Here is a 230,686-nt window from a genome sequence, read left to right on the forward strand (position 1 = left end):
CTTCTCGGGCTTGGCCGTGATCCAGCGGGCGCGCCAATCGGAAGGATCGAGGATGCCGGTGACAAACCGCGCCGGCGCGCTCCAGGCGCCATCGATCTCAACCGCCCAGACGTACGGCGTGTGCGAGGCCAGCGGCAGGTCCTTCGGCGGTGCGATGTCCAGCTTGCCGGACTTGCGCCGGCCGCTGTCCCAGACGTCGCCGACCCGTGCCGCCAGGCGCTCGGGCGAGCTGGCGACGATCACCCGCTGGGTCTTGGGAGCCACGTCGCGCACGCCCTCGCCCGCCTCCAGCAGCCAGCGGAAACGCGGCCGGCGCATGTCGACGCCCACGGGGTCGGTCAGCCACTCCACACGCAGGTCCCGCGCGGTCAGCCCAGGCTCGCGGGCGTCGGCTAGGGACGGCAGCAGGCCCATGCCGGCGGCGAGACCCACCACCGTGCGGCGACTGACCTTTGTACTCATACGCGCTTTCCTTCCCGCCCGAATGCGGTAGCGATACCAAAATCATTCGAGCGCAAACGCAAGCTCTCGAAAGTCCTTAAGCGTGTGAGGTCCCGATGGCCGTCATCTCCAAGCGTTCGCTCCTGACCGGTCTGGGTCTGGGGGGCCTCGCTAGCCTGGCCAGCGCACCGGCCAAGGCGGCGCCCAGCGCGATCCTGGTCTCGCAGCCCGTCTACACCAACGCCCCCTATCCGCAGTCGCACGCCTCGACCATCGTCGAGACCAAGACCGGGACCCTGGCGGCGGCCTGGTTCGGCGGCACGCACGAGCGCAATCCCGATGTCGGCATCTGGTTCGCGCGCCATGTCGACGGCAAGTGGCAGGAGGCCAAGGAGCTCGCCAACGGCGTCCAGCCTGACGGCAAGCCGCGCTTGCCGACCTGGAACCCGGTGCTGTTCCAGGCGCCGGCCGGCGACCTCTTCCTGTTCTACAAGGTGGGCCCCAGCCCACAGGACTGGTGGGGCATGGTCATGACCTCGGCCGACGACGGCAAGACCTGGGGCAAACCCCAGCGCCTGCCCGACGGCATCCTTGGCCCTATCAAGAACAAGCCCGTGGTGCTGAAGAGCGGCGCTTGGCTGTCGCCCGTGAGCGTCGAGCAGTCGGAAGGCGTCACCAAGGCCGACGGCGGCGGCTGGAGCCTCTATTTCGAACGCAGCGAGGATGGTGGGAAGACCTGGAGCAAGACCGACCTGGTCCCCTCGCCCCTGAAGGTCGACGCCATCCAGCCCAGCATCCTGTTCCACGCCGACGGGTCTCTGGAAGCCGTGGCTCGCACCCGCCAGGGCGCTCTCGCGCAGAGCTGGTCCAAGGATGATGGCAAGACCTGGAGCCCGCTGGCCGCCATCGATCTGCCAAACCCGAACTCCGGCACGGACGCGGTGACCCTGGCCGACGGTCGCCAACTGCTGGTCTATAACCACGCCGGCCACCGCCCGACCTCACCGGGCAAAGGCCCGCGGGTGCCGCTGAACGTGGCGATCTCGAACGATGGCGTCAGCTGGCGCGAGGTGCTGACGCTCGAGACCGAGGTCGTGCCCGACGGCTATGCCTATCCCGCCGTAATCCAGGCGCGGGACGGCAAGGTGCACGTCACCTACACCGTCAACCGGCGCGGCATCCGCCACGTGGTGATCGATCCCACGCGGCTCGCTTGATGATTGACGGAGGCGGACGCGCATGGCTCGTTCGCTCCCGTCCTTTGTAGGGAGTGATCCATGGCCACCTTGATCCTGAGCGTCATCGGCAGCGACCGTCCCGGCCTTACCCAGGCGCTGGCGGGCGCCGTGCTGTCGGCCGGCGGCAACTGGCTGGAGAGCCACCTCAGCCAGCTGGGCGGCCTTTATGTCGGCTCGGTCTTGGTCGAGCTGGACGCCGACAAGGTCGAGGCCCTGCGCCAGGCCGTCAGCGCCGTCGATGCCGAGGGCCTGGAAGTCCGTATCGCCCCGACGATCGAAAGCGCCGCCGCCGACGGCGACGTCATTCGCTTCAGCCTAGTCGGCGGCGACCGCCCGGGCATCGTCCACCAGGTGACCGGCGTGCTCAGTGGCATCAACGCCAATATCGAGGCCTTCGACACCCGCCTCAGCGTCGAGCCCCATTCCGGCGCGCCGCTGTTCCACATGGACGCCCGCCTGCGCCTGCCGCCCTCGCTGAAGGCCGAGGCGGTTCAAGCGGCGCTGGAGGAAATTTCCGGCGAGATCATGGTCGACGTCACGCTCAGCCCAGTGGACTGAGGATTGGCGACTAGGTCAGGGCGGAGTAGATCAGCGTCTTCATCTCTCGGCGGATGGGATAGATCCACGAGGGGCTCATCTGGGTCATGAACACCACGTGCAGCTTCTCGACCGGGTCGATAAAGAACGAGGTCGAGAACATTCCACCCCAATAGTACTCGCCGACCGAACCCGGGATCATTGCGCGCGTGGGATCCTGGGTGACGGCGAAGCCCAGGCCAAAGCCGGTGCCGGCATTCTGGGTCTCGCTGAACAGCGACCGCGACTGGGTGGCCAGGTCGCCCTTGCCCGGCAGGTGGTTCAGGGTCATCAGCTCCAGGGTCTTGCGGCCCAGGATGCGCACGCCGTCCAGCTCGCCGCCATTGGCGCACATCTGGCAGAAGCGGTGATAGTCCAGGGCGGTTGAGACCAGGCCACCGCCGCCCGACAGCAGCTTAGGCTGCTTGCGCCAGGCGCTTTCCTCGGCGCGATCCAGGATGCCGCGCGGCTTGTCCGGTCCTGCGTACAGCCAGCAATCGGTCAGGCGGTCGGCCTTGTCGCCGGGCACGACGAAGCCCGTGTCGTGCATCTTCAGCGGCTTGAAGATGTTCTCGGCGAAGAACTGGTCCAGCGGCATGCCCGACACGCGCTGCACCACCGCCCCCAGCACGTCGGTCGAGACCGAATAGTTCCAGGCCTCGCCCGGCGAGAACTCCAGCGGCAGTTTGCCCAGCGCGCCGACGAAGCCGTCCAGGTCGAGATTGTCGTGCCAGTCCTCGATCTTGCCCTTGCGATAGGCCGCGTCGACATTGGTACGGTTCTGGAAGCCATACGTAAGACCGGAGGTGTGGCGCAGCAGATCCAGCATGCGCATCGGCTCGGCGGTCGGCTTGGTCATGAATGGCGCGTCGCCGCCGCCGCCAGCATGGACGCCCACGCCTTTGAACTCCGGGAGGACGTGGCTGACGGGTGTATCGATCGCGACCTTGCCCTGCTCGACCAGCATCATGAAGGCGACGGAGGTGACCGGCTTGGTCATGCTGGCGATGCGGAAGAGCGAGCCTTCATCGATCGCCCGGTCCGAGCTCTCGCGCGCCTGCCCCTGGCTACTGAAGTGGACGATCTCGCCGTCGCGGCTGATCAGCAGCTGGGCATGCGGCAGCTTGCCCGAGTCGATGTAGCGCTCCCTCAGGAACGCATCGACGAAGTTCAGGCGGCCCGCATCGAAGCCATGCTTTTCTGGCGATTTGATCTTCACCGCGCTCTCCCCAATCTTGTTGTTTGATACAAGCGTATGGCCGCTTGGCCTCGGCGGCAAGATTTTCGTTGATCAATAATGGAATGATTGTTCAACAATCATCTAGCGATCTCGCATGGTCGCAATTGGGGGAAGAACGAGGATGATCGAGCTCTATCACTGTCATGACGCTCGTTCGTTCCGCGCGCTATGGGCGCTGGAAGAGATGGGCCTACCCTATCGCCTGCACCTGCTGCCCTTCCCGCCCCGCATCCTGCAGCCGGAGTATCTGGAGCAGAACCCGCTGGGCACTATCCCACTGATGATCGACGGCGACACGCGGATGACCGAGAGCGCCGCGATCCCGCAGTACCTGGCGACACGCCACGGCCCCTCGCCGCTGGCTGTCGGCGTCGACGAGCCAGACTACGGCCTGTGGCTGGACTGGCTGCACCGCAGCGAGGCGACCCTGACGTTCCCGCAGACGATCGTGCTGCGCTACACCCAGCTGGAGCCCGAGGAGCGCCGGCTGAAGCAGGCCGCCGACGACTACGCCCAGTGGTTCCTGTCGCGCCTGCGCCACCTGACCCGCGCCCTGGCCGACCGTGAATGGCTGTGCGCCGGACGCTTCACCATGGCCGACATCTGCGTCGGCTACGCCCTGCTGCTGGCCCACGACCTGAACCTCGCTCACAAGTTCAGCCCCGAGGTCGCGGCCTATTGGGAGCGTCTGGCCGCGCGTCCGGGCTTCGTCGCCGCCAAGGCGGCGCAGAAAGCCTAGGCCTTCAGCGCCGCGTCGATCGCCGTCCGGAAGGCCTTGGCCACCGGCAGGACCAGATCGCCCGACACGCACCGCATGTCGTCGCCTGCCGTGTGGAAGAAGCGGTGGCCGCCATAGAGGCCGATCGCCGAGGGGTAGCCGGCCTCGATCACGTTCACCAGCTCGCCGCCGGCATTGGCCTTGTTGGCCTCGTAGACCGCCTCCAGGCCGCTCAGCCCCTTGAAGGCGGCCTTGGTCGGGGCGATCAGGTCCGGCGTCGCGGTCAGCACCCGCTGGCTGTCAGCGCTGGGCAAAGGCCGCAGGGTGGCCAGTTCGTGCCAGTCCCGCGCCGCGGCGCTGGCGCCGATGTGGCACCACAGCTTGGTGTCGGCGGGCTTGGGCGCGTGGTGCTCCAGATACTGCTCGCCGCCCAGATAGATGTACTCGTGGCCGCTGGTGGCGACGAACTCCAGGTTCACGCCAGGTTTGGCCGCCGCCAGGGCATGGGCCAGGGACAGCCACACCGCCACGCCGGCCCCACGCTCGGCCGTGCAGGTGAACCAGCCCGAGCGCGGCGTCGTGACGATCAGGGTCTTGGCCGCGCCGCGATTGAGGCGAGCAACGAGGTTGTAGGCCTGCCGGAGGCCGACCTCGGCGTCGACGGTCAGGGTCGCCGTCGCCCCGGCCCTGGCGGCGGCGACGAACGGCGCTGTGTCCTTCGGGGCCAAGAGGACGACGGGCTTCTGGAAACCAGGTTCGGACGGGCTGACATTGAGGCCGATCACCTCGCCCGTCGGCCCGGTGGTCACGACCACGGCCGCCGCCGCGCCGCGATCGAAGACGTCTTTTAGAGCCGCGCCGATGGCCGGTTGGGCCATGCTGACCCAGCGACTGAACGGCAGCACGACCAGGGCGATGGCCCCTTCCAGACTGCCGCCCGCGCTGGCCGGCTTGATCGGCAGGGTCAGACCGTCCGCGCCCGTCGTCTTGACGATCGCCTGCGGGAAGACCGTCGCCGACTTGTCGCCGACGACCAGGGTCGCCTTGCGGACCTCGGCAAAAGGCACGTCGAAGGCTTGGCGTTCGCAGCGATAGCCGAGGGCGGTCAGGTCGCCCTCGAGCCATGCGCCGCTGGCGATGTCGCCCCTCCCGCCAGAGGCCTTCACCCCGAAGCCGGCGAACCGCTCGAGCACGGCCTGGAACCAGGCCGCGTCAAACGTCTCGGCGGGAGCAGCGCGCGCCTGAGACGCCGCCGCGAGCACGCCCGCCCCCACCAGAAGATCCCGCCGCGACGTCTTCATGCCGATCTCCCTTACCAGCGGTAGGTGATGTTGGCCCCGATAGTCCGGGGCGCGTTGTAGCGATTGGCCAGCGGAGCGCCGGCGTTCTGGAACTGTAGGAGGGCGATGGTCTTGTCGGCCAGGTTCTGGATGAACACCGCCGCCTGGATCTTGCCGATATCGACCCCGGCCCGCAGGCTGATCAGGTCGACCGGCCGCAGATAGATGGCCGGCGTCGCCACCGTCACCGTGTCCTGCACCCCGCCGTCCTGGGCGTTGTAGGTGACGTTGCCAAAGCCCGTGACCTTCTCGGTGATGCGACGGCGGTAGTCGACCGTGGCCGAGGCCGTCCATTTCGGGATCTGGGCGACCGACGAGCCGACCACGGGCAGACCCGAATAGTTGTTCGGCGTCTCCAAATAGCGGGCCCGCTGGCGGGCGCCGTTCAGGCTCAGGCTGAGCAGGCCGTCGGCGACATGGAAGCGACCATCGACCGCCGCCGAGACGCCGCGCGCGTGGACCGTGCCGCCATTGATGTTGAAGATCGTCCCGGCCCGCTGGCAGGCGTTCAGCACGGTGCAGCCGTCGGTGATCGACGTGATCGCGTTGTCGGTCGTCGAGCGATAGGTCGCCAGGCGCAGATAGATGTTCCGCGCCAGGTTGCCCTTGAAACCGACCTCGTAGCTGGTCGTGTCCTCGTTGTCGTAGGTCGAGCGGAACGGGTTCGGCGCGGCCGGCGACGAGGTGCGGGCGTTGACGCCGCCGGCGCGATAGCCGGTGCCGACCTTGGCGTAGACCAGCGACTGCATCGGGCCCGGGATCCGATAGCTGGCCGTCAGGGTGTAGTTCGTCCGCTCGGCCCCGAACACATAGGCCGCGCGCGGCGAGGCCGGGGTGCTGGTGTACAGCAGCACCGTCTCCTGGCTGGCCTTCTTCTTGTCGTGCGAATAACGCAGCTCGCCGGCGAAGGTGAAGTTGCCGGTGCGGTAGCGGACTAGGCCGTAGCCCGAGATCGACTCGTTGCGCAGCGGCGCGCGGGCCGAGGTGCCGAAGGCGGCCGGGAAGATCGCCGGACAGGCCGTCGAGGTCGGCGTCGGCAGGAAGCACTGCGGCTGGCTGGGCGTGCCGGCGCAGATGCCCGCGCCCAGGCGGAACGTACAGGGCGAGGTCGCCGAGTCCGTGCCGTTCAGGTCGTGCTGGATCAGGTAGTCGGCGCCCGCCAGCCAGTCGACGCTGCCGTTCAGCGCCTGCCCGGCCAGGTGGACGTCCTGGTAGAAGGTGCGGTCCTTGGCCACCGTCGAGGTCTGGCCAAAAGGATACAGGCCCAGCTGGCCGCTTCGCTGCAGCTCGGACTCCTTGGCGAAGTCGATCGCCGCCGCGTAGTCCTGGCGCGAGATCCAGTGGGTGGCCATGGTGGTCGAGGTCAGCTTGCCCCAGCCCAGGTCGTAGTCGGCCAGGATCATGGCCCGCTGGGCTTGCTGGTGGACGCCGTCCTTGCCATCGTGCGGGATCACGAAGCGATCCTGGGTCAGCCCCTGCGGGATCGCCGTATTGACGCCTGGCGGCAGCACATAGGTGTTGAGGAAGCTTGGCAGGTTCAGGTCCTGGGCGTCGACCAGGAAGGTGACGTCCAGCGGGCCTTTGCGGTAGCGGACCTGACCGCGGAAGATCCAGCCATCGGTGTGGTCGTAGTACTTGTCGCTGTTGGGATTGTAGAAGAACCCCTTGCCCTGGCTAATGCCCTGGACGCCGACCCGGACGGCGACCTCGTCGGTGACCTTCTCGTTGATCACGGCGGTCAGCTTGGTCTGCTGCAGATCGCCGGTGTAGTTGGCGCTGACATAGCCGCTGTCGTTGAACTTCGGCTTGGCCGAGACGATGTTGACCACGCCGTATTCGGAATTGCGCCCGTACAGCGCACCCTGCGGCCCTTCCAGCACCTCGACCCGCTCGAGGTCGAAATAGTCCATGTGGCGGAAGTTGCGGCCGCCCAGGGTGCTGGAGCCCACATAGGCGCCATTGACGAACAGGCCCACCCCTGAGTCCGCGCCCGTGGCGCGCTGGGTGCCCGAGCCCCGGATCGAGATTTCGCTGAGATTGTTGGACTGCAGGTCGTTGAACCGCACGCCCGGCATGGTGCGCAGCAGGTCGCCTGTGCTGGTGGTCGGCCCCATGGCCTCCAGTTGCTCGGCGGTCACGGCCGAGATCGTCGCCGGAACGTCCTTGAGGCTCTCTTCCTTGCGCTGGGCGGTGACGACGATCTCCTCGATCGCCTGGATGGTGTCCGGCGCCTTGCTCGACGAGTTCGCCGTTTGGGCCATCGCCGAAGATGCAACCGCGAGCGAAATTGACGCTGCGGACAAAAATAGCTGTCGCATACCCCCCTCCTTCTGACGCTTTTGCGCGCCGTTGATAAAAAGGATACATGGACGGTACGACGATGCCAGATAGATTGTTGAACAATATTCTCTGGATCGCTGATCCTAATTTCTATCAATGCCGTAGGGTTTAATCCAGTCCGACTTTCCGGATCCCATTCGAAGCGCCAGAATGACCGTCACCGTTTTTCCTGAGGCCCTCGTCTCCATGCCTGAAGCTCAAGACCCGCCCGGCGCTGTCGAACTGGCGGCCTCGCTGCGTCGCCAGATCCAGGACGACGTCATCTCCCCAGGGGAGTGGCTGCGCGAGGCTCGGATCTGCAACGAGTTCGGGGTTGGCCGCTCGATCGCCCGCAAGGCGCTGCGCATCCTGGCCGACGACGGTTTGGTGGTGATCGAGGAGAACCGCGGAGCCTATGTCGCGGCCACGACGGTGCAGGAGGTGTTCGACCTCTACGAGGTGCGCGCCGCGCTCTATGGCTGCGCCGCCCGCTTCGCCTGCATTCGCGCCACGCCCAAGCACATGGCCGAGACGCTGGAACTGGTCGACACCTTGCTTAAGGCATCAGAGAGCGGCGCTTCGGCCGAGGATCTGATCCATCAAAGCGAAGTGATCTTCAGCCGCTTGGCCAGCGTGTCCAGCGCCGACGCCCAACGGATGATCGAGTCCATCCGCCGCAAGACGCGCTGGCACTATTCCTATGTCAGCCTGGCCGAAAGCACCGGCGGCGCGCCGTTCAACCACTGGCGCGTGGTGCGCGCGGGCCTGGCCAAGCGCGACGGCGCCATGGCCGCCGAGGGCGCCCGCAACATCCTCTACCACATGCAGAACGAGGCTATGCGGCTGATGATCTCGCGCGGCCACGGCCTAATGCCGACCGACGACATCCGGCCCGCCCCCGCGCGCAAGGCCTGAAGGACACCGACATGACGCTCGCGATCTCCCGACGCACCCTGCTCGCCGGCGCGGGCGTCCTGGCCACCTCCCCGGCCCAGGCCGCGCCGGACCTCCAGCCGGTGCTGGACTACGTGCGGGCTCAGAACACCACCGGCTTCCTGATCGTCCAGGACCGTAAGAGCCTGGTCGAGAAGAACTGGCCCCTGCCCGCCGACGCCGACACCTTCCGCCAGGCTTTTACCTACGGGACCGCCTCCGACGGCGCGCTGCTGGAGGACGTCGCCTCACAGCAGAAGAGCTTCGTGGCCATGCTGGTGGCGGTAGCCATCGACAAGGGCCTGATCGACGTCGACAAGCCGGTCTCGGACTACCTCGGCAAGGGCTGGTCCAAGGCCTCGCCCGAGCAGGAGCAGGCGATCCGGGTGATCCACCTGCTGACCATGTCCTCGGGCCTGAACGAGGGCTTTGCTTTCGTCGCTCCGCCCGGCGACCGGTTCTTCTACAACACGCCCGTCTACGCCATGACCAAGCAGGTGGTCGCGGCGGCGGCCAAGGCCTCGCTGGAAACGATCACTCGCGACTGGCTGACGGCCCCCGCCGGCATGAGCAACACCGCCTGGCGCCAGCGCCCGGCCGCCATGGGCAATGTCGGCAACGCCACGGGCCTGGTCACCACGCCGCGCGACACCGCCATCTTCGGCCAAATTGTGCTGGATGGCGGCAAGGCCAAGGATGGCCACCGCATCGTCTCGGAGGCGGCCTTGAAGTCGCTGTTCGAGCGCTCGGCGACCAATCCATCCTACGGCCGCCTGTGGTGGCTGAACGGCGGGTCGGAGACCATCAAGAGCGGCGGCGTCCGCACGCCGGGCCAGCTGATCCCCGCCGCCCCGGCCGACCTGGTCGCCGCCCTCGGCTTCATGGACCGCCGCCTCTATGTCGTGCCCAGTCGCAAGCTGGTGGTCGTGCGCACAGGCCAAGCGGCGACGGACAAGGACTTCGACCAGCAGCTGTGGCTGAGGCTGGCCAAGGCCCTCGGCTAGCGTGCCGCCCGGCGCGCTAGCATCCACGTGCTGACCAGCGAGACCAGGCACATGGCGGCCATGTAGATCGCGATCGACCCGCTGGATTTGAAGCGCTCGAACAGCGCCGTGGCGATGATCGGCGCGAAGCCGCCGCCAAACACCGAGCCGATCTGGTAGCCCAGCGAGGCGCCGGAATAACGCACCTCCACCGGGAACAGCTCGGCGAACAGCGCCGCCTGGGGCCCGTACATCAGGCTGATCAGCACCAGCGCCACCGAGATCGCCGCGGTGATCAGCAGCGGCGAACCGGTGTCGATCAGCGGGAACATGGCGAAGGCCCACAGGCCGCACAGCACCGCGCCGAGCATGAAGATCCCGCGCCGCCCGTAGCGGTCCGACGCCGCGCCACAGGCGATCAGGACCGGCACCATGACCACGCTGCCGATCATCACCGCCGACAGCATGGTCTCCTTGGCGACCCCGACGGTGGTCGCGCCGTAGGCCACGGCATAGGTGATGGCGACGTAGAAGCAGACATTGTTGGCCACGAACGCGCCGCCAGCCAACAGGACGTCGCCCAGATGCTCCTTCAGGATCCGCACCAGCGGCGGAGCCTTGGGCTGGCCGGTCTCGACCTTGGGGGCATGAGGCTCCTCCAGCACGAACTGGACGTAGAGTCCGATCAGCACCAGGGCCACGCTCAGCAGGAACGGAACGCGCCAGCCCCAATCCAGGAAGTGGTCGGCCGGCAGCAACAGGCCGGCCAGCAGGAAGACGACATTGGCCAGCACCACGCCCAGCGGCACGCCGATCTGCACGAAGCTGCCATAGAAGCCCTGCTTGCCGTCCGGCGCGCTCTCGATCGCCAGCAAGGCCGCCCCGCCCCACTGCCCGCCCACGGCCAAGCCCTGGACGAAACGCAAGAGCACCAACAGCAGCGGCGCCCACACGCCCGCCGTCGCATAGGTCGGCAGCAGGCCCACGCAGGTCGTCGCCGCCCCCATGATCAGCAGAGCGACGGCCAAAGCCCGCTTGCGGCCGAACAAGTCGCCGAAGTGGCCGAACAGCAGCCCGCCGATCGGCCGGGCCAGGAACCCAACCGCGAAGGTGCTGAACGCCGCGATCTGGGCCACGAACGGTGGCAGGTCGGCGGGGAAGAACAGCTTGGGAAACACCAGCGCCGCAGCGGTCCCGTAGATGAAGAAGTCGTACCACTCGATCGCCGCGCCAGCCGAAGCCGTCACCGCGATCTTGATGATCGACGAACCCGAAGGCGACCTCTGACGGGCCATGGTTTCCTCCCTCGCGCTCTGGCGGCGCGCCTTGTTGCGACTTTGGTGGTCGACCTAGTTCGCGCGAGCCTCGTAGGCTCGGGCCTGCCGACCGACGATACGGGTCAGCGTGCCGATCGAGTGGTCGACATCGATCAGGTGCAGCCCCCACGACAGATCGACGCCGGTCTTGCGAATGATCTGGCCGCCCAGCTCGTCGGTGCGCGGATCCTTTGGATCGGCGTTCACGTGCAGAGCAAGATAGTCAAACTCGCCCTCGCGGACGCATTCAGTGGTGATCAGGCCCGGCGTCTTGACGAAGAACGTGCCGATCGGCCGCGCGGGACGCACCCATTCCGGTGGAATGTCGCCGCCCGAGCCGTTCAGGAAGCCCTTCGTGACGAAATACGATTCCGGCTGCCCCTTGCCGCCGGCCAGGCTGGCCGGGCTGACGCAGGCCGCCCGCAGTCCATCGCGGGCCCGGCCGAAGCGAGAAGCTTCCGGTGGTGGCAAGCGGTCGCGGAAGGTGACGTAAGCGATCACGCAACCCAGCTGGTTCGCGGCCCGGCACAGCGGCGTCGCCTTGAACGAACCGCCTACGTCCTGGCCAGGCGGGACCGTCACCAGCCCCCCCATCAACAGGGCCGAGACCAACTGCTTCTGCATCGGCTTGCCGTCGATCTCCTCGGCCAGAAGTTTGGTCAGCATGACCGTGCCCTGGCTGTGGCCGATCAGGACCACGCCCCGGCCCTTGTTCTCGTGCGCCAGATACCAGTTCCAGGCGTCCAGCACGTCGGCATAGCCACCAATCCCTGGAGGCGGCTGTTCACCGACAGGCTTGGGGCCGCCGCCGGGATAGCGCAGCCGACGCAACGTGCCCTGGCGGTAGATCGGCGCGAACTGGCGACAAACCGATCCGAAGCGGGCGAACTGCAGCCGGATGTCGTCCCACTCGTCGGCATTGGCCTCGAAGTCCGAGATCCAGCCCGGATCGTTAGACACGGTCGGATAGATGAAGAAGCAGTCGACCTTGGGATCCTTGGCCGGAGCATATCGCTCGACCGTCATCTTACCGCTAGGCGCGATGACGGTCGCATCGAGGTCCACCTTGCAGCGGTTGTCTTGCAGGTCCGGCCGGCACAGCCATAGCGCCGGGTCGGCGTAGTCGGCATGAGCGACCGTAGGATCGGGCGCCCAGGCCAGGGCGCCCCCGCCATGCAGAACGGCCAGCGCCGCCAGCCCAAGCAGCCACCGCATCACAGGACCTCGAACAGTCCGGCCGCGCCCATGCCGCCGCCAACGCACATGGTGACGACAACGTGCTTGGCGCCGCGCCGCTTGCCCTCGATCAGGGCGTGGCCGACCAGACGCGAGCCCGACATGCCGTACGGGTGGCCCATGGCGATCGCGCCGCCGTTGACGTTCAACAGCTCGTCGGGAATGCCGAGGCGGTCGCGGCAATAGACGACCTGACAGGCGAAGGCCTCGTTCAGCTCCCACAGGCCGATATCGTCGATCGAGAGATCGAAGCGCTCCAGCAGCTTGGGGATGGCGAAGACCGGACCGATGCCCATCTCGTCGGGCTTGGTCCCGGCGACCGCCATGCCGACATAGCGGCCCAGCGGCGCCAGACCGCGCGTCTCGGCCAGGCCAGCCTCCATGACCACGCAGGCCGAGGCGCCATCAGACAGCTGGCTGGCGTTGCCCGCCGTGACCACGCCGCCCGGCCGTACGGCCTTGAGCGCGGCGAGGCCCTCCAGGTTCGTTTCGGGGCGCACGCCCTCGTCGCGATCCAGCGTGACCTCGCGATGCGAGACATCCTGGGTGACCTTGTCGACCACCTTCATGGTCGCCGTCATCGGCACGAGTTCATCAGCGAACCGGCCGGTCTCCTGGGCCGCCGCGGCGCGATACTGCGAGGCCGCCGAATAGACGTCGCACGCCTCGCGCGTGACGCCGTAGCGGGCCGCGACCGTCTCGGCCGTGTCCAGCATCGGCATGTAAGCGTCGGCGTGCAGGGCCAGCAGGCCGGGGTCCTGGTCGACCCGCAGCTCCGGCGTCTGGACCAGCGAGATCGACTCCACGCCGCCGGCGACGATGACATCCATGCGGTCGACGATGATCTGCTTGGCGGCCGTGGCGATGGTCATCAGGCCCGACGAGCACTGGCGATCCATGGTCATGCCGGGAACCTCGACCGGGAAATCAGCCCGCAGCGCCGCCATCCGGCCGATGGTCGCCTGGTAACCCTGCGGCAGCGAGCAGCCGAGGATGCAGTCCTCGACCTCCGCCGGATCCACGCCCGCGCGCTGGACCGCGTGGGTCAGGGCGTGGGCGGCCAGGGTCGGCGACGGGGTGTCGTTGAAGGCCCCGCGATAGGCGCGGCCGATCGGCGTGCGCGCCGTGGAGACAATGACGGCGTGGCGCGTCATGCGCGGCCTCCCGCAACCTTGCTCATCAGGCCGGCGCTGGCGACTTCGCGCTCGGCCTGGGTGAAGCCGTAGGCCGGCACGATATCGTCCTTGCGGTCGGCGACGCCGTCCCACAGGCGGATCACCTGCTCGCCCGCGTCGGCGACGCCGCCGATGTAGCGGCCTTCGGTCAGGGTGATGTTAGCCGTGGCGAAGTGGCCGGCGCCGGCGCACAGGATGGCGCGGGTCGGGGCGTCTTCGGCGACCAGGGCCAGCAGGCCCGGGCTGACCAGGGCCGGGTTCAGGCGCTGCAGGCTCTCTTCCGACAGCACGCCTTCGGTCATGCCCGTGGCCGCCGTCGGGGCCAGGCAATTGACCCGCACATTGTACTTCTCGCCCTCGATGGCCAGGGTCTGCATCAGGCCCACCAGCGCCATCTTGGCCGCGCCGTAGTTGGCTTGGCCGAAATTGCCGTACAGGCCAGAGGACGAGGTGGTCATGACGATGCGGCCGTAGCCCTGCTCGCGCATAATGCCCCAGACGGCCTTGGCGCAGACCGCCGCCCCCATCAGGTGCACGTCGACCACCAGGCGGAAGTCGTCCAGGCTCATCTTGGCGAAGGTCTTGTCGCGCAGGATGCCGGCATTGCTGATCAGGATGTCGACGCGGCCCCAGCGGGCCACCACCTGCTCGACCATCGCGTTGACGGCAGCTTCGTCGGTGACCGAGGCGGCCACGCCGATCGCCGCGCCGCCCTGGGCCGCGATCTCCGCGGCGACACGGTCGGCCGCTTCTTGGGCCAGGTCGTTGACGACCACCTTGGCCCCCTGGCTGGCCAGGTACAGCGCATGGGCGCGACCCAGGCCGCCGCCCGCCCCGGTGACGATGGCGACACGTCCTTCGAGCAACATGGAAATCCCCTTCTTGTTTCGCGAACCAAGGTTCGCACAATTCTTCACTAACTCGACAGTGAATGTTTTGAATAAGACTCCGCCAGCGGAAGCGCCCGGTGTCTAGGCGGACGCCCCCTTGCGGCCGCAGACCTGCAGGAAACCGGCGGCCATGAACGCGGCCATCCGTTCCTTCACGGCGTGGAAGTCGTCGGACCGGCAGACCCCACCCGACAGCTTGTCGATCCGCCCTGTCCTGGCCAGGGTCAGCATCAGCGCCCCGGTGACGAAGTGGTAGCCCCAGAAAATGTCGGCCTCGGCGCAGTCGGGCAGCGCCCGCTTCAGCAGATCGATCAGCCTCAGCACCACCGGGTCGAAGTGCTGGTCCATCAAGTCCGCGCCCCACTCAGGCGTGTTGGCCACCTGGGCGCCGAGGGCGGCGTAGTTCTTCCAGCCCTCCCCGCCTTCGATGTAGAGGTCCAGGTCGGTGTCGAGGAAGGCGCGCAGGGCGCCCTCCACCGTTGGTTTGCCGGCGCAGGCGGCCTCATAGTCCTCCAGCGCCCGCATCCGCCGCTCGCTGGTGATCACCGCCCGACGTGCGAAGACCGCGTCGAACAGGGTCTTCTTGTCGTCGAAGTAGTAGTTCATCAGCGTGTGGTGCACGCCGACCATCTTGGCGACGTCCTTCAGCGTGACGCCGTGCAGCCCGTGCTTGGAGAACAGGTATTCGGCCGCGTCGAGGATCTGCTCCATCTTCTCGGCGCGCTGTTCGGCCTTGGTGTTGCGGCGGCGCGGTTGGGCTTCGGACACTGAGGCTTCCATCGATTTCACGGGCGGGTCGGCGGACGGCGCGTCAGCCGGCCCCGTACTCCGTCCTCAGCCGAATTTTGTCGATCTTGCCGGTCGACGCCAGAGGCATGCGGTCCAGGCGGAAAACCGCATCTGGGATCCACCACGACGCCACCTTGCCCTTCAGCGAGGCCAGCAGCACTTCGTCGCTGACCTGCCCTTGCGTCTCGACCAGCAGGATGGGCCGCTCGCCCCATTTGGGATGGGTGCGGCCGATCACTGCGGCCAGGGACACTTCCGGCAGAGCGCAGACCACCGCCTCGATCTCGGCCGGATTGATCCATTCGCCGCCGGACTTGATCAGGTCCTTGGCGCGACCGGTGATGATCAGATTGCCCTCGGCGTCGATACGGGCCAGGTCGCCGGTGGCGAACCAGCCGTTGGCGTCGGTGGCCGAGGTCTCGAAGCCGAAATAGCGCTCGATCACCGAGGTTCCGCGCACGCGCAGGTGACCTTCGACGTCGCGCTGCCGCGGCAAGGCCACGCCGTCGGCATCGGTCAGCAGAAGGTCGACGCCCACCGCCGGACGACCAGACACAGCCGCCTCGGCCGGGGCGCTCAGCGGCGCCAGGGTTCCGCAGGGCGACAGCTCGGTCATGCCCCAACTTGTCTGGACGCGGACGCCCAGGCGCTGCTCGATCCGCTCCATCAGAGCCGGCGGCATCGGCGCGCCGCCGACGATGATCCGCTTCAGCGACGGCAACTTTTCGCCGGTCGCTTCCAGGTGCTCTATCAGGCCCAGCCAGACAGTCGGCACGCCGACGCAGACCGTGACGTTCTCGGCGGCGATCAGGCGCGCCAGGCTGGCGCCGTCGGCATTGCGTCCGGGCAGGACGAGCTTGGCCCCGACCGCCGGCGTCGCGAACGGAAGACCCCAGGCGTTGGCGTGGAACATCGGCACCACCGCCAGCACCGCGTCGGCGCCCGAGATCGCCATGCCGTCGACCTGCAGGATCCGCAGGGTGTGCAGGTAGCTGGAGCGGTGGGTGTAGGTCACGCCCTTGGGCGCGCCGGTGGTGCCCGAGGTGAAGCATAGGCCGCACGGCGCGGTCTCGTCGAACTGGCCCCAGATCGCATGGCGGGTCTCGGCGTCGACCAGCGGCGCCAAGGTCTGGCTCTCGGGCGCCTCGCCGTCGATAACCAGCAGCTTCGTCACGCCGGGCGCGCCGTCCATGATCTTGCGGGCCAGCGGCGCTAGGTCGGCCGAGGCGATCAGGATCTGCGCTTCCGAATGGATGACCATCGAGGCCAGTTGCTCAGCGGTCAGGCGCGGATTCAGCGTGTGGCAAACCGCGCCCATGCCCATGATCGCGAACCAGACCTCGACGTGGTCCTGGCTGTTCCAGGCCAGGGTCGCGACCCGATGGCCGGCCTTCACGCCCAGGCCGTCCAGCACCGACGAGACCCGCAGAGCCCGGTCGCGCAGGTCCGCATAGGTAATCCGATCGATCCGCCCGTCCTCGCGGCTGGTCACCACCTCTGCGTTCGATCGCCACTTGGCGGCGTGGTCTAGGAACTTTTCGAGCGTCAGGGCGAAGGCCTGCATCTCGCCGTCAATCATCGACACTGGGTAACTCCGGGAGGCATTGGGGGCGAGACCACGCCGACGTTCCAGATCCAGGGCGTGTCGCCCTGGGCGCGGCGTCGGCACATCACGGTCTCGTTGAGTTCGTACATGCCCGGACGCAGGTGCGCGCCGGGCTGGGGACCTTCGACGAAGGCCATGTAGGCGCGGGTCGTCCCGTAAGGCTTCCAGGCGGGCTCGCCCTTGGCCGACGGAACGCCATCGCGGGCGAACGACGTCCAGTAGCCGATCATCGCCGCCGACAGCTTGGCCTCGGCGGGCGTGTCGGGGTTCTTGGGCCAGGCGGGCGGCGTCTTGTCGGGCGTGCCGAAGACATACGGCAGCTCGCTGGCATGGAAGCCGTGCAGGCCCGCCGTCTCGGCCGCCGGATAGCCGTGGTCGAAGTAGTAGAGGTAGCCCGGTGAACCGGCCGCCTGCTTGGCGACCAGCCGCTCGGCGGTCCAGCCATAGAGGGCGTCGCGCGGGGCCAGGAGCACGCTCTCGGCAACGTCCGTAGACGGATAGAGCTTCAGGAAGTCGTCCGCGAGGTCGCCATAGCGGGCGCGGATTTCCTTCTCGTAGGCCGCCGCATCGGCCGGGGCCGGCGGAGCCAGGAACCGCAGCGAGCGGATCTCGCCACTGTTGAAGCCGGCCAGGACCGGCACGTGGGCCTGCTCGCCGGCGTCGAACGTGTCGACCAGCTGTTTGGGCAGAACCTTGCCGTCCACCGCGCCGAAGGTCTGGAAGCCGGCCAGCAGCGCCGAGGTGGTGATGGTCTCGGCATCCATCGCCCGCAGCTCGGCCAGGCTCTTGGCGCCCAGCTTGGCGGCGGTGGCCGCGCCCATGGCCTCGGCCGGGATATGGCCGTACTTCGGGTCGCGCAGCATCGGCGTCGAGACCATGTAGGCGCTCTGGGCTATGGCCTTGTGGAACAGCCCGCGCGCCGGTGGCGAGGCCATCAGGTACATGACGCTGAGCGCCCCGGCGGACTCCCCGGCGATGGTGACGTTGCCGGGATCGCCCCCGAAAGCGGCGATATTGGCCTTCACCCACTTCAAGGCCGCGATCTGGTCCAGCAGGCCGTAATTGCCCGAGACATGATCGGGCGACTCCGCGCTGAGCTCGGGATGGGCCATGTAGCCCAGCACGCCCAGGCGGTAGTTGATCGAGACGACCACGACGCCCTGCTTGGCCAAGGCCGCGCCGTCGTACATGCCCTCGGCGCTGGAGCCTGCGATCAGCGAGCCGCCGTGGATCCAGACGAGGACCGGAGCTTTCTTGGCCTTGTCGGGCGTCCAGACGTTCAGCGACAGGCAGTCCTCGCTGAAGGTCTTCAGCGGCGAGGCGTAGATGCTGCCCGGGCGCGGCTTGGGCTGCAGGCAGGCCGGGCCGAAGTCGAGCGCGTCGCGCACGCCCGTCCAGCCCGGCGCGGCGACCGGCGGTTTCCAGCGCAACGCGCCGACGGGCGGGGCCGCGTACGGGATGCCCTTGAACACCTGAAGGCCACCCGCCTCGACGCCGCGAACGGCGCCGGCCGGGGCCTTGATGACGGGCTCAGCGGAGGCGGCGACCGGTGAGAGGGCCAGGACCGCCAAGGCCGAAACGAGGAGACGCTTGCTCATCACCCGCCCTTAGAACGCATAGCCCAGCCGCACCCCGGCCGTGCGCGGTCGCATGGTCGCGAACCGGCTGGCGAGGAAGGCCTCGGGGTGGACATAGGTGATGGAGTGGTCGTCGAAGAGGTTCTCGACATAGGCCCCGATCGTCGTCTGGCCCATGGCCACGGCGAAGGTGGCGTTGACGTTCTGGTACGAGTCCGTGAAGCCGTAGGTCGGGCTGGTCACGGTCGGCTGGCCCGGGACGTGCGGGAACGAGCCCGGATACGAGCCGACGTGCTGCAGCGCGACCGACAGGTTGGCCTTGGCCGTCGGCGTCAGGTCCCAGCCGTAGTTGACGAACAGCGAGCCCTGCACCTTCGGAGAGGCCAAGCGCGCGCCGGCGACCGCACCCGAGATCGCCGCCTCGGCCGGAGTCAGATCGGTGACCTTGGCCTCGTTCAGCGAGCCGTTCAGGCCGATGGTCAGGCCCTTGGCCGGGAAGGCCAGCAGCTCCAGCTCGATGCCCTTGCTGCGCGCCGCGCCGATGTTGGTGGCGAACTGGACGCTGTCGGAGACGCGGTTGGCCTGGACCTGGATGTTGCTCCAGTCGATCAGGTAGACGGCGACATTGGCCGAGACCAGCCCGTTCAGGAACCGGCCCTTGGCGCCCAGCTCGTAGTTGGTCAGGTCGTCCGATGAGGCGCCGTTCGGGATGATCAGGTCGTTGGGATTGACCAGGCTGGGCCGGCCGGCAAAGCCGTTGACCACCGGCGTGCGGAAGCCCGTCGAGACCGTGGCATAGGTCGTCAGGGCCGACGACGGCTTGTACGACAGGCTAACCTTGAACGACGGCTTGCTGCCGGTCGCCTTGACGCCCGTGGCCGCCGCGAACGGGGTCAGGGCCAGCGGCCCTCGGATGCCCAGCAGGGCGTTGGTCAGATAGGCGCTGGTATAGCCGCCGGCCTCGGTGAAGCCTTGGCTGTCGACCTTGCCATAACGGATGCCGCCAGTCGCCCAGACCTTGTCGCTGAAGCGATAGGTCAGCTGACCGAACGCCGCCTTCTCGTGCGACAGGAAGTGGGTGTACTGGCGCTGATAGTACTCGTCCGGCAGACCGGTGATGCCGCGCGCGATCAGGAAGGCCGGGTTGGAGCGGTAGAAGTAGTCCACGTCCAGCCGGCGATCCATGTAGAAGCCGCCGACCACCCAGTCGACCTTGCCGCCCGGATCGGACGCCAGGCGCGCCTCCTCGACGAAGGTCTTCTGGAAGCCGCCGGCGTCCAGCGCGAAGGCGATCGCGCCGCCGAAGGTGCCGGCCAGGTCGACAAAGAACTTCTGGTCGAACTTCGAATAGGTCGACGAGCTGGTCAGGCGCGCGCCGTCGAACTGGTAGTCGATCGTGACGTTGTGAGTGCGCAGCTTGCCGACGAACAGGTCCGGCCGGTCCGAGATCCGCTTCTCGCGGCCCAGGGACGGGCTGATCATCGACGAGTCCTTGGGGTTGCTGTCCTCGTACGAGAACGTCCCCTTTACCGTCAGGCGATCGTTGGGCTTGTACAGCAGCGTCGCGCGGCCGCCCCAGTCGACCAGGGTGTTGGAGTTGTGGACGCCGGTGCCGACATTATCGAGATAGCCTTCCTCATGCCGGTAGAAGCCGACGACGCGCAGGGCCAGCTTGTCCTCGATGATCGGCATGTTGAACATGCCGTTGTAGCGCTGGCGCACCGAGTCCGAGCCCGTCAGGCCAACGTCCGCCAGGACCGCGCCTTCGCGGCTGGAGAGGTTCGGGGCCTTGGTCAGGATACGCAGCGCGCCCGACAGCGAACCCGAGCCGAACAGCGTGCCTTGCGGCCCCCGCAGGAACTCGACCCGCTCGACATCGAACAGGTTGGGGTCCAGCACCGTGGTGTTGCCGATCGTCGAGATCGGCAGCTCGTCGATATAGACGGCGACCGTGCTCTGCAGGTTGGCGCCATAGCCGTTGGTGGCGATGCCGCGAGCCGTGAAATTGTTGAAGTTGGCGGTGGCGCGGTTCAGCACCACACCCGGCGTCTGGCGGGCCAGGCCCTCGTAGCCGACAATGCCCTTGGCGGTCAGCTCCTTCTGGTCGAAGGCGGTGACGCTGAGCGGCACGTCCTGCAGCTTCTCGGGACGGCGGGTGGCGGTGACGACGACTTCTCCCACCAGTTCGGCGTCCTTGCGGTCGCCCCTCCCCTGATCCGCGCTAGCCGTCTGGGCCAGCACCGGTGTTGTCGAAAACGCGACGAGCGCGACGGCGCACGCCGACGCAAACAGCCCAACCTTCATGGCGTTCACTCCCCAGTGAGCGTCGATCGTTTGCGTCGACGTTGTGGGGTTACGGTGGCGGTGATCCGCGCCGCTGTCAACACTCACTCACACGCGTGTGAATATTGACGAACGATCAGGATTGAGGTCATCCTCCGCGTAGGCAAAGCTCGAGAACGGGCAGCTGGGAGGAAACCTTGAACGACCTCGAGCGCGATGGCGCCGCGGCTCTATCCGCGCGTCCAGACCACCCTCACCCCAATCCGAGCGGCCGCGCGTGGCTTGTGCTGGGCATGCTGTGGTTCGTCTATGTCCTGAATTTCCTGGACCGGCAGCTGATGTCGATCCTGGCCAAGCCCATCCAGGACACGCTGCACGTTTCCGACAGTCAGCTCGGCCTGATCGGTGGCCTGTATTTCGCGATGTTCTACTGCTTCATCGCCATCCCGGTCGGCTGGCTGGCCGATCGCACCAACCGCGTGGCGGTGCTGAGCCTGGCCTGCGGAATCTGGAGTGCGGCGACCGTGGCCTGCGGCCTGTCGCGCAGCTACGGCGAGTTCGCCTTCGCCCGGATGACCGTCGGCTTCGGCGAGGCTGGCGGCGTGCCGCCCTCCTACGCGATCATCACAGACTACTTCCCGCCGGGCCGGCGCGGCACGGCGCTGGGCATCTACAACCTGGGTCCGCCCGTGGGCGCGGCGCTGGGCATCGCCTTCGGCGCGGCGATCGCGGCGGCCTTCAACTGGCGCTACGCCTTCATCATCCTGGGCGTCGTGGGCATCATCGCCGCCGCCGTGCTGCCGCTGCTGGTCAAGGAGCCCAGGCGCGGCGGCTTGGACGGCGCGGCGGTCAAGATCGAGAAGGCCGGCTTCTGGTCGACCCTGCGGATGTTCTTCTCGCGCCCGACCCTAGTGCTGGCCTCGCTGGGCAGCGGTGCGACCCAGTTCGTGACCTACGGCCTGGGCAACTTCACCACCCTCTTTTTGATGCGCGAGAAGGGCATGACCCTCAGCGAAGTGGCCGTCTGGTATGCCCTGGTCGTCGGGATCGGCATGAGCGCCGGCATCTATATCTCGGGCCGGGTCATCGACCGCTTCGCCCGCAAGTCCAAGACGGTCTACGCCCTGGCCCCGGTCATCTCGCTGACCCTGGCGATCCCTTTCTATCTGGGCTTCGTCTGGGCCCCGACCTGGCCGCTGGCCCTGGCCTTCCTGATCGGCCCGACCTTCCTGAACTACTTCTATCTGTCCTCGTCGGTAGCGCTGGTCCAGGAAGAGGTTCGGCCCGAACAGCGGGTGATGTCTGGCGCCCTGCTGCTGCTGGTCATGAACTTCATTGGACTCGGTTTGGGTCCGACCTATGTCGGCGCGGCCAGCGACTTCTTCAAAGCCAGCCATCCGCACAACTCGCTGCAGATGGCGCTCTACACGCTGACGCCGTTCTACGTGCTGGCGATCGGCCTGTTCCTGTGGTTGGCCCGGATCTTCCGCCGGGCCGAGCAGGCCTAGTCCTACGCCTAGTCCTTGAGGGCAATGAACCCGGCGGCCATGAAGCGGGCGATCCGCTTCTTGATCGCCGGGAAGTCGTCCGAGTGGCACAGGCCGCTGGACAGCCGGTCGATCCGCCCAGTCCGCGCCAGAGTGTTCATCAGAGCGCCCGACACGAAGTGATAGCCCCAGAAGATCTCCTCGTCGGCATAGTCCGGCAGGGCGCGCTTGAGGATGCCGACCAACTTCAGCACCACCGGGTCGAAGTGCTCGTCCATCAGCGCCGCGCCCTCGGGCGTGTTGCTGACCCGCGCGCAGAACGCGGCGTAGTTCATCCAGTGCTCGCCACCCTCCCAGTAGAGGTCCAGGTCGGTGTCGAGGAAGGCGTGCAGCGCTCCCTCGACGGTCGGCTTGTCGCCCGCCGCTAGCTCGTACTGCTCCAGCGCGATCATCCGCCGGCCCGACGTGACCCCCGCGCGCCGGGCGAACACGGCCTCGAACAGGTTGGTCTTGTCCTTGAAGTAGTAGTTCAGCAGCGTCGTGTGGATGCCCACGCGCACGGCGACGTCACGCAAGGTCACGCCATAGAGGCCGTTCTGCGAGAACAGGTACTCGGCCGCGTCCAGGATCTGCTCCAGGCTCTGGGCGCGCTGCTCGGCCTTGGTCCGCCGCGCCTTGCCCTGCTCCGCCGTCGCTCCCGCCAAGCCGTCCTCCTGGGTCCTTCGCTACGCCGCGTAGTCGGGGCGCGGCGCGCTCCTGTCAATCGTTCCCTTAGCGGCGCCCGCCCCATCCCGGGCCTACGACCGCGTGGTCGAACAATGATCATTGACGTCGCAACGGCGATGCTACAACACTCACTCTTGTGAGAATGAGCGTTAAGAGACTCATTCAACGGGAGGGTTCGCCACATGAAAATCGGGCTATCCGGCGCGTCGGGCGTCGCGCTGCTCATCGGGATCGCCGGCTTCGGCGCGCCCGCCTGGTCTCAGGACCAATCGACCCAAGTCGAGGAAATCGTCGTCACCGGCTCCAACATCCGGGGCTCGGCGCTGGACGCCGCCCTCCCCGTCGAGGTGTATTCGCAGGCGGAACTGGAAAAGCAGGGCTCACCGACGGCGCTGGAGTTCGCCAAGAGCCTGACCATCTCGGGCCCGACGACCGGCGAGAGCTACTATTTCGGCGGTCCGGCCCTGGTCGGTTCGGTGAACTACAATCTGCGCGGCCTGGGCGCGGATAAGACGCTGGTGCTGCTGAACGGCCGGCGGATGAACCAAAACACCGCCAACGTCCCGTCGATCGCCCTGGCCCGCACGGAAGTGCTGAAGGACGGCGCGGCGGTGATCTATGGCGCCGACGCGACTGGCGGCGTCGTCAACTTCATCACCCGCGACCGATTCGTCGGTCTTGAGGCGCAAGGCCAGTACAAGCACATCAAGGGCTCGAAGGGCGACTATTCGGTCGGCGTGATGGGCGGCATCGGCGCGGACCGCGTCAACCTGCTGGTCTCGGCCGAGTACGAGCACCGCTCGCGCCTGAACACCATGGAGCGGGACTTCACCAAGGCCTCGCTGACGCCCGGAACGGGCTACAACCCAGCGCCCTGGTCGACCCTCACCAACCTGACCGGGTGGCAGCCGCGCGGCCCCCTGCCGGCCACGCCCACTGCAACGGATGTCGGCGAATGGGGCGCCAATCTGGGCGGCATCGTCTCGGACTTCACGCCCGCCAGCTGCGCGGCCGTCGGCGGCCGTTACGACAACGTCTACACCTGCGCCTACAACTACATCCCGTACTACCGGCTGGTGGAGAACCAGGACACCTACCGCCTCTACGCCCAGCTGAAGGCCGACATTACCGACACGATGAAGTTCCACATGGACGCATCGTACGGCCGGGTGAACCTGCCCCAAGTCATGGGCTCGCCGGCCCAGCCGGTGTCGCGCGGCCCGGCCCTGACCACGGGCGCGGTCAACCAGTTCTATGTGCCGATCACCAACCCCTTCGCGGCCGAGTTCGCGGCCAAGAACGGCATTGTTGGCGCTTCGGGTTTCACCCCGATCACCTACCGCCTCTTCGGTCACGGCGGGAACCCGTACTATTCCGGCGGTGACGGCTTCGGCGTCGCCGACCGCATCGATAACAAGGTCTGGCGCGTCTCGGCTGGACTGACCGGCGACCTGGGTGACATCGCGCCGTTCGCCAAGAAGGTCGGCTACGACTTCGCGCTGACCTATAACGACGCCTACAACTACAACACCCACGCCGACACCATCGGATACCGCCTGCAGGAGGCCCTGAACGGCTTCGGCGGTCCCAAGTGCCAGGCCGTGGACCTGGATCCCAGCCGCTTCGGCACCCAGAACCCCGGCGCGGCCGGCAAGAACGGCTGCCAGTACTGGAACCCCTTCTCGTCCTCGTTCAAGGGCCAGCCGGTCCTGGGCCTCTCCAACCCCAGCTACGTCGCCGGCAAGGAGAACCCCGAGGACCTGGCGCTGTGGATGTTCGACCCGCGCGCGGTCGAGACCATGAGCCACAACTTCACCGCCGACCTGGTTTTCAACGGCCAGTCGGGCATCAAGCTGCCCGGCGGCGAGATCGGCTGGGCTCTGGGCGCGCAGTACCGCTCGCTGTCCAACCGCGTAGAAGTGCCCAGCGCGTTCAACAACGGCTCGATCCAATGCGAGTGGCCCAGCAACACCACAAGCGCCAACGGTCCGGGTTCGGGAAACCTCAATCCCACCCCGACGCCGACGACCAGCCCGAACTTCCGGGGCTGCACGCCTGACGCGCCGGGTCCGTTCGTGCTGTTCGCGCCCACCCTGCCGACCCAGGCCGAGCAGAGCCAGTACTCGCTGTTCGGCGAGCTGCAGGTGCCGCTGTTCTCGAACGTCGACATCCAGCTGGCGGCGCGTCGGGAGAAGTTCTCCAACGACCTGGGCGCCACGGTCTACAAGGTGTCGGGCAAGTGGAACGTCTGGGGCCCGCTGACCTTCCGCGCCTCGTACGGCACCAACTACCAGACCCCGCCGCTGGGCGTGACGCCGGGCGCCATCACGGTGGCCGCGCGCACCTACACGGTGGCGGCCAGCAACTGGCTGGCGGCGCAGTTCATCACCGACGCCGACCTCAAGCCCGAGACCGCAAAGACCGGCAATATCGGCGCGATCTGGCAGAGCCGAGGCTTTGCCGATGGCCACGACTTCCGCCTGATCGTCGACTATTTCGATATCCGGACGAAGGACCAGATCGGTCAGGTCGCCGACCCGAACCAGATCGCCAGCCTGGTGTTCAACGGCGCCGGCGGCACGATCACCACCTGCGACGTCACGAAGCAGCCGCTGCTGGCTCGCATCAGCTTCAACAATGGCTGCACCGTGGGCATGACCGGCGTCGGCAGCTTCTCGGCCGTCTCGACCCGCTACGGCAACGGCCCGGGCCAGACGACCAAGGGCTTCGACATCCAGGCCAAGTACGGCCTGCCGCTCGGCCCTGGCGATCTGGACATCAACGTCAACGCCACGCGGGTGACCGAGCTGCGCACCGGCCCGACCACCCTGGACGGCGTGACCATCTCGACCGGCGATGACCGCCTGGGCACGCTGAACTTCGCCACCTTCGCCCAAGCGGCGCCGAAGTGGCGCGCCAACCTGGGCGTCAATTACGGCCTGGGCCGCCAGAACTTCCGCCTGGGCGTCAACTTCGTCTCGGCGGTCAAGGACGAGCGGGCCGGCGTTCAGTACGGCGAAGACGGTGAGAAGTGGATCACCACCGACTTCACCTATCGGATCCAGCTCGGCGACGACATGGCGCTGACGGCCACCGTCGCCAATATCTTCGACCGCGATCCGCCGCCGGCTCAGGAAGAGTTCGGCTACGACCCGTGGACCGGCAACCCGCTGGGCCGGACCATCGAGATCGGCGTCAAAAAAGCGTTCTAGTTCTACCTCGCGCCTGGCGGGCGACCTCGTGTCGCCCGCCATTTTTCTTTGAGAAGCAACATGATCCGACGCGATCTTCTCGTCGCGGGCGCGGCGGCGCTGGCCTCTCCTGCCCTCGCCCAGCCCAAGCGGTCCCTGCCCAAGGACTTCCTGTGGGGCACGGCGATCTCGGCCCACCAGAGCGAAGGCGGCAACACCAACAGCGACGCCTGGCTGATGGAGAACCTCAAGCCGTCGATGTTCAAGGAACGTTCGGGCGACGCCGTCGACAGCTATCACCGCTACGGCGAGGACTTCGCGCTGGCCGCCGGCCTGGGTTTCAACACCTACCGCCTGGGCGTGGAGTGGGCGCGGATCGAGCCCAGCGAAGGCTTCTTCTCCAATGCCGAGCTGGACCACTATGCCCGCGTGCTGGAGGCCTGCCGCGCACGGGGCCTCAAGCCTATCGTCACCTTGAACCACTTCACCACGCCGCTGTGGTTCGCCCAGCGCGGCGGCTTCGAGGTCGCCGACGCCCCCGCCCTGTTCGCCCGCTTCTGCCGCAAGGTGGTCGAGCGTCTGGGACCGCTGATGCACATGGCCACGACTTTCAACGAGGCCAATATCCGGTTGCTGGTCGACCTGATGCCCGGGATCCAGGCCGTGATCCCCGTGGTCAAGGCGGCCATCGCCGCGGCGGCTAAGGCGACGGACTCGCCGCGCTTCTCGCGGCTGGCCTATGCCGATCCGACGATCGCCACGCCGATCATGCAGGAGGCCCATCGTCAGGCCTACGACGCCATCAAGCAGGCGCGCCCGTCTCTGCCCGTCGGCCTCACCCTGACGACCCAGGACATCCAGTCCGACGATCCCAAGCTCGTCGAAATCTACCAGCGCAAGCTCTATGGCGACTGGGTTGAGGTCGCCCGCAGCCACGCCGACTTCTTCGGGGTCCAGACCTACACCCGCTTCGTGGTCGACGAACACGGCGTGAAGGCCCCGCCGCCCGGCGCCGAGCTGACCCTGTCGGGCTACGAGTTCTATCCACAGGCCCTGGCCAACACGATCCGCTGGGCGCACCGAGCGATCGGCAAGCCGGTCTATGTCACCGAAAGCGGTGTAGCCGTAGCCGACGACACGCGCCGGATCGCCTTCATCGACCAGGCCCTGGCCGGCGTGCGCCAATGCCTGGACGACGGCATCCCGGTGCACAGCTATCTCTACTGGTCGCTGCTGGACAATTTCGAGTGGACCTCCGGCTACGGCGTGCCATTCGGCCTTGTCGCCGTGGACCGCCAGACCTTCAAGCGCACGCCGCGTCCCAGCGCCCTGCATCTGGGCCGGATCGCCAGGGCCAATGCGATCTGAGGCCAACGCGATCTGATCTACGACCATGCAAGCCTTGTCGTGACAGCGCTGCCAGCTAGGGTGCGCTCGAAACCCGAGTGCGAGGACGCATGCTTAAGACCCTGGCCTTCACCCTGACGCTGGCCATCGCCGCGCCCGCCCTCGCTTCTCCGCTGACCTTGACCGACGTGCCGAAGGCTGCGGGTCCGAAGGTGTCGCTGTTCAACGGCAAGGATCTGAAGGACTGGAGCGCTTGGCTGGGCTATGCTGATCCCGCCCTCACCTACAAGCGCCCGCCCGTCGCCCCGATCGGCGCGACGGCCCAGAGCGCCGAGATCTTCAAGGTGGTGCAGGAGGACGGCCGCTCCGCCCTCTACGTCAACGGCAAGATCTGGGGCAGCCTGGTCCACAAGGGCGACTTCAAGGACTACCACCTGCGCTTGCAGTACAAGTGGGGCAAGGGCCGCTGGGCGCCGCGCGAGACGCAGGCGCCCAATAACGGCCTGCTCTACCACTCGCATGGCGCGCCCGGCGTGGTCTGGGGCACTTGGAGCCAGGCGGTCGAGTTCGAGATCATGACCGGCTCGATCGGCATGGTCGTCCCCGTCGGCGAGGCGATCTCGGTCGTCACCAACGCCATCGACGACCCGTCGCTGATCAAGCCAAACCTGCGCTACGCCCCCACCGGCCGCGTCGTCACCGCCAAGGGCGGCACCGCCGACTGGAACGTCGAGGCCTATAGCGACGCCGAAAAACCGGCCGGTGAATGGAACACCCTGGACCTCTACGTCCTGGGCGACCGGGCTGTGCACGTCGTCAACGGTGTGCCGGTGCTGGAGGTCCGCGACCTGAAGGCCGGCGGCCAACCTCTGACCCATGGCGCGATCCAGTTGCAGTCGGAAGGCACCGAAACCTTCTTCCGCGAGATCGTTCTGGAGCCGATCACCGCCTTGCCCAAGGTCAAGTGATCCGGCGCTTCTCCAGCTTCCGCGCCAGGGTCCGGCGATGCATGCCCAGGCGCCGGGCGGTCTCGGAAATGTTGAAGTCGGTCTCGACCAGGGTCTGGTGGATCCGCTCCCATTCCAGGTTCTTGATCGACGTCGCCCGTTCGCCGATGGCGGCGTCGACATCGCCCTCGCCCTTGTGGAAGGCCGCCTCGATGTCGTCGGTATTGGACGGCTTGGCCAGGTAGTGGCGAGCGCCCAGCTTGATGGCCTCGACGGCGGTGGCGATGCTGGCGAAGCCCGTCAGCACCACGATCAGCATGGCCGGGTCCCGCTCGGCCAGGGCGCGGACGCAGGCCAGGCCGGACTCGCCGGCCAGCTTCAGATCGACCACGGCGTATTTGGGCGCGAAGGTCTCCAGCGCCGCCATCGCCTCGTCAAGGCCGCGCGCGTGGACCACCGTGTAGTCGCGGCGTTCGAAGGAGCGCTTCAGCGTGGCGGCGAACTTCTCGTCGTCCTCGATGATGATCAGCTTGCGGTCAGTCGGCACGGCTGATCTCCAGGGACGACAGCGGCAGGTCCAGCACCACCCGCGCCCCGCCCTCGGCCAAGTTCTCGGCGAAGGCCACGCCGCCCAGCTTGCGCAGGACATTGACCACCAGAAACAGGCCGAGGCCCCCGCCGGCGCGACCCTTGGTCGAGTTGTAGGGCTTGCCGAAGTTTTCCAGCGTCTCGGCGGTGAAGCCGGGGCCGTCGTCCTCGACCTCGATCAGCAGGCGATCCTCGCGAACACCGGCCCACAGCCGCACCGCGCCGGCGGAGGCGTCCAGGGCGTTGTCGAGCACGTTATGGATCACCTGTTTCAGCGTGGACTCCGCCACGATCGGGGTCGGGGCGATCAGGTCGGTCTCGTAGACCAGGGCCTCGCCGTTGCGGGTGGCGCGCCAGTCGGTGACCACCTCGTCCATGAAGGCCCGCAGGGTGCTGGCCCGCACCTCGCCGCCCCTCGCCTCGCCTGCCGATTGCAGGACGCCGGTGACGATAGTCTTGCAGCGCTGGACCTCGCCCCGCATGTCCTCCAGCTCCTGGGCCAGGTCCGGCTGGCTGGCGAAAATCGGCATGCGCCGCCAGTCGCCCAGGATAACGTCCAGCGTGGCCAGCGGCGTGCCAAGCTCATGCGCGGCGCCGGAGGCCAGAAGGCCCATGCGGACGATGTGGGTCTCCTCGGCGGCGCGCTGACGCAGCTCGGCGACGTGGGCGTCGTGCCCACGAAGGTTGGCGTTGATGCGGGAGACGAAGGTCACCAGCAGCACCGCGTCCAGTACGATGCCGACCAGCATGCCCATCAGGAACAGATCGAAGAAGGTCTGGTCGCTGAGGCCCGTGGCGACGATCGGTCGGTTGAAGGCTACCAGCATGACGAAGCAGAAGCTGGTCAGGGCCACGATCGCCCAGGTCGCCCAGGCCTCCAGCAGCACCGCGCCCAGGATCACATGGAGCAGATAGAGGGTCGTGAACGGATTGGTCGCCCCGCCGCTTAAATAGAGCTGGATGGTGAGCGCCAGGGCGTCCAGCGCCAGGGCCAGGAACAGGTCATAGCGGCCCAGCGGCATCGGCCGTTTCAGCCGCGCCAGGCTGAACAGGTTCAACGCCACCAGCGCGGCCAGCACCAGCATCATGGCGGCCAGTGGCAGACGGAAGCCCAGGCTGAAATGCACCGCCAGGATGGTCACCACCTGGCCCAGCACCGCGATCCAGCGCAGGTGGATCAGCTGCAGCATGTTCTGGCGGGCGATGGCGTCGGCCGGGCCGCTGGCGTTGTCCGCCGCCCGCGCGCCCGAGAGCCAGCCCGCCAAGCCGGAGAACAGGATGCTGGCGGTCGGGCTCATGAAGCTCCTTCGTCACGGTTCCGCCGCGCGTCGTACGCGACATAGAGACCGGCGCCGCTGGTCAGCAGGGCCAGACCGAACCACGTCAGGGCGTAGATAAGATGGCTGTTGGGGAAACGCACGACCGTAAGACCCCCTAGGGGCCAGCCGCCAGGATTGGGCGTGGCGTCGGCATCCACGAAATATGGCGCAACGTTTGTCAGGTTGTGCGCCGCCGCGATGGCCTGGACGTCGCGGGAGTACCAGCGCCCTGCCCCCGGTTGGTTCTGGCGCAGGAAACCGCCCTTGGGCTCGGTCGCGCGCAACAGGCCGACAACCGTAACGGGACCGACGGGATGTGAAGCGGCCACCTTGCGCTCGGCCGGCACGAAACCGCGATTGACCAGCACGGTGAAGCCGCGATCGGTCTTCAGCGGCGTCAGGACCCAGAAGCCGGGGCCCTTCTCGGTGACCGCCTGGACCAGGGTCTCGTCGCCATGGTCGAAGACGCCCGTCACGCGGACCCGGCGATAGACGTCATCACTGGACCAGCTCACCGGCGCCGGAACCGGCTCGCCGTGGATCCGCTGCTCGACCTTGGCGATCAGGTCCAGCTTCCACGCCCGCCGCTGGACCTGCCAGGCGCCCAGCAGCACGAAGACCATGGTGAAGGCGGCGCACAGCCCGATCAGGGCGATCGACCGTGCTCGCCTTCCCGTGGTCACGGCATCTGCTTCATGTCGTGGGCGTCGAGCGGCATCATGTGGGTGTTGAGGTTGTGCATCACCCACAGCGAGCCGCTCAGCGTGATCACCACCAGGATCAGGGTGAACATCAGGGCCAGCAGGGTCCATCCGCCTTCCGAACGCGAGTTCATGTGCAGGAAGTAGATCATGTGGACCAGCACCTGGATTACCGCCAGCCCCATCACCGCCACGGCGGTCATCTGGGGCGTGGGCAGAACGCGGCCCATGACCAGCCAGAACGGGATCGCCGTCAGGATAACCGCCAGCACGAAGCCGATGACATAGTCCTTCAGCGAGCCGTGGCCGGCGTCGTGGCCATGCCCTTCATGGGCGCCGGGCGCGTGGTGCGTGTCGTGGCCAGCCGCAGTCATCACAGCACTCCCAAGAGGTAGACGAACGAGAAGACGCCGATCCAGATCACGTCCAGGAAGTGCCAGAACATCGACAGGCACATCAGCCGGCGCTTCATGGCCTCGTCGAGGCCGCGCTGGCCGACCTGGACCATCAGGGTGACCAGCCAGATGATGCCGAACGTCACGTGCAGGCCGTGCGTGCCCACCAGCGTGAAGAACGACGACAGGAAGGCGCTGCGCTGCGGGCCCGCGCCTTCGTGGATCAAGTGATGGAACTCATAAAGCTCCAGCGACAGGAACCCGAGACCGAACAGGCCGGTGACCGCCAGCCAGACCAGGGTCGGCGTCTTGCGGCCAGCCTGGGCCGACAGCATGGCGAAGCCATAGGTGATCGACGAGAACAGCAGCAGGCCCGTGTTCACCGCCACCAGCGGCAGGTCGAACAGGTCCGCCCCTGACGGCCCGGCCGCGTAGTTGCGGCCCAGCACGGCGTAGGTGGCGAACAGCACCGCGAAGATCAGGCAGTCGCTCATCAGGTAGATCCAGAACCCCAGCAGGGTCCCGTTCTCCGGATGGTGCTCCTCGGTCATGTGGAAGCGGTTCTTGTCCGCCTCGGTCAGGGCATGGGCGTGAGAGGCCATGGTCAGGTCAGGCTCCGCAGGGCTTCAGTGCGGGCATCCTCGACGCGGACGACCTCCTCGGCCGGGATGTAGTAGTCACGCTTGAAGTTGAAGGTGTGGGCGATCGCGGCGGCTGCCAGGGCCACGAACGACACCGCCGCCAGCCACCAGATGTGCCAGATCAGCGCAAAGCCCAGCACCGTGCTGATCCCGGCCAGGATCACGCCCGCGCCGGTATTGGCCGGCATGTGGATCGGGATGTAGCCGGTCGTCGGGCGCTCATAGCCACGCGCCTTCATGTCCCACCAGGCGTCCAGCTGGTGGACCACCGGCGTGAAGGCGAAGTTGTAGGCCGGCGGCGGCGACGAGGTCGACCACTCCAGCGTCCGGCCGCCCCACGGGTCGCCGGTCTCGTCGCGCAGGGCCTCGCGGTTGAGGACGCTGACCACGATCTGGACGATGAAGGCGATGATGCCGCACAGGATGATCACCGCGCCGATGGCCGCGATCACGAACCAAATCTGCAGGGACGGATCCTCGAAGTGGCTGACGCGGCGCGTCACCCCCATCAGGCCCAGCACATAGAGCGGCGTGAAGGCGACCCAGAAGCCGACCAGCCAGCACCAGAACGAGACCTTGCCCCAGAACGGATCCAGCTTGAAGCCGAAGGCCTTGGGGAACCAGTAGGTGATGCCGGCGAACATGCCGAACACCACGCCGCCGATGATCACGTTGTGGAAGTGGGCGATCAGGAACAGGCTGTTGTGCAGCACGAAGTCGGCGGGCGGGACGGCCAGCAGCACGCCGGTCATGCCGCCGATCACGAAAGTGACCATGAAGCCGACGGTCCACAGCATCGGCACTTCATACCGGATACGGCCGCGGTACATCGTGAACAGCCAGTTGAAGATCTTCGCCCCTGTCGGGATCGAGATGATCATCGTCGTGATCCCGAAGAACGAGTTCACGCTGGCGCCCGAGCCCATGGTGAAGAAGTGGTGCAGCCACACCAGGTACGACAGGATGGTGATGACGACGGTCGCGTAGACCATCGAGCTGTAGCCGAACAGACGCTTGCCGCAGAAGGTCGAGACCACTTCCGAGAACACGCCGAAGGCCGGCAGGATCAGGATGTAGACCTCGGGGTGACCCCAGATCCAGATCAGGTTCACGTACATCATCGGATTGCCTCCGAAGTCGTTCGTGAAGAAGTTCGTATAGAGGTACCGGTCAGCCGTCAGCAGGGCCAGGGTGGCGGTCAGGATCGGGAAGGTCGCCACGATCAGGACGTTGGTGCACAGCGAGGTCCAGGTGAAGACCGGCATCTTCATCAGGCTCATGCCCGGGGCGCGCATCTTGATGATGGTCACGACCAGATTGATGCCTGAGAGGGTTGTCCCTACCCCGGCTATCTGTAGCGCCCAGATATAGTAGTCCACCCCGACATCCGGACTGTAGGCCAGGTTCGACAGCGGCGGGTAAGCCAGCCAGCCGGTGCGGGCGAACTCGCCGACGAACAGCGACAGCATCACCGTCACCGCGCCGCCGACCGTCATCCAGAAGCTGAAGTTGTTCAGGAACGGAAAGGCCACGTCGCGCGCGCCGATCTGCAGCGGCACGGCCAGGTTCATCAGGCCTGTCACCAGCGGCATGGCCACGAAGAAGATCATGATCACGCCATGGGCGGTGAAGATCTGGTCGTAGTGGTGCGACGGCAGGTAGCCGGCGTTGTCACCAAAGGCCATCGCCTGTTGGGCCCGCATCATCAGGGCGTCGGCGAAACCACGCAGCAGCATGATGATCGCCAGGATGATGTACATCACCCCAATCTTCTTGTGGTCGACGCTAGTCAGCCACTCACGCCACAGATAGCCCCACAGCTTGTAGCGGGTCAGCAGGCCCAGGGTCGCCAGGCCGCCCAGGGCGACGACGATGAAGGTGCCGAGCAGGATGGGCTCGTGCAGCGGGATGGCCTCCCAAGTCAGGCGGCCGAAGATGAATTTGACGAGGTCGGGGGACATACTGGGTCTCTAACCTTGGCTCAGCGCGCTTCGGCGGACTTCGGGGCGCAGAGCGCGGCGACGAAGGCTCGCAGGCCGCCCTCCTGGCCGCGCCGCACGCGCTTGTCGTATTCGAGGGTGGTGACGTTGTAGACGCCGGCCATGCCGAGGCCGCCGTTGGCGTCGATGCGCATCATATCGTGCTGGCACATCTTGCCCGGCTCGACGCAGCGATTGACGGCCTTGTCGAACAGGCCCGCATCGACCGAGGCGAACTTCTGCACCGGAGCCTTCTCGCTGGGCTTCTCCAGCACCAGGTAGCGCGGCCCGTCCAGGCGCTGATCGCCCTTGCGGACCTCGGCGGCCCAGCGGTCGAAGTTCGCCTGGCTCATGCCATGGAACTTGAAGCGCATATGCGAGAAGCCCGCGCCGCTGAAGTTGGCCGAAAAGCCATCGAAGGTCCCAGGCTTGTTGATCACCGCGTGCAGCTGGGTGGTCATGCCTGGCATGGCGTAGATCTGGCCGGCCAGGGCGGGCACGTAGAACGAGTTCATCACCGACGAGCTGGTCAGCTGAAAGTCGATCGGCGTGTCCACCGGCGCGGCCAGCTCATTGACCGTGGCGACGCCCAGCTCGGGATAGATGAACAGCCACTTCCAATCGAGGGCCACGACCTGGACCTTCAGCGGCTTGACGTGCTGGGCGCTGCGGCCGGGCGCCAGGCGGTCCAGCGGACGGTACGGGTCCAGCAGGTGGGTGCTGGTCCAGGTCACCGCGCCCAGGATGGTGATGATCACCAGCGGCGCGGCCCAGATCACGATTTCCAGGCGGGTGGAGTGGTGCCAGTCGGGGTCATACGGCGCGTCCTCGTTCGAGCGCCGGTACTTCCAGGCGAAGAACAGGGTCAGGGCGATCACCGGCACGATGATCACCAGCATCAGCACGGTGGCGACGATGATCAGGTCGCGCTGCTGTATGGCGATATCGCCGGACGGGTTCATCACCACCCAGTCGCAGCCACCCAGCGCGAGGAGCGCGGGCAACAGGGCCAACTTGGCCAGGACGCGGGGCGACGGAAGGAGTTTCGGACGCATGCGCCGCCCGATAGAGCGCCGTGCTGCGGTGCGACATTGGACCGTTTGTCCTAGGCCCCTCCCCGGCCCGGAGCGGAAGCGTCGCAAAGGCGTTTGCCAGATCGCGTCCCTTGGCCTCATGCTCGCCTCAAGACCGCCATTCAGGCGGCGCGACATTGGGAAGTTGGGACGGAAACGAGGAATAGGCGCGTCAGTTCATGGCTCAAGAGTTCACAGTACCCACCTCATCCGGCCTGGAGCGCGATGCGCGCCGGATGCATGCCGATTCCCACGGCGTCCGATCGGGCGAGATCGCCTTGGGCGTGGTGATCGGCCGCACCTCGGAATTCTTCGACTTCTTCGTCTACGCCATCGCCTCGGTGCTGGTGTTCCCGCAGCTGTTCTTCCCGTTCGTCGATCGCCTGACCGGCGTCATGTACGCTTTCGCGATCTTCGCCCTGGCCTTCATCGCCCGGCCGATCGGCTCGGTGATCTTCGGCATGATCGACCGACGCTTCGGTCGCGGCGCCAAGCTGACCGTCGCCCTGTTCCTGCTGGGCGGCTCGACAGCGGCGATGAGTTTCCTGCCCGGCTACGCGGTCGCAGGCCCTCTTGCCATCTGGGCGCTAGCAGCCTTCCGCATCGGCCAGGGCCTGGCGCTGGCCGGCGCGTGGGACGGCCTGTCGTCGCTGCTGGCCCTGAACGCCCCGGAGAACAAGCGCGGCTGGTACGCCATGATCCCGCAGCTGGGCGCGCCGTTCGGCTTCATGCTGGCCAGCGGCCTATTCGCCTATTTCGTCGCCAGCCTGGGCTCGGCTGATTTCCTGGACTGGGGCTGGCGCTATCCGTTCTTCGCGGCCTTCGCGATCAACGTCGTGGCCCTGTTCGCCCGCCTGCGCATCGTCGCCACCGAGGAATACGGCCAGCTGTTCGAGAAGCGCGAGCTGCGCCCTGCCCCCATCGCCTCGCTACTGCGCGCCGAGGGCGGCAACGTGATCATCGGCATGTTCGCGCCGCTGGCCACCTTCGCCATGTTCCACCTGGTCACGGTCTTCCCCCTGTCGTGGGTGGCCCTGCATGACGACGCCCAGGCCCTGACCTTCCTGCGCATCGAACTGGTCGGCGCCGTGGTCGGCGTGCTGGGCATCCTGGCCTCGGGCTGGATCGCCGACCGCATCAACCGCCAGAACCAGCTGGCCCTGTCGGCCCTGCTGATCGGCGGCTTCAGTCTGCTGGCCCCGCGCCTGCTGGACGGCGGCTCGATGGGCCAGACGGTTTATGTGGTGGTCGGTTTCGCCATCCTGGGCCTGTCATTCGGTCAAGCCGCCGGCACGGTCAGCTCGCGCTTTTACAAGCGTTATCGCTACACCGGAGCGGCCCTGACCTCAGACCTGTCGTGGCTGATCGGCGCCGGCTTCGCGCCGCTGGCCGCCCTCGGGCTGGCCTCGCTGTGGGGTCTGCCGGCGATCGGCCTCTACCTGGCGTCCGGTTCGGTCGCGACGCTGATCGCCCTGACCCTGGACCGCAATCGCCAGCGCAAGGCGCTCAAATAATCGTCGCGCCGCCGTCGACCACCAGGATCTGGCCGGTCATGTGGCCGCCGGCGTCCGAGGCCAACAGCAAGGCTGGCCCCATCAGGTCGGTCTCGCCGCCCAGCTTGCCCAGCGGCGTGTCGCGCAGCATCCGCTCGCCATGGTCGCCGATGGTCACGGCCGTCATCTTCGACGGGAAGTAGCCCGGCGCCACGGCGTTGACCCGGATATTGCGCGGGCCCCACTCGGCCGCCAGCGCCCGGGTCATGTTCACCACCGCGCCCTTGGCGGTGTTGTAGGCGATCGTGCCGATCTGGTCAGGGTGGTGGCCCATCAGCCCCTCGATCGAGGCCACGTTGACCACCGCGCCCTTGCCCTGTTTCAGGAAGGCCTCGCGAGCAACCGCCTGGGTCAGCAGGAAGAGGCCCGTGACGTTCAGGTCGATGACCTTGTTCCAGCCCTCGATCGGATAGTCCTCAGCCGGCGCGCCCCACACCGTGCCGGCGTTGTTGACCAAGATGTCGATGCGGCCGTAGCGGGCCAGGACCCGCTCGGTCAGGGTCGTGGCGGCGTCCGGCGCGCCCAGATCGGCGGCGAAACCCTCGGCCTGGATCCCCTTCCCCGCCAAGTCTGCGACGGCGGCGTCCAACTCGGCTTGCTTGCGGGCTACCAGGGCCAGCGACGCCCCGTACTCGCCCAAGGCCAAGGCGATCTGCAGCCCCAGTCCGCGCGAGCCGCCGGTGACGATGGCCACGCGGCCAGTGAGGTCGAACAGCCCGCCCAGAGTCTTGATCATTTGCCGGTCTCCGCCGGCGGGCACTGGCAGATCGCCTTGAAGCCCGCGGCCATGAAGGTCGCCATGTGCTGGCGAATGGATTCAAAATCGTTGGACGAACACAGGCCGTGCGACAACTGGTCCAGCCGGCCGGTGCGCGCCATGTTGTGGGTCATCGCCCCCGAGACGAAGTGGTAACCCCAGAAGATCGTCGCCTCGTCGCAGTCGGGCATGGCCTTCTTGAGTAGGTCGATCAGGGCCAGGACGACGGGGTTGAAGTACTTGCCCATTTTCTCCGCGCCCCAGCCGGCGGCGCTGTTGGCCTGGGCGCTGATCTGACCGAAGGCCAGCCACTGCTCGGTGTCGTGGATCTGGACGTTGAGGTCGGTGTCGATCCAGGCGTGCAGCGCCCCCTCGACCGTGACCTTGTCGCCGACCTCCTCGGCATAGCGCCGCATCGCGTCCAGACGGTTCTGCGCCGAGACCGGGGCCCGCCGCGCCCACACCGCCTCGAACAGGCTTTCCTTGCCGTTGAAGTGGTAGTGGATCAGCGTCGAGCTGACCCCGATCCGGGCGGCCACGTCCTTCAGCGTCACGCCGTGATAGCCGAACTCGGCGAACAGCTGCTCGGCGGCGTCCAGGATCCGCTCGATCGACTGTTCGCGGGCGCGGGCCTTGTGGCGGGGCGCCTTGGCCTCTTGGGTCTGGTCGGTGCTCATCGAGCCTCTGGTTGCCGCTTCGTGCCCGGGCCGTCAACGTGACCCTGCGGCGGGAAGGCCGAGAAGCCGATGTCGAGCCGCCAGGCCTGGCTCTGCGCGCGCCGCTCGGCGACCAAGGCGTCGGCCCAGCCGTAGGCGGCGGGTTGAAGGTCGCGCGCGGCCACAGGCCGATCGCCGACGTCGAGGTAGCCGCGCCCCTTGGCTGTGAAGCGCGGCCACGCCGTCTCGCCCGGCGCGGTCGGCGTGCCGGTTCGGACGAACGAGACCCAGTAGTTCAGCATGGCGTCCGACAGCGCCGTTTCCTCAGGCGTCAGCGGCGGACGCGGCCAGTTCGGCCCCAGCGCGGCGCCCTTGCCCACCTGCCCGAAGACGTAGGGGATCTCGCTGGCATGGAAGGCCGCCAGGTCGCGCGCCTTCTGGGCCGGGGTGCTGTGCCGGAAATAGTAGAGATAGCCGCCCTGCCCGGCCGCCGCCTGCTGGCGCACCAGGTACTGGGCCGTGAAACCGTAGAGCCCGTCGCGGATCGAGGCCATGACATCGGCCTTGGGGTCCGCCCCCGGATAGACGGCCAGATAGGCGTCGGCCTTGGCGCCGAAGCGCTTCTTCACATCCGCGACATACGCCTCGGACGTCGCCGGCGCGGGCGGCATCAGGAACAGCAGCGAGCGGATCTCGCCCTCGTTGAAGCCGGCCAGGACGTCGGCCTTGGCCTGCTCGCCGCGCGCGAAGGTCTCGACCAGCTGGCGCGGCAGCGTCACGCCGTCGATCACCGGCTCGGGCTGCCAACCGGTGGCCAAGCCTGCCTTGAACAGGGTGACCAAATCGGTCGCCCGCAGCTGCTCGGCGGTCTTGGCCCCAGCCGCCGCGCCCAGCGCCTCGCCGCCAGCTTCCGCCGAGGGCAGACCCAGGGTCGGCTCATGCAGCGCGCGATAGGCCGGCATGTAGCCGCTCTGAACGATAGCGCGGCGGAACAGGCCTTTGGCCTGCGGGCTGGCCATCAGAGCGATGGCGGAAAGCCCGCCAGCGGACTCGCCGGCGATCGTCACCTGCCTCGGATCACCCCCGAAGGCCGCGATGTTGTCTCGCACCCAGCGCAGCGCTTCGATCTGGTCGAGCAGGCCGTAGTTGCCCGACAGCTTCTGCGGCGACTCCGCGCTCAAGGCCGGATGGGCGAAGTAGCCAAGCAGGCCCAGGCGGTAGTTGATCGAGACGAAGACGATCCCCTGCCTGGCCAGCTTCGCACCGTCATACAGCGGCTCGGAACTGCCGCCGCCCAGCAGAGCGCCGCCATGGATCCAGACCATGACCGGCAGCTTCTTAGCGCCGGCCGGGGCCCAGACGTTCAGGCTCAGGCAGTCCTCGCTCATCGGGGCCATGCCGCCGGAATAGAGCCCGTTCGGGGCCTGGGGCGGTTGCAGGCAGGCGCTGCCAAACGCCTTGGCGTCGCGCACGCCCGGCCAGTTCGACGCCGGGACCGGCGCCCGCCAGCGCAGCGGGCCAACCGGCGGCTGGGCGTACGGGATGCCCTTGTAGATCGAGACACCGGCCTCGGAGACGCCTTGCAGCGCGCCCTGGCGGAGCTGGACCCTCCCCTCCTCCGCCCGGACCGGCGCCGCCGCCAGGACGGCGACGGCCAAGGTCAGGCAGGCCCAGAGCCGGCTCACAGGTTGTAGCCCACGCGGATGCCGAAGGTGCGCGGCCGCAGCACGGCGAAGCGGCTGTACACAAAGGCTTCTGGATGGATGTAGGTCGTGGCCCGGCTGTTGCCGAGGTTCTCGCCATAGACCGTGATTGTGGTCCGCCCGAACCGCGCTCCGGTCTGCAGGTTCACATAGGTGTAGCGGTCGGTGTAGCCGTAGAGAGGGCTCTGGGTCCCGGCCTTGCCCGGCGTGTTGGGGAAGCCGTTCGGGAACGAGCCGACGTGCTGGATCTGGAAGCTGGTGAAGCCCTGCGCCCCGCCTTGCAGGTCGTAACTGAACGTCCCGAAGAACGAACCCTGCACATGCGGCGACGCCAGGCGCGAACCGTCCACCGCGCCGGAGATGGTGGCCTCCGAGGTCGTCAGCTCCGTGACCTTGGCGTCGTTCAGCGAGCCGTTGACGCCCAGCAGCACGCCCTTGACCGGGGTGAAGCTGACCTCGGCCTCGAGGCCCTTGGAGGCGGCGCGGCCGACATTGGTGGCGAACTGGATGGAGTCCGACTGGCGGTTGGCCTGCACCTGGATGTTCTTCCAGTCGATGTAATAGGCCGCCAGGGCGGCGGTCAGCCGACCGTCCAGGAAACGGCCCTTCAGGCCGACCTCGTAGTTGGTCAGGTTGTCCGAACCCGCGCCCGCCGGAATGATCAGGTCGCTGGGCGTGACGGTGCTGACGCTGCCGGCGCGGGCGTTGTAGACGGGCGTGCGATAACCGGTGGAGACCGTGGCGTAGGTCGTCAGGTCGCGTGACGGCTTATAGGTCAGGCTGGCCTTCCACGAGGCCTTCGAGGCCGACGGGTACTTGGTGGTCGCTGCCGCGTTGGGCGTCAGGGCCAGCGGGCCCGACAGGTTCAGCAGCGCATAGGTGAAATAGGCCGAGTTGAAGCCGGCATAGGTGTCGACCTCGCCGCCATACTTGCCGTAGCGCAGGCCGGCCGCGGCCGAGAGCTTGTCGGTCAGGTGGTAGGTCAGCTCGCCAAAGCCGGCCAGTTCGTAGGTGCGGGTGTCGCTGCCGAACTTCGAGAAGGTGGTCCCCGGCAGGCCGGTCAGCTTGCGGGCCGTCAGGAAGGCGGTGTTGGAGCGGTTCTCACCGTTCAGGTCGGTGTCGCGATGCAGATAGAAGCCGCCCGCCACCCAATCGAACTTGCCGCCAGCGTCCGAGGCCAGGCGCGTCTCCTGGACGAAGGTCTTCGAAGTGAAGCTGTCGAACAGATAGAACGGCACGGCCAAGGCGAAGGTGCCGGCCAGATCGACATTGAACAGGCTGTCGGCCACCGAATAGGTCGACGAGCTGGTCAGGCGCGCGCCGTCGAACTGGTACTCGACCGTGCCGTTATAGACCTGGGTCTTGGACGTATATTGGTCGGGAACGGTGCTGTAGCGCTTGAGATCGCCCAGGTTCGGCGAGGTCAGCGCCGAGTCCTTGGGATTGCTGTCCTCGTAGGACGCCAGCAGGCGGACGCTCAGCCGGTCGTTCGGCTTCCACAGCAGGATGCCACGACCGCCCCAGTTCTTCAGCTTGTTGGAGTTCTTGACCCCAGTGCCCAGGTTGTCGACGTAACCATCCTCGTCCCGGTAGAAGCCGACCAGGCGCAGGGCCAGCTCATCCTTCTTCAGCGGCAGGTTGACCATGGCGTTGTAGCGCTGGCGCCAACCTTCGCTGTCGGGCGTGTAGCCGATGTCGGCCAGGGCCGAGCTATCATAGCCGGTCAGGTCCGGGCTCTTGGTCAGCACCCGCAGGGCGCCCGATAGCGAGCCCGAGCCGAACAGCGTGCCCTGTGGTCCGCGCAGGAACTCCACGCGCTGCACGTCGTAGAGGTTGGGATCCAGCGTCACCGTATTGCCGATCGTGGTCAGCGGCAGCTCGTCCAGATAGATGGTCGTGGTGGTCTGGAGGCCCGCGCCCCAGCCGTTCGTCGAGATGCCCCGGACGGTGAAGCGGACATTGTTGTCGCTGGCGCGGTTCAGCACGACGCCGGGCGTCTCGCGGGCGATGCCCTCGTAGTTGACGATGCCCTTCTTGGTCAGCTCGGCCTGCGAGAAGGCGGTGACGCTGAGCGGCACGTCCTGCAGGCGCTCGCTGCGCCGGGTGGCGGTGACGACGATCTCGTCGACCTGCTCGGCCCCCGAGTTCGGCTTGGAAGCAGTTTGCGCGAGAGCGGGCGCGGCAATGGTCAGCGCGAGCGCCGACGCCGTGTAGGCGATGCGTTTCATGGTTCCCTCCCTGTCGCCGGCCGCGCCTTTTTGGCGCTATTCCGCGAACAGCGTTCACCGTCGCATCACACTGACGCGCGTGTCAATATTGACTTACTCGGCAGTCAGTATTGTGAGCGCGCTATTTCGAGAACTTCAGGATGGTGGTCGACTTGAACACCCTGCCCGGTCGTAGTTCGGTCGAGGGAAAGGCCGGCTGGTTGGGGCTGTCGGGCAGGTGTTGGGTCTCGAAGGCAAAGCCGGCATATTTCGGATAGGCCGCGCCACCGGGGCCCTTTTCAGTCCCGTCGAAGCCGTTGCCGCTGTTGATCTGCACCGAGGGCTGGTCGGTCAGCAGGGTGACGCGGCGACCGCTGGCGGGGTCTTCCATCCAGGCGACCACGCGCACGCCGGACTTGGTCGCGCGGAAGGCCAGGCTGTGGTCGAAGCCCTGGGACGGCGACAACAGCGGGCCGTCCAGCTTCATCGCCTCACCCTCGCGGCGGGCCTTGCGGAAGTCCAGCACCGTGCCCTCGACCGACAGCAGCTTGCCCGACGGCGCCTTGCGAGCGTCGACCTCGGCATAACGATCGGCGTCGAGCCAGATCGTCTGGTCCCGGACATCACCGCTCTCGGCGCCGGCCAGGTTCAGGAAGCCGTGGTTGGTCAGGTTCAGCACCGTCGGGGCCGAGGTCCGGGCAGCGTAGTCGATGTGCAGTTCGTTGGCCTTGCGCATCAGCCGATAGGTTACGGTGATGTCCAGCGCGCCGGGGAAGCCCTGGTCGCCGTCCGGGCTGTGTAGTTCGAAGGCCACGCCCACCGACCGGACGTCGCTGACCGCGTGGCTGGTCCAGACTCGTTTGTCATAGCCGTTTGGGCCACCGTGCAGGGTCATGTGGTTGGCGTTGACCGGCAAGGTGTAGGGCTTTCCGTCGACGGTGATTTTCCCATCGGTGATCCGCCCGGCATAACGACCGATCACCGATGCCCAGCGCCGCGAGGTCGCCTCATAGGCGGCCACGCTAGGGAGGCTCAGGATCACGTTCTCGAACCGGCCGGCCCGGTCGGGTGTGCTGATCATGGTCAGGGTCGCGCCGTAGTCGATGGCGGCGACAGTCATACCGAGATCGTTGCGCAGGATCGTCTTCTCGACCGGCACGCCGACCTTGGTCGCGCCAAACGGCTCGCGCTGGACGTCGGCGGCCTGAGCCGAGGAAGCAAGCAAGGCGGCCAGGCCCGCCAGGAACAGTCTACGCATCGATCCAGAGCACCGGTTGGCGGAGAGGGTAGTTGCGGATGATCTCGGCCTCGGTCGGGTCCGGGTCAAGTTTGCGCCAGAGATCCAGATAGTCCGGCCGTTTCAAGGCCAGGCCGCCGAACAACAGGCTGGGCTGGCGGACCGGCCAGCCGTCCCAGGCCTCGACGTCGGGGGGCTTGGGCCAGGTCTTCTTGTCGGCGATGAACGGGGCCATGTAGGCCAGGGCGTCGGCGATCGAGCCGCCCTGCCCGCCCTTGTAGGTCCACAGGTTGTCGTTTGGCGTCGACATCACGTGGGCGCAGGCGGCCAGGACGTCCAGATTGAACAGGCAGTAGCCGTAGGGCTTGGTGCGGGCCAGCTCCAGCGGCTGGGAGCCGTCGGCGGCGATCTGGCCGGGGACCAGCGCCTTGATCCGGCCACGCGCCACGTCCAGCTCGGCCTTGCGACCGGTCAGCTTGGCGAAGGCGGCGGCCTGCAGCGCCCAGCAGGTGCCGTGGTTGTTCTTCTGGTCGCGCTCGTCGACGCCGTTGGCCGAGGTGCTAATCCAGGTCAGGTAGCCGTCGAACCAAGCTACGGTCGGGGCGTAGACACCGACCGTCGGGCGTGCGGCCTTGAGCACCGATACGGCGCGGGCGACCTCAACGAGGTGCAGGGTGTCGATGACGCCGATCCCCCTGCCCTTGTTCACGCCGATGATCGCCTGGGCGTGTTCGAGGTTCGGGTTCATCCGGATGTCGGACGCGACGAACCAAGCCTGCAGATGCTTTTCGGCATGTTCGGCGTAGCGCGCCTGGCCGGTCACCTTGTAGGCCGCCGCCAGAGCCGGCAGCTGGACGCCCAGACGGATCACCGCGTCGCGGTGGGCGGTGAACTTGTCGGGGTTGGAGTAGCCATCCTTGCGGATGTACGGCCCCGTCGGATTAGCCGGATCGGGCCACCAGTAGTCGGCCTCGGAATAGTAGTCTTGGCGGCTGCCGGGACTGCGCGGGGCAGTGAAGGCGGTGATGGTCACCGGCGGCTCGAGCAGATAGCGGTCGGCGGCCTTGAGGATACGCGCGCGGTCAATGGCCGCGATGTCGAGCGGCGCCGCTTTGGCCGTCCCGAACGCCGTCAGCGCCAGGGCCGTCCCGAGGAAGAAGTCGCGTCGGTTCATGGATACGCTCCGAACGAAAGCGAGGGCGACGCGAACGCCGCCCTCGCGAGATGGATTAGTACTTCACCTGGGCGCGGACGCCGAAGTAGCGCTCGCTGTCGCGGCCCGGCTTCCAGTTCACTGCCAGGGTGGCCGGGGTCGCCGTGCGGCTGAAGTTCCAGGCGTTGTCGCGCCCCTTGGTCAGGGCGTAGTTCGTGTCGAACAGGTTGTTGGCGAAGACGCTGACCTTCCAGTTGTCCTTCTGGATGCCGGCGCCCAGGTTGAAGATGCCGTAGGCCTCCTGCACCGCGTCCGGATCCTGGACCAGGCTGAAGCTGACCTCCGACTGCCAGCGATAGGCCGCCTGGATGAACGCGCCATACTCGGCGTTCAGCCGCCAGTCGTATTGGCCCGTCAGGCTGACGGTCCATTCGGGCGCATTGGGCAAGCGCTGGCCCGACAGATTCTGGCGACCGCCCACGCACCCTTCCGCCGCGGTCTGAGCCGCGTAGCAAGGCGCGTTCAGGAACTCGTCCATCTTGGCGATGTTGTAAGCGCCGTTAGCGTTCAGGGTCAGGCCGCCGGCATAGATCGCCACCTCGGTCTCGACGCCCTTGGACGTCACCTTGCCCAGGCTCTGCAGGATGTTCTGGCCCAGGTCCAGGTCGCGGCTCTGGGCCTGGAAGTGGCGATAGTCCTCGAAGAAGGCCGTCATGTTCCAGGTCAGGCGGCGATCGAAGAACGAGCCCTTGAAGCCGGCCTCATACGACTTGCTGGTCTCGGGCGGCACCGGCTGGCGCGAGGCCACGCAGTCGGCGACCGGCAGGCCAAAGCACGAGCCGGCGGCGGTGGTCGCCGTACGCGTAGTCAGGATGCTGGTCAGGTCGTAGGCCAGGCCCTTGTAGCCCTTGGCGGCGTTGGCGAAGACCATAAAGCCCGGCGTGAACCGGTACTGCACGGCGGCCTTGCCGGTGACGACGCTGTCGCTGTCGCAGGTCGAGATCTTCAGCGACGGCGTCGGCGTGTTGGTCGAGCAGCCGGGCTTGCCATAGGTGACGCCGGTGTCGCGATCCAGGAAGTCGTAGCTGAGCTTCTCATGGTGGTAGCGCAGCCCGCCGATCACGGTCAGCTTCGGGGTGATGTCGTAGGACCCCTGCGCGAAGGCCGCGTAGGTCTTGGAGGTCGAGTTGGTCAGGTAGCTGGAATAGATCAGCGAGTTGGTCGTCGGCAGCTGCTGCTGGCCGTTGAAGATCACGCCATTGAAGCTGCCGTGAGTGTTGGAGCCCCGGACATAGTCCCGGGTGCTGTCGGTCTTGCTGTAGAACAGGCCCGCCACGTAGCGGAACGGTCCGCTGTTCGGCGACGTCAGGCGCAGTTCTTGGGTGATGGTCTTGACGTCGAACGAGCCGCCATCCCCCACCCCGCCCTTCGGCGCGGTCGCGAAGTTGACGCCGCCGACCGTCAGGGTGCTGAAGTCGAAGTCGCTGGAGTCGGAGTCCTTGAAGTCCTCCAGGCGGTACTTGTCGTACGACGAGATCGACATCAACGAGCCGCCATTGGGCAGGTCATAGACCAGGCGCAGGCCCGTGCCATAGTCCTCGGCGAAGCCTTCGGTGTCCAGGTCCAGGCGCGTCAGACGGTTGTTCTTGCCCGGCGTGATCCCGGCCAGGATGGTCGAAGCCGGCAGGTTGGCGCGGCTGAAGGTGACGCCGGGGCTTAGGAAGTACTGGGCCGGCGCGCAGCAGGTCCCTTCGGTCTTGGTGTAGTACGGCGACAGGGTCGCGGTGAACCGGTCGGTCGGGCTCCAGGCGATCTTGCTCCGCACCGTGTAGTCGGTGGTGCCGTTCTGCCAGTTGCCGGTCGTCAGGTTCAGGATGTTGCCACGATAGTGGCTGTAGTTGGCGGCCACGCGCACGGCCACGGTGTCGCTGACCGGGCCCGAGACGCTGGCCTGCAGGCGGCGCTCGTGGTCATCGGTGACCAGGGCGTCGGCCTTGGCGGTGAAGACCTTGCTGGGCGCCTCGGTGGTGATGTTGACCACGCCGGCCGAGGCGGCTTTGCCGAACAGGGTGCTCTGCGGGCCGCGCAGCACTTCCACCTGCTGGACATCCACGAGGGCGGCGAAGGCGGCGGCCTGGAAGGCCTGCGGCACGTCGTCGATGACCACCGCCACGCTGGGCTGGGTGGCGATCGAGAAGGCGTAGGTGCCGATGCCGCGGATGTTGATGCTGTTATTGGCCGGCTGGGTGGTCTTGGAGATGGTCAGCGACGGCGCGGCCCGCGGCAGGTCGTCGAAGTCGCGGACATTGCCGCGCTCGAGATTGGCGGCCGTGACCACCAGCACCGAGGACGGCACGTTCTGGATGTTCTGGGCCTGTTTGGTGCCGGTGACGATGATCTCCTCGACCGTGGACGACACGGGCGCGGCGTCTTGGGCGTGAGCCGCGCCGGTCAGACCGACGAAAGCCGCTGACGCCAGCAGGATGGATTTACAGGACATGGTTCTCTCCCCCCCTTCCTTTTTTGATCAGCGACCGCGCTGGAAGGGTTGCGTGGCCACTGCCCTGCCGCGTCTCCCGAGGTGCGAACCAGCGGGAACGCGACGGATAAAGGGATCCCGCGTCCCCGCAGCGCCTTTGCTGGGGGATCATCCGTCGGTCAGGAGCTCCGCGCTTGGGAGGCGATGGGGAATCCGGACGACCAACGGACCGCGATGCGGCGGGACAGGTGTCGGCCGGCGGGGGAAAAAGAAGGACCCCGCCGGCCGAGTAGGATCAGAAGCGCAGGCGAGCGCCGAAGTAGATCTGCGGACCGTTGTCCGAGACCTCGGTGATCGAGTCCTCGCCAGCCTTGTACATGACGTCCCGCGTGCCAGTGACGTTCAGGGCTTGAAGCTTCAGCTGCACCTGCTTGGTCAGGTCATACGACGCCGACAGGTTCAGATAGCCCGAGCCCTTGGCGCTGCGGTTGGTGCTGCTGTTGGGCTTGAAGTAGTCCGAACGGTAGCGGTACGAGGCGCGCAGCGAGAGCTTTTCGTTCTCCCAGTAGACCGAGCCGCTGCCGGTGTATTTCGACAGCCCGTTCAGGTTGGCCGCGCCCATATAGGGGCTGACGGTCGACGGGTCGGGGATCTCGAAATTGGCCTCGGTGATCGCGAAGCTGCCCTGCACGCCGAACCCGCTGAGCAAGCCCGGCAGGTAGGTGAAAGCGTGGTTGCCCGAGAACTCGATGCCGTAGAGGTCGCGGGTTGCGGGGTCGTTGGCCGGCGCGATGGCGTTGAAGGTCACCAGCTGACCATTGGCCATGATGCTGGTCTCACGCGGCTCCTGGGCGTCGAACGCCGCCCCCTTCAGCCACTTGTAGTAGGTCGCGACGGCGAACGAGGTGTCGCGGTTGACGTAGAACTCCAGCGAGGCGTCCAGATTCCAGCCACGGATCGGCTTGAGGTCCGGGTTGCCGGTGGTGCTGTTGGTCAGCACGCCCTGCACCGTGGTGGCGGTGGTGTCGGCGATCGGGTTGATGCCGACGTTGAAGTCCTCGATGCCCGAACGCGACAGGGCCTTGTAGCCGGCGAGGCGCAGCTTCATCACGTCGGAGAGATCGAAGGCGACGTTGACGCTGGGCAGGAAGTACTCGTAGCCCCCCGTGCCCTCGATCTCCTGCAGCGGGGTGCCCGGCGTGCGGACCACGGTGGCGGCCGCGCCGCCGACCGACGGCGTCACGGTCAGCTCGCCGCGGAAGCCCTTCGACAGCACGCGGGTGCGGACGTAGCGGACGCCGGCGTTACCAGAGACGGGCGTATCGCCCAGCTGGGTGCGGAAGTTGGTCATCACATAGGCGGTGCTGATCCGCTCACGGATGTTGGAGTCTTCCGGCCCTGGCGCGTTGGACGGCAGCGCGAAGCTGTCCTTGCCGGTATAGGTCTTGAACAGGCAGTCGTTGTCGAACAGCGCCCAGCTCTTGACGTTGGTCTTGCCGCCCATGAAGTCGGACGTCGAGAATGGCACGCGGCAGTTGGCGTTGGCGTCGGCGACCAGCTGGGTCGGGGTGCGACCGTCGTAGGCGACCGGGATGGGCTGATCGCTGTTGTTATTCGCGTCCTGGGTGCGGCGGTGATCCGACAGGCGGCCGCCGACCTTGATGCTCTGGAAGAAGCCGTCGCCCAGCTCGTAGGTCACGTCGGCCCGCACCGCGCCGATCTTGTCGAAGCGGTCGGTGACCAGGCGATAGCGCGCGTAGTTGCTGTTGCTGGTCGGCGTGCCGAACAGGAAGTTGGCCGGGTCGTTGATGTCGAAGTTGGTGAAGGTGACCGAGGGGACCTCGTCGCCCGTGCCGTCCAGCGTATAGGCCACGCGCGACTTGGAGCGCATGTTGGTGGCCTTCTGCAGCTCGGTGCGGTGCGACTGCGAGTACGACAGGTCGCCGCTGATGGTCAGGCGATCGGTCGGAGTCCAGGTCACCGCGCCGCCGCCGCCGATGTACTTCTCGTTGCGCTGGCGATCCTCGACCTGGATCTCGAGGTTGGAGTTACCGCTGTACTTGAGCAGCGCGCCATCGCTGTCGTCGTTCGACACGCCGCCGACAACCAGCGGCTGGATGCCGCGCAGGCCTTCGGTGATGGCCAGCTGGTTGCGGTACTCACCGCTCTTGCGGGTCGAGTACTGGCCGTCGAAGCTGATGTCGAGGTTGGGGGTCGGCTTCCACTGGAACGTGCCCATCAGCGCTTCGCGCTTCTCATCCGTGACCTTGGACTGGAAGGTGCGCGAGCTGGTGGCGAAATAGCGCGGACCGAGCGTCGAACCGGCCGGCGCGGTCGTGGCGTTCGAGCAGTTGGCCGTCGCCGTGCCCGGAGCGCCGGCGTAGGTGGTGCACGGCACGAAGGCCGAGTTGGTGATGTAGTAGTCCTCGGGCGTGGCCTGATCCAGGCGCTGGTAGCCTAGGCTGACGCCCATCTCGCCGAACTTGGTGTCGAAGCTGTCGGTGTAGGAAATGTTGCCGCGATAGCCGAGACCGTTGTGGCCGCGGATGTCGTCGTCCTTGGGCAGATAGGCGCCGCGCACTTCCATCTGGATGCGACGCTTGCCGTAGTCGATCGGGCGGATCGACTTCAGCTCGATGACGCCGGCGATGCCGCCGTCCAGGAAGTCGGCCTGCTGGCTCTTGTAGACCAAGACGCCGTTGACCAGTTCCGACGGGAACTGCTGGAAGGCCACCGAGCGGTCGGGACCGGCGGTCGAGACCTCGCGGCCATTGAAGGTCGAGAAGCTGAGCGCGGGACCCAGGCCACGCACGCTGAGCTCGTTGGCGTTACCCTTGAAGCGGTCGGCGGTGACGCCGGTGATGCGCTCCAGCGTGTCGCCCACCGAGTTGTCCGGCAGGGCGCCGATCTCGTCATTGACGATGCCGTCGACGATGACGCTGGCGTTGCGCTTGGTCTCGATCGAGCTGCGCTGGGTGGCGCGGGACGAGGTGACGACGATCGCATCGATCGTCGAGTCATCAGCCGGAGCAGCCGGCGCGGTCTGCGCCAGGGCGTGGGCCGGCAGCACGATGGCGGCCGTCAGCAGAAGATTGCGATAGAATGATGATTTCATGGGTAGTTCTCCCCTTCTTTTATGGTCGTCTTGCCGAGGTCCTTCCCCTCAGCGGTAGTCCAGACGCCAGGTGATCTTGAACGGCGTCGCTTCACCCGTCGGCGCGCCATGGCAGACGACCTTGGTCGTCATGGCGCCCGTCGCGGATCGGTATTCCTTGTCCTGGCCGACCGGCCCGGACTGGCAGGATTTCAGGCCTTCCACCGCAAAGCGGCGCACCACCCCGTCGGTGAAGGTGGTGGTCCCGGCGGCCTGCTTGGCGCCGCCGGAGAACGAACCGAACTGCAGTTCGATGTCCTTGACCTTCACGCCGGCGGTCGGGCTGAAGGTGTCGGTGCGAGTGATGCGGCCGGGCTCGAGGACGTAGGTCGTTTTGACCGAGACGCGCTTGTCGGCGACCGGGGCGCGCTCGCCCATCTTGTCCAGCTCGTCCTGACGCCAGGTCACCGTGGTCTTGGAGCCCTTGGCCTCGACCTTGGCGTCCTTGAAATAGGCCAGCGGCATCAGGGCCGAGCCGTCCTCAAGGGTCAGCCGGGGCGTCAGGAACGGCGCGACGCCATCCGGCGAGCCCGCCAGCATCCCCGGCGAGAACGGGATCGGGAAATACGGGTTGTGATTGTGCTGGCTTTCGCCGCCGTTGATCACCGGCAAGGCGATCATACGGCTGCCGTCGCGCACCGAGACCAGCAGGCGGTCGTAGTCGCCGCGCTGGAACCAGGTCACCTGGCGGCGCGGCAGGGTCGACAGGCCCTTGGCCCAATCGGCGGCCGGCGACTTGCCCGCATAGCCCATGCGCGCCCAGTGGGCGCTGGTATAGGCGTACTGGTGGGCCAGCGAGAGGTTCTCGCCCAGGATCCGAAACTTGCCGCGATAGTCGTCGGTGCGGCGGCCGCCATCCCACAGGTTCACCGAACCGGTCTTGGGGTCCTGCCAGAACTCGGCATAGCGCTGGGCCGCGCGAGCGGAATAGGCATAGGCCAGTTCCTTCTCCTGCGGAGTCAGCAGGTCCAGCACCGCCGCGGCGGTCAGGGTCTCGATGATGGCCGTCTCGCCATAAGGACCGATGCTGCGGCCGTATTCGAAGCCCTGCCCTTCGGCGTCCAGACGCATCAGCATCACGTCGGCGGACTTGCGCAGCCAGGTGAGGACCTGTTGCGGCGGCTTGCCGCCGGTCTCGATGAAGCGCTGGGCGATCTCGCCGGCCAGCAGGACGGAATAGCGGTCGAAGCGCCCTTCCCCGTCGGTTTCGTCGGCGAAGCCGTACTGGCCGGAATAGAGGTCGTAGTGCTCGGCGATCTTGGCGTACAGCTTCTCGGCCGGCGCGCCGTCGTCCCAGCCCATGCGGGTGCGCAGCCGGGCGATGGCGAAGGCCACGCAGTAGTAGTTATTCGGGTGATCGATCAGGGCGTAGGTGTCGACGTCGACGAACATCCGCCAGTCGAGACGCACGCGCAGCTTGGCCAGGGTCAGCGGATCGACGGCGTCCTTCAGGCGGCCGGCTTCGCGCAGCTTGTTCAGCGCCGAGAGGTAGTAGTAGGCGCCCCAGCTGTCATTGGCGTCGTCGGCGGTCAGCTTGGCGATCTTGCGGAAGTCGGCCAGGTAGGTCGGCAGGCGCGGATCGTTGTCCGGCAGGGTGACCAGGAAGTCGACGAGGCCGATGGCGATCTTGCCCGGCAGGAACTTGTCGCTGCCGTTGAACACCGGCTGGCCGTCCAGTTCCAGCTTGCGGCCGTCCTTCACCAGCTTGATCAGCAGTTGCTCGGTCTGGGGCTGGATGCGGTCGCGGACCGTGACGTCGTAGGCCGGAATGGCCGCCGCGGCCGGGGCCTGGGCCGCCTGGGCGACGCCGCCCATGCCCAGTAGGATCAGGGCTGAAATCGAAACACTGGTAACCGGTGTCAGGTACAAGTCTGCAGTCCTCCCGAGTGGTCATTCCGACCTTACTCTTGACCGTTCCGACGCGCCCGCCGGCGACCTCCTCAAAAGATTCTGAAAGTTTTTTCCGGGCAGCGCTGTCTAGGGCGCGGCGTGCAGCTCGACCGTTGTCGCCGAGCTTTGAGCCCGCACGGGGAAATAGGACTGCACCGCCTCGACGAACGCCCGGCTCTCGCCCGTGCGGAACGTGCCGCTGATGCGCAGCGACTTCAGCCGCGCGTCGGCCACCACGACCTGCAGGGTCGAGTAACGGTTCATCTCGGCCGCTGCGTCGGCCAGGGCCACATTGTCGAAGACGAGCTGCCCCTGGCGCCAGGCCAGGGCGCGATCCAGGTCAACCTTGCGCGGCTCGCCGGCGCGCACGCCGTCGGTCATCTGCATCGACTGCCCCGGGGTCAAGACGGCCAGGGTCGCGGCGCTCTCATGGTTGCTGACGGCGACCTTGCCCTCGGCCAGGACGACGGTGGTCTCGCGTGGCTCACGACGGACCGAGAAGGCAGTGCCCACGGCCGTCACCGTGCGCGGCCCGGCATGCACCCGCAGCGGCCGGCTAGTGTCGTGCGCCACCTCGAAATAGGCTCTGCCCTGCACCAGATCGATCGAGCGCACGGACGCGGTGTAGCGCACCCGCATGACGCTGAGAGCGTCCAGGGTGACCCGGCTGCCGTCCGACAGTGTCAGGGTGCGTTGCTCGCCCAGCGCGGTCTGGAACAATGCCCCCTGCTGAGCGCGATGGCGCATCCACCAACGCCCGCCCGCCGGCGCGGCGATGGCCGCCACGATGCCGGCGGCAACCAGACGACGGTCTGGGCCAATAGCGCGATGGCGACGTGCGCGAGCCCGTTGCAACGCCTCGCGACGGACAGTCACCAGGTCGTCGGTCCCGGCCGCCTCGCCCATCAGTCGCCAGACAGCCTCGGCGCGGTCATAGGCCTCGGCATGGGCCGGATCCTGCTCCAGCCAGCGCGTGAAGCCGGCCTCGTCGGACGCAGCCCCGCCCAGCCGTCGCGCGGCCCAGCCGGCGGCGGTCTCGTCGATCAGGGACTGTTGAAGCGGGTTCGACAACGGCTCAACTCTGAAACGGACCGGGCGACCGCATCAGGTGCGCCAGGGCCTTGATGATGTACTTCTCGACCGAGCTGACGGAAACGCCGAAAGCTCGAGCGATCTCGGCGTGTTTCCACCCTTCCAGCCGATGCAGGATGAAGGCGTCGCGGGTGCGTTCATCCAGCTCGGCCAGGCGCTGCATCACCGCCTGCAACGCCTGCCTGTCTCCTAAGACGCGCTCGGGCGAAATACCCTCAAAGCGGTCCTGGCGAAGCTCGGTCTCGCTCAGGTGGCTGCGGAACGTCTTCTGGCGCCGGGAGCGGTCGCGCAGCAGGTTCACGGCCGTGCGAAACAGGAACGCCTCGGGATTGTCGATGTCCGCCCCGTCCGGCCGGCGCACCAGGCGCAGGAACACCTCCTGCGTCAGGTCCTCGGCCTCGTCGCGCGAATAGACGCGGCGCTCAAAATACGCCGTCAGCGGCCCGCGATAGGCCTCCGACAGGCGCTGGAGGAAGGCCTCTTCGCGCGGATCGAGTTTCGGCTGCGCGGCCATGGCCTACGACAAATCCTCCCTGAGGCGCGGATCTTCGCCGCGCCCATTGGGTTCCGACGCGCTTGCCGGAACGATCCTCAATGCGCGCGTGCTCATTTTAGTAGTCCATCGCCAGGCGGACGCCCAGGTGGCGACCGCTATCGCGGGCCGGCTTCCAGTGCGTGGCGAAGGCTGGCTGGCCGTCAGCGCCTACGAGGTTCCACTGCACGTCACGCCCGCGCGTCACGGCGAAGCGCTTGTCCAGCACGTTGTTGACGAAGCCGCTGATTCGCCAGCCTCCCCCGCCCAGGCCGACCGAGACATCCAGCACGCCATAGGGCCGCTCGATCGAGGCCGGATCCTGCAGCAGGCTGTAATAGACCCGCGAGCGCCAGCGATAACCGGCATTGACCTCCAGCCGCCGGTCTCCGCCGACCGGACGCTGGTAGTAGGCGTTGAGGTTCAGCGACCAGCGCGGAGCGTTGAACAAGGTCTTACCCGACAGGTCCTGACGTCCGCCCACGCAGCCCTGCGCCGCCGTCTGGCCGAAGTAGCAGGCGGCGCTGTCGAAATCGTCCATCACCGCATGGCTGTAGACCCCTGCCCCAGCCAAGGTCAGCCGTGGGCTGAAACGAACGCTGAACTCGGTCTCGACGCCCTGCGCCTTCACGCTGCCGATACTGTTGAGCACATTGAGGCCGGTGGCGTCGTCGCGGCTCTGGGCCTGGAAGCCCGAGAACCGCTCCTGATAGGCCGTCAGGTTCCAGCTGAGGTTCCGGTCCGGCGACACGAACCGCACGCCCGCCTCGTAATTCTCGACCGTCTCGGAGGCGACGGGCTGCTGGGCGGCGATGGCGTCGGCCACCGGCTTTCCGGCATAGGGTCCGGAGGTCAGAAGGGTGCGCGTCGTCAGACTGCTGGTCAGATCGTAGGCTCGCCCCTTGTAACCGGTGGAATAGGTCGCATAGGCCGTGACGCCCGGCCGGACCACGCCCTGCAGGCCGATGCGGCCGCTCAGCGCGGTGTCGCTGTGGCAGGTCTCGATCGGGACGGTCGGCGAGGCCTTGGAGCACTTCGGCGCACCGTATGTGACGCCATTGCCGAGGTCGTCGAAGCGGTAGCCAATCTTCTCGTGGCTGATCCGCGCGCCTGACAGGATCGACAGCCGGTCGTTGAGCGCATAGGCGCCCTGGCCGAACACCGCGTAGGTCGTGCTGAACGTCTCGGAGATATAGCGCGAATAGGCGGTGCTGTTGGTGGTCGGCAACGACGACAGGCCGTTGTAGTCGCCCAGGCTGTTGGAGCCGCGCACGAAGTAGCGCCGCGCCTTGGTATGCCCGACATAGACGCCGCCGACATAGTCCCAGCGCCCGCCGGTCGGGCTATTGAGGCGCAGTTCCTGGCTCTCGGCGCGGATACGGAAATAGCCGCCGTTTGAGGATCCGCCGCGTGGAAGGCGGGGGTCCCGGAGGCTGTAGTCGAGGTCCGTCGCGTCGGTGTCCTGACGGTCGTAGAGATAGTAGCGGTCCAGGGCCGTGATTGAGGTCAGCCGCCAGGAGCCGACCGCGCCGACCGCGCGGATGTTGACGCCCTTGTCGGTGGCGTTGCCGCGTGCATTGATGTCGTAGCGGGCGAAGTGGTTGTCGGGACTAGGCACGATGCCGCGCAGGATCGCCTCGCGCGACAGCTCGCCCTTCCCCAGCGTGGCCTGGGGCGAGACATAGGTGTCGGCGCCCACGCAGCATGAGGACAGGGTCCGGGTCAGGTAGGGCGAGATGGCGACCGTCCAGTTGTCGCCCGGCGTCCAGACCAGCTTGGCCCGCAGATTGACGTCCGACTGGGCATTCAGCCACTGGCGGGTCGCCAGGTTGAAGACATTGCCCCGATAGCGACTGTAGGCGGCCGACAGCCGGAACTTCAGGTCGTCGGAGATCGGCCCGGTCAGGGTCGCGCTGGCTCGCTGCTCATGGTCGTCGGTCAGCAGCGTCTCGGCATGGGCGGCGAAGGCGTCGCTGGCCGGTTTGGTGGTGATGTAGATGACGCCGGCCGAGGCCGCCTTGCCGAACAGAGTGCTCTGGGGCCCTCGCAGGATCTCGACCTGCTCGACATCGGCCAGAGCCGTAAACGCCATGGCCTGGAACGCCTGGGGCACGTCGTCGACCACCACAACCACGCTGGGCTCGGTGCCGATCGAATAGGAATAGGTGCCCACGCCACGGACGTTGATGCTGTTGTTGCCCGGCTGGGTGGTCTTGGAGATCGTCAAGGTCGGCGCCAGGCGGGCCAGGTCGTCGAAATCGCGCACGCCGGCGCGCTCCATCATCTGGCTGGACAGCGCCTGCACCGAAGCGTCGGAGCGGCCCAGGGTCTCCATCCGCTTGCCCGAAGTGATGACCACCGCTTCCAGGCCGACGACGGGCTCGATCTCCTGCGCGGTCCGCATCGGCGCGGGCTCGCGCTGCGGGCGCGCGACCGGCTTCACACGATAGATGACGATGACGCCCGACGCCGTACGACGGAACGCAAGATCCGTTCGGGCCAGCAACTGCGTGAGCGCGTGGTCGACGCTCATCCGCCCGCGCAGAGCCGGAGCGCGCTGGTCGGCGGTCAGTTCGGGCGCGTACAGAAGCTGCTCGCCGGCGGCCTGGCCCAGGCGCTGGAGAGCGAGACCGAGATTGGAGGCCTCCTGGTCGAAGGTGGCGACGGGGTTGGCGGCCATGGCCGCGACAGGCGCCAGCACGGCCAGGCTCAGCAGAGCCCCGACACGCCCGCGGCGGCGAGCGCGAACGACGCGCCGATCCATGTTCACCTCCCCTTACGCGGCTCTTCGTCCGCTGTGCGGGCCGCCGGTCAAGACGACTCCTTTCCCTTACGACGCGCTTGGCGATTACGCCCTCAACAAAAATGCGATTTGCGCGAGCGCCAAGCGGACAACGCTCTCTGATCAGGGCTTCAGAACCCCAGCGCCCAGAAATTCTACGGCGTGAGCGAGTCAAACTCGATTTATTCGATCTGTTTAATAGAGTTTTGATCCGACCTCATCGAACAACGTTCCGACCTGGGGGCTTCACGTGATCATTGGTGCTTCGGCGACCGCCTTCTCCCGCCGCCTGCTGCTGGGCCTTCTGTGCTCCAGCGCCGCGACCGCCGTCCTGGCCAGCGAGCCTGCGCCCGCCGCCCCTGCGGATCCCAGCGCGCAGGACGCCAGCCTGGTGGGCCAGGTCTTCGTGACCGCGCGCCGCCGCGAGGAGAGCGCCCAGCAGGTGCCGATCGCCCTTACGGTGACCTCGGCCGAGACCCTGACCCAAACCGGCGTCAACAGCATCGTCGCCCTGACCCAGCTGGTGCCGACGCTTCAGGTGCTGTCGCCCAACGCCCGCAACACGGCCCTGACCATCCGCGGCCTGGGCGCCTCATACGGTCTGGCCAATGACGGCCTGGAGCAAGGCGTCGGCATCTATGTCGACCAGGTCTATGTCTCGCGCCCCGGCGCGGCGACCCTGGACTTCGTCGACATCCAGCAGATCGAGGTGCTGCGCGGCCCGCAGGGCACACTGTTTGGCAAGAACACGACGGCTGGCGCGCTGAACATCACCACCCGCGACGCCACCAACACCTTCGAGGCCGACGCCGAAGCCTCCGTGGGCAGCCTGAACTTCCGGCAGGTGAAGGCCACGGCCGCCGGCCCGATCATCGCCGACAAGCTGGCCGCCCGCCTGTCGGTCGTCGGCACCTGGCGCGACGGCGACCTCTACAACCCGATCAGCAAGCTGCATCAGAACGCCCGCGACAGCGTCGGCGTGCGCGGCCAGCTGAAGTATACGCCGACCGACAAGCTGACCATCAAGGTCGCCGCCGACTACAGCGCCCAGCAACCCGAGTGCTGCACGCAGGTCTATGTCACCGTCGGCACGACCCTGAAGCCGGCCGCCCAGCAATATGCGGCGCTGGCCGCGGGCCGGAACTACAAGGTCGCCAGCACCAATCCCTATGATCGCCTGTCGGACGTGGATGACGACATCCAGGCCGACCAGTTCGCCGGCGGCGGCTCGGTGATCGTCGACTACGACTTCGGCAATGTCACCCTGACCTCGGTCACCGCCCACCGGAACTGGGACTGGGAGCCGCGCAACGACCGCGACTACACCGCCCTGGACGTCACCCGCCGCTCGGCCAACCCCTCGCACCAGAAGCAGGACAGCCAGGAGTTCCGCCTGTCCTCGAACGGCGACAACACGATCAACTGGACGGCCGGCCTCTACTGGTTCGACCAGAACGTCACCACCCACGGCGTGACTGAATACGGCAACGACGCCTCGTACTGGCTGCTGCCCGGCACCAACTCGCCGGACTCGCTGCTGGCGGGCTACACGGTGTTCAACGACAGCAGCATCGACACCACCAGCTACGCCGCCTTCGGCCAGCTGACCTGGAAGGTCAACGACCGCTTCAGCCTGACGCCTGGCCTGCGCTACACCAAGGAAAAGAAGGACGGCGTCTACGCCCAGCGGACCACGGGCGGCTCGAACACCACCGACACCACCCTGATCAACCGACGCCTGGGCATCGCCCGGCCCCAGAACTTCTCGGCCAAGACCGACGATGGCTCGCTGTCGGGCCAGATCGCGGCGGTCTACGCCTTCAACGAGAACTTCAACGTCTACGGGACCTATTCGCGCGGCTTCAAGTCGGGGGGCATCAACATGACCGCCCTGCCCCTGAACAGCTCAAGCCAGCCCTCGCTGTCGGCCGCCGTGATCCGTCCCGAGAAGGTCTCGACCATCGATCTCGGCGTGAAGACCCAGTGGTTCGATCGCCTGCTGACGGCCAACTTGGCGGTATTCGCCACCGACGTGGACGACTTCCAGGCCAATGTCGTCGACAGCGGTCCGGGCGCCCTGCGCGGCTACCTGGCCAATGTCGAGAAGGTCGAGGTGCGCGGCGCGGAACTGGACGCCACCACCCGCTCGATCGGCGGCTTCAAGTTCTACGGCAACCTCGCCTACACCGACGGCAAGTATGCCAGCTTCAAGAACGGCCCTTGCCCGCTGGAGCGGATCGGGACCTCGACAGCCGCTTGCGACCTGTCCGGCAAGGAACTGCCGGGCCTGTCGAAATGGGCCGGTTCGGGCGGCGCCGAATACCGCGCCAAGACCAGCCTGGGTCGCCTGACTGGCGAGGCCTATGCGGGCGTCGACGCCAGCTTCCGCTCGGCCTATTTCGCCGACAGCTCGGACTCGATCTACACGCGCATCAAGGCCTACGAGATCGTCAACCTGCGGGCCGGCTTCCAGTCCGACGCCGGCTGGGAAGCATTCGTGTCGGTCCGCAACGCCTTCGATGCCAAATACATCCAGAACATCACCGTGGTCTCGGGCAACTCCGGCCTGGTGGTCGGCACGCCCGGCGACGCGCGCGCCGTCGCCTTCACCCTGAGGGCCAGCTACTAGCAGCATGAGGCCAAGCCGTTTCGGCATTGGCCAAGGTCCTGCGCGACGGTTGAGATAGGCCATGAACAGATTACTGGCCATCATCGCCCTGGTCTGCCTCCAGGCCTGTCTCAGCCCCACCGCGCGGGCCCAGTCTTTCAAGGCGAGAGAGGCGCCCGCCGTCGGGACCTTCTTCGTCGGCGGACACTATGTGCGCGAGGGCCAGGCCATGGCCGGTCAGGCGCACATCCTGTTCATGAAGCCGCCCAAGCCGCTGCATAAGACGCCGCTGGTCTTCATCCCCGGCGCTGGCCAGACGGTGACGAACTTCCTGTCGACGCCGGACGGCCGGCCCGGCTGGGCCTCGGTGTTCGTCGACGCCGGCTGGACGGTCTATCTGATGGACCAGCCGGGCCGCGGCGCTTCGGGCTACGAGGCCAGCTACGGCGCGGTCAAACGCCAGACGCCCGAGTTCCTTCAGAAGCGTTTCACGGCCACCCAGAACTTCGACCCCACTCCCGGCCAGCCGCAGGGCTGGCCCCAGGCCAAGCTGCACACGGGCTTCCCGGGAACCGGCAAGCCGGGCGACCCGATCTTCGACCAGTTCTACGCCACCCAGGTCGAGAGCGCCGACGGCGGCGTCTCGGCCAAGCTGGTGGCCGACGCCGGCGCTGCCCTGCTGGACAAGATCGGTCCCGCGATCGTGGTCACCCACTCGCAGTCCGGCGCCTTTGGCTGGGCGATCGGCGAAGCGCGGCCCGCGCTGGTCAAGGCGATCGTCGCGGTTGAGCCCAGCGGCCCGCCCTTCTTCGGCGCGCCGCCGCCCTGGGGCGACTCCGATCCCGACAAGCTGAGTCGTCCCTACGGCCTGACCACGACGCCGCTGGCCTACGCCCCATCGCTAACCTCACCCGCCGACCTGACCCGAGTTCAGGAGGCCGCGCCCGAGAAGCCGGACCTGGTCCGTTGCTGGCTGCAGGCCGAGCCGGCCCGCAAGCTGGTGAACCTCTCGAAGTTTCCGGTCCTGGTGCTGGTCTCCGAGGCTTCTTATCACGCCGGCTACGACCACTGCACGGTGCGCTACCTGCGCCAGGCGGGCGTGGCGACCGACTTCACGCGGCTGGAAGATGTGGGCCTGCACGGCGGCGGCCACATGGTCATGATCGAGAAGCATTCGACCGAGGTGGCCAAGCTGATCCAGGGCTGGCTGAAGACCAAGAAGCTCGATTAGGGCTCGGCGGTGCGGATTGCCGCCGGCCCGGCCGGCATGGCGATCGCGCCCCTGGCCTTCAGGCGCTTGCCGTCGAAGCCGAAGACGTCCAGCCGCTGCTCGACCATGCATTGGACCAGCAGGGTCTTGCCGTCCCTGGACCAGACGATCCCTTGCCCCCAGCCGCCGGTCTTGGCCTCGGCGACCTTGACCAGCTTGCCCGGTTCATCGATCCGCCAGACCTGCACCAGGCCGTCCTTGGCGTAGCGCGGCGAGGTGTGGCTGGCGTTGGAGCCGTTGTTGACATTGACCGCCACGAAGCGGCCGTCAGGCGACATCTTCAGCCCCTCGGGCGTCAGGCCGACGGAGACGATGTCGACGACGCGTGGGAAGGCCTCGGAGACCAGGTCGATCAGGCTGACGGTATCGACGTCCTTGCCGCCGCCGCCGATGTTGCCGACCACGGCGAAGCGACGCGGGCCGACAGTGTCGATCTGATAGGGACGTAGACCCGGCGCCAAGGTCTTGGGCTCGACCGTCACAGTCGTTCCGTCGATGCGCAGCACCGAGATCTTGTGGTCGCCGTCGCGACTGACCAGGGCCCGCTTGCCGTTGTCGAAGAAGATGGGTTCGGCCGGCGCCGACTTGGCGTCGCCGATGACCACCGACCCAGCGGGTCGGACAGCCTGACCAGAGATGCTGAAGATCGAGACCGTGCCCTCGGCGCGGTTGGCCACCAGGGCCAGCTTGCCGTCGGGACTGATCGAGACGCCCGAGGCGCCCTGCCCCGCGCGCAGCGTGGCGACCACGCGCGGAGGGCCGTCCTTGAGGGCGATGACGCTGACCCGGTCATCCGCCCCCTGGCCACCGGGCCCAGCTGGGGAGAGCTTGCGGGCCGCGGTGACCAGGGCGATGGACTCGTCGGGCGCGACGGCGACACTGGCCGGAGGGCCGATGACGCTGGTCGGGGCCGCGACGGAGCCCAGAAGCTTGGGGGGCGATGCGCCCAGATCGATCAGCGAAACAGTGTCGGGCAGCGGCTTGGCGGGAACCCCCTGCTCGCCGTCGTCCAGCACCTGCTTGCCGTCATTGGCCGAGACCGCGATCTGCCCGTACCCCACGCACGGCAAGACCAGCAGACCAATGGCGGCGACGCCGCTGAGAACTCGAAGACGCATCACCGCATCGCTCGCAAATGTCGCCAAGCGCGCGGACGCCGGGAGGAGTGTTGGCGTCCGCGCGCCTGGCCGCCGTTCGCCCAAGGGAGGACAAGGGCGACCGGCTTCATGCCCAGGCTAGAAGGTATACCGCAGGCCCAGGATGAACTCGCGACCCGTGTGGTGGTAGAACGAGGACCGGTCGGCGACGCTGTCGTTGAACTGGTCCTGGTACTCGTCGGTCAGGTTCACGCCTTCCAGCGACAGCTTGAAGTGTTCGTTCAGCGTGTACTGCAGCGAGGCGTCGACGTTCAGGGTCGCCTTGGTGCCGTCGGCGTTGGTGCCCGCTTCCGAACCCGGGATTCGGGTCAGGTAGTTGTCACGATAGGCCGCCGAGACGCGGGCGCTAAACTTGCTGTCTTCGTAGTAGAGCGTGGCGTTGTACGAGCTGCGCGACAGGCCCGTCAGGTCGCCGGTGGCGATGACCGCGCCAGCCCCATTCAGATACTGGATCTCGGACTTCACGCCCGTGTAGTTCAGCAGCACGCCGGTGTGGCGCAGCGCGCCCGGCAGGAAGCTGAAGGGCTGCTGGTAGTTGATTTCGAAGCCCTTCAGCGTGCCCCCGGGCGTGTTGACCGGGGTGCTGAACTGCCATTGCGCCGAGGGGCTGCAGCCGTTGGTCGTGCCGCAGGCGGCGATGGCCACGCTGTCGGGCAGGCCGAACGGATTGCCGGTGAAGGTCGTGTTGGTCTGCAGCGTCTGGACCAGGCTGTTGATGTCCTTCTGGAAGAGGGCCAGCGACAGCAGGGCCGACTTCTTGAAGTACCATTCGAACGACAAGTCGTAGGCCTTGGCCCGGAATGGATCCAGGTTCGGGTTGCCGGCGCTGACCGAACGGCCGGCGCCCGAGACGCTGACGGTCGCGCCCGGCGTCAGGCTGCCCAGGTCGGGACGGGCCATGACCTTGGCGGCGCCGAAGCGGATCAGGAAGTTGTCGCGCGGCTCCAGCACCATGTTCAGCGACGGCAGGGTGTCGTGGTACTTGCGGCTGGCCGAGATCGCCAGCGGCGCGCCCGAGACGTAGGTGTAGCCGTCCGAGTCCTGCTGGGTCTCGACATAGCGGACGCCCACATTGCCGCGGAACGGCCAGGAACCCAGGTCGGTGTTCCAGTCGGCCTGGACGTAGCCGCCGTTGTCCTTTTCACGGACGCCGCGGTTGTTACCCAGCGCCGGCTCCTTGCCCATCTTGAACGTGCCGCCATAGGCGGTCTGGTCGTAGAGGCTGAGGACGCTGGCGGCCTTCAGGGTGTCGGGGATCAGGCTGTTGAAGCCGGCGAAATTGACCACCTGGCCGTAGGTCGTCTTGTCGATCGCCACCAGGGCGGCCGGCACGGTCGGCTCGATATTGGTGCTGGTGCCGTTCGAGCGGCGGAATTCGGTCGTCTCGAAGTCGTACTTCTTGAACGAGGCGCCGGCCGACAGCTTGAAGATGCCCAGGTTGTCCCACGTGCCGTCGATCGAGGCGACGTCATAGGTGTTCACCGCCGACTGCGGACGGATGCGGATCTGGGTCAGCACCCAGGCATTCGGGTCCGTCAGCTTGGCGTTGCCGTAGCCGATGACCGGGTTGCGGCCTTGCGTGTAGTCGTACGAATAGCCCTGGATGTTGAACTGGTCGTACTGGACCGTGGTCTGGATCGGGTTCTGGTGATCCGACTTCGAATGGCCGATCAGCGCCTCGACCTGGATGTCGTCGGTGAAGTGGTGCTTACCCGACAGGCCGAACTGCGTGAACTTGGTGTCCAGCTTGTCGAAGCGGTCCTCGACGCGCAGGTCGACATTGTTGAACACACCCTTGGTCATGGTGTTGGTCGTGCTGTCGATCGTCGCCGAGACCACTTGGGTCTGGGCGATGCCGCACGAGGTGGCGACGTTGGCGGCCGTACAGGCACCGCCGACGCTGAACGACGGGGCCTCGAGATACTGCTCCTCGCGGGTGCCCTTGAAGTCGGCATACAGGGCGTCGAAGCTGATCTCGGTGCGGTCCGTCGGCGCGTATTGCAGCGACAGGGTGCCGCCCAGACGCTTCTGGTCGTCCTTGTAGATGTCAAAGCGCGGGAATCGCGGGTGGAAGGCGGCGTTGTTGGCGGCCTCGGCCGGGTTGACCGTGGTCGGCAGGCCCGCGCCGTTCGGCAGGGCGTTGAAGCCCGGCGAGAAGGCGTTGCCGGTCGCCCAACGGACGGTCGAGGAGCCTTCGTCCAGCAGCTTACGGCGCGAATAGGCCACCGACAGCAGGGCGCCGAACTTGCCGTCGCCCCAGGTGTTGGCGATCATGAAGGCGCCGCGCGGGTTCTTCGACTTGGCCAGGTCGTTGTAGCCCAGCTGCGCCGAGCCCACCATCGTGAAGCCCTTGTAGTCGAACGGACGCGCCGTGCGCAGGTCGACCGTCGCGCCCAGCGAGCCTTCCTCGATACCGGCTTCGGCGGTCTTGCGCACCGTGATGGCGTTGAAGAGGTCCGAAGCAAAGACGTTGAAGTCGAACGAGCGGCCGCGGTTGGTGCCGCCCGAGGCGTCGGCGCCGCCGGCGGTCGTCAAGGCTTCCATGCCGTTGATGCGGACGCGGGTGAACTGGGGACCCAGGCCGCGCACCGAGATCTGACGGCCTTCGCCACCGTCACGCGCCAGGGCCACGCCCGGGATGCGCTGGATCGATTCCGAGAGGTTCAGGTCCGGGAACTTGCCGATGTCTTCAGCCAGGATCGAGTCCACGGCTGCGGCTTCCGACCGCTTGACGTTCAGCGCCTTGTCCAGGCTGGAACGGAAGCCGGTGACGACCACTTCGGTCACCGAGTTGTCTTCCGGCGCTGGAGCCGGGGCCGCCTGTTGAGCCGACGCGACACCCGCGAAGCTCAAGCCGATCGCCGCCGCCGAGACACTGGCCAGCCACAGCTGGCGTTCCTTGGTACGCATATTCCCTCCCCTAACGGGTCTTGCCGTCTTTGTTGTCGGACGCCCGTTGGGCCCGGCGCGTTCGAGGCGTTCGGGCTGTGGCGTCTGAAAGCAAGACTAGGGTCGGGTCGTCGACGCGGGCCAATGCCGTGTTGGAACGCGGTTATGCTGGTTCGGCATCAGGCGGCCGCGCGCATCTCCAGCCGAGCAAGACGGGCGAGGATGCGTTCCAGGGTCACGCATTTGACGGGCTTGCCGTCGCGCAGCTTGTTCCAGGTGGTCTCGCTGATCGCATAGCAGTCAAACAGGTGCTCGCGGGTCACGGCGGGAAGCCGCGCCCGCAGGCTCTGGAAGGTTTCTCGGGAGGCGATGATGGTCTGGGCCATGAGGTCTAAGGTTTGGCTGTTACGACGTTGTTGAGCTGGGTGATCTCAGGACCCTGGGCCGACAGGCGGACGCGGTAGCCGGCCTTCCATTCGCCCTTCAGCGAGACCTTGGCGGTCTTGGGCTTCAGGTCCAGCGGCGCGGCGATGGACGGAACCGAAGCGCGAGCCAGTTCCTTGCCCTGCCCATCCTCCAGGATCACGACGCTGGCCGGCGTGGGCTTGGCGCCCAGGCTGTGGACCGTGACGTCGATGCCGCCGCCCTTCTTAGCCTTCACGTCGTCGACGCCGATGCCGAGGTCGAAGCGCTTGGCCGGCGCGTCGCCGGGGGCCGTCAGGGTGAATTCCCAAGTCGTGGTCTTGCCCGGTGCGAAGGTCATGTCGACGCTGGTGGTGCGCTCAAGGGTCACTTCGGCGGCCGGATCGGCGGCGCCGTCCACCGCGCGGACCACGCTCCACTTGCCGGCCGAGACGTCCCAGCCGGTCATCACCGCATGCATCGGCCTGTCGGTCAGGTTGAAGGCCGTGACCTTGAAGGTCTTCTCGCCCGTGCCGGTGACCAGGATGCCGACATCCTCGGCCGCCGTCGGCGTGTCGAAGCGCCAGCTGACAAGGTGGCCAGGGAACATCTGATTGCGGCGCAAGGCCATGCCGCCCAGGCGGGTGCGCTGCAAGGTGTCGCTGAACAACTCGACGCGGTCCGACCACCAGTGGGCGTCGGTCATCATCCACATGCGCTGTTCGGCGGTAACGATCTCGTCGTGGAAGACCTTCTCCAGGTACTTGGTGTCGCCGCTGGTGCGCCACGCCTGGTACAAGGTGTAGGCGTCCTCGGCCCCGGCATCGGCGTCGGCCTTGAGCTTGGCGCCCCAGCTGTCGCGCATGCCCAGCTTGTCGACGACGTCGCTGTTCAGCTCGTCCAGGTCGGCCAGCTTGCCTTTGACCATCTCGCCCTTCAGCGGCAGCAGGTACTTGGCGTCGCCGGTCCAGCGCCAGGCGGCCCAAAACAGCTGCGTGGCCGAGACGTTGCCGCGCGCGCCGGCGGCCAGCTCGCCCCGGGACTCGCCGGTAGCCGAGTGGATGTCCTCGGGATAGGCCCACGAGCCGTCGGCCCGCTGCTTGCCGTGCGCCATGTGGCCGTCAGCGAGGTCGACGATCAGCTTCTTGATCGTGGAGTCGTCGTTGAAGTCGGCCAGCACGATGCCGGGGTGCAGGATCAGGTACGAGTACGGATGCGACCAGCCCCAGGGACCGTCGCGCGACACGTCGGTGGCCGAGAAGAACCGGCTGATCACGTGAGTGTGGCCGTCTTCGGCCTTCTGCATCACGGTCGGATAGGCCCGCGCCGTCTCCATCAGCCGCTCGACGACCTTGGGATCGCCATAGCCGGTGTACATGGCCTCGGACTTGGCGTTGATCGCCTCTTCGTACGAATGCAACTCGTCGGTCTTGATCTTGCCAAGGCCGTTCGGGAGCATGTCGTTCTTATAGGCCGCGTCGACCAGGGCGTTCAGGGAAGCGGTGACCTTGTCGGGGATGTCGCCCATCAGGGCCAGTGGCGGCCACTGCTGGGTCAAGTCGTCATCGTCCGAGATGCCGCCGCCGAAGTCGCCGTAGCTGACCTGGCGGTTGTCGATCCACCACTCGATGAACTTGCGGACGCGCTTGAGGTCTTCGGTCTGCAGGAACGCCCACTGCGGCACGCCGGCCGGCGCGGTCGGCACGGTGACCGGCACGCCGGGCTGCTCGGGATTGAGCTCGGCCCACATCTCGCGGCCATGCTGGTTATTCGGGTCCACGCGCAGCAGGTCCGACAGTTCCAGGTCCAGACGGGCATAGCGGGCCAGACGCTTGGAGACGTCGTGCTCTTCGACCAGGAAGGCCAGGTTGTCACGCGCCTGGGCTAGGCGGTCGGCGATGTGCTCGGCCTTGGCCGCCTCGGCGGGCTTGAACTTCAGGCGGACGTTCATGCCGTCCAGCTGGCGGGCATCGAAATCGGCCCCAGCCCCGGCGATGGTGATCAGCAGGCTCTTGCCCGGCATGATCATCCGGTCGCGGGTATCGAGGAACACCGTCCGCGCCTCGCCCGGCTTGACCGAGACATTGACGTCCAACAGGTCGCGGCCCGGCCACAGCGGGTCCTTGACCTTGATGTTGAGCGGGAAGAGGCCATTCGCCGTCGGCGCGACCTTCAGGGCCGGGATATCGATGGCCACGCCGTCCAGGCCTTCGTCCATGCCCTGCCAGCCGTACTGGAACTTGCCGACCGGCCCGGCGGCGCGAGTCTGGCGGAAGTCGGCCGGGATCAGGATGTGGGCGATCGGCAGGCTCGGACCCGTCTCGGCCTTGCGCGGCGCGCTCGGCGCCTTCGCCGGCAGGGCCGCGACCATGGTCCGTTCGCCCGGACCAAAGCGGCCCTTCACGAAGGTCGTCAGCTCGTCCAGCGACGGATAGACGCCGACGTCGGCGTCCAGCTTGACCTTGTAGCTAAGGGTCGTCTCGTCAGGTTCGGCGCCGCCGGCCACGTAGTAGGCGCCCAGCTCCTGGATCGGGGTCTCCTGGACCACGTTCTCGAACTTCAGCTGGCCGCCGGTGCGCGTCGTGAACTGGTTCAAGGTCCGCAGCTCGCCCTGCGGCCGCTTGATCAGCAGCTTGTCGGGGCCCGTCAACGTGCCATAGGCCGCGCCCTGGAATTCCAGGCGGTTCCACGGCTCGTTGGGCAGGGCGAAGGTGATGCCCTTGCCGCCCTCGGTGTAGACGTTCCAGTCGGGCAGCTCGAAATAGTCGTGTCGGCCCGGCAGTTTCGAACGGTTGTAGACGCCCGGCCAGGTGGTCTCGGCGATACCGTCCGAGCCCAGGCTCATGCGCTCCTTTAGATCGAACTGATCGGTGAACTCGACCTTGCGGATCTTGGTCGCGGCGTCGGCCAGATAGGGCGGCGGATCGGCCGGACGGTTCCAACCGTAGCGATAGGCCCAGGCCTTCATGTCCGGCGCGGGCGCGGCGCTGCTCGGCTCCTGACCGGCGGCCAAGCCCGCGACGTCGGCGTCGCTGAGCGCATGGTCGTAGATCCGGATGTCGTCGACATCGCCGCCGCGGATGAACTGATAGGCGCTCTGCACCTGGTGGGGCGAGATCACCCGGCTGTGCGGGCCGAACTGGTCGAGGCCGGCGTCCAGCGCCGCTACTTGGGCCTTCGAGGCCACCGGCTTGCCGTCGATATAGAGCGCGATGCCCTTGGCCTCGTCCCAGCTGAAGGTGACGAGAACCCACTGGTCAGGCTTCGGCGCGGCCTGGGTCGTGGAGACCCGCACCCGCGAGAGATTGTCGTCTGTGACGAAGGCGTCGAAGCCCTTGCCGTTCCAGTCGATGCGCAGCCAGGTCATGTCCCAGCTGGTGTGGTCGGCGTAACCGACGCGGAACAGCGGGAACGGCGTGGCCCCCACCGGCTCGCGGCCGCGCCAGTAGAAGCTGAGCGTGCCGCGCTGGGCGTAGATGTTGCCCGGGGCCATCCAGCTGAGCACCTGCTCGCTGGAGGCCTCGATATAGGCGCCGTGCGTCGGGTCGGTCTTGAGCTTGACCTTGTCGGCGAAGTTCGGCGTCGCCTCCCCGGCCGCGACGTCCGCCTTCAGGCCCTTGTCGCCCGTGAGGTGGAACAGAAGGCCGTCGGCCCTGCCGATGGTCGGCAGGGCCAGAGCGGCGGTAGCCAGGAGAGCGGCCCGCAGGGCCTTGTTCGATCGACGCACCAACTTGGCGCTCCTCTTCGGGGTAAGCTCGAACTGAGAAAGGGTCATGCGCTGGTCGCGCCTTTGGCCAGGGTCGCGCGGGCCTGGTCCATATCCAGGGCCCCGTCCCACTTGGCGATCGCCACCGTGGCGACGCCGTTGCCGATCAGGTTGGTCACCGCCCGCACCTCGTTGAGGAAGCGGTCGACGCCCAGCAGCAGCACCAAGCCGCTGACCGGGATGGCGTGCAGGGTCGACAGCGTCGCCGCCAGGGTGATGAAGCCCGCGCCCGCCACGCCCGCCGAACCCTTCGAGGTCAGCAGCAGCACGCCAAGGATCACCAGCTGGTCGATCAGCGACAGATGGGTATTGGTCGCCTGGGCCACGAACACCGTGGCCAGGGTCAGGTAGATGCAGGTGCCATCGGCGTTGAAGGTGTAGCCGGCCGGCAGAACCAGGCCGACGACCGGCTTGGCGCAGCCCATGTCCTCCAGCTTCTTCATCATCCGAGGCAGCACCGCCTCGGTCGAGCAGGTGCCCAGGACGACGAAGATCTCCTCGCGGATGAAGCCCAGAAACTTCCAGAACGACAGGCCGGTCGAACGCATGACCAGGCCCAGCACGATGAACACGAAGGCGATCGAGGTGACGTAGAGGGCGATCAGCAATCGGCCCAGCGACCACAGGGTATCGACCCCATACTTGCCGATCGTGAAGGCGACCCCCGCCCCCGCCCCCAGCGGCGCCAGGCGCATCACCATGCCGACGATCTTGAAGATGGCGTCCAGGAAGACGTCGATGAAGTCCACCAAGGGCTTGCCGCGCTCGCCCAGTTGGCTGACGGCCGTGCCGGTCAGCACCGCCAGCAGGATGACCTGCAACATCGCGCCCTTGGCGAAGGCGTCGACGAAGGTGGTCGGGATGATGTCCAGCAGGAACGGGATGACGCCCTGCTCCTTGGCGGCCTCAGTAAAGGTCGCCAGCTGCTTGCCGTCCAGGTTGGAGGCGTCGATGTTCAGGCCCGCGCCCGGCTGCATGACGTTGACGACGATCAGGCCGATGACCAGGGCGATGGTCGACAGCACCTCGAAATAGATCAGCGCCTTCACGCCGATACGCCCGACCTCCTTGAGGTCGCCCATGCGGGCCATGCCCACCAGCACGGTCCCGAAGATGATCGGGGCCAGCAGCATCTTGATCAGCTTGATGAAGCCGTCGGCGACCGGCTTCAGCGCCGCGCCGACATGGGGCCACAGAATCCCGATCGCGGCCCCGATCACGATGCCGATCAGGACCTGGACGTAGATCTGCGAAAACAGGCGCTTGAGGTTCAAGTCTTTAAGTCCCCCCGGAGACGCCCGGCTGTCTCGCCGGGTCGTCCCGTTGTTTCGGTATCAGGCCGCGCGGTGCGCCACATCCTCGGTCAGCGTCCGCATCAGGGTGTAGAGCTCCGACTTGGCCTCGAAGCCCACGCCCGGCACGTCCGGCAGGCCGACATAGCTGTTCTCGACCTGGATGCCGTCGGCGAAGCCGCCGAACGGCTTGAAGACGTCGGGATAGGACTCGTTGCCGCCCAGGTGCAGGCCGGCGGCGATGTTCAGCGACATCTGGTGACCGCCGTGCGGGACGATGCGGCGCGAGGACCAGCCGTTCTGTTCCAGCACATCAAGCGTCCGCAGATATTCGACGAGCCCGTAGGACAGCGCGCAGTCAAACTGCAGGTAGTCACGGTCCGGACGCATGCCGCCATGGCGCAGCAGGTTGCGGGCGTCCTGGTGCGAGAACAGGTTCTCGCCGGTCGCCATCGGCAGTTCGTAGTGCTTGGAAAGCTCGGCCTGCAGGGCGTAGTCCAGCGGGTCGCCGACCTCTTCGTACCAGAACAGATTGTACTTCTTCAGGGCCTCGGCGTAGGCGATGCCAGTCTCCAGGTCGAAGCGGCCATTGGCGTCCACCGCCAGGTTCTGGCCGTCGCCGACGATCTCCAGCACCGACTCGATCCGGCGCAAATCAACGTCCAGCGAGGCGCCGCCGATCTTCATCTTCACGACCTTGTAGCCGCGGTCGCGATAACTGCGCATCTCGGCCTGCAGCTGGGCGTCGTCCTTGCCCGGATAATAGTAGCCGCCGGCGGCATAGACCCAGACCTTGTCGTCGGCGACGCCGCCGCGATAGCGCTCGGCCAGCAGCTGGTACAGCGGCTTCTCGGCGATCTTGGCCACGGCGTCCCAGACGGCCATGTCGATCGTGCCCACCGCCACCGAACGCTCGCCGTGACCGCCCGGCTTCTCGTTCGTCATCAGGGTCTTCCAGATGGCGAACGGGTCGAGATTGTCGTTCTTCTCGTCGATCAGGCTGTCAGGATTGGCTTCGGCCAGACGCGGCAGGAAGCGCTCGCGCATCAGGGCGCCCTGCCCGTACCGGCCATTGGAGTTGAAGCCGTAGCCGATGACCGGTTTGCCATCCCGCAACACATCGGTAATGACGGCGACAACCGAACAGGTCATCTTTGAAAAGTCGATATAGGCGTTGGCGATCGGCGAGGCGATTGAGACCGTCTTCTCGCGGATGTCTAGAATGCGCACGGGGTTCTCCACTTGTCAGACAAACCCTAGGCGGCGCCCTTTCGACGGGCCAATGCCATTCTCGATGGTCGCTATGCGTAACAGGCATCAACTATGGAACTGATCTGGCTGGAAGACTTCGTGGCGCTAGCCGAGACCGGCAACTTCTCGCGCGCCGCCGAGAACCGGAACGTAACCCAGCCCGCCTTCAGCCGCCGTATCCGGGCGCTGGAGGATTGGATCGGCGCGCCCCTGTTCGACCGCACCGCCAACGGCGTCGCCTTGACCGCCGCCGGCCAGCAGTTCCGCGGCGGGGCCGATGAACTGATCCGCCGGATCATTCAGCTGCGCCGTGAAGCGCGCGAAGCCGGCGGCAAAGAGGCGGCGACCCTGCGCTTCGCCGCCACCCACGCCCTGTCCTTCACCTTCTTCCCGCAGTGGATCCGCCTGCTGGAGTCGCGTGCGCCGCTGGGTCCTGTGCGGCTGATCTCCGACAGCATGCAGGCGTGCGAGGAACTGATGCTGCACGGCCAGGCGCAGTTCCTGCTGTGCCATCACCACGCCGCTGCGCCGGGCCGGTTCGGTTCGCAGTTCCGCTCGGTCGTGGTGGGCCGCGACGCCCTGGTCCCCTTCTGCGCGCCCGACGAGACCGGCGGGCCGCGCTGGACCCTGGCCGAAGGCGACGCCGACATTCCGTATCTGAGCTATAGCGCCGAGTCCGGCCTGGGCCGGATCCTGGAGTCCCAGCGCTTCATCGATCGCGCCTCGGGCCTGCGCGAAGTGTTCTCGGCCCGTCTGGCCGCCAGCCTGATGCCGATGGCCCGCGACGGCCGCGGCGTGGCGTGGCTGCCGGAAACCCTGGCCGAACTGGAAGTCGCCGAGGGCCGTCTGGTGCGCGCCGGCGGACCGGAATGGGACGTGACCGTCGACATCCGCGTCTTCCGCCCCGCCGCCCGCCAGAGCCTAGCGGCCGAGGGGTTCTGGTCGGAGCTGGGCGTGTTCAAGGGAGCGGATGGTGATGAGCTTCCCATCACCGCCCATCCCCGCGAAAGCGGGGACCCAAGCGGCGCTTCGGAAGGACCACTGTCCGCGTAACAAGCCGTGAGTCAGCTTGGGTCCCCGCTTTCGCGGGGATGAGCGGAAAAGAAGAGGCTTACTTCGCCCCCTTCACCACCCCGCCCGCCTCGGGCCGGAACGGCGTCTTGTCGGCCGACTGGATGACCACGCCTTGGGTCAACACCTCGGCGTTGCGGACCAGCAGGCCCTTCTTGGCCGTGATCTTGATGTTCTTCAGCGTGATGCCGATCGGCTTTTCGGGCAGGCCCGTGACGATGCCCGCCAGGTCCGCGCCGGTGGCGGTGACGCCGTCGACGACGATGCCCGACATGTCCGGGGTCTTGTCATGGATGAAGGGCTGGACCGGATCGGTCGGGCCCGGCCAGATCTGGTTGCCCAGGATGAAACCGCCCGGCTGCAGCTGCTTCTCGGCCGAGGCCAGGTCCAGCGGGCGATATTCGTAGTAGCTGGTGAAGACCAGCGGGGTCTCGACGTCCTTCATGGTGTTGTTCTTGAACACCACGTCCTTGATGGTCCCGCCCTTGCCGCGCATCGACTTGATGCGCAGACCGTACATCGAACCCCCGAAGGTGTTGTTCTCGACCCGCACGCGCTGGACGCCGCCGCTGGCGCCGCTGCCGATGCAGATGCCTCGGCCTTCCAGGATGGTGTTGTTGGCGATCAGGATGTCGGACGATACCGCGTCCGGATAACGCGCGTCCGGCCCGTTCGACTTGATGGCTACGATGTCGTCGCCAACGCTAATGACGTTGTTGGTGATCACGACGTGGCGGGTGTTCATCGGATCGATCGCGTCGGTGTTCGGCGCATGGGCCGGCGCGGTGATGCGGACCTTGTCGATGGTGATGTAGTCGCTGTTGTTGATCACCAGGTGGAACGACGGCGAGTTCTCGAAGCGCAGGCCTTCGAACAGGACGTTCTTGCTCTTGTTGACCCAGACCAGGCGCGGACGCTCGTCCTTCTGCTGCTGGCGGGCCTGGCCGTTGGTGGCGAAGTCGGGGATAGAGCGCCACACGGCGCGGATCCGCTCCCACCAGACCTGCCCCTGGCCGTCGATCAGACCCTCGCCGACGATGGCGACATTCTCAGCCCCGTCGACATTGATCACGCCGCTGCGCTCGCCGTGCGGGTACAGAGCCTCGTCCGTGCCGGCCAGCACCTCGGCGCCCTTCTGGATCTCCAGGCGGATGTTGGATTTCAGCCAGATCGGGCCGATCAGATATTCGCCGCGCGTCACCCGCACCGTGCCGCCGCCAGCCGAGGCGCAAGCGTCGATGGCCTTTTGAAAGGCTTCGGTGTCGAACCAGATGCGCGTGCCGCCAGCGCCGTACTCGCGCACGTCGCAGACCTTGGCCGGGAAGCTGTTGGTCGACTGCGCCTGAGCGCCGGTCGCCGCCAGAAGAAGGGCCGCGGCCCCCGCCATCATCAACCCGTCGCGCATACTGTAAGCTCCCGATTATCGCGGGAGACTAGGCGGCGAGTCCTCTCGCCGCCCATGCCTAAATCAGTGTTCGCCATGCCGTCCCGGCATAGCTAGGCGGCGGGCGTCAGGTAGATCGGGTTGCCGATCAGCAGCAGTCGGCCGCCAGCGTCGCGGACATTGACCCGCACCCAGCTCTTGCCCTGCCCCATCCGGATCTCGAACTTGCCGTCAGAGATCACCGGCGTGACCTTGGCGCCGCCCTGGATGACCTCCAGGCCCGCCGCATCAACGCCGGTGACCGAGGCGACGAAGACCACCGCCTCTCCCGGCTTAGCCGCCAGCGTTCCGCCCATGACCGCCGTCCGATCGCCGGCCTTGGCAGACAGCTCCAGCATGCGGTCGCGGGTTCCGTCCAAATCGATGAACACCCTCCCCGCCTTCAGGCCAGTCAGCAGGGCTTCAGTCGAAAGGCCCTCGGCGTGGATCACCGTCGCCGGACGGCCCACGGCCGACGGCTTGTCATGTGGGATGCCGGCGTCGTGGTTGTCGCTGCCGCCGACGGCGGTGATGCGGCGCCCCTGGTTCAGCTGGGCCTCCCAGAAGGGTACGCCCGACAGGACGCCTTCAAAGCCGCCCAGCGCCTTCTCGTTACCGCCATTGGCGACCTCGATGGCCTGGACGGCGTCGTAATCGGTGTCTTTGGCGGTCCAGCCGCAACCCATGCACATCTCGCCTGACGGCACGGCCGGGTGGTTGATCGAGAAGACGCCGCCCGAGGCCTTCACCGCCTGTTGCAGGCTGCGGATAGTCGGAACGGTCTTGGAACCCAGGCGAAAATCGATGAAGGCCGTGGGACCGAAGACGTTGGCGTGACCCTGGAAGGTCGTGATCTCGCGGCCGACCATCAGCAGCAGGTTCGGGAACGCCGGTTGCAGCTCGGTCAGCGCCTCGGCCTGACTGGTGGTGTTGTGGTCGGTGACCGCGATGAAGTCGAGGCCGGCGGCCTGGGCGGCCAGCACCGTGCGATAAACCGGGCACGGCGCGCGCGGCGCGTCGCCGGTCGTGCAGCCGCCATCGCTGTGAGCGGTGTGCATGTGCAGGTCGCCGCGATACCAGCCGGGCGTCGTCGCCTTGGACAGGGTCGCCGGTAGCGCAACAGGCCCATGCGCGAACCACACCTTGGCCTCGTAGGTCGCCTTGGAGTTCGGCCGCGCGTTCGGCACGCCCAGCAATAGGGTCCACTTCCCGGCCGGCAGCGGTCCAGGCAGGTAGCTGGCCGTCGCCGCCTCGGTCGAAACGAAGAAGCCCTTCTTGTTGCCGCCGCTCCAGCCCCGGAAGCGGATGGGATCCAGCAGGCCCAGGTCCACCACCGTCTTGTTCTCGCGGCCGGTGTAGTCGAACGCAACCGTCACGCGGGTCGTCCCCACTGGAACGTCGAACGGCACGGGCTTGTAGGTCTGGTGGTCGGCGCCAGTGATCTCGCCGGTCAGGACGAGGTCGGGCTTCCCCTCCTGCGCCAAGGCCGGAGACGCGATCAGCAGCAGGACGAGAGCGAGCCAGCGGAGCATCGGAAATTCCACAAAAGAATGGGCGGCCGAGGCTGCGGCCGCCCTAAGTTTCAGGGGAAGGAAATCAGGCGGCGCGCCTTAGAACTTGTAGAGAAGCGCCGCCTTGAAGGCCCGGCCGAACTCGGGACGGCCGATACCGTAAAGAGCCCCGGCCTCGCCGCTGATGATCTGGCCGGCCCGCGGATTGCCCTCGGTCAGGCCCAGCTCGTTGGTCAGGTTGGTGCCGTAGGCGTAGACCGTCAGGGCGTCAGTGACGTTGAACCGGACCGTGGCGTTCACCAGGGTGTAGGCCGACAGCTTCGAGGTGTTGGCGGCGTCGGAGTAGCGGTCGCCGTAGCGCTCGATGCTGCTCTCCAGGCGCAGGCGGCGGTCCATTAGGTTCACGCCCGGCGTCAGGCGGAAGGCCGTCTTGGGCACGCGGATCAGCTGCTTGCCCGTGAAGTCGCGGGTGCGGCTGGCGGTCCCGGCCGGCGGCTTGACCTGGCAGGTCGGGTCCGAGGCGGCGATGGTGCAGGCCTCCTCGAACTTGTAGTCGCCGAACTTGGGATCCTGGATGGTGGCGCTGAAGCCCAGGTCGAACCACGGAGCTGGACGCAGCGTGCCTTCCAGTTCCAGACCCAGGGTCTTGGTGTCGGTGATGCTGGTCTGGCTGACATAGGCGCCGGTGGTCGGGTTGAACACCAAGCTGCCGAAGCTCAGGGCGTCATAGGCGGTGTGGAAGACCGTGGCGTACAGGTCCAGCTTGCCGGCGGTCAGCTTGTAGCCACCTTCCATCAGATCCATCGTCTGGATGAAGGGCGAGGTGTTGCTGGCGTTGGTGATGTAGTCGCCCAGCGACGGCAGGCGGAACGCCGAGGTGTAGCGGGCGAAGACGCCCATGTGGCCGTTGATCCGGTAGTCGGCGCCGACGGTCCAGCCGCTGTGCTCGAACTTCTTGTCCAGGCGGTCATAGACGCCCGAGCCGGCCAGCACGGTGTCATCGGCCGGGGTCGGCGAGAGGCCGAGATTGATCGTGGCGGTGCGCTCGCTGCGGCCGGTGAACTCAGTCCGCTCCCAGCGCACGCCAGCATCGATGCGCAGGCTCGGCGTCACCTGCCACTCATCGGTCAGGTACAGGGCCGTGGTGTTGGACTTGCCGTCGCCATTGGCGAACTCCGCGCCGTAACGGCTGATGCCGTTCTCGGTCAGGCTGGACAGGATCTTGCCCGAGGCGTCGACGGCCACCAGGTCCAGGCGGCGGGCGTTCTCGCGCACGTCCAGCAGGGCGTTGGCCGAGTAGCGGTTGAAGGCCTCCTCGACGTGGGCCTGGTAGAAGCCGAACGCGACGTCGTGGGTCTGGCCGCCGACCTCGAACTTGTGCAGCAGGCGGGTGTCGCTGATCAGCTCGTCCAGCGGGACGGAGACGTAACGCAGCGAACCGTCCAGCACGAGGCCGTTGCCGTTCTGGCCGGCGCCCGTGGTGCTGAACACCTCGCTGGGGTTGGTCGAATAGCGCAGTTGCACGTCGGTCGCGCCCGGCGTGGCGGCCAACAGGGCCGCGCGGTACTGGGCGATGCGCTCCTTGCCCAGCACCGGGGTGTTGGGGAACAGGCCGATGCGCTTGGACTCGGAGGTCCGGTAGCGCAGCGTCTCCTGGAGATGCCAGCCGTCGGCGATCTCGTACTTCAACTCAGCGCTGGCCTGGGTCAGCTTGACCTCGGTACCGCGCGACAGGTCCCAGTCGAATGGCCCGTTGGGACCACGCAGGGTCAGCTTGTTGACCTCCGGACCCGACAGGGTGCCGGTCAGCGGGTCAAAGCCCGGCACTGCGCTGGGCTCGCCCTCGGCGTTGAACTTCAGCGGCACGCCGGCGAACAGGATGACGTTGTCGTCCAGGTGCTTGATGTTGAAGTCGAAGCTGCCGCGCTCGAAGTCGCGGCCGATCGAGGCCCGGACCTGGTAGCCCTTGTTGGCCGTGAAGCCCGGGTCGCGGATGCCGTCGTCCTCGCGCCAGAAGCCACCGACGCCCATGCGCCAGTCGCCCACCGGACCGCCGTAATAGGCGTCGACGCGCTTCAGGCCATAGTCGCTGCCCTGGACCTTGAGGATGCCTTCCTTCACGTCACCCTTGCGGGTGATGAAGTTGACCGTGCCGCCCGGGGCGTACGAGGCGAAGATCGAGGACGGGCCGCCGCGCACCACTTCGATGCGGTCGATCGTCTCGTCCAGGCGGAACGACTGGTCGGCATTCAGGTAGCCCAGGCCGCCGTCGTGCTGGATCGGCGCGCCGTCTTCCTGCAAGGCGATGGCCGAGAAGCCTTCCTGGGGGATGCCGCGGGCGCGGATGTTGGCGCTGGCCTCGCCGCCCGAGGCCTCGACCCAGAAGCCGGGCACCGACTTCAGCGCGTCGGCCACGCCCATCGGCGAGCGCAGGCGCAGCGCTTCTTCGTTCATGGTGGTGACGGCGTAGCTGGTGGCCAGGCGCGTGCGAGCGTCCGAGCCGGCGCGCGAGGTGACGATCAGCTCCTCGACCGTCGACACGTCAGCGGCGGCCGAGCCGGCGGCCAAAGGGCCGGCGCCCCGCTGGCGCAGGGTGATGACCTGGGCCGTGGCCGAGGCGATCTCCAGCTCGCTGCCGTCGATCAGCTTGCGGACCGCGTCCTCGCGACCGAACGCCCCTTGCAGGCCGGTCGTGCGGTGCTTGGCGGCCACGTCATAGGGGAACAGGATCTGCACGCCGGCCTGGCGCGAAAAGGCGGTCAGGGCCTGGGCGGTGTCACCGGCCGGGATGTTGAATTCCACCCTCGCGGCCGTCTGGGCTTGAGCGACGACGGGCGTCACCAGCGCCGTCGTGGCCAGAAGCAAGCACGCGCCCACGCGCGGAGCCCAAGACTTGGTCATCGTATTTCGCCCCGTTTGGTCTCGCCGAAAATCGGCGTCTCGCTCGGGAAGATGAAAGGGGCGCGAGAAACCTCTATCGAGATTTGAGAAGAATTCGTGACGGACCATCCTCGATGATCCGTAGACCGAACGTCATGCGCAGGGCTTCCAGGAAGGTTTCGGGATTGTCGGTCAGGAACCGCCCACCCAGGCGCATGGCCCCGACCTTGGCGTCTTCTATGACCAGTTTGCGGACGAGATAACGATTGTATTCCTCGACCGCCTCGGACAACCGCTGACCTTCGAAAACGATTTCACCACGACGCCAGGCCTGTACCGCCTGGACCTCGGCCTCGGGCGCGGCGGCCACCGCCACGCCAGCGGCCGTGATGGCCAGGGCCTGGCGGGCGTCGGTGGCGGTTTCCACTGCCGCCTGCCCCGCGCCGGCGGCGGTCTCGATCGCCGCACGGCCGGCCAGCACGATCAGGTCCAGGCCCGCCGGCCGCAGGCGGGCGTTGAACTGGCCCGACGCCAAGCGCGCCAGGCCCTGCTCGGTAAACAGCTCGAACGGTCGCAACACGTCCTGGGCGATGGTCAGCGCCACCTCCCCTCTCCGCAGCCACAGCCGCCGGTGTTTACGGTCGAAGCGCCACATCACCTCGGTGTCGGTGTTGAGCTCGACCGAGCTGCCGTCGGGCAGCGCCAGGGTCCGACGCTCGCCGACCCCGGTAGTCGTGCGAGCCCGAAACAGCTGCTCGCGCCCCAGATAGGCCGCGCCGGACAGCCCGGCCGCCAGGGCCATGCCGCCGCCAAGCCAGGCGCGACGGCTCATCTCCGTCCGCGCGCGCGGCTCGGCGTCCCGCAAAGCGTCCAGCTTGCTCCAGGCGGCGGCGACCTCGGCGAAGGCGGCGGCGCGGCGCGGATCGGCGTCGCGCCAGGCCTCGAACTCGGCGGGTTCCGCACGGCCGGCGTCCAGACGCGCCAGCCATTCCGAAGCCTGGGCGATCAGCGCGTCTCTGTCTTGATCGCCCGTTTTCGCCATGTACCCGCTTTACTCCCGATCCGACGATCCTCACTGGCGGCCAGCGACTTGGTCAGCAGCATCAGCCCCTTGGCCAGATGCTTCTCAACCGTAGAGATGGACAAGTTCAACCGAACCGCTATCTGGCCCGGCGAGAGCCCCTCCATTTTTCGCAAGGTGACCACCCGCCGGCACTGCTCCGGCAAGCGGTCGACCGCCTCGAGCACCCGCGACAGCTCCTCACGGGCGCTGGTCACGGCGTGCGCGTCCGGCGCTGGGTCTGGCAGGGCTTCCATCTCCAGCACCCCGATCTGGCGAATGCCCACCACCTTGGCACGGCGGAACCGCTCGAACGCCAGGTTGCGGATGATGGTCAGGACGAAGCGCTCGGGCTGCTCCAGCCGCCGCCAGTCGGGCACGCCCAGCACCTTGGCATAGGCTTCCTGCACCAGGTCTTCGGCCTCGACCGCGTCACCCGTCAGCTTGCGGGCGTAGGCGCGATAGACCGGCGCGGACGGCAGCACCGCGTCGGCGAACCACTTGTCGATCTCACGTAGCCAGGCCATCGCGCCCTGTCCCGCCGGCGACTCGCCGACTGCTTGGAGCGCTGCACTAGCGGCCGGACGTGTCAGTTTGCTGACGATCGGCGCCAAGGGACTCGCGCAGGCGGCCTGACAGCGATAGACAACCGTGTTCCCGATTTCCTGGATTCCACGCCTTTGGGGGAAGGCATGCATCGGCGCCAATACGGCCGTCGCTTCTGGATCGTTGCCGGCGTTCTGCTGGCGACGACGCCACACGCCGCCTACGCCGCGCCTATCGACATCCGTCCCGGCGCCCTCCAGGACGCGCTGAGCGAGCTGGCGCGCGAGAGCGGCGTCGACATCCTCTATTCGGCGGATCTGGTGCGAGGGCGACGCGCCATGGCCATCAAGGGACGACTGACGACCCAACAGGCCCTCGCCCGCCTGCTGGAGAACTCTGGCGTTGGATATCGGATCACCGGAGACGGCGTCTTCGTGCTATATGCCCTACCCCGACGAGAGCTCGACGAGACCGGCGACGGCGCCATCTCCGAGGTGCTGGTGCCCGGCCGCCGGACCCAGAACGCCGACATCCGCCGCACCGAGAACGACATCCAGCCCTACCGGATTGTTGGGCCGCGCGAGCTGAACGTCGCCGCCCAGGACAATGTCGACCAGTATCTGCGCGAGCGCTTGCCCGCCAACGGCCAGGTCATTTCACCCAGTCAGGACGTGACCAATCCCAATGCGGCGACAAATTCGGCGATCGATCTGCGCGGCGTCGGCTTGCAGAAGACCCTGGTGCTGATCGACGGGCGACGTCTGCCCAGCCTGGCGACGCGGGTGGGCGGACTGGCGCAGAGCGATGTCAACGCAGTCCCCTTGGACGCGATCGAACGCATCGAGACCCTGACGGCTACGGCCGGCGGCATCCACGGCCCCACCGCCATCGGCGGCGTCGTCAACCTGGTGCTCAAGCGCGACTACAGGGGCGCGGACCTGACGGCGGCCTCAGGCCTCTCCAGCCGTGGCGACGCGGGCCGCAGCCGCATCGAGGCCCGCATCGGCTTCACGCCCGATCATGGGCGGACGGACGTCATGCTGACCGCTTCCTATTCGGCGGCGCAGCCTCTGACGGTCGGCCGGCGCGATTATGCGCGCCGGTCGCTGGAGTGGCAGGCTCAGCACAGTCCAGCCGCCTACCTGCAGCAGAACCGACCGGTGGACGCGATCACCGTGCGCAGCAGCCTCAATGAACCGCTACGGCTCGACGCCGCTTATGGCGGAACCGTTCTGAGCAGCAACTACACGTTCCTGCCGCTCGATTTCCACGGGACCGATCAGGAGAAGGCGACCGTCCTGGCGGCCAATGCCGGGCGCCTGCCGAACGAACTGGCGCCGGGTCTCGCCGGCGTCGGCGCCTCGCTGGTCACCGAGCCCAAGACCTACGCCATCCTGTTCAACGCCCGTCGCAAGATCGGCGAGCATGTAGAGGCTTTCATCGATGGCTTCGAACTCGAAGATCACGGCCTGACCTACACCGCCAGGGGACTGAATGCACAGAGCGCGAGCCAGGCAGACGCGCCCGGCAATCTGTTCGCCAATACGGTCTATTTCTACTTTCCCGTATCCGACCTGGCCGACAGGCGATCGACCACGGTCAAGGTGGGACGTGTGACCGCGGGGTTGATCGCCCCCCTGCCCGGTGGGTGGCGGACGTCCGCCGACTACACTGTCGGCCGGTCGGTCATGGGGAACCGCTCGGAAGGCAGGACGATCCCGTTGTCTATCGGCAACGCCATCTGGAACGGCTCTGCCGGCGCACGCGGCCAGGCGCCGATCATTCCGTTGGGAGACTTCGCGACCCTGCAATCGGCGCTCACCGCTTATGCCGTCCCACGGGCCTCCGACAGCTGGCTGACCACCCAGTTCAGCAGCGGAGTCGTGCGCGCCGCCGGCCCCGTGATCACGCTTCCGGGCGGCCCGCTGACAGCGACGCTGTTGGCGGAGGTTCGGCGTGAACGAATGCCGGAGAGCCCGCTCATCAGCATCGGCGAGGGTGGAGCGAACACGAGCCTCACATCCGACAGGGTCCAGCGCGTCCGGTCTGGCTATGCCGAACTCAGGGTGCCCGTTCTGCCGCGCGATGTCCGGTTCGCGCCGTTGCGCGGGCTGGAACTGCAGTTGGCCCTGCGTCGCGACGCGGTCAGGACCACCTTTCCCGACACCATGCTGACCGGCGTCTCAACGTCCGTGCGTACAACGGTCCATCACCGGGCCGACGTATTCACCTTTGGCGGCCGCGTCTTTCCTGCCGACTGGCTGATGTTCCGCGCGAGCGCCGCGACGGGTCAGTCGCCTCCCGACATGAGCCAGCTCCAGGAGATCACCATTCAGGGCCTCCAAGGCGCCAACTCCTACAACGATCCGAAGCGCGGCGGTCGGTTGATCCTGGCTGACGGCCCCTTCCGCTGGGGCCGTAGCGGATGGCACGATATCGGTCAGGAAAAGGGCCTGACCCAGTCCGTCGGCCTGGTGCTGAACCCGTCGGGCCGGAGCGGACCGCGCCTGTCCATCGACCTCTCCCGCGTCGAGATCCGAGACGAGATCGGCGCGTCCGGCCTCAATCCTCAGCTGGTGATCGACAATGAGGCCCTCTACCCCAATCGCGTAATCCGCGAGCCTCTGTCCGCCGCCGATGCGGCCCTGGGCTACACGGCTGGACGCATCATCGTCGTCTATAGCGGATTGGCCAATGTGGGACGGACGGTGGCTGAGACCGTCGATGTCCAGTTCGATTGGTCGCTGCCGCGCCTTCTGCACGGTCAAACCCAGTTCTACGGCGCCGCGACCTGGCAACCGACCTTGCGGACTCAACGCCGGGCAGACCTCCCCCGGCTGGACCGACTAGGCTTCCGCGACGGCCCGCTCGAATGGCGCGGCAACGCGGGAATCCAGTGGACGCACGCCAACCTCCTGATCGACCTGAGCGCACAGTACGTCGGACGCTCCAGCCCCCTGTATTCGCGCTACAGCAACATCACCGTCCAGAACGCGGCCTACAATCAGACGCGGACCTACATCCCCTCGCGCACCTATCTCGACCTGACGGCGCGCCGCCGGTTAGGCTTTACGCCCGACCACGCGTTGCGATCGCTCGACGTGCGTTTCGCCGTGCAGAACCTCCTGGACACCAGCCCGCCCATCGTCGCCGACGCCAACCACATGGGCTACGACTATCGTGGCGATCCGCGCCGGCGGCGCTTCGAGCTCAGCCTGTCCGGCCACTTCTAGGCCCTGGTGAGGGTTCTTCGAAAACCTGCGTTCCCCCTGGTGAAGGCGTCCGACCGGACGCCCCACACTTCGGAGGACAGCGCGTGCTCAAACTCATTCCCGTCGCCTTGGCGGCCCTATGCCTTTCGACCTCCGCTATGGCGCAGGTCAAACCGTTCCCGGCCGACTTCAAGATCCAGGAGATCGCCACCAACGGCGTGACGATCCACGTCCGCGTCGGCGGCAAGGGTCCGGCCGTGGTGCTGCTGCACGGCTATGGCGAGACCGGCGACATGTGGGAGCCGATGGCCGTCGAGCTGGCCAAGACCCACACGGTGATCGTGCCCGACCTGCGGGGCCTTGGCCTGTCGTCCAAGCCCGCGTCGGGCGGCTATGACAAGAAGACCCAGGGCGGCGACGTGGCCGGCGTGCTGGATGCGCTGAAGGTCGGCAAGGTCGATCTGGTCACCCACGACATCGGCAACATGGTCGGCTACGCCTTCGCCGCCGAGCACCGCGATCGCGTGGGTCGCTTCGTGCTGATCGACGCCCCGCTACCCGGCGTCGGGCCGTGGGAAGAAATCCTCAAAAACCCGCTGCTGTGGCACTTCCGGTTCGGCGGTCCCGACATGGAGCGCCTGGTCGCCGGTCGCGAGCGCATCTATCTGGACCGCTTCTGGAACGAGTTCTCGGCCACCCCGGCTCGCTTCACCGAAGCCTCGCGCGAACACTACGCCAAGCTCTATGCCCAGCCTGGCGCCATGCATGGCGGCTTCTCGCAGTTCGCCGCCTTCGACCAGGACGCCGTCGACAACAAGGCCTTCATGGCCGAGGGCAAGCTGACCATGCCGGTGCTGGCCCTGGGCGGCGAGAAGTCGTTCGGCCCGATGATGGCGACGGTGATGCGCTTCGCCGCCAGCAACGTCACCGAGGGCGTCGTCCCCGACTCCGGCCACTGGATCATGGAAGAAAACCCCAAGGCGACCGTGACGCTGGTCCGCGACTTCCTGGACGCCAAACAATGAGCCGGCGTCTCGTCCTCGCCGGCGCCGCGCTGCTGCTGATCGCCGGCGCCGCTTCGGCTCAAGAACGTCAGGTGCGCCTGGCCCCGTCGGACATCCAGGGCCTGGCCCAGGGTGGCGCCACGGCCGGCACCTCGGGCGTCAGCGGCATCCGCACGACGGTGCTGTATGGCGATCCGACCAAGGCCGGCCCCTACACCATCGCCCTGAAAGTCCCGCCCAACACCCGCATCGCCGCCCACGGTCATCGCGACGACCGCACCGCCATCGTAGTCGGCGGCGTCTGGCGGTTCGGCTACGGACGCAAGGCCGACGAGAGCCTGGTCAAGGTGCTGCCGCCGGGCAGCTTCTACAGCGAGCCGGCGGGCGTGGAGCACTTCGCCATGACCGGTCCGGAGGGCGCGGTCGTCTACATCTCCGGCTACGGCCCGACCAGCACCGACTATGTCGAGCCGGCCGACGCGCCCAAGCCCTGACGGAAATCGGGGAGCAGGACGAACCGCCTGCTCCCCTTTCCTTTTCTAGTGCCCCACCGCGCGCAGGACGATGTCGGCGAAGCCCTCGGCGGTGGCTTTGCGGTTCCAGTCGCGCTGCAGCTCGCACGCGACCTGGATCCAGCTGACCGGCTTGGCGCCTGCCTGGACGACACGATCGATGCCGGCCTCGTGGGCCAACTGCGAGGTGCCGCCGACGGCGTCCACCACCGCGAAGACGTCGTAACCCTCGGCCAGGGCGTCCAGGGCCGGGAACGCCAGGCAGACCTCGGTCCACAGGGCGACCATGATCAGCTTCTTGCGGCCGGTGGCCTTCACCGCCGCGACGAAGTCGTCGTCCTCCCAGGCATTGATGGCGGTGCGGTCGATCGGCTTGGCGTCCGGCAGGACGTCGGTGATCGGCTTGATCGTCGGCGTGTTCAAGCCCGTGGCGACGTTCACCGTCGTCAGCACCACCGGCAGGTCATAGAGCTTGGCCGTCTTGGCCAGGTTGGTCACGTTGGCGATCAGCAGGCGCTTTTCCATCGTGACGATGGACGAGACCTGCACCGGCTGGAAATCGATGATCAGCAGCGCGGCGTTCTGAGGCGTCAGCAGGTGATCGGCTAGCGGGTCGCGGATGGTCGAGGGCGATGTCATTTTCGGGTTCTCGCTCAAGGGTTTCGAGCGACGACCTGCGGCGCTCCCTAAGGGGGAACGCAGGGTTTCCAGAACTCCTCAGCGCCTCGTCGAAACCAGCTCGTAGGTGTCGACATCACGCTCGATCATGCGCACCGGCAGCGCCTGGGACACCGAGCGGCCGAACCGCTTGACGTCGCCAGTCTTGAAGACGCCGGTGATGCGCAGCGCCGCGACCTTGGGGTCACGAATGATGATCCGGGCGCGCGTGTAGCGGTTCAGTAAGGCCACCGCCTCGGACAGTGGCTGGTCACGAAACTCGACGACGCCCTGCTTCCAGGCCAGGGCCTGATCCACGTCGACCGAAGACACCTTGCCGACCGCGCCCGTCCTGGCGGCGAAAGCCTGCCCCGGAACGAGCCGAACTGTCGGCACCCCCGCCGACGCCACCGACACGCTGCCCTCGGCCAGCACGACCTGCATCGATCCCGGCGCCAACTTCACATCGAATTGCGTCCCCAGCGCCGTGACCACCCGACCGTCCGCCTGCACAGCGAACGGATGGGCGCGATCGTGGGCGACATCGAAGAACGCATGGCCGTTCAGCAGCCGCACGTCACGCCGGCCGCCGGTAAAGGCCACGTCCAGCGCGCTGTCAGCGTCGAGGGTCACGCGCGTGCCGTCCGGTAGATCGATGACGGACCTCTGCCCCTTGCCGGTGACGTAGTCGGGGCGTCCAACGGCGCCGAGCGAAGGGGCGGCCGCAACCTGAATCGGTTTAGCCGAACGTCCGACCCAGCCCTGCCCCGCGCCAACGATCAGCGTCGCCGACACCACCGCCACCGCGATCGACGCCGCGATCAGGCGTGGCAGCCAAGGCTTGGCGGCGGGCTCGGGACCGGCTCGCCGCGCCGCTCGCGCCATCGCGGCGATCAGGTCACTCTCTTCAGCGTCGTCGAAGATCGCCCACACCTGATGCGCCTGGTTCCAGGCGTCGCGGTTGTCCTGGCTTTCATCCAGCCATGCCGCGAACTGCTCGCGCTGAGGCGACTGATCGAGATCGTCGTGGGCCAGCCATTGGGCGGCGGCCTGGGCCGGCGTCAGGGCGGCGCGCGTCATCGGGCGTCTCCCGCATGAGCCATCAGGTGCTCTATGGCCCGGACCATGTGCTTCTCCACCGCGCTGACGGACAGACCGAGTTGAGAGGCGATCGCCTGGTGGCGCAAACCATCGATCCGGCGCAGCAGGAAGATCGTCCGCGTCCGCTCCGGCATCGTCATCAGCGCCGCGGCGGCGGCGTTCAGGGCCTGCTTGCCGGCATAGATCCGCGCCGGATCGAAGTCCTGGTCGCCGCTCAGGTCCGGGTCCAGCGCGACATGCTCATCGGCGTGACGAACCGTGCGGCGGCGATACCGGTCAGCCAGGACGCTGGCGGCGGTCTGGAAGATATAGGCGCTGGCGTGGTCGGTGTTGTCGGGCGTGCCGCGCACGGTCAGGCGCAGGAAGACCTCCTGCACCAGGTCCTCGACCTCGACGGCATTGCGCACCCGACGACGGAAGTAGGCGGCCAGGGGCCCGCGCATCGCCGCGGCCTGGCGCGCGAAAACGTCCGCGCGCGCGGCGGCGTCGGCCTCCTCTCGCGCCATTGCCATCAGAGCCTCCGCCCGATCAGCCGATGCCGGCTTCGAGAAGGCAAAACGCAGCGCTGCGCGAAGTCCTCATCAGGCCGTTGAGGAATTTCCAACCGCCTGCGTAAGGCTAGTCAGGCGCCCCTGCCCAAGGACCGTTCCGATGACCAAGACCGCTCTCGCCTTCGCCCTGGCCTTCAGCCTGACGGGCCTGGCCGCCCAAGCTCAAACGAAGCCCACCATCGTCCTGGTGCACGGCGCTTTTGCCGACAGCAGCAGCTGGGATGGCGTGGTCGCCGACCTGACCCGCGACGGCTATCACGTCGTGGCCGCCGCCAATCCGCTACGCGGCCTGGCCAGCGACGCCGCGGCCGTGCGGACGGTGATCGACGCCACGCCCGGCCCGATCATCCTGGTCGGTCACTCGTACGGCGGCGCGGTGATCTCGACCGCCGCCCAGGGCGCGGCCAAGGTCAAGGCCATGGTCTATGTCGCCGCCTTCGCCCCCGAGGTCGGCGAAAGCATCTTCGACCTGACCGGCAAGTTCCCGGGCAGCACCCTTCCGCCCGCCTTGGACAAGCCCGTCGACCTGCCCGGCGGCGCGCACGATCTCTACATCCAGCAGGACAAGTTCCCGGCCCAGTTCGCCGCCGACGTGCCCCTGCCCCAGGCCAAGCTGATGGCCGTGGCCCAACGCCCCCTGACCGACGCGGCCGGCGCCGAGAAGGCCGCCGTCGCCAGCTGGAAGACCATCCCCTCGTGGTGGGTCTATGGTGAGGCCGACCGCAACATTCCGCCGGCGGCGATGAAATGGATGGCCGAACGCGCCCAAGCCAAGAAGATCATCACCATCCCCGGCGCCTCGCACGTGGTGATGATCTCGCATCCCCACGAGGTCTCGAAGCTGATCGAGAAGGCGGCGGGCAACTAGGGCGTCAGACCCCGGCGCGCGTCCAGTCGCAGCGTCAGGTCCGCATAGGTCGGCATGTCGGAAAGGATGTGACGGGTCAGGCGCTCATAGTGCTGGATGAACGTCCCGATCTCGGCGTCGGTCATCGTCCGTCCGCCTTCGCCCACGCGGGCGCGCAGGTCGTGCTCCTGCTGGATGCGCCAGCCGCGCACGACCTCGAAGCCCGGCGCGGCGAGCAGGACCAGCCGGTCGATCCGGGCGAAGAGCTCGGCATAGTCGGTGGCCAGGGCCAAGTTCACGAAACGCCGCCAGACGAGGTCTGGATCGCGCTCGGCCTCCAGGGCGTTGATCGGCGCCGTCAGGGCCGCGTCGTCCTGGGCGCGCGCGCCGACACACCAGCCTTCGAAGACCAGCACGTCCAGGGGCCCCTCTACCGGCGTTCCGGCCGGTGCAGGATCATCCCTGGCCTTGTCGAAGCGCGGCAGCACGACGTCGCGCCCCTCGCGGATCTGGTCCAGGAGGTGGATGCCAGCTTCGGTGTCATGAGTGCCGGGAACACCCCGCGTCGCGAACAGCGGGTGAACCACCTGGCCCAGCCGCGTCCGCTCGGCGCGCGAGAGATAAAGGTCGTCGATCGACAGGGTCGCCGCCCGCAGGCCGCGCGCCTTCAGACGCGCTGCCAGCCCCTCAGCCAGGGTCGACTTGCCCGAGCCTTGCGCGCCGCAGACGCCTAGGATGAACGGGCGATCGCCGCGCCAGCCGTCCAGAACCTGCTCGACGGCGTCAAGCGACGCGGTCACGAGGCGGCTTTCCGTCGAAGAAGGCGTCGAGATTGTCGGCCGTCCGCATGCCCATCGCCGTACGCGTCTCAAGCGTGGCGCTGCCCAGGTGCGGCAACAGCACGGTGTTGGGCGCGGCCAGCAGCAGCGGGTTCACCTTGGGCTCGCCCTGATAGACGTCGAGGCCGGCGCCGGCGATGACGCCGTCGGCAAGAGCCTTGGCGAGTTCCGCCTCGTTCACGACCGAGCCGCGCGCGGTGTTGATCAGGATCGCCGAGGGCTTCATCCGCGACAGCAGCGCCGCATCGATCAGGTGATGGGTCTCGGCCCCGCCTGGCGTGTGCAGCGACAGCACGTCCGAGATCGCCGCCAGGCTCTCCAGGCTGTCGTGATAGGTCGCGCTGTCCTCGTCAGCCACGCGACGACGGCTGTAGTAGGCGATCTCCATGCCCAAGGCCGCCTTCGCTCGCTGGGCGGTGGCGCGGGCGATGCGACCATAGCCCACGAGGCCCAGGGTCTTGCCCGCCAGCGACCGTCCCAGAAGATGCGTCGGTCTCCAGCCGACCCAACGCCCCTCCCGCAGCTCGCGCTCGCCCTCCCCGGCCCGCCGGCTGGTCATCAGCATCAGCAGCAAGGCCAGTTCGGCGGTCGTGTCGGTCAGAACGTCGGGCGTGTTGGTCACCACGATGCCCGCCGCCGTGGCGGCTTCGAGATCGATATGCTCGAAACCCACGCCGTAGTTGGCGACAATCTTCACCCGCGCATCCGGCGTCGACAGCACCTCGGCCGGCATCTTGTCCGAGACCGTCGGGCACACGGCGTCGTACCGCGTCATCGCCGCCTTCAACTGATCAATGGTCAACGGCGTGTCGGTCTCGTTCAGCGTCACGTCATAGCGCATCGCCAAGCGCTGCTGGACGGCGTCGGGCCAGGAACGGCTGATCAGGATCTTCGGCTTCATCATCCCGCTTTCGTAGAGGTCCGCAACCCGGGCGACCAGCCCTAGCTCGGGCCAAACCTGAGGGCCGGCTCGGCGACCAGACCCGATGCCAAGGGCTTCAGCTCGGCCATGTTCTGGGGCTGAAAGCGATCGCCATAGACCGCGCGCAGGGCCGTGTAGTCGGTCGGCGGACGGCCAGCCAACTCGTTGATCGCGGTGTTGTAGACCCGGATCTCCAGCCGGTTTCGACCGGCTTTCAGGAGCGGCTTCAGGTCCAGCCGGAACGGCGCGCACCAGATGGCGCCGGCGCGCTGGCCGTTGACGAACACCTCGGCGGCGTCTCGCACTGGCGCATCGTACTGGGCGTAGTAGCCCGGCCCCTTGCGCTCGTTGACGACGCCCGGCCCGCCAGCGCCGAGATCCAGGGCGATCGTCGGCGCGCTCAGATCAATCGCCGTCAGCTCCACATCGCGGCTGTAAGCGCCCACCCCCGAATAATGCTGAACCTTTGGATCGTCCGTCCAGGAGCCGAAGGCGCGAACCGGGACCTCACGCCCCTTCGCGCCCAGCTTCAGACGCCAGCCACCCGATAGCGACAGAGTACGTTCACCTGCCGGGATTACCTCGCGCGGCGCCGGCAGGTCGCGACCGAAGACGAAGACGCGGGACTCGAACGGCGCCAGGCGGACCTCGTCGCCCGGTCGGAAGCCGTCGACCGTTCCGGTCACCGGATCCCAGGCCTGGCCAGCTTGCGCCGAGGCGCCAAACGCCAGTTGCGTGGCGACCGGCGCGTTGGTGGTGTTGGCGACAAAATAGAGATCCCCGCCCTCCAGGCTGCGGTGGACGTAGCCAACGCCCTTGGGCGCTCCGCCCAAATCGGGAGGCAAGAAACCGTTGAGCGTTCCGACCAGCCCAGCCTCGTCGGTGATGGCCGTGCGCTTGCAAAGGAAAATCGCCCTAGACAGCTCGGCCACGCGCTGGCTTCGAGCGTCCTTCAGGCCGGGCGCCTTGGACGGCGGCGCCCCGACCGCGATAACCACGCCGCCCGCCTCGGCGAAGGCGCGAATGCGCTCATAGGCCTCTGGCGCGATCCGCTCGATGTGCGGCAACAGCAGGACATTGTGGTCGATCCCCCGACGCAGGATGGCGTCGCCATCGATCAGATCGAAATTATAGCCGCCGTCGAGCAGTCCCTCGAGAATGGCCTCGGGGAAGGTCTTGCGCAGCACGTCGTTGACCGAGATCTCCCTGCCGGGCTGGAAGCCCGACATGATGTCTTCGGTCGGCACGTACAGGGCGACGTCGGCGACATTCGCTCCCTGTCGTAGCAGGTGGCTCAAGCGCTGGAGATACAGGTTCACGTCGGCCATCACCGGCCACCACGGATTGTGGTCGTTGAACACCGCCGCCGCGTACAGCGCCCAGCCAGGCTCGGGAACCTTGGGCGGCGAGTACGGCCAGCCGTGGACGATGAACTGGTTGACCCCCTGCAGCATCAGCACGTCGGCCTCTGCCTTGATATCCAAAGGCGTGGCCCGGAACGCGCCTTTGTGCAGCCAGGTGAAGCTCTCGGCCGAGGTCACCGGCTGGCCATAGAGGTGGTTGGCCGAGCTGGCCCAACGGGTCGAGTTCGCCTGCCGCCATTCGGCGCCCTCCCCCTCGGCCAGGTCGACCAGGCGGTTGGAGGACAAGGTCACGGCCGGTGTGCCGTAGGTCTGTGACCGGAACAGGGTCTGGCGCGACTTGGCCCAGGCGCTGACCTGGGACAGGTAGTGCTCGTTGACCAGCTCCGACAGCGTCAGGCCCCAGTCGTAGCGCACGCCAGCCGAACGGTCGGTGTCGTGAAACAAGCTCAGCAGATACGGGGCTAGGTCGTAGCCGCGACGGGTCTTGAACTCAGGCAAAAGATCATCGGTCCAGTTGGAGCCGTAGGCCTCCAGGCTGTCGCTGAAGATGGCGTAGGGCCGGTCCTCGCCGAACGCCGCCAGCAGCGGTTCGCCGACGGTGTCCAGGTGCTTACGGACGGCGTGGGCGTTCAGGTGATCGAGCACGAAGCCCTCTGAACCCACCGTCGGGCGCTTGACCTGCTGACGGGTGCGCGCCTGCTGGACCAGATAGAGCACCCGATCCGCCGAGGCCTTGACGAACACGGCGCGCGCGCCTCGGATCTCGGCCGGCTGAGCGTCGGCCGGCGAGGTTCCTATAAAGGCGGCGACGTAGTGCTGGCCCGGCTCCAGCGCCGGCAGGTCCACGCCCTCGGCGCCAGCCGGCGCGGGCAGGTCCAGCTTGATGACCTTCGAAGCGGCGTGCTGGGCGTCGATATGCGGCCCGCCAAAGGGCCAGCCCGAACCCAGGGTCATGTCGGCGCGCAGGCCCTCGGCCCGACCCGTCCGCACCGCGACCGAGACCATGTCGAGGAAGTCCTTTGACAGGTAGGACTTATTGCGGATGCCCAGCTTCGGATCGTTCAGCGACAGTGGATAGACCGGCTGGATCTCGAAGCCGCCGAAGCCGCCGGCCTTCATGGCCTTGATCTCGCGGACGATCTCGTCGGCCTCGACCGCGCCGCCGAACCACCACCAGCGGGCCATCGGCCGGCTGTCAGCGGGCGGATGGACGAAGCCGGCGGCCAGCTGCGCCAGCCCCGGCCGGTCGGCCGCCATCACGGGCAAGGCCGTCGAGAGGCCCAGCGCGCTGGCTCCGAGCAGGAATCCACGTCGTGTCGCCCGCATGCTTGAAACTCCAAGGGCCGACCTCGCAGGAGGCCGGCCCTGTCTTAAAACTAGAACGTCGCGATCAGGCCGACATAGTAGCGCCGGCCCGAAAAGGTGGTGTCGTAGACATACGGCGTGCCGCCGCCGATGCTGCGGAACGCGTCCGGCGCGAAGCGCGACATCTTGTCGTCCAGCAGGTTCTTGCCCTCGGCGAACAGCTGGATCTGCTTGGTCAGCTTGTACGACGCCCGCGCGTCCAGCGACTTGGTGCCGATCTTGAAGATCGGCGAAACGACCTTGTAGTACGAGGTCGTCGTGCCGCCGCCGGCCGCCGGAATGCGGTTGAGGCCCGCCACTTCGGTGCGATCGTAGTACAGGTCGCGGCGCTGGTAGGCGATGCGGGCGTTCACCCGGCCATCGTCGTACCAAAGGTTCAGGTTGTAGGTGAAGCTGGACTGCTTGGCGGGCGGCAGCGCCTTGCCCGTGAACAGGTCGATCTGGGTGTTGGTCTCGTTCGACTCGTTCTTGGCGTAGTTGAAGCCCGCGCCGGTATATTTCAGCCGCCACGGCAGGAAGGTGAAGGCCGTGCGGCCCGCCACTTCGAAGCCTTTCTGCTTCAGGCCGCTGGGGCCGTCCACATAGGTGTTGGCGGCGTACTTCTCGCCGTCGAGATCGTAGTTGGCGATCGTGACCGGGTCCGGATAGCCCGACTTCACGTCGATCGCGAACAGACCCACGCTGAGCTGCGTGTCCGCGTTCGGGTACCATTCGGCCGACAGGTTCTGGGTGGTGGCCGCATAGCCCTTCAGCTCGGGATTGCCGATACGACCCGTGCAGTTGCTGACCGCGTCGCCACGGATCAGGCTGGCGTCGTCTTCGTCCGAGTTCGGATCGTTGAACTGGCCAGGATACTGCGCGATCAGCTTTTCAATCGCCGCCTGGGTCGTCGCGTCGATCTTGTTGCAGGTCGCCGAGCTGGTGCCGGTCAGTTCCCCCATCTTGGGCCGCGCGCGCTGCTTGGCGATCGAGTAGCGGACCACGAACTGGTCCTCGATCGGCCACAGGGCCAGGTTGAAGCTGGGCAGGAAGTCGTTCGACTTGCGCTTGATGTCCGTCATCCTGCGCTCGACGAGCGTGGCGGTGATCACCGTGTTGGGATCGACGACTTGGCCAGCATTGAGGGCGGCCAGCGCGGCCGGATTGATGGCCAGGTTGTTGAGGACAACCGACGGCTGACCCGTGACGTCCACCTGCTGGTAGCGCACGCCGAAATTACCCATGACCGGCATCCAGGCCAGCCGCGTCTCGAAGTCGACCATGGCGTAGGCCGAGGTCGTCTTCTCGTTGGTCGAGAACGACGGGCGGTCATAGGTTTTGCCGTCCGAGGCCACGCAGCGATACAGGCACTCGATATTGTGCCGGTTCAGGTCGGCATTCTGGCCAAGCTCACCGAAGAACTTCTTGAAGTCATAGGCCGCCCAGCTGTCGAGCAGCGTTCCGCGATCCGGCATGCCGCCGAAGAACTGCCCGCCCGGAATGTCCCGCAGGCTGTTCTTGATCAGCGACTGATACTGGTCCTGAGTCAGGGTGTAGGTTCGGTACCGCTGGTCCTGGATCGTGGTGCTGGGACGATCAGCGGTGCCGAACTTACAGGGCGCGGACGCCGGCGCCGCCGACGGCAGACAGAACTGGACGAGGTCCAGGCTGCGCGCGCGATACAGGGTTACGCCCGGCGACAGGTCGAAGCCGCCTTCGCGCCAGGTGGTGTTGTCGTGGTCACGACGCTGGATACCGAACTTGAAGGTCTTGACCGGACCGAAGTGATCGAACTCGCGCGTGACGTCGATCTGGTAGTTCAGCTCGGTGCTCTTGTCGGCCTGGGGCGTATATTCCAGCTGCGAGGTGGCGCTCAGGCCGTTGGCGCCTAGCACCGGATAGTAGGACGCGGGGTTGCTCAGATCGACCGAGTTCGGCGTCAGGATGGTCCACAGGCCGTTCTCGGGCACCATCTTGAAGGTCGCCGACGGGATCGAGGCGACGAAGCTGAACGCCTCGTCCTCGCGCGTGGACTTGGCCATGCCGTACTGGACGCGAGCCTTGGCGATCCACTTGCCGGCGGCGAAGTCCGCGCCGCCCTGCAGATAGTGCTGCTGGTCGTGGCGCTCGATGTAGCGGTCCTGGGTCGTCCAGTTCAGGGTCGTCGAACCATTGCCGCGGATCAGGTCGAACTGCGTCACGTAGTGGTTCGGATTGACCGTGACGTTGCGCATGCTGGTCGCCAGGACGCCGGCCGTGTTGGTCGTGCCCGTCGGGCTGGCGACGCTGAGATTGAAGTTGTTGAAACCCTGGTCATTGATGTTGGGATTGTACGACGCGAAGACGGTCAGGTTGTTGTTGACCCGGAAGTCGGCGCGGAACTGGGCCGAATAACGCTTGTCCTCGCGAACGCCCCGGCTGAAACGCACCAGCGACGGGACGAAGTCCTCGAACTGGGCGTAGCAGTTCAGGCGAGAGTCGGCCGCCGTCCCCACTGGCGCCGGCAAAGCCGCGCAGCCGGCCTTGTTGGTTACGGCCGCCGCGATCGGGTCGTACGGGGTCGTGAAGCTCTTACTCGCCGAATTGTCGTGGTCGCCCAGCGGGATGTAGCCCGCCTGCTTGTCCGAGACCCGCGCGGTGTCGGTGACGGTGCGCACATCGTCATAGGTGAAGTTGACCAGGATCCCGAGGCGGTCGTCGAAGAACTTGCGCGTGGCGAAGGCGTTGATGCGCGGCGACCACTTCTTCTCCAGCGAGCTGTTCTGGTACTGGACATTCAGCTTGACCATCGGCTTGCTGAAATCCAGGCCGCCGCGCTGCTCGATCCTCACCGTGCCGCCGACGCCGCCGGGCGTCATGTCGGCGGTCTGGCCCTTGATGACGTCGACGCTCTTGATCAGGTCCGACGACATGTCGCCCAGGCCGGTCACCGAGCGGCCGTCCTGGCTGCCCGTGGCCAGCATCGACATGCCGTCGACCTCGACACGCACCAGGTCGGCGCTCTGGCCGCGAATGGAGAACCCGCCCTGCTGGCCGTCGTCGGCGACATCCAGGGCCACGCCGGCGATGCGAGCCACGGCTTCGCCGACGTTCTTGTCGGGGAAGTTGCCCACGTCGTCGGCGACGATCGAGTCCTGGTTGGTGGCCGCGCGCTTCTTGCGCTGGATCGCCGACTGTTCGGCCTTGCGCGCGCCGACCACGACGATCTCTTCGACCTGCTCGTCAGCGGCGGCCCCGCCCGCGCTCTGCGCGCGGACTGAGGTGGCGGCCCCGGCGGCCAACGCCAGGATCGACGCGCCGACCATCAGCTTCACAGCGATGGCATCTGTGTTCTTCGAGAGTTTCATGTTGTTCCCTACCCCGGCCTATCGGCCTCTTTTTTGTGTCTTGGCGGATGCGGCCGTGGTCTCCCGGCCGCATCGACAGCACTTTTATTTTCAGACAAGCGTCATCAGTCGCCCCAGCGCGGGGCGTTGATCTTCCTTTCCAGTCTTGATCGGTGACCTAGGCTCTTCGCACCTTACGGATGCGAGGGCGCCCACTGCTCATACGCATCCAAAGCCTTTTGCGGACCGGACGAATACCAGGAGTAGCCATTGCGGCGCCCCTTGGAGATCTCGTTCACGTCGTCGTGGATCGTCTTGCCCCAGTCGCCGAAGATCGGCTGGCCGGTGGCGATGTCGTAGTTGCGCGACCAGATGACTGGCGCGCCGGGCTTGTCGATCAGCTTGCGGCCTTCCTCGTCGCTGACCTTGGTGAAGGCCTTGTCGCGGACGGCGTGAGCCTTCAGCCAGGCGACGCCAGCATGCACCGAGGCCTTCACTTCCGGCGTCGGGTTGGGTTGGCGCATCAGGAACAGCAGGATGTCGGTGCTCTCGGCGCTGGCCAGCGAGCGCATTTCGTAGTCGCGGGCCGAGCTGGGCTTCAGGGTCAGCGGGTCGACCTGCTGCGGCCAGACGGTCTTCTTGCCGTTGACCACCACCTGGGCGTCCAGGATCGGCCGGATGGCCCGCGCCGAAGCCGCGCCAGCGGTCTTGCGCAGGGCCGGCGGAGCGAAGTCGAAGCCTTCCTTGGCCTCGGCGACGTCCTCCAGGATCATGGCCGCCTCGGCCACGGCGTTGTCGTTGAACGTCACCGCGTCGTGGAAGCCACCCTCGATCGGGTAGATCTGCGGCCAGCCGCCGTTGGGATACTGCGCCGCCAGCAGGTAGTGCACGCCCTTGAGGATGCTGGCGCGATAGGCGTCGCCGTCCTTGCCCGGAAGCTGCTGCTGGACCTTGGCCAGGAAGCGCATCTCGGTGGTGGTCGCGCCGTTGTCCAGCGTGCCCACGAAGGTCCAGAAGCGGTCGGTCGGCGTGTCGAAGCTGTCGTCCAGCGCCATGTGCTCGGCGTTGTTGGCGTAGCGCTGGCCCTTCAGGCGCGGCGGCTTGGTGCGGTCCTGGTTCTTGCTCCAGCCGCCGGCGGGGGTCTGGAAGCTTACGATGGTGTCGGCGATGGCGCGAGCTTCGGCGCTGCCGTACCAGGCCGCATCCTTGTCCAGGGGCATGTGGCCGCTGCCGGCCTCGGGCGGAGGCGGCGGCGTCTGGCCGGCGGGAAGCTCGGCCGCCAGGGTGGCCTTGTCGGTCTGCATTTGGGCTTGCGAACGCTTGATATAAGCGGCCCACGCCGCGCGCTGCGCCGCCGGCAGCTCGGTGAGGCGCTCGGCGGTTAGCGAGCGCGCCGGCTGGTTTTTGCCGATCACCGCAGCGTCCACGGCGCCCGGCGCGGCCATCATGGTCATGCCCAGCAGCGCTGCGCGGCAAACGCCGCCGATCGAACCGTTTGTCTTCGTCACTTCCTCACCCGACTCTTCTCAATGCGAACAACGCGGCCCGGCCCCGACGTGAATCGATGACCGCCTCGCGCGACGCATCTTAAGGCGCCTTTTCGCGATCGCACACCACTATCCCATATAATGGTCTTACCATTTACATGATGGAACGCGTTTAGCGTGAGCAAGTCAATTACTAATGAACTGCATTTCATCAATGCGGACAGGCCAGTTGTTACACAGCCGTCGATCCCGGCGCGCGGAAACGCCTTCTCCGCATGCGCACGCACCGCCGGAGAGTCGATAATTCTATTTATTTCCAATGAGATGGATTTTCGAACCTGACGCGAATGCAAGAACGGCCGGGACATATGTCCCGGCCGATCAAGCAGTCTAAAATTGGCTAACCCAATTTCCCGCACGGTGCGAAAATTGGCGCCCGTTCGCCCTAGAACGGGATCGCCAGCTTCAGCGACAGCGTCTGGTTTCGGGTCCGATCGCCGAACTGGCCGGTCCAGGCCAGACGGCCACTGGCCTTGGAGCCGATGATCGACAGGCCTAGCTCGGTATCGAAGGTGGTCTTGTCCAGCCCGGGATTGACCGTGAAGCCGCTGGCGGCCGCCGCCGGAGCGCCCTGGAAGGCCGCCTCGAACAGCGCCTTCTCAGCGTCGGACGAATAGGTCGCCCCCACTCGGCCATAGGGTCGATAGACAGCGCTGCGGCCCCGGAACTCGGCCCCCGCCTCGACCTTGAAACTGGCGCGGGCGTAGGTGTCCTTCTGGTCGGGAACGACCAGGTTGACCGCGCCGGCGCCGGTTTCGGTGAAACCCTTGGTCTCGACCTTGACGGCGCTGGCCTCGACGATCGGCTTCACATAGGCCCGGTCCGAGCCCCAGCGATAAGTGGCGCGCGCCGTGGCGGCCAGGAAGCTCATGTCCTGCTTGCCGCGCGCCAGGCGTGCGGGCGAGGCCGGCAGCGGTACGAGACGGCGCGTCTTCACGTCCGACTGGCCGCCATGCAGCGCCAGGCCGACACCGAAGCCCTGGCCCGGATCGCGCTTGACGACGACGCCGCCCTGGAAGCGCTGGCCGTCGGCATTGACGCGGCTCTTCACGCCGCCGCCGACATCCTCGGCCGACAGCGCGCCGCCGACACGCCAGTTGTCGTCGATCGCCGCCTCGAAGCCGCCGGCCAGGCCGGTCGAGTTCTCGTCATAGGCCATGGCGGCCGAGCTGCCCTTCAGCTGCAGCCAACGCGCCGAAGGCTTCACCCAGATGCAGCCGCGATCGGAGAAGGCGATGCCCTCGCTGGCGCGCGGGCAGCTGAACATCGAGTCCGCGAACTGCTGGCTGGCGAAGATCTGCGCCGTCTGCTGGGCGGCATAGGTCTCGGGCGAGAAGCCGTCGTAGATATTAGCCAGCTGGCCCACGGTCGGCACGTAGAACAGCTCGGCCGTGATCGGCGCGAAGGTCGGCGAGCTGCCGGCTGTCTGGATGGCGTTGATGTGGTCGCCCAGCGCCGTCTGGTTACGGTTCAAGCCGATCGGCGAGAAGTCGATGTCATACTTGAGGTTCAGATCCTGAGCCGTCGGGGCCAGGGCAAAGCTCGCCACGGCCGAGATCGGCTTGTTCAGCGTCAGGTTCGACTGGGTCAGCGTGCCCGAACCATCCAGGATCGCCACGGTGTGGCTGCCCGGCAGGGCGTAGCCCGGGTTCAGGATATTGAGCGTGAAGGCGCCCTTGACGTCGATCGAGCCGGTCAGCTTCAGCTGGTCGATCTCGCCGGACTTGCCGGTGCGCAGCAGGTCCAGGTCGGTCAGCATGTTGCCGGTGGCCGACTGGATGAAGTTGCCCTGCACCGAGGTCGTCTGCACCGTGCCCGCGTCGCCAGGGCTGAGCAGGCCATGGTTGATCAGGTCGCCGCCGTTCAGCTTCACATAGTCCAGCGAGACGAAGAACGACTTGCTGTTGTTGATGACGCTGTTGACGCCCAGGCCCAGGTCGACATTGCCCACCAGGCCCTTGTTGCTGATCACCGCGTCGTTGCCGCCGGTCGCCGTGACGGCCAGCTTGGAGTCGGACCAGGTCACGCCGTTCAGGGTCAGGGTGTTGTTCTTGCCCCCGTCCATCAGGACGCCCATGCCGTAGACCGAGCCGCCCTTCACGTCGCCGTTCAGGGTGACGGTGATGTCGTCATTGCCGTCCTTCGAAGCGCTCTGGAAGACCGCGCCGATGCCGTTCTTGCCGCCGACGATGACGTTGCCGTTCTGGACGACGGTGACCTTGCCCCCCTCGCCCACGCCTTCCATCGAACCGAAGAAGCCCAGCAGCAGCTTGCCGCCGAACAGACCGCCGCCGCCGCCGACCGACTGGGCGAAGATGCCCATCGCGCCCGGGCCGGTGACGGTGATGTTGCCGGTGTTGGTCACCGTCACGTCGCCGCCGTCCCCGCCATTGGCGTGAACCGGGTTCAGCTGCAGATCGAGGATGTCGCTGTAGTTCTGACCACCGTACGACGTGGTGTTGCCCCACGAGGCCAGGCCCAGCGAATAGTCGCCGGCCAGGCCGCCGCCGCCGCCCACGCTCTGGGCGAAGATGCCCGTGGCGCCCGCGCCATGGGTGACGATGTCGCCCTTGTTGGTGACGATCACCTCGCCGCCATCGCCGGCCGAGCCGCCCAGGCCTGAGAACACCACCTGGCCGACCGCGGCCATGATGCCCTCCCCGCCCTGGCCGCCGCCGCCGCCCACCGACTGGGCGAAGATGCCGTTGGCGCTGACGCCGAAGGTCTCGATCTTGCCCTCGTTCAGCACCGTGACCTTGCCGCCATTGCCGGCCGCGCCGCCCATGCCGCCGATGCCGATGCCGAACGCCGGTTCCTGCAGCGACTTGGCGAACTCGGCCGTGGCGGTCAGGTTGCCGACCGTGGCCATGGTGGCCTCATAGCCGCCGCGTTCCTTGTCCTCGCTCTCGGCATCGGTCGCGCCGCCGACGCCGCCGCCGCCGCCGATCGACTGGGCGTAGACGCCGCGCGCCATGTCGCCTTCGGTGACGATCGCGCCCTTGTTGACGACATAGACCTCGCCGCCGTCGCCAGCCGCCGCGCCTTGGCCGCCGACGCTGACCTCACCGGCCAGGCCCGAGCCGCCCAGACCGCCGCCGCCGCCCACCGACTGGGCGAAGATGGCATGGCTGCCCTCACCCTTCGTGTGGATCACGCCATCATTCAGCACACGGACGAAGCCGCCATCGCCGGCGGCCGCGCCGGTGCCGCCGATGGCGATCTGCGCGGCCTTGCCCTCGCCCTTATTGATCAGGTCGAGGATGTTGGGGATCTCCTCGCCCTCGTCGGACACCGAACCGCCAGCGCCGCCGCCGCCGCCGACCGACTGGGCCATGACGCCGAACGAGCGAGCGCCCAGCGTCAGGATCGCGCCGTCGTTGTCGACCGTGACCTCGCCGCCGTCGCCGGCCGCGCCGCCATAGCCGCCCAGCGAGACGGACACCGAGGTCGCCCCTTTCGACTTCTTGTTCGAGAACGCCAGAGCGAAGCCGCGCGCGTCACCGCCCGCGCCGCCGCCGCCGCCCACCGACTGGGCCATGACGCCATGGCTGCCGTCGGCGTTGGACAGCAGCAGGCCGCTGTTCTGCACCATCACTTCGCCGCCATTGCCCGCGACGCCACCGAAGCCGCCCATGGCGATCGAATAGACGCCATTCTTGCCCGCGCCCACCGCGCCGGACATCGAGGTGGCGATGCCGCCGTCGCCGCCGCCGCCGCCCACGCTCTGGGCGAAGATCACGTTGCTCTGGGCGCCGTCGGTGCGCATCGCGCCCGAGTTGACGACCTTGACCTCGCCGCCGTGATTGCCCTTGCCGCCCGAACCGCCCATGGCGATGGAAATGTTCTGGCTGCGGTCGCCAAACGAGACCGAGCCGCTGCCGCCGAACGCGTAGTCGGCGAACTCGTCCTTATCGAGACCCGTCACGCCGCCGTGGCCGCCGCCGCCGCCGATCGACTGAGCCTGGATGCCATGCGCCAGTTCGCCCGTCGTCCAGATGGAGCCGCTGTTGTCGACCACGACATAGCCGCCCAGCGCGCCGTTGCCGCCGAAGCCGCCCATGCTGGCGGTGACATTGACCGACTGGCTGCCGGACATGGCGATATTGCCGGCCGAGCCGCCTGAACCGCCGCCGCCGCCCACGCTCTGCGCGAAGACGCCGATCGAGCCGTCGCCCTTGGTGTTGATGGTCTTGGTCGTGGTGACATAGACGTCGCCGGCCATGCCCGCGCCGCCGCCGCTGCCGCCCAGGGCCAGGCCGATATTGACGGCCTTGGTCGCCCCCAGATTGGCCGCGATCGTGAAGCCGCCCGTACCGCCGCCGCCGCCGACCGATTGGGCGAAGACACCGTGCGAGGCCTCGCCCGTGGTCAGGATCTCATTGATGACGTCGACCTCGACCGTGCCGCTAGTCCCGCCGGAACCGCCTTGCCCGCCCAGACTGACACCCAGAGTCACGCTCTTGTTGGCGCCGACCGCGCCGGTCAGCCGGCCAGCCCAGCCGCCATCGCCGCCGCCGCCGCCCACGCTCTGGGCGAAGACGCCGTGCGAGCCGTCGCCGGTGGTTTGGGTCAGGCCCGTCACCTCGACCTTGACGTCGTCGCCCTTGCCGCCGACGCCGCCGCTGCCGCCAACGCTGGCGTTCAGGGCCAAGCTGTTCTGGCTGCCGCCCGACAAGGCGCCCGACAGGCTGAAGCCGCCCGCGCCGCCGCCGCCGCCCACGCTCTGGGCGAAGATACCGTGAGCGCCGTCACCGCCGGTGCCGATGTCGCTGGCGCTGTCGACATCGACCATGAAGCCGTTGCCGCCCTTGCCGCCCGTACCGCCGACCGTCACCGAGGCTGAGCCGGCCGTCTGGCCCACGCCGACCGACAGGCCGCCGCTCCAGCCGCCCGCGCCGCCGCCGCCGCCCAGGCTCTGGGCCAGGATGCCGATCGCGCGATCGCCGCCGGTCAGGATCGCGCCTTGGCTGTCGACGGTGACCAGCTTGGCGTCGCCGCCGTCGCCACCCGAGCCGCCCAAGGCCAGGCTGGCGCCGCCGGCGATCTTGCCGCCGCCCACCGCCGCGCTGACCGAGAAGCCGCCCGTACCGCCGCCACCGCCCACTGACTGGGCCAGGATGCCGTACGAGTCCTCCCCCTTCGTGCCGATGTCGCCAGTGTTGGCGACCTCGACTAGACCGCCTGCGCCGCCGCCTCCGGCCGAGCCGCCGACCGAGACCCCGATCGCCCCGGCCACCACGCCGCCGGCGCCCGCGATCGAGCCGCTCCAGCCGCCGTGGCCGCCGCCGCCGCCGACGCTCTGGGCGTGCAGGGCGCTGGACCGGTCACCGGTCGTGCTGATGTTGGCGCTGTTGGTCGCCTTGACCAGATCACCGTCGCCGGCGCCGGCGCCGGCGCCGCCCACGGCGACCGCGCCCGACACGGCGACCTTGCCGCCGGCCACGGCCGCCGCGGCCGCGAAGCCGCCGTTACCGCCGCTGCCGCCGACCGATTGGGCGAAGACGCCTTGCGAGTCCGCGCCGATCGTCTCCAGATAGCCGGCGCTATTGACGGTGACGGTCTTGCCGTCGCCGCCGTCGCCGCCCGAGCCGCCCACGGCGATGCTGAGCGCGCCGAAGGCCCCGACCGCCGCGCCGACGCCGTAGCCGCCGTTGCCGCCGCCACCGCCCACCGACTGAGCGAATATCGCCGCCGCCCGCTCGCCGCCAGTGCGGATGTCGCTGCCAGTCCCGGCTTTGACCGTGACCAGGTCGCCGTCGCCGCCCTTGCCGCCCGTGCCGCCGACCGAGATGTTCAGGAAGGCCCCGACGCTGGCCGCGCCGCCGCCGTTGCCGCCGCCGCCGCCGACCGACTGAGCGAAGACGCCGATCGAGCGGTCGCCGCTGGTCTTGATCTTGCCGGTGTTGCTGATGTCGACAACACCGCCCTTGCCGCCGTCGCCGCCCGAGCCGCCGATCGAGATCATCCCGCCCGTGCCGCCGCCGTCGCCGCCGCCACCGCCCACGCTCTGGGCGTAGATGGCCGAGGCGTCGGACCCGAGGGTCGTCAGCGAGCCGGTGTTGCCGACCGTGACCGTCTTGGAGTCGCCGCCGCCGCCACCGATGCCGCCCACCGCGGCCAGGCCGCCCGCGCCGCCGCCGTCACCGCCGCCGCCGCCGATGCTCTCGGCGAAGATCGCCTGCGAGCCGACGCCATGGGTCGTGATCGCGCCGGCGTTGTTGACGTTGACCGTGCCGCCGTTGGACGTGGCGCTGCCGTTGCCGCCGATCGAGACCAGGCTCGACGCCGAACCGCCCGAACCGCCCGAACCGCCGATCGACTGAGCGAGAACACCGCGCGAATAGTCGTTCCAGGTCTCGATAACGCCGGTCGCGCCGTTGGTGACCTGCACGGAACCGCCGTGGCCGCCATGCGCGCCGCCGCCGCCCAGCGAGAATATGCTGATGCCGGTGTCGCCGCCGTCGCCGCCGCCGCCGCCCACGCTCTGGGCATAGATCGCGTCGCTGTTGATCCCATGCGTGGTGATGGCGCCGTTATTGGTGACCGTCACCGCGCCGCCGTCGCCGGCGCTGCCGCCGTTCGAGGCGTAGCCGGCGGCGAAGTACGAGTCCCCGCCATTGCCGCCAAAGCCGCCCAGGCTGGCCGCGCGAATGCCCTTGGAGAACTTGCCGTTCACGGTGATCGAGGCGCCGGCGTCGGTATAGACCGACACCGTCCCGCCGATGGCGCTGTTGCCGCCGCCGCTGCTGCCGCAGATCGCGACGTCGCAGCTGCCGGCGTTGCCGCCCGGCCCACCGACGCTGGAGGCGAAGATACCGTCCGAATTGCTGCCGCTGGTGATGATGGTGCTGGCGCCCAGCTTGACGCTGACATCGCCGCCTCGACCGCCCTGGCCGCCGTCGCCGGCCGAGCCAACGCCCACGGCGAAGTCGCCGCCATTGCCGCCGCCGCCGCCCGCGCTGATTGCGACGATGCCATGCGAGTCATCGCCGTTGGTCACGATATCGATCAGGGCGTCCAGGGTGATGGTCCCGCCCGCGCCGCCCCAGCCGCCGTCGCCACCGCTACCGCCGAGGCCGGCCCCACCGCCGCTGCCGCCGTAGCCCGCGCGAGTGCTGACCAGGATGCCGGGCTGCCCCGTCGCGATGATGGTATGGTCGACGTCGGTGACATTGACCGTCAGGTTGGCCGAGTTGTTGCCGTTGTCGCCGTCCGACCACGCGCCGCCGCCGCTGCCGTTGCTGGCCTGATCCTTCTTGGACACGACGGGCACGGCGGTCTTGGCCGCCAGGGCCACATCCATGTTCTGGACTGCGAAGCTCGTGGCCGCGGCGTTGGTGGACATGCTCGCCGCAACCGGCGTGGCGATCAGAACCGCCGCGCTGGAACCCGCGGCCAGGGCCGAGCTGATCGCGCCCAGCATCTTGCGGGCGCGGTTGTCCAGCTGTTCTGCGCGTTGCCGCGCACGGCGGTCGGCGTGACGCGACAGCTGTACGACCGGCAGATCCGGCAAAGGCGAGGTCAGCGCTTCGGCCAGTTCGCCCAGGGCGCCGTACAGGGTCAGCAGGGTCTCGTTCGAGACACGGCCACGGCCCAGTTGGGCGATGATGACCGCTCGGGTCTCATCCAGCGCGGTCAAGGACGGAAGGAAGCGTGCGCGCAACGCCATGGCCGTCGCGACATCGGCGCTCTCGGCGCGGATACGCGAATTTAGCTGCGCCAGAGCCGTCGTCAGGCTCTCCAGGCGGTCCATGCGCGCGTTGGTTTGCGATGAGTTATGCAAAGCCCTCTCCCCCTTGAGAAGCTCGCCGTAGAGGTAGTCGCCTAATATTCAACGAACGGCGTCATACCAGAAAGCATCGACAACCGTGACGGGAGAATTAACGCTGCCACAAGCGATCGCCCCGAGCGGGGCCGTTGCGGGCGTAGGATGCCGTGTCGCCAGCCTTGTCAAGCCAGCTCAGGGAATGGGCGAGTAGGTTCAGCCGCCCTCCACATGACGCAGCAGGTTGTCCCGCGCCTTGGAGATGGCCTTCTGGACCAGGGCGAACTCTTCCGGCTCCAGCCCAGTGGCCTGGACCAGCGTGCGCTGACCGCCCTTCTCCCGCAGCGCGCGGCCGGCCTCGGTCAGGGTGACGATCAGCTGCCGCTCGTCGGCGGGATCGCGGCGGCGCTCCAGATAGCCATCGGCCTCCAGCTTCTTGAGGATCGGCGTCAGGGTGTTGGATTCCAGGAAGAGTTTCTCGCCCAAGCTCTTCACGCTGAGGCTGCCCTCCTCCCACAGCGCCACGATGATGATCCACTGCGTGTAGGTCAGGCCCAGTTCATCCAGAATGGGTTTGTAGGCGCGGCCATAGGCGAGGTTGGCCGAATAGACCGCGAAACACAGGAAATCGGCCAGTTTCGGGGACTTGGCGGCGGGATCGGGCTTCGACATCGGGGTCCTTCGCGAACGCGGCGTGGTGCGACGCAAATAATATAATTCGGATCCGATTAAATCGGAAGGTTGACAAGTTAGGATCGCCAAACTTATTACATCGTATCCGATCTATTCGGATCCGATTTGAAAGGAACCTCCCCATGACCGCTCCCATCGACACCGTGCTCTACACTGCCCAAACCCGCGTCACCGGCGGCCGCGACGGCGCCGCGCGCAGCAGCGACGGCAAGCTGGACGTGCGCCTGTCGCCACCCGGCAGCGCCGCGCCCGGCACGAACCCCGAGCAGCTGTTCGCCGCCGGCTGGTCGGCTTGCTTCATCGGCGCCATCGGCCTGGCCGCGAAGGCTCAGGGCGTGACCCTGCCCCCGGGCGTGGCCGTCGACGCCGAGGTCGACCTGGCCAAGGCCGGCGAGGCCTATCTGCTGCGCGCCCGCTTGAACGTCAGCTTGCCGGGCCTGGACAAGGGTGTCTCCCAGAGCCTGGTCGAGGCGGCGCACGAGACCTGCCCGTATTCGAAGGCCACGCGCGGCAATATCGACGTGACGCTGACCGTCGCCTGACCCGCACCCCGAGGGGCGCCGGCCAGCGCCCCTCCGTCCCCCAGGAGGAAACCCCATGTCATCCGACCAAGCGCCTGTTCGCTTCCACGCCGTGTCCCTGAGCGTCGCGGCCGTTGCCGCGGCAGCCACCTACGGGACCAACACCGCCATGCTGCCCGCCCCGGCCATGTTCCTGGGCTGGGTCGCCTTCGACCTGGCCGGGCCGTCCCGACGCGGCGGTCTGGCCAACACCGGCGCCTTCCTGCTGGGCCTGACGTTCGGCGCGGGCACGGCCCTGACCGCTACGGCGCTGACGCCGGCGCTGGGCGTCCTGGCCACACCGCTGGCCGTGGCGGGCGTGGTCGTGCTGGTCCTGTCGCTGCGCGCACTGCCGACGCTGAACAATCCCCTCGCCTATTTCCTGGGCCTGACCAGCTTCTTCTATTCGGGCCTGGCGCCGACTGGGGAGACCCTGTTCATCCTGGGCGCCGCCGGCGTTATCGGCGGCGGCGCCTGCGCTCTGGCCGGCCTGGCGCAAGGCCTGGTCACCCGTACGACAGAGGCCCGCCATGCGTAATCTTTCCCGCCGCAACATCCTGCAGGCCGCCGGCGCGCTTGCGGTGTTCGCCCCCGCTATCGCCGTCGCCTCGCCGGCCAAGTGGACGCTACGCGAGGTCACGACCGAGGACCTGATCATCAGCTATGCCGAGATGGGTCCGGCAAACGGCGCCCCGGTGCTGCTGCTGCACGGCTGGCCCTACGACATTCACGCCTATGCCGAGGTCGCGCCGATCCTGGCGGCCGCCGGCAAGCGGGTGATCGTGCCGTCGCTGCGCGGCTATGGCGCCACCCGCTTCCGCTCGGCCGCCACGCCGCGCAACGGCCAGCAGGCCGCCCTGGCCGTTGACGTGATCTCGCTGATGGACGCCTTGAATATCAAGAAGGCTGTCATCGGCGGTTTCGACTGGGGCGCGCGCACGGCCGATATCGTCGCCGCGCTGTGGCCCGAACGCGTCCAGGCGATGGTGTCAGTCAGCGGCTATCTGATCGGCAGCCAGCAGGCCAACCAGGCCCCGCTGTCGCCCGAGGCCGAGCTGTCCTGGTGGTACCAGTTCTACTTCGCCACCGAGCGCGGCCGCCTGGGCTACGAGGCCAATCGCGACGCCTTCGCGCGGCTGATCTGGCGCACGGCCTCGCCCAAGTGGGCGTTCGACGAGGCGACGTTCGCGCGCTCGGCCGCGTCCCTGGCCAATCCCGACCACGTGGCGATCACGATCCACAACTACCGCTGGCGGCTGGGCCTGGTTCAGGGCGAGGCGCGCTTCGATGCCCTGGAAGCCAGGCTGGTCCAGCGTCCCGACATTCGCGTCCCGACCATCACCCTGGAGGGCGACGCCAACGGCGCGCCGCACCCGCCGCCAGAGGCCTATGCCGGCAAGTTCAAGGGCCGCTACGAGCACCGACTGCTGACCGGCGGCGTCGGCCACAACCCGCCGCAGGAAGCGCCCGAAGCGTTCGCGCGCGCCGTCCTGGACGTCGCCGGCTGGGCCTAACCGATCAGCTGGGCGGCCGACCAGCCGCCGCCCAGGGCTCGGAACGACCGCACCGCCGCGCGGGCGGCCTCGGTGTCGGCCTGCGCGCGGGCGTCGCGAGCCGCCAGCAGGCGGGCGTCGGCGTCCAGCACCTCGATCAGGCTGACCGCGCCGGCCTTGTAGGCCAGCTCCGACGACGCACGGGCCTTGGACAGCGACTGCTCGCCGCCGACCAGGATCCGCGCCTCGTCCTCGCGCTTCACCAGGCTGGAAAAGGCGTCCTCGACGTCGGCCGTGGCTCGCAGCACCGACTGCTGGTAGGCGGCCAGGCTCTCGGCGTGGCGGCCCTTGGCGGCCTTGATCTCGGCGTTGACCCGGCCGAAGTCGAACAGGCGCCAACGCAGGCCCAGCACGCCTTGGGCCTGGTTGGCCGGGCTTTCCAGAAACGTGCCGCTGGCGGTCGTCGCCGAGCCCACGAGGCCGGTCAGCGAGAACTTTGGATAGTACTGTGAGACGGCCGAGCCGATCGCGGCATTCGAGGCTTTCAGCCGCCACTCGGCGACCGCCAGGTCCGGACGGCGACGGATCAGGTCGGCTGGCCCGGCCGCCTCGGTGATGGCCGGCGCGCGGGGCACGGGCGCAGCGACCATCAATTCGGCGCGCGTGGCGCCGGGCTGGGCGCCCAGCAGCACGTCGAGCGCATTCATCGCCGCCTCGAGACCTTCCTCCAGCATCGGCACCTGCGCGCGGGTCTGGGCCAGCGCGCCTTCGGCCTGATGCAATTGCAGCTCGGAGGCGACCTGGCGGCTCTGCTGCAGGCGCACGGTCTCGGCCAGACGGGTCTGGGTTTCGACCTGACCGCGCGCGACGGCCAGGCGGGCCTGGAGCCCCCGGATCACCAGATAGGTGTCGGCCGTCTGGGCGGCGACCGACAGGCGGGCCGCCGCGACGCCGACGCGAGCGGCCTGGTAGTCGGCGACAGCGACTTCGCGGTCGCGACGCAGGCCGCCGAACACGTCGATCTCCCAGCCGCCGGTGATGTTGGCCTCGTACAGCTGGCCATCACGGTCGAAACCCGGGGCAGCCGACAGCAGATGTCCGGTCGGCGTCTGGGTAGAGACATGGACCTTGGCCGCATTGGCCTGCACACCGCCCGACGGCAACAGCGCGGCGGTCGCCGCTGACAGCCCCGCCCGCGCCTGCGTCACCCGCGCCGTAGCCTGGACCAGGTCCAGGTTCTGGGCCAGGGCGCGGTCGACGAGGCCGTCCAGCACCGGATCGTTGAAACCCTTCCACCAGGCGGCCTGGTCAAAAGCGACAGCTGGCGCCGCGCGCTGGGCTACGGCCCCGACGCCCATGAACGCTCCGGAAACCGGAGAGGCCGGCGCGACATAGTCGGGGCCCACGGCGCAGGCGCTGAGAGCAGCGCCGACAACGGCCAGCAGGGCCAAGCTCGAAACCGACCGCATGACGGCCTCCTGAGAAAATGATAGTGACCATATGCTAATTCGGTCACTCGTTGTCAATTGGGACCCTCGATGCTACCTATCTGGGCATGACCACCGACCACGCGCTCCCAGACGCCGCCGCCGGCCATCGCGGGCCCGCGGACCACGCCATCCGCCAGCAGATCATCGACGCCGCCGACGCCCACTTCGGCCGCTTCGGCTATGGCAAGACCACAGTCGCCGACCTGGCCAAGGCCATCGGCTTCTCCAAGGCCTACATCTACAAGTTCTTCGACTCCAAGCAGGCCATCGGCGAGGCGATCTGCGCCCAATGCCTGGAGAAGATCCTGTCGGCCGCCCTGCTCAGCGCGGCCGACGCGCGTTCGGCGACCGAGAAATTCCGCAAATTCTTCAGCACCATAACCCTGAAGAGCACAGAACTCCTGTTCCAGGAGCGGCTGCTTTACGACCTGGCCGCCAATTCGGCGACCGAGCAGTGGCCGTCCGCGCTCGGCTATCTGGCACGGGTCGAGGAGACCCTGCGCGAGATCATCCTGCTGGGCCGCGAGACGGGCGAGTTCGAGCGCAAGACGCCGCTGGACGAGACCTGCTCGGCGATCATGCTGGCCATGCAGCCGTTCATGCATCCGCTGCTGCTGGAGTTCAATCTGGACGGCCTGCCGGAAGCCCAGACCCGCGTGATCAACCTGATCCTGCGCAGCCTCGCGCCGTAGTTTGAGAAACTCGACAGTGACTAATTGACAAATTGGTCACTGGACACGATGTGAAGGGTCACCGCTCACGGCAGGACCCTTTCGCATGTCGCATCGCCTGATCATCGCCGCCCTGGTCGGCGGCCTCGCCGCCCCGCTCGCCGCGTGCGGCGGCCACGAGGCCGCCGTCGATCCCAGGACCCAGCCGCCGATCGTGCGGATCGCCACCGCGTCACCGTCGATAGCGGGCGAGCGTCAGTTCACCGGCGTCGTCTCGGCGCGGGTCGAGGGCCAGCTGGGCTTCCGCGTCGGCGGCAAGATCGTCGAGCGCCTGGTCGACACGGGCCAGACCGTACGACGCGGCCAGCCGCTGATGCGCATCGATCCCACCGACTACGTCCTGGCCCAGGCCGCCCAGGAGCAGGCCGTCGCCGCCGCCAAGGCCCGCGCCGTCCAGACCCAGGCCGACGAAGCGCGCTATCGCGACCTCGTCTCAGCCGGCGCCGTGTCGGGCTCGACCTACGACCAGATCAAGGCCGCCGCCGATGCGGCCAAGGCCCAACTGCAGGCCGCCGAGGCCCAGGCCCGCGTCTCGCGCAACGCCGCCGGCTACGCCGTGTTGGTCGCCGACGCCGACGGCGTGGTGGTCGAGACCCTGGGCGAGCCCGGACAGGTGGTCGCCGCCGGCCAGACCGTCGTGCGCCTGGCCCATGCCGGACCGCGCGAGGCCACCATCGCCCTGCCCGAGACCCTGCGCCCCCAAGTCGGCTCCACCGCGACGGCCGCCGTCTTTGGCAGTGACGCCGCCAGTCCGGCGCGTCTACGCCAGATCTCCGACGCCGCTGACCCGCGCACCCGCACCTTCGAGGCGCGTTATGTTCTGGACGGCTCGCTCGCCTCAGCCCCGCTGGGCGCGACGGTAACGATCGCCCTGCCCTCGACTTCAGACGCTCCTGCCTCCGCCGGTCGCGCCGTGCCGCTGGGCGCCATCTATGACGCCGGCAAGGGTCCGGGCGTCTGGGTCGTGGATCCCAAGAACTCGACGGTCGCCTGGCGCGCCGTGCGTGTCACCGCCATCGGCGAGGAGACCGCCACCGTCTCGCAAGGCCTGGCCGCCGGCGAGCGCTTCGTGGCGCTGGGCGCGCACATGCTGCACCAGGGCCAGAAGGTCAGTGTCGGAGCGGGGCAATGAGCTTCAACCTCTCCGCCCTGGCGGTGCGCGAACGCGCCGTCACCCTGTTCATGATCGTCATCGTGATCCTCGCGGGGACCTTCGCCTTTTTCAAGCTAGGCCGCGCCGAGGACCCCAGCTTCACCATCAAGGTGATGACCGTGGTCACCGCCTGGCCGGGCGCCACCGCCCAGGAGATGCAGGACCAGGTCGCCGAACCGCTGGAAAAGCGGATGCAGGAGCTGAAATGGTACGACCGCACCGAGACCTTCACCCGTCCGGGCCTGGCCTTCACCACCGTCACTCTGAAGGATCAGATCCCGCCCAAGGAGGTGCAGGAGCAGTTCTACCAGGCCCGCAAGAAACTGACCGACGAGGCCCCTAACCTGCCGCAAGGCGTGCTGGGCCCATTCGTCAATGACGAGTATGGCGACGTGACCTTCGCCCTCTACGCCCTGAAGGCCAAGGGCGAGCCCCATCGCCTGCTGGTGCGCGAGGCCGAGACCCTGCGCCAGCGCCTGCTGCGCGTGCCGGGCGTCAAGAAGATCGAGATCATCGGCGAGCGCCCCGAACGCATCTTCGTCGAGTTCTCGCAGGAGCGCCTGTCGACCCTGGGCGTCAGCGCGCGCGACATCTTCGCCGCCTTGAACGACCGCAACCTGGTCACCCCGGCCGGCTCGATCGAGACCAAGGGGCCCCAGGTCCTGATGCGCCTGGACGGCGCCCTAGACGACCTGGAGACCATCAAGGCCACGCCGATCGTGGTCGGCGGCAAGACCCTGAAACTATCCGACATCGCCGACGTCAAGCGCGGCTACGAAGACCCCGCTACCTTCCTGATCCGCAACGACGGCGAGCCCGCCCTGGAGCTCGGCGTGGTGATGAAGGAGCGCTACAACGGCCTGCAGCTGGGCAAGGACCTTGAGAAGGAGGCCCAGGCCATCGCCGGCGAGCTGCCGCTGGGCCTGACCTTCACCAAGGTCACCGACCAGGCGGTCAACATCGCCGAGGCCTATGACGAGTTCATGCTGAAGTTCTTCGTGGCCCTGGCCGTGGTGATCGCTGTCAGCCTGCTCAGCCTGGGGTTCCGTGTCGGCATCGTCGTCGCCCTGGCCGTGCCGCTGACCCTGGCGGCGGTGTTCGTGATCATGCTGGCCACCGGCCGCGACTTCGACCGCATCACCCTGGGCGCTCTGATCCTGTCGTTGGGCCTCTTGGTCGACGACGCCATCATCATCATCGAGACCATCGTGGTGAAGATGGAGGAAGGCCGCGACCGCATCTTCGCGGCGACCTACGCCTGGGGCCACACGGCCGCGCCGATGCTGGCCGGCACCCTGGTGACGATCATCGGCCTGATGCCGGTGGGCTTCGCCAAGTCCAGCGCCGGCGAATATGCCGGTAACATCTTCTGGGTCGTGGCCTTCGCCCTGATCACCTCGTGGTTCGTGGCGGTGATCTTCACGCCCTATCTGGGCGTGCGGCTGCTGCCGGCGATCAAGCCGGTGGCCGGCGGCCATGCGGCCATCTACGACACCCCGCGCTATCGCCAGCTGCGCAAGCTGATCTCGTGGACGGTGGTCAACCGCCTGAAGGTGGTGCTGGGCGTCGTGGCGGCGCTGGTCGTGGCCTTCCTGATGATGGGCATGGTCAAGCAGCAGTTCTTCCCGATCTCGGACCGTCCCGAGGTGCTGATCGAGGTGCAGACGCCCGAGGGCTCCAGCATCGAGACCACCAGCGAGGCGACCGCCAAGGTCGAGGCCTGGCTGCGCAAGCAGCCGGAAGCCAAGATCGTCACCGCCTATATCGGCCAGGGCGCGCCGCGCTTCTTCCTGGCCATGTCGCCGGAACTGCCCGATCCGTCCTTCGCCAAGATCGTGGTGCTGACGCCCAACGAGAAGGCGCGTGACGCTCTGAAGTGGCGGGTCCGGCAGTTCGCCCAGCAGGGCACGGTCGCCGGCGCGCGCATCCGCGCCACCCAGATCGTGTTCGGTCCGCCCTCGCCCTGGCCTGTGGCCTTCCGCGTCATGGGTCCGGACCAGGCCAAGGTGCGCGAGATCGCCGAGCAGGTTCGCGGCGTCATGCAGGCCAACAAGGGCATGCGCCAGGTCAATACCGATTGGGGCGAGAAGGTCCCTGCCGTGCACTTCGTGCTCGACCAGGACCGCTTGCGGGCCATGGGCCTGTCCAGCCACGACGCTTCGCAGCAGCTGCAGTTCCTGCTGACCGGCGCGCCCGTCACTCAGGTGCGCGAGGACATCCGCTCGGTCGAGGTCATTGCCCGCACCAAGGGCGCTGACCGCCTGGATCCAGCCCGCCTGGGCGCCTTCACCCTGGTGGGTTCGGAGGGCCAGCGCGTGCCGCTGGACCAGATCGGCAAGGCCGAGATCCGCATGGAGGATCCCATCCTGCGCCGCCGCGACCGCCTGCCCACCATCACCGTGCGCGGCGATGTCGGTGAGCAGTTCCAGCCGCCCGCCGTCTCGGCCGAGGTGATGAAGGCCCTGGCGCCGATCACCAAGGCTCTGCCCGCCGGCTACCGGATCGAGATGGGCGCCGACATCGAGGAAGCCGGCAAGGCCAATGCGGCCCTGGCGGCGGTCTTCCCGCTGATGTTCCTGCTGATGATGATCGTGATCATCTTCCAGGTGCGGTCGCTGTCGGCGATGTGGATGGTGCTGCTGACCGCGCCGCTGGCCCTGGTCGGTGTGGTGCCGACGCTGCTGATCTTCCACCAGCCGTTCGGCTTCAACGCCATCCTGGGCCTGATCGGCCTGGCGGGGATCATCATGCGCAACGGGCTGATCCTGATCGGCCAGATCCACACCAACGAGCACGACGGCCTGGACCCGTTCCACGCGGTCGTCGAGGCCACGGTGCAGCGCGCCCGCCCGGTCATCCTGACCGCCCTGGCCGCCGTGCTGGCCTTCATCCCGCTGACCTTCTCGGTGTTCTGGTCCTCGCTGGCCTACACCCTGATCGGCGGCACGATCGGCGGCACGGTCCTGACGCTGGTGTTCCTGCCGGCGCTGTACGCCCTGTGGTTCAAGATCCACGCGGGCAGCCGGACAGATGCGTCGACGCCCCCGGCCCTGGACGCCGTTCCAGCCTAGGGGTCAGCGTCCCCGGCGCCAGCCCGCGCCGGGGACGCGATCTTTTCGAGCGCGCACCATGGACGGGTCAGGCCAGGTCGAGCGCTTTGGTGAGGTCGCCCGGCGGGACGCCGCCCGCGGCGGCCATGGCCCGATCGCGCTCGACGATCCCCGGAAGGGGATCCAGGCCGAAGCGGCGGTTCAGGAAACGCTGGATCGATCCGGTGTCGTAGATCGTATGGTCGACATGCCCCTTGCGCGCATGGGGCGAGATGACCAGCGCCGGCACACGGGTGCCTGGCCCCCAGCGGTCCCCCTTGGGCGGAGCGACATGGTCCCACCAGCCGCCATTTTCGTCGAAGGTGACGACGATCAGCATCCGTTCCCACTGCGGCCCGCTGATCAAGGCGTCGACGACCCTGGCGATGTGGCGGTCGCCGGCGTCGACGTCCGAATAGCCGGCGTGCATGTTGAGATCACCCTGGGGCTTGTAGAAGCTGACCGGCGGCAGGCGGCCGGCCAGGGCGTCGGCGATGAAGTGGTTGGCGCGGCCGCTGTCGCCCAGGCCGCCGTCACGCAGACGCTCGCGCTGGGCCTTGCCGGGCCCGAAGGCGCTGAAGAAGTTGAACGGCTGATGGTGGGTCTGGAAGTTGGGCCGGGCCGGGAACAGCGCCTCGTCATCCCCCGCGCCGGACAGCGCCAGGCCCCAGGCGCCGGCGTACCAGGCCCAGTCCACGCCCTTGGCTGTAAGCCGGTCTCCGATGGTGGCGTGATCCTGCGGCGGCAGGGTCATGGGCTGTCCGGGATCGGCCAGGGCGGGGTCGGTCTTGTGCCGGCTGGCGCTGGGCGCGAACGGCGGCTGCATGGTGTTGACCGCCCAGAAGTCGGGGCTGAGCGCGCTGGGCCCGAACCGGGGTCGGCCGTCCAGCACGCTGGCGGGACTATCGACCAGGGGCTTTAGGCGCGCGCCCCTGGGATCATCGCCTTCGACGGCGGCGATCAGACCCTTGGCCGGGCTCTGGTCGGCGTTCGGATAGAAGGGCGGCCGGGCGGCGATTAGATACTGGTGGTTCAGGAACGAGCCCCCGAATGCGCCCATGAAGAAGTTGTCCAGCAGCGTGAAGCGCTGGGCCAGGCTCCACAGACGCAGGTTCACGGCGCTGTCGCCATAGCGCCCCATGACCAGCGCGCCGCTGTCGCCCCACGCCACGAAGCGATCGTTGGCGCCGCCGTTGATCTGCATCTGGTTCTGATAGAAGGCGTGCACCAGGTCGCGGGTCACCACACCGTGCGGCAACGGATCGCCAGCGGGCGTCGCCAGGCGGAACGGCGCGTTCGGGAACTCCGGCAGATCGGCCTCGCCGATCCTGTAGCGGGCATGCTCGACGATCTGCTCGTGCGGGACCATGCCGCCCCAGACCGGCGGCAGCTTGGCCAGGACCGTGCCGTCACGGTCGCGCTGAGCGACACGATCGACGGGCTCCTTGGCCAGGGGGCGCTGCAGGCCCGGGAAGTCGGCGAACAGATTGTTGAAGCTGCGGTTCTCGGCATAGATCACCACCACGGTGTCGATCCGATCGGCCAAGCGCTTGTCCAGGCTGGCTTGGCCCAGGTGGAATGGCTTGGCCTCGGCGCGTTCAGCCGCCAGCCCCGCGCCCGCAACCGCAAGGGCGCCGATCAAGCCCCGCCGCGACGGCCCGGCGACCTCCGGCGCACGCGCCTCATCCTTCAGAGCGGCATCGACAGGTTTCTTCATCACGCATTCCGGTACCGAGGGATGCGCGGGCACTCGCCGGCGCATGGACTTCAGGGCCGTCGCCTACACGGTCGTTGTGACGTTGTTGTTGCCCTGGTCCGAAGAGGCCGGCAGGCGAACGGCCGGCCCTTTTGGGGCCGGCCTCCTGTCCCCGCCGGGAATGACGATCAGCGGCGGCGTCAGAACTTGGCGCTCAGCACCAGACGGACATCGCGCCCGGGCATCACGACCGCGTCCTTGTTCAGCGCCGTAGCGTTACGGATCGTCTCGTCCGCCAGGTTGTGGCCAACCAGCATCAGCTCAAGACCCGGCTTGGCCTTGAACGGCTTCCATTTCACCTGAGCGTCAACCGAGGTGTAGCCGTCCACCGCCATGTCGGCGACACCGACATGGTTCTGGGCGCCGACCTGCAGCACCAGGAAGCTGGCGTCGACCACGCCATTGTCCCAGTCGAGGCCGCCGCCAAAGCGGCCCGGCTGGATGCGCGGCACGTTGCCGGCCCCGCCGCTGAACTTGGCGCGGACATAGTCGCCCAGCACCTGACCCGACAGCTTGCCGCCGCCGACATCGGCCAGCGGGAAGAAGGCCTTGGCCTCCACGCCCCAGAACTTGGCGTCCTGCTGGCCGTAATTGAGTTCCTTCAGCTCGCCGTCGCCATCGACCGCGCACGTACCGTCCTCATCGCACATGCGTCCGGTCAGCCCGCCGTAGATGTAGTTGTCGAAGCGCGCGGTCCAGGCCGAGGCCTCGATCCGGCCACCGCCGGTGATCTTGTAGCGGGCGGTGGCTTCCAGCGAGTTGGCGCGCTCGATCTTCAGATCGGGATCGCCGGTCTCGTAGGTCGCCGGCCCGTCGTGCGGCCCGATGGCGAAGAGCTCGGTCTGGGCCGGGGCGCGCGCCGCCGAGGCGGCCGTCAGGCCCAGGCGCAGGGCGTCCGTCGCCTGATAGGTGAAACCGGCCGAGACGCTGACCGGCGTGAAGCTCTTGCGGGTCTGGACGCCCGAGGCGGGCGTGCCGTCGATGCGAACATGCTCGACCCGCGCGGCGCCCTGGAACTGCAGCGGCCCGATCGGGGCTTCCACGAAGGCGAAGCCCGCGGTGCTGACGGTGTGGGTCGGCAGCAGGTAGTCAGCGCCCTCGCCCAAAGCGCTGAACTTGCGGTCCTGGAACTGCACGCCCAGGGCCGAGGCCGACAGGAAACCGGTCTGGCCGAACAAGGCCTCGGCGCGGCCATCCCATTCCTTGTTGTTGAAGGTCGACAGGACTTCGTTGGTCTCTGGGTCGATCTCGCTGTGGGTATAGTCGGCATAGCCGGCGTCGACATTGAGCCGCTGCAACACGCCGTCGCCGAACTTGAACGAGCCGCCGAACGCGCCCTTGTCCTGCTTCATGCGGATGAAGGTGTCGTCCGACGGGATACCGTAGCGGGCGGAGTAGTGCGTGCCGCTCGCGCCGACGCGGCTGTCGTCGCCGAAGAAGTAGGACGCGCCGCCCGAATAGCCGTTGCCGCGGAACCAGGAGTTGGGCTGCTCGCCATCGGGCGTGTCATAGTCGCTGGTGCGGCGGCCGAAGCCGTCCAGGTGGAGGGCCACATTGCCCTGCCCCGCGTCGAGGCTGACCGTGCCCTCCCCCGTCTTGGCGCTGGAGCCGTAGGCCGCCGTGGCCTCGCCCTCGACGCCATCGATCGGCTTCAGCGGGATGCGGTTGTTGATGATGTTGACCACGCCGCCGATCGCCTGACTGCCATAGCGCAGGGTGGCCGCGCCACGCACGACCTCGATGTCCTGGGCGGCCAACGGATCGATCGGCACGCCGTGGTCGGGGCCGACGTCCGAGACGTCCGAGCTGGAGAGACCGTTCTCGGCCAGCTTGACGCGCTGGGCGTCCATGCCGCGGATCACTGGACGGCTGGCGCCCGCGGCGAAGCCCGTGCCGGCCACGCCGGGCACATTGCGCAGGGCGTCGGCGATGCTGGCGCCCCCGTTGCTGAGCACCTGATCGCGACTGACCTGCTCGACGATGGTGGCGAAACGGTCCGGATCGCCCTGCAGCGGCGAGGCCGTGATGATCACTTCAGAGACCGAATGGCCCAGATCTTGGGCCCCGGCCTGCCCGGCGCAAGCCATCAGAACACCGGCGCCGGACGCCGTCAGCAACATCGAACGCAGTCGCATTGACCATCTCCAAAAATCACACAACGGCTCTTTATGTTATATCGTAACGCCATCCAAGCAGTTCTTTTGCGGGATACGAGGAGGCTCAACCGATGTCGCTGGATCACGACACCCAATGCGCAGCGATTGAGCAGTTGCAGCGCCGCATATGGGCGGCGGTCGTTGCGCGATATCGCGAACGACAGACATCAGGCCTGACCCAGAAGCACATCGCCGATCAGCTCGGGATCGCCCCGCCACAGATCTCTGTCTGGCTCAATGACCCGACCGCCATGACGATCAAGGCGGCGGCTCGGCTCATGCTGGCCATGGGCGCCGAGTTGGAATTGTCCGCGCTTGAAGCCACCCTGACCGCGTCACCGTCGGCCTAGACTTCCAGCACAGGACTAGTAGCCCTCATGACAACGCCCTCGGGTTCTCCCGAGGGCGTGATCGACCATCATCTCCGAACGCACTAGCGCGGCGCGCGGGCATACACCGTCCGGCTACGGCCGCGCAGGAGCAGCCCAAGCAACAGCCCCACGCCGGCGGCGACGCCTAGCGCCTGCAATGGGCGCCCAACGACATAGTTCTCCACCGTATCGAGCTGCGCATGAAGCTCACCCCGCACGCCGCCCACGATCTCGTCGACAGCTTCAAAAAGGCTGCTCTTGGCCTCGCCAAACGCGTGCTGCGCCGCGCCGGCTGCCTCATTGATCTTGCCCTTGCCTTGAAGGGCGGCGTCGCCCGTCAGACCGCCGACGGCGTCCTGCATCCGACCCAGTCCCTGCTTGGCAATGCCCACCACTTGATCGTCCATTTTCTGCTCCTGCGGCGCTAAGCCCCGCGCCATCACGACGCCCTTTCCAAACCCGCGCCAAAAGCGCCGGTTCCGGACAAGACGCCGAGCCTCCCAGCCGTCGCGACGTCGTGGGCGGCCTGCAACGCGCGCCAACCCGCAAACCCCAGCAGACTCACCGCAACGAGCCCCACCAAGACCAGACCCAGAGGCCAGTCGGCCCAAGCCGCCAGCGCCTTGGCCCCTCGCGCCCTGGGCCTGACATCGGCGGCGGCCACGCTACAGCCAGGCAAGCTCAACGGGGCCGCGGCCGTGGGCGTCCCAGATACGGACCTCAGCGTGGGGGAACTTGGACGGTCGCGGTGGGTTTCTGCGAGACGTTGTACCCGTTTACCCCCGAGGAGCTTTCCATGCCCGATCAAATCCTGGCCGGCCGCAAGGTCGCCGTGCTCGCCACCGACGGCTTCGAGCAGTCGGAGCTGGAAAAGCCCGTCGAGGCGTTGAAGGCCGCCGGCGCCCAGGTCGAGGTCGTCTCCCCCACTGCCGGCGAGATCCAAGGCTGGTCTCACCACGAGAAGGGCGACACCGTCGCGGTCGACCGCGATCTGGCCGCGGCCAATCCCGCCGACTACGACTCCATCGTCCTGCCGGGCGGGGTCATGAATCCTGACGCCCTGCGCCTGGAACCCAAGGCCATCGACTTCATCAAACACTTCGTGATGACCAAGAAGCCGATCGCCGCGATCTGCCACGGCCCGTGGACCTTGATCAACGCCGGCGCCGTCGAGGGCAAGGAGATGACCTCCTGGCCGTCGCTCGAGGCTGATCTCAAGAACGCCGGCGCCAACTGGGTCGATCGCGAGGTCGTGGTCGACGACGGCCTGGTCACCTCGCGCAAGCCCGACGATCTGCCGGCTTTCTGCGCCAAGATGGTCGAGGAGTTCGCCGAAGGCCGTCACTAGCGCCCTGCCCGTCCATGACCGGCGCGACGCAGAAGCGCGACCTCAGAACCGGCCGATCGCTGTGGACCGACAGCCCAGGCCTCGGCGTACCGGCGCGCGCCCTCTCCACGGCGATCAGCGTCGATGTCGCCATCGTCGGCGCCGGGATCAGCGGGGCCTTCATGGCCTACGAGCTCTCCAAGGACCACACGGTCGCCGTCCTGGACCGTCGCCCGCCCTTGCGCGGCTCGACCCTGGCCTCGACCGCCCTGCTGCAGTGGGAGATCGATCTTCCCCTGACCGTGCTGACCGAGCAGATTGGAGCCGCCAGGGCGCACCGTGCCTATCTGCGATCCAGGAAGGCCGTGGACGATCTCATCCGGATCGTGCGCGAGGCGCGGATCCCATGCGGCCTCAGGCCCAAGTCCTCACTCTACCTGGCGGGCGACGCCTACGGCCATCGCGCGCTGGAGACGGAAGCCAGAGCTCGCGCGGCGATCGGCCTGGACAGCCAGTATCTCGGCCGGGCCGAACTGCAGGGCCGCTTCGGCATCGACAGGACCGGCGCCATCGTCTCGACCGGTTCGGCCAGTGGTGATCCGGCCCGGCTGGCGGCCGGGCTCCTGCGGCGCGCTCATGCGCGCGGCGCCAGGATCTGGTCTCCCGTCGAGGTGACCCAGGCCGTGAGTGATCCCGATGGTGTGAGCCTGCTCACCGACACCGGGCATGCGGTGCGGGCCAAGTCGGTCGTCTTCTGTTGCGGCTACGAATTTCCCAAGGACGTGCCGACGCCGGGCGCGAGCATCATCTCAACCTGGGCGCTGGCCTCCAAACCCAGGCCACGCCATCCGGCCTGGCTTCGTGACATGCTGGTCTGGGAAGCGTCCGACCCGTACCTCTATCTCCGCATGGCCGGCGACGGCCGGATCATCGTCGGCGGCGAAGATGAGCCCAGCCCTGGCGCTCACGAAGATACTCAGAAACTCAAGCGCAAGTGCGCGACCTTGACCGCCAAGCTCGAGAGCCTGCTGCCCGACGTCGATCTGGAGGTCGACTACAGCTGGGCCGGAGCTTTCGGCTCCAGCACGACTGGCCTGCCGTCCATCACTCCCGTCGAAGGCATCGACCACACCTGGGCGGTCATGGGGTTCGGCGGCAACGGGATCACCTATTCGGTCATCGCCTCGCAGATCGTTTCCACCGAGATCAGGGGCAAGCTTGATCAGGATGCTGACCTTTATCGAGCCTGACACACGCCAAGTCGAAACGTCCACGACTCCTGATCGCAAGCGGCGCATTTAGGGAACGCCGGTCTCCCCAAAAGAGAGACCTTGCATCCGCTTCACGGCCTCTCAAGGCGCCTAGGTGGAAAGCCGTGGTCGAGCCTCGGCCACCGCCAGCGGCGCCCACTCCCCCGCAAGCTGTCGTCGAAGGTCGAAGACCCTGACCCTCGCTCGGCCGGGATAGGCGGCGGCCAGTCGTCGGGCTTCGCGCTCGGCCTGACCGCCAGTGTCGAAGAACAACACCTCGCCGGTGTCACAGAGCTTCACCGACCAGCCGCCGTCGAAGGGCGACACTTCGAAGACGCAACTCATCGCCGCCCCCTACTCGGCCGCATAGACCAGAGGGTGGGCATGAGCCCAGAGATGGGCGCGATAGGTCTCGAAGCACTGCTCCCCGCAGATCAGGCGCATGACGGCGCCCTCGGCGATGAACTTGGCGCGAGACGGATCCTCCGACACCAGCGGAACCAGAGCCTCGGCGTTCCAGGCCTTGGAGTGCTCGATGTCGAGCTGGGCGTGTAGGGCGAAGTACTTGCGGGCGTCGGGCGAGACACCGTTGCGCTTGAGACCCGCATCAACGCAAGCCACCCGCGTGGGCGCCGTCAGTTCGACCACGCCCAAGGCGCCGATCGACTGCCAGACATAGCGCCGCGTCGTGGCGAAGGCGGTCATGGTGTTGGCGAGGCACAGGGACTGCCACAGCGTCGTGTCGATGGTCGGCGCGAGACCCAATGTCGCCGTCGTGCGCGACAGCATCGGCCCATGCATGCCCTTGGCGCTGCCGCGGCCCATCTCGTCCCAGTAGTTGCGGGCCAGCTCCAGCTTGGCGCGATCGGGGACCTTGACCTGGGTCATGGCGACGAGATCGTCGAAGCCGGCCTCGCCGGCCGCCTCCTGGGTCAGGAACCACTTCAGGTCCTCCAGCGACGCTTCGCCCTCCAGCCAGTCGAACAACGGATCCCACTGCCCGGGGCCGTGGTCCTTCAGCGCCTCGAACCAGGCGATGAAGCCGTCGGCATCGGTGGGGACATCCTCGACCAGCGGCGCCACAAGGCTACGGAAGGCTTCGATGAAGGCGCCCTCGATGCGGCGCATGCGCAGCTCGCGGTCAAGGCCGTCCCGCCAGCCTTCGGTCGGCGCACTCGGCGCGAGGCGGTCGTGGTTCCAATGGGCCAGGCCTTTGTGCAGGGCCTCGGCGTCAGGAAATTGCGGGCTAAACGCGCCCAGGCGCGAAAGACGTTCGCCACCAAACACGGCATGCTCTCCAGGTTGTCGAAAGAAAGGGCCGCTCCAAAGAAGCGGCCCTGGTTTCTCAGCGCTGAGCGCCGGCCTCGTCGGTCTGATCCGGACGCAGGTCGCCATTGCCGCCGCTGGCCGAGTTCAGGCCATTCTGGTCCGTGCCTTCGACGCCTTCGTTCTGGCGGCGCTCGCCGTCGTTCTGCTGGTTTTGCTGACCCTGCTGCACTTGCTGACGGTCGTCCTGCTGCTGGGGCATGCGGTCTTGGTTGCGGTTCTCTTCCATGGTCATCGTCCCTTGTTTTGGCCTCGCCAGAAGGGTCGAGGCGGGAGAACAAACGACGACCTCCAAAGGACGTTCCTAAGTCGAACACTCGACAAAAACGACCCTTAAGTCACTGGATAACAAGGGGAACCAACGACTTTCGATCGAGTTGGCGGAACAACTCGCGACGCCGCCCTTTTCTTGGGGAGGAGTATGTTCATGGCAAACGAAGCGTTCGACAAACCCAGTGAGGTCCAGGCTGTTGACGGCGAAGTCACGGTGATCGGTCCGGGTCGAACAGGACTGTCCTTCACCAGCAAAGCGGCGCGCGAGACCGCCGAACGGCTGCGCAGCGCCGCGGAGGACGCCGAGAGCGCTGTCCCCACCAAATCCGACTAGGGTTTTGTGCGCTCCAGGATCGCGCCGATGCGTCGGGCCAGCTGGTCGATGGCGAAAGGCTTGGTGATGATCTCCATGCCCTCGTCCAGGAAGGCCGACTGTTCGCTGGCCTGCTCGGCATAGCCGGTCATGAAGAGGATCGGCAGGGCCGGCCGGCTCTCGCGGGCGATTTCGGCCAGCTGGCGGCCGTTCAAGCCCGGCAATCCGACGTCGCTGATCATAAGGTCGATGGATCGCGCCGACTGTAGAATCGGGTTCGCATCCCGTCCCCCCTCGGTCTCGATGGCGCGATAGCCGAGCTCTTCGAGAACCTGGACGACCAGTAGACGAACGGCGGGATCGTCCTCGACCACCAGCACGGTCTCGCCCGCGCCGGCATGCGCGGCGACTTCGTGCGTGTCGTTGGCTTCATCCGCCTCACCCAGGTGACGCGGCAGGAACAGGCGGATGGTCGTGCCGGCGCCCTCGCGGCTCTCAATCTCGATGTGGCCTCGCGATTGCTGCACGAAGCCGTAGATCATCGACAGGCCAAGACCGGTCCCCTGCCCCAGCGGCTTGGTGGTGAAGAACGGGTCGAACACCTTGCCCAGGACGTCCGGCGTCATGCCCAAGCCAGTGTCGGAGACACTGATCTCCACATAGTCGCCCGGTTCGGCGCGATCGCTCTTGGCCAGGCGAGCTGCCGAGAGCTGGACGTTGCGCGCCGCGATCGTCAGGCGCCCCCCGCGCGGCATGGCGTCCCGGGCGTTGATGGCCAGGTTCAGGATGGCGCTTTCCAGCTGGTTGTCGTCGGCCAGGGCCGTCCAGACATCGTCGGCGACCTCGCTCTCCAGGCGCACCTGTTCACCCAGGGTCCGTCGCAGCAGGTCCTCCATCGAGGCGACCAAGTCGCGGACATCAAGCGGACGGCTGTCCAGGGACTGCCGCCGGGAGAACGCCAGCAGGCGATGGGTCAGGGCCGCGGCGCGCTGCCCCGACTGCATGGCCGCGTCCAGGAAGCGCTCGGCGTCGGCCATGCGCCCTTCGCCGATCCGGCGACGGACCATGTCGATACCGCCCAGGATGCCGGTCAGCATGTTGTTGAAGTCGTGCGCCAAGCCGCCGGTCAGTTGACCGACCGCCTCCATCTTCTGACTCTGGCGCAGTTGGTCCTCCAGCGCCTTGCGCTGGGTCACGTCGCGCCCGACGGCATAGATGAACCCGCCCTCGGGCACGGCCGTCCAGTTGATCCAGCGGTATTCGCCGTCCTTGGCCAGCACACGGCAATCGAAGTCGGCGACCATGTCGCCGGCGCGCAAACCGGCCGTCTGCTGTTGGGCGTGCAGTTTGTCGTCTGGATGGACCAGCCCGCCCATCGGCAGACCGACCAGATCGGCCGCGTCATAGCCCAGCAGGTCCTTCCAAGCCGGATTGATGGCGCGATAAACGCCATCGCGGTCGGAAATGCTGAGCAAATCGCGCGACAGGTTCCAGACCCGGTCGCGCTCCTGCTGCGTGACTTCGGCGCGCTCCTCCAGCGCGGCGGCCAGGGCGCGCAGCCGCGCTTCGGAATGTTTCGTGGCGGTGATGTCGTAGATGACGCCGATGAAGCTGATGCCGCCGGTGGGCGCCAGCTGGTGTTCACCGCGACAGGCCAGCCAGCGCTCTAAACCGTCATCGGCGCGCTGGACGCGGAATTCGTGGAAGGCCGCGCCGATGGGCGCATCGCCAAGCGCCGAGATCAGCGGCGGGTCATCGGGGTGGACCAGCGCATTGATCGTGCGCACCGGCAGGCTGGCGGCCGGATGCAAGCCCAGGAGTCGGCAGAACTCCTCGGAGACGTCCACCGTGCCAAAACCGCTCAGATACTGGAACGTGCCGACGCCGCCCGCCGACTGAGCGATGCGCAGGCGCTCCTCGACCCGTTTCTGATCGGTGATGTCGGCCAGCACGCCCGAGAACCGCACGGGCTGTTCGTCCGCATCCAGGAAAGTGCGGCCGCGCGCCGAGACCCAACGAACGTCGCCGTCCACGACCACACGATAGTCTCGCGCGAACACCTCGGCGCCGTTCAAAGCGCCGGCGACGGCGATCTTCAGCCGGAGGCGATCGGCGGCATAGACCGTGTCGAAGAAGGCCGAGGTCGGCAGACCTTGCTCCGCCTCCACGGGGTCAAGCCCGTACAGAGTCGCAAAGCGGGGGTCCGCGATCACGCGCCCGCGGGCGATGTCCCACTCCCAGGCGCCGGCCGCCCCAGCCACGGCTTGAGCAATACGCAGCCGCTCCTTGGCCTCGAGCAGGCGCTGGCGGGTCGCACGCAGATCGCGCCCCAGGTCCTCGTCGCGGTAGTCCGCGCTGACGTCCATCTGGGTGGCGATGCGGAACGCCGGCGCGCCGGATGCATCCCGCACCGTCGTGATGTTCAACCGGTTCCAGAAGGTCGCGCCGTCGCGTCGAGCATTGAGCAGATCGGCGCTGGCTGTTCCCGTGGTCGCCAAGGCCTTGGCGATCTTGGCCACCGTCTCCGGATCGGTGTCGTCGCTCTGCAGGAAGCGGCAGTTTCGCCCGACCGCTTCGGCGGCCTCATAGCCAGTTAGCCCCTCGAAAGCGGCATTGACGAAAACGATGGGGTCGTCGGCCTGGCGTGGATCGGTCACCGAAATCGCCATGCCCGAACCGACCAGAGCATCGAACAACGGTCCGGCCAGGGCGCGCAAGGCGTCCAGGTCCGCGGCCGCCCCCCGATTGTCTCGGCGGATCGCTGGATCGACGGTGTCTGTCATGACGCCATCACAACGCCAAGCTGGGCAATAGGTTCAGCGGCGTGTCCATTAGCCGACGTCGCCAGCGACGCGCTCAATGAAATCGTTGATCAGGGTACGCAGCGCTTGCAGGGACGGCAGGTCCATCAGCATGGCGATATAGCCGCGGATATCGCGGTCATTGATGGCGAAGTTGATATAGAGGAACAGCACCACGCCGCCCTCGGCATGCTTGGCCGACAGGTTGAAAAGCGAGGCGCCATCGCCGCGCATGACCTCGGGCAACGACATCTGCAGGGGCTTTTGCAGCATGTTGGCCATGGTCGCCAGGCAGCTGTTGAGCACCACATTGCCGGTCTCGGTCAGCGCTTCGTCTTCCATCTCGGTGGCTTCGCCCTCCGAGAGCGCGCCACCGGTGACCGCATGGACCAGCGCCATGCTGTTGACCTGAGGAAAGATCAGCAGGGCGCGTCCGGAGAACACGCCCTCGAAATCCTGGCGCACCGCGACCAGCTCGCCGCTCTCGCGCTCGCGGATCAGGGTGGCGGCGCCTTCGCGGGTCACGACCTCGACCGACGGCACCGACAGCAGCACTTGGTCGCCGACCATCTTGCGCAGGCTGCTGGCCGCGCGGCTCACGCCGATATTGACCAGCTCCGTCAGAGCGTCCCGCTCGAGCTCTTCCAGGAAAATCGACTGGATGCTCATTGCCCGGCCGATCGCAGGCGCAGCGCCGCGCCTGAGATGAAGCCGCGCATGCCGTCCTCGGTCACCGGCTTGGGGATGAACGCGGCGTTGGCCGCACGGGCGCGAGCCATGATCTCGTCCTGCACATTGGCTGTGGCCACCGCGATCGGCATGTCGGGGAAGCGCGCGCGCAGTTCTTCAGCCAGATCCAGACCGTCCCGCCCCGGCATGTTGAAATCCAGCACAGCCAGGTCCACGGCCTGGTTCTCGATCAGCGCCAGCGCCTCGTCGGCATTGCCCGCCTCGACACGGATCCAGTCGGGCTGCAGGGCCGCGATGGTCTTGCCCACGACGATGCGGGCCAGCTTGCTGTCATCAACGATGAGAACCGTCGTCCCCATGAACTCTCACTCCAATTCGTCCGCCAGCGGCGCGTCGTTCAAATTCTAAGGCTGGATAGTCCGGCCGAGCGCCGGGACCACAAACTCGCCGAGGAAACCGTTTGTCGGCGCGCCGACGATCTGCCCCTCGAAAGCCAGGATCGCCTGCACGACAGCGGCGTGTAGACTTTCGCAGGTCGACACGTCGAGCGTGACCTTACGGGATTTCTGTAGCAGAGCCACCAGGGTCTCGGCGTCCTCCACCCGACATGGGCCCTGCAAATATATCACGTCGCCGACGGCGCTTATGCTCATGGAATAAGCTCCTGCAGATCCAGGATCATCAGGACCGCGCCATTGGCCAGCAAGGTCGAGCCGACCACGCCGCGCGCGCCGGCCAAGAGGCCGCTCATCGGCCGCACGGCCGCGTCCATTCGTTCGACAATGGCGTCGACGGCGAAACCGACGACTTCATCACCCACGCGCGCCACGACAACTCGTTCCGCGCCGCCCCGCGCGTGGCTTTCCGCCCCGACCAAGTTCGCCAGACGCACGAGCGGGATCACCTGTTCGCGTTGCTGGAAGGCGTGGCCGCCGCGGATCGGCACGATCCGGTCGGCTGGAACGCGCGTGGTCTCGACCACGTCATCCAGCGTCAGACCGTAGCGCTCGTCGCCGCAGGCCACGACCATGACCTTTGTCAGCACCATGCTGATCGGCAGCAGGATGCGGATGGTCGAACCCTGCCCTGCCCGGCTGACGATCTCGACCCTGCCGCCCAGCCGTCCAACCGTGGTGCGGACCGCGTCCATGCCCACCCCGCGCCCTGAGACCTCGCTCACGCTCGACGCCGTCGAGAACCCCGGCAGGAAGATCAGGTCGACCGCGCCTCGATCATCCAGCGCTTGGGCGGCCGAGGGCGCGATCAGGTCCCGCGCCACGGCTAGGTCGCGGATGCGTGCCGGATCGATCCCCGCGCCGTCGTCGGCGACCTCAATGAGCACTTGCTCCCCGACCGTTCTTGCCGACAGACGTAAAGAGCCTGTCTCGGACTTGCCCGCCGCGCGACGAGCCTCAGGCGCCTCGACGCCATGATCCAGGGCGTTGCGCAGGACGTGCAGCAAAGGCTCGAACAGGCCGTCGACCACCGCCTTGTCGACCTCGATCTCGCCCCCGTCGATCTCGAAGTCCGCCGACTTGCCCAGAGCCCGCGCGGTTTCGCGGACCAGGCGGGGAAAGCGCCCGAACAACGGCGCCAAGGGCGTCAGTCGCACCTTGCTGACCGTACCGTGCAGATCGCCGACCAGCCGATCGATCCGGGCCTGTTGCGCGCGCAGGGCCTGGGCGATGGCCCGGCCGTCGGCAAGACCTTCGATCTGAGACGCCAGATCCGAGAGGCCGTTCTTGGCGATCACCAGCTCACCGGTCAGGTCGGCAAGGCGATCGATACGGCCAGCCTCGACGCGGATGGTCCGGCCAAAGCCTTCGGCCTCCCCGTTTTCGACGGCCCCGGCGGCAACCGGCGCCACGATTGAAAGCTCGACCTGATCCTTGACCCACCGCAGCGCCGCCTCGACGTCCGTGCGCGCGGCGGTCGAGACGGCCTCGATGACCAGATTGCAGGTGAAGGGGTCATAGCGCGCCAGGTCGCCGAACGGCTCACGCGGCGAGACCTTCAGGTCGCGCAGACCCGGGACCCCGGCGATGATCGCCATCGGATCGTCACCCGCGAAATAGGCGTCGGCGCGCGGTGCATAGTGAATAGCGATCTCGCCCGTCTGCTGGACGACGCTCGACGGGGCTCCCGCCGACGTCAGACGATCGATGAGTCGCTGACTGACCTCAGCCGCATCAGGCGGCAATGCCTCGGATCGTTCCAACGCATCCAGCCAACGATCGACCTGGTCGACGACCTCGATCAGCGGCTCAAAGAGGCCCTGCCCGTCCCCCTCGCCTCGCCGCAGCCGCTCCAGCTGGTCCTCGGCCACATGCAGCACGCGGCCCATGGCGGGCAGGTCGAAGAGGCCGACAGAACCCTTCAGGGTGTGGACGGCCCGGAAGCAACGATCCAGCCGCGCTTTGTCGCCGGGCGCGCGCGCCAGGGCGACCAGGTCGTCGGCGGCCTGAGCGGTCAGCTCGCGCCCCTCGATCAGGAAAGCTTCCAGCAGCTCGTCTGTCATGCCGCCCGTCCCGGCCGTTGATAGACGATAGCGTCGTTGAAGCGGCGCGTCGCGAACCGCTCGCTGATCCGGTTCATGGACTCCGTGTGCCCCAGGCACAGATAGCCGCCGGGCGCGAGCCGGTCATAGAGGTTGTTGGCCGCCGTCAGTCGCGAGGCGTCATCGAAATAGATCAGCACGTTGCGGCAGAAGATGACGTCAAACGCGCCCTGATTGGCCAGGCTGGGTCCATCCACCAGGTTCGCCTGGTTGAAGGTCACCGACTCCCGAAGGTCATCGATCAGCTGCCAGTGACGGCGTTTCGCCGGCTCGAAATAGCTCTGCCGCACCCCCTCAGGCAGCCGCGCCACGGCCCGTTCGCCGTAGAGACCTGTCCGCGCATCGTCCAGCGCCCGGGTGTCGATGTCCGAGCCGACGATCTCGACATTGTAGGCATCGACCATGCGCCAGTTCTCGAGCAGCCAGATCGCGATCGAATAGGCTTCCTCGCCGGTCGAACACGGCGCCGACCAGATGCGGATCTTGTCGCCCGGCCGACGCGTGGAGGCCAGGTCCGGCAGCAGGTCGCGGCTGAGGCACGCCAACTGGTGCTCCTCGCGATAGAAGTAGGTCTCGTTGACAGTGAAGGCGTTGACCAAAGCCTCGCGTTCACGATCATCCGACCGCAGCACCCCGAAATAGACCGGGAAGTTCGGGCAACCGGTGGCGGACATCCGATCAGCGACCCTGCGATCGATGTAGTAGCGCTTGGACTGACCAAAACGCATGCCGGTGTGACGGTACAGAAAGTCCGTAAGCCGTTCGAGCTCATCGGCGCTGAGGACAGGCTCGCTCATGGTCCAATGACTCTGACAAGCCGAGCAGCGATATCCTCGACATCCTCGACGAAGTCCGCGCCGTCCGCGCGGACCAGCTCGCCCGGCATGCCCCAGACGACGGCGCTGTCCTCGGACTCGGCGATGGTCCGACCGCCCGCGCTCCGCAAAGCCGCCATCGCGGCGGCGCCGTCATTGCCCATGCCGGTCATCAGGATCCCGACCAGGCGCTCGGCCGACACATGGTCCATGGCGCTGGTCACCAGCCTGTCGACACTGGGATGCCAGCGATGCTTCGCGCTGGACGGGGCCGGCAGGGCGGTCAAGCCGTCGGGCCTGCGGCTCAGGATCATGTCGGCGTCGCCGCGGGCTATATAGATCTGCCCAGGCTCCAGCAGCGTTGGCGCGGCGACCTCGGTCACAGGCAGCGCACATAGCCGGTCCAATCGCGCTGCCAGCGACCGGGTGAAGGCCGCCGGCATGTGCTGGGCGACCAGCACGGGCCATGCGAAATCCTCCGGCAACGCCGCCAGCACGATATCCAGCGCCGGCGGCCCGCCAGTCGAGGTCCCGACGATCACGAGCCCGGGCAGCTCGCCCGTCTCTTCGAACACGCCCGCGCGCCGCCGAGGGGACCGCTTCGGCGGCGCGCCCTGCCCCGCGCGCAGGCGCTCCACTAGGCGATGCGATCGCCGGACCTTGGCCTTGGAGGCTTCGCGCACGGCGTCGACCATGATCGGCGCGAATTCGTCGACGGCTAGAGACACGGCCCCGTCCGGCTTCGGCACGAAATCGACCGCGCCCAGCTCCAGGGCGCTCAGGGTGGTCTCGGCGCCTTCGGTGGTCAGGGACGAGACCATCACCACCGGGCAAGGCCGCTCCAGCATGATCCGGTTCAGGGTCTCCAGACCGTCCATGCGCGGCATCTGGACGTCCAGCGTGACGACATCGGGCGCGAAGCTGCGCAGCTGATCCAGCGCGTCGAGGCCGTCCTTGGCGGTGGCCACCTCGAAGTCTTCCGCGCGCAGGATATCGCCTAGCACGCGGCGCATTAGCGCGGAATCGTCGACGACCAGAACCTTTGTCACGAGGCCGTCGCGGTCAGGTCGCGCAGGAGGTCGGCTTCGGCGCGGTCCAGCAGCGCCTTGGGATCGATCAGCAGGATGACCTCACCATCACGCTCGACGGCACGGTCGAACACCTGGCCGGCAGGATCGGCGAAGTCGGGCGCGGGCAGCAGTTCGCTGGCGTCGACCTCCAGGATGCTGGCCACGGCGTCGACCGCGAAACCGGCCTGCAGCCCGCCCAGGGTGACGACCACGATGCGCCCTGCCCCGCCGCCCTGGCCCTCGACCGAGAACCGTTGGCGCTGATCGATCACCGGCACGACCCGGCCGCGCAGGTTCATCACGCCTTGGACGTAGGCCGGGGCCTTGGGCAGCCGAGTCAGGGTCTCGGGCCGGCGCACCACCTCGTCCACCGACGCCACCGGTAGGCCATAGCGCTCGTCGCCCAGCTGGACGACCACGAACCGTTCGCGCTGGACGGCTTGCTGAGTGTCGGCCACGGTCGGCTCCTCGGGTCCTTGGACATCCGCCAGCAGCGACGCCACACGCTGGTCGGCCAGCACCTTTTCCGGCGACAGCACCGCCACGACGCCCTTGCCATCCGGCATCCGCAGCACGGACTCGATCCGCGCCTCACCGGCGCCGCGATTGAAGAGACTGGGAGCCGGTCCCAGACGATCCTCCGGCACGCGCAGGACGGCGCTGATCCGATCGACGATCAGGCCCAAGGCGTGCCCGCCAATGTGGATGATGACCAGCCGCTCGCCGCCTTGAGGTGCGTCGTCCGACAGACCCAACAAGATGCGCGCCGAAAGGATCGGCAGCACGCGATCTCGCTGTTGAGCGACGCCCCGCAAGACGTCTTCGGTCTTCGGCAGCGCGGCGATTTTGCTAGGAACAGCCGACACCTCGGACACCACTTCCAGAGGCAGGGCATAGGCCTGGCCCGCCAGGTCGAAGCCGAGATAGGCCCGCTCCACCACGCGCTGCGTCTCGTCGGCGACCGGACCAGCGCCTGAAGCGGCCGAGGAACGCATCCCGCCCCGGAACGCCGCGAATTGCGCGGTCAGCGCCGCGTCCAGATCGATCCAGCGCGCACCGTCGGCGTCGTCGAGCAGAAGCTGGCCGTCAACCGGTTCGACCTCGGCCGACACGGCCTTCAGCGCCTCGACGCCGTCGACCGCCAGCCCGATCGGCGGTTCGCGTTGCAGGATGACGACACGATCGGCCGCCCGGGCCTCGCGCCCCAGCAGGCTGTTGAGCGAGACCACCGGCACCACCTGGCCTCGCAGGTGGGTGACCCCCAGCAAGCTGGGCGGTCCATGCGGCATACGCGTGACCTTGGGGGCTCGGATGACCTCGGCGACAGCCGAGGCGGCCATGGCTACCTTGGCCTCCCCCGCCCAGACCGTCAGCCGCTGGCGCGACGACGCGGACATCCTCAGGCCTTGCCGGCCTGGAGCTCGCCGGCCAGCAGCGCGATCTCCTCGATCGCCGCCGCCAGGTCCTCAGCGCCCCGCGACTGCTCGCGCGCGGCCGTCGCCGCCTGCGCCGCCGCCACGCCCGCCTGCTCGGCCGCCGCCGCGATCTGGTTCACGCCCGCCAGGACCTGAGAGCTGGCTACCAGGATGGTTTCCGCCCCCTGGGTGATCTCGTCCGCGCCGGCGCGCAGGACCACCGTGTCGTCGGCGATGACGCCCAGGCGCTCCTCGATCGTGCGGTTGCGGTCCAGCTCCAGCTCGGCCGAAGCCAGGGTCTGGTCGACCTCACGGCGCACCTTGCCCAGCTGTACGCCGATCGCGGCGACCAGTTCCTTGACCATATCGGCGTTGGCGGCGGCATCGCGGGCCAGGGTCCGGATATCAGTAGACACCAAAGCAAAACCTCGCCCGACGTCCCCGGCGCGTGCGGCCTCGACCGCCCCGCTCGTGGCCAGCATCGTGGTCTGCACCGCGATCAGGGCCAGCCCGTCGACCAGCTTGCCGATCGCGCCGATCTCGCTGTCCAGCGTCTCGATCAGGTCGAGCACGAGTTGGTTGGACTCCGCCGCAGACGATACGCCCGAGACCAGACCGCCGACGACGACCCGGCTTTCCTCCAGCAACGATTGCATCGCGCCCAGTCGCCGGGCATTGGCGACACCCATCCCAGCGGAGATCCGCGCGGCCTTCTCGATCTGCGCCATGGCCGCGCCGGCCTCCTGGGTCGCGGCGGCCTGGACCTGGGCGCCCCGGCTGATCTGCTCGATCGCCACCAGGATCTCGCCAGCCGCTCCAGCCATCTCCTGAATTGCAGCAGACAGCTCCTCTGCGGCGGCCGAGGTTTCATGCGCGGCGTCTTCGACGACCTCCCCGCCCGCCAGCGTCTCGACCATGTCAGCCAAGGCTTCGGCAGCGATCTGGCTTTGGTCCAGGGATTGGCTCTGTTGTTGTACGGAGCGTTGCGCCTCTGCCGCCGCGGCGGCCTGCTCCTCGGCCGCACTGGAAATGTTCTCGGCCCCGCGCCGGGCCTCGTTCGCCGCACCGACGGCCTCGACGGCGGCGATCAGCACGGCCTGGCTGTCGTCGCTCAATCGGATCATCTCCGCCCGGATGGCTTCCAGCGTGGTGGTGATGCGCGCGCCAGACGCAGCCTCGACCTCGGCCACCGCCGCGGCGGCGCGCAGACGCTCGCCGATCCCGCGCACGCCTTCGGCGACCCGGTCGGCCGCGGCCCTGATGTCCAGCGAGCGCTTCTCGGCCGTCTCGGCCAGGGCGCGAACCTCGTCGGCGACCACCGCGAAGCCACGACCATCGTCGCCCGCACGCGCCGCCTCGATCGCCGCGTTGAGCGCCAGCAGGTTGGTCTGGTCGGCGAGGTCGGCGACGATGGCGGTGATCTCGCCGATCCTTGCGGCGTGGCGCTCCAGCGCCGCCACGGTCTCGACGCTGCCCAGCTGGCGGCGGGCGTTGGTCAACACGGCCTTGACCGACGCCGCAACGGCCGCGCCGGACTCGGTCAGCAATACCTGCAACGCCTCGGAACGCTGGCGTGAAACCTCGGCCCGCTCACGGGCGATGCCGAAGGACGCGGTCATGGTGGTCATGGCCGCCAGGGATTCGTGGGCCGCGCCGGCGGCCTCGTCCGCGCCGCTGGAAATCTGCTCGAGCGCCCGGCGCAATTCCTCGACCGCACCGGCCGCCTCAGTTACCCCGCTGGAAAGCTCCAGGGTCGCCGCGCCGATGCGCTCGGCCGCGCTCTCCCGGCGCGAGCCGGCGCGACGAACGACGGCGCGCTTGGTTGGCGTAGGGGCCGGGGCCTCGACGATCGCCTTCCGACTCTTCGCCCGCCCCGCGAGCGTCGTCGTCTTCACCAGCGCCATGCGCACACCCCCACCGTACTCGCCCCGAGCCACGCCCGAGAAAGACGCAGCATAGTCCGCCCGCATGGCCCAAGGCCATCGGCGATCAGGGCTTAACGGTGAAGCTCGCGTCCGGTTGCAAAGTACAACAGCCGATATCGCGTTTTCAGATCACGCCCCGGATCAGGCTCAACATCCAGGCGACCTCGCGGATTCCAATCACACACGAAAACGTGGAACCAAGTCGCCATTTCAAGCGCTGGCGTCAAAAATCGCGGCCGTACAACAGGCGGAACTCCACATGAATCGGCCGGCGGCGCTCCAGGACATTGACGAGACCAATGCGCTGCTTGGCCAACTCCGCGCCTTGGGCGCGAGGATCCAATCCGGTCAGGCCAGTCACCAGGAGCTCGCGACTTGGGAAGCCTTGCGCGAGACCGCGTTGGGCGCTGGAGCGATGCTCTACCGTCAGCAGATTCTGATACCGCGCCAGGCCGCGGCGGACCTGATCCGCGCTGCGCTAGCCGTCGCCCTGGATCAAGCGCGATCGCGAGAGGATGCGTAGAAACCTGGAATAGGCGCCTCAAGATCCTTGAACGTGCTCGGGTTTGCCCTTGCGCTTGGTATGGGCGAACTCTTCCAGCTGCTTCTCGCTCATCGACAGCATAGACTTCGAGGCGCCCTTGAGCTTGCTCTTGGGCGTTTCGCCACGCTTGGCCGACAGGGCGGCGCCGGCGGCTTTCTGTTGGGCGGCGGATTTGGCGGGCATGGTCGTCTCCTCGCAATGACGCTTCTCCTAGAACGCGCCTTGGATCCGCGAGTGGCATTGCCAGCGCCTTATGATGCGTCCGCGAAGCCCGTCGCACGCAGTTTGAGCGCTGCGAGACGCGGGTCGTCCTCGAAGATCAGGCCACCCGAGGCGGTGGATTGCTCGGGGATATAGTCGATGGTGACGCTGGCGGCTTCCTTCGAGGTCTGCCCTTCGATCTGAACCTGGGCGGCCGGCGCGCCGCCGTGATTGATGGCCTCGATCTCGGCGACATAGCCGTGGGCGGTCGGGGTCACACGCTTGAGGCGCACCTCGATCGCGGGCGGCCCCTTGACGCCGAACATGGCGTCCCAGGCCGTGAGGCCGATGGCCGTGCTGGCCAGGACCAAGCCGACCCCGGCAGCAACCCATTCCAAAGGCGGAATGTCGTTGACCGGAGCACGTTTGGGCGCCGGCTTTCGCGGGGCGGCGTTCGAGGTTCCTCGGCTGGCGCGTGCTCTGGCCATCAGACCACCAGCCGCGCGGTCGCCGCGCCGATGGCGGCGGGAAAGCCCAGGACGATGGTCATGGTAGCGATCTCGTGGACGGCCACGCCGTCGGTGCGTCCGAAAGTCCAGAGCAGATAGAGGCTCATCAACAGCGCTACGCCATAGCCGGGCGCGGTGAAGGCCACGAAGGTGCGCGAAAAGCCCCCCGCCTCGCGCCGCCGTGTCTCGCCCGGAAAGCCCAGCTGATAGACGAACAGATGGAGCAAACCGATTGAGGCGGCCATCAACAGCAAGGTGGCGAGCGGCCCCATCTGATAGGCGATCAGGATCATCTCCTCGGTCGGCGCGACGTTGAAGGCCAGGAAGGCCGCGCCCACCGCCATCAGGAAAAGCTCGCCCAGCGCGCCGGCCTCCGCCTTCTCGCGCTCGCCGGGTCCGCGTTCGCCCAGCTGCTTGCCGGCCAGGAGCGCCCCGACCGCGGCGGGCACGGCGCACAGCGAGACCTTTCCGATGGCGCTTTGCGTGCCGATCTCGTCGGCGCGCAGCACGCCGAAGATCGACAGCAAGACGGCCGACAGCAGGAAGCCGACGCCGAAGGCCGCCAGGGCGTCCAGCACCTCGTCCTTCAGGCGAAAAGTCGGCTCGAAGCCGGCGTAGTAGGACAATCCGATCAACATGGGCAGGGTCAGCAGCAGGAACACCAGCAGCCGCCAGCGCTCCACCGCCATGCCCAGCGACCACATCTCCATGGTCATCAGCAGCGGAAAGGAAAACAGCAGCGCGCCGCCAAAGGCGCGGCTCAAGGCACGACCATAGCCGGCGTTTCCGTCCAAGGCGCGTCTCCTACCCGTTCGGCACGCCAACGGTCAGGCTTGGGCGCGGGTTCCGGGAACACTGCTGTCGTCCGAGAATTTGGAAGAGGCGCATAGCCGGGGAGCCTCATGTCCATCGCCGATCGTGTCTGGTCGCCCTATTGCGGCGCGGGTCCCGTCCCAGCGGAGCTGTGGGCGCGCTGGAACTTCGAGCCCGTCGGGCTGGCGACGCTGGTCGCTCTTGCCGTCCTTCTCCTGAAAAGCTCCGAGAACCGGTTGCTCGCACTGGCGGCCATGGCGGTGCTGGTGATGATCTTCGTCTCTCCGTTATGCGCCTTGAGTTCCGCGCTGTTTGCCGCGCGCACGGTGCATCACGTGCTGCTGGTCGCGGCCGCCGCGCCGCTGATCGCCTGGGCCCTGCCCCACCCGGCGCGCGCGCCTCGCCTGGCCGCCTGGACCAGCGCCTTTGTCATCGCGTTCTGGTTCTGGCATGCCCCCGCCGCCTACGGCTCGGCGATGGCGAATGACGGGGTCTATGCGCTGATGCAGCTCAGCCTGCTGATCACCGCGACCGCCGCCTGGCGAGCCGTGAGGATTTCAAGACCGACCGGCGCGGTTTGCGCCTTACTGGCGACCACGGTGCTGATGGGCCTCTTGGGCGCGATCCTGACCTTCGCCCCTCGCGCGCTCTACGCGCCCCACGACCTCACGACCGCGGCCTGGGGGCTGACGCCGCTGGAGGACCAGCAGATCGCGGGCCTGATCATGTGGATCCCGGCGGCGGGTATCTATCTGGCCTCCGCGCTGTCGATCCTGGCCGGGGTGTTGCGACCTCGTCTGGCGGCCGCATGATCGACCGGCTGATTGAGAACATCTTCGAGTGGGCCGCGGGCCATGCCGACGAAGGACGTTACTCGCCGGTGGCGATCGTCTTCCACTGGACCATGGCGGGGCTGGCTTTCTTCCAGCTCGGCTGGGGGTTCTGGATGGGACGAGCGCCAGCGGGCGCGCGAATGTTGGCCGCCTACGAGGTCCACTACGCGGTTGGGATCCTGATGTTGGTCCTGGCCGTGGGACGCCTGGGTTGGCGGCTCTTCGCGCCGGATACCATCAACGACGCGGACAAGCCGGGCTGGGAAAGCACGGCCGCCCACGTCACCCACTACGTCTTCTACACCTGCCTTTTGGGCCTGCCGCTGACCGGCTGGACGATGGTTTCGGCGACGGCGCGTGAGACGGAGCTGGCGCTGCTGGGCGTTGTCCCCTGGCCGCTGATGCCGCTGGGCCAACTCGACAACCCGACGCTATGGGCGATCGAGGCCGCCGCCGAGTGGCTGCACTGGGGCTTCGTCGTCAGCCTGATCCTGCTGATCCCGATCCATGCGGGCGCGGCGCTGAAGCGTCACCTCATCGATCGAGACGACGTCCTTCACGGGATGCTGCCGATCGTCCCGCAGCTTCCAAAGCGCCCGACGCGCTGGCGGCGTCGATGGCTGGCCCTGGAGAAGAAGATTGCCGCCGCAACCACGTCGCCAGGACGTCGATCTCGGCGGGCGTGAGCTTGCGGGCGATGTCGCCCATGGCGCCGCGCGGGTCGTTACGGCGCTTGCCCAGGCGCCAGCGCTGCACCTGCTCGCGGGTATACACCTCCGGCTGGCCAGCCAAGGCGGGTTGGTCCCCGACACCTTGACCTTGGTCACCGTGGCAGGCCGCGCAAGGTTGGAGCCCGCGCGTCGGATCGCCTTGGCTCCAGAGCCCGGGCGCGGATGCCGTCTCCCCGCCCGGCGGCGCCGGCAGCTCTTCATAGTGCGCGACCACCGCTCTTCTCGCCCGGTCGTCCAACGCCTTGGCGATCGGCGTCATGACCGGATCAGGGCGCAGGCCCGAGCCGTAGTCCTCCATCTGCTTCTGCAGATATCCCGCCCCCAGCCCCGCCAGCCTCGGCGTCGAAACGCCATCGCCAGCGCCCTCCAGGCCATGGCACGAGAAGCACGCGCTCTTCGCCCCGCCAGCCCCGCCGCTCATGGCGATCGTGCGGCCGGTGGCGCTCAGCGCCTGATCGGTGCGGCTGACAGGTCGCTCGCAGGCGGTCAGCGCGGTGACGACAAGAAGGATCGGAAGGCGGCGCACAGCGGCTTAACCGGCGGTGGCCGCCGCGGTTCCGCCGGAACCTTGGCCGCGCGCACGGGTTGAGCCTGCTGAGTAGTTTCGGCGGGGCGGCGTGACCAGTGGATCCAGAATGGCGAGTGCGGCGGTGATCGGCTTGGCCGGCCTCGTGGCGTGCGCCGAGAAACCACCCCACCGCACGATCTCGGGCGCGGATCCGAAGCAAGGCCTCGCTCTGATCGAAAGCCAAGGCTGCGGCGCCTGCCATCAAATCCCGGGCGTCGCCTGGCCGCGCGGAGAGGTGGGTGGATCCTTGGCGGGCTTCGCCGATCGCGCCCTGATCGCCGGACGCCATCCCAACCAGCCCGAGGTCCTTGTGCGCTGGCTGCGCGATCCGCCAGCTCTCTCGCCCGACACCGCCATGCCCGCCACGACCCTGACCGACGCCCAAGCCCGCGATGTCGCGGCCTATCTCCTGACTCTGCATGACGACTAGGGCCGCCGACGAGAGCTTTAAAGGCTGGCCGCCGCCGGTGCTGGATCCGGCCGGGCCGTTCGCCGCGCCGCTGAACACCCTGACCTGGGGCCTCCTGGCCATGGCCGCCCTAGTCATGGTCGTGGTGCTGGTCGCCCTCGCCTTCGCCCTCTTCGCCCCGCGTCCCTGGCGCAAGCGGCTGGGCGGCGAGAAGCTGATCTGGATCGCCGGCCTGGGCTTTCCCGTCGTGGTGCTGAGCGTGCTGCTGGTCTGGGGCCTGTCGCTGACCAACAAGCTGTCCGAACGCCCGCAGCCGGGCGACCTGCGTGTGCGGGTAACCGGCGAAATGTGGTGGTGGCGCGTGGCGTATCTCGACGCGGCCGGGCGGGAGGTTCTCCAGGACGCCAACGAGATCCACGTGCCCGTCGGACGCACCGTGGCCATCGAGCTGGAGTCCACCGACGTGATCCACAGCTTCTGGGTCCCGCGCCTGGCCGGCAAGCTCGACATGATCCCCGGGCGTCGCAACATCCTGCGAATTCAAGCCGATAAGGCTGGAACCTACAGTGGTCAGTGCGCTGAGTATTGCGGCGGGGCTCACGCCCTGATGGCCTTTGTGGTCATCGCCCACGCGCCGGAGGATTACGCCCGCTGGCGCGCCCGGGCCGAACGTCCCGCGCTTGCGCAGCCGTCGACCGGCGCGGTGGTGTTCGAGAAAAGCGGCTGCGGCGCCTGCCACACCATCCGAGGCACGAGCGCCAACGGCGTCGCCGGACCCGACCTGACCCATGTCGGCTCGCGCCACACCCTGGGCGCAGGGATCTTGCCGAACAACGCCGGAACCATGAGCGGCTGGATCGCCGACAGCCAGGCCATCAAGCCCGGCAACCGCATGCCGGCCTATCCGGTGCTGAGCGGCCAGGACCTGAGGGCGATGTCAGCCTATCTGGAGAGCCTGAAGTGAGTGAAGGCTCGGAGACCGGCTTCGACCGTTCGATCTACGACCGCTTCCCCACCAAGGGCCGGCGGCCCAAGGGCGAACTCGAGCAACTGCGGGAGATCTGGTGCGGTCCCAAGGGCTGGCAGTGGATCACCGCGATCAACAACAACTTCGTCGGCGTCTATTATGTCGGCGCGGCGATGCTGTTCTTTGTGCTGGCCGGGGTGCTGGCCCTGGTCATGCGCGCCCAGCTGGCCTTGCCGCTGAACGGCGTGCTGCCGCAGGAGACCTATAACCAGGTCTTCACCATGCACGGCACGGTGATGATGTTCCTGTTCGCCGTGCCGGCGGTCGAGGCGCTGGGTGTCCTGCTGCTGCCCCAGATGCTGGGCGCGCGCGACCTGCCCTTCCCGCGCCTGTCGGCCTACGCCTTCTGGGCCTATCTGATCGGCGGCCTGGCCTTCTTCTGCTCGCTGTTCTTTGGCCTGGCGCCGGACGGCGGCTGGTTCATGTATCCGCCCCTGACCTCGACCACATATTCGCCGGGCATCAATGCCGACTTCTGGCTGCTGGGCATCGGCTTCATCGAGATCTCGGCCATCGCCGGAGCCATTGAGATCATCGTCGGGGTCTTGAAGACCCGCGCGCCGGGCATGAGCCTGGACAAGCTGCCGATCTTCGCCTGGGCCATGCTGGTCTTCGCCGGCATGATCATCATCGCCTTCCCGTCGGTAATCCTGGCCACCACCCTGCTGGAGCTGGAGCGGGCGCTGAACTGGCCGTTCTTCGACGCCACGCGCGGCGGCGATCCGATGCTGTGGCAGCACCTCTTCTGGTTCTTCGGCCACCCGGAGGTCTACATCATCTTCCTGCCGGCGGCGGGCGCGATGTCGACCATGATTCCGGCCGTGGCGAGGACGCCCCTGGTCGGCCACTGGATGGTGGTGCTGGCCTTCCTGGCCACGGGTTTCATCAGCTTCGGCGTGTGGGCCCACCACATGTTCACCACCGGCCTGCCGGGGGCTTCAGTCGGCGTGTTCTCGGCCGCCTCCATGGCTGTGAGTTTGCCCGCCGGCGTACAGGTCTTCGCCTGGATCGCCACGGTGGCCTCGGGGAAGATGCGGTTCAACACGCCAGGCCTGTTCGTGCTGGGCTCACTGCTGATCTTCGTTATGGGCGGGCTGACGGGCGTAATGGCGGCCATGGTTCCGTTCGACTGGCAGGCCCACGACACCTATTTCATCGTCGCCCACCTGCACTACGTGCTGATCGGCGGCATGGTCTTCCCACTGTTCGCGGCGATCTATTACTGGACGCCGATGGTCTCCAGCCGACCGCTGAGCGAGCGCCTGGGCCGCTGGACGTTCTGGCTGATGTTCGCCGGCATGCACCTGGCTTTCCTGCCCATGCACCTGTCGGGCCTGATGGGGATGCCCCGACGCGTGTGGACCTATGCGCCCGGTCGCGACCTGGAGCTGCCGAACCTGATCTCCACCGTCGGCGCCTTCCTGTTCGCCGCCGGGGTGCTGATCTGGATCATCGACATGGTCCGCAACTTTCGCCCGTTCGGCTCCGACGCCGGCAATGTCTATGACGGACCCGGCCTGGAGTGGCTGCCGGCCGAGCTCTATTCGGTCCGCAGCATCCCCGTGGTCAAATCGCTCTATCCGCTATGGGATCAGAAGACCCTCGCCCGCGACGTTGAGGCCGGCCGCTACTTCCTGCCTGGCGCCCCGACCGGCGGCCGCGAGACCCTGGTCACCAGCCCGGTCCAGGCCGAGCCGCAGCATCTCCTGCCCATGCCCAAGCCGTCCGGCTGGCACGTCTGGGCGGCGGTGTTCACGGCGGGCTTCTTTCTCCTGCTGACCGTGCAGGCCTATGCGGCGTCGATCGTCAGCGCCGTGCTGGCGACCTATTGCGTGATCCGCTGGTGCTGGTTCCTGGACCATCCCCTGCCTCAGAAGGAAGTCGATGTCGGCGCGGGCCTGATGCTGAAGACCTATGCCAGCGGCCCATCCAGCACAGGATGGTGGGCCATGGTCATCACTCTGGTGGTGGCCGGCATGGTGCTGGCGATGAGCGTGTTCTCCTACGTCTTCTTGTGGAGCCGTTCGCAAGCGTCGTGGAGCGCGCCGATCGGCGCCGAGACCCTGGCCGTCGCCGCGATGAACCTGGTCGCCGTGCTCTGCGCCTGGTTGGCTAGCCGCGTCCTGGCGAAGCCCCCTCGCCTCACCGTCATGCTGACCGTGGCCGCCGGCGCGCTGGTCGCCGGCGCATGGTGGATCGACTTGAAGACCTGGCAGGGCGCGGGCCTCTCGCCCGATCTCAACGCCCAGGGCGCGATCGTCCATGCGATGGCCGCCTGGCAGGGCTTCTTCGTCGCCGTCGGCGCGATCATGGCGGTCTATGTCGTGCTGCGTTGGCTGTTCGGCTATGTCGGTCCCGACCGGCCGGCGACCATCCAGCTGGTCGGGCTGTTCCACGCCTATGTGGCCGCCCAAGGCCTGGTGACGTTGGGCGTACCGCGCCTGTTCGCGGCAGTTCCGGCATGAGCGCCTGGCGCACCCTGCTGGCGGGGCTCGCCGTGTGGCTGGTCCACTTCGCGATCGTTTACGCCCTGCCCAGCCTCGATGCGATCGGCGCGGCCCCGCCAGCGAACTTGATGATCGTCCACGTCCTGGCGACGCTGGCCTGTCTCATCATCGTCGGCCTGTTGGTATTCGCCGGATGGCGCAGAGGCTCAGCCTTCCAGCACCGCATCGCCGCGCTGGGCGCGGCCATGGCCGGCGTGGCGATTGTCTGGCAGTCGGCGCCGGCCTTGATCGGCTAACCCCGCAGTGCGCCGCGCACGGCCAGGCGCGTCAGCCACTCGGTCGGACCGCGCGGCCGATCGAGCCCCAACCGCTTCAGCGCTGGCGCGTCGCCAGTTGCTCCCTTGAAGCCGCGCAACACCAGCCGCGCTAACTGCGCCGGTTCAGCCTGCGCCGCCTTCAGCCGGCCAAGCGTCGGCAGCAGGCTCTCCTCCAGCGGATCGAAGTCCGAACCGAACGGCAGCAGCGGCGCCAGGCCTGCCTTGCGCGCCGGGGCAATCGCGTCGGAGATCCGCTCGGGCGTGTTCCGCCGGCACGCTTCGGGCAGGACATAGCCGCGCTCGACCTTGCCGGCCGCCTTGGCCTTGTCCAGCAGTTCGGCCTGAAAGCGGCTGTCGGTGACCTTCAATAGACTGATGATGACATCACGATCAGTGCGCCCGCGCAGGTCGGCGACGCCGTACTCGGTGACCACCATGTCCCGCAAATGGCGCGGAATGGTGCCGTGGGCGTAGGACCACAGGATATTCGAAGTCGCCTTGCGCCCTTCGCCCCGCACCGCGTCCAGGGTGATCACCGAGCGCGCGCCCTCCAGCGCGAAGGCCTGAGCCACGAAATTGTACTGACCGCCCACGCCGCTGACGATCCGGCCATCCTCCAGGCCGTCGGAGACCACCGCGCCCAGCAGAGTGACCATCATGGCGGTGTTTATGAAGCGCGCGTCGACCCGAGCGGCGCGCTTGGCATCCTCGTCGCCGTAGAGTTCGTTGATCGCCGAGATCGCCTGCATTTGGAACTTGGCGCGATCAGCGGCCGGCATGTCGCGCAGCGCCGCATAGAAAGCGCGCGGCCCCAGGAAGAAACCGCCGTGCAGCACCGCGCCGTCGACCTCGCGCTTGAGCACGCCGGCCTTCCAGAGGTCGAGCAGGCAGTCGACGAACATCTCGGTGGCCGCGTAGAGCCCGATCTCGAACGGTTCGGCGTGCGGCGATGCGGCGCCCAGGCGCTGGACGGTGTCACGAAAGCCCGCCGGGTCCCGATGCCGGACGATAAGCCCCTGAGCCACCGCGTCGCTGATCGAGCCAATGCCCATCTGGATCGTGCCGCCGTCCGGGATCAGGCCGGCGGCGTGGAAGCCGATCGCATACTGGGTGTCGGAGATCGGCTCCTTGGGCGGGGCGAACAGCGGGAACTGCGGACCGTCCAGGATGTGGCTGAAGACCTCGGTCGACAGATCGCCGTCGCCTGGCATGAATGGCAGCTGGTCATTGACCTGACCCACCAGGACGAAGTCCGCCTTGCCGGCCTTGCGCGCGGCCAGCAGGTCCAAGGTGATGTCGGTGTTGCACGACAGGCTGAAGCGCTCGCCCTCGCGCGCCACCAGCTGGGCGACGACGTTGACGCCGCGATCCAGCAGATAGCCGGCCGCATGGGTGTAGTTGGCCGAGATGTAGCTGCGCTGCGCACTCTCCACGCCCAGCCGCGTGCCGGCCTGGAAGAAGAACTCATCGACCTGGATGTTGCTTGGCAGGGCGTCGCGGCGCTGGACCTCGGCATAGGCCAAGGCCGGATAGCCGCCCAGGGTCCGCTCGATCACGGGTCCCAGAAACGCCGCCTCCAGCGCCGACTTGGGCTTGGGCGGCTCCAGGGTCAGGGCCGTGAAGATGTGCAGGTGGACCGACGGGTCGGCCATGGCCCGCGCGAAAAGGGCGTTGGCCACATGGTTGGCCTTGCCCAACCCCAGCGGCAGACCCAGCACGATGCGGCGACCGACCTTGTCGATGATCGCATCGGCCAACTGTTCCGGGTCGGTGAAGCGCTGCGTCATGCCTCCAGCTTGGACCAACCTTCAGCGGGCCGGAAGCGCTCGCCGTATTGGCCGGCCAAAGCGTCCAGCTTGGCCTTCACGTCGCCTACGCCGCGTTGCCTGGCATAGTGCAACGGCCCGCCCCGGAACGGCGCGAAACCGGCGCCGAAGATCATCGCCGCGTCGATCACGTCCGGATCGTCCGAGACGCCATCGCCCAGCAGGGCCGCGCAGGTGTTGACCAGCGGCAGGATCAGGCGGTCGGCCATCTCCGGATCGGGCTCGGCGGCATTAGGCGCCTTCTGGGCGTGACCGCCTTTCCAGACGTAGAGCCCCTCACCCGTCTTCTTGCCCAACTTCTTCTGCTCGACCTTGTCGCGCAGCCACCGCGGGACGTCGGGCATGTCCCACTTGAGCTCGCGCTTGAGCATGTCAGCCACCGCCAGGCAGATATCCAAGCCCACCTGGTCGGCCAGCTCGATCGGCCCCATCGGCATGCCGAACCGCTCGGCGGCCTTGTCGATGGTCTCCTTGGCCACGCCCTCGTCCAGCATGGCCATGGCCTCGATCAAATAGGGCGTCAGGGCGCGGTTGACGATGAACCCCGGCGCGCTCTTGGCCGGAGCGGGCAAGCGGTCGATGGTCCCGACGAAGGCGCGTGCGGCCTTTTCGACCTCGGCGTCCAGCCCGTCGTGGCGCACCACCTCGACCAGCTGCATCCGCGAGACCGGGTTGAAGAAGTGCAGCCCGACCAGCCGTTCGGGTCGTTGCAGGCCCTGACGCAAGGTCTCCAGTGGGATGGAGGAGGTGTTGGTCGCCAGGATCGCGCCCTGCTTCATCACCGGCTCGAGCTTGGCGTAGAGACCCTGCTTCAGTTCGACCTTCTCCGGCGCGGCCTCGATGATCAGGTCGGCCGAGCGCGCGCCCTCGCCCTTCAGATCCGGGACCAGGCGATCGAGGGCGTCGCGGACCTGCAGGTGGTCGTCGTGACTGATCTTGCCGTAGAGCTCGGCCGCGCGCTTGATCGCCCCACCGATCGGCTCGGGCTTGACGTCGGTCAGGGTGACGGAAAGGCCGCTCCAGGCGCACCAGGCGGCGATATCGCCGCCCATGGCCCCGGCCCCGATCACGTGCACCCGCTTGATGCCGCCGCCCTCCCCGGCCAGGCCTTTCAGCTTTTCGCGCAGGAAGAAGACGCGGATCAGGTTCTGGACCGTCGGCGTCACCATCAACCGCGCGAACGATCCGATCTCGGCGGCCTTCATCGCCTCGAAGTCGCCGCCGTGACGCTCCCACAGCTCGATCAGGGCGTTCGGGGCCGGATAGTGCTCGGGCGGCGCCTGCTTCTTGGCCTCGTCGCGCATACGGCCGGCGGCCAGGCGGCGGGCGGGCGCGCTGTCCTTGAGCTTGTCGATGAGGCTCTGGCCGTCGCCATGCAGCTCGCCGCGCACGGCGGCCTGAACGGCGGCGCGGACATGACGCTCGGGCACGACCGCATCGACCAGCCCCAGGGCCTTGGCCTTGCGGGCTGGGATGGTCTTGCCTGTCAGCATGAAGCTCATCGCCTGCAACGGATCGATCAGCCGCGTGAAACGCGCCGTGCCGCCCAGGCCGGGATGCAGACCCAATTGCACCTCCGGAAAGCCGAACCTGGCGCCCTCGACGGCGATGCGGACCTTGCAGGCCAGCGCCACCTCCAGCCCGCCGCCCAGCGCGTAACCGTGCACCACCGCGATGGTCGGATAGGCTTGGCCTTCCAGCCGGTCGGTGATGGCATGGGCCCGCGCCATGCGTTGCTCGACCTCGTTGACGTCGCTCGCCCCGCGAAACTGGCTGACGTCGGCGCCGGCGACGAAACCCGAGGTCTTGGCCGAGCGGATAACCAAGCCCGCTGGACGGTCGGTGTCCAGGGCGTCCAGGATCCGATCCAGCTCGCCCAGCACCGCGTCGTCCAGGGTGTTGGCGCTGGAGTCGACCTTGTCGAGCAATGCCCAGGCGATCCCGTCGGCGTCGCGCCCCAGCTTCCAATGAGTCAGGCCCAGCTCCACCGGCGTCGCGAGCCCTAGATCCAGGTCGCGGGGCTTCAAGAGGGTCAAGGCGGGGTCATGCATGGCCATCTCCTCCTCAGACCCGCTCAATCAACATGGCGCCGCCCTGGCCGCCGCCAATGCACTCGGTGGCGATGCCGCGCCTGAGATCTAGGCGCTCCAGGGCGTTGATCAGATGCAGCACGATCCGGTTGCCGCTGGCGCCGACCGGGTGACCCAGGCTGATCGCCCCGCCATCGACGTTCAGTCGATTGCGGTCGATGCTGCCCGCCGCGCCGGGCAAGCCCAGAACCTCGCGACAGAAGGCTTCGTCCTCCCAGGCCGCCAAACAGGACAGCACCTGAGCCGCGAAGGCCTCGTTGAGCTCCCAGAGCTCGATATCCTGCAAGGTGAGGCGCGCGCGCTGCAGCAACGGCGTGGAGGCCAGCACCGGCCCCAGGCCCATGATCGACGGATCCAGCGCCGCCCACTCGCTGTCCAGGATCACCGCGCGCGGCTTCAGACCGTGCTTCTTCACCGCCTCTTCCGAGGCCAGGATCACCCAGGAGGCGCCGTCGGTGATCTGCGAGCTGTTGCCGGGCGTGACCTTGCCGAACGGCCGCTCGAAGGCCGGCTTCAGCTTGGCCAGCTTGTCGACCGAGCTGTCGGGGCGCACGCCGTCGTCTTGGTCGTGCACAGTTCCGTCGCGTGCGAAGGCCGGCTCGACCTCGCCCGCCAGCCACCCGGCGTCCTGAGCCTTGGCCAGGCGATGATGGCTTTCGACGGCATAGGCGTCGGCGGCCTCGCGGCTGATGTCGAAATAGTGGGCCAGCATCTCGGCGGTCTGGCCCATCCCCAAGTCGGTGATCGGGTCGGTCAAGCCGCGCTCCAGGCCGACGACCGGCGCCAGCATGTCGGGCCGAAAGCCGGCCATGGCCTTGACCTTGTCTATCGGCGCCTTGGCGCCCTGCAGGCCCGACAGCCACTCGACGGCCGATTGTTTCAGCACCAGCGGCGCATGGCTGAGCGCCTCGGCCCCGCCGGCCAGGATCAGGTTCGACGAGCCATCGCGGATGTAACGATAGGCCGTGTCGATCGACTGCATTCCCGAGCCACAGTTGATGGCCACGGTGAAGGCGGTCATCCGCGGCCCGCAGCCCAGCCGCAGCGCCGCGACGCGCGCGGGGTTCTGTTCGTCGGCGATGACGTTGACGCAGCCCAGGATCACCTGGTCGAAGGCGTCCGGCGCGAACGGCTGGCGCAGCAGCAGCGGCCGGCCGCACTGCACCGCCAAGTCCACTGGCGTGAATGGCCCGGGTCCGCCACGCGCCTTGAGGAACGGCGTGCGGGCGCCATCGACGATATAGACCGGCCGGCCGGCGACCGGGCTCCTCAGAACGTTCATGACGCGCTCCGGATTGGCGGAACTCACTTGGCCGGCGCGACGCGCCAGACGGTGTTCGAAAGGTCGTCGGCGATCAGCAGGATGCGCTTGGCCGGATCGAAGGCCACGCCCACCGGACGACCTCGGGCCTTCTGGCCGTCCAGGAAGCCGGTGACGAAATCGACGGGCTTACCGTTCGGACGGCCGCCGGCGAACGGGATCCAGACGATCTTGTAGCCGGACAGGTCCTGGCGGTTCCAGCTGCCGTGCTCGCCAACGAACACGCCTTCCCGGAAGTCGCCGCCAAAGCCGCCATCGCGCGCGAAGCTGACTCCCAGCGCCGCCACGTGCGAGCCCAGGGCGTAATCGGGCACGACGGCTTTAGCCACCATGTCGGGGTTCTGCGGCCGCACGCGCGGATCGACGTTCTGGCCCCAATAGCTGTAGGGCCAGCCATAGAAGGCGCCGTCGCGCACGGCGGTCAGGTAGTCGGGCACCAGCTGCGGGCCCAGCTCGTCGCGCTCATTGACCACGGCCCACAGGGCGTTGGTCGTCGGCTCGATCGCCAGGGCCGTGGGATTGCGGATGCCGTGGGCGATGGTGCGGCGCGCGCCGGTCAGGCGGTCGATCTCCCAGACCACGGCGCGCTCTTCCTCGACGTCCAGGCCCCGCTCGCCGACATTGCTGTTCGAGCCGATGCCGACATAGAGCTTGGTCCCGTCCGCGCTGGCGGTCAGCGACTTGGTCCAGTGGTGGTTGATCCGCGAGGGCAGCTTGGTCAGCTCGACGCCCTTGGCGGTGATCCTGGTCTGCCCCGGCTGGTACGGGAAACGCAGCAAGGCGTCCTGGTTGGCCACATAGAGTTGGCCATCGACGAAGGCCAGGCCGTAGGGCGCGTTGAGACCTTCGATCAGGGTCTCCTTGACCTCGGCGCGGCCGTCGCCATCGGCGTCCCGCAGCAGGGTGACGCGGTTGCCGCCCTTCACCATGGTCTTGCCCTTGGCCTTGATGTAGCCGGCAATGAAATCCTTGGGCCGGACCTTAGGCGCCTGGGCGCCGCCGGAGCCCTCGGCCACCAGCACGTCGCCATTGGGCAGCACCAGCATCTGGCGCGGGATCTTCAGGTCTGTGGCCAAGGCGGTGACAGTGAAACCCGCCGGCGCGCGCGGGGTCACATCGCCCCACCCCACGGGCTTGGCGATCTTCATCGGCGGCAGCAGGGTTTCCTGCCGATCGGGCAGCGGCGGCTTGCCCGCGCCGGTCTGGTCGAGACCAGGATCGCTGCGGCCGCAGGCCGCCAGGGTGATCGCCGCCGTGGCGAGGAGAAGCCAGCGTGCGCTCATCGGATCAGGCCCTCGGCGCGTTGACTGGAATAACCGATGGCGGCGGCGATCAGGGCCGCCACGGACGAAATGATCGACAGGACCAGACCCGCCGCGCCCACCGAACTCCAGCCATCGTGGCTATGTTGGAAAGCGTTGATCAGGCCGGCAATGAACATCACCGCCACAGCCGCTAGATAGACCAGGGCCCGCCCCCGCGTCGTGCGCCCCGGAAAGGCTAGCGCCACGATCGCCCAGGCCAGCGTCAAGCCGCCAAAGAAACAGCCCCCGGCGATCAGCCAGGCCGAGAAGTTCGTCCACTGGACCGCGGCGCTGTTCAGATAGGCGATGTCGGAAGCAAGGCCGGCGGGAAACAGCGCCAGCGGGAAAGCCAGCAGGATGGAATGGACGGGATGGAGAGGCGTGGCTCCGATCCCTCTCGAGGCTGGCATGGGGTACTCCGACTAACGCCGTTCATGGCGCTAGCGGAGCAATCCCTGGCTGAGCCTTTGGTTTCATCCGCGCGCGATGCGCGGTCGGCCTACTCCCACTCGATCGTGCCGGGCGGCTTGCTGGTCACGTCGTAGACGACCCGGTTCACGCCCCGCACTTCATTGATGATGCGCGTGGCGGTCTTGCCCAGGATCGGCCAAGGGAACTCGAAGAAGTCGGCGGTCATGCCGTCGGTCGAGGTGACCGCGCGCAGGGCCAGGACGTTCTCGTAAGTGCGGGCGTCGCCCATGACGCCCACCGTCTTGACCGGCAGCAGCACGGCGAAGGCCTGCCAGATCTGGTCATAGAGGCCGGCATTGCGGATCTCTTCCAGGTAGATGGCGTCGGCGTCCTGCAGGACCTTGACCTTCTCGGGCGTGATCTCGCCGGGGATGCGGATGGCCAGGCCCGGGCCCGGGAAAGGGTGGCGGCCGACGAAGGCCGGCGCCAGGCCCAGCTCGACGCCCAGGGCGCGGACCTCGTCCTTGAAGAGTTCGCGCAGCGGCTCGACCAGCTTCAGCTTCATGTAGTCCGGCAGGCCGCCGACATTGTGGTGGCTCTTGATGACCGCCGAGGGGCCGCCGCGGGCCGAGACGCTCTCGACGACGTCGGGATACAGCGTGCCCTGGGCCAGGAACTGCGCGCCGTCGATCTTGGCGGCTTCCTTGTCGAAGACCTCGATGAACAGGCGGCCGATGGTCTTGCGCTTGGTCTCCGGGTCGCTGACGCCGGCCAGCTCACCTAGGAACAGGTCGCCGGCGTCCACGTGGACCAGCGGGATGTTGTAGTGGTCGCGGAACAGGGTAACGACCTGATCGGCCTCGTTCTTGCGCAGCAGGCCGGTGTCGACGAACACGCAGGTCAGCTGGTCGCCGATCGCCTCGTGGATCAGGACGGCGGCCACCGAGCTGTCGACGCCGCCCGACAGGCCGCAGATCACCTTGCCGGTCCCGACCTGGTCGCGGATCTTCTGGACCATCTCCTGGCGGAACGCCGCCATGGTCCAGTCGCCCGTCAGGCCGGCCAAGGCCAGGAAGTTCTTGTAGATCTGGGGCCCATTGACCGTGTGATAGACCTCCGGGTGGAACTGAAGGGCGTAGATCTGCTTGGCGTCATTGGCGATGGCGGCGAACGGGGCGCCGGTCGAGGTGCCGATGACCTCGAAGCCTTCCGGGATGGCGGTGACGCGGTCACCGTGGCTCATCCAGACGGTTTCCATCTCGCCGACCCCGGCCAGGCCTTCGAACAGCCGGCTCGATTTGCCGATGGTCAGCTCGGCGCGGCCGAACTCGCCGGCGTGGCCGCCCTCGACCTTGCCGCCCAGCACGTCGCACAGCAGCTGCTGGCCGTAGCAGATGGCCAGCATCGGCAGGCCCAGGTCGAACAGCTTGCGGCCGATGCGGGGGCTGTCGTCTTCCAGAACGCTGGCCGGACCGCCCGACAGGATGATGGCGGCGGGTTTGTAGGTGTCGACCAGCTCTTCGGCCTTGTCGAACGGATGGATCTCGCAATAGACGCCGGCCTCGCGCACCCGGCGGGCGATCAGCTGGGTCACTTGGCTGCCGAAATCGACGATCAGGACGCGCTGGTGGTGGGTTTCGGTGGTCATCGGCAAATCTCCAGCGGTCAGGCGTTCAAAATCAGGGCGTGTAGGACGATCGCTCCAGCACGGCGGCGAAAAAGCCGTCGGTGCCAGCGCGATGCGGGGTCAGGCGCAGATAGCCTTCGGGCGTGACGTGGGTGACGCCATCGAGCGCGATCGGCTTCACGACAAATTCGGGGTGGCGCTCGAGGAAGCCGGCGACGCGGTCCTCGTTCTCGTCGGTCAGCAGCGAGCAGGTCACGTAGACCATGCGGCCGCCGGCCTTCACGAAGGTCGAGGCGTCTTCCAGCACCGAGTCCTGCTCGATCTGGCGCTTGGCCAGCTGGTCGGGCGACAGACGCCATTTCGCATCAGGATGCCGGCGCCAGGTGCCGGCCCCCGTGCAAGGCGCGTCGACGAAGACGACGTCGATCTTGCCTTCCAGGCCCTTCAGCGGCGTGGCTTCGATCGGCGAGCGGATCTGCAGGTTGCGGACCCCTGCCCTCTGGCCCCGCCGGATGGTGTCGGCCAGGCGGCGGGCGTCGCTGTCGTGGGCGAAGATCTGGCCGGTGTTGCCCATGGCGGCGGCCAGGGCGAGCGTCTTGCCGCCGCCGCCGGCGCAGAAGTCCAGCACCTGCTTGCCCTTCACATCGCCCGCCACGGCGGCGGCGATCTGCGAGCCCAGGTCCTGGACCTCGAACCAGCCCTTGGAGAAGGCCGGCACGGCCTCGACCGACGGCGTGCGGTCGGCGGCCTCGGGCGCGGGGATGCGGAAGGCGGTTGGCAGGACGCCGGCGGGGCCAGCGCCAATCAGCGCGACCGCCTTGGCGCCACGCTCGGCGTCGGTCTTCAGGGTGTTGATGCGCAGGTCGACCGGCGCACGTTCCGACAGCGCCCGCATCTCGACGGCCTGATCGGCGCCGAACGTGCGGACCAGGCGTTCTTCCAGCCAGTCGGGATAGTCGCCCGCCACCGGAGCTGGGGCACCGTCCAGTGCGACAGGATTGGTCAGGTGTTCACGCTCGGCGTCGGTCAGAGCGCCGAAGCCATGCTCTTCCGAAGCCGCTTCGGCGATGCGCTCGGGCGTCCACTTCCAGACGAAGGCCAGCACGCCCAGCATCACGCCGCGCGCGCTTGCATCGCCCATCATCCAGCCCAGCGAGCGCTTGCGACGCAGAGCGTCCAGCACCAGGCCCGAGACGAAGGCGCGGTCCTTGGAGCCGGCGTAGCGCGCGGTCTCGCCCCAGCGCTTCAAGGCCATCTTCGAGGGAAAATGCCGCGTCTCGATCTCGGTCAGAACCTCGATCGCCGCTGAAACCCGTCCGCCGTCCCGCATCAGACCACCAGGGCCGCGAGCAATATCAGGATCCCGACCATCGAAGCGACCCAGGCCAGGCTGCGTACATAAGGCACGCCGAACGCATAGAGCGGGATGTAGACGGCGCGCGCGGCCACATAGACCACCGCGCCGTAAGAGGTCAGGTCGCCCAGGCGACCGCCCAGATAGTCCACGATCACCAGCACCGCGAAGAACGCGAACGTCTCGCGGAAGTTGGCGAAGGCGCGTTCCAGGCGCCCCGCGACGCCGGTCAGCACGACCGGCTCGTCGCGGGGACCCGTATTCCACTTCAAGCCGCGCTGGGGCTGAGCGGCCGCGGCCGCCCACAGCAGGTGGATGATCCCGATGATCACCGCCGCCGCCAGCATCTGCAGCTCGAAGGCCATCCGCATTGCTTAGACCGCGCTCGGATAGTTCGGGGCTTCGCGCGTGATCATCACGTCGTGGACGTGGCTTTCACGCAGGCCAGCGCCCGTGATGCGGACGAACTTGGCGCGCGCCTGCAGCTCGGGGATGGTCGGCGCGCCGACATAGCCCATGGCCGCGCGCAGACCGCCGACCAGCTGGTGCAGCACCGGCGAGATCGGCCCCTTGAACGGGGTCTGGCCCTCGATGCCTTCCGGCACGAGCTTGAAGTTGTCCGTCACTTCCTTCTGGAAGTAGCGGTCGGCCGAGCCGCGGGCCATGGCGCCCACCGAGCCCATGCCGCGATAGCTCTTGTACGAGCGGCCCTGGTACAGGAACACCTCGCCCGGCGCCTCTTCGGTGCCGGCGAACATCGAGCCCATCATGGCGGTCGAGGCCCCGGCGGCGATGGCCTTGGCCAAGTCGCCGGAGTACTTGATGCCGCCGTCGGCGATGATCGGCGTGTTGCTCTCGCGACCGGCGCGCACGGCTTCCATGATCGCGGTCAGCTGCGGCACGCCCACGCCCGCGACGATGCGGGTGGTGCAGATCGAGCCCGGGCCGATGCCCACCTTCACCGCGTCGGCGCCGGCGTCGATCAGGGCGCGAGCGGCGTCGTAGGTGGCGATATTGCCGGCGACGATCTGGACGCGATTGGCTTCACGCTTCAGGCGCGAGACCGCCGCGGCGACCTGGCTGGAGTGGCCGTGAGCGGTGTCGATGACGACGACGTCGACGCCGGCGTCCACCAGGCCCATCGAGCGCTCGAAGCCGGCGTCGCCGACGGTCGAGGCCGCGCCGACCAGCAGGCGGCCCTTGTCGTCCTTGGCGGCCAAGGGGTGAGCCTGGGCCTTCTCGATGTCCTTCACCGTGATCAGGCCGACGGCGCGATAGGCTTCGTCGACGACGATCAGGCGTTCGATCTTGTGCTTGCGCAGCAGCTCGCGGGCCTCGCGCTGATCGACGCCCTCGGGGACGGTGATCAGGTTCTCGCGGGTCATGATCGCCGAGGCCGGAACCGCAGCGTCGCCCTCGAAGCGCATGTCACGGTTGGTGACGATGCCGACCAGCTTGCCCGAGCCGCGCTCGACCACCGGGAAGCCCGAGATCTTGCGGCGAGCCGTGATCTCGCGGATCTCGGCCAGAGTGGTGTCGGGGTGGATGGTCAGCGGATTGATGACCATGCCGCTTTCGTAGCGCTTGACCTCGCGCACCTGGTCGGCCTGCTCCTCGTTGGTGAGGTTGCGGTGCAGGATGCCCAGGCCGCCAGCCTGCGCCATCGCGATGGCCAGGCGGCTTTCGGTCACCGTGTCCATGGCGGCGGACACGAGCGGAATGTTCAGACTGATTTCACGCGTGAACCGGGTCTCGGTCGTCACCTGGGTAGGCATGACGTCGGACGGGCCGGGTTCGAGCAAAACGTCGTCGAAGGTGAGCCCTTCGCGAATCTCCATCGGAGTCTCCATTTTGCGGCGCGGATATAGCCGCGAGGGGGGCGGTTGTCGAGGCGTGGAAAGCGCCTTCTTGGGGCAAATTTGTGCGTCGCGTCAGACGACCGGCTCGGCGCGAAGATCCAGACGCTCCGCGACGACGGCCAGACGCTGATCGCGCGTCCAGAAACGCGAGCCCGTCAGCCTGGCGCTGGCCAGCAGATGGACATCGACATAGCCAATGCCAAGGCCGTGTAGGCGATGGGTTTCGATGAAGCCGAACACTTCTTCGTCGGCAGCGACCTTGGCTTGTGGCATTTGCCGCAACGCCTCCAGCAGGGCAGCCCGTTGGCGCAGATTGCCAAGGGCCAATTCGCCGATCACGAAGGAATGGACGAGCACCCTGCCCTCCCCAAGCAATCGAGCAAGGGTGGCATTGGAGATCCGCAGATGATCGATCCAGACGGAGGTGTCGACCAGGATCACGCTGGCTCGGGCCTACGACGCTGAATGTCCTGCAGTTCGGGCTCGCTGCCGCCGAGCAGCGCCAACCGGCGAGCGCTCTCACGCTCCACGAGGGCCTTCAAAGCCTCACGAACCAAAGCGGCCTTTTCCTCGATCCCCGTTAGAGCGGTTGCTCGCGCCAGCAGGTCGTCGTCGAGCGCTAAGGTCGTGCGCATGCCGCAATCTCCTTTGGCGTCAGAATAGCATCAAATGATGCCGCAATCGATGCCACAACACGAGGCCCTTGCATTTCGAGTACGCATAACTCAAAATAGAACAAAGAGAGAACGATCATGGCCAACGACATCGATCTTGGGCGGCAGCTTGAAGCGGTCGTCGACGATCTGATCGCGAAGGGCCGATACCGCTCCAGAAGCGAGGTGCTTCGTGAGGGCGTTCGGCTGGTGCAGGAGCGCGAGACCAGGCTCGCCGCGCTGGAGGCCGCGCTCGCCGAGGGCTTGGCCGATATCGAGGCTGGACGCATCTATCCGATGGAAGAGGTCTTCGCGGAGCTCGAGGCCGAGCTCGAACTGCTGTCAAACCCCGCCGCCGGCCTGGCTGAAGAATGAAAACCTGGCTTTCCAGCATCGCCATGTCGGATCTGCGATCCATCGTCACTGGCGTCGCCAAAGACCGGCTCATCCTGGCGCGCAGAGTCACTCTGGAATTCCACGCCGCCTGCCTGGCGCTGGGCGAGACACCAGAAGCGTACGCCAAGCTCCAACACCTGCTCGACGGCGAGGTTCGACGCCACCCTATGGGGCGCTTCTCCATCTACTATTGCCTGCGGGAGACCGACGTCATCGTTATCCGCATGCTGGAAAGCGCCCAGCACGTGGCCGGGCGATCAACGCCTAACGCCCCTTGAACCCCGTCGCCACCAGGAACACCTCGGAGCTGTCGGCCCGGCTGGCCTTGGGTTTGAAGTGCTGGACCTTTTCGAAGTGGCGCTTGAGCCGCGCGATCACGTCGGCCGTCTCGCCGCCCTGGAAGGCTTTGGCGACGAAGGCGCCGCCGGGCTTGAGGGTGTCGATGGCGAACTCGGCGGCGATCTCGATCAGGCCGACGATGCGCAGGTGGTCGGTCTCGCGGTGGCCCACGGTGTTGGGGGCCATGTCCGACATGACCAGATCCGGCGCGCCGTCCAGCAGGTCGAGCAGCTTGCCCGGCGCGTCGTCGGCGGTGAAGTCCATCTCCAGCAGGTGGGCCGGGGCCACCGGGTCGACGGGCAAGAGGTCGATCCCCGCCAGCTGGGTCACGCCACGCTCGACGGCGATCTGCAGCCAGCCGCCCGGCGCGCAGCCCAGGTCGATGACCTTCGCGCCCTTGTGGAAGAAGCGGAACTTGTCGTCGATCTCGCTGATCTTGAAGGCCGCGCGGCTGCGATAGCCTAAAGCGCGGGCCTTGGCCGAGAACGGGTCGTTGATCTGGCGCTCCAGCCAGGCCTGCTGGCTGGGCGTGCGGCCATAGGCGGTCTTCAGGCGCGCGGGCTTGGCCCGGCCGCCTTCGTTGCCGCCGGCCGGCGGCTTGACCATACGCTTGCGGGGGGGCTCTTCATCGCTCATGCGGCTACCGGTTTCTTGGATGAGCCGCCGCGACGGCGCCGGCGCGGGCGCTTCTGCTGGTCGGACATCAGGGACATCAGGAGGCCCTCTCTAAGGCCTCGATCGGCGACACGCACGCGCGAACACGGCCACAGCTCCTGCACGGCCTGCAGGATCGCCGCGCCAGCCAGGACCAGGTCGGCCCGATCCGCGCCGATACAGGGCTCCAGGGCGCGCTCGGCGGCGGTCAGGCCTTGCAGGCGCTCGGATGCGGCCTCGCAGTCGGTGCGGTTCATCCACAGGCCATCGACGACGTTGCGGTCATAGCGCGGCAGCCCCAGATGCAGGCCGGCCAGGCTGGTTATGGCGCCCGAGGTGCCGACCAGGTGCGCCCTGCCCTCCGCGAAGATCTCGCGCATCGGCTCGGCGTGCGGAAAGGCCTCGATCCGCGCCTTGACGTCCTCGACCATGGCCCGGAACCAGCCCTCGTCGGCGCGCTCGCCCTCGGGGAAGCGCTCGGCCAGGGTGACGACGCCCACCGGGATCGACAGCCAGGCCTTGATCGGCAGCTTCCAGGCGGCGAACTGGCGCGGCTTGGCGTCCAGGCCGCCGCCCTTCAGGTCCACCCACGACAGCTCGGTCGAGCCGCCGCCGACATCGACCACCAGGGCCGCATCCTGCTGGCGGTCGAACAGGCTCATGCAGCCGGCCACCGACAGCTGGGCTTCCTCGCGCGGGCTGATGATCTGGAGCTTGAGCCCCGTTTCCTCGTGCACCCGGCGCACGAAGTCGGGACCATTGGTCGCGCCCCGGCAGGCCTGCGTGGCCACGGCCTTCACGCGGATCGCCTTGCGGCGGCGGATCTTCTCGGCGCAGACCTTCAGGGCCGCCAGCGAGCGCTCCATGGCCGCGTCCGACAGCTCGCCGGTCTGAGACAGGCCCTCGCCCAGGCGCACGATACGGGAATAGGCCTCGACGACGCGAAATCCGCGCGGCGTGGGCGTGGCCACCAGAAGGCGGCAGTTGTTGGTCCCCAGGTCGAGCGCCGCATAACACGCGGCCGCGTCATCCTGAGACCGCCGACGCTTACCCTGCTGGGAAGCGCCGGGCGCGCGCGGCGCCTCCGACATGGTCTCTACCTGTCTCGCAGGTCTTCGCGAACGGTGCGAAGCCTCACTTCGAGTCGACCATAGCACGGCGTTCGCCCGCCGGAAGGCGCCCGCTTGTCATCCGGGTTCGGACGGCGGACCGTTCAGGTTTCAGTCAGGTGAGACTGCTATCCTTAACGCCATGAACTCTCGACTCGCCAAATTCGCGATCGGCCAGGTCGTCCGGCACCGCATCTTCCCGTTCCGGGGCGTGGTGTTCGACGTCGACCCGGTGTTCGCCAATACCGAGGAATGGTGGCAGTCCATCCCCGAGGACATCCGGCCGACCAAGGACCAGCCGTTCTACCACCTGCTGGCCGAGAACGACGACAACAGCTACGTCGCCTATGTCTCCGAACAGAACCTGCTGCCCGACGACAGCGGCGAGCCGGTGGGCCATCCGCAGACCGCGGTGATCTTCGAGTCGTTCGATCACGGGCTCTACAAGCTTCGTCCCCGGATCTCGCACTAGCCGAAACGTCTATCCGCCGACCCGTCCTTTTTGAGCAATCTGCGAACAGCAATTGCGAAAATCGGGGCGTAGCGTTGTTCCATGAGCGGAGATGGTTTTAGCAACGGGCCGCCCCCAGGCGCCCGCCCCGACTGGACGATCGATCAGGGCTGGGAGAGCTACTCCCAGGCCGAGCACGACGTCTGGATCACCCTGTACGAGCGCCAGGCGGCCATGCTGCACGGCCGCGCTTGCGACGAGTTCATGCGCGGCCTGGACGCGCTGGACCTGCACCGCACGGGCATTCCCGACTTCAACCGCATCAACGAAGAGCTCCAGCGCCTGACGGGCTGGAGCGTGGTCGCCGTGCCGGGCCTGGTGCCCGACGACGTCTTTTTCGACCACCTGGCCAATCGCCGCTTCCCGGCCGGCCAGTTCATCCGCAAGCCACACGAGCTGGACTACCTGCAGGAGCCGGACATCTTCCACGATGTCTTCGGGCACGTGCCGATGCTGACCGACCCGGTCTTCGCCGACTACATGCAGGCCTATGGCCAGGGCGGGCAACGCGCGCTGGGCCTGGGCCGCCTGAAGAACCTCGCCCGCCTCTACTGGTACACGGTGGAGTTCGGCCTGATGAACACCCCTGCGGGGCTGCGCATCTACGGGGCCGGCATCGTGTCGTCGCGGACGGAGTCGATCTTCGCCCTGGACGATCCCTCGCCCAACCGCATCGGCTTCGAGCTGGAGCGGGTGATGCGGACCAACTATCGCATCGACGACTTCCAGCAGGTCTATTTCGTGATCGACTCGATCCAGACCCTGCAGGAGGTGACGCTGCGCGACTTCGGCGCGATCTACGACCGGATGGCCGTCGCCACGGACATCGGTGTCGCCGAGATCGTTCCCGGCGACACCGTCATCACGCGTGGCAGCCAGGCCTATGCGACGGCTGGCGGACGCTTGGCGACCGCCTCGGCGGGCTGACCTTTCAGGCCGAACAGGATCCGCACGCCCGGGATGCGTCGCACGATCTCGTAGGTCGCGAAGCACCCGGCGAAGGTGGCGACGACCAGGATCGCGCCTTCCAGGCCCTGGGGCAGGCCCAGCTTGGCCAGGTAATGGGCCATGACCACGATCAGAGTCTGGTGCACCAGGTAGAACGGAAAGACGCCCAGGGTCAGGTAGCGCAGCGCCGGACCGCCGCGATGGCTCAGGTGCTTGGCTCCGAAGCCCAGGATGGCGACGATGGCGCACCAGGTGTCGGCGGCGAAGACGAAGCGCATAACCAGCTTCAGCTGCGGCGACGGGATCGGCGTGTCGTGGCGATAGGTCCAGACGAACGCCGCCCATCCGGCCCAGGCCGCGACGGCTAGCGCCAAGGCCGGCCAGCGCGCCGCGATCAGACGCGCCTTCAGCGCCTGCGACTTGGCCAGGCCAAAGCCCAGCAGGAAGGCGCTAAACGACACGGCGTGGACATAGTGGTCGCCAACCAAGGCGTGGGTCTCGCCATACTTGGCGTAAAGGGTGGCCCGCAGCATGCCCAGGAACAGGATCGGCCAGGCGAAAAGGCCCACGCCCTTCAACAGCCATTCGGCGGCCTTCTGGATGTGCCCGCCAGCCTTCTTCCAGACCAGCAGCATGGCGGCCAGAACCATCGTGTAGACAAAGAGATAGGCCACGAACCACATGTGGTTCCAGGTCGGAGTGATCAGGCAATTGCCGTCCGCCCCGCACCACTGGCCCGAGGCCGTGACGTAGCGGATCCAGAAGTTGTCGACCGTCAGCGGCGTGCCCGGATGGGCCGCGATGTACTCGACGATCTGATAGTAGGACTGCGGCGGCACGATCACGAACATGGCGAAGATCAGCGGCAGCAGCAGGCGCGCGATCCGCGCCGTCGTCAGTTTCCCAACGCTGACCTTGTCGGCCATGAACCGCGTCGCCGCGCCCGAAACCAGGAACAGCAGGGTCAGCCGCCACGGATTGGTCAGCAGCATCCACGGCATCAGGCCTTCGACGATGTGCGGGGTCTTCACGTGCCAATCCCACGGCACGTAGAACATGCCGGTGTGGTACAGGATCAGCAGGAAGAACGCGCCGACCCGAATCCAATCGAGGTCGTAGCGCCGGTCCAGGGGTGGTGAGGTCGTGGTCATGAAGAGGCGTCCGTGGTGAAGAGCGACGCCAAGGACCTGCCGCACGACGCCCAAACCGGCCAAGCGCTGGGTGACCACCGGTCGCTGGCTGGGACGACCGGAAAAGCTTCAGGGACGAGCGGCGGCGCTTTCGGGATGACCGGCGAGGAGCGGCTTTGGCTGACGCGGGCATGGCTGCTTGGCGCTTGCCTGATCAGCGCCATCGCCTTCGTCAACGTCCTGACCATCCAGCACGACGCGCCTCGGCTGGGCGCCATCCGGCCGGCGATCTGGGAAGCCAGCAGCGCCCTGATCACGGTGTGCATCTTCGCCATCCCCGCCGCCATGGCGTTCTGGATGGTGCGCAAGCAGCCCCGCTGGTGGCTGGCCGTCCCGGCGCATCTGGTCGCGGTGTTCGTCTATTCGGTGCTGCACGTCTCGGGCTTCGTGGTCCTGCGCAAGCTGGGCCACGGCGTCATCCTGCACGAAGGCTACGACTTCGGGCCGCTGTCGACCGAGTTTCCGTACGAGTTCCGCAAGGACATGATGTCGTACGGCCTGGCGACGATCATCTACTGGCTGGCCCTACGCCGCAGCGCCCAGAAGCCAGAGGCCCTGGCCCCCGCCCCGCCCGCCACCTTCGACATTCAGGACGGCGCCCGGCTGATCCGCGTACCGGTATCGGAGATCCTGGCCGTGCATTCGGCCGGAAACTATGCGGTGTTCGTGCTGGCCGATGGCCGCCGCCCCTTGACCCGCTCTTCGCTCGGCGCAGTGCTGCAGACCCTGGCTGCGCACGGCTTTGTCCGCACCCACAAGTCCTGGCTGGTCAATACGGCGCGGGTCACGGGCCTGACTCCGGAAGGCTCGGGCGACTATGGCGTGGCGTTAGGCGACCTTGAGGTTCCGCTGTCGCGGCGGTTCCCGGAGGCCCTGGCCACGCTGAGGGGTTAGAAGAGCAGCATCCCCATCAGGATATCGTCCTCGAAGCGGCCGTCAGGCAACCGCCCGCGCGCGGCCTGGCGGCCTTCATGCTGGAACCCCAACCGCTCATAGAGCCGCACCGCGCCGGGATTGCCCGCGCCGGCCGCCAGCTCGATGCGCAGGATCTCAGGCTGCGCCGCCCTGGCCCAGGCGATCAGGGTGTCGAACAGGCGCGAGCCGATCCCCTGCCCTTGCCGCTGCGGATGCACCGCCACGGTCAGTCCGCCCAGCACGTGCGCGAATAAGGCGATCGTCTCGCGCCGCGCATGGATCTCACCGATCACGGTCCCGTCGGGCTCGACCGCAACCAGGCAGATGTCGCTGGCGATCGCATAGTCGCCATAGGCCGGCGTCACCTCCTCTGGCGCGCGCGCCAGGTTACCGGGCGTCGTGGCGGCGGCCTTGTGCACGGCGACGATGGCGTCGAGGTCAGCCGGCGTGGCGGGTCGGATGGTGAAGCTCACGCGGTCCTCTGGAACGGATAGAAGTCGCCGCCCAGGTCCAGGATCTGCGTCAGCTCGTCCAGCGCCTCGCGGCTCTCGGTCAGCAGCAGCGGGTCGGCCAGATCGGCCGGGGCCAGACGGTCGCGATAACGGCGCGTGACCCAGTCGGCCAGAATCGTGTGCAGGCCCGGCAGGAAACGCTGGGCCGGATTGGCCGCCTCCAGCTCGGCGTCGGTCAGCACCACCCGCAGGCGCAGGCAGGCCGGGCCACCGCCGTTGCGCATGCTCTGCCGGACATCGACATACTCCACCCGGCCGATGGGGCCGTTCGAGGACGCCAGGCTCTCGGCGACCGCGAAGGCGCGCGGGTTGTCGTGCGTCTCGGCCGGGGCCAGCAGCACTAGGCGGTCCTCGCCGGGCACGACCAGCAGTTGCGAGTTGAACAGGTAGCTGGCGACCAGATCGGCCATCGGCAGGTCGGCTTCCAACACCTCGACGAAGGCCGGCTCGAACAGGCCGTCGGCGGCGGCGCGGACCTGGCGCTCCATGCCCGCGCGGTCTTCGAAGGCGCGTTCGTGGAAGAACAGGCACTCGCGCGTACCGACACAGACCACGTCGTTGTGGAACGCCCCGCCCTCGATCGCCGCCTTGGCCTGCTGCGGGAAGACCGCTCTCGCCGCGCCATGGCGACGCTGGATGGCCTCGAAGGCCTCGCGGGTCTGGCGGGCCGGGAACTTGCCGTCCCAGCGCTCCCAGGCCTCGCGGCCCCAGACGAACAGGTTCACCCCCGGCGCGCCGTGCTCGGCGCACAGACGAACGTGGTTGGCCGCGCCCTCGTCGGCGAAGTGCGGCTGGGCCGGCAGCGGGTCGTGGACGGCGAAGCGGGTCTCGTCCGGGAACAAGCGACGCAGGGCGCGGGTGGTCTGCGGCCCTTCCAGGCTGCGGTGCAGGTTGGTCAGCAGGTTTGCCGGTGTGAAGTGCACGCGGCCGTCGTCCGTGTCGGCGCTGGGCGTCACGGTCGCGGCGTTGGCGGCCCACATCGGCGAGGCCGAATAGGCGGCGGCGGCCAGGGCCGGTGCATCCTCCCAGGCCTGCTCGATCACGGCCTCTTCCGAGCCCGAAAAGCCCAGCGACTTCAATAGGCTTATCGCCGGTCGCTCATGCGGCGGCAGCACGAACTGCGGGATGCCCAGGTCCGACAGCCGGCGCATCTTCCCCAGGCCTTCGAGGGCCGCGCCGCGCGGGTTGGAGACCTCGCCGGCGTTCTTGGCGCTGGCCAGGTTGCCGGGCGACAGACCGACATAGCTGTGGGTCGGGCCGACCAAGCCATCGCAATTGGCTTCCCAGCTCATCCGCGCAGGCCCTTGATGTCCTTCGACGTATCGAGCACCGCACCGGCCTCGAAACTGGCGACCGGATAGGCGCAGTAGTCGGCGGCGTAGTAGGCGCTGGGCCGATGGTTGCCGGAGGCCCCCAGGCCGCCGAACGGCATCGACCCCGCCGCGCCCGTGGTGGGCCGGTTCCAGTTCACCACGCCCGCGCGGATGCGGTTCAGGAACTGATTCCAACGCTTTGACTCGTTTGAGATAAGTCCCGCCGACAAGCCGTATCGCGTCGCGTTGGCGGCCTTCAGCGCGTCGTCGAAACTGGCCACGCGGCGCACCTGCAGCCACGGTGCGAACAGTTCCTCGTCGGGCGTGTCGACGCCGGTGACATCGACGAGGCCGGGGGTGACGAAGGCCTCGCTCAAGCCTTCCACCGCGCCCAGCGACCGGATGCGATCGCCGCCCATGGTGTCGGCGACGGCGCGGGCGGCCTGGGCGGCGCGGGCCGAGATCAGCGGACCCATGAAGGCCTCGCCCTCGCCGTTCCAGGGTCCGATCGACAGGCGTTCGGCCAAGCCGGCCGTCGCCTCGATCACCCTTCGCCCGAAGGCGTCGTCCGGCACGATCAGCCGCCGCGCGCACGAGCAGCGCTGGCCGGTGGTGATGAAGGCCGACTGCACGACCAGGGCCGCGACGGCCTCGGCGTCGTCGGCGTCCCAGACCACCAGCGGATTGTTGCCGCCCAGCTCCAGGGCCAGGATCACGTCGGGCCGATCGGCGAAGTGGCGGCGGAAGAAGGTCCCGGCCGTGGCCGAGCCGGTGAACAGCAGGCCGTCGATCGGCTGGTTGATCAGCGCCTGGCCGGTCTCGCGCCCGCCCTGCACCAGGTTGACGACGCCGGCCGGAACGCCCGCCGCCTCCAGCGCCTCGACCATCAGCTGGCCGGCCAGGGGCGTCTCTTCCGAAGGTTTGAAGACAACCGTGTCGCCCGCCAGCAGCGCCGGCACGATGTGCCCGTTGGGCAGGTGGCCAGGGAAGTTGAACGGCCCCAGCACCGCCATGACGCCATGCGCCCGGTGGCGCAGCACCGCGCGGCCGAACGGCATGGCGGTCTCGGTGACGCCAGTGCGCTCGTCATAGGCCTTGATGGAGAGGTCGACCTTGCCGGCCATTGAGCCCAGTTCGGCCTTGGTCTCCCACAGCGCCTTGCCGGTCTCGCGGCTCAGGGCTTCGGCGAAGGCGGCGGTGCGCTCGACCAGGATCTCCTTGTAGCGGCGCAGGACCGCGATGCGCTCCTCGCGCGGCTGGTCGGCCCAGGCAGGAAAGGCGCGGTGCGCGGCGGCAACGGCTTCGGCGACATCGGCCTCGGTGGCCGTCGCCTCGCGCCAGACGGCCTCACCGGTCGCCGGATCGGTCGAGACCAGTTCCGGCCCCTGCCCCGAACGCCACTTGCCGTCGATATAGAGCCCGCTCATGCCTTCACCCGCACCATGTCGCCTTCGTGGACGCCCAGGGCCTGCACCGCGTCGCGCCCCAGGATCGCGCTCTCGCCATCGACCAGCACCGGCGCGCGCACGGCCCGGAACCTGGCCACCTCGCCTGTGGAGACCAGGGCCTCCTCGCCAAAGGCGTCCTCACCGATCTTCACGCGCAGGCGCCGCGCCTCGCGCACGGTCTTGATGTCGTCGCGACGCGCCGCGACCGTCGGCCCGGCGTCGAAGATGTCGATCAAGCCCTGGTAGCGGAAGCCTTCGGTCTCCAGCATGGCCCGCGCCGCCTCGCCTTCGCGGTGTACGCGGCCCAGCACCTCGCTGGCCTCCTTGGGCAGCAGCTCGGCATAGATCGGATGGCGCGGCGCCAAGTCGAGAATGAACTGGCCGTCGGTCGAGGCGCTCATCATGTCGGCCTCGTCGAACTCCAGGCGGAAGAACTTGCTGGCCACGTGGTCCCAGAACGGACAGCCGCCGTCCTCGTCGAACCAGCCCCGCAGCTCGGCCAGCACCATCTCGGCGAAGCGCTGCGGCTCCAGGCCGATCAGCATGTAGCGCGACTGGGCCAGCAACCGCCCCGCCCCGCCCTTGCGCCGCTCGGGCCGAAGGAACAGCGAGCCCACCTCCGACCAGCCGGCGCACTCGTTGACCAGCACCAGGGCCCGGTGGTCGAAGCGCTTTTCCAGGGTCGGCGACGATTGGGCCAGGGTCACCACCCGGAACGAGAAATGCGGGCGCTTGAGCCCCACCCCAGCCTTGACCCCGGCGACGCCGATCACGTCGTTGGCCTCCAGGTCCTCCAGCATCAGGGTGTACCAGGCCTCGGGCGGGGCCACGCCGGACTGGAAGCTGGCTTCGGACAAGGCCAGGCGCGCACGCAGGGTCGGCTCGTCCTCGGGCAGGCTGGTGAAGCCGCGCCCGGACAGCACGGCCAGCTCCATCAGGGCGTCGAAGTCGGGAGAACCGGCGGGACGTACGACCAGCATTCAGTGAGCCTCCATGGCCGAACGGATCGCTCTGGCGTCGATCTCGCCGCTGGCCAGTTTCATCAGGATCAGGGCCGAGAGCTGGGCGCGCTCGACGAAGCTTTCGGGAAAGGCGTGCTCGGCCTCGCTGTGGATGTCGCCGCCGCGGACGCCCAGGGTGTCGACATTGGGCAGGCCCGAGGCGAACAGGTTGTTACCCTCGCAGACCCCGCCGGACGGCTTCCAGGCGATGTCCTGGCCCAGCAGCGCGCCGACGTCCTTCACCGCCCCAAACAGCCGTTGCTGGGCGGCGTTGAAGGGCTTGGCGCCGCGGGTGATCATGCCGTGCAGGTGAGCGTGCAGGTCATCGCCGATCTCGCCGACGATGCGGGCGACCTCGGCTTCGAACCAGGCGGCGGCCTGGGCTTCCGGGAAGCGGACATTGAAGCGCACCACCGCCACGTCCGGCACCATGTTCAGCGGCGCGCCGCCGTCGATGCGGGAGACATTGACGGTGACGCCGTCGCGCTGGCCGTTCAGGCCGTGCAGCTTCTCGGCCACGCGCGCCGCGCCGATCACCGCGTTGCGGCCGGCGGCGAAGTCGCGGCCTGCATGGGCCGCGCGGCCGTGGATGACGATGTGGAAATTGCCCGAGCCCTTGCGCGCCGAGGCCAGGGCCCCGTCGGCCAGGGCCGGCTCATAGGTCAGGCCGACATGGCCGCGCCGGGCGAAGTCGGCCAGCACGGGTCCCGAGGCGATCGAGCCGATCTCCTCGTCGGGCGACAGCAGCACGCGGTAGCCGACATTGGCGGCGTCAGGCGATCGCTCGAACGCCTCCAGCGCCGCCAGCATCACCGAGATCCCCCCCTTCATGTCGGCGATGCCGGGGCCGTGCAGCGCGCCGTCGGGACGCGTGCGGACCACCTGGAAAGGGCTCGTCTCGGGATAGACGGTGTCGTAGTGGCCGGTCAGCACGACCTGGACCGGGGCCTCGGGCCGCACCACGACGGCCAACGATGGCGGATGGGCGAACTCGGTCTCGCGGCCGTCGGCGGCGACTTCGCGCGAAGGCGACAGCGGCACGTCGATCGGCGCGGCCGGCAGGCGCGAGGCCGCGTCGAGCAGGATTTGCCTCTGGCGCTCCAGGCCCGCCAGGTGGCGGCTGCCGGAGTTTGTCGCGCACCACGCCACGGCGCGGTCGACGATCTGGCCGCCGTCGCGAGCAATGTGCTCCAGAACGGCGCGATCTTCTGAATTGAGACGCATAAAAGCCGGTCCTCCCTCAGTCACGATAACCAAGGGCCGCGGGTAATTTGTGCTCACCTCCGCAGAGGTAACCGGTCGCCCGCGCAACAGCCTTGCCTCTTAGTAGTCCTTTCTCCAGCGAACGGAAAGCTTCGCGTCGTTCTGGCCGCCGATGCGGGAGACCAGCGACAGGGTCCGGCGAATCCGCCACTCGACCTGCGCGGCGGGGCCTTCGCGGCCGCCGCCGATGATCTCGACATAGACGTCGTCGGTCACGTACTTGCCGCCCGACACCGTCATGCCCGTGGCGCTCTCGGCGAAGGCCAGGCGGTCCAGGCGCGCGAAGCTGCGCAGGTTGCCGATCACGTCGAAGCCGCCGCCGCCGGCCAGCGACGCCAGGGCCGAGGCGAGCTGGGCGGCCTCGATCGGCGACAGCTGGGCCGCCGACGAGCCGAACAACACCTGGCTCAGCACCTCGTCGCTGGGCAGTTCGGGCTTGGAAGTCAGGGTGATCTCCGGCTTGGCCGCCGTGCCCTGGATCCGCACCACCGCCGTCAGGGACGCGTCCTCGCGGGTGGCCGACAGATCCAGGCGGATGCGGTCCAGCTGGCTGGACAGGTAGACCGTGCCGTCGTCGTCGAACTCGAAGCGCTTGCCGGCGAAATCGTATTCGCCGCGCACCACGCGGGCGACGCCGCTCAGCGACGGGGCCAGCGAGGTGCCGCCGACATGGGCGTCCAGCGACAGCTCGACGTCCAGGCCGCGGCCGCGCACGAACACCCGGCGGGGCGCCTTCAGGTCCAGGTCCAGGATCATGCCGCCGGTGGTCGGACGGCGCTGCAGGCCCTGGTCCAGGTCCGACGGGCGGTTGCGCTCGATGACGTCCATGGCCACGACGCCGACCGGGGTCTTGCTCTGGGCCGAAACGTCGGCGCGGTCGATGGTCACCGCGCCGGCCAGCTTGATCTTGCCGTCGGCCGAGCGGTTGACGGTCGCCTGGCCCGTGGCCACGGCCGAGGCCAGGTCGTTGTCGATCAAGCGGAAGCCCTTGAGGTCCAGCTTGAAGCTGCCGACGCCGTCACGGGCCAGGCTGATGCGGCCCGCGCCCGAGATCGAACCGCCCTGCCCGTCTTCGCCGATGGCCTGGCTGACGTCGATGGCGTTGTCGGCCATGGCCGAGCGCAGGGTGACGTTCTTCAGGCGCAGGCCCGTCTGGCCGTCCTCGAAGCCGCCATTGTCCAGCGTGGCCGAACCCAGCAGGCGCGGATCGGCCAGGGTGCCGCCGATGGTGGCCTGCAAATTGATGCGACCCGACAGTGAGCGGTCGGCGCCCATCAGGAGGTTCCACAGCGGCTTGATCTCGCCCTGGGCCGAGAAACGGCCCTGCACGCCGCGCTTCTTGTTGATCGACAGGCTGAGCGGCTTGGCCGAGGCCTCGACCGGCAGCACCAGATTGGCGTCGGCCTTCAGGCCCTGGCGGTTGTCGCCGTCGGCCACGATGGTCAGCGTGCTGTCGTTCAACTCGCCATGGATCTTGGCGTCCAGCGACTGCTCGATCTTGGCTCCGCGCTCGCGGGCGTTGGCCAGGCGCAGGTCGAAGTCGCCGGTCAGGGTCTCGCCCTGGCCGCGCAGGTTGATGGAGCCGTCGATATCGCCGTCCAGGTCGGGGTTGAAGGCGGTGATGGCCACGCCGTCCAGCTCAGCCTTTAGCATGGCCGTGGCCCCGCCCAGGTCGGCGTCGATATCGGCGCGGCCCTTGTCGATGGCCAGGCGCAGGCGAGCCTGGGTCGGGCCGTCGCCGAAATGCACCTTGGCGGTCTCGCGAGTCTTGATCTCGGTGCGGCCCATGCGGCCGGACGCGTCCAGCGCCAGGTCGTAGGCCTTGCCCACCTGGGCCAGCTGGCCCGTGCCGCCGATGCGCCAGCGGCCGCCGGGCGCGTCGCCCCGCGCGTCGATCGACAGCGGCAGGCGCGCCAGCGGGCCGTCGGCCTTGATCCGCGCCGCGCGCACCTTCCACGAGCCGAAAGCGACCTCCTCGGCGGTCAGGTCCAAGGTCGCCGCCGCCGAACCGCCGCCGGGCGCGTCGACCAGCTTGGCCGAGCCCTTGACCTGGCCTTGCGGCAGGAAAGCGCCGGGACCGACGGCCAGGGTCAGGTCGGCGGTGGCCGGCAGGCCGTCGCGCAGGCTCATCGCGCCCTTCGCTTTCGCGCCTCCAGCGTCGACGTCCAGCTCGGACAGCTCGATGCCGCCCGGCGAGAAGCGGAAGGCCGTGCGGCCGCGCGCCGGGCCGTACTGGCTGTCGGCTTGCAGGGCCGCGACACCGTCGGTGGCGTTGGGACCGCGCGCGAAGGTCAGGGTCAGGTGGGCCTTGGTCAGGGGCAGGCGCGGCAGGTCGATGCTGTCGAAGTCGGCGTTCAGCTGGGCCTGCGGTGCGGCCAACGTGCCGCCTACGTGGCCGTCGCCCGCCGCCTTGCCGGCGATCTCGACCGGACCGGCGACGAACGGGCCCGTGGCGGTCCAGTCCAGCTTGAAGTCCAGACCCAGCGCCTTGGCGACGGTCATCTTGCCCGAGGACTTCAGGCTGGCGTTGGTCCCGTCCAGCTTGGCGTCGGAGATGCTCAGCACCCCGTCGTTCCAGGCGCCCTTGCCCGTCAGGCGCGGCGTCGCGCCCAGCAAACGGTCGATCTCGGCATAGCCCGTGGCGAAGTTGGCGGCGCGGCTGTCGACCGTGAAGCTCCACGGACGATTGGCGAAGCTGGACGCGGTCCACTTGGCCAGCAGCGAGCCCTTCGCGCCCTGCCGCACCGGCCCCATGCTGGCCACGCGCATCTCGCCGTCGAACGACAGCCCGCCCAGCACGCCGCGTTCGCCCTTGCCGGTGACGACCAGGTTCGGCGCGTCGATGCGGGCCGCCTTGATCAGGAAGCGACCGCCCTTGACCCGGGCGCCTTCGAAGGTCGCCTTGGGGCTGGAGCCCAGCAGGGCCAACAAGCCCGTGCCGCCGCCGCCCGACGAGGTCGCGGCGGCCTTGATCTCCAGCTCACCCTTGGCCCAGCGGACCATGGCCGGCCCCTTGGCGCGCTTGAGGCGGTAGCCCAGCAGCTCCAGGTCGGCGACGTCGACATCGCCCTCGACCGAGAAACCGCCCTGCTCCAGGCGGAACACGCCGTCGGCCAGGCCCCGGCCCATCTGCGGGATGGTGACGATGCGCTTCAGCGCGGCGACCTGGGCGGTGAAGGCGATGCCGTCCGGTCCCGTGCGCTTCTTGGCCAGGTCGGCCAGGCCGTGGCCTTGCAGAGTCAGGTTCTGGGCGCGGATGTCCAGGTTCAGGTTCGACAGGCCGTCCTTGGTGGCCTTCTTGCCGTCGAGAGTAAAGTTGGCCTCGGGGCCGAACATCTTCTCCAGTCGCTGGGTCCAGCGCGAAGCGCCCAGGTCCAGCCGGCCGCGCGCCGAGCCGCCCTGCTCATTCCAGGCCCCGTCCGCTTGCAGCGGCGTCGTATTGCCCGAGCGCGCCAGGACGTTGAACGCCGCCCGGCTGAGCGTGCCGTCGGCCTTGGCCTTGAGGTCGAAGGTCCGGTCGGCGGCCAGGCCCAGGGCGCCGGCGATGGCGCCGCCATTGGCCTCGGTAGCGTCGGCCTTCAGGTGCAGGGTCTGCGTGCGGCCCAGGTCGAAGTCGAGGTTCAGGTGGTCGCCGACATGCAGGCGCGAGGCGACGGCCAGCTTGCCCTTGTGCCCGCCCTGCCGCGCCATCTCGTAGTCGCCGCCGACGTCGAAGTCGCCTTCGCGACCGCTGAACGCGGCTCGGGTGATCAGCCGGAACTTGAAGGCGTCCAGGTCCACCGACACCGGCGCGGCGCCGGACTTGGGCCCCTTGGGCGTCATGGTCGGACGGCGCAGGACGATGACGTCGCGGGCGTCGATGCGCTCGGCGTGGAAGCGGCGGCCGAACAACTCGGTTGGACGCCAAGCGACGCGCAGGTCGTGGGCCTCCAGCCAGACGCCCTTCTCGTCGGTGATGGTCAGCCGGCGGACGCCGAAGTCCTTCCAGATGTCGCCCGACAGGCCCTCGATGTGCAGCTTGCCGATCCGGCCCAGCTTCAGGCCCGAGGCGCGGGCCTCCAGGAACAGGCGTCCTTGCGGCGTGATGGGGGCCAGGCGCAGGCCGCCGGCCATGAGGATCAGGATGCCGGCCAGGATCGCCGCGGCGATCAGCACCGCGCCGCCCCAGCCGATCTTCTTGGCGACCTTCACCGCGGCCTCGCCCGTCGCCTCGGCGGCGTGGGTGACGGCTTCCGTCAGGTCAGGCTTGTCCTGCTCCTGGCTCAAAAGCTTTGCCCGATGCTGAGATAGATCTGGAAGGCCGGGTCGCCCTTGCGGCGGCCCAGCGGGGCGGCGATGTCGGCGCGGATGGGGCCAAAGCCCAGGTCATAGCGGATGCCGAAGCCCGCGCCGGCTCGGAAGTCCTCGCGGCGCGGGGTCTTGTCGCTGCCGATGGCGCCGGCGTCGATGAAGGCCACGCCGCTCCATTTCGAGGTGATCTTCTGGCGCAGCTCGAACGAGGTCTCGACCAGCGAGACGCCGCCTTGGGGCGTGTTGTCGGTCAGACGCGGGCCAATGGCCTGGTAGGCATAGCCGCGCACCGAGCCGCCGCCGCCGGCGAAGAAGCGCCGGGAGGCCGGCACCTCGGGGATGCCGCCGCCGACGATGGCGCCCAGCTTGACCCGGCTGGCCAGCACCGTGCTCGCCCCCTTGCCGAACGGCAGGTAGATCGAGCCCTGGGTGGTCAGCTTGAGGTACGGCAGGGTCGTGTCGCCGACCACGTAGGTCGGCTCGCCCCGGGCCTCCAGGCGCCAGCCGCGCTTGGGATCCAGGATGTTGTCCGAGAAGTCCCAGGCATAGGCCGCTAACCCTGCGAAGGTCGCCAGGTTCAGCCTGCGGCCGGCGATCGAGCCGTTGCGGCTGATCTGTTCCTTGGTCTGGGACAGGTCCAGCGACATGCCGAAGGTGCGGTAGGACGTGGTCTGCCGCCGCTTCGTCAGGTCGACCCCGACCGTGGCGCCGGTTTCGTTATAGGCGTCGGTGTCGTTGCGGAAGACCGAGCTGTTCAGCTTCAGGGTCTGCTGCGGCCGCCGCCAGTGCGGCAGCGAGATTTCCGCGCCCAGGCGCTGCTCCAGCTTGGCCAGGCGCAGAGCATAGGTGGTGGTGTCGGCGCGCTTGAGACGGTTGTAGCGGCTCCAGCGGACGTCGAAACCCGTGCCCTCGCTGGTCGAATAGCCGGCGCTGGTTTCGATGGTGCGCGAGCGGCGGTCGGCCAGGGTGACGACAACCGGACGCAAACCGTCGGGCGTCGCCTTCTCCGGCCCGGCCAGCGAGACCGAGATCGAGTCGTAGACGCTGGTGTCGCGCAGGCGGCGCTCCAGCTCGGCCACGTCCTCGGGATCGTAGACGTCGGCGGTTTTCCAGGGGGCCAGGTGCGAGACCCAAGCCGGATTGGTCCGCCCCTTGGTCACGACCTCGACGCCGTCCATGTGCACCAGGCTGCCCGAGGCGATCTTGAAGGCCGGGCGCAGGGTGTGGTCTGCGTGGTCGACAATGACCTCGCGCGGCTCGGCGGCGGCGTCGGCATAGCCCAGCTTGGCCACCTGGGCGACGATGCGGCCCTCGGCGCCGACAACGTCGGCCGCGCGGCCGGGCTCGCCCTGGGTCAGGCGCATGGAGGCGGCGGCGCGCTGGCGTGTGCCTTCGTCGGGCGGCGTCCCCGACCAGTCGATGCGTGGATCGGCGATGACGAAGGCCGGACCCGGCGTAATCTTGACCACCGCGCGCGGCGGCTCGCCGTCCAGGACGTCGGGTTCGACGGTGTAGGCGTAGTAGCCCTCGGCGCGCAGCACGGCGATGGCGTCCTCGCCGGCCTGTCGGGCGCGGCGGCGGGCTTCGGCGCGGCTTTGGGCTGGATGCTTGGATTCGGTCAGGGCGAGCCGAATGGCCTCCCGCAGGGCCTTGTCTTCGACGCCTTGGATCTGGGCCATCGGCTCGTCGGCGCGGGCAGCCGTCGCCACCAGCAAAGTCACCGCCGTCAAAGCCAGGGAGGTCCGCCCAAGCACCAAATCACGTTACCCCGCGCAAAGCGCCCCCGCCCCTGCTGTAGTCTGGGGTTTGCTCCGTGTCACGATCGGAAATGCAACGAACTTGACCCTAGCCGCGCTTCTCAAAGCGAGCGATCGGCGCCCAAATGCTGGGCAGTCGTGCGCATCTTCGCGGCGAACGACGAATCCGCCGCGCGAGACGCTTGCAACGCTCTAGAGTCGGGACGACGCGCCGCCTCCAGCGACGCGTCCAAAGCAATGAGAACGTGGACAAAAGCGTGGCGGCGAAGACCCAAACCCTGGACGACGCACCGACCCTTCCGATGACGGAGGCGGCCTACCTGCCGGGGGTCGCCTACGACGAGATGTTCACGCCCGATGGCGAGGTCCGGCCGCACTACGACCCGCTGCACGGCCGCATGTCGACCCTGGGCGCCGAGGAGCTGGCGGGCCGCCAGCGCACGCTCGAACGCTCGTTCCTGCTGCAGGGCATCACCTTCACCGTCTACGGCGCCGATAACACCACCGAGCGGGTGATGCCGACCGACCTCTTCCCCCGGATCATCCCGGCGGATGAGTGGAAACGGATCGAGCTGGGCCTGACCCAGCGCCTGCAGGCCCTGAACCTGTTCCTGGCCGATATCTATGGCGACCAGCAGATCCTGATGGACGGCGTCGTGCCGCGCGAGCTGGTCCTCGGCGCGCCCTCGTACCGTCGCGAGATGCAGCACCTCTATGTGCCGCACAAAGCCTACGCGAACGTCTGCGGCAGCGACCTGATCCGCTGCCAGGACGGCCAGTTCGCGGTGCTGGAGGACAATCTGCGCGTCCCGTCGGGCGTGTCGTACATGCTGGCCAATCGCGACGCGGCCAAGCGCACCTTCCCTGGCACCTATCGCGCCGCCGGCGTGCGGCCGGTCGAGCGTTATCCCGACCTGCTGCTCTCCACGCTGAAGAGCATGGCCGCCGACTGGCGCAACGACCCGCAGGTCGTGGTGCTGACCCCCGGCGTCTACAACAGCGCCTACTACGAGCACGCCTATCTCGCCCGCCTGATGGGCGTGCCGCTGGTCGAGGGCCGCGATCTCGTGGTGCACGAGAACATGGTCTACATGCGGACCACGACCGGCCTGCGCCGGATCGACGTGATCTATCGCCGGGTCGACGACGACTTCATCGATCCCCTCACCTTCCGGCGCGACAGCTCGCTGGGCGCGGCGGGCCTGTTCAACGCCTATCGGGCCGGCAATGTGGTGATCTGCAACGCCCCCGGCACCGGCGTGGCGGACGACAAGGCCGTCTACGCCTACGTCCCCGACATCATCCGCTACTATCTGGGCGAGGACGCCATCCTGCCCAACATCGAGACCTTCCTGTGCCGCGAGAAGCGCCAGATGGGCCATGTGCTGGAGAACCTGGACAAGTACGTCGTCAAGGCGGTCGGGGCCTCGGGCGGCTACGGCATGCTGGTCGGCCCGCACGCCAGCCAGAAGGAGCGCGACGACTTCGCCGAGGCGATCAAGGCCGATCCGGACAACTACATCGCCCAGCCGACCATCCAGCTGTCGACCGCGCCCTGCCTGGTGGACGGCCGCATCGAGCCGCGCCACGTCGACCTGCGCCCCTTCATCCTGTCCGGCGAGAAGACCATCGTCACGCCCGGCGCCCTGACCCGCGTGGCGCTGAAGCGCGGCTCGCTGGTGGTGAACTCCAGCCAGGGCGGCGGCTCCAAGGACACCTGGGTGCTGGCCGAGGAGAACGGCCACTCCAACGGCAATGGCAACGGGAGCGCCCGCCCATGATGCTGGCTCGCGTCGCCGACAGCCTCTACTGGCTGGGCCGCTACATCGAACGGGCCGAGCATCTGTCTCGCCTGTCGTCGGTCATGCTCAACGCCACCCTGGACCAGACGGACTCCGGGACACAGGCCGTCTGGATCGCCATGGCCGCCGTCGGCGACGCCAATGACGGCGAAAGCATCAACTCGTTCGAGGCCGCCCAAGCCCTGGTGCTGGACCGTTCGGACGCCAATTCGGTGGTCTCGTCCCTGGCCAGGGCCCGCGAGAACGCCCGCCAGGTGCGCGACCAGATCACCACCGAGACCTGGGAACGGCTGAACCTGCTGTACCTGAAGGTCACCGACGCCAAGGCCGGCAAGGAGTTCTCGGACGGCTCGGCGATCTTCCTGCACGACGTCATCGCCGACCTGCACCTGTTCAAGGGCGCGGCCGACACCACCATGAGCCACGGCGAGAGCTGGCGGTTCATGATGCTGGGCATCTACATGGAGCGCGCCCAGCTGGTCTCGCGCCTGCTGGAGGTCTGCTTCGCCGAGAGCCCCGTCCACGGCCAGGTCGACGACCACGTGGCCCTGGTCAGCGTGCTGCGCATGGCCTGCGCGCTGGAACCCTATCTGCGGGTCTACACCGCCGAGATCGAGCCGAGGCATATCCTGGAGTTCCTGGTCTTCGACGAGGACTTCCCGCGCTCGATCCGCTTCGCCACCGCTCAGATCGAACAGCATCTGTCGGCCATGGCCCGCAGCGGCGGCGGCGAGCGCGTCGGTCCCGAACGCCTGGCCGGGCGGCTCAAGGCCCGCCTGCAGTTCGCCGATGTCGACGAGCTGGAAGCCGTCGGCGCCGGCCCGCTGCTGACCACCGTCGTCAACGAGTGCGCTCGCATCCACGAAGCGATCTACGAGACCTTCGTGGCCTATCCGCTCGAAATGCGTCTCCCGGCTTAAGGTCCGACCCAGTGCTTCTAGAGATCCGCCACGTCACCCAGTACCACTACGAGCGCCCGGTCCGGGAAAGCCTGATGGAGCTGTGGATGCAGCCCCAGAAGACCGCCCGCCAGCGCCTGGTCAGCTTCGAGCTGGACCTGGAGCCGGCCGCCCAGGTGTTCTCGTACGCCGACAGCTTCGGCAACGCCGTCTATCACTTCGACGTGCCCCAGCCGCACGACAAGCTGACCATCATCGCCCGCTCGGCCGTCGAGACCGAGCCGACCGGCGAGCGCCCCGACCACCTGGACATGGGCGAATGGGACCGGCTGCGCAGCGAGTTCGTACGTGGCGAGTGCTTCGACTTCCTGCGCCCCCACGGCTTCGTCGAAACTACCGAGGCGCTGCGCGGCTTCATCAAGTCGCACGACCTGGACGACCTCAAGCGCCGTGATCCGCTGACGGCGGTGCGCACCCTGTCGGAGACGATCTACAAGGCCTTCGACTACCAGCCGGGCGTCACCGACGCCGACAGCCCGATCGACCTGGCCCTGGAGGCCGGCAGCGGCGTCTGCCAGGACTTCGCCCACATCATGCTGGCCGTCTGCCGCGAGTGGGGCATCCCGGCGCGCTATGTCTCGGGCTACCTGTTCACCGACCGCGAGGCCGGGGATCGCTCGGATCCCGACGCCACCCACGCCTGGGTCGAGGTCTTCCTGCCCAGCCTGCGCTGGGTGGGCCTGGACCCAACCAACAACATGATGACCTGCGAGCGGCACGTGGCCGTGGCGGTCGGCCGCGACTATGCCGACGTCACCCCGTCACGCGGGGTCTACAAGGGCAATGCGGAAAGCCAGCTGGCGGTGGGCGTCACGGTGCGCCGGGCTCGCGCGGCCATGGCCGAGCCGGAATTCCTGCGCATGGCCCGCCCCAGCTTCGCCGGCGGTCGTCGTCGTCCGGATTCGGCGCTGAAGCAGGAGCTGCACCAGCAGCAACAACAGCAGCAGTAACCTACTGAAGGATTTCGGGGGTCAGGGTCGCGGCGAAGCGGCGGGCGATGTCCAGCGCCCCGGCCGCGCCGCCGGCCCGGGGGCCGATACGCTCGGTCTGCAGGAACTGCACGCCGGCCTCGGTGCCCGAGCGCCAGACCACGTGCGCCAGGTGCACCCGGCGGCCGCCCGCGTCGACGAAGATGAACTTGTCCGGCGGCGCGGCGATGCCCGCCGTCGACAGGCGCGCGCCCTTCTCGGCGACGTCCAGCAGCGAGCATTTCCACGAGCGCGGATCATCCACGATGTAGATCTTGCGCGCCGCCGGCATCCGGGGGTGGACGCGGCGCTCGGCGCCAGTGGGCTCGACCATGACCATGCGACCTTAGAACTCCCGCCGAGTCGTCGGAGACGATTTTAGCGCAACCGGACGCAACGCGCGCCTAGGTTGGTCCGCGTTCGTCCGGTACCGGTATAACCGGGGAAAGCTTAGGCGGCGTAAACGTGCGCCTTGCGGGCGGCGATCTTCACCGTGCCCTGGAACCGGGCGGCTTCGGCGCGCGAGGCGCTGATCTCGATCGGCCGGCCGTCCTGGGCCACAGCGTTGACCGTGGTCAGGGCCCCCTGCACGTGGGCGCGCTCGACCCGCACCTCGAAACCGCCGTCGTCCAGCACGAAGTCGTGCGGGCGAACATAGGCCGTGGCCGAGCCCTCGCGCACGCCGCCGGCCGGCAGGCGCAGCGACCCGGCGGTGAACTGTCCGCCCCCGACCTGCCCCTCGAAGCTGTTGGCCTCGCCCACGAAGCCGCAGACGAAGGCCGTCTCGGGCGTGTCGTGCACCTGGTCGGGCGTGCCGATCTGCTCGATCTGACCCTTGTTGAGGATGGCCACGCGGTCGGCCAGCTCCAGGGCCTCTTCCTGGTCGTGGGTCACGAAGATGGTGGTGACGCCCGTGGCGTCGTGGACGCGGCGCAGCTCCTTGCGCAGCGACTTGCGGACCGTGGCGTCCAGGGCGCCGAACGGCTCGTCCAGCAGCAGCACGCTGGGCTGCACGGCCAGGGCGCGCGACAGAGCCACGCGCTGGCGCTGGCCGCCCGACAGCTGCGAGGGGTAGCGCTTGCCCAGGCCGTCCAGCTCGACCAGCTTCAGCAAGTCATCGACGCGCTGGGCGATCTCGGCCTTGGACGGCTTGTCCTTGCCCTTCCGGACGTCCAGGCCGAACGCGATGTTCTTGGCCACGGTCATGTGCTTGAACAGCGCGTACTGCTGGAAGACAAAGCCCACGCGGCGGTCGGCGGCGGACGCGAAGGTCACGTCCTGGCCGTCGAACAGCACCTGGCCGGCGTCGGGGAATTCCAAGCCCGCGATCGTGCGCAGCAGCGTCGTCTTGCCCGAGCCCGACGGCCCCAGCAGCGCCAGCAGCTCGCCGTCCTTGATCTCGAGATCGACCTTGTTCAGCGCTGGATAGCGACCGAACTTCTTTTCGACGGAGCGGATGGAGATGGTCATGGGTCTCTTCAGTCCGTTCAGTGTCCGCCGCGGCCGCGCATGCCCGGCTGGGCCGCCTCGACCGCCGTCTTCAGCACCAGGGTCACCACGGCCAGCAGGCACAGCAGGGCCGCGACGGCGAAGGCGCCGACGAAGTCGTACTCGTTGTAGAGGATCTCGACGTGCAGCGGCATGGTGTTGGTCAGACCGCGGATGTGGCCGCTGACCACCGACACCGCGCCGAACTCGCCCATGGCGCGGGCGTTGCACAGCAGCACGCCGTACATCAGGCCCCAGCGCACGTTGGGGGCGGTCACCCGCCAGAAGGTGTAGAGCCCGCCCGCGCCCATCGACACCGCCGCCTCTTCCTCGCTGGTCCCCTGCTCCTGTATCAGCGGGATCAGCTCGCGGGCCACGAACGGGAAGGTCACGAACACGGTCGCCAGCACGATGCCGGGCACGGCGAAGATGATCTTGATGTCGTTGTCGACCAGATATTCGCCAAACCACCCCTGCAGGCCAAAGATCAGCACGTAGATCAGGCCCGCCACGACCGGCGACACCGAGAACGGCAGGTCGATCAAGGTGATCAGCAGCGGCTTGCCGGGGAACTCATGCTTGGCGATCGCCCAGGCGGCGCACAGGCCGAAGGCGGCGTTGAACGGCACCGAGATGGCGGCGGTGATCAGGGTCAGCTTGATGGCGGCCAGGGCGTCGGTGTTCTGGACCGCCTCCAGCGCCACGCCCAGGCCCTTGCGCAGGGCCTCGGCGAAGACGGCGACCAGCGGCAGGATCAGAACCAGGGCCAGAAAGGCCATGACCGTGCCGATCACCAGGACCTTGGCCCACAGCGGATCGTCGGTGGCCTTGCGGTGCCCCTTAGCGGAGTTTTGAGCGCCAGCCATCAGTCGAACCTCCGCGCCCAGGCCTGGATGGCGTTGATGACCAGCAGCATCGTGAACGAGACGGCCAGCATCACCACGGCGATCGTGGCAGCCCGGGCATATTCGAACTGCTCCAGCTGGATGATGATCAGCAGCGGCGCGATCTCGGACTTGTAGGGCATGTTGCCGGCGATGAAGATCACCGAGCCGTACTCGCCGACCCCACGGGCAAAGGCCATGGCGAAGCCGGTCAGCCAAGCCGGCGCCAGGGCCGGCAGGACGATGCGTAGGATCGTGTCGATGCGGTTGGCGCCCAGGCTGGCGGCGGCCTCCTCGACGTCCTCGGCGGCGTCGCGCAGGACGGGCTCGATGGTGCGGACCACGAACGGCAGGCCGATGAAGATCAGGGCGATGGTCACCCCGACCGGGTTGTAGGCGGCCTTGATGCCCAGAGGGGTCAGGAACTGCCCCACCCAGCCATTGGGCGCATACAGCGTCGCCAGCGCGATGCCGGCCACTGCGGTCGGCAGGGCGAACGGCAGGTCGACCAGGGCGTTGATGAGCGTCTTGCCCGGAAACTCGTAGCGAACCAGCGCCCAGGCGGTCAGCACGCCGAAGATGCTGTTGATCACCGCCGCCACGAACGCCGCGCCAAAGCTCAGGCGATAGGCGGCCAGCGAACGCTGCGAGGTCGCCACGGCCCAGAACTCGGCCGGCGATTGGTCGGCGGCCTTCAGAACCACGGCGCTCAGCGGGATCAGGACGATCAGCGACAACACCGTCAGCGTCACGCCCATCGTCAGGCCAAAGCCCGGAATAGCCGAACGCCTACGGAAAAGCGGCCGCTTGCCCGGCGGTGTGGACGACCGGCGCGAGGCGGTGTCGGCGGTCATCGTCTGATCGTCGTCCAGGGTCCGGGCTCGCCACATAGCTCAAGGCAAAGGTTGAACGCGCCGGAACGGATAAGGGTCCCGACGGCGCTGCTGAAACTGAGCCGCTTAAATCTCTACCGGAGGGATGGGGCAAATGAGAAAAGGCAGGTGGGGGTGGGAGAAAAACTGGCGAGGTGCCTCCGCAGAATATTTTTCAAGAAATTATGAAATTTCCAAATTCGGCATGCTCTCATCAATAGAAGTTCTTAAATTCTCTACAGCCACTCGCAATCTATCTATCGATTTATCCATAAGTTCTCTAGGACATGTTCCCGAGATAAAATCCTGCAAATTCCCAGAAACTACATCACACCCCAACTCTAAGTCGAACATCCCAACCATCACTGACGATGGCAACATGCCCGTATCAATACCGGAAAGAAATTTTGCCCCAGCTCCTAAACCATCCACCACCATCTTTGATCTTCTACCATTCATACTTCCGTCATCTAATCGCTTTTCCATAGAACTAACCATAGCGATAATTTTGCTAGATTGATATTTTACAGAAATAAACGCCTGACGAATCTTTCTGCTATCACTTATTATACTTTTCTCTACCTCAAGATCCCTGTTTGCTTTTATTTGACGAGCAACAAACCAACCAGATGCAAGAATACTGACGATAGATCCAATAGCCTGGACCCATCCAGCACCACCATCTCCAGTAAACCAGACAAGAAAATCACCCCAGTGATTTCGATTCACAGCAATGGTGACCAATATGGGAAACAACACCGCATAAATCGCAGCGAAGCTCATTCCCCGATCAAACCATCTCACAAGCCCCTCCCATCGCGACCAAATCGCGCGAGGCCAAGCTTAGCTTCTATTGGAAAAGTTCAAAGCAGGCATGACCACTCAGATGAGCGTAGCCCTGCTTCTAATGTGAACAAAAATTGGTAGGCCGGGTGGGGTTCGAACCCACGACCATTCGATTAAAAGTCGAATGCTCTACCACTGAGCTACCGGCCCGCTCACGATCCGGCGGGCGCCGGTTGGAAGCGGCGCGGAACATAGTCGGGGGTCACCGACGTCGCAAGCATGGTTTCGCCGTTTTTCCGATGGATGACGGTAAAGCTGTGGGCGGGTTAGGGTGAGTCATGCGTGAAACCTTGCTTTTGGCGGTCTTTTGCGGCGCGAGCCTGGCCGGAACGGCCTTTGCCCGGCAGCAGGAGCCCCCGCCCCTGCTGGGCGCGCCGCCTCCCCAACACGAGGATTCGCCCGTCCAACCGACCGACGACGGACGAATCAGATCGACCTCGGAGGCCAATCGCGACGGCATCACCGGCGCCATGACCGCGCCGCTGCGCGATGTGAACCTGGTCCGCACCAAGATCCCCCGCGTGCTGCTCGAAGCGATGGATGATCCCTACCAGCGGCCCGACAGGGGCGACTGCAAGACGCTGATCAGCCTGGTCCAGCCGCTGGACGTCGCCCTGGGCGAGGACATCGACCGCGTGCCGCCCGCCGAGAACGAGGACCTGATGGATCGCGGCCGCAAGGCGGCCGGCGGCGCGGCCCTGGGCGCGGTGGCCAGCGCGGCGCAGGACATGATCCCGATGCGCGGCTGGGTGCGGAAGCTGACCGGGGCCGAGCGCCACGATCGTCTGGTGCAGAGCGCCGTCGCCTCAGGCGCGGTGCGGCGGGCCTATCTGAAGGGCCTGGGCGAGGCGCGGGGCTGCAACCCGCCGGCCACGCCGCAGCACAAGCCGCCGGCCGCTCCGCCGCTGGTCGAGCCCGGCATGCCGCCGCCGCGCGATCCCTACGGCCCACGCAAGCCGCGCTTCCCGATCAACAAGGAAGAGGTCGCGCCGGTGCCCCAAGGCCCCCGGTACTAGGCTCCCAGATGCCGCGCCCGGAAGTCGCGGCGGAACTGCTCGAAGCGCCCCTCTTCGATCGCCGCGCGCATGGCTGCCGTCAGGGCCTGGAAGAAGGCGATGTTGTGCCAGGACAGCAGCACCTGGCCCAGGATCTCCTCGGCCTTGAAGAGGTGGCGCAGATAGGCCTTGGAATAGTCGCGGCTGGCGGGGCAATCGCTGGTCGGATCCAGCGGGCTCTCATCCTCGGCGAACTTGGCGTTCTTCAGATTGATCGGGCCATCCCAGGTCCAGGCCTGGCCATGGCGGCCTGAGCGGGTGGGCAGCACGCAGTCGAACATGTCGACGCCGCGCGCCACGGCTTCCACCAGGTCGATCGGCTTGCCGACGCCCATCAGGTAGCGCGGACGGTCCTCGGGCAGCATCCCCGGCGCGTAGTCCAGCACCTCGCACATGGCCTCGTGGCCTTCGCCGACCGCCAGGCCGCCGATGGCGTAGCCGTCGAAGCCGATCTCGCGCAGCCGGTCCGAAGACTCGCGGCGCAGATTCTCGAAGGTCGAGCCCTGCTGGATGCCGAACAGAGCCTGGGTATCGCGCGCGCCGAACGCGTCCTTCGAGCGCTGAGCCCAGCGCGCCGACAGCTCCATGCCCTTGCGCGCCCTCGCCTCCTCGGCCGGCCAGGCGACGCACTCGTCCAGTTGCATGACGATGTCGCTGCCCAGCAGGTCGGCCTGGATCTCGATCGAGCGCTCGGGGGTGAGCACGTGCTTGGAGCCGTCGACGTGGCTGGAGAAGGTCACGGCCTCCTCGGTCAGCTTGCTGATCCCCGACAGCGACATGACCTGGAAGCCGCCGCTGTCGGTCAGGATCGGCTTGTCCCAGCGCATGAACTTGTGCAGCCCGCCCAGGCGCGCCACCCGCTCGGCCGAGGGCCGCAGCATCAGGTGATAGGTATTGCCCAGGATGATGTCGGCGCCGGTGTCCTTGACCTGGTCGACGGTCATGGCCTTGACCGTCGCGGCCGTGCCCACGGGCATGAAGGCCGGCGTGCGGATGTCACCGCGCGGGGTCTTCAGCACGCCGGTGCGGGCCTTGCCTTCCGTGGCTTTGATCTCGAAGGGGAACGCGGCCATCAGGAGGTCTCGTCTTTGAACAGCAGGCTGCCGTCGCCGTAGGAATAGAAGCGATAGCCCGTGGATATGGCGTGCTCATAGGCCGCCCGCATCGTGGCCTGGCCGGCGAAGGCGCTGACCAGCATGAACAGGGTCGACTTGGGCAGGTGGAAGTTGGTCATCAAGACGTCGGCGGCGCGGAAGCGGTAGCCGGGCGTGATGAAGATGGCCGTCTCGTCGGCGAACGGGCGGATCACGCCGTCCTCGCCCGTGGCGCTTTCCAGCAGGCGCAAGGACGTGGTGCCGACGCAGACGATGCGGCCGCCTGCGGTGTGGACGGCGTTCAGGGCGTCGGCGACGTCGGCGGTCACCTCGCCGAACTCGGCGTGCATCTTGTGTTCGGACAGGTCGTCGGTCTTGACCGGCAGGAACGTCCCCGCCCCCACGTGCAGGGTCACGAAGTGCAGCGAGACGCCCTTGGCTTTCAGAGCCTCCAGCAGGCTCGGCGTGAAGTGCAGGCCGGCGGTCGGGGCGGCCACCGAGCCGTCCTCGCGGGCATAGACGGTCTGGTAGTCGGCGCGGTCGCGCTCGTCCTCGCCTCGCTTGGCGGCGATATAGGGCGGCAGCGGCATGGCGCCGTGCTTGGCGATGCCGATGTCGAGGTCGGGGCCCGAGACGTCGAAGGCCAGCAGGACCTCGCCGCCCTCGTGCTTCTCGACGATGGTGGCGTCCAGGCGGTCGGCGTCGCAGGCGCGGTCCTCGCTGGCGCCGAACGCCACGCGGTCGCCGACCTTCAGACGCTTGCCGGGACGCATGAAGGCGCTCCAACGGCTGGGCGAGACGCGGCGGTGCAGGGTCGCCTCGACGGCCACGGGCGTGCCGTCGGCGCCGCCGGTCGTGCGGCCCTCGCGCAGGCCCGACAGGCGCGCGGGGATCACGCGGGTGTCGTTGAACACCAGGGCGTCGCCGGGGCGCAGGAAGTCGGGCAGCTCTCGCACCACGTGGTCAGCCAACGGCTGACCTGGGCGCACGACAAGAAAGCGCGCGGCGTCGCGCGGCTCGGCCGGACGCAGGGCGATGCGGTCCTCGGGCAGGTCGAAATCGAAGTCGGAAAGGCGCATGGGCGGGCTTCAAGCGCACGATGGACCGGGCGCGTCAAGACATAGGCCGTCACGCGAGTTGGATAGACAACCCTGGCGATCAGCGCGCATGGTTTCGCATAACGATACTCTTCGGGGGAAGAACGCCATGAAACGCCTGCTGATACCGGCGCTGTTGCTGCTTAACGCCTGTGAGCAGAAGACCGCCGCGCCGGCCGCGCCCGCCCCGGCCGAGGAGCGCACCGTCGCCACGCCGGCCAACTCGGCGACCACCGAGACCACGTTCAAGCATGACCCCGCTGTCGAACTGTCCGGCTTCTATTTCACCGAGACGCCGGTCCAGGCCGGGAACTGGAAGCTGACCTCGCTGGATATCGGCCAGCCGTCCGACTTCGCCGACTGGGAAGCCGGCAAGCGCACCGAGACCTACGCCCCGATCTTCCTGGCCTTCGACGACGTCACCAGCCCGACGGCCGAGAACGAGCTGGGCCAGACCTATCACAAGGTCAGCATCCGCCTGCTGCCGGACCGCTACAACGTCGACGGCAAGACGGTGTCCTTCCACGCCAATGACAAGCGCCTGGGCGAGGTGGTGCTGGAGCTCTATCCGGACATGGCCGCCTACAAGAAAGCCCGCAGCAGCGGCCCGAACGACGGCGTGCAGAAGCCCGTCTTCACCGGGTCCCTGCAGATCGGCGCCGAGCGGATCCGCAATCTCAGCTTCTCGTACCACCCTGGGGAGTAAGCGACGCTTCCTTCATGGAAGTCGTGCTATGGGCGCTTCATGCGCCTGATCGTCCAGCTCCTGAGTCTTCTCGTGCGTGGCACGGCCCTGATGTTGGGCCTGGTCGGCCTTGGCATGGGCATCGCCTGCCTGGGCGGGTTCTGGAGCGATCGCCTGGACGCCTTCACCCACGCCGCCCCGCTGTGGCTGATGATGGGCGTCGGCGCGATCGTGCTGGGTGGGATCTTCGCCCGCGGCGGCGAGCGCTGGGTGATGGTGGGCCTGGGGACGGCCACGCTGCTGGCCTGCTCGGTACTGATGCTGCCCGAGCTGTGGGCGTCCTGGCGCTTCAAGCCCGCGACGCCGGCCGCCAGCGATCTCAAGATCGTCCAGTTCAACCTCTGGCACGAGAACCAGACGCCCGAGAAGAGCCTGGCCTGGATCCTGGACCAGGACGCCGACGTCGTGATCGTCGAGGAAGGGGCCGGGGAATCCTGGTCGACCATCCAGGCGCTGCGAAAGGCCTATCCCTTCGCCTCGTGCGACAAGGTCAGCCGCTGCGAGACCTGGATCTTCTCGCGCAAGAAGATGCTCGCCCGCGGCGGCATGCCGACCGAACGCCCGTACCTCTCTGGCGCCTGGGCGACCCTGGCTGACGCCAAGGGGCCGTTCACCGTCACCGGCGTTCACTACACCTGGCCCGTGCCGCCCGGCCTGCAGCAGGCGCAAAGCCGCAAGCTGGTGAAGCTGGTCTCCGGCTTCGACCGCAAGAGCGCTATCGTCACCGGCGACTTCAACTCGACCCCGTGGTCGTTCACGCTGAAGCGCCAGGACAAGGCGCTGGGCCTGCGCCGCTGGACCCGCGCCATCCCGTCATGGCCCGCCAGCAAGTTCTCGCGCGTGATGGTCGCCCCAGCTCCGTTCTTGCCGATCGATCACGTCTATGCGGGTTCGGAGTGGCATGCGGTCAGCGTTGAGCGCGGCCCGGCCTTGGGATCGGATCACCGCCCGATCGTGGTCACCCTGCGCCGCAAATAGAAACGGCCCCGGACGAGGTCCGAGGCCGTTTCCAAAAGTCGTTCGCTCGAGCGTTTAGGCGTCGGCGGCGATCTTCGCGCTGACGATCTTGCCCGGCGCGCGCGGCGGCTCGCCCTTGGGCAGGCTGTCGACATGTTCCATGCCTTCCGTCACCTGGCCCCAGACAGTGTACTGCTTGTCCAGGAAGGTGGCGTCGTCGAACACGATGAAGAACTGGCTGTTGGCCGAGTCCGGGTTCGGGGTGCGGGCCATCGAGACCACGCCGCGCACGTGCGGCTCGTCGTTGAACTCGGCCTTCAGGTCCGGCTTGTCCGAACCGCCGCGGCCGGTGCCCGACGGGTCGCCGCCCTGGGCCATGAAGCCCGGGATCACGCGGTGGAAGACGACGCCGTCATAGAAGCCCTCGCGCACCAGTTCCTTGATGCGGGCGACGTGGCCGGGCGCCAGGTCGGGACGCAGCTTGATCGTGACCGGGCCGGTCTCGAGCGTCAGGATCAGGGTGTTTTCGAGGTCAGCCGACATGGTCTTCCCTTGGATGGAGAGTAAGTGACCGCGCTTCTAGCGTGGATTACGCCCCGATGTGAACCAAGTTCGACCCGGAAACAGTATTGGCTAGCGAACTTGTGCTGGCGGATCGATGTCGCAGACCGAGAAATCCGCGCCTTTCAGGGCCCGCAGACGCTTGGTCTCGGCCGCGAACCACGGGCCTTTCGGGTCGATCACCCGCACCTGCGGACGCTCATTTTCGGGGATGTCGCTCAGCAGGCGGACCTTCTGCATCACATCCTGCGGCGCGGGCACGGGCTCGCCGGTCTTGATGGCGCGCACGGCGTCCAGGCCGCTGATCACGCGACCAAAGGCCGTGTAGCGCTTGTCCAGCGACGGATAGGGCTGGCGCATCAGGAAGAACTGGCTGTTGGCCGAGTTGTTGTCCTCGTCGCGGGCCATGCCGATCACGCCGGGGCAATAGGTCCCCCAGGCCGAGACCTTCTTGTCGGTGGTCACCTCGGCCCAGCTCCAGGCCTGGCTGACGACCGGCAGCGACTTGATGAAGCCGACCTCCAGCCCGGCCGGCGCGGCCTGGGCCACGAACGGCGTCTCGGCGGTCCGGCGGAAGGTGAACTCCGCCTTGAGGTTCGGGCGGTCCGTGCCGCCCTCCCCCGTATTGGTCGGGTCGCCCGTCTGGGCCATGAAGCGGTCGATGACCCGGAAGAAGGTCCGGCCGTCATAAATCCCCGCGCGCGTCAGGTCCTGCAGCCGCGCCACGTGGTTGGGCGCGACCTCGGGGACCAGCTCGACCAGCACGCGGCCCTTGTTGGTGTCGATCACCATCACCGTCTCGGGCGCCGGCGTGCGCCAGTCCGCTTCGGTCGGCTTAGCCGGAGCCGCCGTCACCGCGCCGGCGGCCATGAGAGCGAGCACCAGGGTCATGGTCACTTCACCTGAACAGGAACGTCGACGTCGCAGTTGGTGAAGCTGCCGCCCATCTCGGCGCGGCGCTTGTCGACCAGAGCCTTGAAGGCGGCCGAGCCGGTGTTCATCACCTGGATCGACGGACGCTTGTCGGCCGGCAGGTCGGCCAGCAGCTTGACGCTGATCATCTTGTCCTGCGGATCGGGAACGGGCTCGCCGGTCTTGATGGCGCGCACAGCCTCGAGACCCTGGAGGACGCGGCCAAAGGCCGTGTACGTCTTGTCCAGCGAGGCGTTGGCCTGGCGCATGAAGAAGAACTGGCTGTTGGCGCTGTCGGGGTCGCCGGCGCGGGCCGCGCCCAGGACGCCCGGACAGAAGTTGCCCCAGGTCGCGACCTTGCGGTCGGCGGTCATCACCGCCAGGGCCGAGTTCTGGCTGGTCACCGGCATCACGCCGACCCAGCCCGACTCGTTAGTCCCGACCTTGAAGCTCTGGGCCAGCGGGGTGTCGGCGCCGCGGCGGAAGGTGAACTCGGCCACCAGGTTGGGCTGGTCCGAGCCGCCCATGCCGGTGTTCTGCGGGTCGCCCGTCTGGGCCATGAAGTCGCTGATCACGCGGAAGAAGGTCAGGCCGTCATAGAAACCGCTCTTCACCAGGCCACGCATGCGCTCGACATGGTTCGGCGCCGCCTGCGGATAGAGCTCGGCGATGATCCGGCCCTTGTTGGTCTCGACGACGATGACGTTATTCGGATCGGGCGTGCGCCAGTCGCCCGCGGCGGTCTGGGCCGAGGCCGCCCCAAAGGACGTCGCGGTGGCGGTAAGCGCCAGCACGGCGGCGGTCATGGCGAGCTTCATCGAATTCCCCGAACTGAATGGCCGGGTGGGCGTAGAACGACACGGCCTCCCCGACAAGTGCGACAGCCCTTGAAGCGCACGATTCCGGCCGCTTCGGGGCAGCGTCGGGATCTCGACGCCGATCATCAGGATCGGCCCGCCGCAGCGATCATGAACAAAAAGAAACTGGACCCTGCGCCTAGGCGCGTGCCACCTGCGCCAACCTCAAGGTGAGACGAGTAGAGTCTCACCACTAATATTGGGTGCGTAAATGCGAATTCTCGTCGGGACTCCGACGTATAACGGACAGCTCACTACTCCGTATACTTCATCATTGCTGGGACTCTCAAAACTCCTTGGCAACAAAATGGAGTGGGCGACGACGAATGGCACCTTGATTGCGTTCGCGCGCAACGCCCTGGCCAGCCGTGTGCTTGAAGAAGACTTCAGCCACCTGCTGTTTATTGACTCGGATGTCAGTTTCCAGCCCGAGATCGTCCAGCGCCTGATCGAATTCGACCAGCAGATCGTCGGCGCCGTCTATCCGCAGCGCACGATCGACCAGCAGCGCTTCTTCCACCAGGCCCGCAACCGCGCGGACGCCAACTCCGCCTGGGCGACGTCCCTGAGTTTTCCGATGACCCTGGAAACGCCGCACGTCTCGCGCGGCGACTTCTATCGCGCCGAAACCATCCCGGCTGGCCTGATGCTGGTCAAGCGCGAGGCCCTGGAGAAGCTGCGGCAGGACTATCCCGAACTCTATCGGTCGGCCGCCGACAGCTACTACCAGTCGCAGGGCCTGAAGAACGTCCTGCAGTGCTTCGACCCGGTCTACGACCCGAATGGCATCGCCATCGGCGAGGACCTGTCGTTCTGCCGCCGCTGGCGAGCGAAGGGCGGCGAGCTGTGGACGATCTTCGACGACACGGTCGGGCACTTCGGCCCGTTCCTGTTCCGCGCCCGCCTCTAGCCCCTAGAACGCCCCCAAACCCGATCATCCCCGCGAAAGCGGGGACCCAAGCTGGCTTTCAGGATGGGATGAGGCCGAGCGGCGACCCCCTGACTCAGCTTGGATCCCCGCTTTCGCGGGGAAAGTCGGTTTCAGGGAAGGCTCAGAGCTAAATGTCGCCCCGCCCTAGTCCTTCAGCTTGATCTTCTTTTCGATCACCGCCCCCGCCTTCTCGGCCTTCTTGCGGCGTTCGAAGACCTGACGCATGTGGCGCACGTCGGTGGCGCTGAGATGCTCCTCGGCGGCAACGAACTGCTCCTGCTCTTCCTCGCGGATGTGGTGGAGATATTCCTCCTTCAGCCCCTCGAACCGGCGCAGCCAGCCGGGCGAGCCCATGTCGCGGGCCGCCAGGTCGGCCAGCATGTCGTCGATCTCCTTGTGCTCGGAGATGGCATGACGGGCGAAGTCGGTCGTGGCGGGGTCGCGCAGCACCGACGACCACAGCGCCTGCTCCTCGGCGGCGGCGTGGGCCTTCAGCTCGCGCACCAGCTCTTCGAACAGGGTGCGGCGGTCTTCGGAGTCACCTTGGGTTTCCTCGATCATGGCCAGCAAAGCGCGGTGGCGGTCATGGTCCTCGACCAGGCGGCCAAAGATGTCCGGATCGCCCCGGAAGGTGGTCTTCGGCGTGCTGCCGATGCGCGCGGCGATGTTGGGCGCGATCGCCTTGGCCTTGGCGATAGCCTCAGCCTTGGCGTCGTGTTCGCGGCGGCTGGTTGAAACTTCGGAGGTCTGGCTCGGCATGGTTCGGCTCCCACTAGGACCGATCGCCGATCACGACCGGTCCTTCAGAACGCCTAAGCTCTAGGTCCGCCGAAAAGTTCCGAGCCCTAGGCCTTACCGACCTTGGCCAGCAGCTGCTCGGCCACGCCGGCCGGCACGAACTTGCCGATGTCGCCGCCCAGGGTCGCGATCTCTTTCACCAGGCGCGAGGCGATCGCCTGGTGTCGCGGGTCGGCCATCAGGAAGACGGTCTCGATCTCGCGATCCAGCTGCTGGTTCATCGCCGTCATCTGGAATTCGTATTCGAAGTCGGCCACGGCCCGCAGGCCGCGCACGATCATCTGGGCGTTCACCTCGCGGGCGAAGTGCATCAGCAGGCTCTCGAACGGCCGGACCTCGATCTGGGCGATCTTGGTCAGGTGCGCCGTTTCACGCTCCAGGATGGCGACCCGCTCGTCCAGCGTGAAGAGCGGACCCTTGCCGCTGTTCACCGCCACGCCGATCACCAGCTTGTCCACCAGCTTCACGGCCCGCCCGATGATGTCGAGATGACCGTTGGTGACCGGATCGAAGGTCCCCGGATAAAGCCCAACCCGCATGCAACCCCCTGCTCTAAGGGCCCGAGGGTTACGGGGTCTCGTCCGCCCCGCTGTCCTCGCCCTGGTTGTCGTCCCCACCGGAATCGGCGAGGCGCTCGACGCTGACGACATGTTCGTCCTGCGCGGTGCGGAAGATGGTTACGCCCTGAGTATTCCGCGCTGCAACACGAATTTGCGAGACGGGCACCCGAATAAGTTGACCTTGATCAGTTACCAGCAGGATCTGGTCGCTTTCATCGATCGGAAACGACCCCACCAGACGGCCGCCGCGCTTGGAAAGGTCTTGCGCGGCAAGGCCTTGGCCGCCACGGCCGGTGCGCCGGAAGTCATAGGCGCTCGTGCGCTTGCCAAAGCCCTCCGACGACACGGTCAGCAGGATTTCCTCGGCCGCGCCCAACTCGGCGATGCGTTCCGGCGTCAGGGTGGTTTCGTCGCCGTCCTCTTCGCCCTCTTCCGCCACGACCGGCGCGTCCTCGCCCTCTTCGCCGGCGGCGCGCAGCATGGCGCGCTGGTGCTTGAGGTAGGCGGCGCGCTCAGCCGGGGTGGCGTCGACGCTGCGCAGCACGGCCATCGAGATGACGGTGTCCTCGCCGGCCAGCTTCACGCCGCGAACGCCCGTGGAATCACGGCTGGCGAACACACGCACCTCGTCGACCGAGAAGCGGATGCAGCGGCCGGCGGCCGTGGTCAGCAGCACGTCCTGGTCGGCGTTGCAGACCGAGACGCCAACGATGCCGTCGCCTTCATCCAGCTTCATGGCGATCTTGCCGTTGCGGCGGACGTCCACGAAGTCGGACAGCTTGTTGCGACGCACGCTGCCCGAGCGGGTGGCGAACATCACGTCCAGGCCGCTCCAGGTCGCCTCGTCCTCCGGCAGGGCCAGGATCGAGGTGATGGTTTCGCCCGGCTCGATCGGCAGCAGGTTGACGAACGCCTTGCCGCGCGAATTGGCGACGCCCTGCGGCAGGCGCCACACCTTCATCTTGTAGACCTTGCCGCCCGAGGTGAAGAACAGCAGCGGCGCGTGGGTCGAGGCCGAGAACACGCGGGTGACGGCGTCCTCGTTCTTGGTCGCCATGCCCGACTTGCCTTTGCCGCCCCGATGCTGGGTGCGGTAGTTGGCCAGCGGCGTGCGCTTGACGTAGCCACCCATGGTGACGGTGATGACCATGTCCTCGCGGACGATCAGGTCCTCGTCTTCCATGTCGGCGTCGCCGTCGACCAGGATGCTGCGGCGCGGGATGGCGAACTTCTCGCGGACCTCGACCAGTTCCTCGCGGACCACGGCCATGATGTTGGCGCGGTCCGACAGCAGCTCCAGATAGCCACGGATGGCGTCGGCCAGGGCGGCGGCTTCATTGCCGATTTCGTCACGGCCCAGGCCGGTCAGACGCGACAGGGTCAGGGCCAGGATGGCGCGGGCCTGCTCGTCGGTCAGGCGGATCAGGTCGCCGCCTTCCTGCACGGTGCGCGGGTCGGCGATCAGCGCGACCAGCGGCATCATGTCCCCGGCCGGCCAGGCCTTGGCCACCAGGCGCTCGCGGGCCTCGGTCGGGTCCTTAGACGAGCGGATGATGTGGATGAACTCGTCGATATTGGCGACGGCGATGGTCAGGCCGACCAGCACGTGGCCGCGATCGCGAGCCTTGCCCAGCTCGAACTTGGTCCGGCGGACGACGACTTCCTCGCGGAACTCGACGAACAGCTCGAGCAGCTTGTGCAGGCCCATCTGCTCGGGACGGCCACGGTTCAGGGCCAGCATGTTGACGCCGAACGAGGTCTGCAGCGCGGTGAAGCGGTACAACTGGTTCAGGATCACTTCGCCCGAGGCGTCGCGCTTCAGCTCGACCACGATGCGCATGCCGTCGCGGTTGGATTCGTCGCGGATGTCGGCGACGCCCTCGATCTTCTTATCGCGGACCAGCTCGGCGATGTACTCGACCAGGTTGGCCTTGTTCACCTGATACGGGATCTCGGTGATGATGATGGCTTCGCGGCCGGCGCGCAGCTCTTCCACGCTGGCGACGCCGCGCATGATGACCGAGCCGCGGCCCGTCAGCAGCGCCTGACGCGGGCCCGCGCGGCCGATGATCTCGCCGCCGGTCGGGAAGTCGGGACCGGGCACCAGGTCCAGCAGCTGGTCGGTGGTGACGTTCGGGTCGTCGATCAGCAGCAGGCAGGCGTCGATGACTTCTCCCAGGTTATGGGGCGGGATGTTGGTGGCCATGCCGACGGCGATGCCGCCCGCGCCGTTGACCAGCAGGTTGGGGATCCGCGACGGCAGGACGGTCGGTTCCTGCTCCTTGCCGTCGTAGTTGTCGGCGAAGTCGACCGTGTCCTTGTCCAGGTCGGCCAGCAGCGACATGGCCGGCGGGGCCATGCGGCATTCCGTGTAACGCATGGCGGCCGGCATATCGCCGTCGACCGAACCGAAGTTCCCTTGGCCGTCGATGAGGACCAGACCCATCGAGAACGACTGGGTCATGCGGACCAGGGTGAAGTAGATCGAGGCGTCGCCGTGCGGGTGATACTTACCCATGACGTCACCAACCACGCGGGCCGACTTGACGTACGGACGCTCGGGCGTCTGGCCCTGCTCGTGCATCGAGAACAGCACCCGGCGGTGCACGGGTTTGAGACCGTCGCGCGCGTCCGGCAGGGCGCGGCTGACGATGACGCTCATCGCATAGTCGAGGTACGAACGACGCAGTTCGTCTTCGATATTGATCGGGGCGACATCCCCGCGAGAACCGTCAGCGGGGATAGTGTTTTGATCGTCGCTCAAGGGGATTTTTCGCCGTCAGAATCGGACACGGAACCGTCGAAAAGGGTTAGCATTTCAAGGACGGCGGCGCCACCTTCACGGCCGCAGGAACCCCAGCCTCCGGTTGATTCAGAAGGAATAACCCATGCGTAGCTTCTCCGCCGTCACCGCGTTCGCCCTCGCGGCCTCGATCGCCGCCTCTCCTGCCCTGGCCCAGACCACCGCGACGGCCGTGGTCAAGACCGGCGACGGCAAGGACGCCGGCGTGGTGACCGCTACCGAAGCGCCGCACGGCGTGCTGCTGAAACTGGAGCTGAAGGCCCTGACGCCAGGCTGGCACGCCATCCACTTCCACGAGAAGGGCGACTGCGGCGCGCCGGACTTCAAGTCGGCCGGCGCCCACGTCCACACCGCCGCCACGACCGTGCACGGCCTGCTGAACCCGGACTCCAATGACAGCGGCGACCTGCCCAACGTCTTCGCCGGCGCCGACGGCTCGGCCACGGCCGAGGTCTATTCGACCCTGGTGTCGCTGAAGGGCGCCGGCGGCCGTCCCGCCCTGCTGGACGCCGACGGCAGCGCCATCGTCGTCCACGCCAGCCCCGACGATCACAAGACCCAGCCGATCGGCGGCGCCGGCGCTCGCGCGGCCTGCGGCGTGATCAAGTAGCCATGCGCACCTGGCGGCTGTCGCTTCTCGCTGTTCTGCTGGCCGCGACGGCCGCCTGTCATGACTCCAAAGGGGCCAAGGAGGCCAAGCCGCCTAAGCCCCCTGCTCCGCCGACGACGGAGCTCGTCTCGCTGGCGTGGAAGCCGGCGAACGCCAACCAGAACCTCCAGTCCTTCGAGCTGAAGCTGACCGGGGCCGAGATCGTCTCGGTCTGCAAGAAGCCGCCCGGCTGGGTCGTCGACGCCTCAGGCGCGACGATCAAAGGCTATGCGACCGTCGGCGCGGGCTTCGTCAGCGTCGAGCACCTGGACGACCTGGAAGGCCTCTTCCTGATCCGCACCCACGGCCAGCCGCCGGGCCTCAGCGGCAAGCTGCTGACGGGCGTCTATGCCGACGACGGCGAACAGAGCGAGGTCGCGGCGACGCCGAACCTGCTGAGCCGTGAGCCGGCCGCGCAGTGCCCACCGCCTAGGGGTTAGCGGTCTCGACCACCGCCTCGGCGGCCGCTTTCGCGCGCTTCTCCGTGAGCGCCACCAGCGCCACGCCCAGCATGGTCGCGCCGCCGCCGATCAGCAGTTGCAGCGTCAGCTTGTCGTCCAGGAACAGCACCCCGATCGTGCACGACACCAGCGGCGTCAGCAGGAAGTAAGGCGTCACCCGCCCGGCCTCGCGCTTCTGGACCAGCCAGAACAGCAAGGCGCTGGCGCCGATGGTCGAGACAACGCCGGCGAACAGCACGCACAGCCAGGCGATCGGCGGCGCGGCCTGCATCTTGGCGACCTGATCCGTCTCGAACAGGAACGACATCGCCAGCAGGGTCGGCGCGGCGACCAGGGCGGTCATGCCCTGCATCTTCAGCGGCTTGATGCCCGGCGTCTTGCGCACCAGCACCGTGGCCACGGCCCAGCAGGCGCCGGCGAAGACGATCAGCAGGATCGCCGGCAGGTCGCCGGCCGCGTGCGGATCCAGGCTCATCCAGGCCACGCCCAGGAAAGCAATCCCCAGCCCGATCACCGCTGGCAGGCGCATGGTCTCGCCCAGCATCCGCCAGGCGAAGATGGCCGTGAACGGGATCCACAGCTGGCTGGCCACCACCAGCGGGCTGAGCGCGTCAGCCATGCTGAAGGCCACATAGATGACGCCGAAGTGGATCGGCCCGGTCAGCAGCACGATGGTCAGCAGCTTCTTGGGCTCAGGAAACGGCGGCCGGATGAACGGAAACAGGAAGGCCAGCGCGGAGGCAAAGCGCAGGCCGCCCATCAGCATCGGCGGCAGATAGGCCGTCGCCACCTTGGCGGCGGCGTTGTTGATCCCCCAGGTCAGGATGATCGCCAGGATGGCGAGGTATTCCACGACCGTTAGCGGCGACGACTTGGAGGACATGGCCGTGCTTGGACCACCCCTCGCCTGGAAAATCAATTCACGCCGACGACCTTGCGGACGGCGGAGGTCAGCAGGTCCAGATCCGCGTCCGGCGTCGTGAAGGCCGGCGTCAGATAGACGACCTTGCCCATGGGCCGGATCCAGGCGCCCAGCTCGGCGAAGCGGGCGCAGAGATCGCCCACCGCGACGGGCGCATCGAACTCGACGACGCCGATCGCGCCCAGGGTCCGGACGTCGACGACGCCCTTCCCAGCCCGGCACGGTTCCAGCCCTTCGGACAACGCCGCCGAGACCCGCGCCACGTCCTTGGCCCAGCTCCCGTCCTCGAACAGGTCCAGCGAGGCGTTGGCCGCCGCACAGGCCAGCGGATTGGCCATGTAGGTCGGACCGTGCATCAGGGCCGCGCCCGCATCGTCCGACCAGAAGGCCTCGAACACCTTGCGCGAAGCCACCGCCGCCGACAGCGGCAGGGTGCCGCCGGTCAGGGCCTTGGACAGGGTGACGATGTCGGGCTCGATCCCCGCCGCCTGCATGGCCAGCAGCGTCCCGGTGCGGCCAAAGCCGGTGAAGATCTCGTCGAAGACCAGCAGCACGCCGTGCTTGTCGGCCAGGCGGCGCAGGGTCCGCAGCACCTCCGGCGGGTGCAGCAGCATGCCGCCCGCGCCCTGGACCAATGGCTCGACCAGGATCGCCGCGATCTCATGGCCGCGCTGGGCCAACAGCGCATCAAGCGCCGCCTCGCTCTCCGCGTCGCGCGGCAGGTCGGCGATGACCTGGGCGGGCATGACGCCGGCGAACAGGCTGTGCATGCCCTCCTCCGGGTCGCAGATGGTCATCGTCGCCAGCGTGTCGCCGTGATAGCCGCCCCGAAAAGCCAGGAACTTGGTCCGCCCTTTGACACCCCGATTGATCTGGAATTGCAGCGCCATCTTCATGGCGATCTCGACCGAGACGCTGCCGCTCTCGGCGAAGAACACGTGGTTCAGCGCGCCCGGCAGCAGCCCTGCCAGCCGCGCCGCCAGCCGATAGGCAGGCTCATGCGCCAGGCCGCCGAACATCACGTGCGGCATGGTCTCGATCTGCTTGCGCAGCGCCTCAGCGATGTGGGAGTGGTTATAGCCGTGGCAGGCCGTCCACCACGAGGCCAGGCCGTCGACCAGCTCGCGCCCGTCCGCCAGCACCAGCCGCGAACCCTTGGTCGCCACGACCGGCAGCGGAGCCCGCGCGGTCTTCATCTGGCAGTACGGACGCCAGACATGCGGCGCGCCGGCGCTCATCCAGTCAGGTTGGGTCATGACGGTTTCCGTTTGCGGACTCGGGGCGCCTTGCCTATTCCCGCCCACCAGCCACGGCAAAGGGAAACGACATGCAGAGCCTCGACGCCTTCGCCGGCGAGAAGCTGGCCGCCCTGGACGCCAAGAGCCTGCGCCGGCGCCTCAAGCCCACCCGCCGCCACGATGGCGCGATCGTCGAGCGTGACGGCAAGCGGCTGATCTCGTTCTCGTGCAACGACTATCTGGGCCTGTCCCAGCACCACGTCGTCCGCGCCGCCGCCGCCGAAGCCGCGCTGAACTACGGCGCCGGCGCGGCCGCCTCGCGCCTGGTCACCGGCGACCACCCGCTGCTCAGCGACCTGGAAAAACGCCTGGCCCGCCTGAAGGGGACCGAGGCCGCCTGCGTGTTCGGCTCGGGCTACCTGGCCAATACCGGCGTCATCCCCACCCTGGTCGGGCCCGGCGACGCGGTGTTCGTCGACGCCCTGGCCCATGCCTGCATCTGGGCTGGCGCGCAGCTGTCGGGCGCCAAGATCATCCGCTTCGCCCACAACGACGTCGCCGACCTGGAGCGCCTGCTCCAGGCCGAGCGCGCCCAAGCCCGCCGCGCCCTGGTCGCCACCGACGGCGTCTTCTCGATGGACGGCGACATCGCCCCGCTGGACCAGCTGTCTGCGCTCTGCGGGGCGCACGATGCCTGGCTGCTCAGCGACGACGCCCACGGCGTGGGGGTGCTGGCCGAGGGCCGCGGCTCCGCCGCCCTGTTCCCGGACGCCCGCATCCCGCTGCAGATGGGCACCCTGTCCAAGGCCCTGGGCTCGTACGGCGGCTATCTGTGCGGCTCGCAGGCGGTGATCGACCTGCTGAAGACCCGCGCCCGCACCCTGGTCTACGCCACCGGCCTGCCGCCGGCCTCGGCCGCCGCCGCCCTCGCCTCGCTGGACCTGATCGAGGCCGATCCCGCCCTCACCGAACAACCGCTAGCCAAGGCCCGCCTGTTCACCCGCCGGCTTGGCCTGCCCGACGCCCAAAGCCCAATCGTCCCGGTGATCATGGGCAGCGCCGACGCCGCGCTGGCCGCCTCGGCCGACTTGGAAGCCCAAGGCTTCCTGGTCGTGGCCATCCGCCCGCCGACCGTGCCAGAAGGCACGGCCCGCCTGCGCGTGGCCTTCAACGCCGAGCATGCCGACGCCGATGTCCTCCGCCTGGCCGACGCCGTGGCGGCGCTGCGATGAAGGGCCTGTTCGTCGCCGGGACCGGCACCGACCTGGGCAAGACCCACATCGCCTGCGCCCTGCTGCGCGCCGCCCGCGCCCAGGGCCTGAGCGTCGACGCCTTCAAGCCCGTGGTCAGCGGCTTCGATCCCGCCGAGCCGCAAACCAGCGACCCCGCCCGCCTGGCCGCCGCCCTGGGTCGCCCGGATGCGTGGCCGCAGGTCTCCCCCCGCCGCTACCGCGCGCCCCTGGCCCCGAACCTGGCCGCCCGGCTCGAGGGCGACACCCTGGCCATGGCCGACCTCGTCGCCGACTGCCGCACCTGGCTGGAGACCCGCGACGTCGACCTCGCTCTGGTGGAAGGCGCCGGCGGGGTGATGTCGCCGATGACCGACGACGCCACCAACCTGGACCTGATGACCGCTCTGGCGCTGCCCGTCCTGCTGGTCGCTGGCAGCTATCTGGGCACGGCCAGCCATCTGCTGACCGCGCTGGAAGTCGTCCGCGCGCGGGGCCTGACGGTGGCGGCGGTCGTGGTCAGTGAAAGCCTGGACGCGCCGGACTTGAGCCAGACGGTAGAGATGTTGCGGGCGTTTGAGCAGCAAACGCCAATTGTGGTCGCGCCGAGGGAAGCGGAGTGGGATGCCGGGGAGTTGGCGGATCTGTTTCTCGCCTAAACAAATCCGCCTTCCTCGCCCTTGTGGCGAGGACCCATGCCAGAGCCGAGCTTGGCATCTACGGAAGCGCTCGGCGTCCCTACAGCACCCCGTCCCACACCATGCCAGCGGCGCCATGGGTCCTGGGCACAAGACCCAGGAAGGCAAGATTTGTTGGGATCGAGAAGCTAGAGCCCTACTTCTCCAACCGCGCCACCAGGCTCGACGTATCCCAGCGGTTCCCGCCCATGGCCTGAACCTCGGCGTAGAACTGGTCGATCAGCGCCGTGCTCTCGAGGTTCGCGCCGTTTCGCCCCGCTTCCTCCAGCGCAATCCCCAGGTCCTTGCGCATCCAGTCGACCGCGAAGCCGAAGTCGAACTTGCCCTGAGCCATGGTCGGCCAGCGGTTTTCCATCTGCCACGACTGGGCCGCGCCCTTGGAGATGGCGGCCAGCACGTCGTCGGTCGGCAGACCCGCGCGCTTGGCGAAATGCAGCGCCTCGGCCACGCCCTGGACGACGCCGGCGATGGCGATCTGGTTGCACATCTTGGTCAGCTGGCCGCAGCCGACCTCGCCCATGCGGCGCACGGCCTTGGCGTAGACGTCGATGACCGGCAGCACGCGGTCGTAAGAAGCCTGCTCGGCCCCGACCATAATGGTCAGCTGGCCGTTCTCTGCGCCGGCCTGGCCGCCGGAGACCGGGGCGTCGACGAAGCCGTTCCCTTTCTCGCCCAGCAGCGTCGCCATGTCGCGGGCCACGGTGGCCGAGGTGGTGGTGTGGTCGACGACGGTCGCGCCCGGCGCCAGGGCCGGAAGCGCCTGCGCCACGACGTCGCGGACGTCGGCGTCGTTGCCGACGCACAGCAACACGATCTCCGCACCCTTCACGGCTTCAGCGATGGTCTCGAAAGCCTGTCCGCCGTGCTTTTCGGCCCATTTACGGGCCTTTTCGGGGCTGCGGTTGTAGACGGCGACCTCGTGGCCGGCGGCCTTCAGGTGGCCCGCCATCGGAAAGCCCATCACGCCCAGGCCGATAAACGCCGTCTTCATGCCACTGCTCCCTCTTCGAGAGCCCGGATTACGCGCCCGGCGACGGCTTCGGCAACCCCATCTTAACGACCTTCGGGCAGGTTCCGACCCTATGGTTAAGCGGGCTTAAGCACGATGGCGGTCAACAGCGAACAGCCGATCATCATCAAGAAGGTGAAGAAAGGCGGCGGACACGGTCACCACGGTGGCGCGTGGAAGGTCGCCTATGCCGACTTCGTGACCGCGATGATGGCCTTCTTCCTGCTGATGTGGCTGCTGAACACGACCAGCCCCGAACAGAAGCAAGGCATCGCCGACTACTTCGCGCCCGCCTCGATCTCGTCGACCACCAGCGGCTCGGGCGGCATCCTGGGCGGCACGTCGCTGGGCGACGACGGCGCCAAGGCCGACGGCAAGATGTCTGTCATCCAGCAGATGGCCCCCGAAGCCCCCGACAACGTCAATAAGGACGGCCAGTCGACCCAGACCGCCAGCCTGGACTCCGCCAGCGAGCAGGCCCTGCGCGACGCCCTGGCCAAGAAGGAACAGGACGCCTTCGCCTCGGCCGCCCAGTCGCTGCGCCAGTCGCTGCAGGACATGCCCGAACTGGCCGAGCTGTCGAAGCAGATCATGATCGACCAGACTCCGGAAGGCCTGCGCATCCAGCTGGTCGACCAGGAAGGCCGCTCGATGTTCAAGGAAAACTCCAAGGAACCGAACGACCGCGCCAAGATCCTGCTGCGCGCCGTGGCCAAGGTGATCAACCAACTGCCCAACCGCGTGACCATCTCGGGTCACACCAGCGCCAACGCCTACGGCAAGAAGCAGGATGGCGACTGGGCGCTGTCGGCCCAGCGCGCCGACGCCTCGCGCGTGGTGCTGCGCGGCGCCGGGGTCGACGACGACCGCATCTACCAGGTGTCGGGCAAGGCCAATTCCGAGCCGCTGTACGCCGACGATCCGACCCTGGCGGGCAACCGCCGGATCTCGATCGTCCTGTTGCGCGAAAAGCCCGTCCTGCCGGATAATCTCTAGTAGAGGCCGCAACCTGTGACCGTTCGCCGCGTGCGTGCGCGGCGAAGCTTGCGCAACTGAACGCTATGCCCCCTAATCCCGTTCAGGGCTGAGGATGAATGAAGGGGACAGGGCGACAGTGACGCAGCATTTTCCGACGCGGCAGCTTCGGTTCTTTCTGACGGCGCCCACGCCTTGCCCGTACTTGCCCGGCCGCGAGGAACGCAAGGTGTTCGCCCACCTGCCGCTGTCCGACGGCCCGACCGTCAATGACAGCCTGACCCAGGTCGGCTTCCGTCGCTCCCAGAACATCGCCTACCGCCCCGCCTGCGAGACCTGCCGCGCCTGCCAGTCGGCCCGAGCGCCGGCCGCCGAGTACTTGCTGTCGCGCTCGGAGCGGAAGGTCCTGAACCGCAACGACGACCTGGAACGCCACCTGGTCGAGGCCGAGGCCACGCTGGAGCAGTTCGAGCTGCTGCGCCGCTACCTCCTGGCCCGTCACGCCGACGGCGGCATGGCCGAGATGACCTGGCCCGACTACGTGGCCATGGTCGAGGACACCGCGGTCCGCACCCACCTGCTCGAGTACCGCAAGAAGTCGACGGACGGCGGCCCGGGCGACCTGATCGCCTGTGTGCTGGTCGACGTGCTCGCCGACGGCCTGTCGCTGGTCTACAGCTTCTACAATCCAGACCTGCCGCGCCGCAGCCTGGGCTCGTTCATCATCCTGGATCACATCGTCCAGGCCCAGCAGGGCCAGCTGCCCTATGTCTATCTGGGCTACTGGGTCCCGGGCAGCGAGAAGATGGCCTACAAGGCGCGCTTCTCGCCGCTGGAGATCCTCAAGCCCGGCGGCTGGTCGCTTATGTCGGCCCGCGAACGGGGGGCCCGTCCGCCCAGCAGCATGCGCGGCGGGGCCAAGGATCCGTGTGATCTGCCGCTCAGCGACGCCGAGCCGGCGGATATCGAGGAGCTCTCCTAATCCGATCTTCCCGGCGAAGGCTGGGACCCAGGTCGTAGAGCTGTGAGGCGCATGCAGAAACGCCCGCGATCCTGTCCGGACCGCGGGCGCTCTTGCATCTGGGCCCCGGCTTTCGCCGGGGAAACGGGATTAGGCTACCGCGCGAAACTCACCCCGCCGTCCACCGTCACCGCGCCGCCCATCACGTAGTCCCCGGCCCGCGAGGCCAGGTAGATGGCGGCGCCGGCCATGTCCTCTTCCGTGCCGATGCGGCCGGCCGGGATGGCCTTGGACACCGCGTCGGCGTGGTCGCGGGCGACCTTGTTCATGTCCGAAGCGAAGGCGCCCGGCGCGATGCAGCTGACGGCGATGTTGTCGGGCGCCAGGCGCAGGGCCATGCGCTTGGTCATGTGCAGCAGGCCCGCCTTGGATGCGCCATAGGGATAGGTCTCGTCCTTGGTCACCGACTGGCCGTCGATCGAGGCGATGTTGATCACCTTGGCCACCCGGTCCCGGCCCGCCGCGCGCAGCTGGCCGATCAGGGCCTGCGTGAGAAAGAACGGCGTCTTCATGTTGAGGTCGACGGTCTTGTCCCAGCCGGCCTCGGGGAACTCGTCGAAGCCCGCGCCCCAGGCCGCGCCGGCGTTGTTGACCAGGATGTCGAGCTTGTCCTCGCGCTCGGCGATCCGCTTGGCCAGGCCCTCGATGCCCTCCATGGTCGAGATGTCGCCCGGCAGCGAGACGCACTCGCCGTACTGGCTGAGCTCCTCGGCGGCGGCGTCGCAGGCGGCGGCCTTGCGAGCAGTGATGTAGACGCGCTTGGCGCCGTAGGTCAGGAAGCCCTTGACGATCATCGCGCCGATGCCGCGCGAGCCGCCCGTGACCAAGGCCACGCGGCCTTCCAGCGAGAACAGGTTTTGCATAGGGATAACTCCTAGAAGCCGCGCGCGGCGGCCAGGGCGCCGAGGCGTCCGGTGATGGCGTGGAACTGGGCGACGGTTTCGTCGATGATCTGTTGGGCGCTCTTGACCTCGTCGATCAGGCCGACGGTCTGGCCGGCCAAAGCGGGCGCGGCCTCCATGTCGCCGCCGAAATAGACTTCGAGGATGTTCTTCAGCACGTCAGGCGGCATGACGCCGGCGTCGTGGATCTCCTTGGTCAGCTCGGACTTGATGGCCCGGATGCAGGGGCTGGCCTTCTTGTTCAGCACCCAGGTGCCGGTCTCTTTCGCGCCGGTGATCGCGGCCTTGTAGTTGACGTGCACGGGGCTTTCGGCCGAGCTGACGAAGCGGGTGCCCATCTGGATGGCCTCGGCGCCCAGCGCGAACGCCGCCGCCATGCCGCGGCCGTCGCAGATGCCGCCGGCGGCGACGATCGGCACGTCGACCTTGGCGCGGATCGCCTGCAAGAGGACGAGGGTCGAGACCTCTTCCGGGTTCTTGAAGCCACCGCCTTCGGCGCCCTCGACCACCAGGCCATCGACGCCGGCGTCGACGCATTTGACGGCCGCATCGACCGTCGGCACCGCGTGATAGACGACGATGCCGGCGTCCTTCAGAGGTCCAACGAATTTGGCCGGGCTGCCGGCCGAGGTGGTGACGAACTTGACCCCGCTCTCGCAGACGAAGCGCAGCATGGCGTCGTCGCGCAGGAACAGGATCGGCAGGTTCACCCCGAACGGCAGGCCGCTGGCCGCCATCCTGGTGATCTCGGCCTTGCAGTTCTCGGTCTCGCCGGACGAGGTCTCGATGATCCCGAGGCCACCGGCCCGCGATACCGCCGAGGCCAGCGGATAACGCGCGATCCAGCCCATCGGGGCCTGGATGATCGGGTACTTCGCCCCGGTGTGCGCCAGGACCCGGTTCATGGGATGAGCAGCACGCGGCCAACGGCCTGGCGGCTCTCGATATAGGCGTGGGCGCCCGCCGCGTCGGACAGCGGGAAGGTCTTGTCGATGACCACCTCCAGCTCGCCCTTGGCGGCGCGGTCGATCATCTCCTGGATCATGTCGTGGACGCGGTCGGTCATGATCTCCGCGCCCAGGAAGACGCCGGTCAGCGAGCGGTTGCCGCCCATCAGCGACGAGACATCGACCTTCATCGGCTCGCGCCCGGCATTGCCGACCAGCGAGATGCGGCCGCGATAGCCCAGGGCGCCGAGGCTCCCGGCCAGTGTCGCGCCGCCGACCGGATCGACGACCAGGTCCACGCCCTTGCCGCCCGTCAGCTTCATGACCTGCTCGACCAGGTTGTCGCGGCCGTAGTTGATGCCGTGGTCCATGCCGAACGCCTTCAGGCGCTCCAGCCGTTCGTCGCTGGAGGCCGAGGCGATCACCGTCGCGCCCGCCTGCTTGGCCAGCTGGATGGCGGCCAGGCCCACGGCCCCTGCCCCGGCCTGAACCAGCACGGTCTCACCGGCCTTCAGGCGGCCGGCGCCGAACAGGCACTCGTGCGCCGTGCCGAATGGCACCGGGATGGCCGAGGCCTTGTGGATGTCGAAGCCGTCCGGGATCGGCCAGGCGTTGCGAGCCGGCACGGCGCGAAGCTCGGCATGCGAGCCGAAGGCGTTCACGGTGACGACCTTCTGGCCGACCTTCAGGTCGGTGACCTCGGCCCCGACCTCGACGATCTCGCCGGCGGCCTGGTAGCCGACGATGTGCGGGCTGCCCGCCATCTGGCCGCCGCCGCGATTGAGGGTGTCGCCGCCCTCGATGCTGACCGCCTCGACGCGGATGATCACGCCCTGCGGATGGAGAACGGGATCGGCGACGTCCTCATAGCGAAAGACGTCCGGCGCCCCGGTCTCATAATAGACGGCCGCCTTCATGGCGTTCCTCCCTTTTCCCAAAGCCCGACCTCCCCGGCGAAAGCCGGGGTCCAGATCGAACCCGGGGCTCTCCTCGTTGAAAGCCGGGGAGAACGGCGCGAGCACCCAAGGCGCTCAGGATGTATCTGGGCCCCGGCTTTCGCCGGGGAGACGGAAGAGCGTTATTTCGACGGGTCGATCAGGGCGTCGTAGACGAGCTTGGCGCTGTCATCGTCGATGTCCTTGATGGCCGGATCGCCCTGCTTGTTCAGGATATGGATCATGCCCAGGAAGAAGAGGTCGTTCTTGGGGTCGATCCAGAACCAGGTGCCGGCCGCGCCGCCCCAGCTGTAGGTCCCCTGCCCGTACGGCCCGGCCTTGGCGCTGTCCAGCACCACCGCGAAGTCGAGACCGAAACCCCGCCCCTTGGCCGTGCTGAACGACGGGTCCGAGCTCATGATCGTGTCGCTCAGCGCGTTGGTGCGCATCAGCTTGACGCTCTCGGGCTTGAGGATGCGGTGGCCGTCCAGCTCGCCGCCGTTCAGCAGCATCTGGGCGAAGCGCGCATAGTCGGCATTGGTCGAGACCAGGCCGCCGCCGCCCGAGGCCATGGCCGGCGGCTTGGTGATGTCCAGCACCATGAAGCCCTCGGCTGGGATCAGCTTGTTCTGCTTGGGCCCCCACAGATAGAGCGAGGCCAGGCGGTCCATCTTGCTGGCCGGCAGCCAGAAGCCGGTGTCGGTCATCTTCAGCGGTTCGAAGATCCGCTTGGCCATGAAGTCGCCCAGCGACATGCCGGTCAGCTTCTCGATGATCAGGCCCTGGATGTCGACCGAGACGCTGTACTTCCAGCGCGCGCCCGGCTGGGCCACCAGCGGCAGGGCGGCGATGTTCTGCACGAACTCCGCACGCGACTTGGCGCCCAGCACCTTTTCCGCATAGGCCTTGTCGATCGGATTGTCCTGCACCAGGCCATAGGCGAAGCCGCCCGAGTGGCTCATCAGCTCGCGCATGGTCGGCGGGCGATCGGCCGGCACGGTGTCGAACGAGCCGTCGGCATTGACGCCCTTGAAGACGCGCAAGCTGGCGAACTCTGGGATGAACTTGCTGACCGGGTCGTCCAGCTTCCACTTGCCCTCCTCGAAGAGGATCATCATGGCCACGCCGGTGACCGGCTTGGTCTGGGAGTAGATGCGGAACACCGTGTCCTTGGTCATCGGCGGGCCGTCGAAGCCCTTCTTGCCGTGGACCTCGTAGTTCACGACCTTGCCGTGACGGACCAGCATGGTGGTGACGCCCGGCAGGTGGCCGGCATCCACCAGGCCCTGCATGTGGGCGTCTAGCTTCTTCAGGCCCTCGGCCGAGAAGCCGACCGTCTCGGGCGCGGCGGCCACGATAGAGGCGGGAGCAGCGGCATATGCGGCGGTCGCGCCGCCCGTCATCAACGTCGCGGCCAGCACCGCCGCGATCACTCTACGAAACGCCAACACGCCCTCCCGAACAGATGTTTGACCCGACCTTAGAGCGGGCCTTCCCGCGATGAAACCCGCTTTTTGAACGACGGGCGTCCAGGAATTCCGTCCCGTCTCACGTTAAGGTTTTTTCATCTCAACCCGGGTTGATCGAACGACGTTCATGTATATTTTTTACTGCACGAGGGATTACGAAATAAATCGGGGATGAGCCCACCATGGCCACGATCGACAACCTGGTCTCGATCTATCGCAACGTGCACCGCCTGCCGGCGAACTCGGACCTGCCCGCCAACGCCTGGACCCAGCTGACGCTGATGGCCCAGGGCATCGATGCGGCCCGCAACGGCATGGCCGGCGATCTCTGGACCTATGCCAGCGCCGTCGAGTGGATCCAGGGCACGACCAAGGCCACGACCGAGGTGGCGGTGATGTCCTACGGCTTCCTGGGCGATGTCAGCCTGGGCAATGCCGGCCTGGACTATCTGGTCTCGCCGACCGGCGGCAATCCCAACAACCTGAACAGCGAGTACTACGCCAAGTTCAGCCTGGAAAACCGCTTCATCAACTTCGCCGTCAACCTGGTGAAGTTCGGCGAAGCCAAACAGAACTTCCTCCAGGAGTACGGCGAGAGCAACTCGGCCTACGACACCTATCGCAAGGCGTATCTGAAGCTGTTCGGCGTGGCGTCGCCGCGCGACGCGCTGGACGTGCTGTCGGACGAGGTGCCCAACGGCCGCGGCGGGACCTATACGCGCGGCGAGTACTTCGCCGAGATCGGCCATGACGGCGGCAACGGCCTGGGCACGCGCGCGGCCATCGTCGGCTGGCTGATGGCCGAGGCCGTCAAGAGTGGCCAGGGTCCTTATGTCGAGGCCATGAAGGCCTACCTTGCCGACATCGGCCTGGACGGCAAGGCGCCGATGTTGAACGTCTTCATCAGCGCCTATGGCAAGGGCGGCGACTATGCCCTGGACGGCCCCTCCGCCGCCGGCCTGCCCGGCGAGAAGGCCAGCTTCGCCCACGACTGGAACGTCGACGCCTTCAACCAGGAGCCGGACGACAACACCCACGTCCTGGCCACCGACGGCAACGACACCATCACCCCGATCATCACCAACGGCCCGGGCGGCCTGGACGCCGGCAAGCACATCCGCACCGCTGGCGGCAACGACGTGGTGCGGGTCGACAACGGCGTCATGCGCGGCCTGATCGACACCGGGACCGGCAACGACCAGATCTTCCTCGAGAAGTTCGACGGCAAGATCATCACCGGCAGCGGCCATGACGATGTCGACATCGGCTCGTTCGCAGCGATGCACTTCACCGCCGACGGCAAGGCGACCGACATCGCGGTGATCCAGGACTTCCAGAAGGGTTTTGACCTGCTCAGCTTCCCCGGCATGGTCGGCCCGGGCGAGAAGAAGCAGCTCTACTTCATCACCACCGCCACGTTCGACGACGCGCTGACCGCCTATGCCGGCCAGACCGCCGCCAACAGCAACACCGTCTTCGAGTGGAACGGCGACACCTACGTCTTCCACAACAACGCCACGGCCGGGCTGGATGCCGGCGATGGCCTGATCAAGCTGGCCGGCGTCACCGGCCTGGTCGTCGGCAAGGGCATGGGCCCCGGCGACATCCTGTTCGCGGCCTAGAACTTCAGCCCTTCTAGGACCGTGACGGAGCTCCCCTCGCCCACCGCGGGGGGAGCTTTTTCGTTCGCCCCCTTCTCCCCTTGCGGGAGAAGGTGTCAGCGAAGCTGACGGATGAGGGGTTGAAAGGCCTGTTCGGATAGCGGAGCGCAACCCCTCACCCGACCCGCTTCGCGGGCCACCCTCTCCCGCAGGGGGAGAGGGATAAGGCGCCCTACCGCGCCGCGGTCGTCTTCACCGGCGCCTTCGCCGGCTGCTGCCCTGGCGGCGCGGGTACGACCGGCGGCCGCTCGATCGCTTGGTACACCAGCGCCCGCGACTGCGCGTCCAGGCCCGGCCCGACGCCGCCCAGACGCTGGATCATGCCGACGAAGAACAGATCGTTGACCGGGTCGATCCAGAACCAGGTGCCGGCGCTGCCACCCCAGCTGACCGTGCCCGGCCCCACCGGCGCACCTGAGGCCGCCGGGTCGACGGCCACGGCCATGTCCAGGCCATAGCCCATGCCGGCGGCGAACGGGAACGGCTTGGGTCCCGGCTTCAGCACGCCGGTCGTGCCGTTGGTCGTAACCACGAAGCCCGGCGGCAGGTGGTTCTGAGTCATCAGGGCCACGGACTCGGGCTTGAGTATCCGCACGCCGCCCAGCTGGCCCTTGTTGAGGATCATCTGGGCGAAGCGGGCGAAGTCGTCGGCGGTCGAGACCAGCCCGCCGCCGCCCAGCGGCGCGGCGGGCGGCTTGCTGACGTCGCGCCAGGCGCCTTCAACGGCTGGAACCAACTGGCCGGTAGCCGGATCGCCGTCATACAGCGCGGCCAGGCGCGGCTGCTTCTGCTCGGGGACGTAGAAGGCGGTGTCCTTCATCTTCAGCGGCGCGAAGATGTGCTCTTCCATGAAGATGGGCAGCGGCTCGCCCGACAGCTTTTCGACGATGTAGCCCTGGATGTCGGCCGCCACGCTGTAGCGCCACAGCTGGCCCGGCTCGGAGAACATCGGCAGGCCCGAGACCTTCTGCACCAGGTCGGTCAGGGACGAGGACTGCAGCACGCCCGCCCGATAGTACGCTTGGTCCGCCGGACTGTTGGGATCGTCGGCCAGGCCATAGGCGAAGCCGGCCGTGTGGGTCATCAGCTCGCGCATGGTCGGCGGGCGGGTGATGGGGCTAAGGATCGGCTGGCCGGCCGCGTCGACGCCCGTGGCGATCCGCAGGTTGGCGAACTCTGGCACGTACTTGCTGATCGGGTCGTCCAGCTTCCACAGACCCTGTTCGTACAGGATCATCATGGCGACGCCCGTGACCGGCTTGGTCTCCGAGCGGATCCGGAAGATGGCGTCGAACGGCATGGGCTCGCCGTTCAGGGCCCGCTTGCCGAAGGCCTTGGCGTGGACGACGCGGCCGTGGCGGGCCAGCAGGGTCACGCCGCCGGCCACCTGGCCGTTGGCGACCATGGCCTGCATGTGCTCGTCCAGCTTCTTCAGGCGCTCGGACGAAAAGCCCAGGTCTTCCGGCTTGCCCTTGGGCAGCGCCAAGGCCGGAGTCGCGGCGACGGCCGCGCAGCCGAACACGCTGGCGAGAAGGCCCAGCGCGCGACGACGCAGCCGCCTCAGCTTCATTTCGGCCGGAACCGCTTGTTGGTGGCGAAGCCCTTGGGGACCAGCTTGCCGGCCCCGGCGCGACGACCGACCCATTCCTTCCACTCCGCCCAGTCGCGGCGGCGGCCGGCGGTGTCGATCCAGTAGGCCCCGGTCTCGGCGTTGAACGACAGGCCGTCGCGCAGGCCGCCCTCGCGATAGGCCTGCAGCTTGACGCCCTTGCCGCGCGGCATTTCCGGCAGCTCTTCCAGCGGGAAGATCAGGATCTTGCCGTTGTCGCCGATCACCGCGAACTGGTCGCCGACGGCTTCCAGGCAGAAGGCGGCGCCGGCGGCGTCGACGGTCAGGACCTGCTTGCCGGCCTTGCGGTTCGCGAGCGCTTCTTCCTCGGGCATCAGGAAGCCGTAGCCCAGCTTCGAGGCGAGAATACGCTTGCGGCCGGCCTTGAACGGGAAGACGTCGACGATCTTCACCTTGTCGTCCAGCTCGATCATCATCCGCACCGGCTCGCCATGGCCGCGCGCGCTGGGGAGCTTGTCGCAGCCCAGCGTGAAGAAGCGACCGTCGCTGGAGAAGATCAGCAGCTTGTCGGTGGTTTCGGCCGGGACCAGGAAGCCCAGCTTGTCGCCTTCCTTGAACTTCAGCTCGGACGGATCGTCGATCTTGCCCTTGGCGGCGCGGATCCAACCGCGCTCCGACAGGATGATGGTGATCGGTTCACGGACGATCATCGCCTCGATGGCGGCGTCGGCGTCCACGACCGGAGCGTCGGCGAAGATCGAACGGCCGTTGACGCCCGTCGGACGAGTCTTGTCCCACGGGTGCTTGATCTTCAGCAGGGTGGCGCGGACCTCGGCCAGGCCGACGCCCACCAGTTTCCACTGCTTCTCGTCGCTGGCCAGCATGGCCAGGATGCCGTCGCGTTCCTCGACCAACTCGGCGTGCTCGCGGCGGATCTCCATCTCCTCCAGCTTGGCCAGTTGGCGCAGGCGGGTGTTGAGGATGGCGTCGGCCTGGATATCCGAGAGCCCGAAGGTCTCGATCAGCTTTTCCTTCGGCTTGTCCTCGTAGCGGACGATCCGGATGACCTCGTCGAGGTTCAGATAGGCGATCAGCAGGCCGTCCAGGATGTGCAGACGGGCTTCGATCTTGGCCAGGCGGTGACGGGCCCGGCGGGTCAGCACCTCGCGGCGGTGGGCCAGGAAGGCCATCAGGGCCTGCTTGATGCCCATCACCCCGGGAGTCCCGCGCGCGTCCAGCACGTTGATGTTGACCGGGAAACGGCTCTCCAGCGCCGAGAGCTTGAACAGGCTCTCCATCAGCACTTCGGGCTCGACGTTCTTGGACTTGGGCTCCAGCACCAGGCGGATGTCCTCGGCGCTCTCGTCGCGAACGTCGCCCAGCAGGGCGGCCTTCTTGCTGTCGATCAGGTCGGCCAGCTGCTCGACCAGATCCGACTTCTTCACCTGGTACGGGATCTCGGTGACCACGATCTGGTAGGTGCCGCGACCGGTGTCTTCCTTGTCCCACTTGGCGCGGATGCGCACGCCGCCGCGGCCGGTCTCGTAGGTCTCGAGCAGCGAGGCGCGCGGTTCGACGATGACGCCGCCGGTCGGGAAGTCCGGACCCGGCACCTTTTCCAGCAGCTCTTCGGTCGTCGCGTCGGGATTGACCAGCAGCAGCTGGCAGGCGTCGATCAGCTCGGCGGCATTGTGCGGCGGGATCGAGGTGGCCATGCCGACCGCGATGCCCGACGAGCCGTTGGCCAGCAGGTTCGGGAAGCCCGACGGCAGGACCACCGGCTCCTCGTCCTGGCCGTCATAGGTCGGGCGGAAGTCGACCGCGTCTTCATCGATGCCGTCCAGCAGAAGCGTCGCCGCTTCCGTCATCTTGCACTCGGTGTAACGCATGGCCGCGGCGTTATCGCCGTCGATATTGCCGAAGTTGCCCTGCCCCTCGACCAGCGGCACGCGCTGGGAGAAGTCCTGGGCCAGGCGCACCAGGGCGTCATAGATCGACTGGTCGCCGTGCGGGTGGAAGTTACCCATGACCTCGCCGACCACCTTGGCGCATTTGCGCGCGGCGGCCTCGGGGTTCAGGCGCATGTTGCTCATCGCGTACAGGACGCGACGGTGCACGGGCTTCAAACCATCGCGCACGTCGGGCAGCGCCCGCGAACCGATGGTCGACAGCGCATAGGCCAGATAGCGCCGCGACAGGGCTTCCGTCAGCGGCTCGTCGAGGATGCGGTCACCATCATCGGGACCGCCGGGGGGCAGGACAGGCTTGTTCATCGAGGGGATTCGTACTCCGGGTCAGGAGTCTAGCAGAAATCCCCTCGATGATTCGAGCGGTTAGGCCTGAACGATCCCCGGTTTTCCGGCCTCCAGCGCCCATTTGGCGCGGGTCGACAGCTTGCCGTCGCGGCGCGAGACCGCGTCCAGCACCTTGAACTCGGTGACGAAGGCCTTGGGCGTGACGTCGCAGATCGCATAGCCGCGCTGGCTGTTGTTGAACTTCAGCTGCGGATTGACGGCCTGGATTTTGGCGAAGTTGGCGGTCTGGTCGACCCCATCACCGCCCGAAGTGATCGAGGTCACCACGAACTCCGAGGCGATCGGCGCGCCCTCGTGCTTGGCGCCGTTCACCCACAGGTCGCCGGCGAAGTTCTGGTGCTCGTCGCCGGTCAGCACGACGGCGTTGGCCACCTTGGCGTCCTTGATCTTCTGCAGCAGGCGGCCGCGCGGGATGCGATAGCCGGCCCAGCTGTCGGGATTGACGATCACGCCCTCGCCCGGGTCGCGGTCCAGGTCCATCATCATCACCTGCTGGGCCAGGACGTTCCAGGTCGACTTGCTGCCGGTCAGGCCGTCCATCAGCCACTTCTCCTGCGCCGCGCCGATCACCTCGGCCTTGGGCGAAGTGATCCCGTCGCACCACGACTGCTTGTCGTTGCAGGGCTGGTCGGTGCGGAACTGGCGAGTGTCCAGCAGGTTCAGGTTCAGCAGCTGGCCATAGGCGGCGCGGCGATAGATCTGCAACGAGGTCCCGACCGGGAAGCTCGAGGCCCGCAGCGGCATGTTCTCGTAATAGGCCTGTGCGGCCGCCTGGCGGCGCAGGTTGAAGATCTTGGGATCGGTGCCGTCCTGATCGAGGTCGCTGACCCAGTTGTTGTCGGTCTCGTGGTCGTCCCACACGGCGAACCACGGCGCGGCGGCGTGGGCGGCCTGCAGGTCGGCATCCATCTTGTACTGGGCGTAGCGGCGACGGTAGTCGTCCAGCGCGTAGATCTCGCTGCCGAAGTGCTGGCGGACATTCTCGCTGGGACCATTGGCGCCGCCGTTGTTCATGCGGTTGCCGCGGCCTTCATAGATGTAGTCGCCGTAGCAGAACACGAAGTCGGGATTGTCCTCGGCCAGGCGGCGATAGGCCGTGTAGTAGCCGCTCTCATAGTGCTGGCAGCCCGAAACGGCGAAGCGGACGCGGTCCAGGGCCGCGCCCAGGGCCGGCGTGGTGCGGGCGCGGCCGGTCAGGCTGCGCTCCTTGCCGACGGTGAAGCGGTACCAGTAGTCGCGACCCGGCTGCAGGCCGCCGACCTCGACGTGGACCGCGTGGCCCAGCTCCGGCGGCGCGATGGTCGTGCCCTTGGCCACGATGGTGCGCATGTTGGCGCTGTCGCCGACTTCCCACTCGACCGCCACCGGGGCCATGGGCATGCCGTAGCCGATCTCGAACGGCTCGGGGGCCAGGCGGGTCCAGATCACGAAACCGTCCGGCGACGGGTCGCCCGAGGCCACGCCCAGCTGGAATGGATAGGTCCGGAACGCGACTTGAGCCAGCGCCTTACCGCTCTCCAGCGGGATCGCCAGGGCGGTCAGCGCCGAGGCGCCGAAGACGTTCAGCAGGCGACGGCGGCTCAGGGCGTAGCGGTCGAGGACGGACATGGCGGAACTCCAAAACTGAAGTCTCGCCGATAGCGTCACTATGTGACGGTTCTTAAAGCCTGCCCGCTTCGCTCAAGCGATCCAGCAGCCAGACCCGCGCCGGCGGCAGCGGCCGGTTCAGAGGGCCGAACACGAACTGCTCCAGGAAGTGGCCGGTGATGTCCAAGCCGGCCTTCACGTCGCCCTCGCCCAGGCCACCCTGCGAGGACAGCATGAACTGGGGCAGCGGCAGCAGCTTGTCGTGATACGGCTTGCCCGCCGCCCGGCTGACCGCCCGGCCGGTGCGGGGGCTGACATAGACGAGATCGTCGAACGTCCCGGTGGCGGCGCACTTGGAGAGATCCAGGCCAAAGCCCAGCTCCTGCAACAGGCCCGCCTCGTAGCGGACGTATACAGCCGGCCAGATCTCGGGGATCTCCAGCACGCGGATCAGGGCCTCCAGCGCGTGGAAGGCCCCCGGATGGGCCTCGCGCTCCGGCAAGGCCAGGGCGGCCACCGAGGCGGCGGACGACAGGCCGGCCAGTGCAAGGCGGTCATCGAACAGCGACGAAGGCCCCTCGCCCATCGGCTCCAGAGCAGCCGAGCCCAGTTGGCCCTCAACGCGAGCGCGGTAGCGGGCGATAACCCGCGCGCCCGGTTGCAGGAACGGCTTCATCCGCCGCGAGGCCGCGCCGGCCACGTGGGCGGCGACCTTGCCACGACCTTCCGTCAACAGCTCGACGATGGCCCCCGTCTCGCCGTGCAAGCGGGCCGAGAGGACGTAGGCCTCGTCCTCCCACTCCGTGGTCAAGCGGGCGTACCCCAGGCCACGACCTTCTCCAGCACCGGCTTCCAGTCGGGCTGGACCGGCAGGCCGATCACGTCGCGCAGGGTCGCTTCCAGCTCATCGACGGTCAGGTCGCGCTGCTCGACCACCGCGCCGGTCAGGTCGCGATGGGTGAAGCGGTTGTTCTTCAGGGCATAGCGCGCGGTTTCGGTCGTGCGCCCCACCGTCATGCTCCAGGTGAAATGCGAGCTGGGGTGGGTGTAGGTGAAGAAGTTGGCCTGCTCGTAGTCGATCTCGGCCCAGCCGCCTTGCGACACCTGGTAAAGCGGCGCCCAGCGGCCCGACAGATCGGCCTGCACCTGGCGCTCGGCGACGCCATTGGTCTGGGTGTCGACGATGCGGAACTTGCCGTGCGGGGTGTCCTGGACCTCGTCCGAGAACAGCCGCAGCGGCGCGGTCAGCACGCAACCGCCGAAGCCGGCGTCAGCCAGCCAGGTCTCGCCGTCCAGCTGCACGCCCAGCACCTGGTGCGAGCGCGGACGCTGCGGCGCGCCTTCCGGCAGCATCCATTGTACGCGGGCCATCAGGCCCTCGACCTGGAAGCCCAAGGCCTCCAGCACGCGCTTCAGCAGGCCGTTCTGCTCGTAGCAGTAGCCGCCCCGCCCGCCAGCGATCAGCTTGGCGTCAATGTCGGCCGGGACGATGCTGATCCCGCGGCCCAGCAGGACGTCGAGGTTCTCGAACGGAATCAGGTCCGGATGCTTCAGCGTAATGGCGCGCAGCACCGCCATCGTCGGCTCGCGGGGGCCGTCGTAACCGATGCGCTGGAAGTAGGCGTCCAGATCGACGGCCGCAGCCGGAGCATCAAACATCGAAATCCAGTCCGATATCGCTGAACAGACCACGCTCCTCGGCCCAGTTCTCCTTGACCTTCACGTGAAGGAACAGGTGAACCTTGCGGTCGAGGATGTCGCACAGCTCCTCACGTGAGGCCTGGCCGATCCATTTCAAGGTCTGGCCGCCCTTGCCGATGACGATGACCCGCTGGCCCTCGCGCTCGACCAGGATGGTCTGCTCGATGCGGACGCTGCCGTCCTTGCGCTCCTCGAAGGCAGTCGTTTCCACGGTGGCCGCGTAGGGCAGCTCCTCGTGGACGCGCAGATAGACCTTCTCGCGGGTGATCTCGGCGGCCAGCAGGCGGGCCGGCAGGTCGGCGGTCTGGTCTTCCGGATACAGCCACGGGCCTTCCGGCATCAGGGTCACCAGCTTGGCGGTCAGGTCCTCGACGCCCGCGCCGGTGGTGGCGCTGATCATGAAGACGTCCGAATAGACGCCCTGGTCGAAGAAGTCCTTGGCCACGGCCAGCAGGGTGTCGCGCTTGATCCCGTCGATCTTGTTCAGCGCCAGGATGACCTTGCGATCGGCGGCCTTCAGGCCCTCGATGATGGTCTGGACGTCCTGGGCCGAGCGGAACTCGCCCGGCGTGGCCTTGTCGGCGCGGCTGGCCAGTTCGGCCTGCACGTCGACCAGGTGGACGGTGGCCTCGGCGTCTTCCGAACCGGCCCAGGCCGAGCGGACCATGGCGCGGTCCAGGCGGCGGCGCGGGCTGAAGATCCCGGGGGTGTCGACCAGGACGATCTGAGTGTCGCCCTCGATGGCGACGCCGCGCACGGGGAAGCGAGTGGTCTGGACCTTCTGGGTCACGATCGAGACCTTGGCCCCGACCATGCGGTTGACCAGGGTGGACTTGCCAGCGTTCGGCGCGCCGATGATGGCGGCGAAGCCGGCCTTAGTTTGGGAGGTGGTGTCAGTCATTGCGCGTGCGTGTACCACCGATGACGGTTCGGCGGTAGCGAGGCCGCGTTAGGCCCCGCTTTCAGCGCTGGGGATCAGGGCCAGGAAGTTGCGGGCGCTGGCCGGGATGTCGCCGGCGCGGGCGGCCAGGGCCAGGCTGACGCGGGGCGGTTCGCCGTCGATCGGGCGATAGACCACGCCCTTGACCGCCAGCTGGGCGATCGAGGCCGGGACCAGGGCCACGCCCAGGCCCGCGGCGACCAGATTGACCATCACCGCGATCTGCGGCGCCTCCTGAGCGATCACCGGCTCGAACCCCTCGCGGCGGCAGGCCTCGGCGATAAGCCCCAGGAAGGTCTGGCCGATGCCGCGCGAGAAGATCACGAACGGCTCGGCGCGCAGGGCCGACAGCGGCACGCTGGCCCGGCTGGTCAGGGCGTGGCTGACCGGCAGGGCCACGATCAGCGGCTCCTCGCCCAGCGGGATCAGCTGCAGGTCTGCGCCATCCTCGACATTGTCGGGGCGCACGAAGGCCGCATCCAGCTCGCCGCTGCGCAGCCGCTCGACGAGACGGGCGGTGTTGCCCTCCTCCACCACCAGGCTGGCGTCAGGATGCTTCCAGTGGAAGACGCTGAAAGCCTCGGTGACGATCGGATGGAAATTGGCCGACGAGGTGAAGCCCACGCGCAGGGCGCCGTCCTCACCGCCGCCCGCGCGCCGGGCCGCGCGCACCGCCCGTTCGGCCTGGGCCATGATCTTGCGCGCCTCGGGCAGGAAGGCCTCGCCGGCCTCGGTCAGGGTCGCCCCGTGCGGCCGGCGGCGGAACAGGGCGAAACCGATCTCGCCCTCCAGGTCGCGGATCTGCTGGCTCAGCGGCGGCTGGCCGATGCCGATCCGCGCGGCGGCCCGCGTGAAGTTCTGCTCCTCGGCGACGGCCAGGAAATAGCGGATATGGCGAAGTTCCATCCTGGCGTCAGATCCGGGTCGCGCGGCGGGGTTTCAGGGCGGGCATCGATGTCCGTCGGATAATGAGGCGCAGCTTAAAGCGTCGTCGAGCGGTTCCGAGAGCCTCGCAAGGCTCCCACGATCGTCTTTCCGACAATCGCCGCTAGCGCTAGCAAAGCCGCAGGGACGATCGCCAGAAGCCAGACCACAACGACGGCCGACAATTGCAGGATGGTCGTGAAGACCACCAGCGTCTTGTTTTCCGGCTTCAGGTCACTCGAACGCACTAGACTCGGCACGGGGCATATCTCTTCGCAAGGCGACAAAAGCTCCTTGCCGCGCGCCGCCGTCGCCCCCCGTGGGCCACCGGACCGCGATCAAGAAAGTCGTCAATGGATGGGAGACACCTTGCGGCGTCCGAATAAATCCTATGTAGAGTTCAGGTCTCTTCGCAAACCCATTTGCGAGAAACTCATTTTGGTTTCTGTGGAAATCTGAGATTTCCAGGTAAAAAATGTATTAAATTGTAAAATCCCAAGTAGTTATATATTATAGATATCGACCGATTGCTTTTACACACACTCCAGGACGCAATCCGACCGCGAGCAACCCGAGGGCGGCCTTGACGGGGATTGGCGAGGCTGAATGCTCGGCATTCGCGGGGTCGAAGCCAGTGGAATCAGTGACTTGTCGACTTTACGCGCCTTCGAATGATCCGCGCCAAAATCCCCCGCACAATCATAGCCATCCCTGTCGCGGGGGAGGGCGTTTGGATCCGGCCCAAAACGGCGGCGGGGCTAGGTTGAGCGGGGCCACTGGCGGTTCCCGGAAGTTCGAAGGTCGTCGCATTCGTCCTCTTTAGGCGGATCGGCTGACGAACGGGCAGCTTCCGAGACCAAAGCCGCTAGCGGAGCGACAGGGCGGTGATCGTACAAGCCGCCTATCGTGGATCGTCGGGCTGGAGACGGAAGAGCCGATCCAGTTGGTCCACGCCCGTCCGGGGGTAATGGACGCCCGAGCAGATAACGCTCACGCCGGCCATCCTCACGGCAGAGAACAGCCTGGCGGAGCGGACGACGAGCCGAAACGCAAAACAAACAATCACGGTCCCCGGGTTCGCCCGGCCGCTCCGTCGCCTCCCCACACCTTCAGCGGTGAAACCGCGTGGAGCCGAGAGCGCATGACTCAGCACTGGCCCCCACCTGACCTGCTCACGCAGGTCTGTCCGCCCCCAAGCGGGGCGGAGAAACCCTCTCCTCCCCCTGTTGGGGGAGGGGGACCGGCGGAGCCGGTGGAGGGGCCAGCGCCGCCGTCCCTTACCCCGCCCCTTCCCGCTCCAGCAGCGCCTTGGCGGCGGCCTTCTCGGCTTCCTGGCGGGACTTGCCCTTGGCGATCGCCGGGTCGACGCCGGCGACGGCGGCCTCCACGGTGAAGACCGGGGCATGGTCGGGGCCGGTGCGATCCAGGACGCGGTACGAGGGCAGCGGACGGCCCTTGCCTTGCGCCCACTCCTGCAGGGCGGTCTTGGGATCGCGCGGACGCCCCTCGCCGGCCCGGTCGAACTCGTCGCTCCACAGGTCGAGGAAGACCTTGCGGGCGGCGTCCAGGCCGCCGTCCTGATAGAGGGCGGCCATCAGGGCTTCGGTGGCGCCGGCCAGGATCGAGTCGGTCTCGCGACCGCCGATCTTGCTGGACGAGGCCGACAGGCGCAGGGCGCCGCCCAGCTCGGCCTTGCGGGCCACGCGGGCGCAGGTCTCGCGGCTGACAATGGCGTTCAGGCGCGGCGCCAGCTCGCCTTCCTTGGCCTTGGGGAATCGCTGGGCCAGGGCCTCGGCGGCCAGCAGCCCCAGGACGCGGTCGCCGATGAACTCCAGCACCTCGTTGTCGCGGACCTTCTTGGCCCCGTCCCCGACGCTGGCGTGGGTCAGGGCGCGTTCGAGCAGTTCGCGATCTTGGAATTGATGGCCGATCCGGCGCTCCAGGTCGCCGACGGCGGCGACCCGTCTATCCATGGTTGGCGATCACTTCAGCACGTGGAAGAAACGGCTGGGACGGGCGTTCAGGAACCACGTCCACGGCTTGAACAGGCTGGCCTCGGCGTTCCACGACAGCAGGATGATCTGGGCGCGGCCGACCAGGTTCTCGGCGGGCACGAAGCCGACGCCGACCTCGTCGCCGATATATTGGTCCAGCTCATAGTCCCACTTGCAGGCGGCTTCCTTGTACGGCGAGACGCCCGGATCGAAGCGGCTGTCGGCCGAGTTGTCGCGGTTGTCGCCCATGAAGAAGTAGCAGCCAGCCGGGACCGTATAGATGCCGGTGTTGTCGCCACGGCTGTCAGGGCCAAAGTCCTGGGTGTTGTAGACGCGGCCTTCCGGATTGGTCTCGGCGAAGCGCTGGACCTGCTGGGTGAAGCCGTAGCCGGTGTCGACCAGGGCCGGGGCCTGCTCCTTGCGCGGCAGGGCCTTGCCATTGATGTAGACCTGACCGCCCCGGATCTGGACCTTGTCGCCCGGCATGCCGATCAGGCGCTTGATGTAGTCGGTGCGGTTATCGCGCGGCAGCTTGAAGACGATGATGTCGCCGCGCTTGGGCGCATGACCCAGGATGCGGCCCTTGATGATCGGCGGGCTGAACGGGATCGAGTGCTTGCTCCAGCCGTAGCTGAACTTGGACACGATGATGTAGTCGCCCTGATAGAGGTTGGGCTCCATCGAGGCCGACGGGATCGTGAAGGGCTGGAACAGCAGGACCCGCAGCACCAGGGCGATGCCCAGGGCGTAGGCGACGGTCTTGATGATCTCGATGAACTCGGCGACGACGCCCTTGTCCTCGGGCGGCGTGATGTCGTCGGCGGCGTCGGTCATGCGGGCGCTGAGCTCTTCGGAGATGGTTCGAACCGGTTTGGCTTTGCTAGACGGGCTGAGCCCGCCGGGCAAGTGCGGCGCGTTAGCTTGGCTTTGAGGCGGTGTTTAGGCGCCCTGCCCCTTCGGCAGCGCTTCGATGATCACGAAGGCCTGGGCATAGGGGTGATCGTCGGTCAGGGACAGGTGGATCACCGCTTCCATGCCGTCCGGCGTCAGCTCCTTCAGCCGCTCCAGCGCCCCGCCCGTCAGAGCCATGGTCGGCTTGCCCGAGGGCAGGTTGACGACGCCCATGCCGGCCAGGTGCACGCCGCGCTTCAAGCCTGTGCCCAAGGCCTTGGAGCAGGCCTCCTTGGCGGCGAACCGCTTGGCGTAGCTGGACGCGCGGTCGGGCTTGCGCTCGGACCGCTTGCGCTCGATCTCGGTGAAGACCTTGTTGGTGAAGCGGTCGCCGAAACGCTCGAGGGACTTCTCGATCCGGCGGATGTCGCACAGGTCCGAGCCGATCCCGATGATCACGCCGCTTGCTCCAGGCGCGCCGCGTCCATCAAGGCGCGCATCCGTTGAATCGCTTGCGGCAGACCGACGAAGATCGCCTCGCCGATCAGGAAGTGGCCGATGTTCAGCTCGGCGATTTGCGGGATGGCCGCGATGGGCTTCACCGTCGCGTAGTCGATACCGTGGCCGGCGTGGACCTCCAGGCCCAGCTGAGCGGCCAAGGCAGCGCCGGCCTTGAGGCGCTCCAGGATAGCCTCAGCGCGCTCGACATGACCTTCACGGGCCGCGTCGCAATAGGCGCCGGTGTGCAGCTCGACGACCTGGGCGCCGGCGGCGGCCGAGGCGCGGATCTGGTCGGGGTCGGCCTCGATGAACAGCGAGACGCGGGCGCCGACGGTGCGCAGGCGGCTTGTGGCGTCAGTGATGCGGTTCTGGCCCTTGACCACGTCAAGGCCGCCTTCGGTGGTGACCTCCTCGCGGCGCTCGGGGACCAGGCAGGCGGCGTGCGGCTTGGCGCCCAGGGCGATGCCGATCATCTCGTCGGTGACCGCCATCTCGAAGTTCAGCGGCTTGCCGCGCTTGTGGCACAGGTCTGTCAGGACGGCGATGTCGGCGTCGCTGATATGGCGGCGATCCTCGCGAAGGTGCGCCGTGATGCCGTCGGCCCCGGCGGCCAGGGCCAGCTCGGCGGCCCGGACCGGCTCGGGATAGGAGGAACCGCGCGCGTTCCGGATCGTCGCCACGTGGTCGATGTTGACGCCCAGACGCAGCATGGCTCAGCCCTTCAGACGGCGGGAGCCGGGATCCTCGATCGGGATCGCGGCCAGTTCAGGCGGCAGGGCGTCGGCCGGATAGGCCGGCACTTCCAGACTGCACAGCGAGATCAGCGGCACGCCGACATCGACCTTGCCGCCCGAGCGGTCAACGATGCAGGCCGCCGCGACGACGTCGCCGCCAGCGTCCACGATCGCCTGGATGCACTCACGCGACGACAGGCCGGTGGTGACGATGTCCTCGACCATCACGACCTTCTGCCCGGGCTCAAGGTGGAAGCCACGACGGAACTTGAAGCCGCCGCCCTCGCGCTCGACATAGATCGACGGCACGTTCAGGTGACGGGCGGTCTCGTAGCCGGGGATGATGCCGCCGACGGCCGGCGAGACGGCGACGTCCACCTGCCCCACCGTGGCGATGATCTTTTCCGCCAGCGCCTTGCACAGGCGCTCGCACCGCTCGGGGCGCATGAACACCAGGTTCTTCTGCAGGAACACCGGGCTGTGCAGGCCGGAAGACAGCACGAAGTGGCCTTCACGGAGAGCGCCGGCGGCGCGGAATTCGTCGAGGACGTCGTCGTTGGTCATGAGCCGTGGATATAGAGCAGATGGGCGAGTCTACAAACGCCGGCTTGCGCCATAAGGGCTTTTCGGGCTCTACCGCGCCTCATGACCGAAGAGATTCAACGTCCTCGCGTCGGCTGCGGCGCGGCTGTCCTCGACGACCAGGGCCGGCTGTTGCTGGTCAAGCGGGTCAAGAACCCCGAGGCCGACCATTGGGGCGTGCCCGGCGGCAAGCTGGACTGGGGCGAGGCCGCCAAGACCTGCGCCGAACGCGAGACCGAGGAAGAGCTCGGCATCCGCGTCACCGCCAGTCGCGTGCTGGCCGTCACCGACATGGTCGCCGACGACTATCACTGGGTGGCCATCACCTATGCCGTCGAGAGCTTCGAAGGCGAGCCGGTGATCCAGGAAGTCCACGCCATCCACGAATGGGGCTGGTTTCCCCTGGACGCCCTGCCCTCTCCGATGACCCTCGGCGCGCTCGACGCCGTGGCGGCGCTGAAGACCGCCTAGGCCGGGTCCCCGGCAATGCGATAGGCCCGCAGCTGCTGGATGTAGGCCCGATTGCCGATCTTTTCGGGATCCATGCCCTCGAGCACGGACGCGATGTCGACGGCCATGGCGGGGCTGCGGATATAGTAGCTGTGACCGACCAGCATGTCCGCGTCCCGCGCCACGTTCCGACAGTCGACCAGCACCACCTTCTTGGGCAGCAGGTCGACCAGCCGCGGCCCGTCGGAGCCCAGCCGGTCGGGATTGCCCTTGGTCTTGTCGGAAGTGATCAGCGCCAGGTCCGACGGATTGAAATAGACCGTCACCTGCCGGCCGATCCTGGGCAGCGACTTCAGCTTGCTATCCAGCTCGAAGGTGTCGTCGTCCTCGTCCGGCGCCGCCAGCAGGATCTGGTCGAACAGCCTGACCAGGCCGTCGGGCTCCTTGGCCAGGATCGCCTGGACGCCTTGGCGCAGCAGATAGTTGCCCATGCTGTGCGCCAGAAGATGGATACGCCGCTGGCAACGCTGCGCCACGGGCAGTTGCGCCAGGAAGTCCCGCAGCTTGAGATAGGCGCGCGCCAGGGCCGGCCCGGACGCCCGGGCGTCCTCCCGGTCGCTGTAGTACGACATGTACGGAACGGCCGTGCCGTCGGACGGCCAGCTGAAGACCACGACATTGACCGGCTTGCTCACCCCGTTCGGATCACGGATCCGGACCTCCCGCGCCAGCCGCAGGCCCGCCTCGATCGCGCCATTGAAGGTGACGTTAAAGCCGTGGATGAAGACCAGCGTGTCCAGCTGATCGATACACATGCCCTTGCGCAGTTCCTCCAGCAGCCGCGCGCCGCCCTTCGTGGGATCGAACTCCGGCCCCGCGGCGTCCTCGTAAACCGTCACCTCCGCGCCTTGCAGGGTCTCCACGCCCGGCGAGAAATCGACATGGCCGTATCGTAGGGCCGCCACGCCGTCGGCGTTGAAGCGCGGCCCGAACACCAGCTTGGTGTTCTCCGGTTGATGATTGCGATTGGTCGCGAAGTAGACGCGTACATTCGTCATGGTCGCCCTCCCCCTGGCTTGCAACAGAGGAAGATTGCGCCTTTAACGAGAATTCATCAACCGTGCAGCTTCGGGCTTACCCGCGCGTCCGGTCCACTGTCTCGACCGACGGACAAGCGCGCAGCGCGGCCTGGATGTTGGTCAGGTGCTTGGCGTCGCGGACCTCGACGTCGATGTCGGTGTCGAAGAAGTCGCTCTGCCGGTGGTGCATGCGCAGGTTGACGATGTTGCCGCCGGCCTCGCCGATGATCGTGCAGACCAGGCCCAGCACGCCCGGGGCGTTTTGGATGGTGGCGTGCAAACGGGTCAGCGAGATGGTCGAGCGCTCGGCCTCAGGCGTCCAGTTCAGGTCGCGCCAGAGTTCCTCGCGGTCCTCGTACTCGGCCAGGCGCGGACAGTCGATCGTGTGGACGTCCAGGCCCTCGCCGTCCTCGCGCAGGATGCCGACGATGCGGTCGCCCGGCACCGGGCTGCAGCAATGGGCGAAGTGAAGCGAAACGCCCGGCGTCAGGCCCCCGCCGCGGACGTACAGCGTGGCGTTCTGACCGCCTTCGATCTTGCGGCGCGCCGTGGCGGCCTCGCGATCGCTATCCTTCATGCCCGGATAGGCCGTCTCCAGCACCTGGCTGGGCGAGACCCGGCCACGGCCGACGGCGTCGAACAGCGCCTCGTCGCTCTCCAGGGCGAAGCGCTCCAGGATCGGCCGCAGCGACACGTCCTTCAGCTTCTTGCCAGCCCGTTCGAAGACCTGTTCCAGCGAGGCGCGGCCCAGGCGCAGGAACTCTTCCTTCTCGGTCTGGCGGATGTGGCGGCGGATGGCCGAGCGCGCCCGGCCCGTGACCGTCAGCGAGCGCCAGTCCGGCGGCACCACGGGCTTGGAGCCGCGCACCACCTCGACCACGTCGCCATTCACCAGCGGCGTGCGCAGCGGCTTCAGCTCGCCATTGATCTTCACGCCGATGCAGGTGTCGCCGACACTGGTGTGGACGGCGTAGGCGAAGTCCAGCGGCATCGCGCCCCGCGGCAGGCTGACCAGCTTGCCCTTGGGGGTGAAGACGAACACCTGGTCGAGGAACATCTCGAGCTTGGCGTGCTCGACCAACTCTTCGCTGTCGCCACCATGCTCCAGCACCTGGACCAGCTGGCGCAGGTTGGCCAGCGGATCGCGGCCGCCGGCGGCTTCCATGCCTTCCAAGTCCAGACCGTACGAGGCGTCCTTGTAGCGGAAGTGGGCGGCGACGCCCTCTTCGTTGACGCGGTCCATGCTCTCGGTGCGGATCTGCATCTCGATGCGCATGCCGCGCGGCCCCACGACCGTGGTGTGCAGCGAGCGGTAGTTGTTCCGCTTCGGCGTCGAGATGTAGTCCTTGAAGCGGTCGGGCACGCTGGACCAGGCCCGGTGCACGACGCCCAGGGCGCGGTAGCAGTCTTCCTCGCTGTCGACGATCACGCGGAACGCATAGATGTCGGCCATCTGCGAGAAGCCGATCGATTTGCGCTGCAGCTTGCGCCAGATCGAATAAGGCGACTTCTCGCGGCCAAAGACGCGAGCCGGCAGGTTGGCCGACTCCAGGCGCGCGCCGATCTCCTGGCTGACCAGGGCCACCGCCCCGCCCTGCTCTTCGCGCAGGGTGTCCAGGCGGCGGATGATCGCGTCGCGGGCGACCGGGTTGGTGTGCTGGAAGGACAGCTCCTCCAGCTCCACACAGATCTTGTGGCAGCCGATGTTGCGGGCCAGCGGCGCGTAGATGTCGCGGGTCTCGCGGGCGATCCGCTCGCGCTTCGCCTGGTTCTTGATGAAGTGCAGGGTCCGCATGTTGTGCAGACGGTCGGCCAGCTTGACCAGCAGGACGCGGACGTCCTTGGAGATGGCCAGGATGAATTTGCGCAGGTTCTCGGCCTGGCGCATGTGCTCGGCCTGCAGCTCGAGCTTGGAAAGCTTGGTGACGCCCTCGACCAGTTCGCCGATCTCGTCGCCGAACAGCTTGGCGATCTCTTCCTTGGTGACCGGGGTGTCCTCGATCACGTCGTGCAGCAGCGCCGTGACGATGGTCGCGGTGTCGAGACGATACTCGGTGAGGATGCCCGCCACTTCGATCGGGTGGGCGTAGTACGGGTCGCCGCTGGCCCGGGTCTGCGAGCCGTGCATGCGCATGGCATAGACATAGGCGCGGTTCAGCAGCGCCTCGTCGGCGGTCGGGTCGTAGGCGTGGACCCGCTCGATCAGTTCGTACTGGCGAAGGAATTTGGGGCGAGGCTTGGGAACCTCGGTCGTCGTGGCGGGCGCCACAGACGACGACGCGCCCGATTCGGCATCGGGCGCGCGTTGGGGTGAAGCGGTCGGTTCGACCGCTTCCAGGGTCAGAGGGTCTGCGCCTTCGGGGCTCAGTACCGCTCCTCCTGGCCGCCGTCGCGGTCGCTCTGCAGAGCGCGGACCAGTTCCAGTTCGCTCATCTGCATGTGGCTCGGATCGGCCAGCAGGGCCAGGGTCTCGGCCTCTTCCTCGGCCTCGGTGTGCTCATCGACGCGTTGCAGCGTGCTGATGAGGTGTTCCTTCAGGGCCTCGTGGTCGATCACGTCGTCGGCGATCTCGCGCAGGGCGACGACCGGGTTCTTGTCGTTGTCGCGGTCGACCATCAGGGCCGCGCCTGCCGAGATGCCGCGGGCGCGGTGCGCCGACAGCAGGACGAGCGAGAAGCGGTTCGGAACTTTTTCGACGCAATCTTCGACGGTGACGCGGGCCATGAGTTCCTCGGGCTGCGGTTAGCTATCGCAAAATAGGCTTCCGTGCGGCGACACGCAACGCCGCGCACGATGTTCTAGCTTTCGCGAGGGGGCGCTTATGCCCCCTTCGCGAGTCAATGTCTACCAGACTTTCACACGCTTCTCCGGCGGCAGGTACATGGAATCCCCCGGCTTCACGCCGAAAGCCGCATACCAGTCGTCCAGATTGCGCACCGTGAAGGCGCGATACTGGTCCGGCGCGTGGCCGTCGGTGATGATCTGCTGGCGCAGGGCCGCCGGACGGGCATAGCCCAGCCAGCTTTGGGCGTAGGCCAGGAAGAACCGCTGGTCGCCCGTCAGGCCGTCGATCACCGGCGCGGGCTTGCCCCCCAGCGAGGCGTGATAGGCGTCCAGCGCCGCGCCCAGGCCGGCGACGTCGGCAATGTTCTCGCTGAGCGTCAGCTTGCCGTTCACGGCCAGATCGGGGAACGGCTTGTAGGTGTCGAACTGGTCGGCCAGCGCCGCCCCGGCCTTCTGGAAGTGGTCGAGGTCGCTGGGCGTCCACCAGTTGCGCAGCCGGCCCTGGCTGTCGAACTGGGCGCCCTGGTCGTCGAAGCTGTGGCTGATCTCGTGACCGATCGTGGCGCCGGTCGCGCCGTAGTTGGCGGCCGGGTCGTTATTCAGGTCGAAGTTCGGCGGGGCCAGGATGGCGGCCGGGAAGTTCAGGCCGTTCAGCATCGGCAGGTTCACGGCGTTGACGGTCTGCGGGGTCATCACCCACTCACCACGATCGACGGGCTTGCCCAGCTTGGCCAGCGCCGTGGCGTAGTCGAATTCCTCCGAGCGCTTGATGTTGCCGAAAGCGTCGCCGCGCACGACTGCATAGCCGGCATAGTCACGCCACGCATCCGGATAGCCGACGCCGACCTTCAGCACCGCCACCTTCTTGCGGGCCTCGCCCTTGGTGGCCGGATCCATCCAGTCCAGACCGTCGATGCGTTTTTCGAAGGCGACCTTCATGTTGTCGACCATGGCGGTCACGGCCGCCTTGGACTCCGCCGAGAAGTACTTGTCGGCATAGAGCTTGCCGACCGCCTCGCCGAGGGTGGCGTTGGTCGAACCCACCGCCCGCTTCCAGCGCGGCGACAGCTGCGGCGTACCTTGCAGCCCCTGGCCGTAGAAGGCGAAGCGCTCGTCGACGAACGCCTTGGGCAGCACGTTGCTGTAGTGGTCCAGCAGGTGGAAGGTCAGGTAGTCCTTCCAGGTGTCCAGCGACACGCCCGACACTGCCTTGCCCAGACCTGTCACCAGGGTCGGATGCCAGACGATGAAGCGCGGCTGGCCCGACAGCTTGGCGGCGGCGAAGAAGGCGCTCCAGTCCAGGCCCGGCGCATTCTTGGCGAAATCGGCGGGGGTCCAGCTGTTGTTGGCCTTTTGCACGTCGGCGCTGTCGGCGCGGCTGCCCGAGGCCTGGGCCAGCTGGGTTTCCAGGGCCATGATCGCCTTGGCCTTGCCCGCCGGATCGGCGACGCCGCCCAGGGTCAGGATCTTCTCGACGTGGGCGACGTACTTGGTGCGCGCCTCGACCATCGAGGCCTTGTCCGACAGGTAGTATTCGCGGTCGGGCATGCCCAGGCCGCCCTGCAGCAGGAACGGCGCGTACTTGCTGGTGTCGTCGAACGCCGGCGAGACCCACAGGCCCAGCACGTTGTCGGTATAGAAGTCGGTGGAGTTCAGGGCGTCGACGTCCGCGCGGATGTTGCCGCCCAAGACGGTCGCCAGCTGCTTCTTGTCCTTGATGGCGGCGATGCGAGCCAGGTCAGCCTTCAGCGGCGCAAGGCCCTTAGCCTCGATGCCGGCCTCGTCCATGTAGCTGGCGTAGTAGTCACCGACCTTCTTGCCGTCGCCGCTGCCGCCCTTGGCAGCGTCCTGGATCAGGTCGACCGTGCGCTTGCTGGCCTCCTCGACCATCACCGCCGTCTTGCCATAGCGGCTGCGATCGGCGGGGATCGGGTGGGCCTTGATCCACTCGTTGTTGGCGTAGGTCCAGAAGTCGTCGCCCAGCTTGATCGACTTGTCGATCGAGGTCAGGTCGACGCCGCTTTGAGCTTGGGCAAAAGCCGAAGGCGCGGCGGTCAGCAGCGCGCAGGCGGCGGCGCAGGCGAGCAGCGAGCGGGTCAGGGTCATGGCTGAGCTAAGTCCAGATGAGCGTGCGGGACGCTTGGCGTGGAAATTTGGCCGGACTATGGGCGCCGCTTGAGCCGATCGGGGATTAAACTTTCGCAATGGAGCGCGCGTCGCGCCCCGCGGTGGCGGTGGCGGCCAGGCGGAAGGCCGGCTCGCCATTGACCGGGTGAATCCAGGCCGAGGCCAGCTCGGCCAGCGGCCCCATCACGAACAGCCGCTCATGAGCCCGCGGATGCGGCACCCAAACGTCGTCCTCCAGCACCGTGCGGCCGTGGGCGATCAGGTCGAGATCCAGGGTGCGGGGCGCATTGGCCTCTCCCCTCGCCCGTCCAAAGGTTTCCTCGATCCGATGCAGGGCCGCCAAGGTCTCGAACGGGTCGAGTTCGGTGCGGACGATCGCCACGCCGTTGCGGTACTCGGGTCCCGTCGGGTCCGGCCAGGCCGCCGAGGCCCACCAGGTCGAGCGAGTCACCAGTTCCAGCCCCTCGCCCGGCAGCGCCTCCAGGGCGGCTTCCAACAAGGCCTCGCGACTCGTATAGGCTCCCGGCAGATTGCACCCGAGCGCCACGATCACGGCCTCGTCCAAGTCATTTCTAGAGACCTGATTTTTCAAGGGATTACCGTGACCTTCTATCCTACCGACCGACTGGCCCTGTTCATCGACGGGGCCAATCTCTACTCCGCCGCCAAGTCCCTGGGCTTCGACATCGACTACCGCAAGCTGCTCGACGAGTTCAAAAAGCGCGGCGTCCTGATCCGAGCCTACTACTATACCGCGATCGCCGAGAACGACGACTATTCGCCAATCCGTCCGCTGGTCGACTGGCTGGACTATAACGGCTTCACCCTGGTGACGAAGCCGGCGCGCGAGTTCACCGACAGCCAGGGCCGCAAGCGCTGGCGCGGCGACATGGACATCGAGATCGCCGTCGACATGCTGCAGATGGCTGAAGTGGCCGACCACCTGGTCCTGTTCTCGGGCGACGGCGACTTCCGCGCGCTGGTCGAGGCCGTCCAGCGCAAGGGCCGCCGCGTCACCGTGGTCTCGACCATGAAGAGCCAGCCGCCGATGACCAGCGACGACCTGCGCCGCCAAGCCGACAACTTCGTGGACCTGGCAGACCTGGGCAACATCATCGGCCGCCCGCAGCGGGTCCAGCCGCGCTCGGTGTCGGACACCCGCACGCCGGCCGAACGCGAAGCCGACGACGAGTATTGAGATGAGCCAGCACTCCAACATCGTCGGCGAAGTCGTCCCCAACCCCGCCGAGCCGCCGCGCGACTGCCCGCTGTGCCCGCGCCTGGTGGCCTATCGCCGCGAGAACCAGGACCTCTATCCCGACTGGTTCAACGGCCCCGCCCCCTCGTTCGGCGACAAGAACGCCCGCCTGCTGGTCGCGGGCCTGGCCCCCGGCCGCAAGGGCGCCAACCGCACGGGCCGGCCGTTCACCGGCGACTATGCCGGGACGCTGCTCTACGACACCCTGATCAAGTACGGCTTCGCCACGGGCAAGTTCGAGGCGCGGCCCGATGACAGCCTCAAGCTGGTCGGCGCGGCCGTGACCAATGCCGTCCGCTGCGCCCCGCCCGGCAACAAACCCGAGACCTCGGAAGAGAACAACTGCCGGCCGTTCCTGAAGGCGCGGCTGGACATGTTCCCCAACCTGAAGGTCATCGTCACCCTGGGCGACGTCTCGCGGCGCAATGTGCTGAAGACCCTGGGTTTGAAAGCTTCGGCGGGCTTGCCCGGCCACGGCTCGGAGTTCCAGGCGGGCCCCTATCGGATCTTCAACAGCTATCACTGCTCGCGGCTGAACACGAACACCGGCCGCCTGACGACGCCGATGTTCGAGGACCTGTTCGCGCGGGTGAAGGCTTATCTGGACGAGAACCCCTAGCGGGACTTCATCCAGCCGTTGTCGTTCAGCCAGTCGACCAGCAGGTTCGGCCAATGCTTGAACGAGGCCTGTTCCTTGCGCAGGCCCATGTTGAAGGCGTGGCCGCCGGCCTGGAACAGGTGCAGCTCGACCGGCACCTTGGCGGCGCGGAACTTGGGCAGCAGGTCGACCAGCGGCGCCGAGCAGCACTCGTCGTCGTTGGCCGCGACCATGAAGGCTGGCGGCGCGTCAGATGGAACCTTGTCGGGTGTGCCCAGCGGCCCCGGATAGACCAGAACCTGGAAGTCCGGCCGGGCGCTGACCTCGTCGATGGCGTCGACCTTCGGGTCACTGGGCAAAGCGCCCTGATAGACTTCGAGATTGGCCGTCTCGCCGCCGGCCGAGAAACCCATCAGGCCAATGCGCTTCGGGTCGATCCCGTACTCGGCGGCATGGCTGCGAACCCAGCGGACGCCCCGCACCGCGTCCTGGCGGGCGTGCTCGATCGTGTAGGGCGAGCCTTCCTCGCGGAAGAGCCGATACTTGATGATGAAGACCGCCACGCCGGCCGGGTTCAGGACCTTGGCGACATCCGTGCCTTCCGAGCGGATGACCAGGATGCGGTGACCACCGCCCGGCAGCACGACCAGGGCCGCGCCGGTGGCGATCTCCTTGGGCGGCAGATAGACCGTGACCGAGGGGTTGTTGATGCTCCTGAGCCAGTAGTCGCCCGGGATCTCGGGCATGTCCTTGCGGCTCTCGAAGCCGGGCGCGCCCTTGGGCCACAGCGGGATCTGTTGCTGGGCCTGAGCCAGGCCAGGCGCGAGCAAGGCCGCCGCCAGGATCAGAGCCCTCACAGCTTCACCGTCCGACCTTCGCGGGCGGCGCGGTAGATGGCCTCGATTACGCGGAGATCCTTCAGCCCCTCCTCGCCCGACACCAGCGGCTCACGGTTTTGGAGGATGCATTCGGACAGGTGGTCCAGCTGGGCCGAGAACTGGTTCTTGGGCTGCGGGGCCGGTTCAAGCGGGCCGTTCTGGCCGCTAAACCGGGCGCGCATCGACTGGCCGTCGTAGCTGGTGGCCGGCTCGCAATCGACAAAGCCCTTGGGGCCCGTCACCCGGTAGCGGTTGAAGTTGGCGCTGTAGGCCGAATAGCAGTTGGCCGTCGCGCCCGAGGGGAACTTCAACTGGAAGCTGATGACGTCCTCGACCTCCTTGAAGCGGATGTCGCTGCGGTCGGTGGACTCCACGGCATTGACCGCGATGGGCTCTTCGCCGGTCAGGTAGCGGGCGGCGTTCAGGCTGTAGATGCCGATGTCCATCAGGCTGCCGCCGCCGGCCAGGGCCTTGTTCAGCCGCCACTGCTTGGGATCGCCGATGGTAAAGCCGTGGTCGGCCACCACCGTCCGCACCGGGCCGAGAGAGCCGGCGCGGATCAGCTTGATGGCCTCGATATTGTGGGCCTGGAAGCGGCTGCGATAGCCGATCATCAGCTTGCGACCGGCCTTCTTGCAGGCGGCGATCATCGCCTCGCAATCGGCGACCGTGTTGGCCATCGGCTTCTCGCACATCACGTGCTTGCCGGCCTTGGCCGCCCGCTCGGTGAAGGTGCGGTGCAGGCTGTTGGGCGTGATGATGTAGACGATGTCGACGTCGGGATTATCGATGATCTTGTCGAAGGTCTCGTAGCTGTAGCGGTGGCTCTCCGGGATGCCGTACTGCTCGCCGAAAGTCTCCAGCTTCTCGGGCGTGCCGCTGACCAGGGCCACCAGCTTGGAGTGCTCGCACTCGGCGAAGCGCGGCATGATGATCTTGGTGGCGTAGTAGCCCAGGCCCAGGATCGCGTAGCCCAGCTTGCGGCCGGGCTCGGCGGCCCGCGCTCCCAAGGGCAGAGCGGCGGCGAGACCAGCCGCCAGGAATGTCCGCTTGCTGATCTCATCCATAATGCTTTCCCCTTACCAGGCTAGGCCGGAAGTCTTGGTGCGCACCTTGGCCACCACGTGGTTGGAGGTGATGAACAGCGTCTTGCCGTCTTCCCCGAACGTGCAGTTGGCGGCCGGCCCACCGGTCTCGATCACGCCCAGCAGCTTGGCGTCCGGCGTCAGGATCATGATGCCGCCCGGACCGCTGGCGAACAGCCGCCCCTTGGCGTCGACCTTCATGCCGTCAGGCAGACCGGGACCGCCGGCCTTCAGCAGATCCGAGGCGTCGAAAAACACCTTGGACGAGGTCGG

General features: G+C 67.6%; 190 protein-coding genes, 1 tRNA gene and 1 pseudogene (2 of these 192 only partly in view). 56 read left to right on the forward strand and 136 right to left on the reverse strand.

Annotated elements, in window-relative coordinates; genetic code table 11:
• Positions 1 to 462, reverse strand: partial view of an alpha-L-rhamnosidase gene (locus J7528_RS08540; RefSeq protein ID WP_291872875.1) — the beginning only. 2,349 nt of this gene lie to the left of the window's left edge; the window shows 462 of its 2,811 coding nt (coding positions 1-462); the start codon lies at positions 460 to 462; its stop codon lies off the left edge, out of view.
• Between the two features lie 95 nt (positions 463 to 557).
• Between J7528_RS08540 and J7528_RS08545 the strand changes: the two genes are divergently transcribed.
• Positions 558 to 1,658 (forward strand): sialidase family protein, encoded by a 1,101-nt coding sequence (locus J7528_RS08545; protein ID WP_291872877.1) that lies wholly within the window; start codon positions 558 to 560, stop codon positions 1,656 to 1,658.
• Between the two features lie 60 nt (positions 1,659 to 1,718).
• Positions 1,719 to 2,237 carry an ACT domain-containing protein gene (locus J7528_RS08550; protein ID WP_291872879.1) on the forward strand — a complete coding sequence of 173 codons (519 nt, stop codon included), beginning with the start codon at positions 1,719 to 1,721 and terminating at the stop codon, positions 2,235 to 2,237.
• Between the two features lie 10 nt (positions 2,238 to 2,247).
• Here the strand turns inward: J7528_RS08550 and J7528_RS08555 are convergent, their stop codons facing one another.
• Positions 2,248 to 3,474 carry a serine hydrolase domain-containing protein gene (locus J7528_RS08555; protein WP_291872881.1) on the reverse strand — a complete coding sequence of 409 codons (1,227 nt, stop codon included), beginning with the start codon at positions 3,472 to 3,474 and terminating at the stop codon, positions 2,248 to 2,250.
• A 142-nt stretch (positions 3,475 to 3,616) separates the two neighbouring features.
• On the opposite strand from J7528_RS08555, the gene J7528_RS08560 reads away from it, so the two are divergent.
• Positions 3,617 to 4,234 (forward strand): glutathione S-transferase family protein, encoded by a 618-nt coding sequence (locus J7528_RS08560; RefSeq protein ID WP_291872882.1) that lies wholly within the window; start codon positions 3,617 to 3,619, stop codon positions 4,232 to 4,234.
• Here the strand turns inward: J7528_RS08560 and J7528_RS08565 are convergent.
• Both J7528_RS08565 and J7528_RS08570 read right to left on the reverse strand, forming a co-directional pair.
• A complete protein-coding gene (locus J7528_RS08565) occupies positions 4,231 to 5,514 on the reverse strand; it encodes a hypothetical protein (protein WP_291872884.1) in 1,284 nt (427 codons plus the stop codon). The two genes, J7528_RS08560 and J7528_RS08565, sit on opposite strands and share 4 nt — an antisense overlap.
• Positions 5,515 to 5,525: 11 nt before the next feature.
• The gene (locus J7528_RS08570; protein WP_291872886.1) at positions 5,526 to 7,814 is read right to left on the reverse strand and encodes a TonB-dependent receptor; all 2,289 of its coding nucleotides are present in this window, start codon (positions 7,812 to 7,814) and stop codon (positions 5,526 to 5,528) included.
• A gap of 229 nt (positions 7,815 to 8,043) precedes the next feature.
• On the opposite strand from J7528_RS08570, the gene J7528_RS08575 reads away from it, so the two are divergent.
• Positions 8,044 to 8,787 (forward strand): GntR family transcriptional regulator, encoded by a 744-nt coding sequence (locus J7528_RS08575; protein WP_291872887.1) that lies wholly within the window; start codon positions 8,044 to 8,046, stop codon positions 8,785 to 8,787.
• An 11-nt stretch (positions 8,788 to 8,798) separates the two neighbouring features.
• On the forward strand, positions 8,799 to 9,809 hold the full coding sequence (locus J7528_RS08580) for a serine hydrolase (RefSeq protein WP_291872889.1): 1,011 nt from the start codon (positions 8,799 to 8,801) through the stop codon (positions 9,807 to 9,809).
• Here the strand turns inward: J7528_RS08580 and J7528_RS08585 are convergent.
• The 8 genes from J7528_RS08585 to J7528_RS08620 all read right to left on the reverse strand — a co-directional run bounded on the left by J7528_RS08585 (position 9,806) and on the right by J7528_RS08620 (position 20,681).
• On the reverse strand, positions 9,806 to 11,083 hold the full coding sequence (locus J7528_RS08585) for an MFS transporter (protein WP_291872891.1): 1,278 nt from the start codon (positions 11,081 to 11,083) through the stop codon (positions 9,806 to 9,808). The two genes, J7528_RS08580 and J7528_RS08585, sit on opposite strands and share 4 nt — an antisense overlap.
• A gap of 54 nt (positions 11,084 to 11,137) precedes the next feature.
• A complete protein-coding gene (locus J7528_RS08590) occupies positions 11,138 to 12,319 on the reverse strand; it encodes a DUF3089 domain-containing protein (protein ID WP_291872893.1) in 1,182 nt (393 codons plus the stop codon).
• A complete protein-coding gene (locus tag J7528_RS08595; RefSeq protein ID WP_291872894.1) occupies positions 12,319 to 13,494 on the reverse strand; it encodes an acetyl-CoA C-acyltransferase in 1,176 nt (391 codons plus the stop codon). The genes J7528_RS08590 and J7528_RS08595 overlap by 1 nt, the downstream gene beginning before the upstream one ends.
• Positions 13,491 to 14,384 (reverse strand): SDR family NAD(P)-dependent oxidoreductase, encoded by an 894-nt coding sequence (locus tag J7528_RS08600; protein WP_291872896.1) that lies wholly within the window; start codon positions 14,382 to 14,384, stop codon positions 13,491 to 13,493. Before J7528_RS08600 ends, J7528_RS08595 begins: the two co-directional genes overlap by 4 nt.
• A gap of 102 nt (positions 14,385 to 14,486) precedes the next feature.
• Complete coding sequence (locus tag J7528_RS08605) at positions 14,487 to 15,116, reverse strand: TetR/AcrR family transcriptional regulator (RefSeq protein ID WP_291873490.1); 630 nt, start codon at positions 15,114 to 15,116, stop codon at positions 14,487 to 14,489.
• Positions 15,117 to 15,216: 100 nt separating this feature from the next.
• On the reverse strand, positions 15,217 to 16,773 hold the full coding sequence (locus tag J7528_RS08610; protein WP_291873492.1) for an AMP-binding protein: 1,557 nt from the start codon (positions 16,771 to 16,773) through the stop codon (positions 15,217 to 15,219).
• Positions 16,770 to 18,398 (reverse strand): carboxylesterase family protein, encoded by a 1,629-nt coding sequence (locus tag J7528_RS08615; protein WP_291872899.1) that lies wholly within the window; start codon positions 18,396 to 18,398, stop codon positions 16,770 to 16,772. Before J7528_RS08615 ends, J7528_RS08610 begins: the two co-directional genes overlap by 4 nt.
• Before the next feature lie 9 nt (positions 18,399 to 18,407).
• Entirely contained in the window at positions 18,408 to 20,681 is a 2,274-nt protein-coding gene (locus J7528_RS08620; protein ID WP_291872901.1) for a TonB-dependent receptor, read from the reverse strand.
• Positions 20,682 to 20,857: 176 nt separating this feature from the next.
• Here J7528_RS08620 and J7528_RS08625 point away from each other — a divergent pair, with 176 nt between their 5' ends.
• A complete protein-coding gene (locus tag J7528_RS08625; RefSeq protein WP_291872903.1) occupies positions 20,858 to 22,168 on the forward strand; it encodes an MFS transporter in 1,311 nt (436 codons plus the stop codon).
• Between the two features lie 8 nt (positions 22,169 to 22,176).
• Here the strand turns inward: J7528_RS08625 and J7528_RS08630 are convergent, their stop codons facing one another.
• On the reverse strand, positions 22,177 to 22,851 hold the full coding sequence (locus J7528_RS08630) for a TetR/AcrR family transcriptional regulator (protein ID WP_291872905.1): 675 nt from the start codon (positions 22,849 to 22,851) through the stop codon (positions 22,177 to 22,179).
• 204 nt (positions 22,852 to 23,055) lie between these two features.
• On the opposite strand from J7528_RS08630, the gene J7528_RS08635 reads away from it, so the two are divergent.
• The 3 genes from J7528_RS08635 (at position 23,056) to J7528_RS08645 (ending at position 28,379) form a co-directional block, all read left to right on the forward strand.
• The gene (locus J7528_RS08635; protein WP_291872907.1) at positions 23,056 to 26,085 is read left to right on the forward strand and encodes a TonB-dependent receptor; all 3,030 of its coding nucleotides are present in this window, start codon (positions 23,056 to 23,058) and stop codon (positions 26,083 to 26,085) included.
• Positions 26,086 to 26,145: 60 nt separating this feature from the next.
• Entirely contained in the window at positions 26,146 to 27,432 is a 1,287-nt protein-coding gene (locus J7528_RS08640; RefSeq protein ID WP_291872909.1) for a family 1 glycosylhydrolase, read from the forward strand.
• Between the two features lie 89 nt (positions 27,433 to 27,521).
• Complete coding sequence (locus J7528_RS08645) at positions 27,522 to 28,379, forward strand: DUF1080 domain-containing protein (RefSeq protein WP_291872911.1); 858 nt, start codon at positions 27,522 to 27,524, stop codon at positions 28,377 to 28,379.
• Here the strand turns inward: J7528_RS08645 and J7528_RS08650 are convergent.
• From J7528_RS08650 to cyoA, 7 genes are read right to left on the reverse strand one after another with little or no spacing between them, the layout of a single operon-like run.
• On the reverse strand, positions 28,372 to 28,905 hold the full coding sequence (locus J7528_RS08650; RefSeq protein ID WP_291872913.1) for a response regulator transcription factor: 534 nt from the start codon (positions 28,903 to 28,905) through the stop codon (positions 28,372 to 28,374). The two genes, J7528_RS08645 and J7528_RS08650, sit on opposite strands and share 8 nt — an antisense overlap.
• Entirely contained in the window at positions 28,895 to 30,244 is a 1,350-nt protein-coding gene (locus J7528_RS08655) for an ATP-binding protein (RefSeq protein ID WP_291872915.1), read from the reverse strand. Before J7528_RS08655 ends, J7528_RS08650 begins: the two co-directional genes overlap by 11 nt.
• Positions 30,241 to 30,948 (reverse strand): SURF1 family protein, encoded by a 708-nt coding sequence (locus tag J7528_RS08660; RefSeq protein WP_291872917.1) that lies wholly within the window; start codon positions 30,946 to 30,948, stop codon positions 30,241 to 30,243. Before J7528_RS08660 ends, J7528_RS08655 begins: the two co-directional genes overlap by 4 nt.
• Entirely contained in the window at positions 30,945 to 31,340 is a 396-nt protein-coding gene (gene cyoD / locus J7528_RS08665; protein ID WP_291872918.1) for a cytochrome o ubiquinol oxidase subunit IV, read from the reverse strand. The genes J7528_RS08660 and cyoD overlap by 4 nt, the downstream gene beginning before the upstream one ends.
• Positions 31,340 to 31,963: a cytochrome o ubiquinol oxidase subunit III gene (cyoC, locus tag J7528_RS08670; protein ID WP_291872920.1), complete on the reverse strand. Its 624-nt coding sequence runs from the start codon at positions 31,961 to 31,963 to the stop codon at positions 31,340 to 31,342. The genes cyoD and cyoC overlap by 1 nt, the downstream gene beginning before the upstream one ends.
• 2 nt (positions 31,964 to 31,965) lie before the next feature.
• The gene (gene cyoB / locus J7528_RS08675; protein WP_291872923.1) at positions 31,966 to 33,963 is read right to left on the reverse strand and encodes a cytochrome o ubiquinol oxidase subunit I; all 1,998 of its coding nucleotides are present in this window, start codon (positions 33,961 to 33,963) and stop codon (positions 31,966 to 31,968) included.
• A gap of 20 nt (positions 33,964 to 33,983) precedes the next feature.
• Positions 33,984 to 35,036, reverse strand: a complete 1,053-nt coding sequence (gene cyoA / locus J7528_RS08680; protein WP_291872925.1) for a ubiquinol oxidase subunit II — start codon at positions 35,034 to 35,036, stop codon at positions 33,984 to 33,986.
• 197 nt (positions 35,037 to 35,233) lie between these two features.
• Here cyoA and J7528_RS08685 point away from each other — a divergent pair, with 197 nt between their 5' ends.
• Entirely contained in the window at positions 35,234 to 36,568 is a 1,335-nt protein-coding gene (locus tag J7528_RS08685; protein ID WP_291872927.1) for an MFS transporter, read from the forward strand.
• Here J7528_RS08685 and J7528_RS08690 read toward each other — a convergent pair.
• From J7528_RS08690 to J7528_RS08745, 12 genes are all read right to left on the reverse strand, one after another.
• A complete protein-coding gene (locus tag J7528_RS08690) occupies positions 36,561 to 37,343 on the reverse strand; it encodes an SDR family oxidoreductase (RefSeq protein WP_291872930.1) in 783 nt (260 codons plus the stop codon). The two genes, J7528_RS08685 and J7528_RS08690, sit on opposite strands and share 8 nt — an antisense overlap.
• On the reverse strand, positions 37,340 to 38,041 hold the full coding sequence (locus tag J7528_RS08695) for a TetR/AcrR family transcriptional regulator (RefSeq protein ID WP_291872933.1): 702 nt from the start codon (positions 38,039 to 38,041) through the stop codon (positions 37,340 to 37,342). The genes J7528_RS08690 and J7528_RS08695 overlap by 4 nt, the downstream gene beginning before the upstream one ends.
• A complete protein-coding gene (locus J7528_RS08700; RefSeq protein ID WP_291872935.1) occupies positions 38,038 to 39,705 on the reverse strand; it encodes a carboxylesterase family protein in 1,668 nt (555 codons plus the stop codon). Before J7528_RS08700 ends, J7528_RS08695 begins: the two co-directional genes overlap by 4 nt.
• Positions 39,702 to 41,951, reverse strand: coding sequence for a TonB-dependent receptor (locus tag J7528_RS08705; protein ID WP_291872937.1), 2,250 nt, complete (start codon positions 41,949 to 41,951; stop codon positions 39,702 to 39,704). Before J7528_RS08705 ends, J7528_RS08700 begins: the two co-directional genes overlap by 4 nt.
• A gap of 121 nt (positions 41,952 to 42,072) precedes the next feature.
• On the reverse strand, positions 42,073 to 43,188 hold the full coding sequence (locus J7528_RS08710) for an aldose epimerase family protein (protein WP_291872939.1): 1,116 nt from the start codon (positions 43,186 to 43,188) through the stop codon (positions 42,073 to 42,075).
• Complete coding sequence (locus J7528_RS08715; protein WP_291872941.1) at positions 43,181 to 44,341, reverse strand: alginate lyase family protein; 1,161 nt, start codon at positions 44,339 to 44,341, stop codon at positions 43,181 to 43,183. Before J7528_RS08715 ends, J7528_RS08710 begins: the two co-directional genes overlap by 8 nt.
• A gap of 55 nt (positions 44,342 to 44,396) precedes the next feature.
• Positions 44,397 to 46,820: a TonB-dependent receptor gene (locus J7528_RS08720; protein ID WP_291872943.1), complete on the reverse strand. Its 2,424-nt coding sequence runs from the start codon at positions 46,818 to 46,820 to the stop codon at positions 44,397 to 44,399.
• A 274-nt stretch (positions 46,821 to 47,094) separates the two neighbouring features.
• Positions 47,095 to 49,914: a TonB-dependent receptor gene (locus tag J7528_RS08725; protein ID WP_291872946.1), complete on the reverse strand. Its 2,820-nt coding sequence runs from the start codon at positions 49,912 to 49,914 to the stop codon at positions 47,095 to 47,097.
• Between the two features lie 48 nt (positions 49,915 to 49,962).
• Positions 49,963 to 51,822, reverse strand: a complete 1,860-nt coding sequence (locus tag J7528_RS08730; protein ID WP_291872948.1) for a hypothetical protein — start codon at positions 51,820 to 51,822, stop codon at positions 49,963 to 49,965.
• A 108-nt stretch (positions 51,823 to 51,930) separates the two neighbouring features.
• Positions 51,931 to 52,914: a FecR domain-containing protein gene (locus J7528_RS08735; protein WP_291872950.1), complete on the reverse strand. Its 984-nt coding sequence runs from the start codon at positions 52,912 to 52,914 to the stop codon at positions 51,931 to 51,933.
• Between the two features lie 4 nt (positions 52,915 to 52,918).
• Positions 52,919 to 53,449, reverse strand: coding sequence for an RNA polymerase sigma factor (locus J7528_RS08740; RefSeq protein ID WP_291872952.1), 531 nt, complete (start codon positions 53,447 to 53,449; stop codon positions 52,919 to 52,921).
• 97 nt (positions 53,450 to 53,546) lie between these two features.
• A complete protein-coding gene (locus J7528_RS08745) occupies positions 53,547 to 56,231 on the reverse strand; it encodes a TonB-dependent receptor (RefSeq protein ID WP_291872954.1) in 2,685 nt (894 codons plus the stop codon).
• A 268-nt stretch (positions 56,232 to 56,499) separates the two neighbouring features.
• On the opposite strand from J7528_RS08745, the gene J7528_RS08750 reads away from it, so the two are divergent.
• Positions 56,500 to 58,878 carry a TonB-dependent receptor gene (locus J7528_RS08750; RefSeq protein ID WP_291872956.1) on the forward strand — a complete coding sequence of 793 codons (2,379 nt, stop codon included), beginning with the start codon at positions 56,500 to 56,502 and terminating at the stop codon, positions 58,876 to 58,878.
• A gap of 61 nt (positions 58,879 to 58,939) precedes the next feature.
• Entirely contained in the window at positions 58,940 to 60,088 is a 1,149-nt protein-coding gene (locus J7528_RS08755) for an alpha/beta hydrolase (protein ID WP_291872958.1), read from the forward strand.
• On the opposite strand, the gene J7528_RS08760 is transcribed toward J7528_RS08755, so the two are convergent.
• The 6 genes from J7528_RS08760 to J7528_RS08785 form a co-directional block, all read right to left on the reverse strand.
• Positions 60,085 to 61,245: a YncE family protein gene (locus tag J7528_RS08760; RefSeq protein WP_291872961.1), complete on the reverse strand. Its 1,161-nt coding sequence runs from the start codon at positions 61,243 to 61,245 to the stop codon at positions 60,085 to 60,087. The two genes, J7528_RS08755 and J7528_RS08760, sit on opposite strands and share 4 nt — an antisense overlap.
• A gap of 117 nt (positions 61,246 to 61,362) precedes the next feature.
• Positions 61,363 to 64,194 (reverse strand): TonB-dependent receptor, encoded by a 2,832-nt coding sequence (locus J7528_RS08765; RefSeq protein WP_291872964.1) that lies wholly within the window; start codon positions 64,192 to 64,194, stop codon positions 61,363 to 61,365.
• A 158-nt stretch (positions 64,195 to 64,352) separates the two neighbouring features.
• The gene (locus tag J7528_RS08770; protein ID WP_291872967.1) at positions 64,353 to 64,559 is read right to left on the reverse strand and encodes a hypothetical protein; all 207 of its coding nucleotides are present in this window, start codon (positions 64,557 to 64,559) and stop codon (positions 64,353 to 64,355) included.
• Positions 64,560 to 64,564: 5 nt separating this feature from the next.
• Positions 64,565 to 68,302 carry a LamG-like jellyroll fold domain-containing protein gene (locus J7528_RS08775; protein ID WP_291872970.1) on the reverse strand — a complete coding sequence of 1,246 codons (3,738 nt, stop codon included), beginning with the start codon at positions 68,300 to 68,302 and terminating at the stop codon, positions 64,565 to 64,567.
• 44 nt (positions 68,303 to 68,346) lie between these two features.
• Positions 68,347 to 69,615: a C4-dicarboxylate transporter DctA gene (dctA, locus tag J7528_RS08780; protein WP_291872973.1), complete on the reverse strand. Its 1,269-nt coding sequence runs from the start codon at positions 69,613 to 69,615 to the stop codon at positions 68,347 to 68,349.
• A gap of 60 nt (positions 69,616 to 69,675) precedes the next feature.
• The gene (locus J7528_RS08785) at positions 69,676 to 70,863 is read right to left on the reverse strand and encodes a mandelate racemase/muconate lactonizing enzyme family protein (RefSeq protein WP_291872976.1); all 1,188 of its coding nucleotides are present in this window, start codon (positions 70,861 to 70,863) and stop codon (positions 69,676 to 69,678) included.
• 93 nt (positions 70,864 to 70,956) lie between these two features.
• Here J7528_RS08785 and J7528_RS08790 point away from each other — a divergent pair, with 93 nt between their 5' ends.
• On the forward strand, positions 70,957 to 71,937 hold the full coding sequence (locus J7528_RS08790; protein WP_291872978.1) for a LysR family transcriptional regulator: 981 nt from the start codon (positions 70,957 to 70,959) through the stop codon (positions 71,935 to 71,937).
• Positions 71,938 to 71,995: 58 nt separating this feature from the next.
• Here J7528_RS08790 and J7528_RS08795 read toward each other — a convergent pair whose 3' ends face one another.
• The 5 genes from J7528_RS08795 to J7528_RS08815 all read right to left on the reverse strand — a co-directional run bounded on the left by J7528_RS08795 (position 71,996) and on the right by J7528_RS08815 (position 79,356).
• Complete coding sequence (locus tag J7528_RS08795) at positions 71,996 to 73,360, reverse strand: glycosyl hydrolase family 28 protein (RefSeq protein WP_291872981.1); 1,365 nt, start codon at positions 73,358 to 73,360, stop codon at positions 71,996 to 71,998.
• 92 nt (positions 73,361 to 73,452) lie between these two features.
• Positions 73,453 to 74,910: a CehA/McbA family metallohydrolase gene (locus tag J7528_RS08800; RefSeq protein WP_291872984.1), complete on the reverse strand. Its 1,458-nt coding sequence runs from the start codon at positions 74,908 to 74,910 to the stop codon at positions 73,453 to 73,455.
• 78 nt (positions 74,911 to 74,988) lie between these two features.
• On the reverse strand, positions 74,989 to 77,790 hold the full coding sequence (locus J7528_RS08805) for a TonB-dependent receptor (RefSeq protein WP_291872986.1): 2,802 nt from the start codon (positions 77,788 to 77,790) through the stop codon (positions 74,989 to 74,991).
• A 73-nt stretch (positions 77,791 to 77,863) separates the two neighbouring features.
• On the reverse strand, positions 77,864 to 78,811 hold the full coding sequence (locus tag J7528_RS08810) for a FecR domain-containing protein (protein ID WP_291872988.1): 948 nt from the start codon (positions 78,809 to 78,811) through the stop codon (positions 77,864 to 77,866).
• Positions 78,775 to 79,356 (reverse strand): RNA polymerase sigma factor, encoded by a 582-nt coding sequence (locus J7528_RS08815; protein WP_291872991.1) that lies wholly within the window; start codon positions 79,354 to 79,356, stop codon positions 78,775 to 78,777. The genes J7528_RS08810 and J7528_RS08815 overlap by 37 nt, the downstream gene beginning before the upstream one ends.
• A 165-nt stretch (positions 79,357 to 79,521) precedes the next feature.
• Between J7528_RS08815 and J7528_RS08820 the strand changes: the two genes are divergently transcribed.
• The 3 genes from J7528_RS08820 (at position 79,522) to J7528_RS08830 (ending at position 84,085) form a co-directional block, all read left to right on the forward strand.
• On the forward strand, positions 79,522 to 82,608 hold the full coding sequence (locus J7528_RS08820) for a TonB-dependent receptor (protein WP_291872994.1): 3,087 nt from the start codon (positions 79,522 to 79,524) through the stop codon (positions 82,606 to 82,608).
• Between the two features lie 137 nt (positions 82,609 to 82,745).
• Entirely contained in the window at positions 82,746 to 83,612 is an 867-nt protein-coding gene (locus J7528_RS08825) for an alpha/beta hydrolase (RefSeq protein ID WP_291872997.1), read from the forward strand.
• Positions 83,609 to 84,085, forward strand: a complete 477-nt coding sequence (locus J7528_RS08830; RefSeq protein ID WP_291873000.1) for a cupin domain-containing protein — start codon at positions 83,609 to 83,611, stop codon at positions 84,083 to 84,085. Before J7528_RS08825 ends, J7528_RS08830 begins: the two co-directional genes overlap by 4 nt.
• A 45-nt stretch (positions 84,086 to 84,130) precedes the next feature.
• Here the strand turns inward: J7528_RS08830 and J7528_RS08835 are convergent, their stop codons facing one another.
• The 3 genes from J7528_RS08835 to J7528_RS08845 form a co-directional block, all read right to left on the reverse strand.
• On the reverse strand, positions 84,131 to 84,742 hold the full coding sequence (locus J7528_RS08835; RefSeq protein ID WP_291873003.1) for a hydrolase: 612 nt from the start codon (positions 84,740 to 84,742) through the stop codon (positions 84,131 to 84,133).
• Positions 84,743 to 84,820: 78 nt separating this feature from the next.
• Positions 84,821 to 85,840, reverse strand: a complete 1,020-nt coding sequence (locus J7528_RS08840; protein WP_291873005.1) for a FecR domain-containing protein — start codon at positions 85,838 to 85,840, stop codon at positions 84,821 to 84,823.
• The gene (locus tag J7528_RS08845; RefSeq protein WP_291873007.1) at positions 85,837 to 86,373 is read right to left on the reverse strand and encodes a sigma-70 family RNA polymerase sigma factor; all 537 of its coding nucleotides are present in this window, start codon (positions 86,371 to 86,373) and stop codon (positions 85,837 to 85,839) included. The genes J7528_RS08840 and J7528_RS08845 overlap by 4 nt, the downstream gene beginning before the upstream one ends.
• A gap of 139 nt (positions 86,374 to 86,512) precedes the next feature.
• On the opposite strand from J7528_RS08845, the gene J7528_RS08850 reads away from it, so the two are divergent.
• The gene (locus J7528_RS08850) at positions 86,513 to 87,280 is read left to right on the forward strand and encodes an alpha/beta hydrolase (protein WP_291873010.1); all 768 of its coding nucleotides are present in this window, start codon (positions 86,513 to 86,515) and stop codon (positions 87,278 to 87,280) included.
• Here J7528_RS08850 and J7528_RS08855 read toward each other — a convergent pair.
• The 7 genes from J7528_RS08855 to J7528_RS08885 all read right to left on the reverse strand — a co-directional run bounded on the left by J7528_RS08855 (position 87,277) and on the right by J7528_RS08885 (position 105,038).
• Entirely contained in the window at positions 87,277 to 88,059 is a 783-nt protein-coding gene (locus J7528_RS08855; protein WP_291873013.1) for a kinase, read from the reverse strand. The genes J7528_RS08850 and J7528_RS08855 overlap by 4 nt on opposite strands.
• Positions 88,043 to 88,999: a D-glycerate dehydrogenase gene (locus J7528_RS08860; protein ID WP_291873016.1), complete on the reverse strand. Its 957-nt coding sequence runs from the start codon at positions 88,997 to 88,999 to the stop codon at positions 88,043 to 88,045. Before J7528_RS08860 ends, J7528_RS08855 begins: the two co-directional genes overlap by 17 nt.
• 41 nt (positions 89,000 to 89,040) lie before the next feature.
• Positions 89,041 to 91,710, reverse strand: a complete 2,670-nt coding sequence (locus tag J7528_RS08865; RefSeq protein ID WP_291873018.1) for a glycosyl hydrolase — start codon at positions 91,708 to 91,710, stop codon at positions 89,041 to 89,043.
• Positions 91,711 to 91,760: 50 nt separating this feature from the next.
• Entirely contained in the window at positions 91,761 to 95,075 is a 3,315-nt protein-coding gene (locus J7528_RS08870; RefSeq protein WP_291873019.1) for a TonB-dependent receptor, read from the reverse strand.
• Positions 95,076 to 95,248: 173 nt separating this feature from the next.
• The gene (gene pelA / locus J7528_RS08875; protein WP_291873022.1) at positions 95,249 to 96,562 is read right to left on the reverse strand and encodes a pectate lyase; all 1,314 of its coding nucleotides are present in this window, start codon (positions 96,560 to 96,562) and stop codon (positions 95,249 to 95,251) included.
• A 424-nt stretch (positions 96,563 to 96,986) separates the two neighbouring features.
• Positions 96,987 to 104,384, reverse strand: a complete 7,398-nt coding sequence (locus J7528_RS08880; protein WP_291873025.1) for an autotransporter outer membrane beta-barrel domain-containing protein — start codon at positions 104,382 to 104,384, stop codon at positions 96,987 to 96,989.
• A gap of 198 nt (positions 104,385 to 104,582) precedes the next feature.
• Entirely contained in the window at positions 104,583 to 105,038 is a 456-nt protein-coding gene (locus J7528_RS08885; protein ID WP_291873026.1) for a MarR family transcriptional regulator, read from the reverse strand.
• 143 nt (positions 105,039 to 105,181) lie between these two features.
• Between J7528_RS08885 and J7528_RS08890 the strand changes: the two genes are divergently transcribed.
• The 3 genes from J7528_RS08890 to J7528_RS08900 are packed head-to-tail and all read left to right on the forward strand — an operon-like array spanning position 105,182 to position 107,133.
• Positions 105,182 to 105,601, forward strand: coding sequence for an organic hydroperoxide resistance protein (locus J7528_RS08890; protein ID WP_291873028.1), 420 nt, complete (start codon positions 105,182 to 105,184; stop codon positions 105,599 to 105,601).
• Between the two features lie 55 nt (positions 105,602 to 105,656).
• Entirely contained in the window at positions 105,657 to 106,157 is a 501-nt protein-coding gene (locus J7528_RS08895) for a DUF1097 domain-containing protein (RefSeq protein WP_291873030.1), read from the forward strand.
• Positions 106,150 to 107,133, forward strand: coding sequence for an alpha/beta hydrolase (locus tag J7528_RS08900; protein WP_291873032.1), 984 nt, complete (start codon positions 106,150 to 106,152; stop codon positions 107,131 to 107,133). Before J7528_RS08895 ends, J7528_RS08900 begins: the two co-directional genes overlap by 8 nt.
• Here J7528_RS08900 and J7528_RS08905 read toward each other — a convergent pair.
• Positions 107,130 to 108,581: a TolC family protein gene (locus tag J7528_RS08905; RefSeq protein ID WP_291873033.1), complete on the reverse strand. Its 1,452-nt coding sequence runs from the start codon at positions 108,579 to 108,581 to the stop codon at positions 107,130 to 107,132. The two genes, J7528_RS08900 and J7528_RS08905, sit on opposite strands and share 4 nt — an antisense overlap.
• A gap of 86 nt (positions 108,582 to 108,667) precedes the next feature.
• On the opposite strand from J7528_RS08905, the gene J7528_RS08910 reads away from it, so the two are divergent.
• The 3 genes from J7528_RS08910 to J7528_RS08920 all read left to right on the forward strand — a co-directional run bounded on the left by J7528_RS08910 (position 108,668) and on the right by J7528_RS08920 (position 113,557).
• Entirely contained in the window at positions 108,668 to 109,294 is a 627-nt protein-coding gene (locus J7528_RS08910; RefSeq protein ID WP_291873035.1) for a TetR/AcrR family transcriptional regulator, read from the forward strand.
• Between the two features lie 85 nt (positions 109,295 to 109,379).
• Positions 109,380 to 110,465 carry an efflux RND transporter periplasmic adaptor subunit gene (locus J7528_RS08915; RefSeq protein ID WP_291873037.1) on the forward strand — a complete coding sequence of 362 codons (1,086 nt, stop codon included), beginning with the start codon at positions 109,380 to 109,382 and terminating at the stop codon, positions 110,463 to 110,465.
• On the forward strand, positions 110,462 to 113,557 hold the full coding sequence (locus J7528_RS08920) for an efflux RND transporter permease subunit (RefSeq protein WP_291873039.1): 3,096 nt from the start codon (positions 110,462 to 110,464) through the stop codon (positions 113,555 to 113,557). The genes J7528_RS08915 and J7528_RS08920 overlap by 4 nt, the downstream gene beginning before the upstream one ends.
• 67 nt (positions 113,558 to 113,624) lie before the next feature.
• On the opposite strand, the gene acpA is transcribed toward J7528_RS08920, so the two are convergent.
• Both acpA and J7528_RS08930 read right to left on the reverse strand, forming a co-directional pair.
• On the reverse strand, positions 113,625 to 115,292 hold the full coding sequence (gene acpA / locus J7528_RS08925; RefSeq protein WP_291873041.1) for an acid phosphatase: 1,668 nt from the start codon (positions 115,290 to 115,292) through the stop codon (positions 113,625 to 113,627).
• A 179-nt stretch (positions 115,293 to 115,471) separates the two neighbouring features.
• The gene (locus tag J7528_RS08930; RefSeq protein WP_291873043.1) at positions 115,472 to 117,466 is read right to left on the reverse strand and encodes a TonB-dependent receptor; all 1,995 of its coding nucleotides are present in this window, start codon (positions 117,464 to 117,466) and stop codon (positions 115,472 to 115,474) included.
• A 92-nt stretch (positions 117,467 to 117,558) separates the two neighbouring features.
• Between J7528_RS08930 and J7528_RS08935 the strand changes: the two genes are divergently transcribed.
• Entirely contained in the window at positions 117,559 to 117,837 is a 279-nt protein-coding gene (locus J7528_RS08935) for a helix-turn-helix transcriptional regulator (RefSeq protein WP_291873045.1), read from the forward strand.
• A gap of 83 nt (positions 117,838 to 117,920) precedes the next feature.
• Here the strand turns inward: J7528_RS08935 and J7528_RS08940 are convergent, their stop codons facing one another.
• Together J7528_RS08940 and J7528_RS08945 are read right to left on the reverse strand one after the other, a co-directional pair.
• On the reverse strand, positions 117,921 to 118,265 hold the full coding sequence (locus tag J7528_RS08940; RefSeq protein ID WP_291873048.1) for a CsbD family protein: 345 nt from the start codon (positions 118,263 to 118,265) through the stop codon (positions 117,921 to 117,923).
• Positions 118,266 to 118,297: 32 nt separating this feature from the next.
• Entirely contained in the window at positions 118,298 to 118,522 is a 225-nt protein-coding gene (locus J7528_RS08945) for a DUF1206 domain-containing protein (protein ID WP_291873051.1), read from the reverse strand.
• Between the two features lie 132 nt (positions 118,523 to 118,654).
• On the opposite strand from J7528_RS08945, the gene J7528_RS08950 reads away from it, so the two are divergent.
• Both J7528_RS08950 and J7528_RS08955 read left to right on the forward strand, forming a co-directional pair.
• On the forward strand, positions 118,655 to 119,206 hold the full coding sequence (locus J7528_RS08950; protein ID WP_291873054.1) for a type 1 glutamine amidotransferase domain-containing protein: 552 nt from the start codon (positions 118,655 to 118,657) through the stop codon (positions 119,204 to 119,206).
• Between the two features lie 14 nt (positions 119,207 to 119,220).
• Positions 119,221 to 120,435, forward strand: a complete 1,215-nt coding sequence (locus J7528_RS08955) for an FAD-binding oxidoreductase (RefSeq protein ID WP_291873056.1) — start codon at positions 119,221 to 119,223, stop codon at positions 120,433 to 120,435.
• Between the two features lie 111 nt (positions 120,436 to 120,546).
• Here the strand turns inward: J7528_RS08955 and J7528_RS08960 are convergent, their stop codons facing one another.
• Genes J7528_RS08960 through J7528_RS08970 form a run of 3 tightly spaced genes read right to left on the reverse strand, consistent with a single transcriptional unit; the run spans position 120,547 to position 121,996 of the window.
• Positions 120,547 to 120,780 (reverse strand): hypothetical protein, encoded by a 234-nt coding sequence (locus tag J7528_RS08960; protein WP_291873058.1) that lies wholly within the window; start codon positions 120,778 to 120,780, stop codon positions 120,547 to 120,549.
• Between the two features lie 9 nt (positions 120,781 to 120,789).
• Positions 120,790 to 121,722, reverse strand: coding sequence for an iron-containing redox enzyme family protein (locus J7528_RS08965; protein WP_291873061.1), 933 nt, complete (start codon positions 121,720 to 121,722; stop codon positions 120,790 to 120,792).
• A gap of 58 nt (positions 121,723 to 121,780) precedes the next feature.
• A complete protein-coding gene (locus J7528_RS08970) occupies positions 121,781 to 121,996 on the reverse strand; it encodes a hypothetical protein (protein ID WP_291873064.1) in 216 nt (71 codons plus the stop codon).
• A 192-nt stretch (positions 121,997 to 122,188) separates the two neighbouring features.
• On the opposite strand from J7528_RS08970, the gene J7528_RS08975 reads away from it, so the two are divergent.
• A complete protein-coding gene (locus J7528_RS08975) occupies positions 122,189 to 122,368 on the forward strand; it encodes a hypothetical protein (RefSeq protein ID WP_291873066.1) in 180 nt (59 codons plus the stop codon).
• Here J7528_RS08975 and J7528_RS08980 read toward each other — a convergent pair.
• From J7528_RS08980 to J7528_RS09020, 9 genes are read right to left on the reverse strand one after another with little or no spacing between them, the layout of a single operon-like run.
• Positions 122,365 to 125,130, reverse strand: coding sequence for a PAS domain-containing protein (locus tag J7528_RS08980; protein WP_291873068.1), 2,766 nt, complete (start codon positions 125,128 to 125,130; stop codon positions 122,365 to 122,367). The genes J7528_RS08975 and J7528_RS08980 overlap by 4 nt on opposite strands.
• A 48-nt stretch (positions 125,131 to 125,178) precedes the next feature.
• Complete coding sequence (locus J7528_RS08985; RefSeq protein ID WP_291873070.1) at positions 125,179 to 125,817, reverse strand: chemotaxis protein CheX; 639 nt, start codon at positions 125,815 to 125,817, stop codon at positions 125,179 to 125,181.
• Complete coding sequence (locus J7528_RS08990) at positions 125,814 to 126,197, reverse strand: response regulator (protein ID WP_291873072.1); 384 nt, start codon at positions 126,195 to 126,197, stop codon at positions 125,814 to 125,816. The genes J7528_RS08985 and J7528_RS08990 overlap by 4 nt, the downstream gene beginning before the upstream one ends.
• A gap of 45 nt (positions 126,198 to 126,242) precedes the next feature.
• Positions 126,243 to 126,491, reverse strand: coding sequence for a hypothetical protein (locus tag J7528_RS08995; RefSeq protein WP_291873074.1), 249 nt, complete (start codon positions 126,489 to 126,491; stop codon positions 126,243 to 126,245).
• On the reverse strand, positions 126,488 to 128,356 hold the full coding sequence (locus J7528_RS09000) for a chemotaxis protein CheA (protein ID WP_291873076.1): 1,869 nt from the start codon (positions 128,354 to 128,356) through the stop codon (positions 126,488 to 126,490). The genes J7528_RS08995 and J7528_RS09000 overlap by 4 nt, the downstream gene beginning before the upstream one ends.
• On the reverse strand, positions 128,353 to 129,192 hold the full coding sequence (locus J7528_RS09005) for a protein-glutamate O-methyltransferase CheR (RefSeq protein WP_291873078.1): 840 nt from the start codon (positions 129,190 to 129,192) through the stop codon (positions 128,353 to 128,355). Before J7528_RS09005 ends, J7528_RS09000 begins: the two co-directional genes overlap by 4 nt.
• Positions 129,189 to 130,259: a chemotaxis response regulator protein-glutamate methylesterase gene (locus tag J7528_RS09010; protein ID WP_291873081.1), complete on the reverse strand. Its 1,071-nt coding sequence runs from the start codon at positions 130,257 to 130,259 to the stop codon at positions 129,189 to 129,191. The genes J7528_RS09005 and J7528_RS09010 overlap by 4 nt, the downstream gene beginning before the upstream one ends.
• The gene (locus tag J7528_RS09015) at positions 130,256 to 131,677 is read right to left on the reverse strand and encodes a chemotaxis protein CheW (protein WP_291873083.1); all 1,422 of its coding nucleotides are present in this window, start codon (positions 131,675 to 131,677) and stop codon (positions 130,256 to 130,258) included. The genes J7528_RS09010 and J7528_RS09015 overlap by 4 nt, the downstream gene beginning before the upstream one ends.
• 2 nt (positions 131,678 to 131,679) lie before the next feature.
• The gene (locus tag J7528_RS09020) at positions 131,680 to 133,599 is read right to left on the reverse strand and encodes a methyl-accepting chemotaxis protein (protein ID WP_291873086.1); all 1,920 of its coding nucleotides are present in this window, start codon (positions 133,597 to 133,599) and stop codon (positions 131,680 to 131,682) included.
• 64 nt (positions 133,600 to 133,663) lie between these two features.
• On the opposite strand from J7528_RS09020, the gene J7528_RS09025 reads away from it, so the two are divergent.
• A complete protein-coding gene (locus J7528_RS09025; protein ID WP_291873088.1) occupies positions 133,664 to 134,143 on the forward strand; it encodes a hypothetical protein in 480 nt (159 codons plus the stop codon).
• Between the two features lie 18 nt (positions 134,144 to 134,161).
• Here the strand turns inward: J7528_RS09025 and J7528_RS09030 are convergent, their stop codons facing one another.
• The 3 genes from J7528_RS09030 to J7528_RS09040 form a co-directional block, all read right to left on the reverse strand.
• Complete coding sequence (locus J7528_RS09030) at positions 134,162 to 134,347, reverse strand: DUF3008 family protein (RefSeq protein ID WP_291873090.1); 186 nt, start codon at positions 134,345 to 134,347, stop codon at positions 134,162 to 134,164.
• A 68-nt stretch (positions 134,348 to 134,415) separates the two neighbouring features.
• Complete coding sequence (locus tag J7528_RS09035) at positions 134,416 to 134,853, reverse strand: hypothetical protein (RefSeq protein ID WP_291873093.1); 438 nt, start codon at positions 134,851 to 134,853, stop codon at positions 134,416 to 134,418.
• The gene (locus J7528_RS09040; protein WP_291873095.1) at positions 134,853 to 135,668 is read right to left on the reverse strand and encodes a TIGR02587 family membrane protein; all 816 of its coding nucleotides are present in this window, start codon (positions 135,666 to 135,668) and stop codon (positions 134,853 to 134,855) included. Before J7528_RS09040 ends, J7528_RS09035 begins: the two co-directional genes overlap by 1 nt.
• Positions 135,669 to 135,776: 108 nt before the next feature.
• On the opposite strand from J7528_RS09040, the gene J7528_RS09045 reads away from it, so the two are divergent.
• Both J7528_RS09045 and J7528_RS09050 read left to right on the forward strand, forming a co-directional pair.
• Positions 135,777 to 136,499, forward strand: a complete 723-nt coding sequence (locus J7528_RS09045; RefSeq protein WP_291873097.1) for a cytochrome c oxidase assembly protein — start codon at positions 135,777 to 135,779, stop codon at positions 136,497 to 136,499.
• A complete protein-coding gene (locus J7528_RS09050; RefSeq protein WP_291873098.1) occupies positions 136,496 to 137,206 on the forward strand; it encodes a cytochrome b in 711 nt (236 codons plus the stop codon). The genes J7528_RS09045 and J7528_RS09050 overlap by 4 nt, the downstream gene beginning before the upstream one ends.
• Before the next feature lie 16 nt (positions 137,207 to 137,222).
• Here J7528_RS09050 and J7528_RS25575 read toward each other — a convergent pair.
• A pseudogene (locus tag J7528_RS25575) lies at positions 137,223 to 137,672 on the reverse strand (c-type cytochrome); the annotation flags it as partial.
• A 214-nt stretch (positions 137,673 to 137,886) separates the two neighbouring features.
• Here J7528_RS25575 and J7528_RS09055 point away from each other — a divergent pair.
• The 4 genes from J7528_RS09055 to J7528_RS09070 are packed head-to-tail and all read left to right on the forward strand — an operon-like array spanning position 137,887 to position 141,998.
• A complete protein-coding gene (locus tag J7528_RS09055; protein ID WP_291873100.1) occupies positions 137,887 to 138,249 on the forward strand; it encodes a c-type cytochrome in 363 nt (120 codons plus the stop codon).
• Complete coding sequence (gene coxB / locus J7528_RS09060) at positions 138,239 to 139,192, forward strand: cytochrome c oxidase subunit II (protein ID WP_291873102.1); 954 nt, start codon at positions 138,239 to 138,241, stop codon at positions 139,190 to 139,192. Before J7528_RS09055 ends, coxB begins: the two co-directional genes overlap by 11 nt.
• Complete coding sequence (locus J7528_RS09065; RefSeq protein ID WP_291873104.1) at positions 139,189 to 141,720, forward strand: cbb3-type cytochrome c oxidase subunit I; 2,532 nt, start codon at positions 139,189 to 139,191, stop codon at positions 141,718 to 141,720. The genes coxB and J7528_RS09065 overlap by 4 nt, the downstream gene beginning before the upstream one ends.
• On the forward strand, positions 141,717 to 141,998 hold the full coding sequence (locus tag J7528_RS09070) for a hypothetical protein (protein WP_291873106.1): 282 nt from the start codon (positions 141,717 to 141,719) through the stop codon (positions 141,996 to 141,998). The genes J7528_RS09065 and J7528_RS09070 overlap by 4 nt, the downstream gene beginning before the upstream one ends.
• Here J7528_RS09070 and J7528_RS09075 read toward each other — a convergent pair.
• The 11 genes from J7528_RS09075 to J7528_RS09125 all read right to left on the reverse strand — a co-directional run bounded on the left by J7528_RS09075 (position 141,995) and on the right by J7528_RS09125 (position 154,446).
• On the reverse strand, positions 141,995 to 143,806 hold the full coding sequence (locus J7528_RS09075) for an acetyl-CoA hydrolase/transferase C-terminal domain-containing protein (RefSeq protein WP_291873109.1): 1,812 nt from the start codon (positions 143,804 to 143,806) through the stop codon (positions 141,995 to 141,997). The genes J7528_RS09070 and J7528_RS09075 overlap by 4 nt on opposite strands.
• A complete protein-coding gene (locus J7528_RS09080) occupies positions 143,803 to 145,896 on the reverse strand; it encodes a 3-hydroxyacyl-CoA dehydrogenase NAD-binding domain-containing protein (protein ID WP_291873112.1) in 2,094 nt (697 codons plus the stop codon). Before J7528_RS09080 ends, J7528_RS09075 begins: the two co-directional genes overlap by 4 nt.
• A gap of 13 nt (positions 145,897 to 145,909) precedes the next feature.
• Complete coding sequence (locus J7528_RS09085; protein WP_291873115.1) at positions 145,910 to 147,217, reverse strand: acetyl-CoA C-acetyltransferase; 1,308 nt, start codon at positions 147,215 to 147,217, stop codon at positions 145,910 to 145,912.
• A gap of 23 nt (positions 147,218 to 147,240) precedes the next feature.
• Entirely contained in the window at positions 147,241 to 148,539 is a 1,299-nt protein-coding gene (locus tag J7528_RS09090) for a sorbosone dehydrogenase family protein (RefSeq protein ID WP_291873117.1), read from the reverse strand.
• A complete protein-coding gene (locus J7528_RS09095) occupies positions 148,536 to 148,970 on the reverse strand; it encodes a DUF2231 domain-containing protein (RefSeq protein WP_291873120.1) in 435 nt (144 codons plus the stop codon). Before J7528_RS09095 ends, J7528_RS09090 begins: the two co-directional genes overlap by 4 nt.
• Before the next feature lie 89 nt (positions 148,971 to 149,059).
• Positions 149,060 to 150,619: a glutamine-hydrolyzing GMP synthase gene (guaA, locus tag J7528_RS09100; RefSeq protein ID WP_291873122.1), complete on the reverse strand. Its 1,560-nt coding sequence runs from the start codon at positions 150,617 to 150,619 to the stop codon at positions 149,060 to 149,062.
• Positions 150,620 to 150,650: 31 nt separating this feature from the next.
• On the reverse strand, positions 150,651 to 151,928 hold the full coding sequence (locus J7528_RS09105) for an RsmB/NOP family class I SAM-dependent RNA methyltransferase (RefSeq protein ID WP_291873124.1): 1,278 nt from the start codon (positions 151,926 to 151,928) through the stop codon (positions 150,651 to 150,653).
• Positions 151,928 to 152,323, reverse strand: coding sequence for an MAPEG family protein (locus J7528_RS09110; protein ID WP_291873126.1), 396 nt, complete (start codon positions 152,321 to 152,323; stop codon positions 151,928 to 151,930). Before J7528_RS09110 ends, J7528_RS09105 begins: the two co-directional genes overlap by 1 nt.
• A gap of 3 nt (positions 152,324 to 152,326) precedes the next feature.
• On the reverse strand, positions 152,327 to 153,790 hold the full coding sequence (gene guaB / locus J7528_RS09115; protein WP_291873128.1) for an IMP dehydrogenase: 1,464 nt from the start codon (positions 153,788 to 153,790) through the stop codon (positions 152,327 to 152,329).
• Between the two features lie 93 nt (positions 153,791 to 153,883).
• Positions 153,884 to 154,252, reverse strand: coding sequence for a PIN domain-containing protein (locus J7528_RS09120; RefSeq protein ID WP_291873130.1), 369 nt, complete (start codon positions 154,250 to 154,252; stop codon positions 153,884 to 153,886).
• Entirely contained in the window at positions 154,249 to 154,446 is a 198-nt protein-coding gene (locus tag J7528_RS09125) for a type II toxin-antitoxin system VapB family antitoxin (RefSeq protein ID WP_291873132.1), read from the reverse strand. Before J7528_RS09125 ends, J7528_RS09120 begins: the two co-directional genes overlap by 4 nt.
• Positions 154,447 to 154,563: 117 nt before the next feature.
• Between J7528_RS09125 and J7528_RS09130 the strand changes: the two genes are divergently transcribed.
• Complete coding sequence (locus tag J7528_RS09130; protein WP_291873134.1) at positions 154,564 to 154,839, forward strand: type II toxin-antitoxin system ParD family antitoxin; 276 nt, start codon at positions 154,564 to 154,566, stop codon at positions 154,837 to 154,839.
• Positions 154,836 to 155,138 (forward strand): type II toxin-antitoxin system RelE/ParE family toxin, encoded by a 303-nt coding sequence (locus J7528_RS09135; RefSeq protein WP_291873136.1) that lies wholly within the window; start codon positions 154,836 to 154,838, stop codon positions 155,136 to 155,138. Before J7528_RS09130 ends, J7528_RS09135 begins: the two co-directional genes overlap by 4 nt.
• On the opposite strand, the gene J7528_RS09140 is transcribed toward J7528_RS09135, so the two are convergent.
• Positions 155,125 to 155,835, reverse strand: a complete 711-nt coding sequence (locus tag J7528_RS09140) for an RlmE family RNA methyltransferase (RefSeq protein ID WP_291873139.1) — start codon at positions 155,833 to 155,835, stop codon at positions 155,125 to 155,127. The genes J7528_RS09135 and J7528_RS09140 overlap by 14 nt on opposite strands.
• Positions 155,832 to 156,944 (reverse strand): Ppx/GppA phosphatase family protein, encoded by a 1,113-nt coding sequence (locus J7528_RS09145; protein ID WP_291873142.1) that lies wholly within the window; start codon positions 156,942 to 156,944, stop codon positions 155,832 to 155,834. Before J7528_RS09145 ends, J7528_RS09140 begins: the two co-directional genes overlap by 4 nt.
• Positions 156,945 to 157,104: 160 nt before the next feature.
• Here J7528_RS09145 and hspQ point away from each other — a divergent pair, with 160 nt between their 5' ends.
• Both hspQ and phhA read left to right on the forward strand, forming a co-directional pair.
• Entirely contained in the window at positions 157,105 to 157,434 is a 330-nt protein-coding gene (gene hspQ / locus J7528_RS09150) for a heat shock protein HspQ (protein ID WP_291873144.1), read from the forward strand.
• A gap of 81 nt (positions 157,435 to 157,515) precedes the next feature.
• On the forward strand, positions 157,516 to 158,400 hold the full coding sequence (phhA, locus tag J7528_RS09155) for a phenylalanine 4-monooxygenase (RefSeq protein WP_291873147.1): 885 nt from the start codon (positions 157,516 to 157,518) through the stop codon (positions 158,398 to 158,400).
• Here the strand turns inward: phhA and J7528_RS09160 are convergent.
• Positions 158,355 to 159,572 carry an acyltransferase family protein gene (locus J7528_RS09160; RefSeq protein WP_291873149.1) on the reverse strand — a complete coding sequence of 406 codons (1,218 nt, stop codon included), beginning with the start codon at positions 159,570 to 159,572 and terminating at the stop codon, positions 158,355 to 158,357. The genes phhA and J7528_RS09160 overlap by 46 nt on opposite strands.
• Before the next feature lie 12 nt (positions 159,573 to 159,584).
• On the opposite strand from J7528_RS09160, the gene J7528_RS09165 reads away from it, so the two are divergent.
• Positions 159,585 to 160,505: a LytTR family DNA-binding domain-containing protein gene (locus tag J7528_RS09165; RefSeq protein WP_291873151.1), complete on the forward strand. Its 921-nt coding sequence runs from the start codon at positions 159,585 to 159,587 to the stop codon at positions 160,503 to 160,505.
• Here the strand turns inward: J7528_RS09165 and J7528_RS09170 are convergent.
• The 7 genes from J7528_RS09170 to J7528_RS09200 all read right to left on the reverse strand — a co-directional run bounded on the left by J7528_RS09170 (position 160,502) and on the right by J7528_RS09200 (position 172,110).
• A complete protein-coding gene (locus J7528_RS09170; RefSeq protein ID WP_291873153.1) occupies positions 160,502 to 160,999 on the reverse strand; it encodes a GNAT family N-acetyltransferase in 498 nt (165 codons plus the stop codon). The genes J7528_RS09165 and J7528_RS09170 overlap by 4 nt on opposite strands.
• Positions 160,996 to 162,330: an N-succinylarginine dihydrolase gene (gene astB, locus J7528_RS09175; protein WP_291873155.1), complete on the reverse strand. Its 1,335-nt coding sequence runs from the start codon at positions 162,328 to 162,330 to the stop codon at positions 160,996 to 160,998. Before astB ends, J7528_RS09170 begins: the two co-directional genes overlap by 4 nt.
• On the reverse strand, positions 162,327 to 163,778 hold the full coding sequence (gene astD / locus J7528_RS09180; RefSeq protein WP_291873157.1) for a succinylglutamate-semialdehyde dehydrogenase: 1,452 nt from the start codon (positions 163,776 to 163,778) through the stop codon (positions 162,327 to 162,329). Before astD ends, astB begins: the two co-directional genes overlap by 4 nt.
• Positions 163,775 to 164,779: an arginine N-succinyltransferase gene (locus J7528_RS09185; protein ID WP_291873160.1), complete on the reverse strand. Its 1,005-nt coding sequence runs from the start codon at positions 164,777 to 164,779 to the stop codon at positions 163,775 to 163,777. Before J7528_RS09185 ends, astD begins: the two co-directional genes overlap by 4 nt.
• Complete coding sequence (locus J7528_RS09190; RefSeq protein ID WP_291873162.1) at positions 164,780 to 166,024, reverse strand: hydrolase; 1,245 nt, start codon at positions 166,022 to 166,024, stop codon at positions 164,780 to 164,782.
• A 99-nt stretch (positions 166,025 to 166,123) separates the two neighbouring features.
• On the reverse strand, positions 166,124 to 170,254 hold the full coding sequence (locus J7528_RS09195) for a translocation/assembly module TamB domain-containing protein (RefSeq protein ID WP_291873494.1): 4,131 nt from the start codon (positions 170,252 to 170,254) through the stop codon (positions 166,124 to 166,126).
• 71 nt (positions 170,255 to 170,325) lie between these two features.
• Positions 170,326 to 172,110: an autotransporter assembly complex family protein gene (locus tag J7528_RS09200; RefSeq protein ID WP_291873164.1), complete on the reverse strand. Its 1,785-nt coding sequence runs from the start codon at positions 172,108 to 172,110 to the stop codon at positions 170,326 to 170,328.
• Positions 172,111 to 172,367: 257 nt separating this feature from the next.
• Between J7528_RS09200 and J7528_RS09205 the strand changes: the two genes are divergently transcribed.
• Genes J7528_RS09205 through J7528_RS09215 form a run of 3 tightly spaced genes read left to right on the forward strand, consistent with a single transcriptional unit; the run spans position 172,368 to position 175,821 of the window.
• Positions 172,368 to 173,891: a circularly permuted type 2 ATP-grasp protein gene (locus J7528_RS09205; protein ID WP_291873167.1), complete on the forward strand. Its 1,524-nt coding sequence runs from the start codon at positions 172,368 to 172,370 to the stop codon at positions 173,889 to 173,891.
• Positions 173,888 to 174,832, forward strand: a complete 945-nt coding sequence (locus tag J7528_RS09210; protein ID WP_291873170.1) for an alpha-E domain-containing protein — start codon at positions 173,888 to 173,890, stop codon at positions 174,830 to 174,832. Before J7528_RS09205 ends, J7528_RS09210 begins: the two co-directional genes overlap by 4 nt.
• A gap of 11 nt (positions 174,833 to 174,843) precedes the next feature.
• Complete coding sequence (locus J7528_RS09215) at positions 174,844 to 175,821, forward strand: transglutaminase family protein (RefSeq protein ID WP_291873172.1); 978 nt, start codon at positions 174,844 to 174,846, stop codon at positions 175,819 to 175,821.
• Position 175,822: 1 nt separating this feature from the next.
• Here J7528_RS09215 and J7528_RS09220 read toward each other — a convergent pair whose 3' ends face one another.
• The 6 genes from J7528_RS09220 to J7528_RS09245 form a co-directional block, all read right to left on the reverse strand.
• Entirely contained in the window at positions 175,823 to 176,179 is a 357-nt protein-coding gene (locus J7528_RS09220; RefSeq protein ID WP_291873175.1) for a PilZ domain-containing protein, read from the reverse strand.
• A 110-nt stretch (positions 176,180 to 176,289) separates the two neighbouring features.
• A complete protein-coding gene (locus J7528_RS09225; RefSeq protein ID WP_291873177.1) occupies positions 176,290 to 177,309 on the reverse strand; it encodes a sulfate/molybdate ABC transporter ATP-binding protein in 1,020 nt (339 codons plus the stop codon).
• Between the two features lie 17 nt (positions 177,310 to 177,326).
• The gene (gene cysW, locus J7528_RS09230; protein WP_291873179.1) at positions 177,327 to 178,193 is read right to left on the reverse strand and encodes a sulfate ABC transporter permease subunit CysW; all 867 of its coding nucleotides are present in this window, start codon (positions 178,191 to 178,193) and stop codon (positions 177,327 to 177,329) included.
• Positions 178,193 to 179,065 (reverse strand): sulfate ABC transporter permease subunit CysT, encoded by an 873-nt coding sequence (cysT, locus tag J7528_RS09235; RefSeq protein ID WP_291873181.1) that lies wholly within the window; start codon positions 179,063 to 179,065, stop codon positions 178,193 to 178,195. The genes cysW and cysT overlap by 1 nt, the downstream gene beginning before the upstream one ends.
• A 201-nt stretch (positions 179,066 to 179,266) precedes the next feature.
• A complete protein-coding gene (locus tag J7528_RS09240; protein ID WP_291873186.1) occupies positions 179,267 to 179,866 on the reverse strand; it encodes a hypothetical protein in 600 nt (199 codons plus the stop codon).
• A gap of 138 nt (positions 179,867 to 180,004) precedes the next feature.
• Positions 180,005 to 180,079, reverse strand: a tRNA-Lys gene (locus J7528_RS09245).
• A 128-nt stretch (positions 180,080 to 180,207) separates the two neighbouring features.
• On the opposite strand from J7528_RS09245, the gene J7528_RS09250 reads away from it, so the two are divergent.
• Entirely contained in the window at positions 180,208 to 180,945 is a 738-nt protein-coding gene (locus tag J7528_RS09250) for a hypothetical protein (protein WP_291873188.1), read from the forward strand.
• Here the strand turns inward: J7528_RS09250 and tgt are convergent.
• Together tgt and queA are read right to left on the reverse strand one after the other, a co-directional pair.
• Entirely contained in the window at positions 180,942 to 182,057 is a 1,116-nt protein-coding gene (gene tgt / locus J7528_RS09255) for a tRNA guanosine(34) transglycosylase Tgt (protein WP_291873190.1), read from the reverse strand. The two genes, J7528_RS09250 and tgt, sit on opposite strands and share 4 nt — an antisense overlap.
• Entirely contained in the window at positions 182,057 to 183,157 is a 1,101-nt protein-coding gene (gene queA / locus J7528_RS09260) for a tRNA preQ1(34) S-adenosylmethionine ribosyltransferase-isomerase QueA (RefSeq protein ID WP_291873191.1), read from the reverse strand. Before queA ends, tgt begins: the two co-directional genes overlap by 1 nt.
• 127 nt (positions 183,158 to 183,284) lie before the next feature.
• On the opposite strand from queA, the gene J7528_RS09265 reads away from it, so the two are divergent.
• Positions 183,285 to 183,881, forward strand: a complete 597-nt coding sequence (locus J7528_RS09265; protein WP_291873192.1) for a hypothetical protein — start codon at positions 183,285 to 183,287, stop codon at positions 183,879 to 183,881.
• 39 nt (positions 183,882 to 183,920) lie between these two features.
• A complete protein-coding gene (locus tag J7528_RS09270) occupies positions 183,921 to 184,898 on the forward strand; it encodes an endonuclease/exonuclease/phosphatase family protein (RefSeq protein ID WP_291873193.1) in 978 nt (325 codons plus the stop codon).
• A 54-nt stretch (positions 184,899 to 184,952) separates the two neighbouring features.
• On the opposite strand, the gene J7528_RS09275 is transcribed toward J7528_RS09270, so the two are convergent.
• The 3 genes from J7528_RS09275 to J7528_RS09285 all read right to left on the reverse strand — a co-directional run bounded on the left by J7528_RS09275 (position 184,953) and on the right by J7528_RS09285 (position 187,168).
• A complete protein-coding gene (locus tag J7528_RS09275; protein ID WP_291873194.1) occupies positions 184,953 to 185,420 on the reverse strand; it encodes a peptidylprolyl isomerase in 468 nt (155 codons plus the stop codon).
• Positions 185,421 to 185,510: 90 nt separating this feature from the next.
• Complete coding sequence (locus J7528_RS09280; protein WP_291873195.1) at positions 185,511 to 186,329, reverse strand: peptidylprolyl isomerase; 819 nt, start codon at positions 186,327 to 186,329, stop codon at positions 185,511 to 185,513.
• A gap of 2 nt (positions 186,330 to 186,331) precedes the next feature.
• Positions 186,332 to 187,168, reverse strand: a complete 837-nt coding sequence (locus tag J7528_RS09285) for a peptidylprolyl isomerase (RefSeq protein ID WP_291873196.1) — start codon at positions 187,166 to 187,168, stop codon at positions 186,332 to 186,334.
• Between the two features lie 373 nt (positions 187,169 to 187,541).
• Between J7528_RS09285 and J7528_RS09290 the strand changes: the two genes are divergently transcribed.
• Positions 187,542 to 188,117 carry a hypothetical protein gene (locus J7528_RS09290; protein WP_291873197.1) on the forward strand — a complete coding sequence of 192 codons (576 nt, stop codon included), beginning with the start codon at positions 187,542 to 187,544 and terminating at the stop codon, positions 188,115 to 188,117.
• Positions 188,118 to 188,282: 165 nt separating this feature from the next.
• Here J7528_RS09290 and J7528_RS09295 read toward each other — a convergent pair whose 3' ends face one another.
• From J7528_RS09295 to gyrA, 3 genes are all read right to left on the reverse strand, one after another.
• Positions 188,283 to 188,897 (reverse strand): hemerythrin domain-containing protein, encoded by a 615-nt coding sequence (locus tag J7528_RS09295; protein ID WP_291873198.1) that lies wholly within the window; start codon positions 188,895 to 188,897, stop codon positions 188,283 to 188,285.
• Positions 188,898 to 188,983: 86 nt separating this feature from the next.
• Complete coding sequence (coaD, locus tag J7528_RS09300; protein ID WP_291873199.1) at positions 188,984 to 189,475, reverse strand: pantetheine-phosphate adenylyltransferase; 492 nt, start codon at positions 189,473 to 189,475, stop codon at positions 188,984 to 188,986.
• Between the two features lie 28 nt (positions 189,476 to 189,503).
• Entirely contained in the window at positions 189,504 to 192,260 is a 2,757-nt protein-coding gene (gene gyrA, locus J7528_RS09305) for a DNA gyrase subunit A (protein WP_291873201.1), read from the reverse strand.
• A 124-nt stretch (positions 192,261 to 192,384) separates the two neighbouring features.
• On the opposite strand from gyrA, the gene J7528_RS09310 reads away from it, so the two are divergent.
• Both J7528_RS09310 and J7528_RS09315 read left to right on the forward strand, forming a co-directional pair.
• Positions 192,385 to 192,909 (forward strand): superoxide dismutase family protein, encoded by a 525-nt coding sequence (locus tag J7528_RS09310; RefSeq protein WP_291873203.1) that lies wholly within the window; start codon positions 192,385 to 192,387, stop codon positions 192,907 to 192,909.
• A gap of 2 nt (positions 192,910 to 192,911) precedes the next feature.
• A complete protein-coding gene (locus tag J7528_RS09315; protein ID WP_291873205.1) occupies positions 192,912 to 193,388 on the forward strand; it encodes a hypothetical protein in 477 nt (158 codons plus the stop codon).
• Here the strand turns inward: J7528_RS09315 and J7528_RS09320 are convergent.
• Together J7528_RS09320 and J7528_RS09325 are read right to left on the reverse strand one after the other, a co-directional pair.
• Positions 193,378 to 194,292, reverse strand: coding sequence for a DMT family transporter (locus tag J7528_RS09320; RefSeq protein ID WP_291873207.1), 915 nt, complete (start codon positions 194,290 to 194,292; stop codon positions 193,378 to 193,380). The genes J7528_RS09315 and J7528_RS09320 overlap by 11 nt on opposite strands.
• Positions 194,293 to 194,324: 32 nt before the next feature.
• Positions 194,325 to 195,587 carry an adenosylmethionine--8-amino-7-oxononanoate transaminase gene (locus J7528_RS09325; protein ID WP_291873210.1) on the reverse strand — a complete coding sequence of 421 codons (1,263 nt, stop codon included), beginning with the start codon at positions 195,585 to 195,587 and terminating at the stop codon, positions 194,325 to 194,327.
• 71 nt (positions 195,588 to 195,658) lie between these two features.
• On the opposite strand from J7528_RS09325, the gene bioF reads away from it, so the two are divergent.
• Positions 195,659 to 196,801: an 8-amino-7-oxononanoate synthase gene (bioF, locus tag J7528_RS09330; protein ID WP_291873212.1), complete on the forward strand. Its 1,143-nt coding sequence runs from the start codon at positions 195,659 to 195,661 to the stop codon at positions 196,799 to 196,801.
• The gene (gene bioD, locus J7528_RS09335) at positions 196,798 to 197,457 is read left to right on the forward strand and encodes a dethiobiotin synthase (RefSeq protein WP_291873213.1); all 660 of its coding nucleotides are present in this window, start codon (positions 196,798 to 196,800) and stop codon (positions 197,455 to 197,457) included. The genes bioF and bioD overlap by 4 nt, the downstream gene beginning before the upstream one ends.
• A 175-nt stretch (positions 197,458 to 197,632) precedes the next feature.
• Here bioD and J7528_RS09340 read toward each other — a convergent pair whose 3' ends face one another.
• Positions 197,633 to 198,580, reverse strand: coding sequence for an NAD(P)-dependent oxidoreductase (locus J7528_RS09340; protein ID WP_291873496.1), 948 nt, complete (start codon positions 198,578 to 198,580; stop codon positions 197,633 to 197,635).
• Positions 198,581 to 198,601: 21 nt separating this feature from the next.
• Here J7528_RS09340 and J7528_RS09345 point away from each other — a divergent pair, with 21 nt between their 5' ends.
• Together J7528_RS09345 and J7528_RS09350 are read left to right on the forward strand one after the other, a co-directional pair.
• Positions 198,602 to 199,501, forward strand: coding sequence for a flagellar motor protein MotB (locus tag J7528_RS09345; protein ID WP_291873215.1), 900 nt, complete (start codon positions 198,602 to 198,604; stop codon positions 199,499 to 199,501).
• Between the two features lie 118 nt (positions 199,502 to 199,619).
• Positions 199,620 to 200,462, forward strand: coding sequence for an arginyltransferase (locus J7528_RS09350; RefSeq protein ID WP_291873218.1), 843 nt, complete (start codon positions 199,620 to 199,622; stop codon positions 200,460 to 200,462).
• A 134-nt stretch (positions 200,463 to 200,596) separates the two neighbouring features.
• On the opposite strand, the gene J7528_RS09355 is transcribed toward J7528_RS09350, so the two are convergent.
• The 4 genes from J7528_RS09355 to J7528_RS09370 form a co-directional block, all read right to left on the reverse strand.
• On the reverse strand, positions 200,597 to 201,364 hold the full coding sequence (locus tag J7528_RS09355) for an SDR family NAD(P)-dependent oxidoreductase (RefSeq protein ID WP_291873221.1): 768 nt from the start codon (positions 201,362 to 201,364) through the stop codon (positions 200,597 to 200,599).
• A gap of 11 nt (positions 201,365 to 201,375) precedes the next feature.
• Positions 201,376 to 202,308, reverse strand: coding sequence for a nitronate monooxygenase family protein (locus J7528_RS09360; protein WP_291873223.1), 933 nt, complete (start codon positions 202,306 to 202,308; stop codon positions 201,376 to 201,378).
• Entirely contained in the window at positions 202,305 to 203,267 is a 963-nt protein-coding gene (locus J7528_RS09365) for a zinc-binding alcohol dehydrogenase family protein (protein ID WP_291873226.1), read from the reverse strand. Before J7528_RS09365 ends, J7528_RS09360 begins: the two co-directional genes overlap by 4 nt.
• 161 nt (positions 203,268 to 203,428) lie before the next feature.
• Positions 203,429 to 204,733, reverse strand: a complete 1,305-nt coding sequence (locus J7528_RS09370) for a serine hydrolase domain-containing protein (RefSeq protein WP_291873228.1) — start codon at positions 204,731 to 204,733, stop codon at positions 203,429 to 203,431.
• A gap of 203 nt (positions 204,734 to 204,936) precedes the next feature.
• Between J7528_RS09370 and J7528_RS09375 the strand changes: the two genes are divergently transcribed.
• Positions 204,937 to 206,376 (forward strand): hypothetical protein, encoded by a 1,440-nt coding sequence (locus tag J7528_RS09375; protein WP_291873229.1) that lies wholly within the window; start codon positions 204,937 to 204,939, stop codon positions 206,374 to 206,376.
• 211 nt (positions 206,377 to 206,587) lie between these two features.
• On the opposite strand, the gene J7528_RS09380 is transcribed toward J7528_RS09375, so the two are convergent.
• The 12 genes from J7528_RS09380 to pyrE all read right to left on the reverse strand — a co-directional run bounded on the left by J7528_RS09380 (position 206,588) and on the right by pyrE (position 220,136).
• Positions 206,588 to 207,985 (reverse strand): serine hydrolase domain-containing protein, encoded by a 1,398-nt coding sequence (locus J7528_RS09380; RefSeq protein WP_291873231.1) that lies wholly within the window; start codon positions 207,983 to 207,985, stop codon positions 206,588 to 206,590.
• Positions 207,982 to 210,258, reverse strand: a complete 2,277-nt coding sequence (gene parC, locus J7528_RS09385) for a DNA topoisomerase IV subunit A (protein WP_291873233.1) — start codon at positions 210,256 to 210,258, stop codon at positions 207,982 to 207,984. Before parC ends, J7528_RS09380 begins: the two co-directional genes overlap by 4 nt.
• Before the next feature lie 60 nt (positions 210,259 to 210,318).
• Positions 210,319 to 211,908: an alkaline phosphatase gene (locus tag J7528_RS09390; RefSeq protein WP_291873234.1), complete on the reverse strand. Its 1,590-nt coding sequence runs from the start codon at positions 211,906 to 211,908 to the stop codon at positions 210,319 to 210,321.
• 52 nt (positions 211,909 to 211,960) lie between these two features.
• Positions 211,961 to 212,698 carry a DNA repair protein RecO gene (gene recO / locus J7528_RS09395; RefSeq protein ID WP_291873236.1) on the reverse strand — a complete coding sequence of 246 codons (738 nt, stop codon included), beginning with the start codon at positions 212,696 to 212,698 and terminating at the stop codon, positions 211,961 to 211,963.
• Positions 212,695 to 213,546, reverse strand: coding sequence for an arylamine N-acetyltransferase (locus J7528_RS09400; protein WP_291873239.1), 852 nt, complete (start codon positions 213,544 to 213,546; stop codon positions 212,695 to 212,697). Before J7528_RS09400 ends, recO begins: the two co-directional genes overlap by 4 nt.
• Positions 213,539 to 214,489: a GTPase Era gene (era, locus tag J7528_RS09405; RefSeq protein ID WP_291873241.1), complete on the reverse strand. Its 951-nt coding sequence runs from the start codon at positions 214,487 to 214,489 to the stop codon at positions 213,539 to 213,541. Before era ends, J7528_RS09400 begins: the two co-directional genes overlap by 8 nt.
• Positions 214,490 to 214,537: 48 nt before the next feature.
• A complete protein-coding gene (locus J7528_RS09410; protein ID WP_291873244.1) occupies positions 214,538 to 215,434 on the reverse strand; it encodes a LysR family transcriptional regulator in 897 nt (298 codons plus the stop codon).
• A 1,295-nt stretch (positions 215,435 to 216,729) separates the two neighbouring features.
• Positions 216,730 to 217,425: a ribonuclease III gene (rnc, locus tag J7528_RS09415; RefSeq protein WP_291873247.1), complete on the reverse strand. Its 696-nt coding sequence runs from the start codon at positions 217,423 to 217,425 to the stop codon at positions 216,730 to 216,732.
• A gap of 9 nt (positions 217,426 to 217,434) precedes the next feature.
• Complete coding sequence (lepB, locus tag J7528_RS09420; RefSeq protein WP_291873249.1) at positions 217,435 to 218,280, reverse strand: signal peptidase I; 846 nt, start codon at positions 218,278 to 218,280, stop codon at positions 217,435 to 217,437.
• 105 nt (positions 218,281 to 218,385) lie between these two features.
• On the reverse strand, positions 218,386 to 218,796 hold the full coding sequence (gene acpS / locus J7528_RS09425) for a holo-ACP synthase (protein WP_291873252.1): 411 nt from the start codon (positions 218,794 to 218,796) through the stop codon (positions 218,386 to 218,388).
• Complete coding sequence (locus J7528_RS09430) at positions 218,793 to 219,548, reverse strand: pyridoxine 5'-phosphate synthase (protein WP_291873254.1); 756 nt, start codon at positions 219,546 to 219,548, stop codon at positions 218,793 to 218,795. The genes acpS and J7528_RS09430 overlap by 4 nt, the downstream gene beginning before the upstream one ends.
• Positions 219,549 to 219,551: 3 nt before the next feature.
• Complete coding sequence (gene pyrE / locus J7528_RS09435; protein WP_291873256.1) at positions 219,552 to 220,136, reverse strand: orotate phosphoribosyltransferase; 585 nt, start codon at positions 220,134 to 220,136, stop codon at positions 219,552 to 219,554.
• Positions 220,137 to 220,217: 81 nt separating this feature from the next.
• Between pyrE and J7528_RS09440 the strand changes: the two genes are divergently transcribed.
• Positions 220,218 to 220,625, forward strand: coding sequence for an NUDIX domain-containing protein (locus J7528_RS09440; RefSeq protein WP_291873259.1), 408 nt, complete (start codon positions 220,218 to 220,220; stop codon positions 220,623 to 220,625).
• Here J7528_RS09440 and J7528_RS09445 read toward each other — a convergent pair.
• The 5 genes from J7528_RS09445 to folK all read right to left on the reverse strand — a co-directional run bounded on the left by J7528_RS09445 (position 220,622) and on the right by folK (position 227,147).
• On the reverse strand, positions 220,622 to 221,662 hold the full coding sequence (locus J7528_RS09445) for an alpha/beta fold hydrolase (RefSeq protein ID WP_291873261.1): 1,041 nt from the start codon (positions 221,660 to 221,662) through the stop codon (positions 220,622 to 220,624). The two genes, J7528_RS09440 and J7528_RS09445, sit on opposite strands and share 4 nt — an antisense overlap.
• 76 nt (positions 221,663 to 221,738) lie before the next feature.
• Positions 221,739 to 223,952 (reverse strand): bifunctional (p)ppGpp synthetase/guanosine-3',5'-bis(diphosphate) 3'-pyrophosphohydrolase, encoded by a 2,214-nt coding sequence (locus J7528_RS09450; protein WP_291873264.1) that lies wholly within the window; start codon positions 223,950 to 223,952, stop codon positions 221,739 to 221,741.
• A 95-nt stretch (positions 223,953 to 224,047) separates the two neighbouring features.
• On the reverse strand, positions 224,048 to 224,407 hold the full coding sequence (gene rpoZ / locus J7528_RS09455) for a DNA-directed RNA polymerase subunit omega (RefSeq protein WP_047413437.1): 360 nt from the start codon (positions 224,405 to 224,407) through the stop codon (positions 224,048 to 224,050).
• 120 nt (positions 224,408 to 224,527) lie between these two features.
• Positions 224,528 to 226,573 carry a M13 family metallopeptidase gene (locus J7528_RS09460; protein WP_291873271.1) on the reverse strand — a complete coding sequence of 682 codons (2,046 nt, stop codon included), beginning with the start codon at positions 226,571 to 226,573 and terminating at the stop codon, positions 224,528 to 224,530.
• A gap of 85 nt (positions 226,574 to 226,658) precedes the next feature.
• Complete coding sequence (gene folK / locus J7528_RS09465) at positions 226,659 to 227,147, reverse strand: 2-amino-4-hydroxy-6-hydroxymethyldihydropteridine diphosphokinase (RefSeq protein WP_291873498.1); 489 nt, start codon at positions 227,145 to 227,147, stop codon at positions 226,659 to 226,661.
• A 48-nt stretch (positions 227,148 to 227,195) separates the two neighbouring features.
• On the opposite strand from folK, the gene J7528_RS09470 reads away from it, so the two are divergent.
• The gene (locus J7528_RS09470) at positions 227,196 to 227,792 is read left to right on the forward strand and encodes an NYN domain-containing protein (protein ID WP_291873274.1); all 597 of its coding nucleotides are present in this window, start codon (positions 227,196 to 227,198) and stop codon (positions 227,790 to 227,792) included.
• A 1-nt stretch (position 227,793) separates the two neighbouring features.
• Positions 227,794 to 228,471 (forward strand): uracil-DNA glycosylase, encoded by a 678-nt coding sequence (locus J7528_RS09475; protein ID WP_291873277.1) that lies wholly within the window; start codon positions 227,794 to 227,796, stop codon positions 228,469 to 228,471.
• Here J7528_RS09475 and J7528_RS09480 read toward each other — a convergent pair.
• The 3 genes in view from J7528_RS09480 to J7528_RS09490 are tightly spaced (at most 12 nt apart) and all read right to left on the reverse strand, a layout consistent with a single transcriptional unit that may run on beyond the window.
• Positions 228,468 to 229,307 carry an alpha/beta hydrolase gene (locus J7528_RS09480; RefSeq protein WP_291873280.1) on the reverse strand — a complete coding sequence of 280 codons (840 nt, stop codon included), beginning with the start codon at positions 229,305 to 229,307 and terminating at the stop codon, positions 228,468 to 228,470. The two genes, J7528_RS09475 and J7528_RS09480, sit on opposite strands and share 4 nt — an antisense overlap.
• Positions 229,304 to 230,395, reverse strand: a complete 1,092-nt coding sequence (locus J7528_RS09485) for a Gfo/Idh/MocA family oxidoreductase (protein WP_291873283.1) — start codon at positions 230,393 to 230,395, stop codon at positions 229,304 to 229,306. The genes J7528_RS09480 and J7528_RS09485 overlap by 4 nt, the downstream gene beginning before the upstream one ends.
• A 12-nt stretch (positions 230,396 to 230,407) precedes the next feature.
• Positions 230,408 to 230,686, reverse strand: partial view of an SMP-30/gluconolactonase/LRE family protein gene (locus J7528_RS09490; protein WP_291873286.1) — the 3' end only. It continues 759 nt past the right edge of the window; the window shows 279 of its 1,038 coding nt (coding positions 760-1,038); its start codon lies off the right edge, out of view; it ends in the stop codon at positions 230,408 to 230,410.

The organism is Caulobacter sp., from assembly GCF_017744445.1.
Lineage (GTDB): Bacteria > Pseudomonadota > Alphaproteobacteria > Caulobacterales > Caulobacteraceae > Caulobacter.

Bases quoted from the DNA above. Each gene is read 5' to 3' on its own strand.
- J7528_RS08545 (WP_291872877.1), top strand. From the start codon at position 558: ATGGCCGTCATCTCCAAGCGTTCGCTCCTGACCGGTCTGGGTCTGGGG.
- J7528_RS08550 (WP_291872879.1), top strand. From the start codon at position 1,719: ATGGCCACCTTGATCCTGAGCGTCATCGGCAGCGACCGTCCCGGCCTT.
- J7528_RS08560 (WP_291872882.1), top strand. From the start codon at position 3,617: ATGATCGAGCTCTATCACTGTCATGACGCTCGTTCGTTCCGCGCGCTA.
- J7528_RS08565 (WP_291872884.1), bottom strand. From the start codon at position 5,514: ATGAAGACGTCGCGGCGGGATCTTCTGGTGGGGGCGGGCGTGCTCGCG.
- J7528_RS08570 (WP_291872886.1), bottom strand. From the start codon at position 7,814: ATGGCCCAAACGGCGAACTCGTCGAGCAAGGCGCCGGACACCATCCAG.
- J7528_RS08575 (WP_291872887.1), top strand. From the start codon at position 8,044: ATGACCGTCACCGTTTTTCCTGAGGCCCTCGTCTCCATGCCTGAAGCT.
- J7528_RS08580 (WP_291872889.1), top strand. From the start codon at position 8,799: ATGACGCTCGCGATCTCCCGACGCACCCTGCTCGCCGGCGCGGGCGTC.
- J7528_RS08585 (WP_291872891.1), bottom strand. From the start codon at position 11,083: ATGGCCCGTCAGAGGTCGCCTTCGGGTTCGTCGATCATCAAGATCGCG.
- J7528_RS08590 (WP_291872893.1), bottom strand. From the start codon at position 12,319: ATGCGGTGGCTGCTTGGGCTGGCGGCGCTGGCCGTTCTGCATGGCGGG.
- J7528_RS08595 (WP_291872894.1), bottom strand. From the start codon at position 13,494: ATGACGCGCCACGCCGTCATTGTCTCCACGGCGCGCACGCCGATCGGC.
- J7528_RS08600 (WP_291872896.1), bottom strand. From the start codon at position 14,384: ATGTTGCTCGAAGGACGTGTCGCCATCGTCACCGGGGCGGGCGGCGGC.
- J7528_RS08605 (WP_291873490.1), bottom strand. From the start codon at position 15,116: ATGGAGCAGATCCTCGACGCGGCCGAATACCTGTTCTCCAAGCACGGG.
- J7528_RS08610 (WP_291873492.1), bottom strand. From the start codon at position 16,773: ATGATTGACGGCGAGATGCAGGCCTTCGCCCTGACGCTCGAAAAGTTC.
- J7528_RS08615 (WP_291872899.1), bottom strand. From the start codon at position 18,398: ATGAGCAAGCGTCTCCTCGTTTCGGCCTTGGCGGTCCTGGCCCTCTCA.
- J7528_RS08620 (WP_291872901.1), bottom strand. From the start codon at position 20,681: ATGAAGGTTGGGCTGTTTGCGTCGGCGTGCGCCGTCGCGCTCGTCGCG.
- J7528_RS08635 (WP_291872907.1), top strand. From the start codon at position 23,056: ATGAAAATCGGGCTATCCGGCGCGTCGGGCGTCGCGCTGCTCATCGGG.
- J7528_RS08640 (WP_291872909.1), top strand. From the start codon at position 26,146: ATGATCCGACGCGATCTTCTCGTCGCGGGCGCGGCGGCGCTGGCCTCT.
- J7528_RS08645 (WP_291872911.1), top strand. From the start codon at position 27,522: ATGCTTAAGACCCTGGCCTTCACCCTGACGCTGGCCATCGCCGCGCCC.
- J7528_RS08655 (WP_291872915.1), bottom strand. From the start codon at position 30,244: ATGAGCCCGACCGCCAGCATCCTGTTCTCCGGCTTGGCGGGCTGGCTC.
- cyoD (WP_291872918.1), bottom strand. From the start codon at position 31,340: ATGACTGCGGCTGGCCACGACACGCACCACGCGCCCGGCGCCCATGAA.
- cyoC (WP_291872920.1), bottom strand. From the start codon at position 31,963: ATGGCCTCTCACGCCCATGCCCTGACCGAGGCGGACAAGAACCGCTTC.
- cyoB (WP_291872923.1), bottom strand. From the start codon at position 33,963: ATGTCCCCCGACCTCGTCAAATTCATCTTCGGCCGCCTGACTTGGGAG.
- cyoA (WP_291872925.1), bottom strand. From the start codon at position 35,036: ATGCGTCCGAAACTCCTTCCGTCGCCCCGCGTCCTGGCCAAGTTGGCC.
- J7528_RS08685 (WP_291872927.1), top strand. From the start codon at position 35,234: ATGGCTCAAGAGTTCACAGTACCCACCTCATCCGGCCTGGAGCGCGAT.
- J7528_RS08690 (WP_291872930.1), bottom strand. From the start codon at position 37,343: ATGATCAAGACTCTGGGCGGGCTGTTCGACCTCACTGGCCGCGTGGCC.
- J7528_RS08695 (WP_291872933.1), bottom strand. From the start codon at position 38,041: ATGAGCACCGACCAGACCCAAGAGGCCAAGGCGCCCCGCCACAAGGCC.
- J7528_RS08705 (WP_291872937.1), bottom strand. From the start codon at position 41,951: ATGAAACGCATCGCCTACACGGCGTCGGCGCTCGCGCTGACCATTGCC.
- J7528_RS08710 (WP_291872939.1), bottom strand. From the start codon at position 43,188: ATGCGTAGACTGTTCCTGGCGGGCCTGGCCGCCTTGCTTGCTTCCTCG.
- J7528_RS08715 (WP_291872941.1), bottom strand. From the start codon at position 44,341: ATGAACCGACGCGACTTCTTCCTCGGGACGGCCCTGGCGCTGACGGCG.
- J7528_RS08720 (WP_291872943.1), bottom strand. From the start codon at position 46,820: ATGTCCTGTAAATCCATCCTGCTGGCGTCAGCGGCTTTCGTCGGTCTG.
- J7528_RS08725 (WP_291872946.1), bottom strand. From the start codon at position 49,914: ATGAAATCATCATTCTATCGCAATCTTCTGCTGACGGCCGCCATCGTG.
- J7528_RS08740 (WP_291872952.1), bottom strand. From the start codon at position 53,449: ATGGCCGCGCAGCCGAAACTCGATCCGCGCGAAGAGGCCTTCCTCCAG.
- J7528_RS08745 (WP_291872954.1), bottom strand. From the start codon at position 56,231: ATGGATCGGCGCGTCGTTCGCGCTCGCCGCCGCGGGCGTGTCGGGGCT.
- J7528_RS08755 (WP_291872958.1), top strand. From the start codon at position 58,940: ATGAACAGATTACTGGCCATCATCGCCCTGGTCTGCCTCCAGGCCTGT.
- J7528_RS08760 (WP_291872961.1), bottom strand. From the start codon at position 61,245: ATGCGTCTTCGAGTTCTCAGCGGCGTCGCCGCCATTGGTCTGCTGGTC.
- J7528_RS08765 (WP_291872964.1), bottom strand. From the start codon at position 64,194: ATGCGTACCAAGGAACGCCAGCTGTGGCTGGCCAGTGTCTCGGCGGCG.
- J7528_RS08770 (WP_291872967.1), bottom strand. From the start codon at position 64,559: ATGGCCCAGACCATCATCGCCTCCCGAGAAACCTTCCAGAGCCTGCGG.
- J7528_RS08790 (WP_291872978.1), top strand. From the start codon at position 70,957: ATGGAACTGATCTGGCTGGAAGACTTCGTGGCGCTAGCCGAGACCGGC.
- J7528_RS08795 (WP_291872981.1), bottom strand. From the start codon at position 73,360: ATGCGCGACGGGTTGATGATGGCGGGGGCCGCGGCCCTTCTTCTGGCG.
- J7528_RS08800 (WP_291872984.1), bottom strand. From the start codon at position 74,910: ATGCTCCGCTGGCTCGCTCTCGTCCTGCTGCTGATCGCGTCTCCGGCC.
- J7528_RS08805 (WP_291872986.1), bottom strand. From the start codon at position 77,790: ATGACCAAGTCTTGGGCTCCGCGCGTGGGCGCGTGCTTGCTTCTGGCC.
- J7528_RS08810 (WP_291872988.1), bottom strand. From the start codon at position 78,811: ATGGCGAAAACGGGCGATCAAGACAGAGACGCGCTGATCGCCCAGGCT.
- J7528_RS08815 (WP_291872991.1), bottom strand. From the start codon at position 79,356: ATGGCCTGGCTACGTGAGATCGACAAGTGGTTCGCCGACGCGGTGCTG.
- J7528_RS08820 (WP_291872994.1), top strand. From the start codon at position 79,522: ATGCATCGGCGCCAATACGGCCGTCGCTTCTGGATCGTTGCCGGCGTT.
- J7528_RS08825 (WP_291872997.1), top strand. From the start codon at position 82,746: ATGGCGCAGGTCAAACCGTTCCCGGCCGACTTCAAGATCCAGGAGATC.
- J7528_RS08830 (WP_291873000.1), top strand. From the start codon at position 83,609: ATGAGCCGGCGTCTCGTCCTCGCCGGCGCCGCGCTGCTGCTGATCGCC.
- J7528_RS08835 (WP_291873003.1), bottom strand. From the start codon at position 84,742: ATGACATCGCCCTCGACCATCCGCGACCCGCTAGCCGATCACCTGCTG.
- J7528_RS08840 (WP_291873005.1), bottom strand. From the start codon at position 85,840: ATGACGCGCGCCGCCCTGACGCCGGCCCAGGCCGCCGCCCAATGGCTG.
- J7528_RS08845 (WP_291873007.1), bottom strand. From the start codon at position 86,373: ATGGCAATGGCGCGAGAGGAGGCCGACGCCGCCGCGCGCGCGGACGTT.
- J7528_RS08850 (WP_291873010.1), top strand. From the start codon at position 86,513: ATGACCAAGACCGCTCTCGCCTTCGCCCTGGCCTTCAGCCTGACGGGC.
- J7528_RS08860 (WP_291873016.1), bottom strand. From the start codon at position 88,999: ATGAAGCCGAAGATCCTGATCAGCCGTTCCTGGCCCGACGCCGTCCAG.
- J7528_RS08865 (WP_291873018.1), bottom strand. From the start codon at position 91,710: ATGCGGGCGACACGACGTGGATTCCTGCTCGGAGCCAGCGCGCTGGGC.
- J7528_RS08870 (WP_291873019.1), bottom strand. From the start codon at position 95,075: ATGAAACTCTCGAAGAACACAGATGCCATCGCTGTGAAGCTGATGGTC.
- J7528_RS08885 (WP_291873026.1), bottom strand. From the start codon at position 105,038: ATGTCGAAGCCCGATCCCGCCGCCAAGTCCCCGAAACTGGCCGATTTC.
- J7528_RS08890 (WP_291873028.1), top strand. From the start codon at position 105,182: ATGACCGCTCCCATCGACACCGTGCTCTACACTGCCCAAACCCGCGTC.
- J7528_RS08895 (WP_291873030.1), top strand. From the start codon at position 105,657: ATGTCATCCGACCAAGCGCCTGTTCGCTTCCACGCCGTGTCCCTGAGC.
- J7528_RS08900 (WP_291873032.1), top strand. From the start codon at position 106,150: ATGCGTAATCTTTCCCGCCGCAACATCCTGCAGGCCGCCGGCGCGCTT.
- J7528_RS08905 (WP_291873033.1), bottom strand. From the start codon at position 108,581: ATGCGGTCGGTTTCGAGCTTGGCCCTGCTGGCCGTTGTCGGCGCTGCT.
- J7528_RS08910 (WP_291873035.1), top strand. From the start codon at position 108,668: ATGACCACCGACCACGCGCTCCCAGACGCCGCCGCCGGCCATCGCGGG.
- J7528_RS08915 (WP_291873037.1), top strand. From the start codon at position 109,380: ATGTCGCATCGCCTGATCATCGCCGCCCTGGTCGGCGGCCTCGCCGCC.
- J7528_RS08920 (WP_291873039.1), top strand. From the start codon at position 110,462: ATGAGCTTCAACCTCTCCGCCCTGGCGGTGCGCGAACGCGCCGTCACC.
- acpA (WP_291873041.1), bottom strand. From the start codon at position 115,292: ATGAAGAAACCTGTCGATGCCGCTCTGAAGGATGAGGCGCGTGCGCCG.
- J7528_RS08930 (WP_291873043.1), bottom strand. From the start codon at position 117,466: ATGCGACTGCGTTCGATGTTGCTGACGGCGTCCGGCGCCGGTGTTCTG.
- J7528_RS08935 (WP_291873045.1), top strand. From the start codon at position 117,559: ATGTCGCTGGATCACGACACCCAATGCGCAGCGATTGAGCAGTTGCAG.
- J7528_RS08940 (WP_291873048.1), bottom strand. From the start codon at position 118,265: ATGGACGATCAAGTGGTGGGCATTGCCAAGCAGGGACTGGGTCGGATG.
- J7528_RS08950 (WP_291873054.1), top strand. From the start codon at position 118,655: ATGCCCGATCAAATCCTGGCCGGCCGCAAGGTCGCCGTGCTCGCCACC.
- J7528_RS08955 (WP_291873056.1), top strand. From the start codon at position 119,221: ATGACCGGCGCGACGCAGAAGCGCGACCTCAGAACCGGCCGATCGCTG.
- J7528_RS08960 (WP_291873058.1), bottom strand. From the start codon at position 120,780: ATGAGTTGCGTCTTCGAAGTGTCGCCCTTCGACGGCGGCTGGTCGGTG.
- J7528_RS08970 (WP_291873064.1), bottom strand. From the start codon at position 121,996: ATGACCATGGAAGAGAACCGCAACCAAGACCGCATGCCCCAGCAGCAG.
- J7528_RS08975 (WP_291873066.1), top strand. From the start codon at position 122,189: ATGGCAAACGAAGCGTTCGACAAACCCAGTGAGGTCCAGGCTGTTGAC.
- J7528_RS08980 (WP_291873068.1), bottom strand. From the start codon at position 125,130: ATGACAGACACCGTCGATCCAGCGATCCGCCGAGACAATCGGGGGGCG.
- J7528_RS08985 (WP_291873070.1), bottom strand. From the start codon at position 125,817: ATGAGCATCCAGTCGATTTTCCTGGAAGAGCTCGAGCGGGACGCTCTG.
- J7528_RS08990 (WP_291873072.1), bottom strand. From the start codon at position 126,197: ATGGGGACGACGGTTCTCATCGTTGATGACAGCAAGCTGGCCCGCATC.
- J7528_RS08995 (WP_291873074.1), bottom strand. From the start codon at position 126,491: ATGAGCATAAGCGCCGTCGGCGACGTGATATATTTGCAGGGCCCATGT.
- J7528_RS09000 (WP_291873076.1), bottom strand. From the start codon at position 128,356: ATGACAGACGAGCTGCTGGAAGCTTTCCTGATCGAGGGGCGCGAGCTG.
- J7528_RS09005 (WP_291873078.1), bottom strand. From the start codon at position 129,192: ATGAGCGAGCCTGTCCTCAGCGCCGATGAGCTCGAACGGCTTACGGAC.
- J7528_RS09015 (WP_291873083.1), bottom strand. From the start codon at position 131,677: ATGTCCGCGTCGTCGCGCCAGCGGCTGACGGTCTGGGCGGGGGAGGCC.
- J7528_RS09020 (WP_291873086.1), bottom strand. From the start codon at position 133,599: ATGGCGCTGGTGAAGACGACGACGCTCGCGGGGCGGGCGAAGAGTCGG.
- J7528_RS09025 (WP_291873088.1), top strand. From the start codon at position 133,664: ATGGCCCAAGGCCATCGGCGATCAGGGCTTAACGGTGAAGCTCGCGTC.
- J7528_RS09030 (WP_291873090.1), bottom strand. From the start codon at position 134,347: ATGCCCGCCAAATCCGCCGCCCAACAGAAAGCCGCCGGCGCCGCCCTG.
- J7528_RS09035 (WP_291873093.1), bottom strand. From the start codon at position 134,853: ATGGCCAGAGCACGCGCCAGCCGAGGAACCTCGAACGCCGCCCCGCGA.
- J7528_RS09045 (WP_291873097.1), top strand. From the start codon at position 135,777: ATGTCCATCGCCGATCGTGTCTGGTCGCCCTATTGCGGCGCGGGTCCC.
- J7528_RS09050 (WP_291873098.1), top strand. From the start codon at position 136,496: ATGATCGACCGGCTGATTGAGAACATCTTCGAGTGGGCCGCGGGCCAT.
- J7528_RS09055 (WP_291873100.1), top strand. From the start codon at position 137,887: ATGGCGAGTGCGGCGGTGATCGGCTTGGCCGGCCTCGTGGCGTGCGCC.
- coxB (WP_291873102.1), top strand. From the start codon at position 138,239: ATGACGACTAGGGCCGCCGACGAGAGCTTTAAAGGCTGGCCGCCGCCG.
- J7528_RS09070 (WP_291873106.1), top strand. From the start codon at position 141,717: ATGAGCGCCTGGCGCACCCTGCTGGCGGGGCTCGCCGTGTGGCTGGTC.
- J7528_RS09075 (WP_291873109.1), bottom strand. From the start codon at position 143,806: ATGACGCAGCGCTTCACCGACCCGGAACAGTTGGCCGATGCGATCATC.
- J7528_RS09080 (WP_291873112.1), bottom strand. From the start codon at position 145,896: ATGCATGACCCCGCCTTGACCCTCTTGAAGCCCCGCGACCTGGATCTA.
- J7528_RS09085 (WP_291873115.1), bottom strand. From the start codon at position 147,217: ATGAACGTTCTGAGGAGCCCGGTCGCCGGCCGGCCGGTCTATATCGTC.
- J7528_RS09090 (WP_291873117.1), bottom strand. From the start codon at position 148,539: ATGAGCGCACGCTGGCTTCTCCTCGCCACGGCGGCGATCACCCTGGCG.
- J7528_RS09095 (WP_291873120.1), bottom strand. From the start codon at position 148,970: ATGCCAGCCTCGAGAGGGATCGGAGCCACGCCTCTCCATCCCGTCCAT.
- guaA (WP_291873122.1), bottom strand. From the start codon at position 150,619: ATGACCACCGAAACCCACCACCAGCGCGTCCTGATCGTCGATTTCGGC.
- J7528_RS09105 (WP_291873124.1), bottom strand. From the start codon at position 151,928: ATGCGGGACGGCGGACGGGTTTCAGCGGCGATCGAGGTTCTGACCGAG.
- J7528_RS09110 (WP_291873126.1), bottom strand. From the start codon at position 152,323: ATGCGGATGGCCTTCGAGCTGCAGATGCTGGCGGCGGCGGTGATCATC.
- guaB (WP_291873128.1), bottom strand. From the start codon at position 153,790: ATGGAGATTCGCGAAGGGCTCACCTTCGACGACGTTTTGCTCGAACCC.
- J7528_RS09125 (WP_291873132.1), bottom strand. From the start codon at position 154,446: ATGCGCACGACCTTAGCGCTCGACGACGACCTGCTGGCGCGAGCAACC.
- J7528_RS09130 (WP_291873134.1), top strand. From the start codon at position 154,564: ATGGCCAACGACATCGATCTTGGGCGGCAGCTTGAAGCGGTCGTCGAC.
- J7528_RS09135 (WP_291873136.1), top strand. From the start codon at position 154,836: ATGAAAACCTGGCTTTCCAGCATCGCCATGTCGGATCTGCGATCCATC.
- J7528_RS09140 (WP_291873139.1), bottom strand. From the start codon at position 155,835: ATGAGCGATGAAGAGCCCCCCCGCAAGCGTATGGTCAAGCCGCCGGCC.
- J7528_RS09145 (WP_291873142.1), bottom strand. From the start codon at position 156,944: ATGTCGGAGGCGCCGCGCGCGCCCGGCGCTTCCCAGCAGGGTAAGCGT.
- hspQ (WP_291873144.1), top strand. From the start codon at position 157,105: ATGAACTCTCGACTCGCCAAATTCGCGATCGGCCAGGTCGTCCGGCAC.
- phhA (WP_291873147.1), top strand. From the start codon at position 157,516: ATGAGCGGAGATGGTTTTAGCAACGGGCCGCCCCCAGGCGCCCGCCCC.
- J7528_RS09160 (WP_291873149.1), bottom strand. From the start codon at position 159,572: ATGACCACGACCTCACCACCCCTGGACCGGCGCTACGACCTCGATTGG.
- astB (WP_291873155.1), bottom strand. From the start codon at position 162,330: ATGAGCTGGGAAGCCAATTGCGATGGCTTGGTCGGCCCGACCCACAGC.
- astD (WP_291873157.1), bottom strand. From the start codon at position 163,778: ATGAGCGGGCTCTATATCGACGGCAAGTGGCGTTCGGGGCAGGGGCCG.
- J7528_RS09185 (WP_291873160.1), bottom strand. From the start codon at position 164,779: ATGCTGGTCGTACGTCCCGCCGGTTCTCCCGACTTCGACGCCCTGATG.
- J7528_RS09190 (WP_291873162.1), bottom strand. From the start codon at position 166,024: ATGCGTCTCAATTCAGAAGATCGCGCCGTTCTGGAGCACATTGCTCGC.
- J7528_RS09210 (WP_291873170.1), top strand. From the start codon at position 173,888: ATGATGCTGGCTCGCGTCGCCGACAGCCTCTACTGGCTGGGCCGCTAC.
- J7528_RS09220 (WP_291873175.1), bottom strand. From the start codon at position 176,179: ATGGTCATGGTCGAGCCCACTGGCGCCGAGCGCCGCGTCCACCCCCGG.
- J7528_RS09225 (WP_291873177.1), bottom strand. From the start codon at position 177,309: ATGACCATCTCCATCCGCTCCGTCGAAAAGAAGTTCGGTCGCTATCCA.
- cysW (WP_291873179.1), bottom strand. From the start codon at position 178,193: ATGGCTGGCGCTCAAAACTCCGCTAAGGGGCACCGCAAGGCCACCGAC.
- cysT (WP_291873181.1), bottom strand. From the start codon at position 179,065: ATGACCGCCGACACCGCCTCGCGCCGGTCGTCCACACCGCCGGGCAAG.
- J7528_RS09240 (WP_291873186.1), bottom strand. From the start codon at position 179,866: ATGAGCTTCGCTGCGATTTATGCGGTGTTGTTTCCCATATTGGTCACC.
- J7528_RS09250 (WP_291873188.1), top strand. From the start codon at position 180,208: ATGCGTGAAACCTTGCTTTTGGCGGTCTTTTGCGGCGCGAGCCTGGCC.
- tgt (WP_291873190.1), bottom strand. From the start codon at position 182,057: ATGGCCGCGTTCCCCTTCGAGATCAAAGCCACGGAAGGCAAGGCCCGC.
- queA (WP_291873191.1), bottom strand. From the start codon at position 183,157: ATGCGCCTTTCCGACTTCGATTTCGACCTGCCCGAGGACCGCATCGCC.
- J7528_RS09265 (WP_291873192.1), top strand. From the start codon at position 183,285: ATGAAACGCCTGCTGATACCGGCGCTGTTGCTGCTTAACGCCTGTGAG.
- J7528_RS09270 (WP_291873193.1), top strand. From the start codon at position 183,921: ATGCGCCTGATCGTCCAGCTCCTGAGTCTTCTCGTGCGTGGCACGGCC.
- J7528_RS09275 (WP_291873194.1), bottom strand. From the start codon at position 185,420: ATGTCGGCTGACCTCGAAAACACCCTGATCCTGACGCTCGAGACCGGC.
- J7528_RS09280 (WP_291873195.1), bottom strand. From the start codon at position 186,329: ATGACCCTGGTGCTCGCTCTCATGGCCGCCGGCGCGGTGACGGCGGCT.
- J7528_RS09285 (WP_291873196.1), bottom strand. From the start codon at position 187,168: ATGAAGCTCGCCATGACCGCCGCCGTGCTGGCGCTTACCGCCACCGCG.
- J7528_RS09295 (WP_291873198.1), bottom strand. From the start codon at position 188,897: ATGCCGAGCCAGACCTCCGAAGTTTCAACCAGCCGCCGCGAACACGAC.
- coaD (WP_291873199.1), bottom strand. From the start codon at position 189,475: ATGCGGGTTGGGCTTTATCCGGGGACCTTCGATCCGGTCACCAACGGT.
- J7528_RS09310 (WP_291873203.1), top strand. From the start codon at position 192,385: ATGCGTAGCTTCTCCGCCGTCACCGCGTTCGCCCTCGCGGCCTCGATC.
- J7528_RS09315 (WP_291873205.1), top strand. From the start codon at position 192,912: ATGCGCACCTGGCGGCTGTCGCTTCTCGCTGTTCTGCTGGCCGCGACG.
- J7528_RS09320 (WP_291873207.1), bottom strand. From the start codon at position 194,292: ATGTCCTCCAAGTCGTCGCCGCTAACGGTCGTGGAATACCTCGCCATC.
- J7528_RS09325 (WP_291873210.1), bottom strand. From the start codon at position 195,587: ATGACCCAACCTGACTGGATGAGCGCCGGCGCGCCGCATGTCTGGCGT.
- bioF (WP_291873212.1), top strand. From the start codon at position 195,659: ATGCAGAGCCTCGACGCCTTCGCCGGCGAGAAGCTGGCCGCCCTGGAC.
- bioD (WP_291873213.1), top strand. From the start codon at position 196,798: ATGAAGGGCCTGTTCGTCGCCGGGACCGGCACCGACCTGGGCAAGACC.
- J7528_RS09345 (WP_291873215.1), top strand. From the start codon at position 198,602: ATGGCGGTCAACAGCGAACAGCCGATCATCATCAAGAAGGTGAAGAAA.
- J7528_RS09355 (WP_291873221.1), bottom strand. From the start codon at position 201,364: ATGCAAAACCTGTTCTCGCTGGAAGGCCGCGTGGCCTTGGTCACGGGC.
- J7528_RS09360 (WP_291873223.1), bottom strand. From the start codon at position 202,308: ATGAACCGGGTCCTGGCGCACACCGGGGCGAAGTACCCGATCATCCAG.
- J7528_RS09365 (WP_291873226.1), bottom strand. From the start codon at position 203,267: ATGAAGGCGGCCGTCTATTATGAGACCGGGGCGCCGGACGTCTTTCGC.
- J7528_RS09375 (WP_291873229.1), top strand. From the start codon at position 204,937: ATGGCCACGATCGACAACCTGGTCTCGATCTATCGCAACGTGCACCGC.
- J7528_RS09380 (WP_291873231.1), bottom strand. From the start codon at position 207,985: ATGAAGCTGAGGCGGCTGCGTCGTCGCGCGCTGGGCCTTCTCGCCAGC.
- parC (WP_291873233.1), bottom strand. From the start codon at position 210,258: ATGAACAAGCCTGTCCTGCCCCCCGGCGGTCCCGATGATGGTGACCGC.
- J7528_RS09390 (WP_291873234.1), bottom strand. From the start codon at position 211,908: ATGTCCGTCCTCGACCGCTACGCCCTGAGCCGCCGTCGCCTGCTGAAC.
- J7528_RS09400 (WP_291873239.1), bottom strand. From the start codon at position 213,546: ATGTTTGATGCTCCGGCTGCGGCCGTCGATCTGGACGCCTACTTCCAG.
- era (WP_291873241.1), bottom strand. From the start codon at position 214,489: ATGACTGACACCACCTCCCAAACTAAGGCCGGCTTCGCCGCCATCATC.
- J7528_RS09410 (WP_291873244.1), bottom strand. From the start codon at position 215,434: ATGGAACTTCGCCATATCCGCTATTTCCTGGCCGTCGCCGAGGAGCAG.
- rnc (WP_291873247.1), bottom strand. From the start codon at position 217,425: ATGGATAGACGGGTCGCCGCCGTCGGCGACCTGGAGCGCCGGATCGGC.
- lepB (WP_291873249.1), bottom strand. From the start codon at position 218,280: ATGACCGACGCCGCCGACGACATCACGCCGCCCGAGGACAAGGGCGTC.
- J7528_RS09430 (WP_291873254.1), bottom strand. From the start codon at position 219,548: ATGCTGCGTCTGGGCGTCAACATCGACCACGTGGCGACGATCCGGAAC.
- pyrE (WP_291873256.1), bottom strand. From the start codon at position 220,136: ATGACCAACGACGACGTCCTCGACGAATTCCGCGCCGCCGGCGCTCTC.
- J7528_RS09440 (WP_291873259.1), top strand. From the start codon at position 220,218: ATGACCGAAGAGATTCAACGTCCTCGCGTCGGCTGCGGCGCGGCTGTC.
- J7528_RS09445 (WP_291873261.1), bottom strand. From the start codon at position 221,662: ATGACGAATGTACGCGTCTACTTCGCGACCAATCGCAATCATCAACCG.
- rpoZ (WP_047413437.1), bottom strand. From the start codon at position 224,407: ATGGCCCGCGTCACCGTCGAAGATTGCGTCGAAAAAGTTCCGAACCGC.
- J7528_RS09460 (WP_291873271.1), bottom strand. From the start codon at position 226,573: ATGACCCTGACCCGCTCGCTGCTCGCCTGCGCCGCCGCCTGCGCGCTG.
- J7528_RS09475 (WP_291873277.1), top strand. From the start codon at position 227,794: ATGAGCCAGCACTCCAACATCGTCGGCGAAGTCGTCCCCAACCCCGCC.
- J7528_RS09485 (WP_291873283.1), bottom strand. From the start codon at position 230,395: ATGGATGAGATCAGCAAGCGGACATTCCTGGCGGCTGGTCTCGCCGCC.